At 66.8% G+C, this 226,218-nt stretch carries 204 protein-coding genes, 3 pseudogenes and 1 riboswitch (2 of these 208 running past the window's edge); of the genes and pseudogenes, 92 read left to right on the top strand and 115 right to left on the bottom strand.

Annotation, left to right across the window (positions count from 1 at the left end):
• Positions 1-1,327, bottom strand: the 5' portion of a protein-coding gene (locus tag ACJ7IV_RS03955) for an ATP-grasp domain-containing protein (RefSeq protein WP_483865870.1). The gene continues 1,022 nt to the left of window position 1, outside the view; only the first 1,327 of its 2,349 coding nucleotides appear in the window; its start codon is at positions 1,325-1,327; its stop codon lies off the left edge, out of view.
• Between the two features lie 286 nt (positions 1,328-1,613).
• Between ACJ7IV_RS03955 and ACJ7IV_RS03950 the strand changes: the two genes are divergently transcribed.
• Positions 1,614-2,570 carry a sulfurtransferase gene (locus ACJ7IV_RS03950; RefSeq protein WP_483865869.1) on the top strand — a complete coding sequence of 319 codons (957 nt, stop codon included), beginning with the start codon at positions 1,614-1,616 and terminating at the stop codon, positions 2,568-2,570.
• Between the two features lie 84 nt (positions 2,571-2,654).
• Here the strand turns inward: ACJ7IV_RS03950 and ACJ7IV_RS03945 are convergent, their stop codons facing one another.
• The 11 genes from ACJ7IV_RS03945 to doeA all read right to left on the bottom strand — a co-directional run bounded on the left by ACJ7IV_RS03945 (position 2,655) and on the right by doeA (position 17,479).
• The gene (locus tag ACJ7IV_RS03945) at positions 2,655-3,338 is read right to left on the bottom strand and encodes a haloacid dehalogenase type II (protein ID WP_483865868.1); all 684 of its coding nucleotides are present in this window, start codon (positions 3,336-3,338) and stop codon (positions 2,655-2,657) included.
• 124 nt (positions 3,339-3,462) lie between these two features.
• The gene (locus ACJ7IV_RS03940; RefSeq protein WP_483865867.1) at positions 3,463-4,794 is read right to left on the bottom strand and encodes an RNA-guided endonuclease TnpB family protein; all 1,332 of its coding nucleotides are present in this window, start codon (positions 4,792-4,794) and stop codon (positions 3,463-3,465) included.
• 179 nt (positions 4,795-4,973) lie between these two features.
• On the bottom strand, positions 4,974-6,401 hold the full coding sequence (locus ACJ7IV_RS03935; RefSeq protein ID WP_483865866.1) for an aminotransferase: 1,428 nt from the start codon (positions 6,399-6,401) through the stop codon (positions 4,974-4,976).
• Positions 6,402-6,477: 76 nt separating this feature from the next.
• The gene (locus tag ACJ7IV_RS03930; RefSeq protein ID WP_483865865.1) at positions 6,478-7,977 is read right to left on the bottom strand and encodes an NAD-dependent succinate-semialdehyde dehydrogenase; all 1,500 of its coding nucleotides are present in this window, start codon (positions 7,975-7,977) and stop codon (positions 6,478-6,480) included.
• Positions 7,978-8,196: 219 nt separating this feature from the next.
• Positions 8,197-10,977: an aminotransferase class I/II-fold pyridoxal phosphate-dependent enzyme gene (locus tag ACJ7IV_RS03925; protein WP_483865864.1), complete on the bottom strand. Its 2,781-nt coding sequence runs from the start codon at positions 10,975-10,977 to the stop codon at positions 8,197-8,199.
• A 54-nt stretch (positions 10,978-11,031) separates the two neighbouring features.
• Positions 11,032-12,033 carry a C45 family autoproteolytic acyltransferase/hydrolase gene (locus tag ACJ7IV_RS03920; RefSeq protein WP_483865863.1) on the bottom strand — a complete coding sequence of 334 codons (1,002 nt, stop codon included), beginning with the start codon at positions 12,031-12,033 and terminating at the stop codon, positions 11,032-11,034.
• 14 nt (positions 12,034-12,047) lie between these two features.
• Positions 12,048-13,520: a biotin carboxylase gene (locus ACJ7IV_RS03915; RefSeq protein WP_483865862.1), complete on the bottom strand. Its 1,473-nt coding sequence runs from the start codon at positions 13,518-13,520 to the stop codon at positions 12,048-12,050.
• A 179-nt stretch (positions 13,521-13,699) separates the two neighbouring features.
• Positions 13,700-14,569: a carbon-nitrogen hydrolase family protein gene (locus tag ACJ7IV_RS03910; RefSeq protein ID WP_483865861.1), complete on the bottom strand. Its 870-nt coding sequence runs from the start codon at positions 14,567-14,569 to the stop codon at positions 13,700-13,702.
• A gap of 172 nt (positions 14,570-14,741) precedes the next feature.
• On the bottom strand, positions 14,742-15,218 hold the full coding sequence (locus ACJ7IV_RS03905; RefSeq protein WP_483865860.1) for an Lrp/AsnC family transcriptional regulator: 477 nt from the start codon (positions 15,216-15,218) through the stop codon (positions 14,742-14,744).
• 16 nt (positions 15,219-15,234) lie between these two features.
• Positions 15,235-16,248, bottom strand: coding sequence for a N(2)-acetyl-L-2,4-diaminobutanoate deacetylase DoeB (gene doeB, locus ACJ7IV_RS03900; protein ID WP_483865859.1), 1,014 nt, complete (start codon positions 16,246-16,248; stop codon positions 15,235-15,237).
• Positions 16,249-16,279: 31 nt separating this feature from the next.
• Positions 16,280-17,479: an ectoine hydrolase DoeA gene (gene doeA / locus ACJ7IV_RS03895; protein ID WP_483865858.1), complete on the bottom strand. Its 1,200-nt coding sequence runs from the start codon at positions 17,477-17,479 to the stop codon at positions 16,280-16,282.
• Positions 17,480-17,752: 273 nt separating this feature from the next.
• Here doeA and ACJ7IV_RS03890 point away from each other — a divergent pair, with 273 nt between their 5' ends.
• From ACJ7IV_RS03890 to dauA, 9 genes are all read left to right on the top strand, one after another.
• Positions 17,753-18,688 carry a 2-hydroxyacid dehydrogenase gene (locus ACJ7IV_RS03890; RefSeq protein WP_483865857.1) on the top strand — a complete coding sequence of 312 codons (936 nt, stop codon included), beginning with the start codon at positions 17,753-17,755 and terminating at the stop codon, positions 18,686-18,688.
• Positions 18,689-18,758: 70 nt separating this feature from the next.
• A complete protein-coding gene (locus tag ACJ7IV_RS03885; RefSeq protein WP_483865856.1) occupies positions 18,759-19,337 on the top strand; it encodes an isochorismatase family protein in 579 nt (192 codons plus the stop codon).
• Positions 19,334-20,677 (top strand): nicotinate phosphoribosyltransferase, encoded by a 1,344-nt coding sequence (locus ACJ7IV_RS03880; protein WP_483865855.1) that lies wholly within the window; start codon positions 19,334-19,336, stop codon positions 20,675-20,677. The genes ACJ7IV_RS03885 and ACJ7IV_RS03880 overlap by 4 nt, the downstream gene beginning before the upstream one ends.
• Before the next feature lie 127 nt (positions 20,678-20,804).
• Positions 20,805-21,551, top strand: a complete 747-nt coding sequence (locus ACJ7IV_RS03875) for a hypothetical protein (protein WP_483865854.1) — start codon at positions 20,805-20,807, stop codon at positions 21,549-21,551.
• Positions 21,552-21,658: 107 nt separating this feature from the next.
• Entirely contained in the window at positions 21,659-22,585 is a 927-nt protein-coding gene (locus ACJ7IV_RS03870) for a LysO family transporter (protein WP_161430888.1), read from the top strand.
• Positions 22,586-22,679: 94 nt separating this feature from the next.
• Complete coding sequence (locus ACJ7IV_RS03865; RefSeq protein ID WP_483865853.1) at positions 22,680-24,116, top strand: ATP-binding protein; 1,437 nt, start codon at positions 22,680-22,682, stop codon at positions 24,114-24,116.
• Complete coding sequence (locus tag ACJ7IV_RS03860) at positions 24,113-24,826, top strand: response regulator (RefSeq protein WP_161430884.1); 714 nt, start codon at positions 24,113-24,115, stop codon at positions 24,824-24,826. Before ACJ7IV_RS03865 ends, ACJ7IV_RS03860 begins: the two co-directional genes overlap by 4 nt.
• Before the next feature lie 92 nt (positions 24,827-24,918).
• Positions 24,919-25,593 carry a hypothetical protein gene (locus ACJ7IV_RS03855; protein WP_483865852.1) on the top strand — a complete coding sequence of 225 codons (675 nt, stop codon included), beginning with the start codon at positions 24,919-24,921 and terminating at the stop codon, positions 25,591-25,593.
• 183 nt (positions 25,594-25,776) lie between these two features.
• A complete protein-coding gene (gene dauA / locus ACJ7IV_RS03850; protein WP_483865851.1) occupies positions 25,777-27,525 on the top strand; it encodes a C4-dicarboxylic acid transporter DauA in 1,749 nt (582 codons plus the stop codon).
• Positions 27,526-27,603: 78 nt separating this feature from the next.
• On the opposite strand, the gene ACJ7IV_RS03845 is transcribed toward dauA, so the two are convergent.
• Positions 27,604-28,083, bottom strand: coding sequence for a cupin domain-containing protein (locus ACJ7IV_RS03845; RefSeq protein ID WP_483865850.1), 480 nt, complete (start codon positions 28,081-28,083; stop codon positions 27,604-27,606).
• A gap of 280 nt (positions 28,084-28,363) precedes the next feature.
• Here ACJ7IV_RS03845 and ACJ7IV_RS03840 point away from each other — a divergent pair, with 280 nt between their 5' ends.
• Positions 28,364-29,008 carry a sigma-70 family RNA polymerase sigma factor gene (locus tag ACJ7IV_RS03840; protein ID WP_483865849.1) on the top strand — a complete coding sequence of 215 codons (645 nt, stop codon included), beginning with the start codon at positions 28,364-28,366 and terminating at the stop codon, positions 29,006-29,008.
• Positions 29,005-29,235 (top strand): zf-HC2 domain-containing protein, encoded by a 231-nt coding sequence (locus tag ACJ7IV_RS03835; RefSeq protein ID WP_483865848.1) that lies wholly within the window; start codon positions 29,005-29,007, stop codon positions 29,233-29,235. The genes ACJ7IV_RS03840 and ACJ7IV_RS03835 overlap by 4 nt, the downstream gene beginning before the upstream one ends.
• On the opposite strand, the gene ACJ7IV_RS03830 is transcribed toward ACJ7IV_RS03835, so the two are convergent.
• Together ACJ7IV_RS03830 and exaC are read right to left on the bottom strand one after the other, a co-directional pair.
• Complete coding sequence (locus ACJ7IV_RS03830; protein ID WP_483865847.1) at positions 29,232-29,846, bottom strand: methyltransferase domain-containing protein; 615 nt, start codon at positions 29,844-29,846, stop codon at positions 29,232-29,234. The two genes, ACJ7IV_RS03835 and ACJ7IV_RS03830, sit on opposite strands and share 4 nt — an antisense overlap.
• A 143-nt stretch (positions 29,847-29,989) precedes the next feature.
• On the bottom strand, positions 29,990-31,510 hold the full coding sequence (exaC, locus tag ACJ7IV_RS03825; protein WP_483865846.1) for an acetaldehyde dehydrogenase ExaC: 1,521 nt from the start codon (positions 31,508-31,510) through the stop codon (positions 29,990-29,992).
• Positions 31,511-31,662: 152 nt separating this feature from the next.
• Here exaC and ACJ7IV_RS03820 point away from each other — a divergent pair, with 152 nt between their 5' ends.
• On the top strand, positions 31,663-32,334 hold the full coding sequence (locus ACJ7IV_RS03820) for a response regulator (protein ID WP_483865845.1): 672 nt from the start codon (positions 31,663-31,665) through the stop codon (positions 32,332-32,334).
• Here ACJ7IV_RS03820 and ACJ7IV_RS03815 read toward each other — a convergent pair.
• From ACJ7IV_RS03815 to ACJ7IV_RS03765, 11 genes are all read right to left on the bottom strand, one after another.
• Positions 32,307-33,647, bottom strand: a complete 1,341-nt coding sequence (locus tag ACJ7IV_RS03815) for an ATP-binding response regulator (protein WP_483865844.1) — start codon at positions 33,645-33,647, stop codon at positions 32,307-32,309. The genes ACJ7IV_RS03820 and ACJ7IV_RS03815 overlap by 28 nt on opposite strands.
• Positions 33,625-34,788: a nitric oxide-sensing protein NosP gene (gene nosP / locus ACJ7IV_RS03810; RefSeq protein ID WP_483865843.1), complete on the bottom strand. Its 1,164-nt coding sequence runs from the start codon at positions 34,786-34,788 to the stop codon at positions 33,625-33,627. The genes ACJ7IV_RS03815 and nosP overlap by 23 nt, the downstream gene beginning before the upstream one ends.
• Before the next feature lie 70 nt (positions 34,789-34,858).
• The gene (locus ACJ7IV_RS03805; protein ID WP_483865842.1) at positions 34,859-37,012 is read right to left on the bottom strand and encodes an ATP-binding protein; all 2,154 of its coding nucleotides are present in this window, start codon (positions 37,010-37,012) and stop codon (positions 34,859-34,861) included.
• Between the two features lie 27 nt (positions 37,013-37,039).
• Positions 37,040-37,537 carry a putative pterin-binding protein gene (locus ACJ7IV_RS03800; RefSeq protein WP_483865841.1) on the bottom strand — a complete coding sequence of 166 codons (498 nt, stop codon included), beginning with the start codon at positions 37,535-37,537 and terminating at the stop codon, positions 37,040-37,042.
• A gap of 58 nt (positions 37,538-37,595) precedes the next feature.
• On the bottom strand, positions 37,596-38,081 hold the full coding sequence (locus ACJ7IV_RS03795) for a hypothetical protein (protein WP_483865840.1): 486 nt from the start codon (positions 38,079-38,081) through the stop codon (positions 37,596-37,598).
• Positions 38,082-38,180: 99 nt separating this feature from the next.
• Positions 38,181-39,008, bottom strand: coding sequence for a DUF2189 domain-containing protein (locus tag ACJ7IV_RS03790; RefSeq protein ID WP_483865839.1), 828 nt, complete (start codon positions 39,006-39,008; stop codon positions 38,181-38,183).
• 260 nt (positions 39,009-39,268) lie between these two features.
• Positions 39,269-39,697, bottom strand: coding sequence for a universal stress protein (locus tag ACJ7IV_RS03785; RefSeq protein ID WP_483865838.1), 429 nt, complete (start codon positions 39,695-39,697; stop codon positions 39,269-39,271).
• Positions 39,698-39,710: 13 nt separating this feature from the next.
• Positions 39,711-42,305 carry a TRAP transporter permease gene (locus tag ACJ7IV_RS03780; protein WP_483865837.1) on the bottom strand — a complete coding sequence of 865 codons (2,595 nt, stop codon included), beginning with the start codon at positions 42,303-42,305 and terminating at the stop codon, positions 39,711-39,713.
• A 135-nt stretch (positions 42,306-42,440) separates the two neighbouring features.
• Positions 42,441-43,421, bottom strand: a complete 981-nt coding sequence (locus ACJ7IV_RS03775) for a TAXI family TRAP transporter solute-binding subunit (protein ID WP_483865836.1) — start codon at positions 43,419-43,421, stop codon at positions 42,441-42,443.
• Positions 43,422-43,716: 295 nt separating this feature from the next.
• Positions 43,717-45,105 (bottom strand): KamA family radical SAM protein, encoded by a 1,389-nt coding sequence (locus ACJ7IV_RS03770; RefSeq protein ID WP_483865835.1) that lies wholly within the window; start codon positions 45,103-45,105, stop codon positions 43,717-43,719.
• A 208-nt stretch (positions 45,106-45,313) separates the two neighbouring features.
• Positions 45,314-45,544: a DUF2798 domain-containing protein gene (locus ACJ7IV_RS03765; RefSeq protein ID WP_483865834.1), complete on the bottom strand. Its 231-nt coding sequence runs from the start codon at positions 45,542-45,544 to the stop codon at positions 45,314-45,316.
• Positions 45,545-45,665: 121 nt separating this feature from the next.
• Here ACJ7IV_RS03765 and ACJ7IV_RS03760 point away from each other — a divergent pair, with 121 nt between their 5' ends.
• Together ACJ7IV_RS03760 and ACJ7IV_RS03755 are read left to right on the top strand one after the other, a co-directional pair.
• The gene (locus ACJ7IV_RS03760; protein ID WP_483865833.1) at positions 45,666-46,487 is read left to right on the top strand and encodes a carbon-nitrogen hydrolase family protein; all 822 of its coding nucleotides are present in this window, start codon (positions 45,666-45,668) and stop codon (positions 46,485-46,487) included.
• A gap of 23 nt (positions 46,488-46,510) precedes the next feature.
• Positions 46,511-47,023, top strand: coding sequence for a macro domain-containing protein (locus ACJ7IV_RS03755; RefSeq protein ID WP_483865832.1), 513 nt, complete (start codon positions 46,511-46,513; stop codon positions 47,021-47,023).
• A 4-nt stretch (positions 47,024-47,027) separates the two neighbouring features.
• Here ACJ7IV_RS03755 and ACJ7IV_RS03750 read toward each other — a convergent pair whose 3' ends face one another.
• The 16 genes from ACJ7IV_RS03750 to puuE form a co-directional block, all read right to left on the bottom strand.
• On the bottom strand, positions 47,028-48,350 hold the full coding sequence (locus ACJ7IV_RS03750) for a TRAP transporter large permease (RefSeq protein ID WP_483865831.1): 1,323 nt from the start codon (positions 48,348-48,350) through the stop codon (positions 47,028-47,030).
• Positions 48,340-48,819: a TRAP transporter small permease gene (locus ACJ7IV_RS03745; RefSeq protein ID WP_483865830.1), complete on the bottom strand. Its 480-nt coding sequence runs from the start codon at positions 48,817-48,819 to the stop codon at positions 48,340-48,342. Before ACJ7IV_RS03745 ends, ACJ7IV_RS03750 begins: the two co-directional genes overlap by 11 nt.
• Positions 48,820-48,885: 66 nt before the next feature.
• Positions 48,886-49,896, bottom strand: coding sequence for a DctP family TRAP transporter solute-binding subunit (locus ACJ7IV_RS03740; RefSeq protein WP_483865829.1), 1,011 nt, complete (start codon positions 49,894-49,896; stop codon positions 48,886-48,888).
• A gap of 129 nt (positions 49,897-50,025) precedes the next feature.
• A complete protein-coding gene (locus tag ACJ7IV_RS03735; RefSeq protein ID WP_483865828.1) occupies positions 50,026-50,514 on the bottom strand; it encodes a DUF192 domain-containing protein in 489 nt (162 codons plus the stop codon).
• The gene (locus ACJ7IV_RS03730; RefSeq protein WP_483865827.1) at positions 50,511-51,656 is read right to left on the bottom strand and encodes an ABC transporter ATP-binding protein; all 1,146 of its coding nucleotides are present in this window, start codon (positions 51,654-51,656) and stop codon (positions 50,511-50,513) included. Before ACJ7IV_RS03730 ends, ACJ7IV_RS03735 begins: the two co-directional genes overlap by 4 nt.
• A complete protein-coding gene (modB, locus tag ACJ7IV_RS03725) occupies positions 51,649-52,317 on the bottom strand; it encodes a molybdate ABC transporter permease subunit (protein ID WP_483865826.1) in 669 nt (222 codons plus the stop codon). The genes ACJ7IV_RS03730 and modB overlap by 8 nt, the downstream gene beginning before the upstream one ends.
• On the bottom strand, positions 52,317-53,129 hold the full coding sequence (gene modA / locus ACJ7IV_RS03720) for a molybdate ABC transporter substrate-binding protein (RefSeq protein ID WP_483865825.1): 813 nt from the start codon (positions 53,127-53,129) through the stop codon (positions 52,317-52,319). The genes modB and modA overlap by 1 nt, the downstream gene beginning before the upstream one ends.
• A gap of 283 nt (positions 53,130-53,412) precedes the next feature.
• Positions 53,413-54,144 (bottom strand): GntR family transcriptional regulator, encoded by a 732-nt coding sequence (locus ACJ7IV_RS03715; protein ID WP_483865824.1) that lies wholly within the window; start codon positions 54,142-54,144, stop codon positions 53,413-53,415.
• A gap of 122 nt (positions 54,145-54,266) precedes the next feature.
• Positions 54,267-55,757 carry a pyruvate kinase gene (pyk, locus tag ACJ7IV_RS03710; RefSeq protein ID WP_483865823.1) on the bottom strand — a complete coding sequence of 497 codons (1,491 nt, stop codon included), beginning with the start codon at positions 55,755-55,757 and terminating at the stop codon, positions 54,267-54,269.
• Entirely contained in the window at positions 55,754-57,094 is a 1,341-nt protein-coding gene (locus tag ACJ7IV_RS03705) for a glycerate kinase type-2 family protein (RefSeq protein ID WP_483865822.1), read from the bottom strand. Before ACJ7IV_RS03705 ends, pyk begins: the two co-directional genes overlap by 4 nt.
• Before the next feature lie 337 nt (positions 57,095-57,431).
• A complete protein-coding gene (locus tag ACJ7IV_RS03700) occupies positions 57,432-58,319 on the bottom strand; it encodes a 2-hydroxy-3-oxopropionate reductase (protein ID WP_483865821.1) in 888 nt (295 codons plus the stop codon).
• 39 nt (positions 58,320-58,358) lie between these two features.
• Positions 58,359-59,135: a hydroxypyruvate isomerase gene (gene hyi / locus ACJ7IV_RS03695; RefSeq protein ID WP_483865820.1), complete on the bottom strand. Its 777-nt coding sequence runs from the start codon at positions 59,133-59,135 to the stop codon at positions 58,359-58,361.
• Positions 59,136-59,293: 158 nt separating this feature from the next.
• Entirely contained in the window at positions 59,294-61,069 is a 1,776-nt protein-coding gene (gene gcl / locus ACJ7IV_RS03690) for a glyoxylate carboligase (protein ID WP_483865819.1), read from the bottom strand.
• Positions 61,070-61,247: 178 nt separating this feature from the next.
• Positions 61,248-61,733, bottom strand: a complete 486-nt coding sequence (locus ACJ7IV_RS03685; protein ID WP_483865818.1) for an ureidoglycolate lyase — start codon at positions 61,731-61,733, stop codon at positions 61,248-61,250.
• 248 nt (positions 61,734-61,981) lie between these two features.
• Positions 61,982-62,815, bottom strand: coding sequence for a bifunctional allantoicase/(S)-ureidoglycine aminohydrolase (locus tag ACJ7IV_RS03680; RefSeq protein ID WP_483865817.1), 834 nt, complete (start codon positions 62,813-62,815; stop codon positions 61,982-61,984).
• Positions 62,816-63,016: 201 nt separating this feature from the next.
• Positions 63,017-63,955, bottom strand: coding sequence for an allantoinase PuuE (puuE, locus tag ACJ7IV_RS03675; RefSeq protein ID WP_483865816.1), 939 nt, complete (start codon positions 63,953-63,955; stop codon positions 63,017-63,019).
• A gap of 345 nt (positions 63,956-64,300) precedes the next feature.
• Between puuE and ACJ7IV_RS03670 the strand changes: the two genes are divergently transcribed.
• From ACJ7IV_RS03670 to ACJ7IV_RS03660, 3 genes are all read left to right on the top strand, one after another.
• Entirely contained in the window at positions 64,301-65,047 is a 747-nt protein-coding gene (locus ACJ7IV_RS03670; protein WP_483865815.1) for an aspartate/glutamate racemase family protein, read from the top strand.
• 126 nt (positions 65,048-65,173) lie between these two features.
• Positions 65,174-66,550: an NCS1 family transporter gene (locus ACJ7IV_RS03665; RefSeq protein ID WP_483865814.1), complete on the top strand. Its 1,377-nt coding sequence runs from the start codon at positions 65,174-65,176 to the stop codon at positions 66,548-66,550.
• A gap of 72 nt (positions 66,551-66,622) precedes the next feature.
• A complete protein-coding gene (locus ACJ7IV_RS03660) occupies positions 66,623-68,086 on the top strand; it encodes an NCS1 family nucleobase:cation symporter-1 (protein WP_483865813.1) in 1,464 nt (487 codons plus the stop codon).
• A 71-nt stretch (positions 68,087-68,157) separates the two neighbouring features.
• Here ACJ7IV_RS03660 and ACJ7IV_RS03655 read toward each other — a convergent pair whose 3' ends face one another.
• The 3 genes from ACJ7IV_RS03655 to uraH all read right to left on the bottom strand — a co-directional run bounded on the left by ACJ7IV_RS03655 (position 68,158) and on the right by uraH (position 70,629).
• Positions 68,158-68,874, bottom strand: a complete 717-nt coding sequence (locus tag ACJ7IV_RS03655) for a GntR family transcriptional regulator (protein ID WP_483865812.1) — start codon at positions 68,872-68,874, stop codon at positions 68,158-68,160.
• Positions 68,875-69,017: 143 nt separating this feature from the next.
• A complete protein-coding gene (locus tag ACJ7IV_RS03650) occupies positions 69,018-70,223 on the bottom strand; it encodes a urate hydroxylase PuuD (RefSeq protein WP_483865811.1) in 1,206 nt (401 codons plus the stop codon).
• A gap of 52 nt (positions 70,224-70,275) precedes the next feature.
• On the bottom strand, positions 70,276-70,629 hold the full coding sequence (uraH, locus tag ACJ7IV_RS03645) for a hydroxyisourate hydrolase (RefSeq protein WP_483865810.1): 354 nt from the start codon (positions 70,627-70,629) through the stop codon (positions 70,276-70,278).
• Positions 70,630-70,827: 198 nt separating this feature from the next.
• Here uraH and uraD point away from each other — a divergent pair, with 198 nt between their 5' ends.
• Complete coding sequence (uraD, locus tag ACJ7IV_RS03640) at positions 70,828-71,361, top strand: 2-oxo-4-hydroxy-4-carboxy-5-ureidoimidazoline decarboxylase (RefSeq protein ID WP_483865809.1); 534 nt, start codon at positions 70,828-70,830, stop codon at positions 71,359-71,361.
• A 90-nt stretch (positions 71,362-71,451) separates the two neighbouring features.
• Here the strand turns inward: uraD and ACJ7IV_RS03635 are convergent, their stop codons facing one another.
• A complete protein-coding gene (locus ACJ7IV_RS03635; RefSeq protein ID WP_483865808.1) occupies positions 71,452-72,870 on the bottom strand; it encodes a uracil-xanthine permease family protein in 1,419 nt (472 codons plus the stop codon).
• Positions 72,871-72,994: 124 nt separating this feature from the next.
• A complete protein-coding gene (locus ACJ7IV_RS03630; RefSeq protein ID WP_483865807.1) occupies positions 72,995-73,840 on the bottom strand; it encodes an outer membrane protein OmpK in 846 nt (281 codons plus the stop codon).
• Between the two features lie 230 nt (positions 73,841-74,070).
• Here ACJ7IV_RS03630 and ACJ7IV_RS03625 point away from each other — a divergent pair, with 230 nt between their 5' ends.
• A complete protein-coding gene (locus ACJ7IV_RS03625; RefSeq protein WP_483865806.1) occupies positions 74,071-74,709 on the top strand; it encodes a phosphoribosyltransferase in 639 nt (212 codons plus the stop codon).
• 78 nt (positions 74,710-74,787) lie between these two features.
• Here ACJ7IV_RS03625 and ACJ7IV_RS03620 read toward each other — a convergent pair whose 3' ends face one another.
• Together ACJ7IV_RS03620 and ACJ7IV_RS03615 are read right to left on the bottom strand one after the other, a co-directional pair.
• Positions 74,788-75,141, bottom strand: coding sequence for a phasin family protein (locus tag ACJ7IV_RS03620; RefSeq protein ID WP_483865805.1), 354 nt, complete (start codon positions 75,139-75,141; stop codon positions 74,788-74,790).
• Positions 75,142-75,239: 98 nt separating this feature from the next.
• Positions 75,240-75,947, bottom strand: coding sequence for a glutathione S-transferase N-terminal domain-containing protein (locus tag ACJ7IV_RS03615; protein ID WP_483865804.1), 708 nt, complete (start codon positions 75,945-75,947; stop codon positions 75,240-75,242).
• Positions 75,948-76,292: 345 nt separating this feature from the next.
• Here ACJ7IV_RS03615 and ACJ7IV_RS03610 point away from each other — a divergent pair, with 345 nt between their 5' ends.
• Positions 76,293-77,993 carry an L-lactate permease gene (locus ACJ7IV_RS03610; RefSeq protein WP_483865803.1) on the top strand — a complete coding sequence of 567 codons (1,701 nt, stop codon included), beginning with the start codon at positions 76,293-76,295 and terminating at the stop codon, positions 77,991-77,993.
• Between the two features lie 77 nt (positions 77,994-78,070).
• Here ACJ7IV_RS03610 and glcC read toward each other — a convergent pair whose 3' ends face one another.
• The gene (gene glcC / locus ACJ7IV_RS03605) at positions 78,071-78,850 is read right to left on the bottom strand and encodes a transcriptional regulator GlcC (protein ID WP_483865802.1); all 780 of its coding nucleotides are present in this window, start codon (positions 78,848-78,850) and stop codon (positions 78,071-78,073) included.
• A 252-nt stretch (positions 78,851-79,102) separates the two neighbouring features.
• On the opposite strand from glcC, the gene glcD reads away from it, so the two are divergent.
• The 9 genes from glcD (at position 79,103) to ltaE (ending at position 88,567) form a co-directional block, all read left to right on the top strand.
• Entirely contained in the window at positions 79,103-80,608 is a 1,506-nt protein-coding gene (gene glcD, locus ACJ7IV_RS03600) for a glycolate oxidase subunit GlcD (protein ID WP_483865801.1), read from the top strand.
• A 14-nt stretch (positions 80,609-80,622) separates the two neighbouring features.
• Positions 80,623-81,741, top strand: a complete 1,119-nt coding sequence (glcE, locus tag ACJ7IV_RS03595; RefSeq protein ID WP_483865800.1) for a glycolate oxidase subunit GlcE — start codon at positions 80,623-80,625, stop codon at positions 81,739-81,741.
• A 19-nt stretch (positions 81,742-81,760) separates the two neighbouring features.
• Positions 81,761-82,993 (top strand): glycolate oxidase subunit GlcF, encoded by a 1,233-nt coding sequence (gene glcF, locus ACJ7IV_RS03590; protein ID WP_483865799.1) that lies wholly within the window; start codon positions 81,761-81,763, stop codon positions 82,991-82,993.
• A gap of 183 nt (positions 82,994-83,176) precedes the next feature.
• Entirely contained in the window at positions 83,177-83,578 is a 402-nt protein-coding gene (locus tag ACJ7IV_RS03585) for a GlcG/HbpS family heme-binding protein (protein ID WP_483865798.1), read from the top strand.
• 131 nt (positions 83,579-83,709) lie between these two features.
• Positions 83,710-83,961, top strand: a complete 252-nt coding sequence (locus tag ACJ7IV_RS03580; protein ID WP_483865797.1) for a hypothetical protein — start codon at positions 83,710-83,712, stop codon at positions 83,959-83,961.
• Positions 83,962-84,157: 196 nt separating this feature from the next.
• On the top strand, positions 84,158-85,078 hold the full coding sequence (locus tag ACJ7IV_RS03575; protein ID WP_483865796.1) for a DMT family transporter: 921 nt from the start codon (positions 84,158-84,160) through the stop codon (positions 85,076-85,078).
• Between the two features lie 38 nt (positions 85,079-85,116).
• On the top strand, positions 85,117-86,688 hold the full coding sequence (locus tag ACJ7IV_RS03570; RefSeq protein WP_483865795.1) for a GNAT family N-acetyltransferase: 1,572 nt from the start codon (positions 85,117-85,119) through the stop codon (positions 86,686-86,688).
• A 4-nt stretch (positions 86,689-86,692) separates the two neighbouring features.
• The gene (locus ACJ7IV_RS03565; protein WP_483865794.1) at positions 86,693-87,532 is read left to right on the top strand and encodes a M90 family metallopeptidase; all 840 of its coding nucleotides are present in this window, start codon (positions 86,693-86,695) and stop codon (positions 87,530-87,532) included.
• A 27-nt stretch (positions 87,533-87,559) separates the two neighbouring features.
• Positions 87,560-88,567 carry a low-specificity L-threonine aldolase gene (gene ltaE, locus ACJ7IV_RS03560; protein ID WP_483865793.1) on the top strand — a complete coding sequence of 336 codons (1,008 nt, stop codon included), beginning with the start codon at positions 87,560-87,562 and terminating at the stop codon, positions 88,565-88,567.
• On the opposite strand, the gene ACJ7IV_RS03555 is transcribed toward ltaE, so the two are convergent.
• On the bottom strand, positions 88,554-89,432 hold the full coding sequence (locus tag ACJ7IV_RS03555; protein ID WP_483865792.1) for a LysR substrate-binding domain-containing protein: 879 nt from the start codon (positions 89,430-89,432) through the stop codon (positions 88,554-88,556). The two genes, ltaE and ACJ7IV_RS03555, sit on opposite strands and share 14 nt — an antisense overlap.
• 116 nt (positions 89,433-89,548) lie before the next feature.
• On the opposite strand from ACJ7IV_RS03555, the gene ACJ7IV_RS03550 reads away from it, so the two are divergent.
• Positions 89,549-90,724, top strand: a complete 1,176-nt coding sequence (locus ACJ7IV_RS03550) for a TauD/TfdA family dioxygenase (RefSeq protein WP_483865791.1) — start codon at positions 89,549-89,551, stop codon at positions 90,722-90,724.
• 96 nt (positions 90,725-90,820) lie between these two features.
• The gene (locus ACJ7IV_RS03545) at positions 90,821-91,498 is read left to right on the top strand and encodes a TVP38/TMEM64 family protein (protein WP_483865790.1); all 678 of its coding nucleotides are present in this window, start codon (positions 90,821-90,823) and stop codon (positions 91,496-91,498) included.
• On the opposite strand, the gene ACJ7IV_RS03540 is transcribed toward ACJ7IV_RS03545, so the two are convergent.
• The 3 genes from ACJ7IV_RS03540 to ACJ7IV_RS03530 form a co-directional block, all read right to left on the bottom strand.
• Positions 91,499-92,803 carry a glycosyltransferase gene (locus tag ACJ7IV_RS03540; RefSeq protein WP_483865789.1) on the bottom strand — a complete coding sequence of 435 codons (1,305 nt, stop codon included), beginning with the start codon at positions 92,801-92,803 and terminating at the stop codon, positions 91,499-91,501.
• Between the two features lie 228 nt (positions 92,804-93,031).
• On the bottom strand, positions 93,032-93,256 hold the full coding sequence (locus ACJ7IV_RS03535) for a glycine zipper 2TM domain-containing protein (protein ID WP_483865788.1): 225 nt from the start codon (positions 93,254-93,256) through the stop codon (positions 93,032-93,034).
• Between the two features lie 315 nt (positions 93,257-93,571).
• Positions 93,572-94,477, bottom strand: coding sequence for a LysR family transcriptional regulator (locus ACJ7IV_RS03530; protein WP_483865787.1), 906 nt, complete (start codon positions 94,475-94,477; stop codon positions 93,572-93,574).
• A gap of 108 nt (positions 94,478-94,585) precedes the next feature.
• Between ACJ7IV_RS03530 and ACJ7IV_RS03525 the strand changes: the two genes are divergently transcribed.
• On the top strand, positions 94,586-95,659 hold the full coding sequence (locus ACJ7IV_RS03525) for a tartrate dehydrogenase (RefSeq protein ID WP_483865786.1): 1,074 nt from the start codon (positions 94,586-94,588) through the stop codon (positions 95,657-95,659).
• 83 nt (positions 95,660-95,742) lie between these two features.
• Here the strand turns inward: ACJ7IV_RS03525 and ACJ7IV_RS03520 are convergent, their stop codons facing one another.
• The 3 genes from ACJ7IV_RS03520 to ACJ7IV_RS03510 all read right to left on the bottom strand — a co-directional run bounded on the left by ACJ7IV_RS03520 (position 95,743) and on the right by ACJ7IV_RS03510 (position 98,984).
• Positions 95,743-96,375 (bottom strand): cytochrome b/b6 domain-containing protein, encoded by a 633-nt coding sequence (locus ACJ7IV_RS03520; protein ID WP_161430777.1) that lies wholly within the window; start codon positions 96,373-96,375, stop codon positions 95,743-95,745.
• Between the two features lies 1 nt (position 96,376).
• A complete protein-coding gene (locus ACJ7IV_RS03515; RefSeq protein ID WP_483865785.1) occupies positions 96,377-97,966 on the bottom strand; it encodes a tetrathionate reductase family octaheme c-type cytochrome in 1,590 nt (529 codons plus the stop codon).
• A gap of 145 nt (positions 97,967-98,111) precedes the next feature.
• Positions 98,112-98,984 carry a class I SAM-dependent methyltransferase gene (locus ACJ7IV_RS03510; RefSeq protein ID WP_483865784.1) on the bottom strand — a complete coding sequence of 291 codons (873 nt, stop codon included), beginning with the start codon at positions 98,982-98,984 and terminating at the stop codon, positions 98,112-98,114.
• Between the two features lie 204 nt (positions 98,985-99,188).
• Here ACJ7IV_RS03510 and ACJ7IV_RS03505 point away from each other — a divergent pair, with 204 nt between their 5' ends.
• The 5 genes from ACJ7IV_RS03505 (at position 99,189) to ACJ7IV_RS03485 (ending at position 103,516) form a co-directional block, all read left to right on the top strand.
• Positions 99,189-100,214 (top strand): succinylglutamate desuccinylase, encoded by a 1,026-nt coding sequence (locus ACJ7IV_RS03505; protein WP_483865783.1) that lies wholly within the window; start codon positions 99,189-99,191, stop codon positions 100,212-100,214.
• A 165-nt stretch (positions 100,215-100,379) separates the two neighbouring features.
• Positions 100,380-101,150 (top strand): ABC transporter ATP-binding protein, encoded by a 771-nt coding sequence (locus ACJ7IV_RS03500; protein WP_161430769.1) that lies wholly within the window; start codon positions 100,380-100,382, stop codon positions 101,148-101,150.
• A gap of 22 nt (positions 101,151-101,172) precedes the next feature.
• The gene (locus ACJ7IV_RS03495) at positions 101,173-101,877 is read left to right on the top strand and encodes an ABC transporter permease (RefSeq protein ID WP_161430768.1); all 705 of its coding nucleotides are present in this window, start codon (positions 101,173-101,175) and stop codon (positions 101,875-101,877) included.
• Positions 101,877-102,608, top strand: a complete 732-nt coding sequence (locus ACJ7IV_RS03490) for an ABC transporter permease (protein WP_161430765.1) — start codon at positions 101,877-101,879, stop codon at positions 102,606-102,608. Before ACJ7IV_RS03495 ends, ACJ7IV_RS03490 begins: the two co-directional genes overlap by 1 nt.
• 137 nt (positions 102,609-102,745) lie before the next feature.
• Positions 102,746-103,516, top strand: coding sequence for a transporter substrate-binding domain-containing protein (locus tag ACJ7IV_RS03485; RefSeq protein WP_483865782.1), 771 nt, complete (start codon positions 102,746-102,748; stop codon positions 103,514-103,516).
• A gap of 92 nt (positions 103,517-103,608) precedes the next feature.
• On the opposite strand, the gene ACJ7IV_RS03480 is transcribed toward ACJ7IV_RS03485, so the two are convergent.
• A complete protein-coding gene (locus ACJ7IV_RS03480; protein WP_483865781.1) occupies positions 103,609-104,778 on the bottom strand; it encodes a cation:proton antiporter in 1,170 nt (389 codons plus the stop codon).
• A gap of 186 nt (positions 104,779-104,964) precedes the next feature.
• Between ACJ7IV_RS03480 and ACJ7IV_RS03475 the strand changes: the two genes are divergently transcribed.
• Positions 104,965-105,765 carry a TraX family protein gene (locus ACJ7IV_RS03475; protein WP_483865780.1) on the top strand — a complete coding sequence of 267 codons (801 nt, stop codon included), beginning with the start codon at positions 104,965-104,967 and terminating at the stop codon, positions 105,763-105,765.
• A gap of 20 nt (positions 105,766-105,785) precedes the next feature.
• Here ACJ7IV_RS03475 and ACJ7IV_RS03470 read toward each other — a convergent pair whose 3' ends face one another.
• Genes ACJ7IV_RS03470 through purE form a run of 3 tightly spaced genes read right to left on the bottom strand, consistent with a single transcriptional unit; the run spans position 105,786 to position 108,331 of the window.
• Positions 105,786-106,688 carry a prenyltransferase gene (locus ACJ7IV_RS03470; RefSeq protein ID WP_483865779.1) on the bottom strand — a complete coding sequence of 301 codons (903 nt, stop codon included), beginning with the start codon at positions 106,686-106,688 and terminating at the stop codon, positions 105,786-105,788.
• A gap of 6 nt (positions 106,689-106,694) precedes the next feature.
• Positions 106,695-107,807 carry a 5-(carboxyamino)imidazole ribonucleotide synthase gene (locus ACJ7IV_RS03465; protein WP_483865778.1) on the bottom strand — a complete coding sequence of 371 codons (1,113 nt, stop codon included), beginning with the start codon at positions 107,805-107,807 and terminating at the stop codon, positions 106,695-106,697.
• Positions 107,808-107,818: 11 nt separating this feature from the next.
• Positions 107,819-108,331 (bottom strand): 5-(carboxyamino)imidazole ribonucleotide mutase, encoded by a 513-nt coding sequence (gene purE, locus ACJ7IV_RS03460; protein WP_483865777.1) that lies wholly within the window; start codon positions 108,329-108,331, stop codon positions 107,819-107,821.
• 235 nt (positions 108,332-108,566) lie between these two features.
• On the opposite strand from purE, the gene ACJ7IV_RS03455 reads away from it, so the two are divergent.
• Positions 108,567-109,154, top strand: a complete 588-nt coding sequence (locus tag ACJ7IV_RS03455; RefSeq protein WP_483865776.1) for a hypothetical protein — start codon at positions 108,567-108,569, stop codon at positions 109,152-109,154.
• Between the two features lie 51 nt (positions 109,155-109,205).
• On the opposite strand, the gene ACJ7IV_RS03450 is transcribed toward ACJ7IV_RS03455, so the two are convergent.
• The 6 genes from ACJ7IV_RS03450 to ACJ7IV_RS03425 all read right to left on the bottom strand — a co-directional run bounded on the left by ACJ7IV_RS03450 (position 109,206) and on the right by ACJ7IV_RS03425 (position 116,756).
• Positions 109,206-111,206 (bottom strand): TRAP transporter permease, encoded by a 2,001-nt coding sequence (locus ACJ7IV_RS03450; protein WP_483865775.1) that lies wholly within the window; start codon positions 111,204-111,206, stop codon positions 109,206-109,208.
• A gap of 36 nt (positions 111,207-111,242) precedes the next feature.
• Complete coding sequence (locus ACJ7IV_RS03445) at positions 111,243-111,740, bottom strand: DUF1850 domain-containing protein (protein ID WP_483865774.1); 498 nt, start codon at positions 111,738-111,740, stop codon at positions 111,243-111,245.
• Positions 111,741-111,743: 3 nt separating this feature from the next.
• Positions 111,744-112,703 carry a TAXI family TRAP transporter solute-binding subunit gene (locus ACJ7IV_RS03440; RefSeq protein WP_483865773.1) on the bottom strand — a complete coding sequence of 320 codons (960 nt, stop codon included), beginning with the start codon at positions 112,701-112,703 and terminating at the stop codon, positions 111,744-111,746.
• Between the two features lie 160 nt (positions 112,704-112,863).
• Positions 112,864-114,060, bottom strand: coding sequence for an L-2-hydroxyglutarate oxidase (gene lhgO, locus ACJ7IV_RS03435; protein ID WP_483865772.1), 1,197 nt, complete (start codon positions 114,058-114,060; stop codon positions 112,864-112,866).
• Between the two features lie 100 nt (positions 114,061-114,160).
• A complete protein-coding gene (gene glaH, locus ACJ7IV_RS03430; RefSeq protein ID WP_483865771.1) occupies positions 114,161-115,141 on the bottom strand; it encodes a glutarate dioxygenase GlaH in 981 nt (326 codons plus the stop codon).
• Between the two features lie 172 nt (positions 115,142-115,313).
• The gene (locus tag ACJ7IV_RS03425) at positions 115,314-116,756 is read right to left on the bottom strand and encodes an APC family permease (RefSeq protein WP_483865770.1); all 1,443 of its coding nucleotides are present in this window, start codon (positions 116,754-116,756) and stop codon (positions 115,314-115,316) included.
• Between the two features lie 104 nt (positions 116,757-116,860).
• Between ACJ7IV_RS03425 and ACJ7IV_RS03420 the strand changes: the two genes are divergently transcribed.
• The 4 genes from ACJ7IV_RS03420 (at position 116,861) to ACJ7IV_RS03405 (ending at position 122,642) form a co-directional block, all read left to right on the top strand.
• Positions 116,861-117,358, top strand: coding sequence for an XRE family transcriptional regulator (locus ACJ7IV_RS03420; RefSeq protein ID WP_483865769.1), 498 nt, complete (start codon positions 116,861-116,863; stop codon positions 117,356-117,358).
• Positions 117,359-117,621: 263 nt separating this feature from the next.
• Positions 117,622-118,398 carry a sulfate reduction electron transfer complex DsrMKJOP subunit DsrO gene (dsrO, locus tag ACJ7IV_RS03415; RefSeq protein WP_483865768.1) on the top strand — a complete coding sequence of 259 codons (777 nt, stop codon included), beginning with the start codon at positions 117,622-117,624 and terminating at the stop codon, positions 118,396-118,398.
• Positions 118,382-119,554, top strand: coding sequence for an NrfD/PsrC family molybdoenzyme membrane anchor subunit (gene nrfD, locus ACJ7IV_RS03410; RefSeq protein ID WP_483865767.1), 1,173 nt, complete (start codon positions 118,382-118,384; stop codon positions 119,552-119,554). Before dsrO ends, nrfD begins: the two co-directional genes overlap by 17 nt.
• Positions 119,547-122,642, top strand: coding sequence for a molybdopterin dinucleotide binding domain-containing protein (locus tag ACJ7IV_RS03405; protein ID WP_483865766.1), 3,096 nt, complete (start codon positions 119,547-119,549; stop codon positions 122,640-122,642). The genes nrfD and ACJ7IV_RS03405 overlap by 8 nt, the downstream gene beginning before the upstream one ends.
• Before the next feature lie 117 nt (positions 122,643-122,759).
• On the opposite strand, the gene ltrA is transcribed toward ACJ7IV_RS03405, so the two are convergent.
• On the bottom strand, positions 122,760-123,998 hold the full coding sequence (gene ltrA, locus ACJ7IV_RS03400) for a group II intron reverse transcriptase/maturase (RefSeq protein ID WP_483865765.1): 1,239 nt from the start codon (positions 123,996-123,998) through the stop codon (positions 122,760-122,762).
• 600 nt (positions 123,999-124,598) lie between these two features.
• Between ltrA and ACJ7IV_RS03395 the strand changes: the two genes are divergently transcribed.
• Genes ACJ7IV_RS03395 through ACJ7IV_RS03385 form a run of 3 tightly spaced genes read left to right on the top strand, consistent with a single transcriptional unit; the run spans position 124,599 to position 127,608 of the window.
• Positions 124,599-125,465: a putative selenate ABC transporter substrate-binding protein gene (locus ACJ7IV_RS03395; protein WP_483865764.1), complete on the top strand. Its 867-nt coding sequence runs from the start codon at positions 124,599-124,601 to the stop codon at positions 125,463-125,465.
• On the top strand, positions 125,465-126,118 hold the full coding sequence (locus ACJ7IV_RS03390) for an ATP-binding cassette domain-containing protein (RefSeq protein WP_483865763.1): 654 nt from the start codon (positions 125,465-125,467) through the stop codon (positions 126,116-126,118). Before ACJ7IV_RS03395 ends, ACJ7IV_RS03390 begins: the two co-directional genes overlap by 1 nt.
• 2 nt (positions 126,119-126,120) lie before the next feature.
• Positions 126,121-127,608 carry a PhnE/PtxC family ABC transporter permease gene (locus tag ACJ7IV_RS03385; RefSeq protein WP_483865762.1) on the top strand — a complete coding sequence of 496 codons (1,488 nt, stop codon included), beginning with the start codon at positions 126,121-126,123 and terminating at the stop codon, positions 127,606-127,608.
• Between the two features lie 63 nt (positions 127,609-127,671).
• On the opposite strand, the gene arcC is transcribed toward ACJ7IV_RS03385, so the two are convergent.
• The 3 genes from arcC to ilvD are packed head-to-tail and all read right to left on the bottom strand — an operon-like array spanning position 127,672 to position 131,555.
• Positions 127,672-128,604, bottom strand: coding sequence for a carbamate kinase (arcC, locus tag ACJ7IV_RS03380; protein WP_483865761.1), 933 nt, complete (start codon positions 128,602-128,604; stop codon positions 127,672-127,674).
• Positions 128,605-128,618: 14 nt separating this feature from the next.
• Positions 128,619-129,848, bottom strand: a complete 1,230-nt coding sequence (locus ACJ7IV_RS03375; protein WP_483865760.1) for an arginine deiminase — start codon at positions 129,846-129,848, stop codon at positions 128,619-128,621.
• Positions 129,849-129,860: 12 nt separating this feature from the next.
• A complete protein-coding gene (ilvD, locus tag ACJ7IV_RS03370; protein WP_483865759.1) occupies positions 129,861-131,555 on the bottom strand; it encodes a dihydroxy-acid dehydratase in 1,695 nt (564 codons plus the stop codon).
• Positions 131,556-131,694: 139 nt separating this feature from the next.
• Here ilvD and ACJ7IV_RS03365 point away from each other — a divergent pair, with 139 nt between their 5' ends.
• Both ACJ7IV_RS03365 and ACJ7IV_RS03360 read left to right on the top strand, forming a co-directional pair.
• Positions 131,695-131,982: a type II toxin-antitoxin system HigB family toxin gene (locus ACJ7IV_RS03365; protein ID WP_282038712.1), complete on the top strand. Its 288-nt coding sequence runs from the start codon at positions 131,695-131,697 to the stop codon at positions 131,980-131,982.
• A gap of 2 nt (positions 131,983-131,984) precedes the next feature.
• Complete coding sequence (locus ACJ7IV_RS03360; protein WP_300273734.1) at positions 131,985-132,389, top strand: helix-turn-helix domain-containing protein; 405 nt, start codon at positions 131,985-131,987, stop codon at positions 132,387-132,389.
• 64 nt (positions 132,390-132,453) lie between these two features.
• On the opposite strand, the gene ACJ7IV_RS03355 is transcribed toward ACJ7IV_RS03360, so the two are convergent.
• Together ACJ7IV_RS03355 and ACJ7IV_RS03350 are read right to left on the bottom strand one after the other, a co-directional pair.
• Positions 132,454-133,149, bottom strand: coding sequence for a TenA family protein (locus ACJ7IV_RS03355; protein ID WP_483865758.1), 696 nt, complete (start codon positions 133,147-133,149; stop codon positions 132,454-132,456).
• The gene (locus tag ACJ7IV_RS03350; protein ID WP_483865757.1) at positions 133,146-134,552 is read right to left on the bottom strand and encodes an SLC5/6 family protein; all 1,407 of its coding nucleotides are present in this window, start codon (positions 134,550-134,552) and stop codon (positions 133,146-133,148) included. Before ACJ7IV_RS03350 ends, ACJ7IV_RS03355 begins: the two co-directional genes overlap by 4 nt.
• Positions 134,542-134,652, bottom strand: a riboswitch (TPP riboswitch). Its footprint overlaps the gene before it by 11 nt.
• A 215-nt stretch (positions 134,653-134,867) precedes the next feature.
• Here ACJ7IV_RS03350 and ACJ7IV_RS03345 point away from each other — a divergent pair.
• A complete protein-coding gene (locus tag ACJ7IV_RS03345; protein ID WP_483865756.1) occupies positions 134,868-135,788 on the top strand; it encodes an HNH endonuclease in 921 nt (306 codons plus the stop codon).
• Positions 135,789-135,791: 3 nt separating this feature from the next.
• On the opposite strand, the gene ACJ7IV_RS03340 is transcribed toward ACJ7IV_RS03345, so the two are convergent.
• Entirely contained in the window at positions 135,792-136,382 is a 591-nt protein-coding gene (locus tag ACJ7IV_RS03340; protein WP_483865755.1) for a peroxidase-related enzyme, read from the bottom strand.
• 150 nt (positions 136,383-136,532) lie between these two features.
• Entirely contained in the window at positions 136,533-138,032 is a 1,500-nt protein-coding gene (locus ACJ7IV_RS03335) for a CoA-acylating methylmalonate-semialdehyde dehydrogenase (RefSeq protein ID WP_483865754.1), read from the bottom strand.
• A gap of 220 nt (positions 138,033-138,252) precedes the next feature.
• On the opposite strand from ACJ7IV_RS03335, the gene ACJ7IV_RS03330 reads away from it, so the two are divergent.
• Together ACJ7IV_RS03330 and katG are read left to right on the top strand one after the other, a co-directional pair.
• Positions 138,253-139,200, top strand: a complete 948-nt coding sequence (locus ACJ7IV_RS03330) for a LysR family transcriptional regulator (protein ID WP_483865753.1) — start codon at positions 138,253-138,255, stop codon at positions 139,198-139,200.
• A 357-nt stretch (positions 139,201-139,557) separates the two neighbouring features.
• A complete protein-coding gene (gene katG / locus ACJ7IV_RS03325) occupies positions 139,558-141,738 on the top strand; it encodes a catalase/peroxidase HPI (protein WP_483865752.1) in 2,181 nt (726 codons plus the stop codon).
• Positions 141,739-141,867: 129 nt separating this feature from the next.
• Here the strand turns inward: katG and ACJ7IV_RS03320 are convergent, their stop codons facing one another.
• Entirely contained in the window at positions 141,868-143,355 is a 1,488-nt protein-coding gene (locus ACJ7IV_RS03320) for a protein adenylyltransferase SelO (protein WP_483865751.1), read from the bottom strand.
• Between the two features lie 86 nt (positions 143,356-143,441).
• Positions 143,442-144,311 (bottom strand): LysR substrate-binding domain-containing protein, encoded by an 870-nt coding sequence (locus tag ACJ7IV_RS03315; protein ID WP_232911343.1) that lies wholly within the window; start codon positions 144,309-144,311, stop codon positions 143,442-143,444.
• 120 nt (positions 144,312-144,431) lie between these two features.
• Here ACJ7IV_RS03315 and ACJ7IV_RS03310 point away from each other — a divergent pair, with 120 nt between their 5' ends.
• The 4 genes from ACJ7IV_RS03310 (at position 144,432) to ACJ7IV_RS03295 (ending at position 148,373) form a co-directional block, all read left to right on the top strand.
• Positions 144,432-145,367 carry a DMT family transporter gene (locus tag ACJ7IV_RS03310; RefSeq protein WP_483865750.1) on the top strand — a complete coding sequence of 312 codons (936 nt, stop codon included), beginning with the start codon at positions 144,432-144,434 and terminating at the stop codon, positions 145,365-145,367.
• A gap of 481 nt (positions 145,368-145,848) precedes the next feature.
• A complete protein-coding gene (locus ACJ7IV_RS03305; protein ID WP_483865749.1) occupies positions 145,849-147,546 on the top strand; it encodes a sodium:solute symporter family protein in 1,698 nt (565 codons plus the stop codon).
• A 73-nt stretch (positions 147,547-147,619) separates the two neighbouring features.
• A complete protein-coding gene (locus ACJ7IV_RS03300) occupies positions 147,620-147,748 on the top strand; it encodes a putative transporter small subunit (protein ID WP_483865748.1) in 129 nt (42 codons plus the stop codon).
• A gap of 133 nt (positions 147,749-147,881) precedes the next feature.
• Positions 147,882-148,373: a methylated-DNA--[protein]-cysteine S-methyltransferase gene (locus ACJ7IV_RS03295; protein ID WP_483865747.1), complete on the top strand. Its 492-nt coding sequence runs from the start codon at positions 147,882-147,884 to the stop codon at positions 148,371-148,373.
• A gap of 36 nt (positions 148,374-148,409) precedes the next feature.
• Here ACJ7IV_RS03295 and ACJ7IV_RS03290 read toward each other — a convergent pair whose 3' ends face one another.
• Positions 148,410-149,102, bottom strand: a complete 693-nt coding sequence (locus ACJ7IV_RS03290) for a GntR family transcriptional regulator (protein WP_483865746.1) — start codon at positions 149,100-149,102, stop codon at positions 148,410-148,412.
• Positions 149,103-149,246: 144 nt separating this feature from the next.
• Between ACJ7IV_RS03290 and dctP the strand changes: the two genes are divergently transcribed.
• The 5 genes from dctP (at position 149,247) to ACJ7IV_RS03265 (ending at position 155,054) form a co-directional block, all read left to right on the top strand.
• A complete protein-coding gene (gene dctP / locus ACJ7IV_RS03285; RefSeq protein WP_483865745.1) occupies positions 149,247-150,248 on the top strand; it encodes a TRAP transporter substrate-binding protein DctP in 1,002 nt (333 codons plus the stop codon).
• 65 nt (positions 150,249-150,313) lie between these two features.
• Entirely contained in the window at positions 150,314-150,835 is a 522-nt protein-coding gene (locus ACJ7IV_RS03280; RefSeq protein WP_483865744.1) for a TRAP transporter small permease subunit, read from the top strand.
• Position 150,836: 1 nt separating this feature from the next.
• On the top strand, positions 150,837-152,171 hold the full coding sequence (locus ACJ7IV_RS03275; RefSeq protein WP_483865743.1) for a TRAP transporter large permease: 1,335 nt from the start codon (positions 150,837-150,839) through the stop codon (positions 152,169-152,171).
• Between the two features lie 13 nt (positions 152,172-152,184).
• Positions 152,185-153,540, top strand: a complete 1,356-nt coding sequence (locus ACJ7IV_RS03270; protein ID WP_483865742.1) for a malonyl-CoA decarboxylase — start codon at positions 152,185-152,187, stop codon at positions 153,538-153,540.
• Entirely contained in the window at positions 153,537-155,054 is a 1,518-nt protein-coding gene (locus ACJ7IV_RS03265; RefSeq protein WP_483865741.1) for a malonate--CoA ligase, read from the top strand. The genes ACJ7IV_RS03270 and ACJ7IV_RS03265 overlap by 4 nt, the downstream gene beginning before the upstream one ends.
• A 62-nt stretch (positions 155,055-155,116) precedes the next feature.
• On the opposite strand, the gene ACJ7IV_RS03260 is transcribed toward ACJ7IV_RS03265, so the two are convergent.
• Positions 155,117-155,761 carry a flavin reductase family protein gene (locus ACJ7IV_RS03260; RefSeq protein WP_483865740.1) on the bottom strand — a complete coding sequence of 215 codons (645 nt, stop codon included), beginning with the start codon at positions 155,759-155,761 and terminating at the stop codon, positions 155,117-155,119.
• Between the two features lie 104 nt (positions 155,762-155,865).
• Here ACJ7IV_RS03260 and recC point away from each other — a divergent pair, with 104 nt between their 5' ends.
• From recC to ACJ7IV_RS03230, 6 genes are all read left to right on the top strand, one after another.
• On the top strand, positions 155,866-159,465 hold the full coding sequence (gene recC, locus ACJ7IV_RS03255) for an exodeoxyribonuclease V subunit gamma (protein ID WP_483865739.1): 3,600 nt from the start codon (positions 155,866-155,868) through the stop codon (positions 159,463-159,465).
• Positions 159,462-163,463, top strand: coding sequence for an exodeoxyribonuclease V subunit beta (recB, locus tag ACJ7IV_RS03250; RefSeq protein ID WP_483865738.1), 4,002 nt, complete (start codon positions 159,462-159,464; stop codon positions 163,461-163,463). Before recC ends, recB begins: the two co-directional genes overlap by 4 nt.
• Entirely contained in the window at positions 163,456-165,618 is a 2,163-nt protein-coding gene (recD, locus tag ACJ7IV_RS03245) for an exodeoxyribonuclease V subunit alpha (protein ID WP_483865737.1), read from the top strand. Before recB ends, recD begins: the two co-directional genes overlap by 8 nt.
• A 119-nt stretch (positions 165,619-165,737) precedes the next feature.
• Positions 165,738-166,943, top strand: a complete 1,206-nt coding sequence (locus tag ACJ7IV_RS03240; RefSeq protein WP_483865736.1) for a GGDEF domain-containing protein — start codon at positions 165,738-165,740, stop codon at positions 166,941-166,943.
• A gap of 187 nt (positions 166,944-167,130) precedes the next feature.
• Positions 167,131-167,493, top strand: a complete 363-nt coding sequence (locus ACJ7IV_RS03235) for a site-specific integrase (protein ID WP_483865735.1) — start codon at positions 167,131-167,133, stop codon at positions 167,491-167,493.
• Positions 167,471-167,752, top strand: coding sequence for a tyrosine-type recombinase/integrase (locus ACJ7IV_RS03230; RefSeq protein WP_483866540.1), 282 nt, complete (start codon positions 167,471-167,473; stop codon positions 167,750-167,752). The genes ACJ7IV_RS03235 and ACJ7IV_RS03230 overlap by 23 nt, the downstream gene beginning before the upstream one ends.
• 104 nt (positions 167,753-167,856) lie before the next feature.
• On the opposite strand, the gene ACJ7IV_RS03225 is transcribed toward ACJ7IV_RS03230, so the two are convergent.
• The 3 genes from ACJ7IV_RS03225 to rloA3 form a co-directional block, all read right to left on the bottom strand.
• A complete protein-coding gene (locus ACJ7IV_RS03225) occupies positions 167,857-169,239 on the bottom strand; it encodes a DegQ family serine endoprotease (protein ID WP_483866539.1) in 1,383 nt (460 codons plus the stop codon).
• 141 nt (positions 169,240-169,380) lie between these two features.
• Entirely contained in the window at positions 169,381-170,355 is a 975-nt protein-coding gene (locus ACJ7IV_RS03220; RefSeq protein WP_483865734.1) for a calcium/sodium antiporter, read from the bottom strand.
• 41 nt (positions 170,356-170,396) lie between these two features.
• Positions 170,397-170,927, bottom strand: coding sequence for a retropepsin-like aspartic peptidase RloA3 (gene rloA3 / locus ACJ7IV_RS03215; protein ID WP_483865733.1), 531 nt, complete (start codon positions 170,925-170,927; stop codon positions 170,397-170,399).
• A gap of 222 nt (positions 170,928-171,149) precedes the next feature.
• Between rloA3 and ACJ7IV_RS03210 the strand changes: the two genes are divergently transcribed.
• A complete protein-coding gene (locus ACJ7IV_RS03210; protein ID WP_483865732.1) occupies positions 171,150-172,508 on the top strand; it encodes a glycosyltransferase in 1,359 nt (452 codons plus the stop codon).
• Positions 172,509-172,564: 56 nt separating this feature from the next.
• On the opposite strand, the gene ACJ7IV_RS03205 is transcribed toward ACJ7IV_RS03210, so the two are convergent.
• Positions 172,565-173,602 carry a hypothetical protein gene (locus tag ACJ7IV_RS03205; RefSeq protein WP_035414650.1) on the bottom strand — a complete coding sequence of 346 codons (1,038 nt, stop codon included), beginning with the start codon at positions 173,600-173,602 and terminating at the stop codon, positions 172,565-172,567.
• A gap of 208 nt (positions 173,603-173,810) precedes the next feature.
• Between ACJ7IV_RS03205 and ACJ7IV_RS03200 the strand changes: the two genes are divergently transcribed.
• The gene (locus ACJ7IV_RS03200) at positions 173,811-174,035 is read left to right on the top strand and encodes an amphi-Trp domain-containing protein (RefSeq protein ID WP_023004124.1); all 225 of its coding nucleotides are present in this window, start codon (positions 173,811-173,813) and stop codon (positions 174,033-174,035) included.
• Between the two features lie 340 nt (positions 174,036-174,375).
• Here the strand turns inward: ACJ7IV_RS03200 and ACJ7IV_RS03195 are convergent, their stop codons facing one another.
• The 3 genes and pseudogenes from ACJ7IV_RS03195 to ACJ7IV_RS03185 form a co-directional block, all read right to left on the bottom strand.
• Positions 174,376-175,014 carry a HEPN domain-containing protein gene (locus ACJ7IV_RS03195; RefSeq protein ID WP_483865731.1) on the bottom strand — a complete coding sequence of 213 codons (639 nt, stop codon included), beginning with the start codon at positions 175,012-175,014 and terminating at the stop codon, positions 174,376-174,378.
• Positions 175,015-175,091: 77 nt separating this feature from the next.
• Positions 175,092-175,484, bottom strand: coding sequence for a hypothetical protein (locus ACJ7IV_RS03190; protein ID WP_483865730.1), 393 nt, complete (start codon positions 175,482-175,484; stop codon positions 175,092-175,094).
• Between the two features lie 383 nt (positions 175,485-175,867).
• Positions 175,868-177,055: pseudogene (locus tag ACJ7IV_RS03185) on the bottom strand (IS1380 family transposase); the annotation flags it as partial.
• A gap of 59 nt (positions 177,056-177,114) precedes the next feature.
• Here ACJ7IV_RS03185 and ACJ7IV_RS03180 point away from each other — a divergent pair.
• A pseudogene (locus tag ACJ7IV_RS03180) lies at positions 177,115-178,667 on the top strand (IS3 family transposase).
• A gap of 27 nt (positions 178,668-178,694) precedes the next feature.
• Here ACJ7IV_RS03180 and ACJ7IV_RS03175 read toward each other — a convergent pair.
• From ACJ7IV_RS03175 to ACJ7IV_RS03150, 6 genes and pseudogenes are all read right to left on the bottom strand, one after another.
• A pseudogene (locus ACJ7IV_RS03175) lies at positions 178,695-178,890 on the bottom strand (IS1380 family transposase); the annotation flags it as partial.
• A gap of 225 nt (positions 178,891-179,115) precedes the next feature.
• Positions 179,116-180,192 carry an RES family NAD+ phosphorylase gene (locus ACJ7IV_RS03170; RefSeq protein WP_483865729.1) on the bottom strand — a complete coding sequence of 359 codons (1,077 nt, stop codon included), beginning with the start codon at positions 180,190-180,192 and terminating at the stop codon, positions 179,116-179,118.
• Between the two features lie 86 nt (positions 180,193-180,278).
• Entirely contained in the window at positions 180,279-181,739 is a 1,461-nt protein-coding gene (locus ACJ7IV_RS03165) for a hypothetical protein (protein ID WP_483865728.1), read from the bottom strand.
• 99 nt (positions 181,740-181,838) lie between these two features.
• Positions 181,839-182,276, bottom strand: a complete 438-nt coding sequence (locus tag ACJ7IV_RS03160; protein ID WP_483865727.1) for a hypothetical protein — start codon at positions 182,274-182,276, stop codon at positions 181,839-181,841.
• A gap of 202 nt (positions 182,277-182,478) precedes the next feature.
• Positions 182,479-182,808, bottom strand: coding sequence for a DUF427 domain-containing protein (locus ACJ7IV_RS03155; protein ID WP_483865726.1), 330 nt, complete (start codon positions 182,806-182,808; stop codon positions 182,479-182,481).
• 140 nt (positions 182,809-182,948) lie between these two features.
• Positions 182,949-184,235, bottom strand: coding sequence for an MFS transporter (locus ACJ7IV_RS03150; protein WP_483865725.1), 1,287 nt, complete (start codon positions 184,233-184,235; stop codon positions 182,949-182,951).
• A 189-nt stretch (positions 184,236-184,424) separates the two neighbouring features.
• On the opposite strand from ACJ7IV_RS03150, the gene hmuQ reads away from it, so the two are divergent.
• Genes hmuQ through ACJ7IV_RS03135 form a run of 3 tightly spaced genes read left to right on the top strand, consistent with a single transcriptional unit; the run spans position 184,425 to position 186,080 of the window.
• Positions 184,425-184,760 carry a heme-degrading protein HmuQ gene (gene hmuQ / locus ACJ7IV_RS03145; protein ID WP_483865724.1) on the top strand — a complete coding sequence of 112 codons (336 nt, stop codon included), beginning with the start codon at positions 184,425-184,427 and terminating at the stop codon, positions 184,758-184,760.
• Positions 184,757-185,044, top strand: coding sequence for a sll1863 family stress response protein (locus tag ACJ7IV_RS03140; RefSeq protein WP_232911312.1), 288 nt, complete (start codon positions 184,757-184,759; stop codon positions 185,042-185,044). Before hmuQ ends, ACJ7IV_RS03140 begins: the two co-directional genes overlap by 4 nt.
• Positions 185,045-185,078: 34 nt before the next feature.
• Positions 185,079-186,080: an ion transporter gene (locus ACJ7IV_RS03135; protein WP_483865723.1), complete on the top strand. Its 1,002-nt coding sequence runs from the start codon at positions 185,079-185,081 to the stop codon at positions 186,078-186,080.
• A 24-nt stretch (positions 186,081-186,104) separates the two neighbouring features.
• Here ACJ7IV_RS03135 and ACJ7IV_RS03130 read toward each other — a convergent pair whose 3' ends face one another.
• On the bottom strand, positions 186,105-186,452 hold the full coding sequence (locus tag ACJ7IV_RS03130; protein WP_483865722.1) for a hypothetical protein: 348 nt from the start codon (positions 186,450-186,452) through the stop codon (positions 186,105-186,107).
• 125 nt (positions 186,453-186,577) lie between these two features.
• Between ACJ7IV_RS03130 and ACJ7IV_RS03125 the strand changes: the two genes are divergently transcribed.
• From ACJ7IV_RS03125 to ACJ7IV_RS03110, 4 genes are all read left to right on the top strand, one after another.
• Positions 186,578-187,471 carry a dihydrodipicolinate synthase family protein gene (locus tag ACJ7IV_RS03125; protein ID WP_483865721.1) on the top strand — a complete coding sequence of 298 codons (894 nt, stop codon included), beginning with the start codon at positions 186,578-186,580 and terminating at the stop codon, positions 187,469-187,471.
• 156 nt (positions 187,472-187,627) lie between these two features.
• The gene (locus ACJ7IV_RS03120; protein ID WP_483865720.1) at positions 187,628-188,248 is read left to right on the top strand and encodes a LemA family protein; all 621 of its coding nucleotides are present in this window, start codon (positions 187,628-187,630) and stop codon (positions 188,246-188,248) included.
• Positions 188,245-189,003: a TPM domain-containing protein gene (locus ACJ7IV_RS03115; protein WP_282038777.1), complete on the top strand. Its 759-nt coding sequence runs from the start codon at positions 188,245-188,247 to the stop codon at positions 189,001-189,003. Before ACJ7IV_RS03120 ends, ACJ7IV_RS03115 begins: the two co-directional genes overlap by 4 nt.
• Before the next feature lie 64 nt (positions 189,004-189,067).
• Positions 189,068-189,685 (top strand): TPM domain-containing protein, encoded by a 618-nt coding sequence (locus ACJ7IV_RS03110; protein ID WP_161430658.1) that lies wholly within the window; start codon positions 189,068-189,070, stop codon positions 189,683-189,685.
• Between the two features lie 77 nt (positions 189,686-189,762).
• Here ACJ7IV_RS03110 and ACJ7IV_RS03105 read toward each other — a convergent pair whose 3' ends face one another.
• Positions 189,763-190,332 carry a nucleoside deaminase gene (locus tag ACJ7IV_RS03105; RefSeq protein WP_483865719.1) on the bottom strand — a complete coding sequence of 190 codons (570 nt, stop codon included), beginning with the start codon at positions 190,330-190,332 and terminating at the stop codon, positions 189,763-189,765.
• A gap of 111 nt (positions 190,333-190,443) precedes the next feature.
• Here ACJ7IV_RS03105 and ACJ7IV_RS03100 point away from each other — a divergent pair, with 111 nt between their 5' ends.
• Entirely contained in the window at positions 190,444-190,983 is a 540-nt protein-coding gene (locus ACJ7IV_RS03100; RefSeq protein ID WP_023006565.1) for a YgjV family protein, read from the top strand.
• 16 nt (positions 190,984-190,999) lie between these two features.
• Here the strand turns inward: ACJ7IV_RS03100 and nfsA are convergent, their stop codons facing one another.
• On the bottom strand, positions 191,000-191,731 hold the full coding sequence (gene nfsA, locus ACJ7IV_RS03095) for an oxygen-insensitive NADPH nitroreductase (protein WP_483865718.1): 732 nt from the start codon (positions 191,729-191,731) through the stop codon (positions 191,000-191,002).
• Positions 191,732-191,943: 212 nt separating this feature from the next.
• On the opposite strand from nfsA, the gene ACJ7IV_RS03090 reads away from it, so the two are divergent.
• The 6 genes from ACJ7IV_RS03090 (at position 191,944) to ACJ7IV_RS03065 (ending at position 195,482) form a co-directional block, all read left to right on the top strand.
• Entirely contained in the window at positions 191,944-192,807 is an 864-nt protein-coding gene (locus tag ACJ7IV_RS03090; RefSeq protein ID WP_483865717.1) for a sirohydrochlorin chelatase, read from the top strand.
• A 150-nt stretch (positions 192,808-192,957) separates the two neighbouring features.
• On the top strand, positions 192,958-193,686 hold the full coding sequence (locus tag ACJ7IV_RS03085) for an EAL domain-containing protein (protein WP_483865716.1): 729 nt from the start codon (positions 192,958-192,960) through the stop codon (positions 193,684-193,686).
• Positions 193,683-194,591 (top strand): GGDEF domain-containing protein, encoded by a 909-nt coding sequence (locus ACJ7IV_RS03080; protein WP_483865715.1) that lies wholly within the window; start codon positions 193,683-193,685, stop codon positions 194,589-194,591. The genes ACJ7IV_RS03085 and ACJ7IV_RS03080 overlap by 4 nt, the downstream gene beginning before the upstream one ends.
• Positions 194,592-194,639: 48 nt before the next feature.
• Positions 194,640-194,852: a DUF3820 family protein gene (locus ACJ7IV_RS03075; protein WP_483865714.1), complete on the top strand. Its 213-nt coding sequence runs from the start codon at positions 194,640-194,642 to the stop codon at positions 194,850-194,852.
• Between the two features lie 16 nt (positions 194,853-194,868).
• Positions 194,869-195,282: an alternative ribosome rescue aminoacyl-tRNA hydrolase ArfB gene (gene arfB / locus ACJ7IV_RS03070; RefSeq protein ID WP_161430650.1), complete on the top strand. Its 414-nt coding sequence runs from the start codon at positions 194,869-194,871 to the stop codon at positions 195,280-195,282.
• Positions 195,279-195,482: a DUF1289 domain-containing protein gene (locus tag ACJ7IV_RS03065; protein WP_483865713.1), complete on the top strand. Its 204-nt coding sequence runs from the start codon at positions 195,279-195,281 to the stop codon at positions 195,480-195,482. The genes arfB and ACJ7IV_RS03065 overlap by 4 nt, the downstream gene beginning before the upstream one ends.
• Before the next feature lie 21 nt (positions 195,483-195,503).
• Here the strand turns inward: ACJ7IV_RS03065 and ACJ7IV_RS03060 are convergent, their stop codons facing one another.
• From ACJ7IV_RS03060 to ACJ7IV_RS03050, 3 genes are all read right to left on the bottom strand, one after another.
• Positions 195,504-196,736, bottom strand: coding sequence for a DUF3422 domain-containing protein (locus tag ACJ7IV_RS03060; RefSeq protein ID WP_483865712.1), 1,233 nt, complete (start codon positions 196,734-196,736; stop codon positions 195,504-195,506).
• Positions 196,737-196,822: 86 nt separating this feature from the next.
• On the bottom strand, positions 196,823-197,791 hold the full coding sequence (locus ACJ7IV_RS03055; RefSeq protein ID WP_483865711.1) for a magnesium transporter CorA family protein: 969 nt from the start codon (positions 197,789-197,791) through the stop codon (positions 196,823-196,825).
• Between the two features lie 31 nt (positions 197,792-197,822).
• Complete coding sequence (locus tag ACJ7IV_RS03050) at positions 197,823-198,530, bottom strand: DUF3581 family protein (RefSeq protein WP_483865710.1); 708 nt, start codon at positions 198,528-198,530, stop codon at positions 197,823-197,825.
• A 282-nt stretch (positions 198,531-198,812) separates the two neighbouring features.
• Here ACJ7IV_RS03050 and nhaD point away from each other — a divergent pair, with 282 nt between their 5' ends.
• The 5 genes from nhaD (at position 198,813) to ACJ7IV_RS03025 (ending at position 205,811) form a co-directional block, all read left to right on the top strand.
• Positions 198,813-200,228, top strand: a complete 1,416-nt coding sequence (gene nhaD / locus ACJ7IV_RS03045; RefSeq protein ID WP_483865709.1) for a sodium:proton antiporter NhaD — start codon at positions 198,813-198,815, stop codon at positions 200,226-200,228.
• 244 nt (positions 200,229-200,472) lie between these two features.
• On the top strand, positions 200,473-200,904 hold the full coding sequence (locus tag ACJ7IV_RS03040) for a hypothetical protein (protein ID WP_483865708.1): 432 nt from the start codon (positions 200,473-200,475) through the stop codon (positions 200,902-200,904).
• Positions 200,873-202,090: a hypothetical protein gene (locus ACJ7IV_RS03035; RefSeq protein WP_483865707.1), complete on the top strand. Its 1,218-nt coding sequence runs from the start codon at positions 200,873-200,875 to the stop codon at positions 202,088-202,090. The genes ACJ7IV_RS03040 and ACJ7IV_RS03035 overlap by 32 nt, the downstream gene beginning before the upstream one ends.
• Positions 202,091-202,197: 107 nt before the next feature.
• The gene (locus tag ACJ7IV_RS03030) at positions 202,198-204,999 is read left to right on the top strand and encodes a bifunctional diguanylate cyclase/phosphodiesterase (RefSeq protein ID WP_483865706.1); all 2,802 of its coding nucleotides are present in this window, start codon (positions 202,198-202,200) and stop codon (positions 204,997-204,999) included.
• A complete protein-coding gene (locus ACJ7IV_RS03025) occupies positions 204,996-205,811 on the top strand; it encodes a PEP-CTERM/exosortase system-associated acyltransferase (protein ID WP_483865705.1) in 816 nt (271 codons plus the stop codon). The genes ACJ7IV_RS03030 and ACJ7IV_RS03025 overlap by 4 nt, the downstream gene beginning before the upstream one ends.
• Before the next feature lie 3 nt (positions 205,812-205,814).
• Here ACJ7IV_RS03025 and ACJ7IV_RS03020 read toward each other — a convergent pair whose 3' ends face one another.
• From ACJ7IV_RS03020 to ACJ7IV_RS02985, 8 genes are all read right to left on the bottom strand, one after another.
• The gene (locus tag ACJ7IV_RS03020; RefSeq protein WP_483865704.1) at positions 205,815-206,876 is read right to left on the bottom strand and encodes a DUF3541 domain-containing protein; all 1,062 of its coding nucleotides are present in this window, start codon (positions 206,874-206,876) and stop codon (positions 205,815-205,817) included.
• A complete protein-coding gene (locus ACJ7IV_RS03015; protein ID WP_483865703.1) occupies positions 206,873-207,637 on the bottom strand; it encodes a trimeric intracellular cation channel family protein in 765 nt (254 codons plus the stop codon). Before ACJ7IV_RS03015 ends, ACJ7IV_RS03020 begins: the two co-directional genes overlap by 4 nt.
• A gap of 74 nt (positions 207,638-207,711) precedes the next feature.
• Positions 207,712-208,875, bottom strand: coding sequence for a cell division protein ZapE (gene zapE / locus ACJ7IV_RS03010; protein WP_483865702.1), 1,164 nt, complete (start codon positions 208,873-208,875; stop codon positions 207,712-207,714).
• Positions 208,872-210,260: an N-succinylarginine dihydrolase gene (gene astB / locus ACJ7IV_RS03005; protein ID WP_483865701.1), complete on the bottom strand. Its 1,389-nt coding sequence runs from the start codon at positions 210,258-210,260 to the stop codon at positions 208,872-208,874. The genes zapE and astB overlap by 4 nt, the downstream gene beginning before the upstream one ends.
• Entirely contained in the window at positions 210,257-211,726 is a 1,470-nt protein-coding gene (astD, locus tag ACJ7IV_RS03000) for a succinylglutamate-semialdehyde dehydrogenase (RefSeq protein ID WP_483865700.1), read from the bottom strand. Before astD ends, astB begins: the two co-directional genes overlap by 4 nt.
• Positions 211,723-212,772, bottom strand: coding sequence for an arginine N-succinyltransferase (gene astA / locus ACJ7IV_RS02995; RefSeq protein WP_483865699.1), 1,050 nt, complete (start codon positions 212,770-212,772; stop codon positions 211,723-211,725). Before astA ends, astD begins: the two co-directional genes overlap by 4 nt.
• Complete coding sequence (locus ACJ7IV_RS02990; RefSeq protein WP_483865698.1) at positions 212,772-213,860, bottom strand: arginine N-succinyltransferase; 1,089 nt, start codon at positions 213,858-213,860, stop codon at positions 212,772-212,774. The genes astA and ACJ7IV_RS02990 overlap by 1 nt, the downstream gene beginning before the upstream one ends.
• 17 nt (positions 213,861-213,877) lie before the next feature.
• Positions 213,878-215,092, bottom strand: a complete 1,215-nt coding sequence (locus ACJ7IV_RS02985; RefSeq protein WP_483865697.1) for an aspartate aminotransferase family protein — start codon at positions 215,090-215,092, stop codon at positions 213,878-213,880.
• Between the two features lie 167 nt (positions 215,093-215,259).
• On the opposite strand from ACJ7IV_RS02985, the gene ACJ7IV_RS02980 reads away from it, so the two are divergent.
• A complete protein-coding gene (locus tag ACJ7IV_RS02980; RefSeq protein ID WP_483865696.1) occupies positions 215,260-215,877 on the top strand; it encodes a class I SAM-dependent methyltransferase in 618 nt (205 codons plus the stop codon).
• Here ACJ7IV_RS02980 and ACJ7IV_RS02975 read toward each other — a convergent pair whose 3' ends face one another.
• The 3 genes from ACJ7IV_RS02975 to fabV form a co-directional block, all read right to left on the bottom strand.
• Positions 215,878-216,837 carry a GlxA family transcriptional regulator gene (locus ACJ7IV_RS02975; RefSeq protein WP_483865695.1) on the bottom strand — a complete coding sequence of 320 codons (960 nt, stop codon included), beginning with the start codon at positions 216,835-216,837 and terminating at the stop codon, positions 215,878-215,880. It abuts the gene before it with no gap.
• Positions 216,838-216,915: 78 nt separating this feature from the next.
• Positions 216,916-217,125, bottom strand: coding sequence for a hypothetical protein (locus ACJ7IV_RS02970; protein WP_483865694.1), 210 nt, complete (start codon positions 217,123-217,125; stop codon positions 216,916-216,918).
• A 52-nt stretch (positions 217,126-217,177) separates the two neighbouring features.
• Complete coding sequence (gene fabV / locus ACJ7IV_RS02965) at positions 217,178-218,374, bottom strand: enoyl-ACP reductase FabV (RefSeq protein WP_483865693.1); 1,197 nt, start codon at positions 218,372-218,374, stop codon at positions 217,178-217,180.
• Positions 218,375-218,547: 173 nt separating this feature from the next.
• Between fabV and ACJ7IV_RS02960 the strand changes: the two genes are divergently transcribed.
• Positions 218,548-218,937, top strand: coding sequence for a DUF7079 family protein (locus tag ACJ7IV_RS02960; protein WP_213312813.1), 390 nt, complete (start codon positions 218,548-218,550; stop codon positions 218,935-218,937).
• 55 nt (positions 218,938-218,992) lie between these two features.
• On the opposite strand, the gene ACJ7IV_RS02955 is transcribed toward ACJ7IV_RS02960, so the two are convergent.
• The 5 genes from ACJ7IV_RS02955 to ACJ7IV_RS02935 are packed head-to-tail and all read right to left on the bottom strand — an operon-like array spanning position 218,993 to position 224,032.
• Entirely contained in the window at positions 218,993-219,478 is a 486-nt protein-coding gene (locus ACJ7IV_RS02955) for a glutathione peroxidase (protein WP_483865692.1), read from the bottom strand.
• A 54-nt stretch (positions 219,479-219,532) separates the two neighbouring features.
• Positions 219,533-221,638, bottom strand: a complete 2,106-nt coding sequence (locus ACJ7IV_RS02950; RefSeq protein ID WP_483865691.1) for a transglutaminase TgpA family protein — start codon at positions 221,636-221,638, stop codon at positions 219,533-219,535.
• Positions 221,635-222,561 carry a DUF58 domain-containing protein gene (locus ACJ7IV_RS02945; protein WP_483865690.1) on the bottom strand — a complete coding sequence of 309 codons (927 nt, stop codon included), beginning with the start codon at positions 222,559-222,561 and terminating at the stop codon, positions 221,635-221,637. The genes ACJ7IV_RS02950 and ACJ7IV_RS02945 overlap by 4 nt, the downstream gene beginning before the upstream one ends.
• A 2-nt stretch (positions 222,562-222,563) precedes the next feature.
• The gene (locus tag ACJ7IV_RS02940) at positions 222,564-223,490 is read right to left on the bottom strand and encodes an AAA family ATPase (RefSeq protein ID WP_483865689.1); all 927 of its coding nucleotides are present in this window, start codon (positions 223,488-223,490) and stop codon (positions 222,564-222,566) included.
• Positions 223,487-224,032 (bottom strand): NUDIX hydrolase, encoded by a 546-nt coding sequence (locus ACJ7IV_RS02935; RefSeq protein WP_483865688.1) that lies wholly within the window; start codon positions 224,030-224,032, stop codon positions 223,487-223,489. Before ACJ7IV_RS02935 ends, ACJ7IV_RS02940 begins: the two co-directional genes overlap by 4 nt.
• Before the next feature lie 114 nt (positions 224,033-224,146).
• Between ACJ7IV_RS02935 and ACJ7IV_RS02930 the strand changes: the two genes are divergently transcribed.
• Positions 224,147-225,847, top strand: coding sequence for an acyl-CoA dehydrogenase family protein (locus tag ACJ7IV_RS02930; RefSeq protein ID WP_483865687.1), 1,701 nt, complete (start codon positions 224,147-224,149; stop codon positions 225,845-225,847).
• Here the strand turns inward: ACJ7IV_RS02930 and ACJ7IV_RS02925 are convergent.
• Positions 225,787-226,218, bottom strand: partial view of an EAL domain-containing response regulator gene (locus tag ACJ7IV_RS02925; protein ID WP_483865686.1) — the end only. Its footprint extends 840 nt past the window's final position; the window shows 432 of its 1,272 coding nt (coding positions 841-1,272); its start codon lies beyond the right edge, outside the window; its stop codon occupies positions 225,787-225,789. The two genes, ACJ7IV_RS02930 and ACJ7IV_RS02925, sit on opposite strands and share 61 nt — an antisense overlap.

Here is a 226,218-nt window from a genome sequence, read left to right as displayed (position 1 = left end):
CGCTCGCCTCGGCATAGAGGGCCAGATGATCTTCCTCATGGAACTCCGCCACTCGGCGGCGCGCCAGCTGCGGGCGCGGCAGGGAGCGCCCCGCCACCGCCTCGGCCAGGGTGAGGTCGGCCAGGCTCGGCAGCGAGAAAGCGGGCAGGTAACGCTCCGGCTCGTCCGCCGGCAGCAGACGCTGGAAGCCGCCAGCCCGGCTCTCCTCGGCCCGGGCCTCGGCCAGCAGGGTCGCGGCGTCGCGCCCCTCGGCCGGCGGGTGATCACCGGCGACGTCTACCAGCGCGAGCATGTCGCGCACCAGGTCGCCCTTGACCTGCTCCTCGACCCGGCCGCCATCCTCGGGCGCGGCACAGGTGCCCAGCGACGGGCTGAGGTTGCACTCCAGGATCCACGGCTTGAGGTCGGCGTCCACCAGGCAGTCGAGCCCCAGCAGCTCGTAGCCGCCGCGCGGATCGGCGCCTACCTCGGCGCTCCGTGCGCGCAGTCCATCCACGGCGGAGATGGCGGTCAGGGCCACCAGGTCCTCGATGCGGGCGAACAGGCGCTCGTCGTCATGCCCCTGTTCACGCAGCCAGGAGCGGTAGCGCTCGAGATCGATGAACTCTACCGGCACCTCGGCGCGGGTATTGAGCGCGTTGATGTCGGGGTTGGTGAGCTGGCTGTAGGGGTTGTCGGCATCCTCGGGATCCCAGGGCTCCGAGGCGAGCTTGGCGAAGCCCTGCCGATAGAGGTAGACCCGTAGAGGGGTGAGCGAGGCGATCAGCACGTAGAGGCGCAGCACGTACTTGTGGCCGCGGATGGTATGGGGGCGATCCAGATACGCCTGCACCAGGTGGTCCCGCGCCGTCGTCGCCTCGGCCACATCGCGCAGCACCCGCACCCCCTTGCCCTTGGAAGCATTGGTGGGCTTCTCGATCCAGCGCGCCTCGGGAGCCGTCAGGGCCGCAAGCTGCAGCGCCTGATGGTCACTGGGCATGAGCCAGGCGTGGGGGAAGAAATCGAGCCGGGAGACCAGGGAATGCCCTGCCCCGAAGCCGTCGACCAGCCGGGCGCGCAGCGCGGCAAGGCTATCGTGCAGGCGGCTCTTCACCGTCAGGGCGGCGTTGCCCGGGAAGTGGTTGAGCTTGCGTTGAGGTGAGACGCGACGGAACTGAGCCGGTGCCGGCATGCCGGTGACCCAGGCGGCATCCCAGTGTGTCACGTCCCCCTCCTCCCACCCCTGCGCCTCCAGCGCCTCGCGAAAGAAGCGATCCTGTTCGGCGGCGCGTCGGCCGCTCAGCCAGAAACGGCGGGCAGCCATCGCCTGGCTCATCTCTCTGGGCATGTACTTCTCCTCGGGTAGGGCCGGGGCAAGCCGATCAACGTCATCTGCTGTTGAGTAGCCAGTACGCGGCATTCCTTACAGTTATCCCTCTACAGCAATAGCAAGTGAAGGTGCTGCTGTCGCGTCAGCGTGACGAAACGAACAGCACCTACACCACCATATCTTATCTATTAACCATGTTTGATATTCTTTAAATGAATAACAAAGAGAGGAAGCATTCTTGGCGAGGGAGCGCCGCTTCGTTGCAGCATGGGCCCAACCCAATCCCTGACGAGGAGGATCCGACATGAGATCCCGACTGATCATCGCCGCCGGCGCCCTGGCGGTAGCCGGCCAGGCCCACGCCCTGCATCCCTCCCCCCTGGTGGAGGCCGAGTGGTTGAGCAAGCAACTCGAGAGTGACGACCTGGTGGTGCTGGACGTGCGCTCGGCCATCGACGACGGCGGCGACCTTGATAGCTTCGAGGCGGCCCGCATCCCGGGCAGCCGCTACTCCAGCTACACCGACGCCGGCTGGCGCGAGAGCCGCGATGGCGTGGCCGGGCTGATGCCCGAGGTCGAGTCCCTGGAGACGCTGATCGGCGAGCTCGGCATCGACAACGACGACACCGTGGTGGTGGCCGCCGCCGGCACCGGCCCCACCGACTTTGGCAGCGCCGCGAGGGTCTACTGGACCTTCAAGGCGCTGGGACACGACGAGGTAACGATCCTCAACGGCGGTGTCGCCGGCTGGGAGGCACAGGGCTTCGAGGTCGCCTCGGGCGCCCCGGAGGCCATCGCGGCCACCGACTTCGAGGGCAGCCTGCAGGACGCCCTGCTGGCTACCACCGCCGAGGTCGAGGGCGCCCGCGAGAATGACGAGGCACTGGTGGACGCCCGCCCGAGGGACTTCTATCGCGGCGAGACCCAGTCTCCTGCCGCGCGTGCCCCGGGCACCATCCCCGGTGCGGTCAACCTGCCCCACCACGACGCCCTGGTCGAGCGAGACGGCGCCTACTACCTGGACGCCGAGGCCCTGCAGGCCAGCGTCGACGAACTGGGCCTGGATCCGGAGGCGCCCGCGGTGGCCTTCTGCAACACCGGCCACTGGGCCGCCAGCGGCTGGTTCCAGCTCAGCGAGGTGAGTGGCCTGGAGGACGTCAGCATGTACGACGGCTCCATGGCCGAGTGGACCCGGGAAGACGACCGGCCGCTGCACCTGGCGGAGCGCGGCATCGTCAGCGTGGGCGAACTGGTCGACTGAGCCCGTCTTGCCCTGCGCCTCCCAAAGACAACGAGGCCCCGCGAGCCTGAGCTCGCGGGGCCTCGGCGTTTTAGGTGCTTCCGCTTAGCCGAGTCGCTCGGCCAGGGCGTCGAGGTCGGTGACGGTGAGGTCGGGCTCGATGCCCCAGGGATCGAAGGGTGCCTCCGGGCTGCGCCGCACCCAGGCGGCGTGAAGGCCGGCATGGCGTGCGCCGATCACGTCGAAGGCGTTGCTGGAGATCAGCCAGGTATCGCCCGGTTCGCTCTCGAGGCGGTGGCGCAGATGGGCATAGACTGCGGGATCCGGCTTGAAGCGCTTGACCTCGTCGACGCTGACCACATCGGCGAAGTAGCCGCGGATGCCGGCCTGCTCGAGCAGCCCCTCCACCGCCGCCGCGGTGCCGTTGGAGAAGGCCACGCAGGTAACACCGGCCTCACCCAGGCTCGCCAGGGCGCCCTCGGCCTCGGGGAAGGCCGGCAGCTCGGCGTAGATCTGCATCAGATGGTCGCGGTCGGTCTCGGAGAGGCCGACCCGCAGGGCGCGGTCGGTGAACACCAGGGCCTCTTCGGTGCAGCGGACGAAGGGCTCATAGGCCCCCATCAGTCCACGGCGGAAGCTGTACTCCAGCTGCTTGTCGCGCCAGCGCCGCGAGAACTCCGGGGCCAGCTCGGCCTTGTTCAGTGCCCCAAGCCGCTGCTCCAGCTCGGAGACCACCCCGTGGGTATCGATCAGCGTGCCGTAGACATCGAAGGCCAGGACCTTTGCCATGGGAAGCGCTCCTTCACTGTGGGTCGATGTCTCGAGGGTGTGCCAGCCCGGCCGGCGAGGCAAGAGTCCCCTTGAACCCTCCGACGATTCATTCTGCGAATAGAATCGCGGATTCCGATCACTCTCACGCGCTCTGTTGCCAGAGCGTGGAGAGCGTCACCGGGGTTCTCGGTGTGCCGGTCGACTTCTGCGCACCGGCACGGGGTGCCACCTTGCGACGGCACCCCTGGTAGTAAACATGGCCCCGAGCAGCGATGTTGTAGGCGGCATTGAGATCCGCGTGGTAGCGCTTGCCGCTGGAAAAGGTGCAACGGCTGTAGTTCTTGCTGTCGCGCTTCACCGGCCCCGAGCCGTCGAAGGCCTGGCTTGACGTGCCTCGGGCATAGACCGCCACGAAACGCAGGCCAGCTTCGACGGCCTTGCTGTCGAGGCGCGTCACGAGCTGCCGATGAAACCAGCGGTGAAAGCGCGCCTTCATGGGCGTGCGCTTGCGTCCGCCCTTGGGACGCCAGCCCTTCAGGTTCTCGACCACCGCGGCCTGGCAGTCGTGTTCCAGCGCCAGATTCACCAAACGCCGACTGATCTGGTGCGCCTCGTTGTCGGCCAGGCGCGTCAGTCGGTCGTGATCCCGGCCACAGAAACCCCGTGGCAAGCGGGCGCCGTGGCGGGTTTGCTTGCGGGCCTTGAGGCGGATGCGTTGCATGAGTCGATGTTCCCGGTCTTTATCCGAGCGGTGGAGAAAGCCACGCGCATGAACAGTGCCTTGAACATCGACAACCGCCCAGGTTGCCGCTGTGTTGATGCCGACATCCACCGCCAGCACCCGATCCGGTGTGCCCTTGGCGGGCTTGGGTGGGTCGAACTGCTCGGGCAGTGACAGCTTCCACTGCCGCCCGTTAACGGTCAGCAAGGGCGACTTCGCCTGCCCCTTGCCGCGGAAGCGGCATTGGCCCTTGAGCCGGAAGCTCATCCAGAGCCAGTCATTGCGCTGCCGCACCTTGATAAAGGCATGGGTGGCATCGGCATTGACCTTGGCACACTGCCCACCATAGAGGCTGGGGAAGGTGCGTGTACTGGCGGTCAGTCGCGGTGGCTTAGCATGCGGGTGTTTCCGCTCGCCACGCCGCCAGGCGTCGAAGCGCGTGACGAAAGAGCGCACCTGGCCGACCGCATCCATGATCGCCACCCGGCGCAGGTAGGAGGGGAACTTGTAGTAGCGGCGGGAGAAGTAGGCATACCGCACCGATGGGCGCTTTCGGGTAGGGTGGATCAGGCCTTCCAGCACCTTGACCGCTTCATTGCCATCACAGACACCGACTGCCGGCCAATGGGTATAGGCCACCGTCATCAGATCGCGCACCAGCCGACGATATAGCGCCAACGTGTCGGCCAGCGCCGCTTGCTGCTCGGCGCTAGCAACCTGGAGAGTGAGCGTATCGGAGCGAATAATGGCCATGAATTAACTATATACTTATCCAGCCAAACCGGCAAGGCTTCCGCCTTGCACCGCCTCGACTGCCGATTCATTCGGAGAATCGAATCGCAGAATGCGGCGGTTTTTTGTTCAACGGCATCGCCGCGGGACAGACCCGCGGCGATGAAGCGGCCTTAGGGCCGGCAGGGGTGAACTCCGGATCAGGCGACCGGAGCAGTCACCGCCTTGAGGGCACCTTCGCGCACCAGGGCGTCGGTGACCTTGTCCACGGCACGACGGGCGCGGGCGACGATCTCGTCGACCTGGGCCGGCGTCGCGATCAGCGGCGGCGCGAAGCCGAGGATGTCACCCTGCGGCATGGCGCGGGCGATCAGGTTCTCGTCGAGGGCCGCGGCCGCGATGCGCGGACCCACCTTGAGTGCCGAGTCGAAGTGCTCACGCTTCCCGGGGTTGGCAGAGAACTCCAGCGCCGCAAGCATGCCAACACCGCGCACGTCGCCGACGATGGGATGGTCGCCGAAGGCATCGGCCATGGCCTGCTGCAGGTAGGCGCCGGTCTCGGCGGCGTTCTCGGTCAGCTTCTCGCGGTCGATGATCGCCAGGTTGGCCAGCGCCGCGGCGCAACCCAGGGCATGGCCGGAGTAGGTCCAGCCGTGGCCGATGGGACCGAACTCGCCGGTGCCCTGCTCGAGCACCTTCCAGACACGGTCACCGACGATGACGCCGGAAAGCGGCTGGTAGGCGCTGGTCAGCCCCTTGGCCACGGTAATCAGGTCGGGCTTGATGCCGTAGTGGTGGCTGCCGAAGTCGGCACCGATGCGCCCGAAGCCGCACACCACCTCGTCGGCGATCAGCAGCACGTCATACTTGGCGAGCACCGCCTGGATCGCCTCCCAGTAGCCCTCCGGCGGCGGCACGACGCCGCCGGTACCGAGCACCGGCTCGCCGATGAAGGCGGCCACGGTCTCCGGGCCCTCGGCCAGGATCATCTCCTCGAGCTTCGCCGCGCAATGCTTCGAGAACTCGCGCTCGCTCATGCCCTGCTGCTCGGCGGCGCGGTGATAGTAGAACGGCGCCTCGGTGTGCAAGATGCCCTCGAAGGGCAGGTCGAACTGGTCGTGGAACGCCTTGAGGCCGGTCAGCGAGCCGGTGGCCAGGCCCGAGCCGTGGTAGCCACGCATGCGCGAGATCACCTTCTTCTTCTGCGGGCGACCGAGCACGTTGTTGTAGTAGCGCACGAGCTTGAGCTGGGTCTCGTTGGCATCACTGCCGCCGAGGCCATAGTAGACCTTGGACATGCCGGGGCCGGCGAGCTCGATGATCTTCTCGGAGAGGGCGATCTGCGGCTCGTTGGAGTGCCCAACATAGGTGTGGTAGTAGGAGAGCTCCAGTGCCTGCTGATAGATCGCTTCGGCCACCTCGGTACGGCCGTAGCCGATATTGACGCAATAGAGCCCGGCGAAGCCGTCGATGAACTCGCGGCCATCCTTGTCGCGGATGGTGATGCCCTGACCACCGGTGATCACGCGGCCCGGGGCGTCGCCGTGGGCGAAATCGCGCAGGTGGCTGGAGGCGTGGAAGGTGACCTTGCGGTCGCGGTCGATCAGGTCCTGGTGCTGCTGGCTCATGTCGTTCTCTCTGTAATCAAGGTTCCCCGGCGTCCTGCCGGGGAGGATTTTCATCGTCGTCATGCAGGGTTTGAAATCAGCTGCCAGAGACCGACCCAAGCGCCCCCAGGCAGTAGTACTTGGTCTCCAGGTACTCGTCGATGCCGGTGATGCCGCCCTCACGACCGAGGCCGGAGTGCTTGACGCCGCCGAAGGGCACGGGCGGGCCGGTCATCTTCACCGAGTTCACCGAGACCATGCCGAACTCCAGCGCGCGCATGATCTTCCAGATGCGGCGGATATCGTGGGTATAGATGTAAGCCGCCAGGCCATACTCGGTGTCGTTGGCCATCTCGATGACCTGGTCGTCATTCGCGTAGGCAGTGATCCCGGCCACCGGGGCAAAGCTCTCCTCGTGCCAGATCTTCATGTCATGGGTCACCCCGGTGAGCAGGGTGGGCATGAAGAAGTTCTCGCCCGGCGCCAGGCTCTGGTCGCCGGCCACCAGGGTAGCCCCCTTGGCCAGGGCGTCATCGACGATGGCCGCCGCCTTCTCCACCGCCTGACGGTGGATCAGCGGACCCAGGTCGACCTCGCTCTCCAGGCCATTACCAACGGTCAGCGCCGCCATGCGCTCGGCGAAGTGCGCGACGAACTCGTCGTGGATCGACTCGTGGACCAGGATGCGGTCCGCGGCGAGACAGTCCTGACCGGCGGTCTGGAACTTGGCCGCCACCGCGGCGAAGGCCGCCTCCTTGGGGTCCATGTCCGGCCCAACGATGAAGGGTGCATTGCCCCCCAACTCCAGCGACACGCGCTTGACGGTGTTGGCGCTCTGCTCGAGCAGCAAGCGGCCGACCCGGGTGGAGCCGGTGAAGGAGAGCGCCTTGACGCGATCCTCGGCGCAGAGGATCTTCGAGACCTCGGCGGGCTCACCCAGCACCACATTGAAGATGCCAGCCGGGATGCCGGCGCGCTCGGCGAGCTCGGCCAGTGCCAGCGCCGAGAACGGGGTCTCGCCAGCGGGCTTGACGATCACCGGGCAGCCGGCGGCCATGGCGGCGGCGGCCTTGCGGGTGATCATCGCCAGCGGGAAGTTCCACGGGGTGATCAGCGCGGCGATACCCACCGGCTCCTTGATGGTGCCCAGGGCGGCGTTGGGGATATGGCTGGGGATGGTCTCGCCGAAGGTACGCTTGCCCTCCTCGGCAAACCAGCGCACGAAGCTGGCCCCGTATTCCACCTCGCCGCGGGCGTCGGGCAGCGGCTTGCCCTGCTCCAGCGTCATAATGGTGGCCAGGTCCTCGCGGTTGGCCTGCAGCAGGTCGTACCAGGCCAGCAGGCGCTCGCAGCGCTCGTCGGCACGCAGCGCACGCCAGTGCACGAAGGCGGCCTCGGCTGCGTCCACGGCGGCACGGATCTGGTCGGCCTCGAGCCACGGAATATGCCCGATCACCTCGCCGGTGGCGGGATCGATCACGGCCTCCTCGCGGCCGCCGTCGCCGTGGGTCCACTTGCCATCGACATAGGCGTACTGACGGAACAGACGCGGATCGTCGAGCATGGTGGACAGCGTCCTGGACAGCTTCATGTTCATGCGGCACCTCCCCTGACGCACCGGCCGGATTGACGTTGTGGGCCGGTACAAAAAAAACTGGCGAGCCGCCCGGTTGCGTCCGGTGCGGCTCGATGGGGACATGATAGGCGAGAAGCTGCGGCGGGAGTTTTCGTTAGCCGACGAGGCGAATGGGCTTTTTTTCGTCCTCGCCGGCGTGACACGAAGTTTTTCTGTGGTGGTCGGATGCGAGCGAGGCGCTCAGCCCGCCGCGGGGTCGACCAGCGCCTCCTCGGTGAACACCAGCAGCCCCAGCTCCGGGCGATAGCCGTGGATCTCGGTGACATCCAGCGCCTGCAGGAAGGCGAGGATCTCCTCGCTGACCACCTGCCCCGGTACCAGTACCGGGAAGCCCGGCGGATAGGGGATCACGAAGCTCGCCGAGACCACGTCGCGGCCGTCTCGCATCGCGGCCTGCAGCGCGCCATTGTCGAAGCGCAGGTACTCGGTGTTCTCCTCGTCGTAGCTCAGGAAGTAGGCGCGGCGGATATCCCCCTGGGGGGTATCGGGGCACTGGCGGAAGGCGTCGTGGAAGCGGCTGAAGTCGGGCAGTGGCGGCAGCTCCTGGGTCAGGGAGTGCACACGGTGCTCGATGATCTTGCGCTCGGGCCGGCTGCTCTCCTCCCAGCGCGCCTCGAACTCCTTGGCCAGCTTGATCAGCACATCGAGCAGGTAGGCAATGGAGCCACGGGTGGTGCCGATGTTGGTCATGAACAGCACGGTATTGCGCGAGGTCTTGTTGATCTGGATGCCGTACTTGTTCATCAGGTATTCGTTCTTGAAGGTATCGCCGTCGATGCCAGTGGCGCCGATGGCGATGGTGATGCGGCTGGGGTCGACGACGAACTCGTCGTTGGCCCAGGCCTCCTCCATCTTGTTCCAGCCGGTCACCGGGTCGAAGAAGGTATCGACTCCCGACTGGCGGTACTCCAGCGGCACCATGTCCTTGTTGATCAGCACCCGGAAGTACTTCTGCAGCAACGGGTGGGTGTAGAGCTGCTCGCGCAGCGAGAGCGCCGCCTCCACCTGGGCGTGAACCAGTTCGAAGCCCTCCATCTCCGCCTGCATCCGCCCCACGTCCAGCGAGGCGATGATCTGGTAGTTGGGCGAGGTGGAGGTATGGGTCATGTAGGCCTCGTGGAACGGCGCCTCGACCTTCTGGCGGAAGTCCTGGTCCCAGACATGGATCATCGAGCCCTGGCGCAGCGAGGTCAGGGTCTTGTGGGTGGAGTGGGTGGCGTAGGTGCGGATGCGCACCACGTCGGGATCGGGAAGCAACCGACGCTCGAGCCAGGTGGCCTCATCGTCGGGGTCGAGCTGGTCGAACTCCGCCTTCCAGGCGGCGTACTCCTCGCGGTAGGCCTCGCTGCGGTAGCGCTCGCGCAGGGTACGCGCGGCATGCATGGCCGTGCGCGGCCGGTAGGTGGGGTTGAAGCCCGCGAAGGCGAACCAGGCCTCGTCCCACAGGAACACCAGGTCGGGCTTGATCGCCAGGCACTCCTCCATCACCCGGCGTACGTTGTAGACCACGCCATCGAAGGTGCAGTTGGTGAGCAGCAGCATCTTGACCTTGTCGAGCTCGCCGGCGCGCTTGTAGGCGAGCAGGGTCTTCTTGATCTCGTGGAGTGGCACCGCGCCATACATGGAGTAGTCATGCAACGGGTAGGAGTCCAGGTAACTGACGTGGGCACCGGCCAGCACCATGCCGTAGTGGTGGGACTTGTGGCAGTCGCGGTCGATCAGCACGATGTCTCGTGGCTTGACCAGCGCCTGCACCACGATCTTGTTGGCGGTGGAGGTGCCGTTGGTGACGAAGAAGCTCTGGCGCGCCCCGAAGGCTCGGGCGGCGTACTCCTGGGCCTTCTTGATCGGGCCATAGGGCTGCAGCAGGGAGTCGAGCCCGCCGGAAGTGGCCGAGGTCTCGGCGAGGAAGATGTTGATGCCGTAGAAGTCGATCATGTGGCCCGCCCAGTGGGAACGGGTCACCGACTTGCCCCGCGAGATGGGCATGGCGTGGAAGACACCGGTGGGCTTCTTGCTGTACTCGCGCAGGGCATCGAAGAAGGGGGTGCGATAGCGGTTGTCGATGGCGCGCAGGATGGTGTGGTGCTGCTCGATGTAGTCCGTCTCGCGATAGAAGATCCGGTTGAAGTGGCGGATATCGCGGCTGGCCGTGGCTTCTACATCACCACTGGTGACCAGGAACTGATCGATCTCCGGGCGCAGCTCGTGGATCATGGAGCTGAGCAGGATGCTGCGCTCGGCCTCGGACTGGTTCTCCAGCTCCTGCTCGGAGAGCCCCTCCAGGTAGTTGCGCAACGCGCTCAGGTTGTACTTCGACTTGTAGGGAAACTCGTAGCGGATCAGGCAGGCCTGGATGTTGGGGTTGACCAGCACCGCGATCAGGGCGTCCTCGAAGCTGCGCACCGTGACCACGTCGTAGACGAAGCGATCCTCCGGGCGACGCATGTTGTGGAAGGCCTCGCGCACCACCTCCTCCTCCTGGGCGGAGAGGTTGTCGACGATCAGCAGCTCGAAGTACGGCTGGGCCGAGCTGTTGGAGGCCGGGTGGCCGCGGCGCAGCTGGTTGAGGGCGTCGAGGGTCTCAAGGTCCTCGGCATCACCATCGGTCTCGCTGAGGTCGACGTGACGCCGGCGGTAGGACTCGCTGATCAGTGCCCGCACCAGGCGCTTGACCACCTTCTCCAGCAGCGAATACTCCTCGCGGTCGAACAGCGACCAGAGATGCCGGAAGTCCTCCTTGGAAGGAAAGGCATGGTAGTCCTCGATGATCTCCAGGCGGGTGAGCTTGACGTCGATTGCCTTGACCAGGGTCCGCGCCCGGGCAGTGTCGGCGGGCTGCCTGATCAGTTGGCCCAGGTCACGCTTCAGAGCGTTCCAGGTATCGGCACGCAGCTGGGAGATCTTGTGATAGAAGCCCAGGGCGGTGTAAGGCGTCTCGGTAGGACTCGTCTCGTGCATGGCAATACCCTTGCGTGATGGTTGTCGTTGTCATTACCGGGTCATCACTGGCGGTCACCCGCCGAGCCGTTCGCGTACGCCGTAGCGCACGCTGACCCACTCCTCGGGGAAGTGGTCGAAGCCGAGGTCCAGGTCGAGGCCCGGCCAGTGGTAGCGCACCCGCCCCTCGGCGGGACGGTAGAAGGCGGTATAGATGGTACCCAGGCCCCGGCGGTAATCGTGGCGAAACAACGGCGGCGCCTTGAAGGCCGCCTCCAGCCGCGCCGCGTCGGTGGCCTCGTCGTCCACCAGTATGGAGAGCTGGCGCTCGCGGATCAGGGTCTCCGAAGCCAGGGCGTGTGCATACCACTCGATCCTCTTCTGATGGTTGGTGGCCACCGGTACCCGGCGGATGCTGGCACGCCGGTCCGGGGCGATCATCGCCGTGACGTAGCGTCCCGCGGCATCGGCCATGGTGATGTTGTAGGCCATGTGGGTGGGCACCCGGGCCAGCACCTCGGCGGCCTCGGGCACCGTATCGCAGAACTCCAGCAGGTAACGCAGGATGATCGGCGCGCCGAAGCCGTCGCCCACCGCCTTGCGCCCGCCGAAGGCCAGCGACACGGCGAGCCCGCGATCATTCATGCCGTCGAGCACGCCCCACAGGCAGTCGGTCATGGCGATCACCCGGCGCTCGTTCCATCGCGTGTAGAGGATGGTGCCCTCGCACAGCTCCGGCGGATAGTCGTAGTTGCGCGCCAGCAGGGTGGTGCCGGGTCGCGCCAGCACCGCCTGGGAGCAGCCGGTGATATAGGGCGGAGGCTGATAGAGGCTCAGGAAACGTGACGCCAGATCGCCACCGCCGGCCAGTGCGCACAGCGCCTGGTAGGTCGGCAGCAGCTCCGGCATGTGCCGGCGCAGGGCATTGAGGCAGGCCAGGTAACCCGGCCGCTCGCGCTCGCCTTCAGCCAGGTACCACGCCTCGTAGGCGTGCCAGTGGGTGTCGAACAGCGACCGCCACTTGGGACCTGCCTCGAGCTCGATCAGGCTGCGAAAACGCAGCATCTTGTCAGCCATCGCATCGGGAACGCTCACAGGATCTTGAAGTTACCGCCGCCCACGGCGTGGCTCACGGCGACCTCCTCCACCACCGGGTCCTGCAGCGATTGCCCGGCATACTGGCCGCGGATGCCGTCGATCCAGGCCTTGGCGCGCTCGTTGAGCTGGAAGTCATCGTCCATCAGTCGCCCACGGGTGATCAGGATGCCCAAGTCGGCGCCCTCGTAGCGGAAGTCCCCGGCGCCGCTGATGCGCAGGAAGAAGCCCTCCTGCTCGTTCTCGGCGGCATGGGGATGGTAACTGTAGTGGTCGTATGCGATGCCGCCGTCGGCGCCCATCTTCCACACCCCGGTGCGCGGCGCGGCGGTGAGCAGGTCAACGCTCTCGTCGGTGTGCTTGATCACCAGCTGGCTCCAGCTGTCGACGCTGTCGGGGTGGGACCAGCGCTCGTTGATCTCATCGATGTCGAGCTCGAAGTCGACGTCGGAGAACTCCAGCAGGTGGAACAGGAACAGCGGGATGTCGGAGTGGGCGAAGGCAGCCACGTTGGTCAGCGAGCTGGCCCCGGTGACCCGCGGGTTGAGCTCGCCCAAGTAGACCTCGCCATTGTCCATGTCGATCAGGAAGTCGAGCTCGAAATAGCCGCGATAGCCCTCCTCGCGCAGCGCCTCGCCAAACTGGAAGGTGTACTCCCGGGCCTTGTCGCGGATCTCCTGGGTGAAGGCGCCGGCGAACATCTCGTTGCCGCACCAGCCGCCCTTGTAGGGGGTCAGCGTCTTGAAGCCGACCAGCTCGGTCATCAGCGGCCCCACCACGGTGCCGCAGCGGGTGGCGCAGGCCTCGATGGCCGAGCCACGGCAGTTGATGCGCTTCATGATCTTGACCTCGGCCTCGGCCTCGATCTCCTCGGCGTGCTTGTAGTAGTCCTCTTCGCTGGAGATGAAGAAGGTGGTGTGGCCGGAGTCGCCGAAAGCGGTCTGCACCACCAGGTCGTCACCCAGCTCGCGACTCACCTCACAGAGCTCCTGGTAGCTGCCTACCTTCGCCAGCACGTTGGGCACGCTGGGTACACCGGCCTTGTTGCCGATACGCACCGTCTCGATCTTGTTGTCCATGCGTTGGCGCAGTGCCGCCGGCGGGAAGGCGATGCGCAGGCCAAGCTGCTCGCACACCTCCTCGGTATGCTCGTCGAACATCAGGAAGGCCGCGGTACCGGCCTTCTCGCCGTCGGCCCGGGACTGGATGAGGTCGATCACCTCCTTGTGCTCGAGGAGGTAGTTGTTGATGTCCTCGATGCTCTCGAAGTCACGGGGGAACTTCTCCCTGGGCACGAAGACGTTGCGCTGCTGGCCCTCGAAGCAGTCGATGTAGTTGATATGCCGGAAGTTGCCCACCCAGTCGCCGATGCCAAGCAGGTTGAAGTTGGTCGCCGAGATGAAGTAGATCGGCTCCTTGTTGTTGAGGAAGTGGCGGCGGACGTCGGCGATGCTGGTGATCTTGTTCATTGTGGTCGCTCCAACGGTGTCGGATGAGGGGGTATCGGCCGCTCCCGCGGTGGATCGAGGCGCATGTCGTGAAAAGGAGCCCCTGCGGCCGAGCAGCCGACACAGGGTGCGCTTCAGGGACTCCAGCATGGTATGGCCCTCCGGGTGGGCTTGATCCGTGCCCTGCTCAGGGCTTTCGATCAATACTCTTCAATATCGGCACGCCGGGGCTTCTGCAGCGGGCCCAGAGTGTCGAGGAAGGGCGACGAGCCGGTCTCGCTGCGGTAGAGCGAGAAGTCGACGGCCCGATCGCGGAAGCTCTTGAGCGGCTGGCCCAGTCCGCGCAGGCCGGTCTCGCGCTCGCGGCGCACGCGATTGAGGTCCACCTCGATGGGCATCACCTCCTCGCCGGTGCCCGCCTGATGAATGACGTCACCGGAGGGGCCCACCACGATGGAGCGGCCGTTGCCGATGGCGCCGGCACCATTGATATCGAAGAAGTAACACTGGTTGACCGCGGCATTGGTGCGCGCGATGGAGAGCTCGATATCGCGGTCGATGGTATCGGTCATGGTGGGGTGGAGGATCACCTCGGCGCCCATGGCGGCCAGGGTGCGGGTGGTCTCCGGGAACCACATGTCATAACAGATCGAGACCCCGAAGCGCGCCACGTTGGGCACGTCGAAGACCACGAACTCGCTGCCGCTCTCCACGCCCGCCTCGTAGGGGCGGAAGGGAAACATCTTGCGGTAGCGGGCCACCACCTGGCCGTGGGGGTTGATCACCGACAGGGTATTGTAGATGCCGTCGTCGGTGTACTCGAACATCGAGCCCGGGATGAGCCAGATGCGGTGCTGCTCGGCCATCTGGCAGAACAGCTGTTCGGCGTGACTGGGCATCGGCTGGGCATGGTGCGGCGAGGCCCCCATGGGCATCAACTCGCTGAACAGGACCATCTGCACCTGGGGGAAGCGGCTCATCAGCACATCGACCCGGTGGCGCATGGCCTCGGTATTGTCGCCGTGGTGCAGGGCATGCATCTGCACCCCGGCAATGGTGAAGTAGGACATCGTCGTCTCTCTCGTCAGGCGATCCTGGTATTGCGTGGGCACTGCATCTGGTCCGGCACTGCGGTGCCGGAAAGATCGCCCTGCCGGTGGGCATTCGCCCTACCCGATGATTACCAGCTTAACCCGACAAGGTCCAGAGCCATCAACGCTATACTCGCGATAGCGGCGCGGCTCAGCCGACGAAGTCGTCGCGGGAGAAGCCCGGCGAGGGACGTTTGACGCTCTTGGTGACGATATAGGTGAAGTAGCGCTCGATGCCGGCATCGCCGGTGAGCCAGGCGTCGATCAGGCGCTGGTAGGCATCAATGGAGTCGGCTTCCACCTTGATCAGGTAGTCGACGCCACCGCCCACGGCGACGCACTCGGTGACCTCGGGGGTCTCCTGGACCAGTGCCTCGAAGCGGGCGAAGCTCTCGGCGTTGTGGGCCTTGAGCTCGATCTGCACCCACACCGGGGTGCGACGCACCAGCGCCGCGGCGTTGATGCGAGCGCTGTAGCCCTCGATGATGCCGGCTTTCTCAAGCCGGCGAACCCGCTCCCAGCAGGGGCTGACCGAGAGGTTGATCGCCTCGGCCAGCCTGGACTTGGTGATGCGGCCGTCATGGGAGAGGATCTCGAGGATCTTCAGGTCGTAGCGGTCGAGTTTCATGGTGATCCCGGCCGCCTTATCCCAGGGAGTCGACGATATCGGCGATCACCGCGATGGTGTCGCCCATGTTGACCAGCGCCGGGTGACGGCGTGCCGCCAGCACCCCGCTGCGTGCGGCGTGGTACGCCACCGGGGCAGTGCCGCTGCGGGTCATATCGTAGACCCGGGCCACCACCTCGCCCTTCTCGACCCGCTCGCCCAGGGCGTGGCAGACCTCCAGCACGCCGGAGTGTTCGCTCTGCACGTAGCAGCTGGCATCGGGCATATCGAGATAGACCTGGGGCTCGGCCGGCATCTTCACCTCGCCCTGGAGCAGGCCGTAGTGGATCAGGAAGTTGCGCACGCCACGCTCGGTGATCGCCATGCTCTCGGGGGTGGAGGTGCCGCCGCCGCCGAGCTCGGTGGCCACGAAGATCTTGCCCTGGCTCTCCACCGCGGTGTCGAACAGCGCCGCCGCGTCGAGTTCGAACATCATCATGGCGTAGGGGGCACCGAAGGCCTTGGCGCCCTCCAGGGCCTGGCGCTGCTGCTCGGGGTCGTCAAGCACGTGGGAGGCGCCGAAGGGGATGATGTCCAGGGTGCGCCCACCGGAGTGCAGATCGAGCACCACGTCGCACATCGGCACCATCACCCGAGTGAAGTAGTCGGCAATCTTCTCGGTCACGCTGCCGTCGGGGTCGCCGGGGAAGCTGCGGTTGAGGTTGCCGCCGTCGAGACCGGAGGTGCGCTTGCCGGCCATCACCGCCGGGGTGTTCATGCAGGGCACGATGATCACCCGGCCCGTGACCTCCTCGGCCTTGAGCTCGCTCGACAGCTTGAGCAGCGAGGTGATGCCTTCGTACTCGTCGCCGTGGTTGCCGCCGGTGAGCAGCGCGGTGGGGCCCTCGCCGTTCCTGACCACGGTGACCGGGATCATAACCGCCCCCCAGGCGGAGTCGTCCACCGAGATGGGCAGCTTGAGGAAGCCGTGCTGGACGCCATCGGCGTCGAAGTCGACGGTGGCGCTGATGGGGCTGGGACGCTTGGTCATTGTTCGAAACTCCTTGTTCTGTAATAGCGGCTCAGCGCACGAAGAGCTGGCGCGGGAAGTCGGCCAGGGTCTCGCAGCCGGTCTCGGTGATCAGGATGCTCTCGGTGATCTCAAGGCCCCAGTCGTCCTCCCACAGGCCGGGCATGAAGTGGAAGGTCATGCCGGGCTGCAGGATGGTCTCGTCGGAGGGGCGCAGGCTCATGGTGCGCTCGCCCCAGTCCGGCGGGTAACTGATGCCGATGGGATAGCCGCAGCGGGCGCCGCCGCGGTCAAAGCCGTACTTGTCCATGGCCGCACCCAGCGCCATGGCGATATCCGCGGTGCGGTTGCCGGGCTTGGCCACCGCCAGGCCACGCTCGATACCCTCGAGTAGGGCCGACTCGGCGCGCACGAACTCTGCCGGGGGCGTGCCGAGGAATACCGTGCGCGACATCGGTGCATGGTAGCGCTTGTAGACCCCGGCGATCTCGAAGAAGGTACCTTCTCCCTTGCGAAACGGGGTGTCGTCCCAGGTCAGGTGGGGGGCGGCGGCGTCCTTGCCGGTGGGCAGCATCGGCACGATGGCCGGATAGTCGCCACCGAACACCCGGCCGCGCTCGTCACACCAGCCCTCGATGCCGACACGGTAGATCTCCGAGACCAGCTTGCTTTTGGGCAGGCCCGGCTCGATCACCTCGAGGATCCGCGAGTGCATCCCCTCGACGATCTTCGCCGCCACGCGCATGTACTCGATCTCCTGGGGGGATTTGATGGCGCGGCACCAGTTGACCAGGCTATTGGCATCCATGAAGCGCGCGTGAGGCAGTTCACGAAGCAGGCTCTGATAAGCCTTGGCGGAGAAGTAGTAGTTATCCATCTCCATGCCCACCACGCCCTGGTGCCAGCCACGATCGGGCATGATCGACTGGGCCAAATACTCCATGGGATGCATGTCGGGATTCTGGACGTAGTAGTCCGGGTAGTAGGTAATGTTGTCCGCATCGATCCAGCAGGTGCGCAGCGCGCCGTTGGCGTCCATGCGCCGGCCGTACCACACCGGTTCCCCCTCCAGACCCACCAGCACGCACTGGTGCACATAGAACGACCAGCCGTCATAGCCGGTGAGCCAGGCCATATTGGAGGGATCGCTGACGATCAGCACATCGATGCCCCGACTCGCCATCTCGGCGCGCACCTTCCACAGCCGGGTGGCATATTCCTCACGAGTGAAGGGCAGATTTACCTGGGTCATTGGGCCACTCGCCAAAGCAACATCAAGAAAATCGGCCCTCTCGACGAGGAGAAGGCCGGGGCCAGGGTCACGGTCACTGACGAGATGCCTGAACAGTCAGTGGGCCGTTCAGTCGCACCAGGCAGTGGGGGAGGACCCCCATAACATGGAGGTTACTGCCAACCCACGGTAGCCGGTCAAGCATTTCCTGATGGGAAGGACGCCGGGATGACGGGCTTGTTCGCAGGCCCCGGGCCCGGGATGATGGGAGCATCACGACGCCCGGGAGGAAACATGAAGGTACTGGTCCATATCGACGATGCCGAACGCTGGCAGGAGGCCCTCGCCAAGCGCCTGCCCGAGGCCGAGATCTTCACCAGTGCAGCGCCGGCCGACAAGCGCCGCGAGGCCGACTACCTGGCGGCCTGGAAGCCCCCGGCGTCTCTGCTGCGCGAACCCCAGGCCCTCAAGGGCATCGTCAACCTGGGTGCCGGTGTGGACGCACTGCTCAACAACCCCGGCCTGCCCGCCGGCGTGCCCATCGTCAAGCTGCGCGACGCCGGCATGGCGGAGCCCATCGGCGACTACGTGCGCTACGGCCTGCTGCACTTCCAGCGCGACTTCGACCGCTACCGGAGACAACAGCGGGGTCGGGAGTGGCACGAACACGCCATGACCGACAAGGCCGACTGGCCGGTGGGCGTACTGGGGCTGGGCGCCATCGGTTCCAGGGTGGCTTCGATGGTCGCCGCCGACGGCTTCCCGGTACACGGCTGGAGCCGCTCGCCCAAGCACCTGGAGGGCATCACCTGCCACCATGGCGATGAGGGCCTGGATGCGCTGCTCGGCCGGGTGAAGAGCCTGGTGCTGCTGCTCCCCGACACCCCGGCCACCCGGCATATCATCGACGCCGAGGCCCTCGCCCGGCTGCCCGAGGGCGCCAGCCTGATCAACCCGGGGCGCGGCACCCTGATCGACGAGGCGGCCCTGCTCGATGCCCTCGGGGAGGGCGAGGCCGAGGGTCGGCTGCGCGGCGCCATTCTCGATGCCTTCCCCGAGGAGCCGCTGCCCGAGGCAAGCCCCCTGTGGGCCCATCCACGGGTGTGGGTGACCCCCCACATGGCCGGGCCGACCCCGCTTGCGGCGGCACTGGACCAGGTAGCCGAGGCATTGCGCGCCTTCGAAACCGGCGCGCCGCTGGACACGGTGGACCCCGCAGCCGGCTACTGAACAGGCTACACGGCAGGCCGCCGAAGCCCTAGGCTGAGAGGCGAGCCCCAACGACCCAAGGAGATGTGCGATGCCCACCAAGGTGGACTATGGCCCCGGCGACGCACTGCTCGTCGTGGACATGCAGAACGACTTCTGCGAGGGCGGTGCCCTGGCGGTAACCGGCGGCAACGCCCTGGTACCCGCAATCAATGCCGAGATCGCCGCGGCTCGCGCGGGGGGTGCGTTGATCGTCGCCTCCCGGGACTGGCACCCGGTGGACCATGTGAGCTTTGCCCATCGCGGCGGCCCCTGGCCGGAGCACTGCGTGCAGGACACCCCGGGGGCAGCCTTCCATCCCGACCTGGCGCTGGATGCCGACACCATTCGCGTCAGCAAGGCCTGCGCCTTCGATGCCGACGCCTACTCGGCCTTCGACGCTACGGGACTCGGCGGCTACCTGCGCAGCCGCGGCATCGAACGGGTAATCGTCTGCGGCCTGGCACTGGATGTCTGTGTTCAGGCCACCGCCCTGGAGGCCCGTCGCGAGGGATTCACCACCCTGCTGCTCGAACACCTGAGCGCCGCGGTGGCACCCGATGCGGTGGCCGACGTACGTGATGCGCTGAAGGGCGCCGGCGTCGAGGTGAGTGGCGAGGTATCCGCATGAGGCATCCCTCCTACGCCATCGCCGACGAGGACCTGGCGATGCTCACCGACCTCTACCAGCTCACCATGCTCCAGGCCTACTGGGCCGAGGAGATGCAGGAACGCGCCACTTTCAGCCTCTACTTCCGCCGGCTACCGGCCACCCGCCGCTTCATGCTCGCCTGCGGCCAGCAGTATGCGGCCGAGCTGGCCACGCGACTGCACTTCAATGACGCCCACCTGGCCAGCCTCGCCGAGACCGGCCAGTTCCGTGAAGACTTCCTCGCCTGGCTCGGCGACTGGCGCTTTACCGGCGATATCTGGACCCTTCCCGAAGGCACGCCGGTGTTCGAGAACGAGCCCTTCATGGAGGTGGACGCGACTCTCGCCGAGGCACAGCTGCTCGAGAGCCTGGTGATGAACCTGGTGCAGCTGGAGACGGTGATCGCCTCCAAGGCGGTGCGCGTGGTACTGGCGGCCGGCGACCGACCGGTGATGGACTTCGGCCTGCGACGCATGCACGGAATCGATGCCGCGGTGCGCGGAGTGCGTGCCTATCGCACCGCGGGCCTCGCCGGCACCAGCAACGTGCTCGGCGGGCTGCGCCACGACATGCCGCTTTCCGGCACCATGGCCCACAGCTACATCCTTGCCCACGACGACGAGGAGGCCGCCTTCGCCGCCTTCGCCCGCCACTACCCCGGCACCACCCTGCTGGTAGATACCCACGACACCCTGGCCGGCGTGGCCAAGGTGATCGCCCTGATGGAAGCCGACCCCGCAGTGAGCGTCGGGGCCATTCGCCTCGACTCCGGCGACATCGGCCAGCTGGCCCGGGAGGCCCGTACTAGGCTCGACGCGGCGGGATACCCGGAGGTGAGGATCGTCGCCAGCAGCGGCCTGGACGAGTGGAAGATCGCGGAGCTGGTCGCGGCCGGCGCGCCCATCGACGCCTTCGGCGTGGGCACCGAGATGGGCGTCTCCTCGGATGCACCGGTCATCGACCTCTCCTACAAGCTGGTGGAGTACGCCGGCACGCCGCGGCTCAAGCACTCGCCGGGCAAGATCAACCTGCCCTGCCGCAAGCAGCTCTACCGCCGGCACGACGCCGAGGGCCGCTACGCCGGCGACATCATCGCCCTGCGCAACGAGCCCGGCATCGAGGGGGAGGCGCTGCTGCGTCCTCTGGTGCGCAGCGGCCAGGTGGCCGAGGGCGAGATGGCCCTCGCCGAGGGCGCCCGGGAGCGGGTTGCCACCGCCCTGCGCTGCATGCCGGAGTCCCTGCGGCACCTGGAGGCCGGCCGGGCCGACTATCCGGTCGAACTCTCCCCTGCCCTGGCACGCCTGCGCTCGAGCAGCTGAAGTCCGTGTCTGCCAAAGGTGCCGGAAGTGTGGCATCTTCGGGTCAGGGGGAACCTCCGGGCAGGCACCGACCTCTCATGGCGCGGGGTCTCTCGGCCCAGCCCGGTTCCCGTGATGGAGAGCGTCCATGTCCAAGCGTGCCCCACCGAGGTCTCGGCTCGGTGGCCTGATGACCCGCCTCATGCCCTGGCTGCTTGCCTGCCTGCCACTGCTGGCCGTGGCCGATGCCCCGGCGGCGCCGGGGCCTGCCCAGCGCAGCGCCGAGAACCACGATGCCAGCGCCTCGATTGCGCCGCGCCCCTTCACGGCTCGCTATCGCCTGGAGGTCAAGGACTGGCCGGCGGCCTATATCGACCATCGGCTCTCCCACGAGGGCGACTACTGGGAGAGCCTGATGGAGACCGGCATCCGCATCGCCCGTGGCAGCGAACGCAGCCGATTCCTGCTGAAGGATGAGGGCATCCAGGCCCTCTACTACGCCAGCGGCTATATGCTGCTGGGGGTCGGCGACAGCTACAGCCTCTCCGGCGACCGGCTGACACGCCTGCCGGATCGCCAGACGGCGCTCTTCGCACTCTCGCGACGCATCATCGACGGCGACTGTGCCGCCAGCGTCTGCGATATCCGCTACCTGGATCACAAGGGGCGCGAGGAGGTGCTCAAAGCCCGGGCGCAGGGCCGCTCCCGGGTCACCCTGCCCGCAGGTACCTTCGTGGCGCTGACGGTGGAAGCCCGGGAGGCCGACAAGCCGAACCGCAGGCTGGTGTTCCGTTTCCACCCCGAGATCCCGGGCCTGCTGCTCTCGGTCGACTACCACCGTGACGGCGAACGCCGCAGCCACCTGACACTCAGTGAGCTGAGCCTGGCCGACTGATCCTGGCGAGTGCTCCCGACAAGCAGTTGGGCACCTCGCACCTGGCTGCTAGAGTAGCCGCTTTCGAGGCGCCGCCCCGGGGCGGCTACAGAGGGAAGGGAATCTCCATGCTGAGCGGCCTGCTGATCGTGCTGCTGCCCCTGGTGCTGGGTTACCTGGTACCGGTGCGACACCCCACCGTGCTGGCGGTGATCAACCGGGGGGTCAATGCCTCGGTCTATCTTATCCTGCTGCTGATGGGGTTCGGCCTGGCCGGCCTCGAGAACCTCGCCGGCCAGTTGTCGCGCATGGGCGGACAGGCCCTGACGCTGTTCCTGGTGACCTCGACCTGCAACCTGGCGGGGCTGTGGTGGCTGTCGCGCCGCCTGAGGCTCGCCGCCGACCCGGCGCGCGTAGTGCCTGGTGCCCCCACCAGCAAGCTCGCCGCCATGGCCGGCTCGCTGGCCCTGGTCGGTGTGGTGGTACTCGGCGTGGCGCTGGGACTGGCCGCCGGCCGGCTATCGGCGATACCGCTACACGCCATGGCCGAGACCCTTGCCGAGTGGGTGCTCTATGTCCTGCTGGCACTGATCGGCTGCCAGCTGCGCAACTCCGGCATGCCCCTGCGTCAGATCCTGCTCAATCATCACGGCCTGGCCATCGCCCTGACCCTGGCCGCCACCTCGCTGGTCGGCGGCCTGCTCGCCGCGCCGCTGCTCGAGTTGCGCTGGAACGAGGGACTCGCCATGGCCGCGGGTTTCGGCTGGTACTCGCTGTCGGGCATCCTGGTGGGCGACGCCCTGGGGCCGGCGCTGGGCGGCGTCGCCTTCTTCAACGACCTGACCCGTGAGCTGGTCGCCTTCGTGCTGATCCCGCTGGTGATCCGGCGACACGCGGCCCTGGCCATCGGTTACGGCGGCGCCACCTCGATGGACTTCACCCTGCCGGTGATCCAGCAGCATGGCGGGGTGGGCTGCGTACCGGTGGCAGTGGTCTCGGGCTTTCTGCTCTCGCTGCTCTCGCCGCCGCTGATCCTCTTCCTGCTGACACTGTGAATCGCCTCTTGCACGCCACTTGCACATTCGCTGACCATTGGCTGCATTCCCGGGGGCGACCCTGGCAGATCACCCTGCTCGCGGCGAGACGCTCATGCGCCTGACCCTGCCCCGCCCCGCCATCTCCCGGCTGGGCATCAAGCTGTTCGCGGTAATCCTGGTGGTCAATGTCGCCATCTCAGGCCTGGTCTTCCTGGCGGTATCGAGGAGCCTCGACCAGGGCTTCCTCGACTACCTGGACAAGACCCAGACCCAGCGCGCCGAAACCCTCGCCGCCGGGCTTGCCGAGGAGTGGTCACAACGCGGCGACTGGCAGTGGCTGCGCAGCTCCCCCCGCGCCTGGCACCGCCTGGTCCGTCACCAGCTGTGGCCCGGCGCCGGGCCGGCACCGGTAGGCATCGAGCGCCAGCTCGGCGATCCCAAGGACTTCGTGCTCCACGACGCCGAGGGGTTGCCGGTGATCGGCCTGCCGCCCGATGATGACGAGGAGGCCGCCACCCTGCGCTGGCTGCCCATCGAGCATCAGGGCGAGCGGGTCGGTACCCTGGGCTACCGCCCGCCCGAGCAGCTGATGGCCCGCATGGAGCGGGTCTTCCTCTCCCGGCAACAGCGTAACCTGGGCATCATCATCGGCGCCCTGGGCCTGGCCTCACTGCTTCTGGCCGGCGGCCTCTCCTGGTGGCTGGGACGACGCACCCGCGGCATGGCACTGGCCACCCGGCGCCTTACCGAAGGCGACTACGGCACACGCCTGCCGGAACGCGGCCGCGATGAACTGTCGCGACTCTCCCGCGACTTCAACGTGCTCGCTGCCACTCTCGAGGCGAGCCGCGAGGCGCGCAGTCGCTGGGTCTCGGACATCGCCCACGAGCTGCGCACCCCGCTGGCGGTACTGCGCGGGGAGATCGAGGCGATGCAGGACGGTATCCGTCCCCTGGATCACGAGAGCCTGCACTCACTTTCCCAGGAAGTGAAACAGCTCGAGCGCCTGGTCGCCGACCTCCGCCTGCTCTCCCAGAGCGATGCCGGCGCCCTGGAGGTCCAGCTGGCACCACTGAACCTGGCCGACAGCCTGCGCCAGCGCCTCGACGAGGCCAGCGGCTGGCTGGAGGACAGCGGCCTCACCCTGGAGTGCAGTGTTCCCGAGGCGGCCTGGATCCGCGGCGACGCCAGCCGCCTGCGACAGCTATGGAGCAACCTGCTGGACAACACCTGCGCCTATACACGCCCCCCCGGCCAGCTGCGTGTCAGCCTGGAGAGCACGGCCGACGGCATTCGGATCCTCTGGGATGACAGCGCCCCGGGGGTTCCAGCTGCCCAACTCTCGCGCCTCACCGAGCGGCTCTACCGGGTCGAGGGCTCGCGCAGCCGGGCCAGCGGCGGCAGTGGCCTGGGACTCTCCATCGCCACGGCCTTGGTCAAGGCCCACGGTGGCGAAATGACCGCTGCCGCCTCGCCGCTGGGTGGGTTACGCTGGATCCTGCGCTTCCCGCCACTCGATGACGCCACGCTCAAGGAGGAGACCTCATGACCCAGGCCGAGCACCCCCAGCGCATCCTGATCGTCGAGGATGAACCCAAGATCGCCCGACTGGTGGCCGACTACCTGGCCGGCAGCGGCTTCGAACCCCACCATCTGGATCACGGCGACAGCGTGCTGCCGTGGCTGGAAGAGACGCGCCAGGCCGGGGAGGGGCCGGTGCTGGTGCTGCTCGACCTGATGCTGCCCGGCACCGACGGCCTCACCCTGTGCCGCGAGATGCGCCAGCGATGGCCGGCCCTGCCGGTGATCATGCTTACCGCCCGGGTCGAGGAGGTCGACCGCCTGCTGGGCCTCGAACTGGGTGCCGATGACTATATCTGCAAGCCGTTCAGCCCCCGGGAGGTGGTGGCCAGGGTCAAGGCGGTGCTGCGCCGCAGCCAGCTGGCCAACGAGCCCGATGCCGTCGGTAGCAATCTGGTGCTCGATGAGGATGGCTGGCGCGCCCTGGCCGACGGCCATGACCTGGGGCTCACCGCCGTGGAGTTCCAGCTGCTCAAGGTGATGATGCACGCCCCGGGGCGGATCTTCTCCCGTGACCAGCTGATGGACCACATGTACCGCGACCACCGCATCGTTTCCGAGCGCACCGTGGACAGCCACGTGAAGAAGCTGCGCAGGAAGATCGCCGAGACGTGGCCGGAGCGCGAGGTGATCCGCTCGGTCTACGGGGTCGGCTACAAGTACCAGCCCGAGGAGTGAACTGCACCACCTTTGCACCTTCGCTGCATGGCCCTTGCACGCTGGCCACGCAGAGTGACAGTCGTCAATTCGAGAATCTCAGGAGTTTCCCCATGCAGACCCGACTCTCTCGCCACATCCTTGCCCCCGCCCTGCTCGCCATGGCCATCGCCCCGCTGGCACTCACTGCCGCTGCCGCACCGGGCGACGCCGAACGTGCCGAGCAGCGCCAGCAATGGCAGGAGGCCCGCGCCGAACGTTACGCCGAGAAGCGTGCGGCCCTCTTCGAGCGCGCCGGCCTCGATGCAGAGACCCGCGAGGCGCTGGAAAACGCTCACCGCGAACATCGCCAAGCCATGGCCGAGCTGCGCGAGGAGCATCGCGACCGTATCGATGAGCTGCTCAGCGACGACCAGCAGGCCGCCCTCGACGAGGCTCGCCGCGAGATGCGCGAGGAGTACCGTACCGAGAAGCGCCAGAGCCACGCCAAGGCCCTGCAGCAGCGCATGACGGAGATGGTCGACGGCTGGGACCTCTCCGAAGAGGAGCGCGAGGCCCTGGGTGAGCTGCGTCAGGCCCACTACGCCGACATGGCCGAGCTGCGCAACCGCGACTTCGACTCCCGCCAGGAGCGTCGCGAGGCGTACCAGGCGCTGCGCGACGAGCACCAGGCGGCGCTGGCCGAGCTGCTCAGCGAGGAGCAGATCGAGGAGATGCAGCAGGCCGCCCGCAAGGCCTATGGCAAGGCCGATGGCGCCGGCAACGGCAACGGCAACGGCAAGAACTGATCCTCCCGCCACCGGCCCCCATAGCAACGCCCGGCTCCGTGCCGGGCGTTGCTGTATATGGCCTCGCCGTATCGGGCCTTGACGTGCCTGGAAGAGACTCCTGTGAAACAAGGGGCCTTGCGGCATTGCAACACGAAGGCGTAACGTAACAACTCCTGCTCTTTAGCAAGCAAAGGAGTTGTCATGTCCCGCGCCTCCGATGGTTCCAGCTATCGTGTCCCGCTGCCCGGCAGCGCCCTGGTCGCTGCCTGGCGTCAGGGATACGGCCTTGCCGAGCTGCGACGCGACCTGCTCGCCGGGCTGACCATCGGCATCGTCGCGGTGCCGCTCTCCATGGCCCTGGCCATCGCCACCGGCGTGCCGCCCCAGCATGGCCTCTACACCGCCATCGTCGCCGGTGCCATCATCGCCCTCACCGGGGGCTCACGCTTCAACGTCTCCGGCCCGACCGCCGCCTTCGTGGTCATCCTGTTCCCCATCGTTGCCAACCACGGCATCGGCGGTCTGCTGATCGCCACCCTGATGGCCGGACTGATCCTGTTTGCCCTGGGACTCGCCCGCCTGGGCAGCCTGATCCAGTTCGTGCCCTATCCGGTGGTGCTTGGCTTTACCGCCGGTATCGCCGTGGTGATCGCACTGCTGCAGCTGCCCGACTTCCTCGGCCTGGAGGTGGAACTGGGCGAGAACACCCTGGGCAATGCGGCCACCATCGCCCGGTCGGTGCCGGGACTCGACCCGGCGGAGCTGGGAATCGGCATGGTCACCCTGGCCACCCTGATCCTCTGGCCGCGCCTGCGCCTGCCGATTCCCGCGCCCCTGGTGGGACTCGCCGTGGGCACCCTGGTGGCCCTGGCAGTCACTCCCCTGGGCGTCGAGGTCGACACCATCGCCTCGCGCTTCAGCTGGAGCCTGCAAGGGGAAAGCGGCAGCGGCATCCCCCCCTTCGCGCCCAGCCTGATGCTGCCCTGGCAGCTGCCGGGGCCGGACGGCACGCCGCTGGTGGTGGACTTCGCGCTGATCCGTGAACTGCTGGGTCCAGCCCTGGCCATTGCCATGCTGGGAGCCATCGAGTCGCTGCTCTGCGCGGTGGTGGCCGACGGCCTCACCCGCACCCGTCATGATCCCAACGCCGAGTTGCTGGGCCAGGGGCTCGGCAATATCGTCGCGCCCTTCTTCGGTGGCATCACTGCCACCGCGGCACTCGCACGCACCGCCACCAATATCCGCAGCGGCGCCTTCTCGCCCGTGGCCGCAGTAGTCCATGCCCTGGTGGTGCTGCTGGCGGTGGTGCTGCTGGCCGGCGTGCTGGCCCTGGTGCCCATGGCGGCACTCGCGGCACTGCTGTTCATCATCGCCTGGAACATGAGCGAGGCTCGTCATTTCCTGCACACCCTGAAGAGTGCACCACTCAGCGATGCTGCCATCCTGGTGATCTGCTTCGCACTGACGGTGATCTTCGACATGGTGCTGGCCGTGGCGGTAGGCATGGGCCTGGCGGCGGCGCTGTTCATCCGGCGCATGGCCGAGGTGACCCAGACCCGTCGTCTGGACGAGAAGGAGAGTGACGACCTGGGTGACCTGCCGCCCGGGGTCGCGCTCTACGATATCGACGGTCCGCTGTTCTTCGGCGCCGCCGAAAAGGCCGTCTCCTCGCTGCAGGTTGTCGACCCGGACATCCGTGTGATGCTGCTCGACATGCGCGACGTGCCGAGCCTGGATGCCACCGCCATCGTCGCCCTGCAGACCCTCGCCGAGGAGCTCCACGAACGCCATATCGGCCTGGTGTTCGTCGGGCTGCCCGCACGGTTGGTGCTCAAGCTGCGCCGTGCAGGGGTTCGCCGTGAACCCGGCCGGCTGGCCGTGGTGGCCGACCAGGCTCGAGCCCTGCGCCTGGCCAGGCGCTGGCTGGCGGCAACGCCCGTCCACGGCTGAACCACTCGCCTGTTACCCGCGCAGACGCGGCCTCCCGTGTCGGGAGGCCGCGTCTGATGACTCGACTAGAGAGGCGACTCAGTTGCGCGGGTCGTCCGCCGGGTCGAGGTACTCGATGCCCCAGGGACCGGTGCCGTGGAGCTGGAAGACGGTCTCGCCCTCGGCATGGCCGAACATGGGATCACCCGGCGACATGATGGCGAAATCGCCTTTCCCCAGACGATGGGTGGCGTCCGCATCGTAGTTCTCGCCATGGGCGAAGTGCAGGGTGCCGTCGAGCACCGTCACCCGCTCGTAGGCGGGATGGACATGGGGACGGATCTCATAGCCGTCCTCCAGCCTCAGCCGAATGGTGAAGGGAGCCTCCTGGCTCAGGTCACCCTCGATGATGGCGATCTCGGCACCCTCCCCCATGGAGGCTACCGGCCCCCACTCGAGTTCGTCCGCGCTGCCGATCAGGTGGCCGTCGCCCTGGTAGGGGGCCGCCTGGGCCGCCGTGGTCAGGGCCAGGCTGAGGGCCGTGGTGGACAGGATCTGCGTCAGGGTCTTGGGAGTCATGATACTGCCTCCTCTTGTAATGGTGTCGTTTTCGGAGCAGGGCACGCATATACCGTGCATCTCCGAGGACGCAGCCGCTGGTCGCATTGTTCCCGCCCCCGGGACTGACTCCTCCCCTGCCGGGAACCGTGGCGGCTGGTTCCAGATCCTTGCGGTTGCTTGCCGAACGGCCGCGGGGGCTCCATGCTCGAAGAGGTGACCCATGATCCTTGCCCCACCAATTTCCCGCGCCCCTCTGCCCTGACTCGCCATATGGCAACGGGACGCATCGGGGGTGGCCATGACCGAACGCCAGCCCAGCGACCGCCGGCAGTGGTTCGAGCAACGCCTGGAGCCGCTGATGGACCGGCTGTATGGAACGGCCCTGCGCCTGAGCCACGACCCGGATGACGCAGAGGACATCGTCGCCGAGGCGGTCGCCAAGGCCTGGGCCCACCTCGATGAGCTGCGCGACCCACAGCGATTCGATGGCTGGCTGTTCCATATCCTCACCAATGCCTCCATCAGCGACTGGCGCCGCCGGCAGAGCCATCCGCAGCGCCCCCTGGATCCCGCGGCGCTGTCACCGGACGAGCTCGATGTCGGCAGTTTCACCCTTTTCCATCAACTGCATCAGCCCTTCATGCTGTGGTGGGGGAGTCTCGAGGAGCAGTTCTTCCGCAACCTGCTCGATGAGGACCTGCAACGGGCCATCGACGCCCTCCCCGAGGCCTTCCGGGTGGTGATTGTGCTCGTCGAGGTGCAGGGCTATACGTATGGGGAGGTATCCCGGCTGCAGGGGATTCCGCTGGGCACCGTCCGCTCGCGCCTGAGCCGGGCACGGGGCCTGCTGCAGAAGATGCTGTGGCAACAGGCCAGGGAGGCCGGTGTCATCGCCGGCCACCGGGCAGATGCCCACCACGGAAAGGGTGACGCAGAGTCATGAGCGGACACTCATTGACCTGCGAAGAGGCCATCGAACGACTCTTCGATTACCTCGACAGGGAGCTCGACGATCTGCAGGCGACCGATATCGAACGACACCGGCACCGGTGCCGCGACTGCCTCATGCACCCCGAATTCGAGAAACGACTTCGGGCCAGGGTGGACTGTCACGAGGATCCGCGCCTCTGGGTCGAATGTGTGGTGGGGCTGCCGGAGGTGTCGGTTTAACGCGTGAAGCACGCCACCTGGGTCGGCTGGCCGAGGTGGGCGTGCATCTCGCCGACCCCGGAGAAGCGCACGCGGTAACCGTTACGGCGCGCCACGCCCTGGCTCCAGTGACGAAAGCGTGCCCGATCCCACTCGAACTTGTGGTCGGGATCGCGGAACTCTCCCGGGCCCATGTCGTAGAGCGGGTTGTACTCGTGGTTGGGGGTGGTCATCACCAGCAGCTGCGGCCGCAGACCAGCGAACACCGTACGCTCGACCCGAGAGAGCGCCTCTGGCGGAACATGCTCGATGGTCTCCACCATGGCCGCGGCCTCGAAGCCGACCAGCGCCGGATGGCGATCGGCATAGGAGCCGCAGACCAGCTCCAGGCGCCCCGCCCGGGCGGCGGGCAGGTCCTCCAGGCGCAGCTTGGCCTGGGCCAGCAACTCGCCGGAGAGCTCCAGGCCCACCACCCGCTCGTACTGGGTATCGCGCAGCAGATACTGCAGCAACCCGCCGGAGCCACACCCCAGGTCGAGCACCCGGCGCGCACCGCTGGCACGGATCAGGGCGGCGACCAGCTGCAGCCGCTGCTGATGTAGGTCGGGAGCCTCGAGGTCGGTCATCGCCATGCATCTCCGCGTGGGTCGGGGGGGAGATGATGACGTAATGCGTCCGAGAGGTGTAGCAACGAATCACAAGGGCGCGACTCGCGTCGCGCCCTTTCTCTTATTCTGCTGAGTATCGCCACTGACTGTCGACCCAGCGCCGTCGGTCAGAAAAAGCCCAGCGGATTGATGTCGTAGCTGACCAGCAGGTTCTTGGTCTGCTGGTAGTGCTCGAGGGCCACCTTGTGGGTCTCGCGACCGACACCGGACTTCTTGTAGCCGCCGAAGGCGGCGTGGGCCGGATACTGGTGATAGCAGTTGGTCCACACCCGGCCGGCCTGGATCCCACGTCCCATGCGGAAAGCGACATTGATATCGCGGCTCCACACCCCGGCGCCCAGGCCGAACTCGGTGTCGTTGGCGATGGCCAGCGCCTCGGCCTCGTCCTTGAAGGTGGTCACGGCGACAACCGGGCCGAAGATCTCCTCCTGGAAGACGCGCATCTTGTTGTGGCCCTTGAGCAGGGTCGGCTGAATATAGAAGCCCTTGTCGATGCTCGGATCCAGGCTCTCCTTGTTGCCGCCGGTGAGGAACTCGGCGCCCTCCTCCCGGGCGATCTCCATGTAGGACATGATCTTGTCGAACTGCTCCTGGGAGGCCTGAGCGCCGACCTGGACATCGGTATCCAGCGGGTTGCCGCGGGTGATCTGACCCACCTTCTCCATGACCTTGGCCATGAAGGCGTCGTACATCGACTCCTGGATCAACGCCCGGGATGGACAGGTACACACCTCACCCTGGTTGAAGAAGGCCAGTACCAGGCCCTCGGCGGCCTTGTCGATGAACTCCGGCTCGGCGTTCATGATGTCGGCAAAGTAGATATTCGGTGACTTGCCGCCCAGTTCCACCGTGGAGGGAATGATGTTGTCGGCGGCACACTTGAGGATATGCGCGCCCACCGGGGTGGAGCCGGTAAAGGCGATCTTGGCGATACGCTTGCTGGTGGCCAGTGCCTGGCCGGCCTCGGCGCCATAGCCGTTGACGATGTTGACCACCCCCGGCGGCAGCAAGTCACCGACCAGCTTCATCAGTTCGAGGATCGAGGCCGGGGTCTGCTCGGCGGGCTTGAGCACCACACAGTTGCCCGCGGCCAGCGCCGGTGCCAGCTTCCATACCGCCATCAGCAGCGGGAAGTTCCAGGGGATGATCTGTCCCACCACGCCCAGCGGCTCGTGGAAGTGGTAGGCCACGGTATTGGCATCGATGTCCGCAGCGCTGCCCTCCTGGGCACGGATGCAGCCGGCGAAGTAGCGGAAGTGATCGACAGCCAGCGGCAGGTCGGCGTTGAGGGTCTCGCGCACCGCCTTGCCGTTGTCCCAGGTCTCGGCCACGGCCAGCATCTCGAGGTTCTGCTCCATGCGCTCGGCGATCCTGAGCAGCACATTGGAGCGCTCGGCGGCGGAGGTCTTGCCCCAGGCCGGGGCAGCGGCGTGGGCGGCATCCAGCGCCTTGTCGATGTCCTCGGCACTCGAGCGCGGGATCTCGCAGAACACCTCGCCATTGACCGGGCTGACGTTGTCGAAGTACTGCCCCTTGACCGGTGGCACGAACTCGCCACCGATATAGTTGCCGTAGCGTTTCTCGAAGGCGATGACGGCACCGGATTCACCGGGATTGGCGTAGATCATGGCTTGGCTCCTGAAATTGTCGTTATAGAGGCTGTGCACTGTCAGTCTTGGTCGTAAGCGCAATCTGCGACATACTCCGGTGGCAGGAGGCGCCCTCCTTCCTTGGTAGGAGGGCCCGGCCCGCAGAGGAGAGGAGAGGAAAGGAGAGCACCATGACCACCCTGATGGTCGCCGACGACCATCCGCTGTTTCGCGAGGCCATCGCCGCGGTAATCGCCGCCGGCCTTCCCGACAGCCGGCTGCTGGAGGCCGACAGCCTGGCCCAGGCCATGCGCGAGGCACAACGCCACGAGGCGAGCCTCGACCTGCTGCTGCTCGACCTGGGGCTGCCCGACGCCGCGGGGCTCGATGGCCTGGCGCGGCTGCGTGAGGCTCTGCCCTCCCTGCCGGTGGCGATCCTCTCCGCCGAGCAGGATCGACGCACGGTGCTCGAGGCCATCGACCTCGGCGCGGTGGGTTACATCCCCAAGTCGACCTCCCGCGACGACATGCTGGCGGCTCTGGAGCGCATCCTGGAGGGACATCTTTACCTGCCGCCCCAGGTGATGCGCCGGCCTCCACCTGCCCGGGGCAATACGCCGCCGGCCTCCCTCGACGCCCGCCTGACGAGGCTCACCGACAAGCAGCTCGAGGTGCTGGAAGCGCTCGGCCAGGGCGCCTCCAACAAGGGCGTCGCCCGCAAGCTCGGTATCGCCGAGACCACGGTGAAGACTCACGTCTCGGCGATCCTGCGTCGCCTCGGCGTCACCAGCCGGGTCCAGGCCGTGCTTCTCGCCGGTGAACTCGACCTGGCTGCCTACCTCGCCGAACGCCGGGGGCGCTGAGCCTCCAGCAGGTTCCCCAGCAACACCCTCAGGCGCAACGGCTTGAGCGGCTTGTGCAGGCAGGTGTAGCCGGCCTCGCGGACCCGGGCCTTGAGGCCCGCGTCATGGTTGGCGGTAATCACCACCACCGGTAACCCCGGAAAGCGTCGGCACAACCGGCCGGCCACTGCCAGGCCATCCGGCTGCCCCTCGCCGAGGTGGTAGTCCACCAGCAGCACCTGCGGCGGCGGGCCTTGCAGCCCTTGCGGGGAGGCGGCGCTGGCCACCCGGCATCCCCAGCCACCCAGCAGTGCCTCCATGCCGTCACGGATATCGGCATCGTTATCGATCACCCATACATTCGCCCCCGCCAGTGGCTCCGGCGCTTCGTGCGCGACCGCCTGATGATTGGCTTGCTCGGTGCCGCAGGGCACCCGCACAGAGAACAGCGAGCCCTGCCCCGGACGCGAGGCGAGCGCCAGCGGATGGCCCAGCATGCCGGCGATGCGCTCGACGATCGCCAGGCCCAGCCCGAGGCCGCGGTCGTCCTCCTCACCACTGGCTTCCAGGCGGTGAAACTCGTCGAAGATCACACGCTGCTGTGCCGGTTCGATACCCGGACCGGTATCCCCGACCAGGATCTCGAGCCAGTCGCCACGCCGACGGCAGCCGAGCAGGATGCGCCCATGGCGGGTATAGCGAATGGCATTGCTCAGGAAATTGCGCACGACCCGCGCCAACAGCGCCAGGTCGGAGGTGATCACCACGCGGCTCGGCACATGGCGCAGCTCGAGCCCACGACTGGCGGCCACCTGGCGATACTCCTCGGCCAGCACCCCGAGCAGCTCCTCCACGGGGAAGCTGGTCACATCGGGCCTGAGCACGCCGGCATCCAGTCGCGAGATATCCACCAGGCTGCCGATCAGCGTCTCGACGTCCTTGAGCGAGCGATTGATGCTGCCGACCAGGCGATGCGACTCGCCGGGAAGGCGGTGACCCTCCAGGGCGCTGGCGAACAGCCGGGCCGCATTGAGCGGCTGCAGCAGGTCGTGGCTCACCGCGGCGAGGAAACGGGTCTTGGAGAGGTTGGCAGCCTCGGCTTCGGCCCGGGAGCGCTCCAGGGCGGCCAGGGTGCGCTGCAGCGTCTCGGTACGCTCGCGCACCTGTTCGGCGAGCAGCACCGAGTGCTCGAAGGCGCCATAGGGGCCAGCGTGGGGCATGCCGCCCGACTCCACGCGCTCGATCAGGGCGGCGCAGATGCGTCTCAGCCGGGCGTTCTCCTCGGCCAGTGCCTCGGGCGAGGTGACGGACTCAGGGGCGCGGCGCGGATCCAATGGCCACTCCGGTGAAGGTCTGGTTGAGGTGCATGCCATGGTGCTGCTCGCCGTAGGTGTTGAACCCGATGACCCGGGAGCGTGACAGCAGGCGAGAGGCGCTCGCCAGCTCTCCCCGCGCCTCGAGCTCCAGCCGGCGCAGGAAGCAGTCGCAGCCGATCACCAGGGCCGGCTCGCCGAGACGCTGCGCCAGGCCAGCGAGGACCGCCTCGAGCTGCTCGAGCATCGGCGCGGGGCGCATGGCGGTCAGCACGATGCCGGTCTCCACGGCGCAGTAGAAGCTCAGGCTGCCGTCGGAATTGACCCGCTGTACCGAACGCACGTAGTGGGCGTCGGCGATACGCACCGCCAGCGGATTCAGGGCGAAGGCCTCGGCATCCAGCGCCGCCACCGGCACCCCCACCAGACGCGCATACTCCTCGGCCGCAGGCAGCGCATTGAGCTCGAGCACCCGGCGTGTCGCACTGTCGGCCCGGGTGACCACCAGCTTGTGATCCAGCGGCTGCAGGTGATGGGTGGTGAAGACCTCGAAGGGCAGCAACGTCGCCACCATCACCACCACCGCCGCGCGGGAGTGGAAGCGTCCCTCGGCATAGACGTGAGTGCGCGCCAGGCGGTTGTCGTCACCCGCCGAACCGCCGAAGCCGGGAATACTTCCCAGTGCCGCCTCCAGGATGGCCAGCACCTGCTCCTCGCGGCTGGAGAGGCCATCGAGCAGGGTCAGGGCGAAGCGCCCGGCGCCATCCGGCACCACGTCTCGACACTCCTCGAGCAGGCCATCCACCAGCCGCTGGGCGCCGAGAAGGTCGAAACGGTCGAGATCCATCACCGAGGCGCTGGAGACCGCAAAGGCCTCCCGCGACAGGCCGATGGCCACGATACAGCCGCGCTCATAGCCCAGCGGGCTGATCTCGCCGGCGGTGGTGCAGCCCACCACCGGCACCCGGTCGAAGGTGGTCTCCAACGCCCGGGACAGGCCATCGAGAGGATAGTCGGCGCTGCAGAAGAACAGCACGAACCCCAGCGCCGGATGACGCAGCGCCTCGCCCAGCTCGGCAACGGCAGCCGCCGGGTCGGCATGTCGCGAGACCGCGCTGCACAGTGGGGGCGCGCCGGTGAACGCACTGGGATCGGGGGGCATCATCGACTCCGGGAACGAGGCAGTAATCCAGTGTAGGTCGGTGCTCGGCGCGGCCACAATGCCCGGAGAGTCAGTCCGAGGAGTCTTGTACCCAGCGGGCTAGGGAGGCCAGGGTGGTGGCAAGGCAGGCGTGCAACTCCTCGAGCACGGGACCCGCCGCCGCGAGCTGCTCCTCGACAGCCAGCCGCTCGAGCCGCGCGGCCAGCCCCGCCACCTTCACCGCCCCCAGGCTCGCGGACTCTCCCTTCAACTGGTGTGCCGCATGTCGCAGCTGCCCGGCATCGCCCGCCTCGAGGGCCCTTGTGAGCTGGGCGAGATGCGCCTCGGCCTGGTCGCGATAGAGCGCCACCATCGACGCCATTCCCTGTTCGCCAAGGGAGTCGCGCAGCGAATTCAGGATCAGCGGATCGGCCAGTGTCTGCTGGCTCATGGCGAGTGTGGGTGCCATGGCACTGCCGCCAAGATGACGGCGCAGCACCTCCAGCAGGGCCTCCTGGAGCAGCGGCTTGGTGAGGTAGCCATTCATCCCCGCGGCCAGGCAGCGTGCCCTCTCGCCGCCGGGCCCGCCGGCAGTCATGGCCACGATGGGCACCGTGGCCGGCCAACCGTGACGCTGGCGCAGCCGGCGGGTCACCTCCAGGCCATCCATGTCGGGCATCTGCACATCCATGAAGATCAGGTCGAAGGAGTGGCGCCGGGTCAGGGCCAGCGCCTCCTCTCCGGAATCGGTAAGACTGACTCGGCAGCCCAGCCGCTCGAGCATCGCCTGGGCGACCCGCTGGTTGACCGGGTTATCCTCCACCACCAGCAGTCGCGCCCCCTGCGGCCAGCCGGGCTCGAGCCGGCCCGGGGCGGCTTGCTGTGCCGGCTCGGCGGCAGGCACCAGCGGTAACAGGCACCAGAAGCGACTGCCGACGCCGGGTTCGCTGTGCATCTCGATACTGCCGCCCATGGCCTCGACAAGGCGCCGTGAGATCGCCAGGCCCAGGCCGGTGCCACCGAAGCGCCGAGCGGTAGAGGCATCGCCCTGGCGGAAGGGTTCGAAGATGCGCTCGCGCTGCTCGGCGGGAATCCCGCAGCCGGAATCACGCACCTCGAGGCGCAGAGTATCGGCATCCTCGAGTGTCGCCTCCAGGATGACCCATCCTTCGTCGGTGAACTTCACGGCATTGGCAACCAGGTTGAGCAGCACCTGACGCAGCCGCGCCGGATCCCCCATCATCCAGCCGGGCAGCGCCTCGGATACCCGCGCCTCGAGCCTGATGCCCCGCGATTCGGCACGCGCCGCGAAGATCGCCACCGAGCCCTCCACCAGCGCCGCAAGCGACAGCGGCTGGTACTCCAGCTCGAGTCGCCCCGCCTCGATCTTGGAAAAATCCAGCAGTTCGTTGATCAGTCCCAGCAGCAGGTTGGCGCTGTCGTGGATGGTGACCGCATACTGCCGGGGACCCTCCTCGAGTGGCTCAGCCAGCAACAGGTCGCTCATGCCGATGACACCGTTGAGAGGGGTGCGAATCTCGTGACTGACGGTAGCCAGGAACTCCGACTTTGCCCGGCTCGCCGATTCTGCACGCCGTGCTGTGGCCTGCAGCTTGCGGCTGAGCGTCTCCAGGTCGCGGCGGGCAGCGGCGTTGTCGCGTGCCTCGCGGAACAGCATCACCGCCACCAGCAGGGCCGAGAAGCTCATGGCGAGGATCAGCACCAGCAGCAGGCCATAGAGCCACTGGAGCTGGCGGCGTTCATGGGTCGCGCTCTCGGCCAGGTGACCATTGACGGCGATCACCAGGCGCTCGGTACGGTTACCCAGCACCTCCAGGCGCTCCTCGAGGGCCTCACGACTCTCGGCATCGAGCCCCTCCAGCCCGCCCATCAGGGCATCCAGCTCCTCGATGCGCCACTCGATCTCGTCAAGCAGCTCGGCGGCCACGGGCGCCTGCGCCAGCAACTCGGTGACATCGCCCTGGCCAAGCATGTGCAGACGGCTGTAGAAGAGCTCGAAGCGCAGCCGTAGCCCGGAGAGGGCTGCGTCGGGTTGTGCGAGGTAGCTGCGCATCTGCACGGTGTCACGGTCGAGCTTGTAGGCGTGCCAGACGGTATCACCGCCGACACTGCCCGCCAGGCTGTCCTGGCGCCAGGAGACCAGACCCACCACGACCAGGGCGGCGGCGAACAGCACTAGGGCACTGATTGCGCCCAGCCTCAGGCGAAGGGGCAGCCTCAGCATGACCGATGCCCCGCCGACATCCTCAGTTCAGGGCGCATGGATCTCGGCCACGTGCCACACCGAGCGAAAGCGCACCACTTCGTTATGCAGCTCCGGATGATCATCGAAGGGGTAGAGCACAAAGAGCGGCCCGAACTCGCGAATCGGTATCGGCTCGTCGTTGAGACTCATGGCCAGGATCACGTCGTAATCATGCAGCTCCTCCACGGGAATCTCCGCCCGGTATTCATTGAGGGCCTGCACCACGATGCTGTCCGCCCTGACACCCGCCGCGGCAAGGACGTCGCGCAGCAGCGGGCCCTGAAAGCAGCCCGATCCGCCATGCCAGGGAGTCTGGGTACATACCGTCAGTGGCGAAAGCGCGAGCAGCATCGAACGGTCGAAGAGCGCTGCCTCGCCAACATTGGGATGGGCGATATCACCGGAGACGGTCAGCAGGACCTCCCCCTCCGGGGTCGGCAGCTCACCAGCGACGGCGAGCACGGGCAGACAGGCCAGCAGGAGGGCGATGATCGACAGACGCATGGCGGGGACCCTTGGAGGCAGATTCGGGGCGCCAGACTACCCGATCACGACGGCATGGTCAGCTCGACGAAGGCGGCAGATCCGGATCGGGTAACGAACCCAACCCCTCGAGCAGGCGCAGCAGCAGGCCTGCCCGTGCCTCGAGCACGGCATTGCGCTGCAGCTGGTGGGAAAGCTCGAGCACGCCCGGGGCGACAAGCTCTGCCTCCTGCAGCTGATCATGGTAGGCGGCCAGCAGCGTCAAGTCGGCGGCACGACTGGCTTCCCAGGCCTCATCCGACAGCGCCAGGGCATCACGTGCCTCCTCCCCCAGGGCCCGCTCCAGCCGCCCGCCGAGCCGCTCTACCTGGTCACGCCAGCCCGCCTCGGCCGTTTCGGCACAGGCCAGCATGGCATCGAGGTCCTCCTCGGCCTCCACCAGGCAGGCATGCAACTCGTGCTGGAGCGTATCGACCCGGGCGGACGGTTCGGACTGGGCCAGGAGCGGCCCGCATACGAGGGCAAGGGCGGCCAACAGGGTGGCGGCTGGCAGGGAGCGCGGCATGACGGACTCACAACAGGCAGGAAGATGGATACCCATAAACAGCTGGGGGGCGTTCACGCCCCCCAGCATAGTGGCTTGTCGAGAGAAACTCTAAGCCGATCAGCCGTGCAACTGGTGCCCTTCCTCGTGAGGCTTGACGACCACCAGGTCCTCGTAGGCGTGCCAGCTGGCGAAGCCCAGCACCGGCAGGATCAGCGCCAGCCCGATATAGAAGGTCAGCACCCCGACCAGCACGCAGACGGTGAGGATGGCAGCCCACAGCAGCATCGGGCGGAAGTTACGCGAAACGGTTCGCACGCTGGCCTCGATGCCCTCCATGAAGGTGAGGTCGTGGTGCATCAGGGTGGGGATCGCCACCACGCTGATGGCGAAGGCGCCGAAGGCCAGCACGCTGCCCAGCAGCGTGCCTACGGCGATCATGCCGAGCCCCTGCGGGGTCGTCAGCAGCGCCGCATAGAGGGCGTCGGGGCTGGGCACGTCGAAGCCGAAGAAGAGCGCGAACAGCAACGTGGCTACGCGGATCCAGGCCATGAAGAAGATCATCATCATCACGCCCATCATCGCCAGCTGACCGGCATGGGGTCGCCAAGCGCCGAAGGCGTCGCCCAGATGGGGCGCGCGATTGGCCTCCAGGGCACGGCTGATGCCGTAGGAGCCCACCGCGACCAGCGGCCCGATGAACATGAAGCCAGCCACCAGCGGCAGCAGCCAGTGCCACAGGCCAAGATAGATGGCACCGACGGTAACGGCGATGCTCAAGCCGACCCAGAACATGCCATAGGCGAGGCTGACCGCGGCGGCCTGCCGGAAGTCCTCGATACCGGCGGCGAGCCAGGCCCTGGGGCGCTCCATGCCCACCGGCTGGATGGTGATCCTGACGCCAGGCGCTGCCGACGCGTCACGTGCTTTCGCGATTGCCGCATTCATGTGTCACCTCTCTTCACCGATTACCGCCCGACCGGCTCGGGCACTACGCGAATGGTTCCGGCGCGAGTCCGGCCCATCGAGACACGTTAACGGGGCCTTTCCTCGTTAACCCTGTCTTAATCTAGTTGATCCGAGTCAACTCTGCAGGGAATTGAGCTTGCTTTTTTCACGCAGCGCACGGCACTGAAAAAGCGAAGGGCCCCGACACTCGGTCGGGGCCCTTCGCAAGGCCGATCAGACGTGGCGCGAGCCACTCGCCCTCAGCGCACGATCATCACCGACACCTTGGAGTGGTGCACCACGTGCTCGGCATTGGGGCCGAGCACGTAGTCGGCGAACTTGCGCTTGTTGTGGGAGGCCATGACGATCAGGTCCACCTCCAGCTTCTTGGCGGCCTTGACGATCGCCTCCCAGGGCGAGCCGTCGACGATGACACTCTGGGCCGTGATGTCCTCGGGCACGTGGTTGCGGATGAACTCGTGCTGGGCCTCCTTGATCGCCTCATGAGCCTTCTTGGCGAAGTCCTTGGGAAAGTAGGAGCCGACCAGCGGCATGCGGTAGTCCGGCAACACCGTCACCACGTGCAGCGAGGCACCGAAACTGCGGCACAGCGCCACCGCCGTCGGCAGCGCCTTGACCCAGGAGGCCTCCTCGTTGAGGTCCACAGTCAACATGATCTTCTGGTACATGACGCTCTCTCCCTCAGGCTGATGTCGCCGCGGCACTGCGATCACGCCGCCGGCGCTGCATCACTACGATCAGGCCGAACACCAGGAAGGCCGGGATCCACATCAGCTCCTTGGTCCAGCGGTCCACCGGGGCCAGCACCTCGACGATCTCCTGATCGAAGTCGAAGCCCAGGTCCGAGGCCTGGCTGCCATAGGCCACCATGTCGACGATGGCCTTGTCGTCCTCGATCAGCAGCATCAGGCCCAGGTTGTCGAGGCGCTCCTGGCCCGTCTCCCCTTCCGGCACCGGCAGCTGCATGTAGGTGGTCAGCGGGTCGCCGAAATCATCCTCACCGAGGATCTGCAGACGCAGGGTGCTGTCCTCTTCGACATTGCCCAGCGCCTCGACGAACTGCGCCGGCGGCACCTCCCGATAGGGGTCATGGATCATGTCCATCCAGAAGCCGGGGCGGAACAGGGTGAAGGCCACCAGCAGCAGCACGATGGACTCATACCAGCGGTTACGGGCGAGCATGAAGCCCTGGGTGGCCGCGGCGAAGATCAGCATGGCGATGGTCGAGACCACGAAGATCACCACCCCCTGCAGGGGCGTGACATCGATCAGCAGCAGGTCGGTGTTGAAGATGAACAGGAACGGCAGCGCCGCGGTGCGCAGGCTGTAGTAGAAGGCCTGGAAGCCGGTGCGGATCGGGTCACCCCCCGAGACCGCGGCCGCGGCGAAGGAGGCGAGGCCCACCGGCGGCGTGACGTCCGCCATGATGCCGAAGTAGAACACGAATAGATGCACCGCGATCAGCGGCACCAGCAGGCCGTTCTGCTCGCCCAGCTGGACGATCACCGGGGCCAACAGTGCCGACACCACGATGTAGTTGGCCGTGGTGGGCAGGCCCATGCCGAGGATCAGGCTGAGCACCGCGGTGAAGATCAGGATCAGCATCAGGTTGCCCATGGAGAGGATCTCCACCACGTCGGCCAACACCAGGCCGACCCCGGTCTGGGAGACCGCACCGACGATGATGCCGGCGGTGGCAGTGGCGATACCGATGCCGATCATGTTGCGGGCACCGGTGACCAGGCCGTTCCACAGGTCCAGGGCCCCCTCGCGCAGGTCCGCTGCCATCTCGCTGCGACCACGGAAGATCGCCGTGATGGGACGCTGGGTGAGGATGATGAAGACCATGAACACCGTGGCCCAGAAGGCGGAGAGGCCCGGGGAGAGGCGCTCCACCATCAGGCACCAGATCAGCACGATCACCGGCAGGATGAACTGCAGGCCGACCATCACCGTGGGGCGGGTCTGGGGCAGCTTGTAGATGGGGGTGTCCGGGTCGTCGAGCTCCAGCTCGGGATAGTTCGAGGCGACCTTGAGCAGCCCCACGTAGATCACCGCCAGGCCCACGGCCACTACCCAGGGCGTGGCATCACCCAACACCGGCTTGAGCCAGCCCAGGCCGTAGTAGACCACGAGGGCCGTGATCATCATCAGCAGCAGGCCGCCGAGGAACCCGATCACCTTGCGCACCAGGGGCTTGGGCGGATTGCTGCTCTCCAGCCCCTGCAGCCCGGCCTTGAGGGCCTCGAGGTGGACGATATAGATCAGTGCGATATAGGAGATCAGTGCCGGCAGGAAGGCGTGCTTGATGACCTCGACGTAGGAGATGCCTACGTACTCGACCATCAGGAAGGCCGCAGCCCCCATGACAGGCGGCATGATCTGGCCATTGACCGAGGAGGAAACCTCGACCGCCCCGGCCTTCTCGGCGGAGAAGCCGACACGTTTCATCATCGGTACAGTGAAGGTGCCGGTGGTCACCACGTTGGCGATGGAGGAGCCCGAGATCAGGCCGGTCATGCCCGAGGCCACCACTGCGGCCTTGGCCGGCCCGCCCTTGTAGTGGCCGAGCAGCGAGAAGGCGACCTTGATGAAATAGTTGCCGGCCCCGGCCTTGTCGAGCAGGGCACCGAACAGCACGAACAGGAAGACGAAGCTGGTCGAGACCCCAAGCGCGATGCCGAAGACCCCCTGGGTCGTCAGCCACTGGTGGTTGACCAGGCCGAAGAGGCTGACCCCGCGATGGGAGAGGATGCCCGGCATCCAGGGCCCGGCCAGCGAATAGAAGATGAAGATCGAGGCGATGATCGCCAGCGGCGGTCCGAGCGCCCGTCGCGTGGCCTCCAGCAGCAGCACGATACCCGCCACGCCGATGATCACGTCCTGCAGGATCGGTGCACCGGGGCGTTGGGCCAGCTGCTCGTAGAACATGAACATGTAGGCGCCACAGAAGGCCGCCGCCGCCGCCAGGACCCAGTCCTGGATGGGGATGCGATCGCGGGGCGAACGCTTGAGCGCCGGATAGGCCATGTAGGCCAGGAAGAGCGCGAAGGCCAGATGGATGGAGCGGGACTCGGTGGCGTTGAAGACGCCAAACCCCAGCATGAACGGCAGCGGGGACGCGATCCACAGCTGGAAGAGCGACCAGGCTGCGGCAATGCTGACCAGCAGCTTGCCCGGCGTACCGGCCGGCTTGCGGGCCCCGGTATCCGTCGAGGCGACCATATCCTCCAGGTCGACCTCGTGCCCGGCGGCCCTCTTGTTGTCCTCAGTCATAAGCGTGCCCTGCTCTGTAACGTTTGCCCTGGGAACCCTTGCTGGTGATGCCACTCGGCATCCCAAACAGAATGCGCGGCCCCCTCGGGTGACCGCGCATTCTTCACCGAGGTGATGTCACCTCAGATTGTCGGATCACTCGATCCAGCCCTGCTCGCGATAGTAGCGGGCAGCCCCGTCATGCAGCGGTGCGGAGAGGCCTGAGGAGACCATCTCTTCCGGATCGAGGTTCTCGAAGGCCGGGTGCAGCTGCTTGAAGCGGTCGAAGTTGTCGAAGATCGCCTTGACGGTCTGGTAGACGATGTCCTCGTCGGCCTGGGCGGTGGTCACGAAGGTCGCCGCCACGCCAAAGGTCTCGACATCCTCGTCGTTGCCCTTGTAGAGGCCACCAGGAATCACCGACTTGGAGTAGTAGGGGAACTCCTCGACGATGCCGTCGATGGCCTCGCCGGTCAGCGGGATCAGGCGCGCATCCACGGTGGTAGTGGCCTCCTGGATGGAGCCATTGGGGTGACCGACCACATAGACCATGGCATCGACATTGTTGTCGGCCAGGGCCGCGGCCTGCTCGGCGGCATCCAGCTGGGAGGCCAGGGCGAAGGTATCCTCGGTCCAGCCCTTGGCTTCCATCACCACTTCCATGGTGTTGCGCTGACCGGAGCCGGGGTTGCCGATATTGACGCGCTTGCCTTCCAGGTCATCGAGGGTCTCGATGCCGGAGTCGGCGCGGGCCAGCAGGGTCAACGGCTCACCGTGGACACGGAAGACTGCGCGCAGGTCCTCGTAGGCGTCGCCCTCGAAGTTGCCGGTGCCGTTGTAGGCCTGGTACTGGACGTCGGACTGCACCACGCCCATGTCGAGCTGACCGGACTTGATGCCGTTGACGTTGGCCACCGAGCCGCCGGTGGAGGGCGCGTTGCACTTGATGTTGGCATCTTCCAGACGGTTCACCAGGCGGCAGACGGACTGGCCGACCACATAGTAGACGCCGGTCTGGCCACCGGTACCGATGGTGATGAACCTCTCCTCGTCCTGGGCCATGGCCGGTGACGCGAACATCGCGGCCCCCAGGATTGCGCCGGTGAAGGCAGCAGCAGAGAATGCGTGGCGTTTCATGGACATACCTCTTTGACGTTGTCGGCAAGCGAGCGGAAGGATCGTGACCACACCGGGTTCCGAATCTACCACCCTCTTCTACTTTAGCGAAAAAACGACTCCGGGGATAATGACCGGAGGCAAGGCCGGCTGAACATGGCCGACGGGTTTATTCACCCGTAGTCTAGTCCCGCTGAACGTTTATGAAGCGTTAATCTTTTGCTGCGGCGCAGCAAGGCGAGAAAGCCCCGCCTGCTCAACAGTGGGGCTTTGCCTTATCCAGCCTTGTATTAACGAAGTATGACTAAGCCCTGCCTCACGACGCCTTCATGATCAACGCCTGCTTCTCGTCCTTCATGGCCGTGAACTCGGCCTCGTAGAAGAACTCGCTCTCCCCCAGCGCCGGCTGCAGGTGGTTGAGCCAGGTGGCTTCTTCGTCGTATTTCGCGAAGAACGGCCGCTGCACCCAGTCGCTGTCGCGACCCTGGATGAAACGCAGCACAAAGACCTTCTCGCCCTGAATCTCGGTGACCCCCTGGATCTCCACCTTGCCCGGATCGGCAGACATGGAGGGCCCACGGGCGGTGCGCGCCAGGCCCGGCACCTGCTTCATCGCCTCGCGGTAGATCTCCCAGGCTCGCACCAGCGGCACCTCGAAGTAGTGGCGGGCGCCGGTGTCGCGCTCCACAAACATGTAATACGGGATCATCCCCAGGCGCACCTGGGTGGTCCACATGCGTGCCCACTGGCCGGCATCGTCGTTGATGTGCTTGAGCAACGGCGCCTGGGTACGGATTTCCGCCCCGGTGGCCCGGATGCGGCGGATCGCCTCGCGGCAGATGGGGGTGTCCATCTCCCTCCAGTGGTTGAAGTGCGCCATGAAGGCGACATGCTTCCCGGCAGCCACCAACTCTCTGAACAACTCGAGGATATCCTCGGCGTCCGGGTCGGTGACAAAGCGGTAGGGCCAGAAGGTCAGGCTCTTGGTGCCGATGCGGATGTCCTGGACGTGATCCAGCTCCGGCGCCATCAGCCCCTCCAGGTACTGACGCAGGTGCTTGGCCTTCATCACCATGGGGTCGCCGCCGGTCATCAGCAGGTCGGTGACCTCGGTGTGCTCGGCCAGGTAGCGGTGCAGGGAATCCGCTTCATTGGAGGCGAACTTCAGGTCCTTGTCGCCGACGAACTGCGCCCAGCGGAAGCAGAAGGTGCAGTAGCTGTGGCAGACCTGCCCCTGGCTGGGGAAGAACAGCACCGTCTCGCGGTACTTGTGCTGCATGCCGGGCAGCGGCTCGCCATCGAGCAGCGGCAGGTTGAGGTCCATCTGCCCCGCCGGATGCGGGTTGAGTTCGGAGCGGATGCGCTCGATCACCGGCTTCATCTCGGCGGCGGAGGCCTCGCGGCGCATCAGCTCGGCCACCTCCTCGAAGTGCTCGGGAAGCAGCATGCCGCGCTGGGGAAAGGTGAGCTGGAAGACCGGATCCGCGGGGATATTCTCCCAGTCGATCAGCTCCTCGATCACGTACTCGTTGACACGGAACGGCAGCACCTGGCTGACGACCCGCATGTCGAAGCGCAGGTCGTCAGGCAGCTTCTGGATCGCCTCGATCTTGTCGAGCTGGCGGTGGGTGTAGACCTTGAACTGGCGGGCCTCGAAGGCCTCGGCCGCCGGGTTGTCCAGCTCGATATTGACGCTCTGGTTCATCTCGCCTCCTCATGTTGTCGCGTCCGGCGCGCCCGGGCACAGGGGCCCGGGGCTTCCGCCACGGGAGGCGGTGCCGGCATCGGTTATCGGGGGGGTGGCTATTGGTACAGGGGCGAGGCTGGAGTTGCAACTTTGTGCGCCGATTTGCAACGAATGTCGCGAAAGTGACAGGAAAGCGCAACACCCCTTTTCATCCGGCTGTTACCATTTAGGGCTTGCGAATGAGCCTGGCGGTAATGCGTTGCAGCCTTGGCGCACCAACCAGAATCAACGAGAAGGCGATAGGCCAGGCGATATAGAAGGCACGCCACCAGCGGCCGACAAAACCCTCACCCAGACCGGTATTGACCCAAGTGATCACGAAGGTCATCAGGAACACCATATACAGCGACATCAACACGGCGAAGACGAGAGGCGCGAGGCGCGGCGGGAAGAACATCGGGACTCCTGATAGCCTGAGGGAAGGAGATGGACGGGGCCTATTATAGGCCGACCACCGCGAATGGCTCCCGTGCCCCTTGTTCGCAGGTCACGGGAGGTCGCATGCCCCTGGAGGTCTCATGGAACTGCTTGCCTGCCAACCCGCCATACCCGCCATTCGCTGCCGCGGCGACCAGCTCACCTGGCTGCGCCAGCTGAGCCGCGAGATCGAGTCCCGTTGCCAGGCGAGTCGTCCCGACCTGATCGTGCTGCCCGAGCTTACCACCCTGGAGTACGGCAGCAGCGCCTTCGCGTGTCTGAGAGATCTGGACGACGACCTGCAGGGGCCCGTCTACGAACGCTTCAGCGAGCTGGCCCGACGCCTGGGCTCCACCATCGCCTACGGCACGGCCCGTCGTGGCGAGCAGGGGCGTCATATCAGTCAGGTGCTGGTGGGGCCGGATGGCGCCCTGGCCGGGGTCTACGACAAGCTGCACTGTGCCCAGTTCGGTGCCTCGGCCGAAGCGGCCCATTTCACGCCCGGCGAGTCTCTGCTGGTGTTGGACATCGCCGGCTGGCGGGTCGGTGTGATGATCTGCTACGACCTGCGCTTCCCCGAACTGGCGCGGCGCCTGGCCGCCGAGGGGGTGGAGCTGGTGCTGCACCCGGTGGCCTTCACCCGCGACTTCTCCTTCGCCAGCTGGCACGCCTTCGTCACCGCCCGCGCCATGGAGAACCAGCAGTGGTGGCTGAGTCTCAACCGCGCCGGCGAGGCCTGGGGTCACTCCCTGCTCTGTCCGCCGCTGGTGGACGAAGCCCATGCCGCCGAGGATTTCGGCCCGCACGAGGCGTGGCGCCGAGTGTCACTTTCCAGACAGGCCCTGGTCGAAGCCCGGGAGCGACTGCCGCTCTCGCGCGACCGTCGCGACGACCTGGCCGGGCTGCCACTGTGGCAGCCATGAGCAAACGCAACCGAGGAGGCAGCATGATCGAATGTATCCAGGGCGATATCGCCCGGCAGCCCGACATCGAGGCGGTGGTCAACGCCGCCAATACCCAGCTGCGCCCCGGCGGCGGCGTGGCCGGTGCCCTGCACCGCGCCGCTGGCCCCGAGCTCGACCGTGCCTGCCGCTCCCTGGCGCCGATCCGCCCGGGCGAGGCGGTGATCACCGCTGCCTTCGAGCTGCCCAACCACCGTGTCATCCACTGCCTGGGGCCGGTCTACGGCGTGGACGAGCCCGCGGAGGCGCTGCTCGCCGCCTGCTATCGCAACGCCCTGGAGCTTGCCGAACGCGAGGGTCTGCACTCCATCGCCTTCCCGGCGCTCTCCGCCGGCGCCTTTGGCTACCCGCTGGAGGAGGCCGCGCGGGTGGCACTGGAGACGGTATCCACCACCCTGCCCCGCTGCCCGCATCTGGAGCGGGTGCGATTCGTGCTCTTCGATGCCAGGAGCACCGCGCTCTTCCGGCGTCTGCTCGACGAGCTGCAGGTAGGGTAGCGACCTACCCCACGTTGTAGCCGAGGGTTCGCGGCAACCACAGGGCGATCTCAGGGAACACCGCCACCAGCGCCAGGGCGCCGGCCATGGCCACCACGAACAGCAGCGCCCAGCCCACGGTCTGCTCCAGGCGGATCTTCGCCACTTCGGTGGTCACCATCAGGTTGACCGCCACCGGCGGGGTGAACTGGCCGATGGCGATGTTCATGGCCAGCAGGATGCCGAACCACACCGGATTCCACTCGAAGTGCTGCATCACCGGAATCAGGATCGGCATCATGATCAGGTAGATGGAGATAGCGTCGAGCAGCATGCCGGCGGCCAGCACCGCCAGCATGACCAGCACCAGCAGCACCACGCCGCTGTCGGAGAGCGAGATGATCCACTCCGCCAGGTGGCGGAAGGTGCCGAGCATGGTGCCCGCCCAGGCGAAGATGCCCGCCAGGGCGATGATCAGCATCACCACGCCGGAGATCACCGCCGCCTCGCCGAACAGCGCCCAGAGATCGCGCCAGCCGAGCTCACGGGTGACGAAGAGTCCGATCACCACGCCGTAGGCCACCGCCACCACCGCAGCCTCGGTGGGGGTAAAGAGCCCGCTGCGCAGCCCGCCAAGGATCAATATTGGCGCGAACAGCGCCGGCAGCGCCTGCTTGAAGGTCTCGCCCACCCTGAGGCGCTCCGCGCCCGCCACCGACATCCCGCCTTCCCAGCCCCGCCCTTCCCATCCATAACGCCTGGAGACGATCAGCGCCGGCACCAGCAGGGCCAGGCCGGCCAGTATCCCGGGGAAGAGCCCGGCGGCGAACAGCGCCCTCAGGTCGACCCCGGGCACCACGATGGAGTAGAGGATCAGCGCCACCGAAGGCGGAATCAGGATCGCCGTGGAGGCCGAAGCGGCGATCAGCGTGGCCGAGAACGGCTTCGGATAGCCGGCCTTCGTCATGCTGGGCAGCATCACCATGGCCACTGCGGCGGCGTCCGCCGGCCCCGAGCCACTCATGCCCCCCATGATCATGCACACCAGCACCGCGACCAGCGCCAGGCCGCCGTGGCGCGGGCCGATCAGCGCCTGGGCGAAGCGCACCAGGCGCAGGGCGACACCTGAGCGCTCGAAGATGAGCCCGGTGAGGATAAATAGCGGGATGGCGATCAGCGGGTACTTGGCAATGCTGTTATAGGTGTTGGTGCCGAGGGTGGCGAGCATCGCCGGCGACAGCCCAGCCAGTATTCCCGTGGCACCGGCCAGCGCCAGGGAGAAGGCGACAGGCACCCCGGCAATGAGCAGGCCGGCAAAGGCCAGCAGCATCCACAGGTCAGGACTCATCGTCGAGCCTCCCGCGCAGGCGGTCCCGGGTCTGCTGCAGCTGGCGCACCAGCATCACAGCCGCCAGGAGTGGCAGCCAGACGATATACCACCACTGAGGCAGCCCCAGTCCCGGCGAGAGGGTCTCCCACTGGTACTCCTGCCAGGCCAGCTTCGCGCCGAACCAGCTGATCAGGCCCAGCACGGCGATGCCGCAGGCACCCTGGAAGATCACCAGCAGCCGGCGCGGCCCGGTCGGAAGGGCACGCTCCAACATGCCGATGCGGATATGGCCGTTGCGGCGCAGCGCCACGGCGGCACCGGCGAAGGTCAGCACCACCAGCAGGAACACCGAGAGCTCCTCGGTAAAGGCCAGCGAGCCGCCGGTGATGTAGCGGGTCACCACGTTACCCAGGCTGATCAGCGAGATGATCACCAGGGCCAGGGCGGCCAGCCAGCGCTCCGGCCTGGCGTCCGGGGAAGGGATCATGGGTTACCTCACAAGGCAGCGGCCGGCCACTAGGGCCGGCCGGTCAGTCAGAAGGAAGGGCGGGGATCAGCGCGACTCGACAGAGGCACGGGCGGCCTCGACGATCTCCTCGCCGATCTTGGGAATCCACTCGTCGTGAACACCGGCGGTGGCCTCAACGAAGGCCTGGTACTGCTCATCGGAGAGCTCGGTGACGGTGACGCCGCGCTCCTGGATGGCGGTCAGGCGCTCGCTCTCCTCCTCGCGGGTCATGGCGATCTCCCACTCGCCCGCTTCCACTGCGGCCTCGCGCAGGATCTCGCGGTCACCCTCCTCGAGGGACTCCCACACCTGACGGTTCACGGCGAAGATCAGCGGATCGTTCATGTAGTTCCACAGGGTCAGGTGCTCCTGACCCACCTGGTCGATGCGCGCCACGTCGAACACCGAGAGCGGGTTCTCCTGGCCGTCCACCGCGCCGGTGGTCAGCGCGGGCTTGGCGTCGGCCCAGCTCATCTGGGTGGGGTCGGCGCCCAGGGCGTCGAAGGTGTCCTGGAACAGCGGCGAACCCACCACGCGGATCTTCAGTCCTTCGAGGTCGGCAGGCTCATCGATCGCCTCCCGCGAGTTGGAGAGCTGGCGGAAACCATTCTCGCCCCAACCCAACGGAATCACGTCGCGGGACTCGATGGCCGCGAATATCATCTTGCCGGCCTCGCCGCCGGTAACCGCATCCACCGCCGCCTCGTCGGGCAGCAGGAAGGGCAGCGAGAAGAGGTTGAGCTCCGGCACCTGGGGCGACCAGTTGATCGTGGAACCCACCGCCGCGTCGATCAGACCGGAGCGCATGGCGGAGAATTCGCGGGTCTGGTCGCCGTTGACCAGCTGGGAGTTGGGGTAGACGCGCATGGTGATGCGTCCTTCGGTGCGCTCCTCCACCAGCTCGGCCCATTTCTCGGCGGCCTGGCCCCAGGGGAAGGCGTCGGAAAGCACGGTTGAGATGGCGATCTCCCGCGCCTGCACGGAGAGCGAGCCGGAGAGCAGAGCGGCGCCGGCCAGGGCGGCGGTCAGCTTGGCAAGCGATCGATGGGTAGTCATGGCGTGTCCTTGCAGCGGCGTCCCGAAGGCATCGAGACGCAATTATGGTTATGGATCAAGCGATGCAGTCGTGCGACTGCATCCAACTATTCTAGGGCGAGCAGCGTTGAATGACAGCCCGTGATGGCCCTAGTCACAGCGGGACTCCGCCCCCGGCCAGCTGACACAGTTCCCCACCTCGATGTCGAGCGCCTCGAAGGTACCGGCATTGACCTCCAGTGCGGCCCGATAGGACACCCCGGGGCGGGTCACCGCGCAGTCGGCGGGGTCACTCGAGCCGCAGGGCTGCATGGTGTGGGTCGAGACGATGCGCCCTTCCCCGTCGATGAAGGCGATATCCAGCGGGATCAGGGTGCGGTACATCCAGAAGCCACTACCGCCGGCCTGGTCGCCGGGATAGAGGAATAGCATGCCGGCGTCCTCGGCGAGCCGCTCGCGCGCCATCAGCCCGCGGCTGCGCTCGGCCGGCTCATCCGCCACCTCGACCCGGAAGTCATGCTGCCCTGAGTCGCCGTGAACGGCGAGCGGCCAGCGCTCCGCGGGTGCCTCGGCGAGGCTCGCCGCGGGCAGCGCGAGCGAGCCGAGGGCGAGGATAGCGGTATGAAGGAGGTGTTTCATGGCAGGCTCCTGGTGTCATCGCCGGCGGCGGAAGCCTCCGGCATCAGGTGGATACCCATGGCGAGCAGCGAGACCTGCACCGCCTCGCCCCGTGCCAGTCCGTTGCGGCGGGCGGCGTGGGTGGCGATCTCGAAGCCGAGCCGCTGCGGGGTGTGATCGAAGGCCAGGGTCACCGAGGTCATCCCGCCCAGCACCACCAGTTCCTCGACCCGGGCACGCACCGGGTTCTCGCGCTCGCCCAGCGAAGGCCGCCCGCGTCGGTGCAGCACCACATCCGAGGGCGGCAGGTACCAGACCACCCGGGCACCCGGCGGCAGCGACGCCAGCCCCTCGGCCACCTCCAGCCGCCAGGGACCCCAGGCCAGCCGGCGCTCACCGCCCTCCTCCACCACCTCGCCGGTAAACACATTGTGGCGGTCCAGCAGGCGCGCCACCTGCGGCGACACCGGGCGACGGAACAGCGACTCAGGTTGGCCCTCCTGCAGGGTGCGCCCGGCGTGCAGCACGCAGAGGCGATCGGCCAGCGCCGCCGCCTCGTCGAGGTCGTGGGTGACCAGCACGATGGGGATGCGGATCTCCTGGCGCAGCAACGCCAGCTCGCGCTGCAGGCGCCGACGGGTGACCTGGTCCACCGCCGAGAAGGGCTCGTCGAGCAGCAGCACCCGGGGATTGCGCGCCAGCGCCCGGGCCAGGGCCACCCGCTGGCGCTGGCCGCCGGAGAGCTCGGCCGGATGGCGCCCGGCCAGGCCGTCCAGGCGCACCCGCGTCAGCCACTCCTCGGCACGCCGGCGGCGTTCGGCAGGGGGCAGGTGGCCCAGGGCGACCATGACATTACCCAGGGCGGTCAGATGGGGGAACAGCGCATAGTCCTGGAACACCAGTCCGACCCGGCGCCGCTGTGGCGGCAGGGAGAGCCGCCTGCCGGCATCGAACCACAGGGCATCGCCACAGGCGATGCGTCCACCGGCCGGGCGATAGAGCCCGGCCACCGCACGCAACAGGGTCGTCTTGCCACTGCCGGAGGGACCCACCAGGGCCAGCAGTTCGCCGGCCGCGCAGTGGAAGTCGGCGGCTAGCGGGATGGGCCCTGCCTGATGGAGGCTGACGGAGAGGCTGATGGACGGAACCACGGGCTCAGCCACGGCGCCACCTCCGCCGGCCCGCCAGGCCGTAGACCACGCCGATGGTGAGGAAGGAGGCCAGCAGCAGCATTGCGGACATGGTGGCCGCGCCGCTCTCGTCGAAGGCCTGCACCCGATCGTAGATGGCGATGGCCAGGGTGCGGGTCTCGCCGTCGATGGCGCCACCCACCATCAGGATCACCCCGAACTCCCCCAGGGTGTGGGCGAAGGTGAGGGCCAGGGCCGAGACGATACCCGGCCACACCAGCGGCAGTTCGATGCGCCACAGGGTATGCGCCGGCGACAGCCCGCTGCACCAGGCCGCCTCGCGCAGGTTGCTCGGTACCGCCTCGAAGGCGCGCTGTACCGGCTGGACCGCAAAGGGCAGGTTGGCCACCAGGGAGGCGAGCAGGATGCCCTCGAAGGTGAAGTTGAGCCCCGAACCGAACAGCCGCTGCCAGAGCCCGCCGAAGGGCGCCTCGACGCCGAAGGCCTGCATCAGATAGAAGCCCAGCACCGTGGGTGGCATCACCAGAGGCAAGGCCACCAGCGCCTCGCCCAGCGGCTTGGCGCGGGAGCGGCTGGTGGCCAGCGCTCGCCCCAGCCAGATCCCCAGCGGCAGCAGCAGCAGGCAGGTCAGGGTCGCCAGGTGCAGCGAGACCGAGAGTGCGGTCCAGTCCATCAGGGGGCTGTATCCCCGGGGAGGCGGAAGCCATAGTCGGCCAGGATCCCGCGGGCCTCCTCCTCCTGCAGCCAGGCATAGAAGGCACGCGCCGTCTCCCCTGCGCCCTCGACCAGCGCCATGCGCTGTACCAGCGGCGCATGCCAGGACTCGGGAATCAGCACATGCTCGCCGCGCTCGGCGATAGGCGGCGCCAGGGCCAGTGACCAGGCCACCAGGCCCCCGCGGGCGTCACCGGAGAGGGCGAAGCGGGCGGCCTGGGAGACGTTCTCCCCCAGCACCCTCAGCGGCGTGCTCCCCTCCCACAGGCCAGCATGCTCCAGCGCCTGGCGGGCGGCCACGCCGTAGGGGGCGTGCTCGGGATTGGCCAGGGCAAGACGCGGCCGGCCCTGCCCCGCGGCGTGGGCATCGAGCGCCTCCTGCACCGCGGCCAGCGGGGCCTCCTCACCCGGCAGCTCCCCCTGCCCTCTCGGCTGCAGCCAGGCCAGGCGCCCCACCGCATAGACCACACCCTCATTCTCGAGGTGGCCTTCCTCGTGCAGCGCCAGCACATAGGCCTCGTCGGCAGAGAGATAAAGCTCGAACGGGGCACCCTGGGCGATCTGGCGGCGGAAGTTGCCGGAGGAGCCGAAGTTGAGTCGCAGCTCGCGACCGGTCTCGGCCGTGAAGCGCTCGGCGGCCTCGCTCAGGGCGAACTGCAGGTCCGAGGCGGCAGCCACGGTGGGAGGCGCGGCGGCGATGGCCAGCGGCGAGAGGAGCAGGGCAAGCCCCAGCAGCAGGGCGCGACATCCCGAGCGGGGGAAAAATGGCATGACGAGGCTCCGACGGGCATGAATGGACGCATTGTCCGACACCCCGCCGATGCCCACAACCCGCCCGGTGTTCCTGTCAGGGCTATCGCAGTTAGCCATGCGGCGATAGCGAAAGGCGCCGGGGACAGGTCGAAGAGGGGGTCCTATGCCAGGGATGGCATCGGTAGCGCCCAGGGACGGGTTCACAGCGCCCCCTCGAAGGCCTGTCGCCGGAGAAGCCTTGAGCGGTGTTTCTATCTGCGATAGCCCTGGTGTTCCTGTTGCGAGCCACGCCGGGCGCTGTTCAGCTCGTGGCGACGCCGGCGAAGATGGCGCGCAGGTCGGTCTCCTCCTCGCGGCGACCGAGGTCGAGCAGTCCTTCGAGGCTCACCAGGTGGCCAACCACGGCTTCACGGGCCCCCTCGGCATCCCCCGCACCCAGGGCCGCCAGCAGCCGCGGGTGGTCACCCTCCAGGTAGCAGGAACCAAGCGTGGGACGCTTGTAGAGGGCGATGACGATGGAGGTGCGCATCACCAGATCGGTGAGCATGGCTCCCAGCACACGATTGGGCGAGAGGGCGGCCAGGCGATGGTGAATGGTCAGGGAGTGGGCGATGCGTGCCGGTTCGTCGCCGCGGCCGTAGGCTTCGGCCTCGGCCCGCGCCTCGGCCTCCAGCGCCGTCAACACGCCAGGCTCAACTCCCTGGGCCGCGAGCAGCGCGGCCACCTCACCCTCCACCAGGCGACGGGCGGCGAAGGTCTCGCGGGTCTCCTCCACACTCGGCGAGCGCACTCGGGCCACCTGATTGGGACGCTGGTCGATGACATGGTCGGCGGCCAGGCGAGTCAGGGCGCGACGCACCACCGAGCGGCTGACGCCGAAGATCTCGCCCAATGCCACTTCAGGCAGGCGCGTACCCGGCGGCAGGCGCTGGCTGAGAACCGCCTGGCGCACCTGCTCGACGATATAGGGGTCGCTGATGCGCTCGCCGGCCCGAATGGCGGCCTCGACGTCGGCCTTCCAGGAGTGGCTCATGCTCTCTCGCTCATTGTGATCATCCTGGCCGCACCATCGCACTTTTCGGCACGAATGACCACACCGAGCGGGCATCCTGTATACAGGATGCCCGTGATCAGCACGTCGCTACATGCCTACCTTCACGGTCCGGGCAGATGGCCGGCGTTGACGTCGAGGATCTTCATCGTGTTGGTGCCGCCATGAGCGTTCATCTCGTCGCCCCGGGTGAGGATCACGTGGTCGCCGGGCTCGGCGATACCCTTCTCCACCAGCAGCGCCAGGGCGCGGTCGTTGAGCTCCTCCGCGCTCATCTCGCTGGTATCGAAGGGCAGCGAGACCACCCCGCGATAGAGCGCCATGCGCCGCTGGGCGATGGCGCTGTGGGCCAGCCCCACGATGGGCAGCCCCGAACGGATGCGCGAGGCGATCAGCGGCGTGTAGCCGGTGGAGGTCATGCAGGCGATGGCGGCCACGCCGGAGAGATGGTTGGCGGCGTACATGGCAGAGAGCGCGATGGTCTCGTCGATCTGGGTGAATCCCTCGTGGATGCGGTGCCCCGACTCCTGGGCGACCTTCTCGCGCTCGGCACCCAGGCAGACCCGGTCCATGGCCTCGATGGTCTCCACCGGGAAGTCGCCGGCGGCGGTCTCGGCGGAGAGCATCACCGCGTCGGTGCCGTCGAGTACGGCGTTGGCGACATCGAACACCTCGGCCCGGGTAGGCAGCGGAGACTCGATCATCGACTCCATCATCTGGGTGGCGGTGATCACCGCGCGGTTCAGCGTGCGGGCGCGCTTGATGATGCGCTTCTGGGTGCCGATCAGCTTCTCGTCGCCGATCTCCACGCCCAGATCACCACGCGCCACCATCACCGCCTCCGAGGCGCGGATGATGCCGTCCAGGGTCGCCTCGTCGGCTACCGCCTCGGCCCGCTCGAGCTTGGCCACCAGGCCGATCTCAGCCCCGGCCTCGCCGAGCAGCTCGCGGGCCTCGGCCATGTCGGCGGCACTGCGCGGGAACGAGACCGCCAGGTAGTCGACGCCGATCGCCACGGCGTTGGCCAGGTCCGCGCGGTCCTTGTCGGTGAGCGCCGGAGCCGAGAGGCCACCACCCTGCTTGTTGATGCCCTTGTTGTTGGAGAGCTTGCCGCCCACGGTCACGGTGGTGTGGATCTCGCGCCCCTCGACGCCGCTGACGTCGAGCACCAGCCGGCCGTCGTCGAGCAGCAGGCGGTCACCGGGGGTGACGTCCTCGATCAGCTGCTTGTAATCGCAGCCCACTCGCTCCCGGGTGCCCGCATCGCTTTCCAGCGCCATGTCGAGGATGAAGGCGTCCCCCTCCTCGAGCTCCACGGCACCCTCGGCGAAGCGGGCAATGCGGATCTTGGGGCCCTGCAGGTCGCCCAGGGCGGCCACGCTCCTGCCCTGGTGGGCGGCGATCTCGCGCACACGCTCGAGGCGACGGCGATGGTCATCGGCACTGCCGTGGGAGAAGTTGAGGCGCACCACGTCGACGCCGGCGGCAATCATCGCCTCGAGCACCCCCTCGCGGTCGCTGGCGGGGCCCAGGGTGGCGACGATCTTGGTGCGCCGGATGGGGTCGTGGATGGGGGCATGGGGGAGATGGCTCATGGCGTCCTCGGCAGGATCAGGATGGCACGGAAGTCGTTGACGTTGGTGCGCGTGGGGCCGGTAACGATCAGCCGCTCCAGCGCCTGGAAGAAAGTGTAGGCATCATTGCGTGACAGAAAGGTGGCCGGGTCAAGCCCCTGCTGTCGGGCACGGGCCCAGTCGGCATCGGCGATAAGGGCCCCGGCGTTGTCCTCGGAGCCGTCGATGCCGTCGGTGTCGATGGCCAGGGCATGGATGCCCGGCGCCCCCTGAAGCGCCTCGAAGAGCCCCAGCAGGTACTCGACGTTACGCCCACCGCGGCCATCGCCGCGCACCGTGACGCTGGTCTCGCCGCCGGAGAGCAGCAGCAGCGGCCGGGTGAGCCCTTCCTGGCTCGAGCGCGCCAGGCGCGCCTGGGCACGCCCCAGCTCGCGGGCCTCGCCCTCGAGGTCGTCGCCCAGCACGCGCACCTCCACACCGCACGCCGCGGCGGCTACACGGGCGGCCTCCAGGGCATCGGCGGCGCGAGCCAGCACCCGGGCGCGGTCGCGGGCGAAGCCGGGATCATCGGGCGCCGGCGCCTCGCCGGCCCCCTCGAGGTGGCGCCGCACCGCGTCGGGGATGGCGATGCCATGGCGCTCGAGGATCGCCAGGGCATCCGCCGGGGTGGTGGCGTCGGGCAGGGTCGGGCCGGAGGCGACTAGGGTCGGGTCGTCGCCGGGCACGTCGGAGATCACCCAGGTCAGCACCGGTGCCGGATGGGCCGCAGCGGCCAGGCGCCCGCCCTTGATCGCCGAGAGGTGGCGGCGCACGGTGTTGATCTCGCGGATCGGCGCCCCGCAGCGCAGCAGTTCGCGGTTGAGCGCCTGCTTGTCGGCCAGGGTGATGCCGGGCGCCGGCAGGCTCATCAGCGCCGAGCCGCCGCCGGAGATCAGCGCGATCACCAGGTCCTCCTCGCCCAGCGGCGCCACCGCCTCGAGCATGCGTCGGGCGGCCTCCTCGCTCAGGCCGTCGGGCATGGGGTGGGAGGCCTCGAGCACCTCGATACGCTCGCAGGGCGCCTCGTGCTCCTCGATACCGTGCCCGTAGCGGGTCACCACCAGCCCCTCGAGAGGGGCCTCGGACTGGTGGGCCTGCCAGGCGCGCTCCAGGGTCGCGGCCATGGCGGCGGCGGCCTTGCCGGCCCCTACCACCAGGGTGCGGCCGGCGGGCGGCGGGGGCAGCTCGCCGGGCAGCAGGCTGTCGGGATGCACGGCGTGCACGGCGGTGTCGGCCAGGCCGCGCAGCCAGCGCAGGGCCTCCGGCGCCGACAGCGCGGCGATGGCCTCGGGGGAGGATGGGGACGGCGTGTCGGCCATGGAGTTCTCCTCTGCGGCTGATGGCCCCACCGGGGCCATCCTGGAATTCTTGGGTCGTGATCGATCCGGGTTCGGGGATCATAAACAGCGATCCGGGTTCGGGGATCGTGAACGGTGATCCGGGTTCGGGGATCGCGAAAAAGGACCCGGCGGCAGGTCGTTCCTGCCACCGGGAAAGGCCGCCGGGGCGGCCGGAAGGCGTGCGACGACCCGACGCCCGCCTTCCGGAGCCTACCGGATTCTGCCGCTCGTCGCCGAACGGTGTCTGCCGGCAGGCCCTCGGGGAGCAGTCACCTCCCCTGCCCGCGCCGGCCCAGCACCGGGCCGGCGCCGGAACTCATGCCTGGCCCACCTCGTGGTTAGCCAGGGTCTCCAGGGCGCGCAGGATGCCGGCATGGTCCCACTCGGCGCCGCCGTTGGCGGCACAGGCCTGGAACAGCTGCTGGGCGTTGGCGGTACCGGGCAGCGCCAGGTCGAGGCTGCGCGCGCCTTCCAGTGCCAGATTGAGGTCCTTCTGGTGCAGCTTGATCTTGAAGCCGGGATCGAAGGTGCGCTGGATCATGCGCTCGCCGTGCACGTCGAGGATCTTCGACTGGGCCAAGCCGCCGAGCAGCGACTCACGCACCTTGGCCACGTCGGCGCCCGCCTTGGAGGCGAACAGCAGGCCCTCGGCCACCGCCTCGATGGTCAGGGCGACGACGATCTGGTTGGCCACCTTGCAGGTCTGGCCGGCGCCGTGGCCGCCGATATGGGTGATGGTCTTGCCCATCACCTCGAGGACCGGCCTGGCCCGGGTGAAGCCCTCGTCGGTGGCGCCCACCATGATGGTCAAGGCGGCGTTGATGGCACCGCCCTCCCCGCCGGAGACCGGGGCGTCGACATACTCGCCGCCGGCCTCATGGATGCGCCGGGCGAAGTCCTGGGTGGGGATCGGCGCGATGGAACTCATGTCGATCACCAGTGTGCCGGGCTTCAGGCCCTCGATGACCCCATTCTCGCCGAACAGCACCTGCTCGACGTCCGGGGTGTCGGGCACCATGGTGATGATCACCTCGGCCTGCTTGGCGACCGCCTTGGGGCTTGCGAGCTCCTGCATGCCCTTGCTGGCCAGTGTCTCGTCGAGCTTGCCGCGCTTGACGGTGGTGAGCTCGTGGCCGGCGTCCAGCAGGTGGCCCGCCATGGGGCGGCCCATGATGCCCAGTCCAATAAATCCGATCTTGCTCATAATCTCTCTCCTGTTGTCATTGGGGTGTCGAGAAGATGCTTAGCGGGTGGCGTCCAGCCAGCCCAGGCCCTCCTGGGTGCGGCCGGCGGGCTTGTACTCGGCGCCGATCCAGCCCTGGTAGCCCAGGCGGTCCAGGTGAGCGAACAGGAAGGGGTAGTTGATCTCCCCAGTGCCCGGTTCGTGGCGCCCCGGGTTGTCGGCGATCTGCACATGGGCGATGCGATCGAAGTGCGTCTCGATGGTCGGGGCCAGGTCCCCCTCCATGATCTGCATGTGATAGATGTCGTGCTGCAACTTGAGGTTGTCGCTGCCCACCTCGTCGAAGATCTGGAGTGCCTGCTCGGTGCGATTGAGGAAGAAGCCCGGGATGTCGCGGGTATTGATCGGCTCGGCGATCAGCAGGATGTCGGCATCCGCGAGCTTGTCGGCGGCGTAGCGCAGGTTCTCGACCAGGGTCTGGCGCGCCTCGGCGTCGCTGACACCCTCGGGCTGGATCCCGGCCAGGCAGTTGACCTGGGTATTACCCAGCACACGGGCGTAGGCGATGGCGCGCTCGACCCCCTCGCGGAATTCGGCGATGCGATCCGGGTGGCAGGCGATGCCGCGCTCGCCCGCGGCCCAGTCACCGGCCGGCAGGTTGAACAGCACCTGAGTCAGGCCGTTGTCGTCGAGGCGCCGCTTGATCTCGGCGGCCTCGAAGTCGTACGGAAAGAGGTACTCCACGCCCTTGAAGCCGGCCTCTGCGGCGGCCTGGAAGCGGTCGAGGAAGTCCACCTCGGTGAACAGCATGCTGAGGTTGGCGGCAAACTTGGGCATCTTGGTCTCCTTGGGTCGTTGGTCATGATTCGGGGCTGATCCGGCGACAGGTCTGCGAGGAGGCGCTGTGAACCCCTCCATGGGCGCTACCGACGCCATCCGTGGCGTAGGACCTCCTCTTCGCCCTGTCCCCGGCGCCCCTGGGCTTGTGGCTAGCCTCAGACGAGGGCGGCGATGGAGGTCGGCGCGTCCTGGACATTCTCGGCCAGGGCCTCGAACTCGTTGACGCCGTCCAGGTTGGTGCCCATGGCGATATTGGTCACCCGCTCGAGGATCACCTCCACCACCACCGGCACGCGATGCTCGGCGGCCAGGCGGCGGGCCTCCTCCAGGGCCGGGGCGATGGCGTCGGGCTCGGTGACCCGCAGCGCCTTGCAGCCCAGCCCCTCCACCACCGAGACATGGTCCACGCCGTAGCCGTTGATCTCGGGGCAGTTGATGTTCTCGAAGGCGAGTTGCACGCAGTAGTCCATGTCGAAGCCGCGCTGCGCCTGGCGGATCAGCCCCAGGTAGGAGTTGTTCACCAGCACGTGCACCCAGGGCAGCTTGAACTGGGCGCCGGCGGCCAGCTCCTCGACCATGAACTGGAAATCATAGTCGCCGGAGAGCGCCACCACCTCGGCCTCGGGGTCGGCGCGGCGCACCCCCAGGGCGGCGGGAATGGTCCAGCCCAGCGGGCCGGCCTGGCCGCAATTGATCCAGTGGCGCGGCTGGTAGACGTGCAGGAACTGGGCGCCGGCGATCTGCGACAGGCCGATGGTGCTGACGTAGCGGGTGTTGCGGCCGAAGACCCGGTTCATCTCCTCGTAGACCCGCTGCGGCTTGACCGGCACCTCGTCGAAGTGGGTCTTGCGCAGCAGGGTCCGCTTGCGCTCCTGGCAGGACTCGATCCAGCGGCTGCGCTGGCGCAGCCGCCCCTCGGCCTCGAGCTCGCGGGCCACCTCGAGGAAGAGGTCGAGCGCCGCCCCGGCGTCGGAAACGATACCGAAGTCGGGACCGAAGATGCGTCCGATCTGGGTCGGTTCGATATCCACGTGGACGAAGGTGCGGCCCCGGGTATAGGTCTCGACGTTGCCGGTGTGGCGGTTGGCCCAGCGGTTGCCGATACCCATCACGAAGTCCGACTCCAGCAGGGTGGCGTTGCCGTAGCGGTGGGAGGTCTGCAACCCCACCATGCCGGCCATCAGCGGGTGATCGTCGGGGATCGCGCCCCAGCCCATCAGGGTCGGGATCACCGGCACCCCGACCAACTCGGCGAACGCCACCAGGCGATCGCTGGCGTCGGCATTGATGATGCCGCCGCCGGCGACGATCAGCGGCCGCTCGGCCTGCTGCAGCATGGCGATGGCCTTCTCGGCCTGAGTCCGGGTGGCGGTCGGCTTGTAGACCGGCAGCGGCTCGTAGGTGTCCGGGTCGAACTCGATCTCGCTCATCTGCACGTCGATGGGCAGGTCGATCAGCACCGGGCCGGGGCGCGCCGAGCGCATCAGGTGGAAGGCCTGCTGGAAGGCACGCGGCACCTGGGCCGGCTCCAGCACGGTGACCGCCCACTTGGTGACGGGACCGGCGATCTCGCGGATGTCCACCGCCTGGAAGTCCTCCTGGTGCAGCTTGGCGCGGGGCGCCTGGCCGGTGATGCAGAGGATCGGGATGGAGTCCGCGGAGGCGGAGTAGAGGCCGGTGATCATGTCGGTGCCGGCGGGACCCGAGGTCCCGATGCAGACCCCGATGTTGCCGGCTTTGGTGCGGGTGTAGCCCTCGGCCATGTGCGAGGCGCCCTCGACATGGCGGGCGAGGATGTGGTCGACACCTCCCACCTTGCGCAGGGCGGCATAGAAGGGGTTGATGGCGGCGCCGGGCACGCCGAAGGCGACCTCGATACCTTCCTTGCGGAGCACGTGAACGGCGGCTTCTGCGGCGGTCATGCGGGCCATGACGGCTTCCTCCTGAGGGATTTATTTTTGTGGAAATATTTTCTGTATACAGAGACTAGGGCCGCCACAGCGGAGCGTCAAGACTATGTGGAAAATATTTTCAAATATTCTTGTATCCAAAAAATACCCAAGCCGTTTCAGCGGCTTGGGCACCTATAGGGAGGCCGTGGACCCTGCGTTACAGGACGACCTGTATCGACAGGGGGTATTCATCGCAGTTGTTCCCCTCGCCGCCGCGATCGACGACCAGGAACTCCCCTTCCCGCTCCAGCACCGACTGGATGGCATGCCAGGTGCCGGCGCGGTAGTTTACCCCCTGGCGCCCGTCGGTGACGAAGGCACGCACCTCGGCAGGATCGATCTCGTCGCCCGGTGGCGCCACCACCACCACGAACCGTTCTTCATGAAGCGGCATGAAGGCCTGGCTGCCCAGCGGATGGCGCTCCAGGAAGTCGAGTTCCAGGGGTAACGCCACCGGCTGGCTGACGAAGACGCTGATCAGGGTCCGCGCGCCCTCCCCCAGGGTCTCGACCTGGGCCAGGTCGTGGTGGCGCCGGGTGCGCCCGGCGTTGATGGGAAACCAGTCGGCGGTGCGAGCGTCGATGACGTCGCCGAAGGGGGCGAAGGCCTCGGCGGTCAGGGGTTCGGCTTTCAGTTCGAGCATGTAGTGCCCTCTTGTTTAACTCGTCAGTCTGCCTGTATTCCGGGGCTGATCCGAGGGCAGGCTCCGGGGCTCCGGGGCGCCGGACCTTCGAGGAGGCGCTGTGAACCCCTCCCTGGGCGCTACATTTGCCATCCATGGCAAATGACCTCCTCTTCATCCTGCCCCCGGCGCCCCTGCACTGGTGCTATCTCAGCGCGTCGCCGGATCAGCCTCGAGCGTTACCTCTATGCTCGGATTGCGTCGCTATCTCAGCGCATCGCCGGGCGCAGCGCGGCGTGGCGATTGACGTCCTTGTAGAGCAGGTAGCGGAACGGGCCCGGGCCGCCGGCATAGCAGGCCTGGGGACAGAAGGCGCGCAGCCACATGAAGTCGCCGGCTTCGACCTCCACCCACTCCTGGTTGAGGTGGTAGACCGCCTTGCCTTCGAGCACGTAGAGGCCATGCTCCATGACGTGGGTCTCGTCGAAGGGTATCACCGCGCCGGGCTGGAAGGTGACGATGTTGACGTGCATGTCGTGGCGCACGTCCTCGGGGTCGACGAAGCGGGTGGTCGCCCAGCGTCCCTCGGTGCCCGGCATCTCGTTGGGGGCGATATCGTTCTCGTTGACCACGAAGGGCTCCGGCACCTCGATGCCCGCGACCCGCTCATAGGCCTTGCGCACCCAGTGGAAGCGCACCGGGGCGTCGGATTCGTTGCGCAGCTGCCACTTGCTGCCCGGCGGCAGGAAGGCGTAGCCGCCGGGCACCATGCGGTGGCGCTCGCCATCCAGGGTCAGGGTCATCTCGCCCTCCACCACGAAGAGCACCCCCTCGGCCTCGGGATCGGGCTCGGGGCGCTCGCTGCCGCCGCCGGGGGAGACCTCCATGATGTACTGGGAGAAGGTCTCGGCGAAGCCGGAGAGCGGGCGCGCCAGCACCCACAACCGGGTCTTCTCCCAGAACGGCAGATTGCTGGTGACGATATCGCGCATCACCCCCCGGGGAATGAAGGCGTAGGCCTCGGTGAACACCGCCCGGTCGGAGAGCAGCTGGGTCTGGGGGGGATGCCCGCCATGCGGGGCATAGTAGGTGCGTTGGTTCATGGTGTGTCCTGAAAAGGCTTGGGCCGAAAGCCCGGGTTTGTACGAGTAGCCCGCAAAGGTCAGGGCGAGAGGCGCCGGGGACAGGCTGAAGAGGGGGTCCTATGCCAGGGGTGGCATCGGTAGCGCCCAGGGAGGGGTTTACAGCGCCCCCTCGCAAGCCTGTCGCCGGATCAGCCTCGAGCGTTACGGCTGTTCAATTGGTCAGCGCCCCGGCGCCGGATGATGCTCCGCCCAGTGTCGGGCGATATCCACGCGGCGCGCCACCCACACCCGGTCGTGGGCCTCGATATGGTCGAGGAAGCGCTGCAGGGCGCGGAAGCGGCCGGGGCGCCCCAGCAGGCGGCAGTGCATGCCGATGGAGAGCATCTTCGGCGACTCCTCCCCTTCGGCGTAGAGCACGTCGAAGGCGTCGCGCAGGTAGGTGAAGAAGTGGTCGGCGGTGTTGAAGCCCTGGGGGGCGGCGAAGCGCATGTCGTTGGTGTCCAGGGTGTAGGGCACCACCAGGTGGTCATGCTCGACACCCTGGCTATCCTTCTCGCGGGTCCAGAACGGCAGGTCATCCCCGTAGTAGTCGCTGTCGTAGAGGAAGCCGCCCTCGTCGAGCACCAGCCGGCGGGTATTGGGGCTATCGCGGCCGGTGTACCAGCCCAGCGGCTTCTCGCCGTAGAGGCGCTGGAAGATCGCCATCGCCTTCTGCAGGTGCTCGCGCTCGACGTGCTCGGGCACCTCCTGGTAGTGGATCCAGCGATAGCCGTGGCAGGCGACCTCATGACCCAGTTCCTTGAAGGCGTGGGCTACTTCGGGATGGCGCTCCAGCGCCATGGCCACACCGAACACGGTGAGCGGCAGGCCGCGACGCTCGAACTCGCGCAGGATGCGCCACACCCCGGCCCGCGAACCGTACTCGTAGATCGACTCCATGCTCAGGTGGCGATCCGGGTAGCTGGCCGCGCCGATGATCTCCGAGAGGAACTGCTCGGAGCCCTCGTCCCCATGGAGCACGCAGTTCTCGCCGCCCTCCTCGTAGTTGAGCACGAACTGCACGGCGATCCGGGCGTTGCCGGGCCAGTTCGCATGGGGCGGGGTGCGACCGTAGCCGATCAGGTCACGAGGGTAATCAGTCGCAGGGGTCAGCGTCATGGCAAAGGTCCTGATTGTTATGGGCAGTGAAAGTGCGGGTGAGTGTGGTCAGCACTATGTATACAAAGAAAAAATAAGCTGTCGCCATGTAAACTGCAAGGGTGGAAGCGCACCCAATATTGTATACATTTACATTTAAACAATGTCGCCATCCAAGCGTTTCTGGCGCCCATTAGACTAATGTCGGCCTCTTGTCCCGACCGGCAAGCCCTGCCACGAAAGCCCAGAAGCCTGATGCCACGGGGGCTGGCGGGCGTTAACCCTACCCGATAGCCGATTCTTGCAACACACACAAAATCGACCTATTTTGTGTACAAACACACACGCAACTTCCGGAGCTCCAACATGCACTTGCGCATCATCAACCCCAACACCACAGCCGGCATGACGTCGACCATCGGCGAGGCGGCACGCCGTGTCTCGGCCCCCGGCACGGAAGTCGTGGCCACCCAGCCTGGGCACGGACCGGTCTCCATCGAGAGCCACTTCGACGAGGCAATCAGCGCCGTGGGAGTGCTGGAGGAGGTACTGACTGGCGAGCGAGAAGGCAGCGATGCCTACATCATCGCCTGCTTCGGCGACCCGGGCCTGCTCGCCGCCCGCGAGCTGACCCGAGCGCCAGTGATCGGCATCGCCGAGGCGGCCTTCCACATGGCCACCCTGATCAGTACCCGCTTCTCCATCGTCACCACACTGGGGCGTACCGGCATCATCGCCGAGCACCTCCTGGAGCAGTATGGCTTCGCCCACCACTGCCGCCGGGTCCGCGCCGCGGAAATCCCGGTTCTGGACCTAGAGGAGAACGCCGACGCTGCCCTCGCCCGCCTAGTCGAGGAGTGCCGACGGGCCCGTGACGAGGATGGTGTCGGCGCCATCGTGCTGGGTTGTGGCGGCATGGCCGACCTGACCGACACCCTCTCCCGCGAGATCGGCCTCCCGATCGTCGAGGGCGTGACCGCCGCAGTGAAGCTCGCCGAGGCCATGGTCGGCCTGGGACTCGGCACCAGCAAGCACGGCGACCTGGCGTTCCCGCGCCCCAAGGCCTTCACCGGTCGCTTCGAGGGCTTCTCGAACCTGCAGCCGCCGCGCTGAGCGGCACACATCGATGACCGACAGCACCACAACAACAACGCCATGCGCCTCGGGCGCACGCCAACCGCAAGCCTTTCCGGGCTCATGCCCTGACGATAACCACAACACCCTTGCGAGGACCCGACCATGAGTATCTCGACCCCCCCCGGCACAGCCGCCTCGGCCGACGGCACCGCCCCCGAGGCCATCACCGGCCACAAGGCACCCGGCCAGGAGTCCTTGGCCCCGCAGCAGACCCGCATCATGGGTCGCCTCTCCTACTTCCTGGCCTGGTTCGGCGGCTGCGTCTCCATCGGCACCTTCACCATGGGCTCCAGCGTGGTGGGTACCCTGAACCTGATCCAGGCGACGCTGGCCATCGCCATCGGCTGCTTCGTGATCGGCATCGCTCTAGCCCTGAACGGCGCCGCCGGCTACAAGTACGGCATCCCCTTCATGGTGCAGGCACGCAGCGCCTTCGGCTTCACCGGGACGCGCCTGCCCGGCCTGGTACGCGCCGTGCCTGCAGTGGTGTGGTACGGCTTCCAGAGCTGGATCGGCGCCGGCGCCTTGAACATGGTTTCGGCGACCCTGTTCGGCTTCGACAACCTGGTGTTCTTCTTTATCGCCTTCCAGTTCCTGCAGATCGGGCTGTCGGTGATGGGCTTCCAGGGCATCAAGTGGCTGGAGAACATCGGCAGCGCATTCATCCTCGCCTCGCTGGTCTACATGTTCTACAGCACAGTTCAGCGCTACGGCGACGTGCTCTCCGCCAACCTGCTGACCATGGAAGGCTCCTGGGGCATGCCCTTCTGGGGCGCTACCATGTTGTTCTTGGGCATCTACAGCACCATGATGCTCAACGTCGGCGACTACGCCCGCGAGCACAAGCGCGGCACCGGCCCGGGCCTGCTGACCACCATCTACGCCATGTCGATCCTGCCCTGCACCCTGTTCATGGGCCTGATCGGCTTCATGGTCTCCGAGGCCACTGGTACCGCCGACCCCATACAGGTGTTCGCCAACGCCGTGGACAACACCCCGCTGCTGATGACCACACTGCTGTTCATCGCCTTCGCCCAGGTCACCACCAACGTCCTAAACAACGTGGTGCCGCCCACCTACGTGCTGATGGACGTCTTCAAGCTCAAGTTCCGCCCGGCCACGGTGATCGTCGGCCTGCTGGCCTTCGCCACCTTCCCCTGGAAGCTGGTACAGCCCGACTCCGCCGCCGGCCTGCAGCTCTTCGTGCAGACCTACTCCGCCTTCCTTGGCCCGATCTTCGCGGTGCTGGTGGTGGACTACTTCCTGATCCGCCGCCGCACCCTGGACCTCGACAAGCTGTATGACGAGAACGGCCCCTACCAGGGCATCAACCTGGCTGCCCTGATCGCCACCGCTGTGGGCATCGCCGCCGCCCTGACTTTCTCCTCCATCTCCTGGTACGCCAGCCTGATCCCGGCCGGCCTCACCTACTTTCTACTGATGAAGCACTGGTCCCCCTGCCAGCGCTTCCGTCAATAAGGTCGTGCCTGGCCGGCAATGCCGGCCGGGCCGTCAAGGTCTTCCACCCCGACAATCATAACGGTGACCCCGATGAAAGAGAGCGAGCTGGATATCCAGCACATCGACCCGAGTCTCTATAACGAGGACCTGGCGCCCTTGCCACACAGCCAGCGCAGCTGGGGCGCCTTCGAGATCTTCAACGTCTGGTCCAACGATATCCAAAGCCTGTTCGGCTACACCCTAGCCGCCTCGCTGTTCCTCAGTTACGGGCTCAACGGCTGGGCGGTGATGGCGGCGATCATCCTCGCCGGCGTGATCGTGATGTTCCTGGTCAACCTGACAGGCCGACCCAGCGTCAAGTACGGTATCCCCTTCCCGGTGATGGTGCGTGCCAGCATGGGGGTGCGCGGCGCCAATTTGCCGGCGATGCTGCGCGCCATCGTAGGCATCTTCTGGTACGGCGTGCAGACCTACTTCGCCTCCACGGCGGTGGCGCTGCTGATCACCGCCCTGTTTGGCGCAGGCGAGGGAGCCACTTTCCTCGGCCTCTCCGGAGTCGCCTGGCTCTCCTTCGTGCTCGTGTGGCTCTTCCAGATCGCGATCTTCTGGCAGGGCATAGAACGCATCAAGCACTTCCTCAATTGGGCGGGGCCGCTGGTCTATGTGGTGATGCTGGTGCTGATGGCCATCGTCTGGTTCCGGGCCGGAGATGAGCTGTTGCCGGCAGTGGGCAGCATCTTCAGCGGCGAGACGGGAGACGGCGGCGCCAATCCGGTCACCGCCTTCCTGGCCATCGTCGGCACCATGGTGGCCTACTTCGCCGCCGTGGTGATCAACTTCGGCGACTTCACCCGTTTCGTGAGGAGCGAGCGCCAGATGAAGCTCGGCAACCTGCTGGGGCTTCCGCTCAATGTGGCCTTCTTCTCCTTCATCGCCCTGATCATCACCGCCGGCACCCTGGTGCTGTTCGGCGATGCGCTGACCAATCCCTCCGACATCGTCGAGCGGGTCGACTCCCTGCCGCTGACCATCGTCGCGGCGCTGACCTTCTTCGCCGCCACCGTGGGGATCAACCTGGTGGCCAACTTCATCCCACCGGCCTACGACCTAGCCAACCTCTTCCCGAGCAAGATCAGCTTCAAGGTGGGCGGATTGATCACGGCGGTCATTGCCTTCTTCGTGGGTGGCCTCTGGGTGGCGGTGATCAGCCAGATCGGCGTGCCGGGCTTCGTCAACGCCCTGGGCGCCATCGTCGCCCCCTTCTACGGTATCATCGTGGTGGACTACTACCTGGTCAGGCGCCAGGAGCTGGATATTCAGGAACTGTTCTCCTCCGTGCCGGGAAGCGCCTACTACTACGACGGGGGCTGGAACCGTCGGGCGCTGCTCGCCTTCGGCGGTGCGGCACTCTTCTCGCTCTCGACGGTGGTGGTGCCGGCGCTCTCCGACCTCAACGGCTATGGCTGGATGCTGGGTGCCGCCCTGGGCGGGCTCTTCTACTTCGGCCTGATGCGTCGCAGGATGTCACCGTCGGCCGCGCTCCAGGGCCACTAACCCGCCCCCTCTGTAGCGAAAGCGAGCGGCCGCCCAACGGGCGGCCGCTGTCTTTGAAGCCCCCTCTTCAATCAACTGCCGAAGATGCGCTGCAGGTCGGGCGCATCCTCCTCCTCCTCGACGATCGACAGCGACGCCTCGATAGCCTTGAGGTGGCGGCCCATGAAGGCCGTGGCACGCTCGACGTTACCGGCCTCCAGGTAGCCGATCAGGTCCTCGTGATCATGGGACTCGCAACCCAGGTGCCCGGGGTTGCCATAGACCGCCAGGATCAGCGAGGAGCGAAAGCAGAGCCGCTCGACGAAGTCGGCCAGGGTGGCGTTGCCGGCAAGTCGCGCCAGGCAGGTATGGAAGTCGGCGGAGAGTCGGATGGCGGTGCTCTGTTCGCCGGCGTGCAGCGCCTCGCGCTCGCGGCTTGCCATCACCCGCAGGTCGGCAGCTTCATCGGCGGTGATACGCCTTGCCACCTCTGGCATCAGCCCGCACTCCACCATCTGGCGGGCGTCGAAGACCTCCCGGGCCTCCTCGGCGGTGGGCCGGGTGACGCTGGCGCCACGCCGTGGGGTGAGGGTAACCAGCTGCTCCAGCGCCAGGCGCTGGAGGATCTTGCGGATGCCGGTGCGGCTGACCCCGAACACCTCCGCCAGGGCATCCTCGCGCAGGCGCGCGCCGGGCTTGAGGCGATGTTCGATGATGGCGTCGCTGATCGCCCGGTGGATCGCCTCGTGGCGCTCGGCGCCGTCGCCGTTCTTGCCGCGGCGGCTGGGGACCTCCTGAGGCTGGTTCATGTGGCCTGGCTCCCTGTGGTTGGCTTCCCTCATTGTATACGCGACGCCGGTGAAATCACGCCCCCGTCCCGAGACAAGGCCCGAGACAAGAGGACCCGCCACGTGGACAGGTCAAGGGAGTCATCATGCAGGAGGCTCAGGGATCATTCCGACCAGGCGGCGATGGCCTCTCGCTCCTCGTCGGTCATGCCGGTCATGTTACCCAGGGGCATATAGCCGCTGGCTACCACCTCACGAATCTTGTCTCGCTGCTGCAGGATCTGCTCATGGGTGTCGTAGGCAAGCCCTGCGGGGGGGGCATTGAAGCCAGGCTGACTAGGTTCGCTGGCGTGGCAGGCCACACAACGCGTCTCGATGATCGGCTGAACCTCGGCCATGCCCACGGAAACCGACGCCTGGGCCTGGCCGGCGTTGCCACCGACGCTCGGCATGGCGATCCAGAAGGCCACGGCAATCAGGGCGGTGCCGGCCACCGGGTAGGCGGGTTGTATCTTGCCGGCGTGCATCAGCACGAAGAACTGACGGATCAGTGCGCCACCGAAGATGAACAGCGACATGATCACCCAGGCGGAGTCATGGGAGTAGGCGAAGGAGTAGTGGTTGCTGATCATCAGCAGCACCACCGGCAGGGTGAAGTAGGTGTTGTGCACCGAGCGCTGCTTGCCGCGCTTGCCATCCAGCGGGTTGGGGGCCTCGCCCGCCTTCATCGCCTTCACCATGCGGCGCTGCCCCGGGATGATCCAGAAGAAGACGTTGGCCGACATGGCGGTAGCCATCACCGCACCGGTGAGCAGGAAGGCCGCACGGCCGGAGAAGATCTGGGTGCTCAGGTAGGAGACCACCACCATCATCACCGCCACCGCGATGCTGAGCACTCCATCACGGGTCATGTTGGGACTGATGCGCTTGCACAGCTCGTTGTAGACCACCCAGCCGCCGAGCAGGAACAGCAGCGCCACCACGTTGGCCTGCCAGCCGCTCATGTTGGCGGCCCACGCCCAGCTGGCATTGGGGTTGACCAGGTAGAAGCTGGGGTTGGCCATGTAGAGCAGGATGAACAGCGCGAAGCCCGACAGCCAGGTGGTGTAGGCCTTCCAGAACGACCAGTGCAGGTCCTCGGGCAGCTTGGCCGGGGCCGTGGCGTACTTCTGGTTGTGGTAGAAACCGCCGCCGTGCACCGCCCACATCTCGCCGAACACGCCCTTGTCGCGGTCCTCGGCAGCCTTTGGCGTGCGCAGGCCGTTGTCCAGCATCACGAAGTAGATGGATTCGCCGATCCAGGCGATGGCCGCGATGACGTGCAGCCAGCGCAGCATGAAGTTTCCGAAATCCAGCAGATAGGCTTGCATAGGGGGGCCTCGTCTAGCGTCTTGTTATGGGCATCTCGGCGGGGGAAGTCCCTCAGCTTCCGCGGTAGGTGGAGTAGCCATAGGGCGAGAGCAGCAGCGGCACATGGTAGTGCGCACCGGCATCGGCCACGCCGAAGCGCAGCGGGATCACGTCCAGGAAACGCGGCTCATCGGCTTCGACACCCTGGGCACGCAGGTAGTCCCCGGCATGGAAGACCAGCTCGTACTGGCCGGCAGCGAACGCCTCACCCTCGAGGATCGGTGCGTCACAGCGCCCGTCGTCGTTGGTCACCACCTCCTTCAGGCGGGTGCGCTGCTCGCCCTCCAGGCGATAGACCTCGATGCGGATGCCCTCTCCCGGGCGACCCTGGGCAGTATCGAGTACGTGGGTGGTCAGGCGTCCCATGGTGGTGCTCCTCGTGTCGTGTTGTGGATTGTCGTGATGGAACCGGGTTTCGCTTGTTGGTGGCGGGTGGCCGAGGCTACCCTCACTCTTTGAAAACAGTTTTAGACATTTTTGCAGTACATTTCAAAACATTTTTTGTATACATTTATTCAGATCACTCGCCAGAACTACCCGACCACCCCCTGAAGGAGCATGACCATGAGCGACAGAACCCTGAGCCCGCGACCCAGCCAGCTGGACAAGGCCGCCTTCGTGGCCGCCTACGGTGAGATCTATGAGCACTCCCCCTGGGTCGCCGAACTGACCTGGGAGAAGGGTCTCACGGCGGCACAGGACACGCCCGAGGAACTCGCCGAAGCGATGGGCGAGGTACTCGCTTCCGCCCCCGCCGAGCGCCAGCTGGAGGTGATCCGTGCCCACCCGGACCTGGCCGGCAAGGCAGCGGTGGCCGGCGAGCTCACCGACGACTCCACCCGCGAGCAGGCCGGCGCCGGCCTCGACCAGTGCTCCCCGGAGGAGATGGCCCGCTTCGAACGGCTCAACGCCGCCTACAAGGCGAAGTTCGGCTTCCCCTTCGTGATGGCGGTCAAGGGCAGCGACCGCTACGCCATCCTCGACGCCTTCGAGACACGCCTGGAGAACGACCCCGCCGAGGAGCGCCGCACGGCGGTGGCGCAGATCAACCGCATCGCTCGCTTCCGCCTGGAGGCCAGGGCCGACGCCGGGCAGTGACGCCAGCAGGGGGCAGCCACTGCCCCCGTCTACCCCAAGCAGACCCGAGAGCGGGGCGCCGGAGAACCGGCGCCCCGCTTGTCGTTGGGGTCATGAAAGATGGTGTCGTCCGCCGGGGACCGGCTGGGCATCCGGGTCCTGGCCCGCGGCCTCGGCGTCGGCACGGGCGATCTCCTCGCGTTCGCGCCGCTCGTCGGCCAGGGAGCGATGCGGCAGCACCAGGTTGAGCACGAAGGAGGTGATCGCCGCCACCACGATGGGCGCGCCGCCGATGACGTTCTGCAGCATCTCGGGGAACTGCGCGATCGCCGCCGGCACCTGGGAGATGCCCAGCGCCAGGGCCAGGGAGAGGCCGACGATGGTCACGTTGCGGGCCGAGAGCTCGTCCTTGATGAGCAGCTGGATGCCGGTCATGGTGATCATCCCGAACACCGTGATGGTGGCACCGCCCAGCACCGGGTAGGGAATGGTGGTCATGATGGCGCTGAACTTGGGACTCAGCCCGGCCAGCACCATGAACACACCGGCGATGGCCAGTACCGAGCGGCTGATCACCTTGGTCATGGCCACGATGCCCACGTTCTGGCTGAAGGTGGAGGTGGGCAGCGCCGCGAACAGCGAGCTCACCGCGGTGGTCAGGCCGTTGCCGAGCAGGCCACCGGTGAGCTCACGGGTCTTCAGCTCACGGTTCATGCCCGCCACGCTGGTGGCGGAGAGGTCGCCGATGGTCTGCACCGAGTTGATCACGCAGATCACCACCATGGAGACGATCGCCGCGGAGTGGAACTCCAGCTCAAAGGGCATGAACCGCGGAACCGCCAGCCAGCTCGCCTCGGCCACCGAACTGAAGTCGACCATGCCCATCGGCAGGGCCACCGCGTAGCCCACCAGGATACCGACGATGATCGCCGAGAGGCGCACCACGCCGCGCCCGAACTGGGAGGCGCCGAGTACTGCCAGCAGGGTGATGATACCCACCATCCAGTTGGCCGGGTCGCCGAAGCCCTCGGCATTGACGTTGCCACTACCCGCCATGTAGCGGATGGCGATGTCGTAGAGCGAGAGGCCGATCACCAGCACCACGGTGCCCGCCACGATGGGCGGAAAGAGGTGGCGGATATACTGGATGAAGTAGCCGACCACCATCATGGTGATGCCTCCGATCAGCTGGGCACCGAGGATCCCCTCGATACCGAACTGCCCGCCCACGGCGATCAGGGTCGGCACATAGGCGAAGCCGACGCCGAAGATGGCCGGCAGGCGCGCGCCGAACTTCCAGACGCCATAGAGGTGGAACAGGGTACAGATGCCCGAGGCGAGCACCGCCACCTGGATCAGCAGCAGCTTCTCCTGGGGCGTCGAGCCGACCACACCAGCGATGATGATGGGGGGCGTGATCACGCCGGCGATCATCGCCAGCACGTGCTGCAACGAGATGGGCAGCGCCTTGTAGACCGGCGGCCGCCCGTCGAAATCGAACAGCGAGGTGTTGCGAGTCTTGTTTGTCATGATGGGGCTATCCGGGGTGCTGTTGTTGTCCGTCGTCCATGGATACCGTATGTCGACATCGATGACCATTGATCTGTCATCGATTAGACATAAAGTTGTATACATAAATGTCGTCTGACGACGTTCAGAAATGCCACTCGAGCTGCAGGGTCGGTGCGTCGGTGTCCACTCCGTCGTTACCGAACTTGTTGCGCCAGTACTCGTAGCCGACACCGGCCCACAACTGGTTCTCCCCGCCCCAGGCCAGCTGGCCTACATCGAGCATCAGCGAGGTGCGCATCAGCTGCTCGGGCTCGGTGTCGATGCCCTGATAGTCCTCGCCCTTCTCGCCGTTGTAGTTGTAGAACCCCTGGAACTTGAGCGCCGCGGCGCCGACCTCGAAGGGCAGCCCCCAGGCCAGGTTGACCTGGTAGTAAGGGTCGAACTCGATCTCGTTGACGTCGCAGAAGCCCGCCCCGCAGTGGTTCCACTCGTGAGCATAGAAGAGGCTGAGGTCGACGAAGCCCCTTGGCACGTCAAACTTGAGCGTTGGCCCCGCCACCAGCAGTCGCTTGCGCGGCGCGAACTCGGTGTTCTTGGTGTTGAGGTCGAAACCGCCGGTCAGCGCCACCTCCTTGACCGGTCCGAACGCCATCGGCTCGCCGGTCAGCTTGCCGAGGTGCAGCTGGTGACGGTAGGTCAGGTAGGCCTCGGTGGCGCCGGTATCACCATCGCGTTCGGTGGGGTCGGCGCTGTCGGACTGCAGTAGGTCCAGATTGAGAAAGTTCTGTCCCAGCGAGTAGCCGCTCACATGGGTGAACTGCAACACGTGCTTTTCGACATCCCGTGAATTACCGGGCTCGGTGAACTGGGTGCCGAAGCGGTAGCCGAGGAAGGTGTCGCTCCAGGTCGCCGCCTGGGCGCTGCCGGTGACCAGGCCGCCGAGCAGCAGGACGGTGCCAAGGCACCGCTTGGGGGTGGGCTCTTGCATGGAAGAGGTCTCCGCTTGTTGTGTTTATTGGATACAAGCGAGCGGACTCGCTGTGTACACAATAGCCCAACAACCTATATTCGGAAAACCCTTCCATTTTTATCCGTAACCTTCGAGTCGGCTTCTCCTCCAACCTCAGGCGTGCACCGATGTCACTCCCGCCAGGGGCAGGCTACTCGTGCGCCGCGTCTTCTAGACTGAAGGAAGGAAACCGATGAGAGAGACTCGCCATGTTCCGAAATCGACTCGATGCGGCCCACCGCCTGGCCACAAGGCTCGGCCATCTGTCCGGCCGGCACCCGCTGGTACTGGCGATCCCCCGTGGCGGAGTGCCCATGGGACGCGTCATCGCCGACGCCCTGCAGGGGGATCTGGATGTGGTGCTGGTACGCAAGGTCGGCGCCCCGGGCAATCCCGAGTACGCCATCGGCGCGGTAAGCGAGGATGGCAGCGTGCACATGGAAGAGACGGCAAGGGAGTACAACGACGACTGGATTGCCCGCGAGGTGGGGAGACAACGGGAACTGATCGAGGAGCGCCGCCGGCGCTACACCCCGGTGCGCTCCCCGATCGACCCGAGCGGACGCATCGTGGTGGTGGTGGACGACGGCAGCGCCACCGGGGCGACCATGGCCGCGGCACTGGCCACATTGCGCCAGCGCGGGCCCACTCGCCTGATCGCCGCCTTGGGGGTGGCGCCCCCTGACACCCTGGCACGACTGGAGTCGCTGGCCGACGAGGTGGTTTGCGTGGAGGCCCCCGAGCGCTTCGGTTCCGTGGGCCGGTTCTTCGCCGAGTTCGACCAGGTCGGCGACGACGAGGTGGTGGCACTGCTCGATACCGGGCACGGCGCTCACCCGTCCCGGTAGCGCCCCACCGGTGCCCCAACGACAGCGGGCCGCCCCGAGGGGCGGCCCGCCATCATCTGCCTACAGGCGTCGTCGGGCTTACTTGCTGCCGGCGGCCTTCAGGCTCTCCTCGACCAGCTTCTGACCCTTCTGCAGGTAGTCCTGGTTGAGGGTGGAGAGCTTCTCGACGTCGGCCTTGACGTTGTCACCGAGGTCCTGGGCGGCCTTCTGCTGGCCTTCGAAGGCCTGCTTGAAGCCATCGGCATCGCGCACCGCGATCCAGGTGCGAGCCTGGGCCAGGCCCAGGTCGGTGTAGCGACGCACGGCGTCGAGCTGAGCACCGAACAGCTTCTCGGTGTACTCGAGGGTCAGTGAGCCATAGGCGCGAGCCGGCTCGACAAAGATACCTTCGAACTGCTCGGTCGCTTTCTGCTGGGTAGCCTTGGTGGACATGGAACACCTCCGTCTCTGGTGGTCAAACAGGACGAAACATCCTGTATTGCAATGCAACATAGCAGCCCATTTTGTGCATTGCAACATCGGCACACTTCTCAGCGGTAGGCGCCCTCGACATCGGTGATGCGCATCGCCTTGCGACCCAGGCCGGCGTAGAGGTCCAGCATGCGCTCGAGCCAGGCGTGGACCGGGTCGGCGTTGGAGACCAGGTCGGCGCTGGAGACGCAGCGCGCCCACATGAAGCAGCCGAAGACGAGGTAGTCGGCGCCGGCCGGTGCGTCACCATCCAGGAACGCCGCCTCCTTGAGCCGTCCGCGCAACGGCTCGAGTCCGGCATCCAGCTGGGAGAGCCCTTTCGCCGGCGAATGAAACTCCTCGAGGGTGCGGCCGAAGCGCTTCTCCCTGCTCTCGCGGAAATAGGCCCGGTCGTCGGGATGGATGGCGTTGAACAGGTCCATGATGATGGTGCGCATGATGGCCGGCTGCAGGGTGCGCTCGGCATAGTGCCGAATGAAACGCCCCCGCTCCTCCGCCAGCCCCTCCCCCAGCAGCGTCGCCTCGGGGTAGGTGCGATCCAGATAGCGCAGGATCTCGTAGCTTTCGGTCACTACCGTCTCGCCATCTACCAGCACCGGCACCTTGTCATGGTCGGCGAAGGCCAGGGCCGCCTTGTCGGTGAAGCGCCAGGGGCGGGTCTCGACGTCAAGCCCCTTGTGGGCCAGGGCGTAACGCACCCGCCAGCAGTAGGGCGAGAAACGTAATCCCTCGTCGATGCCGCACAGGTCATAGAGCACTCGTGTCATGCCATCTCCTCGTTCATGTAGCTGTCGGTGTGCTGCCCACGCAGTCTGGCAGCGATTGCCATGGCCGCCAATAGCGCCCACCGCCGCCCCCCAGGCTGTCCATTAGTCTAAGAATCACCATCGCTGCGGCATCCATACGCGTCCCGTGAGCTATGCTTTCCCTTTAAACGACAATTGGTTAGAGAAGGTCAGCGCCATCTTTCGGCCCTGGATATATTGGTAAGACCAGTTACCCACCACTGGAAAGCACGCGGGCGTCCCCTTAAGGTTCCGCTGTCCAACACCCCCGTCGGCATTTCCACCGACCGGGAACAATACTGACTGCTGATCGAGGATATCCATTCCATGAATGACACCCTCCTTGCACTGCTGGCCTTCGTGCCCCTGGTGCTTGCCGGTGTACTGCTCATCGGTCTGCGCATGGCAGCCAGGACTGCCATGCCGATCGTGTTCGTGGTCACCGCCATCATCGGCCTGTTCGCCTGGGAGATGAGTGCCACCCGCGTCATGGCCTCGACCCTCCAGGGCCTGATCCTCACTGTCTCGATCCTGTGGATCATCTTCGGCGCCATCTTGCTGCTCAACACCCTGAAGCATTCGGGCGGCATCAAGGCGATCCGCAACGGCTTCTCTGGCATCAGCCCGGACCGCCGTGTCCAGGCCATCATCGTCGCCTGGCTGTTCGGCTGCTTCATCGAAGGCGCCTCGGGCTTCGGCACCCCCGCCGCCGTCGCCGCCCCGCTGATGGTCGCCCTGGGTTTCCCGGCGCTCGCCGCCGTGGTGGTGGGCATGATGATCCAGTCCACCCCGGTCTCCTTCGGCGCCGTGGGCACCCCCATCGTGGTAGGTGTCACCGGCGGCCTGGACCGCGCCGGCATCACCGAGACTCTGGAGGCCGGCGGCGCGAGCTGGATGGAGTATTTTCGCCTGATCGCCGGAGAGGTGGCGGTAATCCACGGTATCGTCGGTATCCTGATGCCGCTGATCATGGTGGTGATCATGGTGCGCTTCTTCGGTGCCAACCGCTCATGGAAGGAGGGTCTCTCCATCGCCCCCTTCGCGATCTTCGCCGGCATCAGCTTCGTGGTGCCCTACATGCTGGCCGGCGTGCTGCTCGGGCCGGAGTTCCCATCGATGATCGGCGCCATGGTCGGCCTGGCCATCGTCGTGCCGGCCGCCCGCCGCGGCTTCCTGATCCCCAAGGAAAACTGGGACTTCCCCGAGTCCTCTTCCTGGCCCGACCAGTGGATCGGCAAGCTCGAGATCAAGCTGGACGATGTCACCGGCAAGGCACCGATCTCCACCCTGATGGGCTGGGTCCCCTACGTGCTGCTGGCGGTGATCCTGGTCGCCTCGCGCACCATCGAGCCGTTCAAGAATGCGCTGACCTCCTTCGCCTTCGGCTGGAGCGACATTCTGGGTGAAGCCGGCGTCTCCGGCAGCATCCAGCCGCTCTACCTGCCCGGCGGTATCCTGCTGATGGTGGTGCTGCTCACCGCCCTGCTCCACCGCATGCGCCTGGGTGAGCTCAAGGCGGCCTTCGGCGAGTCCACCCGCACCATCTTCGGCGCCGGCTTCGTGCTGATCTTCACCATTCCCATGGTGCGGATCCTGATCAACTCCGGCGTCAATGCCGCCGACCTGGTCTCCATGCCGGTGGCCATGGCACAGCTGGTGGCCGACAGCGTGGGCGGAGTCTATCCGTTCTTCGCCCCGGCCGTGGGTGCCCTGGGGGCCTTCATCGCCGGCTCCAACACGGTCTCCAACCTGATGCTGTCCGACTTCCAGTTCAACGTGGCGCAGCAGCTCGGCCTCTCCACCGCCTTCATGGTATCGCTGCAGGCCGTGGGCGCCGCGGCGGGCAACATGATCGCCATCCACAACGTGGTGGCAGCCTCGGCCACCGTGGGTCTGCTCGGTCGCGAAGGCGAGACCATCCGCAAGACGATCCTGCCGACGATCTACTACCTCGTCTTCACCGGGATCATCGCACTGGTGGCCTTCTATGTGCTGGGCATCAGCGACCCGCTGCTCGGCCTCGGCTGACCGGGCCACGCCCATCGCAACGCAGCGCCCCCGGCAATGCCGGGGGCGCTTGCGTTTGTGCCAGACTCAGTGCCGGACTACTCCCACCCCTCCAGCCGCATCGCCGATCGCTCCAGCCGCTCATCCTCCGCCTCGATCTCGCGCAGCGCCTCGCCGAGGCCGTTGAGGTGCTCCAGCGCCACTCGCTGGGCCAGCTGCGGCTTGCCCTTGACCACGGCGTCATGAAGTCTGGCGTGCTGGCGATTGATCATCTCCCGGGGCTCCGGGCGATGGTAGAGGTTCTTCACCGAAGCGAACACCGAGCTCAGCAGCAGGTCGGTGAGGCTCTGCAGGGTATGCACCAGCACCGGATTGTGGGAGGCCTGGGAGATCGCCAGATGGAAGGCGTGGTCGAGGCGCGCCAGGCGCTCGACGTCGATGGGGTCGGCGCTCGCCACGTAGTCGGCCATCTCGCGATAGCGCCGCGTGATCAGCACCCGGTCCGCCGGATTGCCGCGGCTGGCGGCCAGCCGCGCCGACTCGCCCTCGAGCAGGGCGCGCACCTCGAGCAGGTCGAACAGGGTGCGCGGGTGGTCGCGGAAGAGGTGCATCAAAGGGCTCTGCTCCCGGGCCGGCAGCAGCGAGGCCACCGTGGAGCCTCTTCCCTGCCGGGTCTCGATGATGCCCTTGCTGCGCAGGATGCGCAGGCCCTCGCGCAGCGAGGCGCGCGACACCCCCAGCCGCTCGCACAGTCGCCGCTCCGAGGGCAGCAGCTGTCCGGTGCGGAAGATACCGTCCAGGATCAGGCGCTCGAGGCGCGCGGCCACCCCCTCCGGGGTGCGTTGGCCGCCGTAGGGGTCATCGGGGCTTGGCGTCATGGGTTCCTCCTCGCGCAGGGGCATCGCCACGGTGGCGGTCCGGGCGATGCGCGTTTAGGCTGAGAGCATACACTGGAAAATGCTTCCAAATAGTAGACCAATTACTGGTCTGACCAGTGCACCACAGACTGGACAGCAGCGCCAGCGCTGCCACGATAATGGTCTGATGTGCCGCAAGACGCGCCTGCCACCGCGCCCGGGGCGCGCCTCAAGATGGCCATTCCGCCCTGACGAGACGCATGGGGAGCCACGATGAACACCCAGTACGACGCCCGGCTCGACGGCGAGCCACCCCGCATTGCCCAGGCCGAGGTCCTCGCCGACCTGCGCCAGGCACTGCCCGGCATGACCCTGCTGCATCGCGAGGAGGACCTGCGCCCCTTCGAATGCGACGGACTCTCCGCCTATCGCGCCCTGCCGATGCTGGTCGCGCTACCCGAGACCCTCGAGCAGGTCGAGACCCTGCTCAAGCGCTGCCACGCCCTGGGCGTGCCGGTGGTCACCCGCGGCGCCGGCACCGGCCTCTCCGGTGGCGCCATGCCACTGGAGCACGGCGTACTGCTGGTGCTGTCGCGCTTCAACCGCATCCTCGAGATCGACCCCGACGCGCGCACCGCTCGGGTCCAGCCCGGGGTGCGCAACCTGGCGATCTCCGAGGCGGCCGCCCCCCATGGGCTCTACTACGCCCCGGACCCCTCCTCCCAGATCGCCTGCTCCATCGGCGGCAACGTCGCCGAGAACGCCGGCGGGGTGCACTGCCTCAAGTACGGCCTCACGGTGCATAACGTCATCAAGGTCGAGGTGCTGACCATCGAGGGCGAGCACATGACCCTGGGATCGGACGCCCTGGACGCCCCGGGCTTCGACCTGCTGGCACTGTTCAACGGCTCCGAAGGCATGCTCGGGGTGGTCACCGAGATCACCGTCAAGCTGCTGCCCAAGCCCGAGACCGCCAAGGTGCTGATGGCCAGCTTCGATGACATCGAGAAGGCCGGCGACGCCGTGGGTGCCATCATCGCCGCCGGCATCATCCCCGGGGGCCTGGAGATGATGGACAACCTGGCGATCCGTGCCGCCGAGGACTTCATCGGCGCCGGTTACCCGGTGGAGGCCGAGGCGATCCTGCTCTGCGAGCTGGACGGCATGGAGGCCGACGTCGACGACGACTGCGCCACCGTGCGCCGCGTGCTGGAGGAGGCCGGCGCCACCGATATCCAGCAGGCCCGCGACGAGGCCGAGCGGGCGCTGTTCTGGGCCGGGCGCAAGAACGCCTTCCCGGCGGTGGGCCGCATGTCGCCGGACTACTACTGCATGGATGGCACCATCCCCCGCCGCGAGCTGGCCCGGGTGCTCAAGGGCATCGGCGACCTCGGCGAGGAGTACGGCCTGCGCGTCGCCAACGTCTTCCATGCCGGCGACGGCAACATGCACCCCCTGATTCTCTTCGATGCCAACCAGCCCGGCGAATTCGAACGCGCCGAGGAACTGGGCAGCCGCATCCTCGAGTTGTGCGTGGAGGTGGGTGGCACCATCACCGGGGAACACGGGGTGGGCCGCGAGAAGATCCACCAGATGTGCGTTCAGTTCAGCCCCGGCGAGCTGGTCACCTTCCGCGCCGCCAAGGCGGCCTTCGACCCGGATGGCCTGCTCAACCCCGGCAAGAACATTCCCACGCCGGCGCGCTGCTCCGAGTTCCGCCTGACCAAGAGTGCCGGTGACGCCCCCGCCCCGACCCGGGCCCCCGAGAGCCAAGGCTGAGAGAGTTCGACGAAATGGTGACCACACCCGATATTCCGAGCCGCGACGTTGTGAACCACGATGCCAGCGAGGCGCTGGCCGATCGCATCCGCCGCGCCGAGACCGAGGGCACCCCGCTGCGCCTCGTCGGCGGCGACACCAAGGCCTTCTATGGCCGTACCGTGGAAGGCGAGACCCTCTCCACCCGCGAGCACCGCGGCATCACCGAGTACGACCCGGTGGAGCTGATCGTCTCGGTGCGCGCCGGCACCCCGCTGCGTGAACTGGAGGCCGCCCTGGCGGCCAACGGGCAGATGCTGCCCTGCGAGCCTCCCCACTTCGGCGACGACGCAACGGTGGGCGGCATGATCGCCACCGGCCTCTCCGGCCCGCGGCGGCCCTGGGCCGGCAGCGTGCGCGACTTCGTGCTGGGTACCCGCATCATCATGCGCCAGGGCAGCGAGCAGCGCTTCGGCGGCCAGGTGATGAAGAACGTCGCCGGCTACGACCTCTCGCGCCTGATGGTGGGCGCCCAGGGCACCCTGGGGCTGATCACCGAGGTCTCCATGAAGGTGCTGCCGCTGCCCGGCGCCAGCCTCAGCCTGCACCTCGACATGCCGCTGGCCGATGCCCTGGACAAGCTCGCCGAATGGGGCCGCCAGCCGCTGCCGATCACCGCTGCCGCCTGGCTTGAAGGAGCCCTGCACCTGCGCCTGGAGGGCGGCCCCAGCTCGGTGGCCGCCACCGCCGAGCGCCTGGGCGGCGACGAGTTGCTCGACGGCTTCTGGGAGGCCCTGCGCGAGCAGCGGCTGGACTTCTTCGCCGCCGAGGACCCGCGCGCGCTGTGGCGGCTCTCGCTACCCCACCACACCCCGGTGCTCGAGGTACCCGGCGTCACCGCCGAGACCGACGTGCTCTACGACTGGGCCGGCTGCCAGCGCTGGGTACGCAGCGACGCCGACGCCGAGGCGATCCGCGGGGTGGCGCGCCGGGCCGGAGGCCACGCCACCTGCTGGCGAGGCGCCGGTGGCAAGGCGGTGGAGGAACCCTTCACCCCGCTCGACCCGGTGGTCGAGAAGTACCACCGCAACCTCAAGACCCAGCTGGACCCCAAGGGGATCTTCAACCCGGGCCGGCTCTACGCGGCATTCTGAGACACGGGGAGACGCCACCATGCAGACGCACTTCACCGCGGAAGACCTCCAGAAGCCGCATATCCGCGAGGCAGATCGGGTGCTGCGCACCTGCGTGCACTGCGGCTTCTGCAACGCCACCTGCCCCACCTACCAGCTGCTGGGGGACGAGCGCGATGGCCCGCGCGGGCGCATCTACCTGATCAAGGAGATGCTCGAGGCCCCCGAGGGCAGCGACAAGGTGACCGAGGAGACCCGGCTACACCTCGACCGCTGCCTCACCTGCCTCAACTGCGAGACCACCTGCCCCTCGGGGGTGGAGTACCACAAGCTGATCAATATCGGCCGCGCCGAGGTCGAGCGCCGGGTGCCACGCAAGGCATCGGAGCGTGCACTGCGCTATGGCCTGCGCAAGGCGCTGGTGGAGCCGAAGCGCTTCCGGGCGCTGCTCAAGCTGGGCCTCACCTTCAGGCCGCTGGTACCGGGCGTGCTCAGGGACAAGATGCCTCCCGCCCCGGTGGATGCCGGAAAGCGCCCCGAGGGTAGCCGCCACGCCCGCCAGATGCTGATCCTGGAGGGCTGCGTGCAGCCGGGGCTCTCGCCCAACACCAACGCCGCCACCGCCCGGGTGCTGGATCGCCTGGGCATCGGGCTGACTCCGGTGGCCGAAGCCGGCTGCTGCGGCGCCATCGACTTCCACCTCAACGCCCAGGACGAGGGGCGCGCCCGCGCACGGGCCAACATCGACGCCTGGTGGCCGCATATCGAATCCGGCGCCGAGGCGATCGTGCAGACCGCCAGCGGCTGTGGCGCCTTCGTCAAGGAGTACGCCGAGATTCTCGCCGACGACCCCGACTACGCCGACAAGGCCGCCCGGGTGAGCGAGCTGGCGAAGGACCTGGTCGAGGTGCTCCGTGACGAGGCCCTGGACGACCTCGAGGTGAAACAGGGCCGTCGGCTCGCCTTCCACTGCCCCTGCACCCTGCAGCACGCCCAGAAGCTCGGCGGCGCCGTGGAGGGCGTGCTGACCCGGCTCGGCTTCGCACTGACCCCGGTGGCCGACGCCCACCTCTGCTGTGGCTCGGCGGGTACCTACTCCATCACCCAGCCGGAGCTCTCGAAGCAGCTGCGCGACAACAAGCTCGACAACCTCGAGGCCGGCAATCCCGAGGTGATCGTCACCGCCAACATCGGTTGCCAGACCCACCTCAATGGCGCCAACCGCACCGAGGTGCGCCACTGGATTGAAATCGTGGATGAGGCACTCGCGTAATGCCCGCCTAGCATTCGAGCGAGGGGCCTCGGGGGCAAGCCGAAGGGGAGGTCCTACGCCAGGGAAGGCGTCGGTAGCGTACAGGGAAGTATTCACAGCGCCTCCCCGCAGGCTTGCCGCCGAGTCAGCCCCGAGACTGCCACCCCCTGCAACAGCGTTACATCACAAAGAGGAAGACCGCTAATGAAGACCAAGCCAGCCCTGACCCTGACCGACGTCAACGCCATCCTCGATGCCGCCCAGCAGGAGGCCGAGGCCAACGGCTGGGGCGTGACCATCGCCGTGGCCGACGACGGCGGCCACCTGCTCGGCCTGCGCCGCATGGACGCAGCCCCGCCCTTCAGCGCCGAGGTGGCCGCCCAGAAGGCCCACAACGCCGCCATCGGCCGCCGCGAGACCCAGGCCTTCGAGGAGATGATCAACGGCGGCCGCACCGCCTTCGTCACCGCCCCCATGCAGTCGCTGCTGGCCGGTGGCGTGCCGGTGCTGGTGGACGGCGAGGTCGCCGGCACCGTCGGCATCTCCGGCGTCAAGCCCGACCAGGACGTGCAGATCGCCCGCGCCGGGGTAGCTGCCATCGGCTGATCCAGGGCGCTGTCGCTCCCGAGCATGGGGCCTTACCCCGGACTACACTGAACGGGCATGGGTCCATCATGAGACCCGGCAGGCGTGCCTGTTGGGTATGCCTTCCCTGACCGCGCTCGGGAGGTACCGAGATGATCAAGAAATCACTCATCGCCCTGGCCGCCATGCTGTTCTCCGCATCGGCCTGGGCGCATATGTGTCCGACACTGATGGGCGACATCGACCAGGCGCTGGAGGATGACACCACCGTCGCCGAAGTCGACGAATCCACCCTTGAGGAGGTCCGCGACCTGCGGGCCCGCGGCGAGGAAGCCCACCAGGCCGGTGATCACGACGAATCGGTGGCCCTACTGGAAGAGGCCAAGGAGAAACTCGGCATCTAGCAGATGGCGATACCACTCCCCCAGCCAATAACGCGAGAGCCCCGAGTCATCGGGGCTCTCGCCTTTCATGACGGGTATTGCCGAACCAGGAAAGGGGGCTCTCGCGGCGATGGGATATGCTGCGGGTTGCGTTTACCATGCGCTCATCCACTCTCCTGGCCATGAGTAGCCACCTTTCAACGTAAACGGAACCGCGATGTCTCCCCTGCACTTCCTGGCCCCCCTCGGCGCCGTGCTGATCTGGTCGGGCAACATGACCATCAACCAGCTCACTGTCGGCGCCATCGCGCCGAGCAGCATCGCCTTCCTGCGCTGGGTGCTGGCGCTCGCCGTGCTCACCCCCTTCCTGGCCCCGGCCGCCTGGCGCCACCGCGCCACGCTCCGCCGCGAGTGGCCCAAGCTCGCCGTGCTGGGGCTCCTCGGCATGGGGCTGTGGCAGGGGCTCGCCTATATGGCCGCCGAGACCACCAGCGCCACCAACATGGGCATCCTGGCCGCCATGGTGCCGCTGCTCACCGTGCTGCTCAGCGCCCTGATCCTGCGCGAGCCGCCGAGCCTGGGCGGCGTGGCCGGCGGCGTCCTGGCGCTGGTCGGCGTGTCCGTCCTGCTGGGGCGCGGCAACCCGCTCTCGCTGCTGGAGTTGACGGTGGCGAAGGGCGACGCGCTGATGCTGGTGGCCGCTACCTGCTACGCCCTCTACGGGGTAATGCTCAAGCGCTGGCCCATCGACCTGCCGCCCTGGGTGCTGCTCTACGGCCAGGTGATCTTCGCCGTACTCTTCCTGCTGCCACCCTACCTGCTGGGTCCCATGACCCCGGTCGATTCGAGCAACGTCGGCCTGATCCTCTACGCCGGCATTCCCGCCTCCATCGTCACCACCTTCCTGTGGATGCTGGCGATCCGGCGCATCGGCGCCAGCCAGGCGAGCATCTTCATCAACCTGATGCCGCTGTTCAGCGCCATCATCGCCATGCTCGCCCTGGGCGAGCGCATCGCTCTGTTCCACTTCCTGGGCGGGGCGCTGATACTGGCCGGCGTGATCATGGCCCAGACCCTGACCCGGCCACTGCGTCGCCCGCCCGTCGCGGCACAGGGCGGCACCGATCGCTCGTGCTAGACTCTGCCCTCTGCCCCACCTGACCTGAAGGATGCACCATGTCCCTCGACGACCTGCACCTCACGCTTCGCAACCTGACGCTGGATGACTACCCCCAGCTCGAGTCGCTGATGGACGCCGTCTACCACGATATCGGCGGCGCCTGGTCGCGGCACACCATCGAGAAGCTGATCGAGTCCTTCCCCGACGGCCAGGTGGTCATCGAGGATGACGGCCGCCTGGTGGGCATCGCCCTGACCGTGCGGGTCGACTACGACGAATTCACCAACCCGCACAAGTACGACGACCTGATCGGCAAGCGCGAGGTGATCCTCGACGACCCCGAGGGTGATGCCATGTACGGGCTGGACGTGCTGATCCACCCCGACTACCGCGGCTACCGCCTGGGGCGGCGCCTCTACGACGCGCGCAAGGAGCTGTGTCGCTCGCTGAACCTGCGCGCGATCCTCGCCGGCGGGCGCATCCCCCAGTACCACCAGCACGCCGAGGAGCTCTCCCCCACCCAGTACATCGACCGGGTGGCGCGCAAGGAGATCCACGACCCCATCCTCTCCTTCCAGCTGGCCAACGACTTCCAGGTCAAGCGCCTGCTGCGCGACTACCTCCCGGAGGACGAGCGCTCCCAGGGCTACGCCACCCTGCTGGAGTGGAACAACTTCCTCTACGAGCCCGCCGAGCTGGTACTCGATACCCGCAAGACCCAGGTGAGGGTGGGTGCCGTGCAGTGGCAGATGCGTGAGTTCGATTCGGTGGAGGCGGTACTCCAGCAGGTGGAGTACTTCGTCGACGCCCTCGCCGACTACAAGAGCGACTTCGCGGTCTTCCCGGAGCTGTTCAACGCCCCGCTGATGGGGCTGCAGAACCGCGCCGCCCAGCAGGACCAGATGGCCGCCATCCGCTTCCTGGCCAGCTTCACCGAGCAGTTCAAGACCGAGCTCTCGCGCATGGCGGTCTCCTGCAACATCAACATCATCGCCGGCTCGATGATCGAGGTGGGCGAGGACGACCGCCTCTACAACGTCGCCTACCTGTGCCACCGCGACGGCACCCTGGAGCGCCAGGCCAAGCTGCACATCACCCCCCAGGAGCGCCGCGACTGGGTGATCGAGGGCGGCGACGACCTCCAGGTGTTCGACACCGACGCCGGGCGCATCGGCATCCTGATCTGCTACGACGTGGAGTTCCCGGAGCTGCCTCGGCTGCTCGCCGAGCAGGAGATGGACATCCTCTTCGTGCCCTTCTGGACCGATACCAAGAACGGCTACTTGCGGGTGCGTCACTGCGCCCAGGCCCGGGCCATCGAGAACGAGTGCTACGTGGTGCTGTGCGGCAGCGTGGGTAACGTGCCCTCCATCGAGAATATGGAGATCCAGTACGCCCAGTCGTCGGTCTTCTCGCCCTCGGACTTCGCCTTCCCCCACGACGCCGTGCTCTCCGAGACCACCCCCAACACCGAGATGATCATGTTCTCGGACCTCGACCTGACGCGGCTGACCATGGTGCGCAACGAGGGCTCGGTAACCAACCTCAAGGATCGCCGCAAGGACCTCTTCGACCTGCGCTGGCGCGACTGGTCGTGGAAGTCCGGGGCCGACCTCGACGAGAGCTGAGCCGATGCTGGGGCGCCTGAAACGTTGGCGAGAGGCGCGCTTCGCGGCGCGCCACCCCTTCCCCGAAGACGCCTGGGCCGAGGCACGCGGACGCGTGCCGCTGCTCACCGCCCTGGCCGAGGAGGAGTCCGGACGCCTGGGCCAACGTGCCTGGCGCTTCCTGCACGCCAAGCGCGTCACCCTGCACCCCGAGCTCGCCGAAGCCACCCCCTTCGACCTCCCCGCCAGACTTGCCCTGGCCGCCCAGGCCTGCCTGCTGACACTGGGCTGGCCCGAGGAGGAGCATCATGAGGCCTTCGCCAACGTCCACGAGGTGCTGGTGCTGCCGGACGCCTTCCAGCGCCGGGTGGAGGAGATGGACGAGTTCGGCGTGATGCACGAGTACGACGACGAACGGGCAGGCGAGACCTCCCACCAGGGGCCGGTGGTGGTGGCCTTCCCCGACCTGATGGAGAGCGGCGATTTCTCGGGGTTCAACGTGCTGATCCACGAGTTCGCCCACAAGCTCGACCTGGGCAACTCGCTGGACGTCGACGGCTTCCCGCCGCTGCCCGCCGAGATCGACCCGCGGGAGTGGCACCGGGTGTTCATGGCGGTGTGGGACGACCTCCAGGCGCGGCTGGCGCGCGGCGAGGCCACCCCCATCGATGACTACGCCGCCACCCACCCCGGCGAGTGCTTCGCGGTGTGCTGCGAGGCCTTCTTCACCGCCCCCGACCTGTTGCATGATGCCTATCCGGCGCTCTTCGCGCTGCTCGGCCGCTACTTCCGCCAGGCGCCGCTGGCCCGCCTGCCGGCCGAGTATCACGCGCGACCGCTCGCGGCCCATCCCGAGCGCCACTGACCCACCGCCCGTCCCCAGGAGGCGCCGATGATCGACCTGCGCAGCGATACCGTCACCCGTCCCAGCGCCGCCATGCGCGACGCGATGCACGCCGCCCCGGTGGGCGATGACGTCTGGGGAGACGACCCCAGCGTGGCGCGCTTCGAGGCCGCCGTGGCCGAACGCGCCGGCAAGGCCGCCGCCCTGCTCTTTCCCAGCGGCACCCAGAGCAACCTGGCCGCCCTGCTCGCCCACTGCCAGCGTGGCGACGAGTACCTCGCCGGCCAGCAGGCCCACACCTACAAGTACGAGGGCGGCGGCGCCGCGGTGCTTGGCGGCATCCAGCCCCAGCCGCTGGAGCACGCCGCGGACGGCTCGCTGCCCCTGGAGCGCATCCGCGCGGCGATCAAGCCCGACGACTTCCACTTCGCCCGCACCCGCCTGCTGGCGCTGGAGAACACCATCGGCGGGCGCGTGCTCGACCCCGACTACGTGGCGGCGGCCACCGCGCTGGCCCGGGAGCAGGGCCTCGCCACCCACCTCGACGGCGCCCGGCTGTTCAACGCCGCGGTGGCAAGCGACGCCTCACTGGATAAGCTCTGCACGCCCTTCGACTCGGTCTCGCTGTGCTTCTCCAAGGGCCTCGGCGCCCCGGTGGGCTCGGCCCTGGCGGGCTCGCGGGAGCTGATCGCCAGCGCCAGGCGCTGGCGCAAGGTGCTCGGCGGTGGCATGCGCCAGTCCGGCATCATCGCCGCCGCGTGCCACCATGCGCTGGACCACCATGTGGCCGACCTCGCCTGCGACCACCGCCGCGCCGCACGCCTGGCCGAGGGGATCCGCGCGCTCCCCGAGCTCGAGGTGGCCTACCAGGCCACCAACATGGTGTTCCTGCGCGTCCCCGAGCGGCACGTCGCCCCGCTGCGCGCCTGGCTCGCCGAACGCGGGATCCTCGTCGAGCTGCTCTACGCCACCCGCCTGGTGGTTCACCGCGACCTCGACGACGACGCCATCGAGAAAGTGCTCGAGGCGCTGGGCGACTACTTCACCCCACGCTGAGCTCGCGCTCGGCGAGCAGCCAGCGCCACACGCGCCGGGCGTCGTCGCCGACCTCGCGGCGGCTCGGCCGCACCAGCCAGAAGCGCTCCGCGCAGGGCAGACCGGGGTCGAAGGGCACCACCAGGTCGTCGCGCTCGGCCAGCAGGCGGCGATGGGCCAGGGCGACCCCGACACCCCGCGCGGCCAGCGCCAGCGTCATCACCTGGTTGTCGCAGGCCAGCGAGTCGCAGCGGCGCTCGAGCCCGCCCACTCCAGCCGCCTCCAGCCAGGCCGGCCAGCCGGCGCCGAAGCCCAGGGCATGCAGCAGGGTATGGCCCGCCAGGTCGCCCGGCGCCCGCAGCCGCTCGGCGACGGCGGGCGCGCAGGCCGGCACCAGCCACTCCTCGCCCAGCGACAGGGCTTCCACCCCGGCCCAGTCGCCGTGGCCGTAGCGGATCTCGATGTCGGCCCCCTCGGGGCCGAAGTCGTCGGGCCAGATGGCGCTGACCAGGCGCAGCGCCACCTCGGGATGCGCCTCGCGCAGACGCGCCAGGCGCGGCGCCAACCAGTCCTGCTGGATCACCGGGGTGGTGCGCAGCGTCACGCTGTGGTCGGCCGCGCCGCCGAACACCTCGGCGGTTCCCTCGGCCAGGCGCGAGAAGGCGTCGTGGATGCTGGGCAGCCAGGCCTGGCCGGCCGGGGTCAGGGTGAGGCTGCGCGGGTGGCGCACGAAGAGCTTGTGGCCCAGGCGGTCCTCCAGCAGGCGGATGCGCTGGCTGATGGCCGCCTGGGTCACCCCCAGCTCGCGACCGGCGGCGGTGAAGCTGAGGGTGCGCGCGGCGGCCTCGAAGGCCTGCAGCCAGGTCAGCGGCGGCAAGGGGGGCATGGCCAAGTCACTCATAAGCAGGATTGGGTCATAGGCGCCAGATTAATCGTTTGTCACTGCCAGCGCCACGCCCCATCCTGAGCGTCTCTCTCCACCCCCTGACCCGAGGAGACGACATGAGCCTTGTCGCCGACACCGCTCGCCCTGCTACTACCCCCGACATGGCCGAGCTCGCGCCCTTCCCCGCCGGGCCGCTGCTCAGCGAGGCCCGCGCCGACGCCGAGGCGGTGGCGCTGGCCTGGGAAGACGGTGCGCGCACCCGCCTGCCCCTGCTCTGGCTGCGCGACCACTGCCCCTGTCCGGCGTGCCGCCACCCCCAGACCCGCGAGCGCCTGCATGTGCCGCTCGACGAGGTGACCACGCCGCCCGAGACGCGCATCGAGGAAGGCCACCTGTGGCTGCGCTGGGAGGACGGCCACGAGAGCCGCTTCGCCGCCGGCTGGCTGCACCAGCGCCGCCCCGAGGCACCGGCGACGAGTCCCGTCCCCGCTCGTCGTGCCTGGCGCGAGGGCTTCACGCCGGTGCGCGTGCGCCACGCCGACTTCCTGACGCCGGAGGGGGAGGCGACCTGGCTCGAGGCGCTGCTGCGCGACGGCCTGGCGCTGATCGACCAGGGCCCGCTGGCCGACGAGGAGGTCAGCCGCCTGGCGGAGCGCATCGGTCCCCAGCGCGCCACCAACTTCGGCGCCCGCTTCGACGTGCGCTCCAAGCCCAACCCCAACAACGCCGCCTACACCGCCATCGGCCTGGCGCTGCACATCGACCTGCCCAACTGGCGCCAGCCACCGGATATCCAGCTGCTCTACTGCCTGCAGAACGAGGCCGAGGGGGGCGAATCACTGTTCGCCGACGGCATCCGGGTCGCCGAGGCGCTGCGCGAGGCGGATCCCGAGGCCTTCCGGGTACTCAGCGAGGAGGCCATCGACTTCCGCTTCCAGGACGAGACGCACGACATCGCCGTGCGCGCACCGGTGATCGGCTGCGACGCCGAGGGCCGCGTGCTGGAGTTGCGCTTCAACAACTGGATACGCGATACCCTGCGCCTGCCCGCCGAGCGCATGACGGCCTGGTACCGCGCCTATCGCCACTTCTGGCAGCTGCTCCACTCGCCGCGCTTCCAGCTCGACTTCAGCCTGGCGCCGGGCGAGATGGTCGCCTTCGACAACCGCCGGGTGCTGCATGGCCGCCGCGCCTTCGACCCCAATACCGGCGCCCGCCACCTGCAGGGGACCTACCTGGACCGCGACCTGCTCGAGTCGCGTCTGCGGGTGCTCTCCCGCAGCCGCCGCTGAGCGAGCGATCGCCGCGGCGACGGCGCGACGCCGACGATTGGACTCGGCCGGCAGGGGCCTTATGCTGTTCTCCCGCCTGTCGCCGAGATCCCTGCCATGCCCCGCTCCCTGCTGCTGCCGCTGGTCGCCCTCGCCCTGCTCGCCAGCCTGGCGCTGGGCTGGCAGTGGCTGGCCCGGGAGGGAGTGCTGACCCTGGAGGCGCTGCGGGCGCTGGCCGCCTCGGCCCCCGGCTGGCGCGACGCGCCCTGGACGATCCTGGTGGTGATGGCGGTCTACGCCGGGGCCTCGCTGGTGATGTTCCCGCTGAGCCTGCTGGTAGGCGCGACCGGGCTGCTGTTCGGGCCCTGGTGGGGCTTCGGCTACGCCCTGGCAGGCACCCTGGGCGCCTCGCTGGTCACCTGGTGGGTGGGCCGGCGCATCGGCCGCGAGGCGCTGCTGCGCCATGGTGGCAAGCGCCTCAGGGGGCTCTCGCGCTACCTCTCCGGCCGCGGCATCCGCACCATGACCGTCGTCAACCTGCTGCCGCTGGCCCCATTCACCCTCACCAACATGATGGCCGGCGCCTTTCGCCTGCGCCTGCGCGACTATCTGGTGGGCTCGGCGCTGGGGATCGCCCCCGGGCTCGCCGGGGTCACGCTGCTGGGCAGCCAGCTGGGTGAGCTGGCCACCGCCGAGAGCCGCGGCGAGCTCGCCTGGGGTGCCGGAGGCCTGCTGCTGGCGATGCTGCTGCTGGTGGCGCTCAAGCGCTGGGCCGACCGTCGCCGGCGGCGCTGATCACTTCGCCGGCCCGCCGGGCCACCAGTCCGGGCGCTCCTCCTCCCAGGTGGCGTGGACCAGCTTGCCGAGCACCCTGCCACGATGGCGGAGCATCTGCCACTCCGCCCCCAGGCGGTGTCTCACCCGCTCCCATCCCCCCTCCTCGGCATGGGTGAAGGGGCCACCGGCGGCGATGGCGCGTCGGTAGACGTCGAGGCAGCGCTCGGCGCAGCGCGCCTCGTCGAAGGCCGCCGCGGTCCGCTGCGCTCCCTCTGCCAAGGGCGAGCGCGCCGCGGGCTCGACCAGCGCCGTCAGGGCCTCGGCCATCGCCTCGGCATCATCGCCCTCCAGCAGGCGACCGTTCTCGCCGTCCCGCACCACCTCGCGCACCCCGGGGGCATCCAGGGCCACCACCGGCAGCCCGGTGGCCATCGCCTCGGCCACCACCATGCCCTGGGTCTCGCTGTGGGAGGCGAAGGCGAAGAGGTCCATGGCATGGTAGGCATCGATCAGCGCCTGGCCCTGCAGCCGCCCGGTGAAGTACACCCTGGCGCCGACGCCGGCCGACTCGAGGCGCGTTTCCATGGCCGCTTGCGCCTCCCCCTCCCCCACCACCAGGCAGTGGAGGCGCTCAGCGCGTCCCAGCGCCAGGCCGACGGCGCGCGCCAGGAAGTCGAGGTTCTTCTCGAAGGCCAGCCGACCCAGGTGGCCGACCACGCAGGCCTCCTCGGGAATCCCCAGCCGCTCGCGCCAGGCTCGCCCGTCGCCCGCCGCGAAGCGGTGCGTGTCCACGCCGCTCGGCACCACGCTGATCGCCGCGTTGGCCCCGCGCTCGATCAGCAGCCGGCGGATGCTCTCGCTGGGCGCGATCACCTCGTCGCACAGCCGGGTGTACTCGGTGGCCAGCGCCACGGCGAAGCGCTGCATGCGAGGCGAGTCGCCGGGCACGTAGTGGGTGTAGTGCTCGTAGAGGGTGTGGTGGGTGAACACCAGCGGCAGGCCATAGGTCTCGGCGGTGCGCGCCGCGGTGTCGCCGAGCAGGAAGGGGTGGTGAGAGTGCACGATATCCGGGTCGAAGGCCTCCACCGCCTCGTGGAGCTGGCCGGGAATCGGCACCGGCAGCGAGAAGTCGCTGCCGTTGAAGTGCTGCATGGCAACCACCCGCACCACGTCCTTCTCCGCCTCAGGCTGGCCATCCAGGCGCGGCGCCACCACCAGCACCCGGTGGCCAAGCTCGCGCAGACTCACCGACAGGCGCTGTACCGACTCGCTGACCCCGCCGACGATGGGCAGGTAGGTGTTGGTAAACATGAGGACGTTCACGACTGGGGACTCCGCTGCACGGGGGTAGACGGTAGACAATTTGAACACTCTTCACCCGCCCGGCGGTTCGGATACGTCAGACCGTATCAGATGTCACGGTCGATCACCTGCCCTCCGCCCTGGGAAGGCGGAAGAACAGCGACGGTGACATGGTTCGACCTTGTGGAGAGTAGCCGCTGGCGCAGCCGATACCGCCATTGGGGTGATCGGCTACGCCACTCTCAACGATCAGTCATCGTCGTCATCGACCTGGTGGCCAATAACGCCGCCAACCACGGCACCGCCAACGGTACCCGCCGTGCTGCCTCCCGTCAGGACCGAGCCGCCGACCGCACCCACGCCCGCACCGAGGGCAGTGTTCCTGTCCTGGGTCGACATCCCGGAGCACGCCGCCAGGCCCAGCAAAAGGAATACGGCCAATGCACCAAGCGCCGATCTTTGCATCCTGTTCATGATCCACCTCCATAAGTACCCGTCGCAAGCCGCGACATCGTGGCTGAAAGCCAAGTGATACAACGCCCTGTGCACTACCATCTGCATTCTAGCGACTTTGCCTTGTGGCTTAAGTTCCCTTCTTATAACTGGGCATGCTAACAGTCGTCACCTTCCTGACCTGGGGTAACTAGCCCGCCACTGTGAGCACTACCCGGATACCCGCCCCCTGCGTCCTGCTCCAGCGCGACACTCCGAGCGAGTGCCGAGCCTCATCGAACTCCATTATTGGCAAGGGGGTGGGCTGTGTCTAACGCGGGACCGCTGCGAAAGAGATCACCCCACCCGCCCGGGTAGTTCCTGACGAAGCAGGTCCACAAAAGCACGAATCCGTGCAGGGATATGGCGCCGCTGGCGATAGACGGTATGGAAGTCGGCGCGCACGCCCTGCCACTCGGGGAGCAGCGCCACCAGGCGTCCGTCCGCCAGGTGCGACTGGACATCCCAACGGGAACGCAGAATGACACCGTGGCCATCCAGCGCCAGGTTGACGATGACCTCGCCGTCGTTGCTGGCCAGGGGCCCGGCGACCTTGACCGACTGGTCCGGGCGCTCGCCACCGCGATGCTCGAAGCGCCAGAGCGCGAAGTCGCTATCGTTCTCGCGCAGCACCAGGCAGGGATGCTTCGCCAGGTCCGCCGGCTCCGCCAGGCCCGGCATCCGCTCGGCATAGGCGGGCGCCGCGCAGAGGATCCGGCGGTTGTCGAGGATGCGCTGGGCGACCAGCCGCGAATCGGGCAGGGCACCCACCCGGATGCTGATGTCCACACCCTGTTCGCCCGGCGTCATGGGGAAGTTGGTGAGCTCGAGGGTGCCCTCCACGCCCGGGTGGCTGGCGCAGAAGCGGGAGAGCAGCGGTGCAACGTGGCGGCGCCCGAAGCCGAAGGTGGCGTTGACCTTGAGCGGCCCCGAGAGCGCGGCACGCTGGGCACTGAGGCCCTCCTCCAGCTCGGCCAGCTCGTCGAGGATCGCCCCGCCACCGGCCAGGTAGCGCTCCCCCTCCGCCGTCAGGGTCAGGCGACGGGTGGTCCGACTGGCCAGGCTGACCCCCAGGCGCGATTCTAGCTGCTTGAGACGCTTGCTGACCGCCGACAGGGAGAGTCCCAGATCGCGGGCGGTCGCCGTCAGGCTGCCGGCTCGCGCCAGGCGCTGGAAGAAGGCGAGGTCATCAAGCGGCGCCATGGACTCTCCACTCAGGGTCAACAATGCCTTGCATCCTAGCCTGATTATCTCTCGCCTGTCAGGCACTAGAGTAGGAGAATTCCCGGCACACAGAAGAGGAGTAGATACATGGCACAGCGCATCGCAGTGATCCCCGGCGACGGCATCGGCAAGGAGGTGATGCCCGAGGGCGTGCGTGCCCTGGAGGCCGCCGCCGAGCGCTTCGGCATCGAGATCGAGCTCACCGACTTCGATTTCGCCAGCTGCGACTACTACGCCGAGCACGGTCAGATGCTGCCCGACGACTGGTTCGAACAGCTCAAGGGCTTCGACGCCCTCTTCTACGGCGCCGTGGGCTGGCCGGAGACCGTGCCCGACCACATCTCCCTGTGGGGCTCGCTGCTGCAGTTCCGGCGCCGCTTCGACCAGTACGTCAACCTGCGCCCCTGCCGGCTGCTGCCCGGCATCAGAAGCCCGCTGGCCAACCGCCAGCCCGGCGATATCGACTTCTATGTGGTGCGCGAGAACACCGAGGGCGAGTACTCCAGCGTCGGCGGGAAGATGTTCGAGGGCACCGAACGCGAGGTGGTGATCCAGGAGACGGTGATGACCCGCCACGGCACCGACCGAGTGCTGAAGTTCGCCTATGAGCTGGCCCGATCGCGCCCCCGCAAGAAGCTCACCTCGGCCACCAAGTCCAACGGCATCGCCATTACCATGCCCTGGTGGGACGAGCGTGTGGCCGAGATGGGCAGGCACTACCCCGAGGTCGCCGTGGACCAGTTCCATATCGATATCCTCACCGCCAACTTCGTGATGCACCCCGACTGGTTCGACGTGGTAGTGGCCAGCAACCTGTTCGGCGACATCCTCTCCGACCTGGGCCCGGCCTGCACCGGCACCATCGGCGTGGCGCCCTCGGCCAACATCAACCCGGAAGGCACCTTCCCCAGCCTGTTCGAACCGGTGCACGGCAGCGCCCCGGACATCGCGGGCAAGGGGATCGCCAACCCCATCGGTCAGATCTGGTCGGCGGCGATGATGCTCGAGCACCTGGGCCACCAGGAGGCGGCCGACGCCATCGTCGCCGCCTTCGAGGCGGTGCTCGCCGAAGGTGACAGGAACGTGCTCACCCCCGACGTGGGCGGCACCGGCACCACCGAGGGCATGGGACGGGCCATCACCGAGCGCATCAAGGGCTGACGCCACTTCCCCCTCCATGTACGACGGCCACCGCTTTCGCGGTGGCCGTCGCTGCTCTCCTCCGGTCTTTCCTTGCCGATATCTCAGCCCTTGCGGGGCCGTGGTTCTATTACCTCATCGTCGTGCAGCGTCTCCCAGCCGGTAATCATCGCCTTGATATGCGCCAGCGGCGTATGGCCGGTGGTGGTCAGGTAGACGTGGATGATCACGAAGGCCAGCATCAGGAAGGCACCGAGCACATGCAGCCCGGCTACCTGCTCCAGCCCCAGCCAGGCCGGAGCCAGCTCGCGCAGCGGCTCCCAGAACAGGTAGGCCAGCCCGGTGACCCACACCAGCGGATTGATCACCAGCTTCACCCCCAGGTAGGCCAGGCGCTGCAGCGGGTTATGCTTGCGCTGCGGGGTCTGCCGGTAGGGGTGTGGCTCGCCGAGGAAGATGCCGTAGGCATAGAAGCGCACCATGGCACCGATTCGCTCAAGGGTGGGGATGTACTGGCGCCACTGGCCGGTGGTGAAGTGCCAGAAGATGGCGAACACCCACAGCCCGATCAGCAGCCAGGCCGCCGTCTCGTGAAGCCTTACCGCCGGGCCGAAGTGGAGCAGGTCGTGGTAGCCGCGAATGGCGAAGCCGCTGAACAGCAGTACCAGCACCAGCGCCGCCTGGCCCCAGTGCCAGAAGCGCTCGAAGCGGGTGAAGAGGTAGACTCGCTGGCTCATGTCAGTGCTCCTTGCGGCGGTTGCGGGTCGCGATGCGCAGGGCACCGTGGCCAAGCACACCCAGCAGCATCAGCCCGGCCAGGCCGAAGCCGAAGCGGTCGAGCAGTTGATGACGATCGCGCCCCGGCAGCCAGACGCCCTCCACGTCCGCAAGGCGCCCCTCATCTGCGTGGCAGCTGCCGCACTTCAGGGCCTGCTCATCGGGTGCCACCATATGGGTGATGGGCCACAGCATGGTGGTCTCGACGAAGTCGAACTCGCCGCTGAAGGGCTGGCCGGCGGCCTCGGTGCCCGCTTCCAGCGCCTTGGCCCAGTCGAAGTTGAACCAGAAGGCGGAGTCGTCGGGTATCGCCACATGGGGCACCAGCAGGGTGTTGTGCACGGTGTCGTAGGGCTGCTTGCCGTGGAACAGCTTCACCGGCCAGATACGCGAGTCCTCGCCGCCCGGTGTGCCGTGGTAGGTATTGATGGGCACCGGGGCGTTGTCGGGGTCGATCTCGGTCTCGGTGGTGGTAAAGGTGACGTCGCCGTTGAACCAGACATACTCGGGCACCACGTTCTCGCCCAGGGTGAAGTCGCCCTTCTTGCTGTCGTAGATCACGTGACCATCGTCATCCTTGCGCTGGAACGGCTTGCCGTCCTCGTCCAGCTGGCCGCCGGTGGACCAGTCCCAGCCCATCTTGGTGGGCACCCCGCCGCGGGCGAAGGTGGGAATGTGGCAGGTCTGACAGGCCAGCGCGCGAGTATGCTCGTTGAGCCGCGTGGCCATGGGGCCCTCCTCGTGGGGCGCATTGCCATGACAGGCCTGACAGGTGGCCGGGTTGCGGTCGGTCTGCTCGCCGCGCCGGATCGCCCGATTGTCATCCACCGCCGAGACCTGGATGCGGCTGCCCGGCACCGCATGGCTCTCGGTCTGGTGGCAGGTGCTGCAGCGGAAGTCGCCGCCATCCACCGCCATATGCACGTCGAGATCGCGGTGGGCATCGACCAGCGAGGAGTCGAGGTCACCATGCTTCACGCCATCCCCGCCGCCGCCGTAGAAGTGGCAGCTGCCGCAGGTCTCGCGGGAAGTCGGGCCGACATTCCGGGCCACCTCCACCAGGTCGGTGGGTCCATGGAACTTGCCTGAACCCGGTGGATACTCGGTGCGCTCGTAGGCGGGATGCCCGGCAAGCCCCGCCACCTTCTTGTAGTCCCCGGTGTTGTGGCAGGAGAGGCAATCCACCTTGAAGGGGTTGGAGAAGTCGAAGGTCTCGTCCTCCCAGCCATAGCCGATATGGCACGACTGGCAGAAGGCCTCGTTGGAACGGTCGGCGATGCAGAAGCCGTTGAGCATGCTCTTCTTGCCCAGCACCTCACCGTCCAGGGGATTGTGATACTCCCAGGTCCAGTGACGGGTCGCCATCACCTCCTCGGCCGCCTCGGTATGGCAGCCCAGGCAGGCCTCGGTGACCTCCTCTCCGCTGGCGAAGGGCCCCTCGAGCTCCGCAAACTGGCTGTGGTCCGCGGTGCTGGCCAGTGCCGGCAGCGCCCACAGCAGCACCAGCCCCACCAGGCAGCGCAGCCCCAATCGTGAATTCTGTCCCCGCATTGCGCACTCCTCCCTTCGGCGGCCCACCAGACGGCATGCCTGAATTCAGCTTGGCAGCGTCCGGCCGAACCGCCTTGACGAGGATCAATATCCAGCCACCCCGGCGAGCGACAAGATGTCGCCTGTCGCTCGAGCGAAATTCCCGCTACGCCTGGCGCCAGCAGCCCGCCAGGATGCGTACCTTGCCCGCCGCCAGGTTGTCGCGCAGGTTGCGTCCCATCTCTGTAAAACGCTCGCCGAAGATCAGCCCCGGACCGGGCAGCCCGGGACCCGCAGGCGGCTCGCTCGCCTCTCGCCGGCTGTGCTTCTGACGCCAGGCCAGGGCCGACTCGGTCACATCCTCCAGCGCCTCGAGCACGAAACCCGCCTCGGCCAGGCGCGCCTCCAGCTCCGCCCGTGTCTGCAGGTGGCTCTCCGCCGGACGGCTGGCCCAGGGTACCGGCAGCGCCAGCGTCCCGGGGTTGTCGCCGGCCACCACCTCGTGGAGCAGCACCCGCCCGCCGGGCACCAGCAGGCGGCGCCACTCCCCAAGCACTGTCGACACGTCGGGCATGTTCATCAGTGCGTGCTGGCACCACACCGCGTCGAAGCCGCCATCGGGCAGCGGCATGCGCGCCGCATCCGCGCACAGGAAGCGGGTCTGCCGGTCGAGCCCGGTCATCGCGCTGAGCCACTCGGCCACCTCGACGAAGGCCGCGGTGATGTCGACGCCCACCACCTCGCAGCCGAACTCGTCGGCCAGCAGGCGGCTGGCCCCGCCGGTACCGCAGCCCACGTCCAGCACCCGCTCCCCGGAGGCGAGCCCACCCAGCGCCGCCAGGTGACGGCTGGCCCGGCGCCCGCCCAGGTGCAACTGGTCGATGCCGGCGACCTCGTCGAGGCTCAGACGCGCCGGGTCGCACCCCGCGGCGCGAAAGGCCGACTCCAGGCGTACTAGCAAAGGCGCGGAACCGGCGTGGGCCGGGGCGTCATAGTGGTCCGTCAGGGAGGCGTGTGACGAAGTGGGGGCAGCGGGCATGGCGGGCTCCTTGGGGCATGGGTGGCGTACGGGTGAGCGGCACCCAGCATAGCGCCATGCAGCGCCTCCTCCCCATAGGCCAAAGGTCCCTCGGGCGGCGACTTTCACCCTCGCACCATCACTTTCATGCCATCGACGCCCCCCTTGCCCGGCAGTACCGGCTGGAGGAAGGTAAGCGTATCCCCGCTGCCCAGGATCCTGCCCATGAGCCCATCGCGCCCCCCTGCTCCGCAGGCAACCCACGAGCCACTGGCGAGCTGGCTCCGGCGCTGCCTGGATGGCGAGCCCATCCCGCCCTTCACGCTACCCGGGGGAAGCGCCGTGCCACGGGGTGAGGGGTTGCTTGAGCTTGTGCCAGAACGTCCTGCCACCGACGCCCGTGCCTGCATCTTCTCGGTGGGCATCCATGGCAACGAGACGGCGCCCATGGAGCTGCTGGACGCCCTGCTCAAGCGCCTGGCGGCAGGTGAGCTGAGGCTTGGTGCACCCGTGCTGGTGCTCCTCGGCAGTCCGCAGGCGACCCGACAAGGCACCCGCTTCATCGAAACCAACCTCAACCGGCTGTTTCGACGTGATCTGGACACGACAGGCATGGAGCCGGAGCGGGCGCGGGAGCTGATGGCCGCAGTCGATGCCTTCTTCGCTCGTCATGCCGACCGCTCGCCCCTGCATTACGACCTGCATACCGCCATCCGCGGCAGCCGCTACCCGCGCTTCGCGGTGGAACCGTTCAGCGACAGCGTGCGCACCACCGCCGAGCAGTGGCACTGGCTGGCCGGAGCGGGCATCCAGGCGGTACTGCACCAGCACTGCCACAGCTGGACCTTCTCCCATTACAGCAAGCACTACCATGGCGCCCAGGCCTTCACCCTGGAACTGGGCCACGCCCTGCCCTTCGGCCACAACGACCTGGCCCCCCTGGCGCCCATGGCAAGCCTGCTGGCGGCGCTGCTGACGGGCCAAGCCCCACCGCGAGAAGCGCCTGACCGCATGCGGTTCTTCCACGTCGAACACGAACTGATACGCCACAGCGAGGCCTTCCGCCTGGCCTTCGCCGACGACACCCCCAACTTCACCGAGTTTGCCCCCGGCACCCTGCTCGCCGAGGATGGCGAGCGGGGTGAGACCCGCGTCGGCGATACGCCGCTGTCGGTGGTCTTCCCCAATGCCGCGGTGGAGCTCGGCGCACGGGCGGCGCTGCTGGCCAGGTCGGTCCCGCCGCCCGATTGACCGACCGGCCTTGCCGGGCCATCGGATGGCCGGAAAGTCTTATAACAACGATAAACTGGAGGTAGAATCTTGCCCCCTTGCCGATCCGTAGCCGACCCGTGTCACGGCCGGCCGACACCCCCCTGCCGACCCACAGTGCGACACGCCTGACCCGGAGCCCGACCCATGGCCGAAACCCCGATTCCGCTGGAAGTGCGCAACATCACCAAGCGCTTCGGCGATACCGAAGTCCTCAAGGGGCTGTCGCTCGAGGCCCACAAGGGCGACGTGATCACCCTGATCGGAGCCTCCGGCTCCGGCAAGAGCACCTTCCTGCGCTGCATGAACCTGCTCGAGCAGCCCGACGAGGGCGACCTGATCGTCCACGGCGAGACGATCCGCTTCAAGGAGACGAAGCACGGCCGTGAACCGGCCGACTGGAAACAGGTGGTACGCATGCGTGCCCGACTCTCCATGGTCTTCCAGAACTTCAACCTCTGGGCGCACATGACCCTGCTGGAAAACATCATCGAGGCACCGGTGCATGTGCTCGGCAAGCCGAAGAAGGAGGCCATCGAGCACGCCCGGGCGCTGCTCGAGCGGGTCGGCCTGACCGAACGCGCCGACGCCTATCCGGCCCAGATGTCCGGCGGCCAGCAGCAGCGCGGCGCCATCGCCCGGGCACTGGCCATGGACCCCGAGGTGATGCTCTTCGACGAGCCCACCTCCGCGCTGGACCCCGAGCTGGTCGGCGACGTGCTGAAGGTCATGCGCGACCTGGCCGACGAGGGGCGCACCATGATCCTGGTGACCCACGAGATGGCCTTTGCCCGCGATGTCTCCAGCCAGGTGATCTACCTGCATCAGGGCGTGATCGAGGAGTCCGGCCCGCCCGAGGCGGTGTTCGACAACCCGCGTTCCGAGCGCCTCAAGCAGTTCCTGGCCCCCAAGCATTGAGCCGGCCCACGAGGAGAGTCCCATGATCGATCTTCACGGCTACGGCCCGCGTCTCGCCGAAGGCGCGCTGATCACCGTCGAACTGGCGGTGCTGTCGCTGGTGCTGGCCATCCTGCTGGGCCTGATCACCGCCAGCGCCAAGATGTCACGCAGCCGGACGGCCCACGCCATCGGCACCCTCTACACCACCATCATCCGCGGCGTGCCCGATCTGGTGCTGATGATGCTGCTGTTCTTCGGCGGCCAGATCGGCATCAACGCGATCACCGACCAGCTCTACGCGCGCTTCGGCTGGGATATCTTCATCAACGTCAACGAGTTCGTGGCGGGGGTGATCACCATCGGCCTGATCTTCGGCGCCTACATGGGCGAGACCTTCCGCGGCGCCTTCCTGGCCGTGGACAGCGGGCAGATCGAAGCCGGCCGCGCCTACGGCATGGGCCCCTGGCTGGTGTTCCGACGCATCCGCTTCCCGCAGATGATGCGCCACGCCATCCCCGGGCTCTCCAACAACTGGATGGTGCTGCTCAAGACCACCGCCCTGGTCTCGGTGATCGGCCTCTCCGACATGGTGCGGGTGGCCGCCGAGGCCTCCAAGGCGACTCGCGAACCCTTCACCTTCATGATCATCGTCGCGGCGGTCTACCTGCTGATCGCCAGCGTCTCCGAGTGGGCCTTCGCCCGCCTGCAGAAGCGCTATGACGTCGGCTTCGGGGAGGTCAAGTGATGGAAGCCCTGACAAGCCGGCTCGAGGCCCTGCTCGCCGACAACAGCATCTTCACCCTGCAGACCCTCGGTTACTACGGCGAGGGGCTGGTGACCACCGTGCAGTTGGTGTTCCTGTCGCTGGTGATCGGCCTGGTGGCGGCGGTGCCGCTGGCCATCGGCCGCGGCTCACGGCATCGCTGGATCAGCCTGCCGATCTTCCTCTACTGCTACGTGTTCCGCGGCACGCCACTGCTGGTGCAGCTCTACCTGATCTACTACGGGGTGGTGTTCGTCGAGGGCATCCAGGACACCTGGCTGTGGGTGATCCTCGAGAAGCCCTTCGTACCGGCGCTGATCGCCTTCACCCTCAACACCGCGGCCTACACCACCGAGATCTTCCGCGGCGCCATCAAGGCCACGGCCCGCGGCGAGATCGAGGCGGCGCGCGCCTACGGCATGTCCGATCGCCTCATGCTGCGCCGGATCGTGCTGCCCAGCGCCTTCCGTCGCGCCCTGCCCGCCTACGGCAACGAGGTGATCTTCATGCTCCACGCCAGCGCCATAGCAAGCGTGGTCACCATCATGGACCTCACCGGAGCGGCACGTTTCGTCTATGCACGCTTCTACGCGCCCTTCGACGCCTTCCTGTTCGTGGCGGCCATCTACCTCTGCCTGACCTTCGCCATCCTCTACTTCTTCCGCTGGCTGGAGCGTCGCCTGCTCGCCCACCTCAAGCCGGCGGGCGGCTGAGCGAGCGTCAAACGAGCGTTGGGAACTGGCGTTTACTTCCACGCCGGTTCCCCCCTTCCGGCCCACTCGGTGATCCGCTATGGTTGGCCTGTCATCACCCACAAGGTGATTCCACCAACAACACGGGAAACTACCCCATGCAACTACGCAAGATTCTAGGCCTAGGCGCCATCGGTGCCGCCCTGGTGGCCGGCACGGCCAACGCCGACGTGCGCGATATCCGCATCGGCGTCGACGTACCCTACGAGCCCATGGAGTACCGCACACCGGACGGCGAGCTCACCGGCTTCGACATCGACCTGGGCAACGCCCTGTGTGCCGAGATCGGCATCGACTGCGAGTGGGTCGTGCAGGGCTGGGATGGCATCATCCCCGGCCTGATGGCGCGCAAGTACGACGCCATCATGTCCTCGATGACCATCAACGAGCAGCGCCGTGAACAGGTGCTGTTCTCCGACCCCTACATCACCCCGCCATCGGCCTGGTTCGCTCCCGGCGACGCCGAGATCGGCACCCCCTCCGAGGAGAGCCTCGAGGGCCTGACCGTCGGCGTACAGCGCGGCACCCTGCAGGATAACTATGTCACCGACATGTATGGCGACGTGGCCGACGTCAATCGCTATGCCACCGCCGACGACATGGTGCTGGACATGGATTCGGGGCGCCTCGACGCGGTCTTCCTCGACTTCCCGATCGGCAAGTCCACCCTGCTCGACAGCGACGCCGGCGACTACAAGGTGGTCGGCAACATGATCACCGAGCCCAAGGAGTACTTCGGCGAAGGCTTCGGCATCGCCTTCCGCAAGCGCGACGAGGCGCTGGCCGAGACCTTCAACGAGGCCCTGGCCGAACTCAAGGCCAACGGAACCTACGACGAGATCCACGCCCGGTACTTCGGCGAAGAGTAACCCCAAGGGGGGCGGCGCAGCCGGCCCCGCATGATGTCCCCGGCAGGCCGGCTCCCGTGAGCCGGCCTGCTGCGTCAGCCCCTTCTCCCGCTTCAGCGCAGCACCCGCCGCACCAGCAACGGACCGACCATCTCGAATACCAGGGTCGAGCCCACCACCGCGGAGAGCAGCAGCGGACCATGCTCGGGGAAGCGCTCGGCGGCCAGCAGCGCCATGCCCATCGCCACCCCCGCCTGGGGCGTCAACGCCAGGCCGATATTGCCCGGCAGCTCTGCCTGTCGCACGCGCGCCAGGCGCACGCCCAGCAGGCCCCCCAGGTAACGTCCCGCCAGGCGCAGCACGATATAGGCCAGGGTCAACCACAGGGCGTCATCCATATGGCGCAGGTCGACGCTGGCGCCCGAAAGCACGAAGAAGAACACCAGGAAGGGCCACTCGATATGCTCGACCTCGTTGAACGAGCGGGTGTGGTGGCGCGACAGGTTGGCGACCAGCGCCCCGGCCACCATGGCGGCCAGCAGCGCCGAGACCTCGAGCCAGCTGGAGAAACCAGCCAGCAGCAGGATCAGCGCCAGCGCCTCCACCTGGGTCGGCTCTCCGGGGCGCAGCCGGCCGGTGAGCCAGGCCGCCGGCAGTCCTATCGCCATGCCCAGCAGCAGCGCCCCGCCCAGCTCCCAGCCGGCCATGGCCAGGGCGGTTTGCCCATCCCCGGAGAGCCACCAGCCGAGCAACGCCATGGCCAGGCCGAAGGCGAGGATGCCCCAGCCATCGTCGATGGCGACGATGCCCAGCAGCAGACGCGCCCTCAGCCGGGTGTCGCCGCTCTCGTGCACCGTCTCGCTGACCGCCGCCGGGTCGGTGGCCACCGAGATGGCAGCAAGCGTCACCGCCACCGCCAGCGGGAAACCCAGCGCCGCCAGACCGCCCCCCACCAGCAGTGCCCCGACGCCAATCACCGAGAGCGAGACGATCACGATCAGCGGTCCGGTGGTGCGCAGTCGCTCGACAGTGAGTTCGCCTCCCAGCAGGAAGGCCACCATCACCAGCGCCAGCTGGATCAGCGGTTCCCCCAGGCCATCCAGCGGCGCTGCTTCGGCCTGGCCCAGCACCAGCTGCTGGACCACCGCCACCCCCAGGCCAACCAGCACCAGCAGCGAGATTCGCGGCAGCCGGGTACGGCTGGCTATCACGTCGGCCAGGATACTGGTGGCGAGGATCAGCCCCAGCAGCACCAGGCCAGCCGCCGCATCGAAGTCTTCCATGGTCACCTCCCGATGTGCCCAGTACCTCACGCGAGGACGATCATCGCCCGCGCCCCCTGAATGAGGTCAAGCCTGGGCGTCCCGTCCCTGAGCGGCAAGCCCCGTCGTCGGGAACTCGCCGCCGTAGCGGCGGTCACTTCCCGCGACCATTCCGCTTCCCCGTCGCCACACACCAAGGAGGGCACGATGACGGACGCCACCCTGGCCGGTACCCTCGCCCGCCCCGCCTCGACCTGGACAGGCTGGGGGCAGTGGCTGGCCCTGATCACCATGACCCTCGACCACCTGGTGCGCTATCTCGTGCCCGACGCCTGGGGGCTGGACTGGGTGGGGTCCTCCCTGGGCCGCATCGCCTTCCCGCTGTTCGCCGGCATGGTGGCCTGGCACGGACTGTTCAACACACGCGACCCGCTGCGCTACGCACGGCGCATCCTGGTGATCGGCCTGGTCGCCCAGCTGCCCTACCAGCTGATGCCCCGCGCGGCTCTGGTGCAGTTCAACATCTGCTTCACCCTGGCGCTGGGGCTGGCCGCGGTGGCCTGGTATCGGCGGTGGGAGGCCCGTCGGCGGGCCGGCGGCCTGCCACTGCCGCACCGGGTTGGCGAGCCGCTGCTGTTGCTGTTGGCCTGGTTCCTGGCGGGGGACTGGGTGGAGTATGGCCACGAGGGACTGCTGGTGGTGCCGGCCTTCACGCTTGCCATCGCCAGCCTCGCCCAAGGCAGCGAGGCGCCTCGGGAGCGCCTGGTGTCAGTGGTCGGCGCCCTGCCGCTGCTAATGGTGGCGGGCCTGATGAACAGCTCGGACCTGGCCAAGTCGTTCACCGTCGCCACTTGCCTGGGCGTGCTGCTGCTGGCCGCCGGCACCCACGCCGCTATCCCCCGGATGCCGTGGCCAATGCCGCGTCGCCTTTGGCTCACCTGGTATCCCGCCCACTTCACGGCGATCGCCGCGGTCCTCGTGCTCCTCGGCGAGGCGGCCTGGCCTTGATCCCAGCGCCCCCGCCGGGATCAGCCGAGCCGGAGCCCCAGGGCCAGCAACACCAGACTGGCCAGCAGCACCACCACATTAAGCCCCATCAGCGCCTCGAGCCGGGCGCGCTGCTCCAGCACTTCGGGCAGGCGCCAGGCCAGCCACAGCGCCCCGGGCAGCACCAGCCAGGCAAGCCCGGCCGCCACGGGAAACCCGCCGAGCAGCACGCCCAGGCCGACCACCGCCTGGCTGCCCAGCAGCAATACCGCCACCAGTCGGGAGGCACGCCTCCGACCGATCAGGATAGGCAGGTGACGCCGGCCGACACGTCGATCCGCCTCACAGTCGGGAAACTGGTTGAGCAGCAGCAGCTCGCTGGCCAGAAGTCCCACCACCGCAGCCACGCAAAGCGCCGCGGCATCCGGTTTACCACCCAGCGCCAGCAGGGAACCCAACACGATCAGCGGGCCGAAGCCGAGCCCCGGCGCCAGCAGGCAGAGCCATGGGGAACGGGTGAGCCAGCGCGTATAGGCGACGATCAACGCAAGCCCCGGCACTCCCACGGCGAGCATCGGCCAGCCCCGTATCCACAGGAAGTAGCAGCCGATGGCCACCACCCCGGCCAGTGCCGCGAGCCCCGCGGCCAGCACCGCCGACGCCGCCCAGGGGGCGGCGGGCAGCGCCCCGCTGCCGCCGGAGAAGGGCGTACGCAGGGTCAGGTGATCCAGTCCCGAGCGGAAGTCGTCGTACTCGTTGAGCAGGTTGACCGCAGCGTGGGCCAGCAGGCCGCCGAGCAGTACCAGGGCCACCTGAAGCGCTGCCGGGGTCACCCCCTGGCGCACCGCCAGCAGAAGGCCCAGCACCACGCAGAGCGGCGCCAGCATCAGGAAGCCCGGACGGCTCGCCCGCCACACTGCGGGCGTGGTGGTGCCTCCCTGCACCCCGCCCTACTCGAAGCTGAAGCGCGGTGCCGGGGCGTCAGGCAGCAGCGCCGCGCAGGCCCGTACCCGCTCCAGCAGCTCGGCGTGAGTAGGGGCCAGCAGGTTGATATGGGCCAGCTTGCGCCCGGCGCGCTCGCTCTTGTCATAGCGGTGCAGGTGGGTGTCCGGCAGGGCCAGGATGGCCGCCGGGTCGCCCTCGCGGCCGATCACGTTCACCATGCAGGTCGGCATGCGCGCCGCGGTGTCACCGAGCGGCAGCCCCTGGATGGCACGCAGGTGGTTCTCGAACTGGCTGGTCACCGCACCGTCGATGGACCAGTGACCGGAGTTGTGCACCCGGGGCGCCATCTCGTTGGCCAGCAGGCTGCCGTCGGCACACTGGAACAGCTCCAGGGTCAGCACCCCCACGTAGTCGAGCTCGTCGAGCAGCGCGCGGATATAGCCGTCGGCGGTCTGCTGGATGCTGTCGGCCAGGTCCGGCAGGGGGGCGATGGAGTAACGCAGGATGCCGTCCACGTGCTGGTTCTCGGCCATGGGGTAGAAGGCCACCTCGCCGTCGCGGCCACGCACGGCGATGATCGACACCTCGCGCACGAAGTCGACGAAGGCCTCGACGATCAGCTGCGGATGGTTGATCGAGCGCCACGCCTCGGCCGCTTCGGCGGGGTCCCTGAGCACCGCCTGACCCTTGCCGTCATAGCCCTCGGTGACCGACTTGGCCACCACCGGGCAGCCCAGTTCGCGGGCTGCAGCCTCCAGTTCGTCGGCATGCTCCACCAGGCGATAGGCCGGGGTGGGGATGCCCAGGCGGTCGAACAGTGCCTTCTCCTCGGCGCGGTTCTGGCAGACGCGGATCGCCTCGCTGGAGGGATAGACGGGCCTGACCTCCTCGATGGCCTGGACCAGGGAGACCGGCAGGTGCTCGAACTCGTAGGTGACCAGGTCGACCTTATCCAGGAAGGACTCGAGGTGCTTACGGTCGGTGTCGATCATCACCTCGCCGATGCCGGCACTGGGGTGGCCGGTGGTATCGAGGAAGGTGAAGCGGTTGGCCAGGGGGTAGCCGGCCAGGGCCAGCATGCGGCCGAGCTGGCCGGCACCCAGGACGCCGATGTTCATGGTGGGCTCCTTCATTCGCTGTCGGGCCGGGGGTCGGGATTGTCGAGCACCGTCTGCGTCTGTTCGGCGCGGAAGGCCTCCACCGCGGCGCGCACCGCCGCATCCTGCAGGCCAACGATCTGGGCGGCCAGCAGCCCGGCGTTGGTGGCGCCGGCCTTGCCGATGGCCAGGGTGCCCACGGCGATGCCGCCGGGCATCTGCACGATGGAGAGCAGCGAGTCCAGGCCCTTGAGCGCCTTGGACTCCACCGGCACGCCGAGCACCGGCAGCGCGGTCTGGGAGGCCACCATGCCGGGCAGATGGGCGGCCCCGCCGGCACCGGCGACGATCACCTCAAGGCCGCGCTCGGCGGCGCCCTTGGCGTACTCGAACAGCAGGTCGGGGGTGCGGTGGGCGGAAACCACCCGGGTCTCGCAGGGCACGCCCAACCGCTCGAGCATCGCCACGGCATGCTCCATCACCGGCCAGTCGGACTTCGATCCCATGATCACGCCGACCTTCGGCGCCTGTGTATCGGACTGCATGACCTGCTCCTCGGCGACTGCCTCAATACGGTAAAGAGTGCGTAAAGGAAAGCCGGACATTCTAGCGCCGCGGGCCTGCAGCGTCATCTTGACCAGGCGGACAGCTGCCCTCCCGACCCACCCTGTCGCCGTCAGACGACAGCCGTTTGCATGCTAGATGCGCCATTGCCTGCTAAGGTCGTGGTGAATGGGCAGCAAGGAGAAGCCCATCTGGAAGCCACCAAGGAGACAGACAATGAAGCGTTCCCTGATCTTTACCGCGGTACTCGCCGGCTCCCTGCTGCTCGTCGGCTGCGACTCCGACAGCGAAGAGACCACCCAGCAGGAGGAAACCACCGAGCAGGAGCTCCAGCAGAGCGCCGACGAAGCCGGCGAAGCCATGGACGAGGCCGCTGCCGAGACCGAAGAGTCCCTGGACGAAGCCGCCGCCGAGACCGAAGAGGCTCTGGACGAGGCTGCCGATGAGTCCGGGCAGGCCCTGGACGAGGCCGCTGCCGAATCAGAACAGGCCACCGAGGAAGCGGGTGAAGCTCTGGACGCGGCGGGTGACGAAGCCGCCCAGGAGGCCAGCGAGGCAGCGGAGAGCGCCGAAGCCGCGGGCGAAGAGGCCGCCAACGAGACCGAGAGCGCCCTGGATGCCGCCCGTGATGCCACCGCCGATGCGGTCGACTCCGCACGTGATGCCACCGCCGATGCCGTGGATGCCGCCCGCGAGAAGACCGACGAACTGGTCGAGAGCGCCAAGGAGATGGCTTCGGGTAGCGATGAGGCCGCGGAAGTCTCCGCAGAAGCCGAAGTCGAGGCCGAGACCTCCAACCAGTAAGCCTCTCTCCCAACGAAGGCCCGCCCGGTTCTCCAGGCGGGCCTTCGTGTGTCAGGCCGTCGCGTCCCGCCGGCTCGCCAGCCAGTTGCCGACGATCACCGCCAGCATCACCGCGGCACCCGCCGCCTCCACCATCAGGCTGGGGTAGAACACCGCCACGATGGCCGGCAGCAGCAGGGCCCGCAGCGCCCAGCCCATGCGGGCGAACAGGTACCCCTCCAGCGCCGCAGCGAAGGCCGCCAGGGCCAGGAAGCCGGTCAATGCCGTCCAGATCAGCAGTGGCCAGGGCCCGCCCATGATGATCTCCGGGTTGTAGACCATGAACAGCGGGATCAGGTAGAGCCCCTTGGCGAACTTCCAGGCCTGGAAGCCCGTCTCCATCGGCTTGGCCCCGGCGATGGCCGCTCCGGCGAAACCGGCCAGGGCGATGGGTGGCGTGACGTTGGAGTCCTGGGAGTACCAGAACACCACCAGGTGGGCGATCAGCAGCGGTACGCCGAACTCCGCGGTGAGCGCCGGCCCCACCAGCACGATCAGCACGATATAGCTGGCGGTCACCGGCAGGCCCATGCCCAGCACCAGGCTGGCCAGCAGCACCATGATCAGCGCCAGCAGCAGGTTGCCCCCCGAGAAGGCCAGCATCATGGAGGAGAACTTCAGCCCCAGGCCGGTCAGCCCCACCACACCGACGATGATGCCCGCCACCGCGCAGGCCATGGAGACCGCCACGGCATTGCGCGCGCCCAGCTCCAGACCACCGAGCAGCTTCACCAGTCCACTGCGGCTGGCGGCAAGGAGCCGCTCCCCGGTCACCGGCTCACCCTGTTTCGGCGCCACGAGGAAGAACCACACCAGGAAGCGCAGTACCGCCACGGCGAGCATGGTAAGGATGGCAAAATAGCCCACCCGCATCGGCGACATGTTCATCACCAGCAGCCACACCAGCACCGCCAGCGGCAGCAGGAAGTGCCAGCCGTAGCGCATCACGTCGCGCATCTGGGGCAGCTCGCTCCTCGCCATCCCCTGCATACCCTGCTTGAGGGCGATGATATGCACGAACAGGTAGACGGTGCCGAAGTACATGATCGCCGGCAGGATGCTGACCTTGACCACCTCCAGATAGGGCATCCGGGTGTACTCGGCGATCAGGAAGGCGCCGGCCCCCATCAGCGGCGGCATGATCTGCCCGCCGGTGGAGGCCGCCGCCTCGATGCCGCCGGCCTGGTGGGGCTTGTAGCCCAGGCGCTTCATCAGCGGAATGGTGAAGGCGCCGGTGGTCACCACGTTGGCGATGGCACTGCCGGAGATCGACCCCATCCCCGCCGAGGCGATCACCGCGGCCTTGGCCGGCCCGCCACGCTGGCGACCGGTGGCGGCATAGGCAAGGTCGATGAAGAACCTGCCGGCGCCGGTGATCTCGAGGAAGGCGCCGAACAGCACGAAGATGAAGATATAGGTGGCCGCCACCCCCATGGGCAGGCCGAAGATGCCCTCCTGCCCCAGGTAGAGCTGGCCCACCAGGCGGTCCAGGCTGTAGCCGCGATGCTCCAGGATGCCGGGCAGCCACTGCCCCAGCCAGGGGAGGTCCCCGCGCGGACCGGCGAAGGCGTAGAGGAGCGCGATCACCCCGATCACCGTCATACCCAGGCCCACCGCCCGGCGCGCCGCCTCCAGCACGGTAACGGTGGCGATACAGCCGACCACGATGTCGGTCTGGCTCCAGAAGCCGGCACGGTTGATGATCTCGTCGAGGTAGAGCACCAGATAGCCGCCGGTCACCAGGGCCCCGGCGAAGAAGGTGGCGTCGAGCAGCCAGCCGACGATCCCGCGCGGCCGCCGCGGGCCGAACACCGGAAACATCAGGAAGGCCAGCATCATGATCAGCATCAGGTGGATGCTGCGCTGGTAGAACAGCCCCAGCGGCTCGATGCCGGCGGAGTAGAGCTGGAACAGCGACAGGCCCACCGCCACCAGGGTGATCAGCCACAGCACCGGCCGGGCATGGTTCGCCTGGCTGCCGGGGACGATGGGGGAATTGCCCGATTCACTCATTAGTCAGTCCAGGTGAAGATTCATTCAGGAGAAGGCTTATTCAGATGAAACCAGGCGCACGGTGACCGGCTGGTCTGCCGCCAACCGACTGAGGCTGATGCGCTCGTCGTCCACCACCAGGCGGTGGTCGACGGCAGGGCCGCCCACCCGCAGACGATAGGCGTTGCCCGGCACCGGCTCGTCGAGCTCCTCGATCCAGTAGCCACCCTCGCCGTCCGAGATCTGGCGGCCGCGGCCGGGGACATGGTCGAGCCCCGCGGCGAAGTCGGGCAGGTGGCTGCGCTCGAGCACCATGCGCCCGCGGCGATGCCGATAGCAGTCGAGCACCGGGAACCCCTCCACCGAGTGGTTCCACTCCAGGCACCAGCCCTCGCCCTCGGGCATGGGCAGAGTCACCAGAGTCTCGCCTCGCTTGTCGATCACCTCGAGGCGGGCCTCGTCCTGGCCCGCCGCCGGGCTGGCCAGGACGAGGCCCGTACACAGCAGCAGGGCGGGCAGCCAGGCCCGCCCTGCTGTCAGGTGCAAGTCACGCATCACTCAGGGACGCTGGTGATCCTGGACCTCGGCGCCGATCTCCTCGTAGTAGCGCAGGGCGCCGGGGTGGAAGGCGATCGGCGTGGAGTTGACGCTGAACTCAACGGTGGTGTCGTTGGCAGCCGGGTGCACCTCGATCAGCTCGTCGGTGCGCTCGAAGAGCATCTTGGTGATCTGGTAGGCGAGTTCCTCGTCCATCTCGCTGCTCACCGCCAGCACGTTGGGAATGCCGATGGTCTGCACGCCCTCTTCCATGCCCTCGTAGAGGCCGGCACGCAGCTCGTAGGGGGCGAACACCGAGACCTCCTCGCGGGCATTAGCCACTTCCTCGTCGCTGAGGCCGATCAGGCGAATATCGCGAGTCGTCGCCAGGTTCATGATCGAGCTGGTGGGCGGCCCCACGCTCCAGAAGCCGGCGGCGATGTCACCGTCGCGGATGGCGTCGGCGGTCTCGTTGAAGTTCAGGCGCCGCGGGTCGAAGTCATCGTAGCTGATGCCATTGGCCTCGAGCAGCGCCCGGGCATTGAGCTCGGTACCGCTGCCCGGCGCCCCCACCGAGACCACCTCGCCCTCGAGATCGGAGAGGCTCTCGATGCCGGAGTCGGCCAGGGTGACGAGCTGCACGGCGTTGGGGTAGACCGAGGCCAGTGCGCGGATGTTCTCGAGCTGGCGGCCCTCGAAGTCGCCGGTTCCGCTGTAGGCCTGGTAGACGGTATCGGCCAGGGCCAGGGCGAGGTCGGAGTCGCCGCGCCACACCAGGCCCATGTTTTCCACCGAGGCGCCGGTGACCTCGGCCACGGCCTCGTAACCCTCGAGGTGCTTGCCGATCATCTCGGCCAGGCCACCGCCCAGCGGGTAGTAGGTGCCGCCGGTACCGCCGGTGGCAATGGAGAGCTGCTGGGCAGACGCCAGCGGGGCCGTCGCGATCAGCGAGGCGGCGACGGCATACTTCATGGCTTTCATGGCATTCCTCCGGTCCTGGAACCAGGTTGTCGTATTGTCATTGTCGACGCCGGGTCGACGTCCAGACTCAAGCTAGCACGCGAGCAGCGTGAGAGCCCAACCCCCTGATTTCTACGTTTTCCGGGAATTTCGGCAATGCCACCATGGTCGCGGCGCGGTTTCAGCCCTCCACCATGGCCTTCACCTGCTCGACGATGTGCGCCCCGATGGGCAGTGCCGAGGTGGCCGCAGGCGACGGCGCGTTGCCCACGTTGAGGGTCCGACGGGTGTTCACGAACAGGAAATCGTCCACCAGCCTGCCATCCCGCGACACCGCCTGGGCGCGCACGCCGGCCGGCCACGGCTCGAGGTCATCGAGGGTCAGGCTGGGGCAGTACTTGCGCACCAGCTCGAGATAGCCGCGCCGGTGCAGGGAGTTCTTCATCTCCTGAAGCCCCGGGCGCAGGTTGCGGCCCAGCACCCTGAGGATCCCGGGATCGGTCAGCATCTGTGCCAGGTCCCGTGGGGATACGTCGCGCCGCCGATACCCCTCGCGCTTGAAGGCCAGCACCGCATTGGGGCCCACGGTGACACTGCCGTCGATCATCCGCGTCAGATGCACGCCCAGGAACGGCATGGAGGGATCGGGGATCGGGTAGATCAGGTGGTTGACGATACGGCTGAGGCGGTCCGGCAGCCGATAGTACTCGCCGCGGAAGGGACAGATGGTGAACCCCGGGTCGTGGCCGAGCATGCGCACCACGCGGTCGGCCATCAGCCCCGAGCAGGTCACCAAGTAGCGCCCGGTGAACTCGCCGGCGCCGCTGGTCACCACCACCTCCTGGCGGCGCTCCTCGAGGGCGCTGACCTCGGCGTCGTAGCGGATCTCGCCACCCAGCCGTTCAAACTCGGCGGCCATGGCCCGGGTCACCGCGGCGTAGTCGACGATGCCGCTGGAGGGCACGAAGATCCCGCCGAGCCCGGTGATATTGGGCTCGCGCTCGGCCAGGGCTCCGGCGGAGAGCCACTCGCGAGTAAGGCCGTTGGCGGCGGTACGCTCCCACAGCGCCTCCATGCGCTGCATCTCGAGTTCGCTGGTCGCCACCAGCAGCTTGCCGCAGGTGTCGTAGGCGATGCCGTGCTCGTCGCAGAACGCCTTGGTGGCGCGGTTGCCCTCCAGACAGAAGCGCGCCTTGAGGCTACCCGGGGTGTAGTAGACCCCGGCGTGGATCACCCCGCTGTTGTGGCCGGTCTGGTGGCGGGCCGGGCCGGACTCCTTCTCCAGCAGCAGCATCCTGCTGTCGGGGTAGGCCTGCTTGAGCTGCATGGCGGTGGACATCCCCAGGATGCCGCCACCGATGATGATGAAATCGTGCATGCCGTCCTCGCTCCTCCAATCACACGGCCACGTCGTGTTCACGACGTGGCCTCGTCAGTCTAACCCGTCGGTCGGGTCGCGACGCCAAAGCTCGCTCTTCTCAAGACTGGCGGGGATTGCGCAAGGTCCTAGCATGGGTGAAGTAGCCGCGCTGACGCATCAGCTCACGACGCAGTTCCGGGTGCGGCGTGAAGCGATCCCGGCCGTGCAACCAGAAGTGGTTGTTGATCAGCAGGAAGCTCCCGACCGGGTTGGGCACCGAGAGGATCGCCGGGCTGTTCTCGAGCGACTCGGAGAGGTCGGTCAGCCAGTTGCCCTCCTCGAAGTCCTTCGGCTGCACGAACTGGACGATATAGGACATGACCGGGCGGCCTTCGCGGTCGACATCGAACACCGGGTGGAAGACGTCCCGGGTCACGTTCTTGCTGGGCGGTGCGGTCCAGCGCATCGGGCGGTGAGCCAGCGGGTGTGCATAGAAACGCTCGAGGTCTTCCCAGTCGTCCAGATGCAGCAACAGCGAGTTGCCGCCCTCCATGTGCTGCTCGTCGATCTTCATCATCAGCACGTAGTCGGTGTCCTGCTCGACGAAAGTACCGTCGTTGTGCAGCTCCATCACCCGGTGCGGCTGGCGCAGGTAGCTGTCGGAGTCGTCGACGTTCTTCACCACGAAGCGGGCATAGAACTGGCCGCTCATAGCATCGTAGTTGGAACGCCCCATCAGGTGCGCCACCGCGGTGGCCAGCTTGACCATGTCGTCGGCCTGCTCGACACGATCCAGCCCCTCCGGCACCACTTGGAAGCCACCGGTGGCACGATCCACCAGAGTGTTCACCAATACCGGCTGCAGGGTGTTGTCGCAAAGATCGTCAAGGATCTTCGCCACACGGAAGCGCAGCATCGACTTGTACTCCAGCGCCTGCACCGGCCATTCGGCGACGTCGGCCAGGAAAGCCTCGACCACGTCACGCGAGATGGTCAACTGCAGCAGGCGCGACGACTGGACAGAAGGCGCCAGCGTGAAGCCGCGGATATCAGCGGGCAACGGCATGGCGGTATCGGGGAGCTGGGTCAGTACGGTCATGTCAGGGTCTCAGGGGCTTGTGGACTTGCCACTTAAAAATATCTACGTTTTTATATTTTATCAACATTAAAAGGAATGATTGACACAGAGTCACGGCACGGCGCGCCCGAAAACCCCGAACCCCGGCGCAAGGGCCGGGGTTCGGGGTGGCAGGACGGGGTGCCAGCGAGACTCAGCGGCCCTGGTAGGGGTCCGCCCCGGCCAGCTCGCGTTGCATCATGCTGTCGCTGTAGGCGGTGCCGTAGCGGGCGCGGGACCAGGCATAGAGTGCCAGGCCGATCATCATCCAGCCGGCAAAGATTGCCCACTCGATGGCGGAGAGCGCCGAGGGGCTTCCCGGCAGGTACATGGCGGTCAGTCCCAGGGAGAGCAGCACCGCCAGGGCACCCACCAGCTTTCCCTGGCGGACCTTGAAGGGACGCTCCATCTCCGGCTCGCGGCGACGCAACAACACGAAAGAGAGCGAGACGAACAGGTAGGCGATGACGATGCCCAGGCCGCCTGCTACCACCAGCCACACCAGTGCCGGACGGCCGAAGAAGGGCGCGATGGCGGAGAGGATTCCCATCACCAGGATGGCATTGGTGGGCGTGCGGTAGGTCGGGTGCAGCTTGCCCAGCCAGGCGGGCAGCATGCCCGAGTGCGCCAGGGCATAGATGGCCCGGGAACCGCCGATGTAGAAGGCATTCCAGCTGGTGATGATGCCGGCGATACCTGCCAGGATCATCAGGTTGCCGGCCCAGGGTGCCTGGAAGGCCGCCTGCATGGCATCCGGTACCGCCAGCGAACTGGCACCCAGCGCCTCGCTGTCGAGCATCAGCGAGGTACCGAGGATGATGAAGGCATACCAGAATACCGCCAGGATCACCGAGATCATCAGCACCCGACCGATCTCGCGGAACGGCAGGTTGATCTCCTCGGCGGCCTGGGGAATCACGTCGAAACCGACGAACATGAAGGGAACCATGATGATCACCATCATGATGCCACCCATCACGCCCTCCTCGACGCTGAACAGCGGCTGCATGGTCGCGGTGCTGCCCTGGAAGAGGGCACCGGTGATGAACAAGATGCCCACTGCCAGGATCAGCAGGGTCACCACCTTCTGCACCAGGGCTGCGGTGCGTACGCCGATGTAGTTGATCCACATCATCACCAGCGAGCCGGCCACGCCGACCGCCACCCAGGTAGCCTTCACCTCCCAGCCGGTAATGGTCCAGAGGTGCCCCACCGCGTAGTTCGGGAAGAGGTGCTCCACCACCGTGGGCAGCGCCACGGCCTCGAAGGCCACCACACTGACATAGCCCAGGGTGATTGCCCAGGTGCACAGGAAGGAGGCAAAGTGCCCCATGGCGCGATAGCTGTAGACGTGCTCGCCGCCCACCTGGGGCATCGCCGAGGCCAGCTCGGCGTAGGTGAGGCCCACCAGCACGATGATCAGCCCACCAACCAGGAAGGCGGTGATCGCCCCGAGGCTGCCGGCAGACTGGATCCAGCTGCCGGTCAGCACGATCCAGCCCCAGCCGATCATGGCACCGAAGGCCAGGGCGAGGACATCCTTGCGGGCCAGCACACGCGACAGCTGACCCTGTGAGGTCGTGGCATCTTGAGTCATGAGATCCTCGATAGTTGTCTTTTTGTCTTAAAAACTTTGTTTTCACGTAACGTCGACAAAATAGGCAACCCGGGGTCTGACAGCAAGGATGTTCGATATTCTTGATGATAGACATTCGTCGACGCCCAGCCGAACCCCCGAGATTGCGGGACTTCAGACAAAACAGTGATACCTTCTATTCTCATTTAGTCGAAAAGAATATTGCACGGCACTCCCCGCCGGGGGGAACCGACACCTGCCACGAAAGCAGCATGCAATCGACACTGGCAAAAACGTCGTCTAGCCGCCATAGTGTGGCTGTCGCAACCGCCCAATGGAGCATCATGAGCACGGCACGACAGTCCCGATCCGCGGAACTTCTTGACCCCCCGCGAAGCAGCCCTGACCTCGACGTCAGGGACCTGGAACAACGTACACGCCTCATGCGCATCGTGACCCGGCTGATCGCCGTGTCAGACCTCGGCAGCCGCGAGATCGCTCGCCGCGCCGGGCTGCCGATGCAGAAGATCAGCGACCTCCTCGCGGGGAAGCTGGAGCACCTCTCCATCGATGAGCTACGCCTCGTGCATCGCACCATCGAGCAGCAGGGGGCCACCCACTAGGCCGCCCGGCCACGCATCACGCAACGCGCCCCGAACAGCGAACGCCCTGCCCCGCCGGCAGGGCGTTTTTTGTCCTGCCGACTCGCCGAAAAAAACCCAGATATTCATTGGCTTGCACATCATTACGCGAGCATTAAGCGCTTGCCAACAATCTATTGACCGACATCAAGTCCATATACCTTGGTCGCAGGTAGCCTTCCGGTATCAGATTTACCTCTTGAATGCGCGGACGATTCCGCCCCACCCAGGCCACCGGAGGCGCCATGGACCCCATTCGCCGCACCCTTCTCGGCCAGCTGGCCCGCCTCAGTGCGGGTGCCGCCCTGATACCGCTCTCCAGCGTTGCCAGCGCCGGCATCAACCAGCAGCCCCCCCGTCGAGAAGGCGATCCCAGCAAGCGCTACGGCATGCTCATCGACCTGCGCCAGTGCATCGGCTGCCAGGCCTGCACCGTGTCGTGCCATATCGAGAACGCCGCCCCGCTGGGCAGCTTCCGCACCACCGTCTCCCAGTACGAGGTAGAGCACCAGGAGACCGGTGAGGTCGCCACCTTCATGCTGCCGCGCCTGTGCAACCACTGCGAGAACCCGCCCTGCGTGCCGGTCTGCCCGGTGGAGGCCACCTTCCAGCGCCAGGACGGCATCGTGGTGGTCGACAGCGACCGCTGCGTGGGCTGCGCCTACTGCGTCAACGCCTGCCCCTACGACGCCCGCTTCATCAACGAGCGCACCCAGACCGCCGACAAGTGCACCTTCTGCGCCCACCGGCTGGAAGCCGGCCTGCTGCCGGCCTGTGTGGAGAGCTGCGTGGGCGGCGCGCGGATCATCGGCGACATGCGTGATCCGGAGAGTCAGATCAGCCGCATGATCGCCGAGCACCGCAACGAGCTGATGGTGCTGCAGCCGGAGAAGAACACCCTGCCCCAGGTCTTCTACCTCGGCATGGACGAGCGCTTCGTGACTCGCCCCGACGCCGAGCCGGTCGCCCTGGAAGTCCTCGATCCCCACGGCCAGGAGATGGGCTATGAATTCCGCCATTGAGCTGCTCGCCCCGCGCTACGACATCGCCTGGTACCCCTGGGCGGTGCAGTACTTCTTCATGATCGCACTCTCCTACGCCACCCTGTGGCTGGCCGCCCCGGCGCTGGTGTTCGGCAAGAAAGCCTGGCTACCCACCGCACGCCTGGCGCTGCTCGCCTGCCTGACCACCACCCTGGTGGCACCGGTAGCCCTGCTCGCCGACCTGCACCAGCCACTGCGCTTCTGGCACTTCTACGCCTACGCCAACAGCCACTCCTGGATGTCCGTCGGCAGCCTGGTACTGCCCCTCTACGTGGTGGGCGTGATCGTGCTGGCCTGGCTCGCCTGGCGTCCGGCGCTGCAGGCCCATCGCCAGGCCCCCGGCATCGCCGGTTTCGTGGCCCGCTGGCTGTCGCTGGGCGACGCCCCTACCCCGCGCGCCCTGGTGGTGCTGGTGGGCCTCGGTACCCTGGCCCTCTCCACCGGCATCATGCTCTACACCGGCGCCGAGGTGGCCATCGTCAAGGCCCGCCCGCTGTGGCACACGGTGTGGCTGCCGCCGATGTTCGTGGCCACCGGTTTCATCGCCGCCACCGGCCTGATCCTTGTGCTCAACCGCGTGGCCGGTGAGCGCAGCACCACGGTCAGTCGGCAGATGCTCAAGGTGATGCTGGGGGCCTGCCTGGTGGCCGGACTCGTCGCCGGCAGCTGGTTCCTCGACGGCATCAATGCCAACGTCGGCTCCGTGGCCGCGGCAATGGAATCTGTGCGCGACAGCGCCGAGTGGCGCAGCACCGCCCTGTGGGGTGGCCTCACCGGCCTGGTCCTGTTCGGCGCCGTGCTCTACCTGCTCACTCGCCCCGCTTCACGCCACCCGGCACTCTACGCCTGGGCCTGGGTGCTCGGCCTGGTGGCCCTGCACGTCGGCTGGATGTTCCGCTGGGTGGTGCTGATGGACGTGCAGACCGTGGCCCGCCACAGCGCCGGCTTCCACCACTACGGCATCCCCGCCGGCTCGTCCGGCATCCTCGGCATCGTCGGTACCTTCGGCCTGTGGCTCGCCGCCATCCTGCTGATCGACCTCTTAGTGCCGTGGCGCCAGGCCGCCCAGGGCGGCAGCACCGCCGACGCCTCCCCCGAACATCCTGACGTCGAAGGAGCCCTCCGTCATGGCTAAGTCACCCGACACCTCACGTCGCCGCTTCCTCAAGGGCGCCGCCGCCGGCGGTGCCGCCACCTTCGCCGCCGGCTACTCCGACCCGCTGGTCAAGATGGCCAAGGGCGTCACCGGCAGCGCCGGCGAGAAGCCCGCGCACCGCATCCACGGCAACTCCCTGGCACCGGAGTACACCGTCGACCCCGTGAGCGGCGAGCTGACCCTCAACCCCGACCAGCGCGTGGCCTTCACCGTCTGCTACGGCTGCACCACCAAATGCGGCGTGCGGGTGCGCGTCGACAACGCCACCGACCAGGTGCTGCGCGTCTCCGGCAACCCCTACAACCCGCTCTCCTCCGACGAGCACCTGCCCATGCGCACCCCGGTGGTCGAGGCCCTGCGCGGGCTGAGCGCCTATGGCGACCAGGGCCAGCAGAACCGCTCCACCGCCTGCGCCCGCGGCAACGCCATGATGGCGCAGATCGACAGCCCCTTCCGCGTCACCCACTGCCTCAAGCGGGTCGGCGGGCGCGGCAGCCGCGAATGGGAGAAGGTGCCCTTCGAGCAGGTCATCGAGGAGATCTGCGAGGGTGGCGACCTGTTCGGCGAGGGCCATGTGGATGGCCTGCGCGCCATCCACGACGTCGATACCCCCATCGACCCGGAGAACCCCGAGTACGGCCCGAAGGCCAACCAGCTGATGGTGATGGAGGCCACCGATTACGGCCGCTCCGCGCTGCTCAAGCGCTTCGCCTTCAACGCCTTCGGCACCCGCAACTACGGCCACCACGGTTCCTACTGCGGCCTGGCCTATCGCATGGGCTCGGGGGCGGTGATGAATGACCTGGCCAAGAATGCCCACACCAAGCCGGACATCCAGAACGCCCGCTTCATCCTCTACGTGGGCACCGCCCCCAGCCAGGCCGGCAACCCCTTCAAGCGCCAGGGGCGGTTGATCGCCCAGGCGCGCGCCGAAGGCACCCTGGAGTATGTGGTGGTGGACCCGGGCCTCAACGCCTCGGCTTCCCACGCCGCCGACCACAACCGCTGGGTGCCGATCCGTCCGGGCACCGACAGCGCCCTGGCCATGGCCATGATCCAGTGGCTGCTCGACCACGAGGGCTACGCCAAGGCGTTCCTGGAGCTTCCCGGCCAGCCCGCCGCCGAGGCCGCCGGCGAGGCGACCCACACCAATGCCAGCCACCTGGTGATCACGGACGATGCGCACCCGCGCCGCGGCCGCTTCCTGCGCACCAGCGACCTGGGCCTGGCCGAGGCGGACAGCGACGCCGACGTGCCCATGGTGGTGGCTGACGGCGAGCTGGCGAAGAGCACCGATGTCATGGCCGCCGAGCTGTTCGTCGACCGCGACGTCGAACTCGCCGACGGCGAGAGCGTGCGGGTCAAGAGCAGCATGGTGCTGCTGCGCGAGTCCGCCAACGAATACACCCTGGCCGAGTATGCCGAGCACTGTGGCATCCCCGAGGCCACCATCGTCGACATGGCCACCCGCTTCGCCAGCCACGGCCGCCGCGCGGTAACCAACTCCCATGGCGGGATGATGTCCGGCAACGGCTTCTACGCCGCCTTCGGCATGCAGATGCTCAACGTGCTGGCCGGCAACCACAACCGCAAGGGCGGCAGCGCCGCTGGCGGCGGCCAGTTCAACGGCGTCGGCACCGGCCCCCGCTACGACCTGGCCAACTTCCCTGGCAAGCGCGGCCCCAAGGGGGTCTTCCTCTCCCGCTCGCGCTTCCCCTACGAGAAATCCTCCGAGTACCAGCGCAAGGTGGCCGCCGGCGAGAACCCCTACCCGGCCCGCGCTCCCTGGCGGTCGCTGGCACCGCCCACCCTCACCGAGCACCTGCCCTCGGCGCTGGACGGCTACCCCTATCCGATCAAGGCCGTGATCGGCTGCATGGCCAACCCCATCTACGGCCAGGCGGGCCTGGAGGGGCTGATCGCCGACAAGCTCAAGGACCCGAAACGCCTGGGGCTATTCGTCGCTGTCGACGGCTTCCTCAACGAGACCAACCGCTACGCCGACTACATCGTGCCGGACTCGGTGATGTATGAGGTGTGGGGCTTCACCGGCTCCTGGAAAGGGACTCTGGGCAAGATGACTACCGCCTGCTGGCCGGTGGTGGAGCCACGCCAGCAGAAGACCGAAGAAGGCGAGCCGGTCTCCATGGAGAGCTTCTTCATCGCCACCGCCAAGCGCCTCGGGCTGCCGGGCTTCGGCGACGAGGCGATCCCCGACGCCGATGGCAACCTGCACCCGCTCAACCGTGCCGAGGACTTCTTCCTGCGCGCCGCCGCCAACGTGGCCATGCAGGGTGAAGCGCTGCCCGCGGCCGACGAGAGCGACATCGCCCACGCGGGCCTGGCCCCGCTGCTGCCCAGGCTGGAGCGCACCCTCAAGCCCGAGGAGCGCGGCCCGGTGGCCTACCTCTACGCCCGCGGCGGTCGCTTCGAGGACTTCAAGGACCACTTCAAGGGCGAGAACCTCACCAGCGCCTGGAAACGCACCCTGTGCGTCTACAACGAGCAGGTGGGCACCAGCATCAACACCCAGACCGGCGAGCCCAACCGTGGCGTGCCGCGCCATGCCCTGCCGCCGCTGGCCGACGGTCGCGCCATGCGCGAGGTGTTCAAAGAGGAGGACTGGCCACTGCTGGCGTTCTCGTTCAAGTCCAACCTGATGAACTCCTACGCCATCGGTCTCGAGCGGCTGCGCATGATCAAGCCCTACAACCCGGTGATGATGCACCGCCAGGATGCCGAGCGCTTCGGCATCCAGCACGGCGATACCATCCGCATCGAGAGCCCCGGCGGCAGCGTGGTCGCCCTGGCACTGGTCGGCGAAGGCGTGATGCCCGGCGCACTGGGCATCGAGCACGGCTACGGCCACCGCGACCTGGGGGCCACCCCCCACGTGATCGACGGCGAGTCCCAGCCCGACCTCGAGTGGCTGCGCGCCGGCATCAACATCAACGACCTGGGCTTCAAGGACCCGACCCGCAGTATCGACGGCACCTGGCTCGAGCCCATCAGTGGCGCCGCCGTGCGCCAGGGCATGCCGATCCGGGTGACCCGCCTGGAGGCCTGAAGAGCGGCGCTTCGCCCCTCGAGGCGAAGCGCTTTCCCTGCCGATATCGGGTCGGAGGGGGGCTAGCCCCCGTCCGCCCACACCACCGGGCAAACGGATCCGTACCACGGCGGTTGGTCAAGTGTTGGCAAACCGTTTCATGTAGAAACTTACACCACGGAAGCCTCGGGCGTGCCACCAACGGTTGTTCATCGCGAATCGTGTTCGATGGAGCTGGGCCAGGAACCACCAGCGCTTGTGCTGGCCGTACCCCTTGGCCTCCTCCACCGGGAGTCCGAGTTGAATCATCTTCCTGACCCGGGTTCGCGGCTTGAACCACTGTTTCATCAGGCACATCCGTAGACGGCTTCGGATCCAGCTGTCGAGGTCGGCAAATAACCGGCGTGTTTCCGCCAGCCGAAAGTAGCTCGTCCAGCCTCTGAGGTACTTGTCGAGGCGGGCCAGCTTGACCTCGATCGATTCTCGATCATGTCCTCGGGTCAGTTGCTTGACCCGTCTCTTGAAGCGCTTGATCGTCTCTGTGCTGCAGCGGATCCGGGGGTTGGCCATCCCAAGGAAGCCATATCCCAGGAAACTGCTGCGCGAGGCGGCCACGACGCGACTCTTACTCCGGTTCACCGGGAGTTTCAGCCGTGTCTCCAGAAAGGCGGTCGTGCTTTCCTTGACCCGGCGACCCGCCCGACGACTCTTGACGTAGACCTGACAGTCATCGGCGTATCGGCAGAACCGATGGCCTCTGGCGTCCAGTTCCTTGTCGAGATCATCGAGTAGGATATTGCTGAGCAAGGGACTCAGGGGAGACCCCTGAGGCGTGCCTTTCTCGCGCTGGCTGACGAGACCACCCATCATCATCCCCGATTGCAGGTAGCGGCGGATCAGGCCAAGCAAACGCTTGTCGGGAATCCGCTTCGCCAACCTGGCCATCAGGATGTCGTGGTTGACCTGGTCGAAGAACTTCTCCAGGTCGATGTCGACCACGATGTTGTGGCCCTGCTTGACGTAGTCATGGGCCTGCTCAATCGCCTGCCAGGCGTTCCGGCCCGGTCTGAAGCCGTAGCTTGAAGGTGAGAAATCCTTCTCGTAGTGAGGGCTGAGCACTTGATGGATGGCTTGCTGGATCAGACGGTCCACCACGTTGGGGATGCCCAACATGCGGTACTTCCCTTTCCCTTTCGGGATGTGAACCGTCCTGACCGGCCCTGGCTGATAGGTCCCTGTCCGGAGTGCTTCTTTGAGCTCCAGCCATGACGCTTTCAGAAAGTGCCCGGTCTCTTCAATGGTGCGTGTATCGGGGCCAGGGGCCCCTTTGTTGCGCTGCACCCGGCCCCATGCATCCGCCATATTGGCGCTGTCCAACACATCATCCATGGATACCGGGTAGCAGGGTTCACAAGGTCTCCAGCCTGCGGTCGGTCTGCCGCTGCCAGTAAACTGCGGTCGGTTGTCATCGCGTTGGTCAGAGATCACAGAGAGACCTTTCACTTGCCTTTGGCCCTTCGGTGGGATGTTGCCACCTACTATGGCCGCTGCTGACTTCCCTCACGCCCTTGCCTCCCCTCCCGCTGAGCGGTTGGCTTGGCTCCGGCGGTCGTGAGGGACCTCCCGGGGTAAGACGCACATCTTTCCCGCCATGTAGCCGCCTCATATACGTGCTGCGCTGCCGTGTTGGGATGAGCTTTGTGTTCTTCAGCACACTCACTCTACGCAGCCCGCCTCCTATGAGATTCGTGTTCCTCGGCTCGGCGGTTTGCCGCAGGCTTCCTTCAGATTCCACCTCGCGATGGACACCCTTGCCGTATAGGCTAACAGCTACTCCCAACTTCACTGCTCGGGACTTTCACCCTATAGATGTGCGCCGTGCCCGGCGCACTGACACGATGCCCGGGCTATCCGATATCGGAAGCCCGGGCGTTTTTTTGCTATCATGGCGCGCGCTCCCCCCACAAGGATTACCCCATGCTTCGACGCCTGCCTCACGCATTGGCGGCGGCGCTGCCGCTGATGTTCGCCTCCTCGCTTGTCGCTGCCAGCCCCTTCGTGTTCACCGCTATCCCCGACGAGGACGAGACACGCCTGCAGGAGCGCTTCCAGAAGGTCGCCGACTACCTAGCGGAGGAGCTCAAGGTCGAGGTGCGCTTCGTGCCGGTGAAGTCCTACGCCGCGGCGGTCACCGCCTTCCGCAATGATCAGGTGCAGCTGGCCTGGTTCGGCGGCCTCTCCGGCGTGCAGGCCCGCGAGCGCGTGCCCGGCTCCCGAGCCCTGGCCCAGGGCGTCGAGGACGCCGAGTTTCGGACCTACTTCATCGCCCACGAGAGCACCGGCCTGGAAGAGGGTGAGGGGCTGGTCGAGGCCATGCGCGACATGACCTTCACCTTCGGCTCCAAGGGCTCCACCTCCGGACGCCTGATGCCCGAGCACTACCTGCGCGAGGCCTTCGGCGAGGCACCGGAAGAGGTCTTCTCGCGTGTCGGCTTCAGCGGCAACCACAGCCGCACCGCCTCGCTGGTCGCCTCCGGGGCCTACCAGCTCGGCGCCCTCAACTACACCGTGTGGGAAAACGAGCTCGAGGCCGGCAACCTCGATGCCGACAGCGTCAAGGTGGTATGGCAGACCCCGACCTACCCGGATTACCAGTGGACGATCCGCGGCGACGTCGACGAGCGCTTCGGCGAGGGCTTCGCCGATCGCGTCCAGCAGGCGCTGCTCGACATGGATGACCCCGAGCTGCTCGAGAGCTTCCCGCGCTCCGGCTTCATCCCGGTGGACAACGCCGACTACGAGATCATCCACCAGGTCGGCCAGCAGCTCGACATCCTCGATTGATGACCGCCCTTGCCCTCACCGATGTGGTGGCCGATTACGGCGGGGCGCGCGTGATCGGCCCGCTCGACCTGACACTGGTGCGGGGCGAGCGGGTGGCCTTGGTTGGCAGGAGCGGCGCCGGCAAGTCGACGCTGCTGGGGGTCATGCAGCAGCGCTGGCGACACCACGGGGCCGCGCTGATGCCCCAGCAGCTGGGCCTGGTGCCCTCGCTGAGCGTGTTCCACAACGTCTACATGGGCGGGCTCGCCAGGCACCCCACCTGGTACAACCTGGTCAGCCTGGCGCGCCCCTTCCGCCGCGATATCGAGGCCATCATGCCGCTGCTCGAGCGCTTCGGCATCGCCGACAAGTGCTGGACCGCGGTCGGCGAGCTGTCCGGCGGCCAGGGCCAGCGCGTCGCCGCCGCCCGGGCGATTCACCAGCGGGGGGACCTGCTGCTCGCCGACGAGCCGATCTCGGCCCTCGACGGCCCGCTTGCCGAGCGGGTACTGAGCGCGCTGGGCGAGGCCTACCCCACCGCGGTGCTGGCCATGCATGACGTGGAGCTGGCCCTGCGCTACACCGACCGGGTCGTGGGCATCGTCGAGGGCAGGATCGCCCTGGACGAGGCGAGCCACAGGCTCAGCGCCCGGGACCTGCTGGTGCTCTACTGATCATGTGGCACTCGGCAACCGTGCGCACCAGCCTGGGCTTCGTGGCACTGGCCATCGCCTGCCTGCTGCTGGCCGACTTCCAGATCAGCGCCCACGACCCCTGGGCGGAGCTGGGGCGGCTGTTCCTGGGGCTGGCACAGCCCGACTTCTCCGCCGTGGACTACCTCGGCGAGGCGATCGTGCGGACCCTGGCCTTCGCCTTCGTCGGCGTGGGGCTGGGGGCCGTGGCAGGGCTGCTGCTGGCGCTGGTGTTTCGCCATCGCGCGGTGCGCACCACCTGCGCCTTCATCCGCGCCATCCACGAGCTGTTCTGGGCACTGATCTTCCTGCAGTTCTTCGGCCTGCACCCGCTGACCGGCGTGCTCGCCATCGCCATTCCCTATTCCGGCATCTTCGCCAAGGTCTATGCCGAGATCCTCGACGAGAGCGACCCACAGCCGGCGCAGGTGATCCCCCATGGCACCGGCGTGGTCTCGGCCCTCGCCTACACCCGCTTCAGCCAGGCCTGGCCACATCTGGCGACCTACACCGCCTACCGGCTCGAGTGCGGCCTGCGCTCCAGCGCCGTGCTGGGCTTCGTGGGCATGCCCACCCTGGGCTTCTACCTGGAGTCCTCGTTCGCCCAGGGCCAGTACACCACGGTGGGGGCGCTGCTGCTGCTGTTCTATGCGCTGATCGCCACCCTCAGGCTGTGGGCCCGCCCGCGCCTGCTGCCCCTCTACCTGCTGGCCGCCCCCTTCCTGCTCGGCGAGGGGCTGCCGATCCGCTGGCAGAGCGTCTCGCGCTTCTTCACCGAGGATATCGTTCCCGAGCCGCTGCGGCAGGGCGAAGGGGTCGCCGGGCTCATGCCCTGGCTGGGGGACCTGCTCGTCAACGAGGCGCTGCCGGGCATCTGGAATACCCTGCTGCTGACCCAGATCGCCCTGGTGGCGACCGGACTGCTGGCACTGGCGCTCTACCCGCTGGTCTCGTCGCATTTCACGGGGCGCCATCTCTCCGGCCGGGTGCGCGGCGTCCTGGGCCACGCGGTGCTGGTGATCCTGCGCTCGACCCCCGAGTACCTGCTGGCCTTCATCCTGCTGCAGCTGTGGGGCCCCTCGATGCTGCCGGCGGTGGTGGCACTGGCCATCCACAATGGCGGCATCATCGGCCACCTGGTGGGCCAGCGCAGCAACGAGATCATGCTGCGTGCCGATGCCCCGCGCGGCATCGAACGCTACGCCTTCGAGCTGACCCCACGGCTCTACGGTCCCTTCCTGGCCCTGCTCTTTTACCGCTGGGAGATCATCATGCGCGAGACAGCCATCCTCGGCATCCTCGGCATCGCCACCCTGGGCTTCTATGTCGACAGCGCCATCCAGGAGATCCGCTTCGACCGGGCCATGGTCCTGATCCTGATCACCGCGCTGCTCAATATCGGCGTGGACATCCTGGCACGCCATCTGCGCAACCGCCTGCGCCTACGGCATACCGCCAGCTGCGAGCCCTGACCCCGCCCGAGACGACGCCGGCAGTCGGTAAGCCCCGCCGGGGACACCCAGGGGCTGACAGCATCAGCCCCGGCTGTCGCCCTGCGGAGCATCCGCCGACACCCGTGTTCCCGCCCTGCCCTCGAGGATCGCCACGGCATCGGCCATCCGGCCGATGCCGCTGATGCCACCCGTTTCGGCAAAGTCGCAGGCGGCCGCCAGCTTCGGCCCCATGGAACCGGCAGGCAGCTCCATCTCGCGGGCCCGGGCCACCGTCAGGGCGGAGAGCGGTGTCGCGGCATTCGTGCCGTAATCCCGGTAGACACCGTCCACGTCGGTCAGCAACAGCAGCGCATCCGCACCCAGCTGGTGAGCCAGCAACGCACTGGCGGCATCCTTGTCGATCACCGCTTCCACACCGACCAGGCAGCCATCGTCCCGGCGCAGCACCGGAATCCCGCCACCCCCGGCGCACACCACCACCACGCCCTGGGCGAGCAGCAGCTGCAGCACCCGCAGGTCCGGAATCTCCAGCGGCCTCGGCGAGGGAACCACCCGACGCCACTTGTCACCGTCCCGGGCGATGCGCCAGCCGGCCGCCGCCGCGCGACGCTCCGCCTCGGCCCGTTCGTAGACCGGCCCGACAAACTTGGTGGGATGGGCAAAGGCGGGATCCCGGGGATCCACCACCACCTGGGTCAGCAGGGTGGCCACCGGCCGGTCATGGTCGAGGGCGTTTTCCAGCTCCTGCTCGATCATGTAGCCGATCATGCCCTCAGTCTCGGCCCCCAGCAGGTCCAGTGGATAGGCCTCGTCCGGCTGATAGGCGGTAGCCTGCAGCGCCAGCAGCCCCACCTGGGGGCCATTACCGTGGGTGATCACCAGCTGGTGACCAGCGCGCACGATGTCGGCCAGCGCCCGCACGGCCACCTGCACGTTGTGTCGCTGCGCCGCTGCCGTCAGCGGCTCCCCACGCTTCAGCAGGGCGTTGCCACCCAGTGCCGCCACTACCAGCATGCCGATTCCCCCTGTCAGACAGGATCACGTCGGGTCGGGCAGCTCATGCAGCGCCCTCCCCCGCGGCCACGGCCCAGCTCGGCGCCGGGAATGGCCAGCACCTCGATGCCTGCGGCCTCCAGCGCCGCATTGGTGTCGTCGTTGCGGTCATAGCCCACGACGACCCCGGGGCTCAGTGCCAGCACGTTATTGCCGTCGTTCCACTGCTCGCGCTCCCGCTCCTCCGGGCTGTCGCCACCGGTGGGCACCACCTCCAGCGTCGGGTAGCCGAGGATCTCCGCAACCAGCTCGAACAGGTGGCGCGGGTCGCGCCGGAATGCCAGGGGCCTGTCGCCCTCGCCGGGACGCAGGTCATAGCAGACCACCGCCTCCGCGACCTCCTGGAAGGCGGTCACCACGTTGCCGCCACAGAAGGTGAACACGGTATCCAGATGCATGGCCGCGCGGGACCGGGGGAGCTGGCAGGCGATCACCCGCTCGGCCGTGCCGCTGTCAAACAGCGCCTTCGCCAGCTGGCCGATGGCCTGGGGCGAGGAGCGCTCGCCCATGCCCACCAGCACCGTGCCGTTCCCCACCGGCATGATGTCGCCGCCCTCCAGGGTCGCCAGGCCGTGGTCGGCCAGCGGATCCCCCCAGTGCACCTCCGCCCCGCCGGCGAAGGCCGGATGGAAGCGATAGATGGCCGCCATCAGCAGGGTCTCCGGCCGGCGGGCATCCCAGCGCATGGGGTTGAGAGTGACGCCGCCATGGATCCAGGCGCTGCTGTCGCGGGTGAACAGGAAGTTGGGCAGGGGCGGCAGCACGAAGCCGGAATGGCCCAGATGGTTGCCGAACAGCCCTGCCGGGTTGAAGGGCAGGTCCCTCACCCCCAGCCCGCCGATCAGGAACTCGGCCAGGGATGCGCTCGGCAGCTCGTCCAGCCAGGCGCGCAGGTCCGCCACCATGCCCACCCCGACCTGGTTCCAGGTGATCCGATGGTCCAGCACCCAGGCGCGGCCTTCGCCACCATCCAGAGTCTCGGCCAGCAGGTCGTTGACGTCGAGCACCTCCACACCCCGGGCCCGCATCACGTCGACAAAAAGGCCGTGATCCTGCTGGGCCTGCTTGACCCAGAACACGTCGTCGAACAGCAGGACATCGCAGTTGGAGGGCGTCAGCCGACGATGGGCCAGCCCCGGACGGCAGACGATCACCTGGCGCAGGGTGCCGGTCTCGGAGTGGACCCCGAGTTCAGGCATCGCCATGGCTAGCGCTCGTCACGACGACGACTCGACGTCGGTCACCGCCCCGGTGCTGGCCGAGCTGACCAGCCTCGCATACTTGGCCAGCACCCCGCGGGTATAGCGCGGTGCCGGCTGCTGCCAGGCGGCGCGGCGTCGCATCAGCTCCTCGTCGGAGAGGTCGACGTCGATGGTATCGGCCTCGGCGTCGATGGTGATGCGGTCGCCATCCTCCACCAGCGCCAGCGGGCCGCCGTCGAAGGCCTCCGGCGTCACGTGGCCCACCACGAAGCCGTGGCTGCCGCCGGAGAAGCGCCCGTCGGTGATCAGCGCCACCTCGCTGCCGAGCCCGCGGCCCATGATCGCCGAGGTGGGGGTGAGCATCTCGCGCATACCGGGCCCGCCGCGCGGCCCCTCGTAGCGGATCACCACCACGTCGCCGGCCACCACGGTGCCGTCGTTGATGCGCGCCTGGGCCTCCTCCTCGGAGCCGAACACCCGGGCGGAGCCTGCAAAGCGGGTGCCCTCCTTGCCGGTGATCTTGGCCACCGCCCCCTCGGGCGCCAGGTTGCCGAAAAGGATGCGCAGGTGGCTCTCCGCCTTGATGGGCGCATCCAGCGCCGCGATGATCGTCTGGTCGTCGGGGTAGGGAGCGACGCTCGCCAGGTTCTCGGCCAGGGTCCTGCCGGTCACGGTGAGGCAGTCGCCGTGGAGCAGGCCGGCATCGAGCAGGGTCTTCATCAGCGGCTGGATGCCGCCGATCGCCACCAGCTCGCTCATCATGTAGTGGCCGCTGGGGCGCAGGTCGGCCACCACCGGCACGCGGCGGCCGATGCGGGTGAAGTCCTCGAGGCTCAGCTCCACCCCGATGGTGCGGGCCATGCCGATCAGGTGCAGTACCGCGTTGGTGGAGCCGCCCAGGGCGATCACCACGGTGATGGCGTTCTCGAAGGCCTTGCGGGTCATGATGTCCGAGGGCTTGAGGTCGCGTTCGAGCAGCTCGAGCACCGCGGCACCGGCCGCCTCGCAATCCTCGCGCTTGTCGTTGGAGACAGCGTTCTGGGCGGAGCTTCCCGGCAGGCTCATGCCCAGCGCCTCGATGGCCGAGGCCATGGTGTTGGCGGTGTACATGCCGCCGCAGGAGCCCGGCCCGGGGATCGCCGTCTCCTCGATCTGCTTGAGCTCGATCAGGTCGATGTCGCCGCGGCTGTGGGCACCCATGGCCTCGAACACCGAGACGATGTCGGTGTGGCCCTTGCCGGGCAGGATGGTGCCGCCATAGACGAAGACGCTGGGGCGGTTAAGCCGCGCCAGGCCCATCAGGCAGCCCGGCATGTTCTTGTCGCAGCCGCCGATGGCCACCAGGCCGTCGAAGCCCTCGCAGCCGGCCACCGTCTCGATGGAGTCGGCGATCACCTCCCGCGACACCAGCGAGTACTTCATGCCCTCGGTGCCGTTGGCGATGCCGTCGGAGATAGTGATGGTGTTGAAGATCACCCCCTTGCCGCCGGCGGCGTCGGCGCCGTCGCTGGCATGGCGGGCCAGCTCGTCGATATGGCTGTTGCAGGGGGTGAGGTTGCTCCAGGTGGAGGCGATGCCCACCTGAGGCTTCCTGAAGTCTTCATCGGTGAAGCCCACCGCACGCAGCATGGCGCGGCTGGCCGCCTTGCCGGGGCCATCCACCACCGGGGCGGAATGACGGCGGCGGGGGTCCTTCGGGGTATCGCTCATGGCAGGGCTCCTGTGAAGATGACGTGACCCTCAGAGGGTGGACCGCAAGCCATGTAGCTGTCCATGGACGACCTGCCAACCTTGCCACATGATACGTGGACGGCTACTATTTATCGCATAATGCGATAGAGCAGCCGTTATGCATGTCATCACCCAGAAACGCATCTGGGAAGCCAAGCAGAAATGGCCCCAGGCCGCCTCTTCCCTGGATGCCTGGTATCGGCTAATGAAGTCGAGCGAACCCGGCAGCTTTGCCGAGATGAAGGCGCTGTTTCCCGCCACCGACAAGGTCGGCCGACAGCATGTCTTCGATATCGGTGGCAACAAGATTCGCCTCATCGCAGTGGTGCACTATCGATTCAAGAAGGTCTATATCCAGCACGTCCTCGACCATACCGAATACGACAGGGGCACCTGGAAGGAGTGAACATGACCAACATCGTCCAACAGGCGGCCGCACACTGGCGCTTCGTGGCCCCCCTGCTCAATGCCCCGGAATCAGAAGACGACTACGATGCCCTTGTCACAGCGCTCGATGAGCTGCTGGAGCTGGTCGGAGACGACGAGGAGCACCCCCTGGCAAGCCTGGCCTCACACATGGGTGACCTCATCGAGGAGTACGACGACGCCCATCGCCCGATGCCGGACGTCAGGGGGGCCGACATGCTCCGCCAGCTGATGCAGTGGCACGGCCTCGACCAGTCGAGCCTGCCGGAAGTCGGCACCCAATCGGTGATCTCGGAGATCCTGAACGGCAAGCGGCGCCTGAACGTGCGCCAGATCAAGGCCCTGACCCAGCGCTTCGGGCTACCCGCCGATCTCTTCCTCGACTGAAGGAGGCTTCCCGCCTTCCTTGCGCAGCAACGCGGGCATGCCGACGGCCATGCACCCAGTGCGCTCAGCGCGGCATCACCGCATCGTGGAAGGCGCGCTCCCTGGCCACCGTCTCGCGGAAGCGCTCGGCCATGCGGGCGAAGGCGGCGTCATCCAGCGTCTCCGCCTCCTCCTCCAGGCGGCGGCGCAGCCAGGCCACGAACTCCTGGAAGGCGGGGTTGTCGTGCAGGTCGATCCACTCCCCCATCAGCGGGTGCAGGTCGCCTGCACGCGTCACCCGCAGCGCCCACTCCAGGTAGACCCACTCGGTGACCACCAGCACCGCCAGGATCTCCGCGTAGCCGCCTCCATCACCGGTCTCGCGCAGCAGCGCCTGGAAGGCCCGGGTCTCGGGCAGCCAGGCCCGCGCCTCGGGCGTCGAGGCCGGGACTCCGAAGGCCTCGAAGGTGCGCTGGAAGGTGCTGTTCTCGTCGCTGGTCAGCATGCCCATGAACTGCCCCAGCACCACCCGGTCCGCCATGCACGGCGCACGGCCGATGGCGAATCCGATCAGCGCGGTGAAGGGATCCACGAAGCCGTAGTCCTGCGCCATGTAGGCGGCGAAGTCATCACCCGAAAGCCGCCCCTCGGCCAGGGCGTCGAACAGCGGATGGTTCACGGTAGAAGACCAGTCGGGCTCGCTGATCTCGCGCAGCCAGTCGGTGAGGCGCGGCGCGTCCTGCTGCGCGGCCCAGGCGTTGAAATCGGCGCGGGTGTTCATCTGGCGCCTCCTTCGCGGGCGGGCTGGAACCTCGCGCCCGGACGCCACCAGGCGACCAACAGGCTGACGAGCGTCGAGCCGACCAGTGCCCCCAGGAAAGGCGGAAGCGTCGGTATGCTGCCGGGGAAGGTGGCCGCCAGCACGCCGGCGGCGAGGCTGCCCTGCGCGATCCAGCCCGGCACGATGGCCCCGAGCATGCCGGCCACGCCGCCGACCACCGCGGCCAGCGGCGACATGCGTCGCCACAGCCCCAGCAGCACCGGCACCACGATGGCCGCACACAGGAGATCCGCGATCAGGAAGAGGCGCAGCACCGAGAAGCCCTGCAGGGCCACCCAGACCACCGGCACCATCAGCGCCACCGTCACCAGGCGCGCGGCGCGCACCGAGAGCCCGCGCCGGCCGCTGCTTGCCACCGCCATTGATGCGATGGCGTTCTGCAGGGTATCGACGCTCGAGGCCACCAGGGTCACCGCCAGCACCAGCGCCGGCAGGCCCAGCCAGGCCGGCGCCGCGGAGAGCAGCGCGAAGAAGGGCATCGGCGGCTCGCCCAGCGGCAGCGCGTGCATCGCCGCCAGCATGCCGAGCCCGCCGATCGCCATCACCACCAGCAGGCTGCTGGCGCCGCCCAGCAGCGCCCCTCGGCTCAGGGCGCGATCATCTTCGGCGGCCCAGATCCGCTGCCAGTAGCCCTGGTGGAAGAGGTTGGCCGCAGTGACCGCGATCACCAGGGTCAGCGCCACGGAGAGCGCACTGCCAGCGGGAATGGCAGGCATCGTCGCCTCGGCGGGCATCGGCGGCAGCCACCACCAGGCCACGCCACCCACCAGCACCAGCAGGGCCAGCAGCAGCCAGGCCTGCCAGCGATCGGTGGCGAGGCTCGCCCGCAGACCGCCGAGCGTGGTGTAGACCAGGGTGACTACCGCCAGCCCCAGGATCACCAGTGCGGGCGGCACATCCGAGAGGATGCCGGCGATGGCACCGATGGCGGTAAGCTCGGCGGCCAGGAAGAGCGCCATGTAGGCCACCGAGACGAAGGCCACCCAGCGGCGCACCCCGGCGCCGTAGCAGGCCTCGGCGAACTCGCCGATGCTGCGGCCTTGCGGCAGGTGGCGGCGGATCGCCGGGCCGTAGAGCCCCAGCACGATGAAGGGCAGAGAAGAGCCGATGGCATAGCCGGCCAGCGCCACCGGCCCCACGAAGGCGCCGATCTCCGGCGGCGCGAAGAGGATCCAGGCGCCCATGCCGGAGGCCAGGAACGACAGGCCGATGGCCTGGGCACCCTGGGAATTGCGGGCAGTCACGTAGTCATCGAGGGGGCCATCGGCCCGGCGGGCCCGCAGGCCCAGGAAAGCAAAGCACAGCAGCGCCGCGCCGAGCACGGCAGACGTCAGGTAGGGCATGTCGCACTTCCTCCGCCGGTATTAACCGGATCAGGTTCCAGGGTCGGCGCATGGCCCTCTCAGCCCCCGCAGATGCGGCGGGACTCCCCTGGCGACAAGTGAATGATTTGTGAGGTCACGCCGCGCACAGCGGCAAGGCGTGACCGGAGGCATCATAGCGAGACAGAGTCCTGCCTGCCAGTGGACCAGCGAGACATGCTCAACTACTCGTCGGCGCAGAGGATCTTCACAGCGCTCAATACGCGCAACGGTGTACAAGCCACCCCTCTTGATTAGTATGAGTGGATACTATCGGCATAGAGCGGGGAGCCAGCTTTGCTGAATATCGATACTCGTCTTCGCCAAGCAGCATTTCAGCGCCTTGAAGCCATCGCACAACAATACTCGAATGATGTGCCCTGGGAGGCCATTGCCCAGCCGGTCCCCTTGGATGGGGAGTCTTTCTTCATCGCCAGCAGAGCAATCGGCATCTTCAAACCCAAGCAGATGCCAGATGGCATCCTGAGTATCAAAACCGTGGTCCCCAAGCAGGGCAGGATCAATATCTATTCCGATGGTGCTAGCGACGAGGGTGGCTTCTGGTATTCGCTTGAGGCAGGAGGAACAGCCAAGCCCGCGAATCGCCAGCTCTTAATCAGCTACGAGCGACAGGATCCGATCATCTACCTAGTGGGCGTCGCTCCAGGCCGCTACCTTCCTTTATGGCCCTGCTACATCGACAACATGGACCTGGCCAGAGAGTTATGCCATGTCAGCATGAACGACCGAATTGGCCAGATGCGCCATGTCGCAGAAAACCATGGCGCCTACAGGACGGATGAGATAGAGAAGCGCTACGTAATCCGTGAAGCCAAAACGCGGGTTCATCAGGCTGAATTCCGTGCGCGAGTGATGCTGGCATATTCCAACCGCTGCGCCATGACGGGGCTGCCAGTGCCACAACTACTGGAGGCGGCACATATTATTCCCGACATCGATCAGGACAGCACCGCAGAAGTGAGCAATGGCATATCCCTCAGCCGGCTGCATCATAGGGCTTACGATGCTGACTTGATCGGCATTGACCCCAACTACCGCATCCACCTGAATGATGAGCTGCTCTCGACTCAGGATGGGCCTCTGCTTGAGAGCATGAAGCAGCTCGACGGCCAGCGAATCTCCATCCCCAGACACGCTAGAGATAAGCCGAGCCAGGAGGCACTGGAACTGCGTTATCAGCGATTCTTGTCGCGCTAAAGCCTATTTCTTCTCTCGCGGCACCCGCCCCATCAGATAGAACTCCTCGTTGGGCGGCGTGCCGGTCAGGGTGACCAGCCGGTTGGAGAGGCCGAAGAAGGCGGCGATGGCGCCGATGTCCCAGATGTCATCGCGGGTGAAGCCGGCGTCCGCCAGGCGGGCCTCCCATTCGTCGGTGAGCTCTCCCACCTCCAGGCTGCAGTGCATGGCGAAGTCGATCATGGTGCGGTGGCGCTCGCTGATCGGTGCCGTACGGTGGTTGACGGCTACCTGGTCGGCCAATAACGGATCCTTGCTGTAGATACGTACCAGGGCGCCGTGGGCCACCACGCAGTAGAGGCAGCGGTTCCGGGCGCTGGTGGCCACCACAATCATCTCCTTCTCCGCCTTGGTCAGCGTGTCGGACTCCCGCTCCATCAGGGCGTCGTGATAGGCGAAGAAAGCGCGGAACTCGGCCGGCCGGTGGGCCAGCATCAGGAAGACGTTAGGCACGAAGCCGGCCTTCTCCTGCACCGCCAGCATGGCGCCACGGATGTCCTCGGGCAGGTCCTGGATCGATTCGGGTACGGGAAAGCGGCTGATAGGGGTGGTCATGTTGGCTCCTGATTGTGCTTGTTATAAGACTATTCCAGTTAACGTCAACGTCACCTTTCTGTCCATACACCGACGGTCGAAAGAGGGTGACAAAAGCACGCGACCCCGCCTCTCTCGAGGCGGGGCCGCGCTGTCACCGAGCAGAGGGTATCAGCCCAGCGAGATGGTGCTGTTGATGCCGCTGGAGACGTTCTCCGGCTCGAACCAGCGAGCGGTGACGGTCTTGGTCTGGGTCCAGAAGGCGATGGCCTGCTTGCCGTTGGGACCCAGGTCGCCGAGCTTGGAGGCACGCGAGCCGGTGAAGCTGAAGTAGGCGACCGGCACCGGGATCGGCACGTTGATACCGATCTGGCCGACGTCGATGTCGCTCTCGAAGCGGCGAGCCACCCAGCCGGAGTTGGTGAAGATGGAGGTGCCGTTGCCGTTGGGGTTGGCGTTGATGAACTCGATCGCCTCGTCCAGAGTCTCGACGCTCACCACGCACAGCACCGGGCCGAAGATCTCCTCGCGGTAGATGGTCATCTCCGGGGTCACATCAGCGAACAGGGTCGGGCCGACGAAGTTGCCGTCCGGGTAGCCCTCTACCTGGTAGCCGCGACCGTCCACCAGCAGCTTGGCGCCCTCCTTCTCGCCGGCGGTGATCAGGCGCTCGACGCGCTCCTTGGCCTGGGGCGAGACCAGCGGGCCGAGGTCGGCGTCGGTCTGGGTGCCGGGGCCCACCTTCATGCTGCGGGTGCCCTCGACGATATCCTCCAGCCACTCGCGGGCCTCGCCCACCAGCACCACCACAGAGTTGGCCATGCAGCGCTGGCCGGCGGCGCCATAAGCGGAACCGAGCAGGTTGTTGATGGCCTGGCTGCGGTTGGCGTCGGGCATCACCACGCAGTGGTTCTTGGCACCCATCATCGACTGCATGCGCTTGCCGGCAGCGGCGGCGCGGTTGTAGAGCAGCGAGCCCACGTGGGTGGAGCCGATGAAGGAGAGCGCCTTGATATCCTGGTGGTCGGCGATCTGGTTGGCGACGTCCGGACCGCCGTGGACCACGTTGAGCACACCGGCCGGGATGCCCGCCTCGTGGGCCAACTCGACCAGGCGCATGGTGGAGCTGGGATCCTGCTCGGAGGGCTTGAGCACGAAGGTGTTACCGGTGGCGATGGCCAGCGGGAACATGAAACAGGGCAGCATGATGGGGAAATTGAAGGCGGTGATGCCGGCACCCACGCCCAGCGGCTGGTGCATGGTGTAGACGTCCACCTCGTTGGCGGCGTTCTCGGCCAGCTCACCCAGCTGCAGGGAGGTGATCGAGCAGGCGTGCTCCACCACTTCCAGGCCGCGACCCACCTCGCCAGCGGCGTCGGGCAGGGTCTTGCCGTGCTCCTCGGTGATCAGGGCGGCCAGCTCGTCGGTGTGCTCGCGAATCAGCGCCTGCAGCTTGAGCATGATGCGCATACGCTTGCCCAGCGGCACCTTGCGCCAGGTCTTGAAGGCTTCCTTGGAACTGGCCACGGCACGCTCGACTTCCTCGGGCGTACAGAACGGCACCCGGGCGACCACTTCCTGGGTAGCCGGATTGACCACGTCGCGCCACTCCTGGCTCTGGGACTGGACGTGCTGGCCGTCGATATACATGGGGATTTCGCGGACTGACATGGGCGTACTCCTCTGGATGCTGTCGCTGTCAGGGTGCTGGCTTGTTGTTGTGGAGCGCCGCGGCGCTCGCTGCCGTCACCCGACATTAGACTTTGTGTGTATAAAAACACGGAAGACTATGCAGATGAGTCTATCCAGAGGTCGCATGGCGTGACAACGGGTACTCGGGCACATTGCTTGTGCACTGATGCACAACCATCGCCGACCGGGAACACCCAGCATGCTCGACTGGCACGACATCCAGATCTTCCTCGAAGTGGCCCGCAGCCAGCGGCTCACCGATGCCGCCCGGCGCCTGGGGCTGGACCACTCCACCCTGTCGCGGCGCACCCGGCGCTTCGAGCAGAAGCTCAACACCCAGCTCTTCGAGCGCAGCACCCACGGCTACCATCTCACCGAGGCGGGCCAGCAGCTGCTCGCCCACGCCGAGGAGATGGCCCGCCACGCCTTCGAGGCCGGCGAGAGCCTGACCGACAAGAACCACCAGATCAGCGGCCAGATCCGCCTGGGGGTGACCGAGGGCCTGGGCACCTGGGTGATCGCACCGCTGCTCTCGGCCTTCTGCGAACGCCATCCCGGCGTCACCCTGGACCTCCTCGCCCTGCCCCGAGTGGTCAACCTGAGCCGCCACGAGGCGGACCTCGCCATCACCCTGGAGCGCCCGGTCAGCCCGGGGCTGGTGATCTCGCGGCTCTGCGACTACCGGCTGCGCCTCTACGGCAGCCAGGGCTATCTCGAGCGCCACGGGGTCCCCCGGCAGCTCTCCGAGCTGGGCCGCCACCGGCTGATCGGCTATGTGGACGACCTGATCTTCAGCGAGGAGCTCAGCTATCTGGCGCCGCTGCTCGACCCGGCGGTGGTGGGCCAGCCGCCACACTTCCCCCTGCGCAGCACCAGCGTGACTACCCAGCATGTGGCCGCCCTCCACGATATCGGGCTCGCCGTGCTGCCCTGCTTCATGGCCAGCACGTCGCCGTCCCTGTGCAACGTGCTGGAAGACGAGATCGCGGTCGATCGCCAGTTCTGGATCACCGCCCGCCAGGAGCAGCGCCAGCTGGCCAGGGTGCGCCTGCTGTGGGACTTCCTGCGCGAGGCGCTGGAGGCCAATCGTGCCTTCCTGATGGGCGAGGCGAAGGCGCTGGTGATACCCGCGATCGGCGCGGACTGACGCCCTGCGGCGAGGCGCCCACGCGGCAACGCCGAACCCGGCCATCACCCCAGGGTGGAATGGCAACAGAGGGACCGCTTGGGCCTGTTCCGGCGGTCCCTTTTTCAGCCTTCGGCTGCGTGGCGGGCGTGGCAGCCCTGGCGCCGAACCACGATAGAGATTTGCTATCGCCAGGGTCGGCAATCTCGCATTGTCCTGATGGATCCACAGGGAGTAGCTTGGAGGTGACCACAGGGGAATGAGCCAGGGCACAGACAGTCTTGTGGCCGAGAGTTGACCAGGCTCATTGCCCCGCCGGAGTGCCATCGTCTATACAAAGGTGGCAGCTCCTCAACGCAGACAGGAAGGAAGAGCAACATGGGTGATCAGCAGAACGCAGGCAAGTGTCCGGTCATGCACGGAGGCAACACCGCGGCCGGCCGCGACAACATGGACTGGTGGCCGGAAGCACTCAACCTGGACATCCTCCACCAGCATGATCGCAAGACCGACCCGATGGGCGAGGACTTCGACTATCGCCAGGAGGTCCGCAAGCTCGACTTCGACGCGCTGATGAAGGACATGCACGCCCTGATGACCGACAGCCAGTCGTGGTGGCCGGCCGACTGGGGCCACTACGGCGGCCTGTTCATCCGCATGTCCTGGCACGCGGCGGGGACCTACCGCATCGCCGACGGCCGCGGCGGCGGCGGCACCGGCAACCAGCGCTTCGCACCGATCAACTCCTGGCCGGACAATGCCAGCCTGGACAAGGCGCGCCGCCTGCTGTGGCCGATCAAGAAGAAGTACGGCAACAAGATCAGCTGGGCCGACCTGATCATCCTGGCCGGCAACGTCGCCTACGAATCCATGGGCTTCAAGACCTTCGGCTTCTCCTTCGGACGCGAGGACATCTGGCACCCCGAGAAGGACATCTACTGGGGCGCCGAGAAGGAGTGGCTGGCTCCCTCCGACGAGCGCTACGGTGACGTCGACAAGCCCGACACCATGGAGAACCCGCTGGCCGCGGTGCAGATGGGCCTGATCTACGTTAACCCCGAGGGTGTCAACGGTCAGCCCGACCCGATCAAGACCGGCGAACAGGTACGCGAGACCTTCGCCCGCATGGCGATGAACGACGAGGAGACCGCGGCGCTGACCGTGGGCGGCCACACTGTCGGCAAGTGTCACGGCAACGGCGATGCCGCCGCCCTGGGCCCGGAGCCCGAGGCCGCGGACGTCGAGGAGCAGGGCTTCGGCTGGACCAACCCCAACATGGGCGGCAAGGCCGCCAACGCGGTGACCTCCGGCATCGAGGGTGCCTGGACCAAGAATCCCACCCAGTTCGACATGGGCTACTTCGACGCCCTGCTCGATCATGAGTGGGAGCTCAAGAAGAGCCCCGCCGGTGCCTGGCAGTGGGAGCCGGTGGACATGAAGGAGGAGGACAAGCCGGTCGACGCCAGCGATCCCTCCAAGCGCCACAACCCGATCATGACCGACGCCGACATGGCGATGAAGATGCACCCTGACTACCGGAAGATCCTGGACAAGTTCCGCCAGGATCCCGAGTACTTCAAGGACTGCTTCGCCCGTGCCTGGTTCAAGCTGATCCACCGCGACATGGGGCCCAAGTCTCGCTACATCGGCCCGGACGCCCCGGATGAGGACATGATCTGGCAGGACCCGGTCCCCGCCGGCAGCACCGACTATTCCATCGAGGTGGTCAAGCAGAAGATCGCCGAGAGCGGCCTCTCCATCGGCGAGATGGTCAGCACCGCCTGGGACAGCGCGCGCACCTTCCGCGGCTCCGACATGCGCGGCGGCGCCAACGGCGCACGTATCCGCCTGGCCCCGCAGAAGGACTGGGAGGGCAACGAGCCGGCACGCCTGGCAAAAGTGCTCAAGGCCTACGAGAAGATCTCCGCCGAGACCGGTGCCAGCGTGGCCGACGTGATCGTGCTGGGCGGCAGCGTGGGCATCGAGCAGGCCGCGAAGGCCGCCGGCCACGATATCCTGGTGCCCTTCATCCCGGGTCGTGGTGATGCCAGCGACGAGATGACCGATGCCGACTCCTTCGAGCCGCTGGAGCCGCTGGCCGATGGCTTCCGCAACTGGCAGAAGAAGGATTACATCGTCAAGCCGGAGGAGATGCTGCTCGACCGCGCCCAGCTGATGGGCCTGACCGCCCCGGAGATGACCGTGCTGATCGGCGGCATGCGGGTGCTGGGTACCAACCACGGCGGCAGCAAGCACGGCGTGTTCACCGATCGCGAGGGTCAGCTGACCAACGACTTCTTCGTCAACCTGACCGACATGGCCTACGCCTGGAAGCCGGCCGGCAACGGCACCTACGAGATCCGCGATCGTCAGAGCGACCAGGCCAAGTGGACCGCCAGCCGCATCGACCTGGTGTTCGGTTCCAACTCCATCCTGCGCTCCTACGCCGAGGTGTACGCCCAGGACGACAACGAGGCGAAGTTCGTGAAGGACTTCGTCAAGGCCTGGACCAAGGTGATGAACGCCGACCGCTTCGACGTCGAGAAGCTGCAGAAGTAAGGCTGCCTGCGCCGGGCAATCGCCCGGCCACAATGCCGATAGAGAAAGACCGGTACCGAGGTACCGAGACAGAGACGCCCGGGGAAACCCGGGCGTCTTTTTTGTTTACAGATGGCTGGCCGCGATGGCTCAGGTCCCGCAGAAGGTGCGCAGCACCCGCTCGGCGGCAGGCGCCGGCTCGGCGTACGCCTCGCGGCCGGGCTGCTCGGCATAGGGCTCGGCCAGCACCTCGCGCAGGGCCTCGAAGGGGACGAAGTCGTCATGCTCGGATGCTGCGGCGATCGCCCGCTCCACTTGGTGGTTCCGGGGAATATAGAGCGGGTTGGTCGCGTTCATGCGCGCGGCGACCGCCTCGGGCGAGCCCGCCTCCCGTGCCAGGCGCTCGCGCCAGCGCGGCAGCCATTCGCGCAGGGCCTGGCTGTCCTCGAACAGCTCGAGCAGCGCGGGGGCATCCTCCTGCAGTGCCTCACTCAGGCGACGAAATGCCAGGGTGAAATCGGCGCGGCCGGCCGCGAGCGTCTCGAGGAAGGCCTCGACCAGCGCGCGGTCGCCCTCCTCTTCCCCGGCCAGCCCCAGCTTGGCGCGCACCACTCCCAGCCACTCCGCCTCGTACCGTGTCTCATAGCGCTCGATCACCGCGGTGGCCTTCTCGATCGCCGCCTCCTGGTCGTCGTCGATCAGCGGAATCAGCGTCTCGGCGAAGCGTGCCAGGTTCCACTGGGCGATCCATGGCTGATTGCGATAGGCGTAGCGCCCCTGCTCGTCGATGGAGCTGAATACCATGGTCGACGAGTAGGTCTCCATGAAGGCGCAGGGGCCATAGTCGATGGTCTCGCCGGAAATCGCGCAGTTGTCGGTGTTCATCACGCCGTGGATGAACCCGAGCCCCATCCACTTCGCCACCAGCGCCGCCTGGCGCTCTGCCACTGCCTCCAGCAGGGCCAGGTAGCGCTCGCCCTCGGTCCCCTCGGCGAGCTCGGGGCCCAGAAGGTGCGGATAGTGGCGCTCGATGGCCATATCGGCCAGGGTGCGTACCGCCTCCACGTCGTCGCGGGCGGCGAAGTACTGGAAGGTGCCGACGCGCAGGTGGCTCGAGGCCACCCGGGTCAGCACCGCGCCGGGCTCCGGCACCCGCCGAAACACCCGCTCGCCGCTGGTCACTGCGGCCAGTGCCCGGGTGGTGGGCACGCCGAGCCGGTGCATCGCCTCGCTGACCAGGTACTCGCGCAGCACCGGCCCCAGCGGCGCGCGACCGTCGGCGCCCCGGGAGAAGGGGGTCATGCCGGCGCCCTTGAGCTGGATATCGCACAGCCGTCCCTCGCGGTCGACCACCTCGCCGAGCAGCACGGCGCGGCCATCGCCCAGGCGAGGGTTGAAGTGACCGAACTGGTGACCGGCGTAGGCCTGGGCGACGGGGTCGGCGCCCGGCGGCACGACGTTGCCGGAGAACCACTCGGCGGCACGCTGCTCATCGAAGGTCGTCAGGTCGAAGCCCAGCGCCTCCGCCAGCGGCCGGTTGAAGGCCACCAGCCGCGGCTCGGGCACCGGCACCGGGTCAAAGCGCAGATAGAAGCGCTCGGGCAGGCGGGCATAACGCAGGCTGAACTCGGGAAACATGGCGGCTCCGGTCGGCGGTTGGGGCGTGAATACCCGAGTATAACGCTCGGGATTTCGGCTTTCGACCTATTGCCGCCATAGCGGGTTCAGTCCGCAGCCATCGGTGCCAGCGCCTCGCGGATCAGCTCGGCCAGGCGCCGGGCCGGCTCGGTGGGGCGTCGGGCGGCACGATGCAGGGCCAGTTCCACCGCGGGCAGCGCCGGCAGGCCGCTGGACTCATCCAGGGCGCGCAACTGGGGACCGAGCATGCTTCGGGTAACCACCACGATGGCCAGCCCCGCCTGCACCACCGGCGCCAGCCCGGCCATGGACTGGCTGGTATAGGCCACCCGCCAGGTACGACCGGCGGCGGCCAGGGCATCCTCCGCCACCTCACGGAAGAGGTCGGCGCCGGGGGAGTAGAGCGCCAACGGCAGCGGATCGGAGAGCGGCGGCTGGCGCTCCAGCCCCACTGCCCAGGCCAGGGGCTCACGACGGATCACCTCGCCACCCGGTGAGCGCCGCTGACGAGTCACCAGGGCCAGGTCCAGCTCGTCGGCGCGCACCCGCTCTACCAGGTCGGTGCTGGTGCCACAGGTCACCTGCAGCCCCACATCCGGATAGAGCTGGTGGAACCAGGAGAACACCGCGGTGAGCAGCGGGGCGTAGTCCTCGGGAATCCCCAGGTTGAGCTCACCGGTGACACGCCGGGCACGCATGTCGGCCAGCGCCTCGTCGTTGAGCGCCAGCAGCCGTCGCGCATGCCCCAGCAGCCGCTCGCCCTCGGCGGTGAAACGGATACGCCGTCCCTGCCGTTCGTGAAGTGCCACGCCAAGCGCTGCCTCCAGGCGCGAGAGCTGCATGCTCACCGTGGACTGGGTATAGGCCAGGCGCCGCGCCGCGGCGGTGACGCTGCCGGTATCGGCCACCGCCACCAGGGTGCGCAGCAGGCTCAGGTCGAGGGTCGGGGCACGCATTGTTTCATCATTCTCCTTGATGAATAGCTTCAATAATGATCGTTATCGTGATGAGTATGGCACGGCTAGCATGGCGGCAGCATCCAACTGCCCACGACCACTCCATCAGGAGGCCCGACCATGCAGCTGCACCGCTCGCATCTCACCCACTCTCCCTGGCTCGGCGGTGGCGCCGCGGCGCTGGCGGTGGTGCTGTGGGCGCTGGTACCGCTGCTGGCCGCCCAGGCAGGCGAGCTTCCGCCGCTGCGTCTCTCGGCCCTGGCCCTGCTCGCCGGCGCCCTCGGCACCCTGCCCATGGCACGCCGTCGACGCCATCGGGATGCCCCGCTTCGCCCCCTGCACGACGTGCTCGTCTACCTGGGCGTGCCGCTGCTGATCACCGGTGCGGTGGGGGCCTGCTTCGCCGCCTTCACCCTGGCCCCCGCCGAGGAGGCAGCGCTAATCCTCTACACCTGGCCGGTGCTGTTCCTGCTCGCCAGCCAGTGGCTGGTGCTGGGCCGGCTGACGGCGAACAGCCTGGTCGGTGCCGGCCTGGCATTCTCCGGCGCGGCCCTGCTGGTGGCACCCCAGGCGCTGGCCGGCGGGGTCTCCGGCGCCTGGGGTGGCTACCTGCTGGCCGCACTCGGGGCACTGTGCTGGGCGCTCTACTCCCTGGCCGCTCGCGTCTCGGCCTGGCGCCTGGGGGAGCGCATGCCGCACCTGCTGCTGATCGCCAGCGTGCTGACCGGCAGTGCCAGCCTGGCCCTGGAGGGCACCATTGCGCTGCCCTCGCTGGAGGTCCTGATGGTCGCCGTCAGCCTGGGGCTGGGGCCCTACGGGCTGGCGATGCTGGCCTGGGACCGCGCCATGCGCGACCCGCTCGGCCACCGGGTCGGCAACCTGGCCCATGCGGTGCCGGTGCTGGCCACTCTGTTTCTGGTACTGGCCGGCGTGGCCACACCGGACTGGCGGCTGCCGGTGGCGTCAGCGCTGGTGGTGGCGGGCAGCATGACCGCATGCCGGGAGCCGGCGCGGGGAGGGCACCTTCTTGCATCTCGTCGTTTTCGCAGGAGCTGAGGCCCGTTACCCCCTCGATCAGGGCAGATTGGACATTCGTCATTCGGGTGGGTAGGGTATACGGCCCCGGATCAGGACAATGTATACAACAATCGATCCCTGACGGGCCACGGCCACGCTGCCTGCCCAACCTGGTCTTGCCTCACCGCAGACTGGATCGCCGTACCTTCGACTGACCGTCGACGACGCCATCGAAAGAGAAGGAATCCATGTCGCTACACTACGCCGACAAGGGCCGCTGCATGCCGCGCCGCCCGCCACCTGCCTCCCCCGCGCTGGGGTAAGCCTTACCCACGGCCCTTTCGCCGTACCTTGCCGATAGCCCCGCCGCGCCCTTGCCGACTGCGCAGGCTCTCGCCTGGGCGCTCGACAGCTCGCCCGGCCATTCGGCAAACCAGCCCCACCTCTGCCACTGCGTCCGACATGCGGCCTGGACCGACATGTAAGAGACGTGTCCGTTCCATCTACCGAGGGATTGCCCTTGAACAGCGAAACGCTCTACCAGTTCTCGACCCTGACCGTCATCCTGCTGCTGCTCGCCTTCTACGGTGGCACCTACCTGATGACGCTCGGCATCCGCAAGAAGAACGAGGATGCCGACGCCTACATGGTCTCCAACCACCGAATCGGCTTCGGCATGGGCGCGGCCAGCATGACCGCCACCTGGATCTGGGCGGCCTCCTTCTACGCCGCGGCCACCTCCGGCTACACCTATGGCGTCTCGGGCCCCATCCACTATGGGCTGTGGGGGGCGCTGATGATCCTCTTCATCTACCCCTTCGGCCGGCGCTTCCGCAAGCTCGCCCCCAACGCCCACACCCTGGGCGAGCTGATCCACGCCCGACACGGCTCCTCCAGCCAGCTGATCCTCGCCCTCTCCAACGTGCTGGGCAGCGTGATCAGCCTGATGGTCAACTTCACCGCCGCCGGCGCGCTGGTCTCGGTACTCTCGCCGCTCTCCTTCCAGGCCGGGGTGATCATCGCCGGCGTCGGCGTGCTGTTCTATACCCTGTGGTCCGGCTTCCGCGCCTCGGTGCTGACCGACTTCGCCCAGCTGGTGGCGCTCATGGCCATTGCCATCGTGATCATTCCCGCGGTGTTCTTCGCCATGGGCGGCCCCAGCGAGCTGGTCGCCGGCCTCGACAACCTGACAGCCGAGCAGGCCAACTTCTTCTCCAGCGAGGCGATCCTGCAGCAGGGCGCACCCTTCTTCGTCGCCGTGCTGGCCTATGCCATCGGTAACCAGACCATCTCCCAGCGCCTGTTCGCGGTGAACGAGGACCACATCAAGCCCACCTTCCTCACCGCCACCGTGGGCTACGGCGCCATCGTCATCGGCCTGGGTATGATCGGCCTGATGGCCCTGACCCTGGGCGTGCAGCCCCTCGACGGCAACATGAACAACCTGATCCCGCAGATGGTCTCAGGCTACCTGCCGCCGGTGTTCATCGCGCTGTTCTTCATCCTGGTGATCGGCTCGCTCTCCTCCACCGCCGACTCCGACCTCTCGGCGCTGTCGGCGATCATGATGGCCGACGTCTATGGCAAGAACATCGCCCGCGGCAAGGCCGATCCCAAGCGCATGCTGCTGGTGGGTCGCCTGACCATGATCACCGCCACCATGGTGGGCATCGTCTTCGCCAGCTTCTCGCTGGATATCCTGGTGATGCTGGTGTTCGTGGGCGCGCTGTGGGGAGCCATCGTCTTCCCGGTGATCGCCAGCTGCTTCTGGAACCGGGTGACCAACGCCGCCTTCACCACCTCGGTGCTGGTGGCCATGGTGCTGTTCTGCGCCGCCCGCTTCGAGCTTGTCGACCTCGCCGGCCCCGGCGGGCTGTTCTTCGAACTGCTGGCCAGCATCGGCGGCGGCGTGATCATCGGCCTGATGGTGTTCGGCTTCCTGGGCCGCACCGCCGGCTTCATCGCCGGAACCCTGGCGCTGATCGCCATGCTGATCTTCGCCACCGGCTTCCTGCGCGACTACACCGTGCTGCTCGCCTCGCTGACCGCCTACGGCACCAGCACCCTGGTGTGCGTAGTGATGAGCCTGACCAGCCGCCAGGAGAACTTCGACTTCGCCACCATCGGCGACCGGGTGGGCGACTACGACAGCCATGAGGCCGAGCCCGACGCGGGCGAGGCGATCCCGGTCTCTGCCGGCCTCGCCGCCCAGCGCTGAATACGCGGGCTTGCTCCCATTCGAGCGGTGCCGCCCGGCGGCACCGCAGCGACACTCAACTGGAGACGTCACCATGACGACACTGTTCGCCTTCTATGTGCTGATCTGGCCCGCCCTGACGCTGGGCGTGCTGGCCCTGATCTGCCGCGCCGTGATCCGCGACCGCCGCCAGGCCCGCGACGAGAACCGCGAGCTGGTGTGACGAGCGCTCGCTGGAACGAAATCGGCCCCGCGGGACTTCCCGCGGGGCCGATTTCGTCCTGCCCATCGCCACGAGTCGCGTTAGACTCCTGTTACAGGACCCGCGACGCCGAACGTACCGGCAGGAGCATGACATGAACCACGACACCCTCGACTACTATCGCCCCCCGGACGCGGACGCCCTGGGGCTGATCCTGATTCGCGCCGACGCCGAGGGGCTTACCGAGATCGACTTCGTCAGCGAACAGCAGGAGCCGCCACGCCCGGGGCCCCTGACCGAGCTGGCATGCGAGCAGCTGGCCGAGTACTTCGCCGGCACCCGCCGCGACTTCGACCTGCCGCTGGCCCCCCGCGGCACCGACTTCCAGCGCCGGGTGTGGGCCGCGCTGGAGGGAATCCCCTATGGCGAGACCCGCAACTATGCCGAGCTCGCCGAGCAGCTCGGCAGCAAGGGCGGCCAGCGTGCCGTGGGTGCGGCCAACGGCAGGAACCCCCTGGCCATCGTGGTGCCCTGCCATCGGGTGATCGGCAGCGACGGGCGCATGACCGGTTACGCCGGCGGCATCGGCCGCAAGCGCTGGCTGCTCGCCTTCGAGGCGGGCGAGGTGCCGATGCTGCTGGGCTGAGTCCGGGTTCCGAGGCCAGGGTTCCGAGCCCAGGGTTCAGGGAGCCGCGACCTCCCCGGCGCCGGCCTGCCTGTCGGCACCGAATCGCCGCACACTGGAGACGAAGTCACTGAAGCGCTCGCCCTGGATGAGCACGTGGCCGCGCATCGCCTGTTCGGCACGCGCCGCGTCCCCTGCCTCGATCGCTGCCACGATCTCGCGATGCTCCTCCAGCGAGGAGCCGATTCGCTGGCGCACCTGCAGCTGCAGACGCCGGTAGGGCTTGAGACGTTGCTTGAGCTGGCGAGCCTCGCCGGCCAGAAAGCCGTTGTGGCTGGCGCGGTAGATGCAGTCGTGGAAGCCCTCGTTCTCGTAATAGTAGTCATCCGAGTCGCCGGCCCTGGCGGCGGCCTCGCAACGCTCATGGGCCTGGCGCAGCTCCTCCAGCTCGGCCTCGCCGATACGACGGGCGGCCAGGCGACCACACATCCCCTCCAGCTCGGCCATCACCTCGAACATCTCGATCAGCTCGTCGATGCCCACCCGGGCCACGAAGGTGCCCTTCTTGGGCGACACCGTCACCAGGCCGCTGGCCACCAGCTGCTGCACGGCCTCGCGCACCGGCGTGCGCGACACCCCGAACTCGCGACACAACGCGTCGGGATCCAGCCGCTCCCCCGGGGTACGCCGACCGTTGATGATGTCGTCCTCGAGGGCGTCCCTGAGGCGCTGTGCGTTGGAGCGTTTCATGGCGCGACTTCCTCCATTCCCTTAGGGGATCCACCTTGGTCTAATACCGCAGCATTGACACTGCCATGCCGACAGGTCTATTGAAGTATACATCAGCGTCGCTGATAAACACTTCATACAAGAACAAGCCTAGTTGGAGACACCATGAAACGCTCAATCACTCCCCTGGTGGCCGGCATCGCCATCGCTACCCTCGCCGCCAGTGCCACCGCCTCCGCCCAGACCGTGCTGCGCGCCTCGCACCAGTTCCCCGGCGGCCAGGGCGACGTCCGCGACGAGATGGTGCAGATGATGGCCGACAAGGTCGCCGAAGCCGACGTCGGCCTCGAGATCGAGGTCTACCCGGGCCAGTCGCTGTTCAAGGCCCGCGAGCAGTGGGCCGCCCTCTCCCGTGGCCGCCTCGACATCACCGCCCTGCCGCTCGACTACGCCAGCGGCCGCCACCCGGAGTTCTCCGCCACCCTGATGCCCGGCCTGGTGCGCAACCACGAGCATGCCCAGCGCCTCAACGACTCCGAGTTCATGGGCATGATCAAGGACGTCATCCAGGAGGGCGGCGCCCGGGTGCTGGCCGATGCCTGGCTGGCCGGCGGCTTCGCCTCGAGCCAGAACTGCATCACCTCGCCGGAGACCGTCGACGGCCAGACCTTCCGCGCCGCCGGCCCGGCCTTCGAGCAGATGCTGGAGGGCGCCGGGGCCTCGATCGCCTCCATGCCCTCCTCGGAGATCTACACCGCCCTGCAGACAGGCGTGCTGGACGCCGCCAACACCTCGTCCATGTCCTTCGTCTCCTACCGCATCTACGAGCAGGTGGAGTGTCTCACCGAACCCGGCGAACACGCCCTGTGGTTCATGTACGAGCCGATCCTGATCTCCGAGCAGAGCTGGGAGAAGCTCGACGAGGAGCAGCAGCAGGCACTGACCGCCGCCGCCGAGGAGGCCGAGGCGTTCTTCGCCGCCGAGGCCGCCGGCCTCGACCAGCAGATGGTCGACGTGTTCGAGGAGAACGGCGTCGAGGTGGTCAGCATGAGCGAGGAGGACTACAACGCCTGGCTGGAGATCGCCAAGGAGACCTCCTACAGGAACTTCGCCGAGAACGTCCCCAACGGACAGGCCCTGATCGACGCCGCCCTGGCCGTCGAGTAAGCCGGTTCGCTTCAGCCATCGGCACCGGCCCGGGCGGCCGGTGCCCCTGACTCAGGAAGGACGACATGGCCATGGCCACTTCCTCGCCAAGTTCCCGACGACTACCGCTGGTGAGCGGCTACATCCGCCTGATGGATAGCATCTCCCGTGCCGCGGCCTACCTGGCCGCCGCCATGTTCATAGCCGGTGTGCTGGCCATCTGCCATATGGTCTTCGTGCGCTACGCGCTGGGCATGAGCACCAGCTGGCAAACCGAATTCACCATCTTCTCGGTCACCGGCGCCATGCTGATGGGCAGCGCCTACGTGCTGATGACCGGTGGCCACGTGGCCATCACCCTGCTCCCCGACGCTCTGGGCGGCGTGGCCAGGAAGGTCATGTGGTGGATCGCCTCGCTGTTCGGCTTCGCCTTCTGCGCGGCACTGGCCTATGGCAGCTGGATCTACGTCGCCGAGGCCTTCCACGGCCAGTGGACCACCGGCACGGTATGGAACCCCATCCTGTGGCCGGCGCTGCTGCCGGTCTCCGTGGGCGCCACCCTGCTGACGCTGCAGTACATCGCCGAAATGCTGCGCGGGGAGGGCTGACATGGATCCGATCACCCTGGGCATCATTGTCGCCGTCGCCCTCATGGTGCTGATGGCCATCGGCACCCCCATCGCCTTCGCCCTGGGCGGCGTCTCGCTGATGGCGCTGCTCTACGACCGCGGCCTGCCCGAGCTCACCTATTTTGGCGAGACCTTCTTCGAGCGCCTCGCCGAGTTCGGCTTCGTCGCCATCCCCATGTTCATCCTGATGGGCGCCGCCGTGGCCTCCTCGCCCACCGGACGCGACCTCTACCGCTCGCTGGACCTGTGGATGGGCCGCCTGCCCGCCGGGCTTGCGGTATCCAACATCGGCGCCTGCTCAATCTTTGCGGCGCTCTCCGGCTCCTCGCCCGCTACCTGCGCGGCCATCGGCAAGATGGGCATCCCCGAGATGCGCAGCCGCGGCTACCCGGACGGCGTCGCCGCCGGCTGCATCGCCGCCGGCGGCACCCTGGGCATCCTGATCCCGCCCTCGGTGACCATGATCATCTACGGCATCGCCAGCGAGACCTCCATCGGCCGCCTGTTCATCGCCGGGGTGGTGCCGGGCTTCATGCTCGCCGGCCTGTTCATGATCTGGACGGTGATCGCCTGCAAGATGGCCGGCGGCTACAACAACCCCCTGGGCCAGGCCGCCGGGCAGATGAAGGAGACCATCAAGGCCAACGTCGATACCAACCTCAAGGCGCTGGTGCGCGTGCTGCCCTTCCTGGCCGTGGTGGTGGGCATCCTCTTCGCGCTCTATGGCGGGGTGGCCACGCCCTCCGAGGCGGCCGGCGTGGGCGCCTTCCTGTGTCTGGCCCTTGCCATCATCATCTACCGCATGTGGCAGTTGAAGCCGCTCAAGCTGATCATGCGCGACTCGCTGCGCGAGAGCGTGATGATCATGCTGGTGATCGCCTGTGCCGAGGTGTTCGCCTATGCCCTCTCCTCGCTGTTCATCACCCAGACCGTGGCCGGCGCCATCGCCGACATGGAGGTCAACCGCTGGGTGCTGATGGCGGTGATCAACGTCTTCCTGCTGGTGGCCGGCTTCTTCCTGCCGCCGGTGGCGGTGATCGTGATGACCGCGCCGATCCTGCTGCCGATCATCCTCTCCGCGAACTTCGACCCCTACTGGTTCGCCGTGGTGCTGACCATCAATCTGGAGATCGGCCTGATCACCCCGCCGGTGGGCCTCAACCTCTTCATCATCAAGGGCATCGCGCCGGACATCTCGCTGCGTGACATCCTGATGGGCAGCCTGCCCTATGCCCTGTGCATGGTGCTGGCGATCGTCCTGCTGTGCTTCTTCCCGGGTATCGCCCTGTGGCTGCCCGACCTGATGATGGGCTGAGGGAACCGACGCCATGAACATGACCTTCCTGCAGGAGCTGTTCAACAACATCACCCAGCGCGACGCCCTGCTGCGGCGTCGGCGCGGGGGTGACGAGTCGCCGGACCACGAGGATCTGGTGGCCGCCTGCCACGCCCTGCTCGAGAGCGATGGGGAGGCCTCGAGCATCGCCCTGGCCAGCCGCGCGCTGGACATGTACGAGTGCCTCGCCAACGACGAGCGCCTGGCCTTCTTCGTGCGCCTGGGCGGGGAGTTCGCCGCCGAGCCGACGACCATCGACGCCGCCTACGCAGCCTACCGCGAGAGCCGTGACAATGCCGCCCTGGAGGCGCTGTTCGAGGCCTGCGAGCCGCGCCGCCAGGAGCTCTTCCGGCGCCTCAACCTGGCCCGCGACGGCACCTACGCACTGGTGCGCATGCGCGAGGACCTGCTCGGTATGCTGCGCGAGCATCCCGAGCTCACCGCCATCGACGGCGACTTCGCGCACCTGTTCGGCTCCTGGTTCAACCGCGGCTTCCTGATGCTCAAGCGCATGGACTGGAACACCCCGGCCTCGATCCTCGAGAAGATCATCCGCTACGAGGCGGTGCACGAGATCCGCGACTGGGACGACCTGCGCCGCCGCCTGGACGCCCGCGACCGGCGCTGCTTCGCCTTCTTCCACCCGGCGATCGGCGACGAGCCGCTGATCTTCGTGGAGGTGGCGCTGTGCAAGGGGCTGCCGGCGCGCATCCAGCCGATCCTGGCCGGCGAGGAGAGCGGCGTGGAGGAGCCTGAGGAGGCCGATGCCGCCGCCTTCTTCGGCATCAGCAACTGTCAGACCGGCTTGCGCGGCATCTCCTTCGGCAACTTCCTGATCAAGCAGGTGGTGCAGGAACTCAAGCAGGAGCTGCCCCAGCTCAAGCACTTCGTGACCCTCTCGCCGGTGCCGGGCTTCGCCCGGTGGCTGGCCGAGCGGCGCGACGACGAGGCCCTGCCGGCGGCCACCCGCGAGGCACTGGCGTCGCTGGAGGCACCCGACTGGCACGCCGATGCCGAGCGCGCCGAGGCGCTCAAGGCCCGGCTGCGCCCGCTGGCGGCGCGCTACCTCGCCGAGGAGAAGAACGCCCGCGGCCTGCCGCTCAACCCGGTGGCCCGCTTCCACCTGGGCAACGGTGCCGAACTGCACCGCATCAACTGGCTCGGCGACGTCTCGACCAAGGGGCTCGAGCAGGGCGCCGGGCTGATGGTCAACTACCTCTACGTGCTCAACGACATCGAGCGTAACCACGAGAACTACACGGCCCACGGAACCGTGGCCTGTTCGAGCGAGGTGAAGGACCTCGTGCGCAAGGCCAGGAAGCAGGCCAAGGGAGAGACAAGCAAATGAGCCACAACCTGTTCGAGACCTTCGCCCGCCGCATGCACGAACGCGGCGATGCCGACTTCATTACCACCCGCGAGGGGCGCCGCTACTCCCATGCCGACGCACTGGTCGCGAGTGCAAGCCTGGCCGGTGCCCTGGTGGAGCTGGGCGTGGCGCCGGGCGACCGGGTGGCGGTGCAGGTCGACAAGAGCCCCGAGGCGATCCTGCTCTACCTGGCCACCCTGCGTGTCGGCGCCGTCTACCTGCCGCTCAACACCGGCTATACCGGCGACGAGATCCGCTACTTCCTGGGCGATGCCGAACCGGCGCTCTTCGTCTGCCGCCCCGCCGCGGTGGAGGAGGCACGGAACATCGCCGCCGAGACCGGATGCCCCGCGGTACAGACCCTGGGCACCGGAGCCGACGGCAGCCTGATGGAAACGGCCGCCGCGGCCACCCCGCGCGAGGCGGTGGAGCCCCGCGAGGAGAACGATCTGGCCGCCATCCTCTACACCTCGGGCACCACCGGACGCTCCAAGGGAGCCATGCTCACCCACCGCAACCTGGGCTCCAACGCCGCCACCCTGATGGAGGCATGGCGCTTCATCGAGTCGGACCGGCTGATCCACGCCCTGCCGATCTTCCACACCCACGGGCTGTTCGTGGCGTGCAACGTCACCCTGATGGCCGGCGCCAGCATGCTCTTCCTGCCGAAGTTCGATGCCGACGTGATCTTCGAGGAGATGCCCCGCGGCACGGTGCTGATGGGCGTGCCTACCTTCTATACCCGCCTGGTGGCCGACTCGCGCCTCACCCCCGAGGTCACCGCCAGGATGCGCCTGTTCGTCTCCGGTTCGGCACCGCTCACCGCCGAGACACACCAGGCCTTCGAGGAGAAGACCGGCCACGCCATCCTCGAGCGCTACGGCATGACCGAGACCAACATGAACATCTCCAACCCCTACGACGGGGCGCGCCGCGCCGGCACCGTGGGCCAGCCACTGCCCGGGGTGGAGATCCGTATCACCGACCGCGAGACCGGCGACGTGGTGCCGGCCGGCGAGATCGGCATGCTCCAGGTGCGCGGCCCCAACGTCTTCATCGGCTACTGGCGCATGCCCGAGAAGACCCGCGAGGAGCTGCTGGAGGACGGTTTCTTCATCACCGGCGACCTGGCCCTGGTGGACGAGCACGGCTACGTGCAGATCGTCGGCCGCGACAAGGACCTGGTGATCTCCGGCGGCTTCAACGTCTACCCCAAGGAGGTGGAGCAGGTAATCGACGAACTCGAGGGGGTGGTGGAGTCGGCGGTGATCGGCCTGCCCCACCCCGACTTCGGCGAGGGGGTCACCGCCGTGGTGGTGCCGCAGCCGGGCGTCGAGCTCGACGAGGCCGAGGTGCTGGAGCACCTCCAGGGCCGCCTGGCCAGGTACAAGCAGCCCAAGCGGGTCTTCTTCGTCGACGGCCTGCCCCGCAACACCATGGGCAAGGTGCAGAAGAACGAGCTGCGCAAGCGTTTCGACGCCACCTACAGCTGAGCCTTTCGGGTTGACGCTTAGGCCGCGCCGGCGACCTCAGGCCGGCGCGAACAGCGTCAGTCTCACCGCTCGCCCCGGCCGAGGGAGCTCCCCGAGGCGGGGCGTTTCACCTCGAAGAGGTCGCTGCAGCGGGCATAGTCGTTGCCGGCCATGCGCCCGATGGGCCTGAGCCCCTCGGCGCTGACATGGCGGCCGTCCCACAGGGCGTCGTCGACATGGATCGAGACCACCTCGGCGAGCACCAGGTTGCCAGCCAGCGGCTGGTCGCCGAAGCGGATGATCTCGCGCAGCCGGCAGCCGAAGGCCACCGGGGCGCCGGTCACCCGCGGCACCGAGACGCCCGGCATGGCGACCTTCTCGAGCCCGGCGTGGATGAACTCGTCGGCGCCGTGCTCGAGCCCCGCGCTGGTGGCATTCATCTCCTGCACCAGCCCCTCGCCGCTGATATGCACCACGCACTCCGCCACCTCGCCGAGGTTGCGGATGGTGTCCTTGGGATTGCCGTCGCCGTCGAGCAGCGGCGAGAAGCCCAGCACCGGCGGATTGACGCTCACCACGTTGAAAAACGAGAAGGGTGCCAGGTTGGCGTTGCCCGCCGCGTCCAGGGTCGAGACCCAGGCGATGGGGCGCGGGCAGATGCTGCCCGAGAGCAGGCGGTAGACCTTGCCCGGGCTCAGGGCGTGTTCCTCCAGCAGGTAGTCGCTCATGTCAGGGGCTCCGTGTGCATCGTGATGTGCCGATGGTAGCCCATTCACCACCACCCTGTGGCACCATGATCCTGTCTCCCGGCACCCAGCGAAGGAACCGCGCCATGTCCGCCCACGACGACTCCGCCCTGCAGCCCGGCTTCATGGTGATTCACGGCAACCGCCTGGAGTCGCTGCGCGGCCTGGCGGTGGAGTGGATGCGCCGCCACCCGCTGGGGCCGCTGGAGAACGAGACGACCCTGGTGCAGAGCAACGGCATCAGCCAGTGGCTCAAGCTGGCGCTCGCCGAGGACCGCGCCCACGGCGGTGCCGGCATCGCCGCCGCCCTCGACGTGACCCTGCCCGCGCGCTTCCTGTGGCAGGCCTACCGGGCCGTGCTGGGCGAGGAGCAGGTACCGCCGGTCTCGCCCTTCGACAAGCCGCGGCTGGTGTGGCGGCTGATGCGCCTGCTGCCCGCCCTGCTCGGCTCGCCGACCTTCGCCCCGCTGGCTCGCTTCCTGGAAGATGACGACGACCTGCGCAAGCGCCACCAGCTCGCCGAGCGCCTGGCCGACCTCTTCGACCAGTACCAGGTCTACCGCGCCGACTGGCTCGCCGCCTGGGCCGCGGGCGAGGACGTGATCCTCACCGCCCGGGGCGAATCACGCCCGCTCGCCGAGGAGCAGCGCTGGCAGGCCGAGCTGTGGCGGGTGCTGCGCGATGACATCGGTGAGCAGGGGCTCGCCTCCAGCCGCGCGGCGGTCCACGAGCGCTTCCTCGCAGCCTGCAGCGAGCTCGACACAACGAGCCGACCACCCGGCCTGCCGCGCCGGGTCATCGTCTTCGGTATCTCCTCGCTGCCGGCCCAGACCCTGGAGGCGCTGGCCGCCATGGCGCGGGTCAGCCAGGTGCTGCTCTGCGTGCACAACCCCTGCCGCCATTACTGGGCAGACATCATCGAACACAAGGACCTCCTTCGAGCCGAGAGGAAGCGTCAGCAGCGCCGCCCCGGCATGCCGGCGGACCTCGCCGAGACCGAGCTGCACCTCCATGCCCAGCCGCTGCTGGCCGCCTGGGGCAAGCAGGGCCGCGACTACCTGCGCCTGCTGGACGAGTTCGACGAGCAGCAGGCCTATCGCGGCCTGTTCGAGGGCGAGTCGCTGCGCATCGACCTCTTCGACTCGCCACTCGGAGAGGCCCCTCAGGAGGCCGAGCCCAGCCTGCTGCGCCAGCTGCAGGACGATATCCTCGAGCTGCGCCCGCTGGCCGAGACCCGCCAGGCCTGGCCCGCCGTGGACCCGAGCCACGACCGCTCGCTGCGCTTCCAGGTCGCCCACAGCGCCCTGCGCGAGGTGGAGGTCCTCCACGACCAGCTGCTCGCCGCCTTCAGCGAGGACCCGACCCTCAAGCCCCGCGATATCCTGGTAATGGTGCCCGACGTCGACCAGTACGCCGCCGCGGTGCAGGCGGTGTTCGGCCGGCTGGACGCCGAGGATCCGCGCCATATCCCCTTCACCCTCTCCGACCAGGCCAGCCGCCACCGCCTCCCCCTGCTGATCGCCCTGGAACAGCTGCTGCGCCTGCCGGAGCTGCGCCTCTCGGTAAGCGACCTGCTCGACCTGCTGGAGGTGCCGGCGGTGCGCGCGCGCTTCGCCATCCCCGATGGCGGGCTGCCCACCCTGCGGCGCTGGATCGAGGGTGCCGGCATCCGCTGGGGGCTCGATGCCCGCCAGCGCCAGAGCCTCGACCTGCCGGAGGGGCTCACCGCCAATACCTGGGCCTTCGGCCTGCGCCGGCTGCTGCTGGGCTATGCCGTGGGCGCCGCCGCCGAGGGGCCCTGGCAGGGCGTGGAGCCCTATGACGACATCGGCGGGCTGGAGGCGGCGCTGGCCGGCCCGCTGGTCAATCTGATCGACACCCTGGAGGCGCAGTGGCGTCGGCTGGCCGAGCCCTGCGACGTCGTCATCTGGGGAGAGCGGCTGCGCGAGCTGCTGGAGGCCTGCTTCCTGGCCGACTCCGATCAGGACCTGATGGCACTGACCCGCCTCGAGCAGGCGCTGGAGGCCTGGCAGGAGAGCGCCGAGGAGGCCGGGCTCACGGAGCCACTGCCGCTCTCCGTGGTGCGCGAGCACTGGCTCGCCCAGGTGGACGAGGCGAGCCTCTCCCAGCGCTTCCTGGCCGGGGCCGTGAACATCGCCACCCTGATGCCGATGCGCGCCATCCCCTTTCGCCACGTCTGCCTGCTGGGCATGAACGACGCCGACTACCCGCGGGTGCAGCGCCCGCTGGATATCGACCTGATGGCCCAGGACTACCGCCCCGGCGACCGCTCGCGTCGCGAGGACGACCGCTACCTGTTCCTGGAGGCGCTGCTCTCGGCCCGGGATCGGCTGAGCATCAGCTGGGTGGGGCGCAGCATCATCGACAACACCGAGCAGCCCCCCTCGGTGCTGCTCGGCCAGCTGCGCGACCACCTCGCCCGCGGCTGGCGGCTGGCGGGAGATGGCGACGAGGACGGCAAGGCACTGCTGCAAGCCCTGACCACCGAGCACCCACTGCAGCCCTTCAGCGTCGACTACTTCCGCGAAGGCTCGCGATTGGCCACCTATGCCCACGAGTGGCGCGAGCTGCATCGCCCGGATGCCGAACCCGCGCCGACCGCGGTCGCGGAGCCTGCGCTTTCGCCCTACCGGCAGGAGAGCCCGCTGACCCTGGCCCAGCTGGGCAACTTCCTCAAGGCGCCGGTGCAGGCCTTCTACACCACACGCCTAAAGGTCCATCTGGAAACAGAGGCCATGGAGCGGCTGGACCACGAGCCCTTCACTCTCGATGGCCTCGACCACTGGCAGCTGCAGCATGCGCTGATCGAGGCGAGCCGCGCAGCGGTAGAGGCCGGTGAGCCCCATGAGCCCGCCATGCAGGCCACCCTGGAGCGACTGGAACGCGAGGGGCGCCTGGCCATGGGCGGCTTCGCCGAGCGCATGCGCGACAAGCTGGTCGAACCCATGGACAGCCTCTTCGCCGACTATCGCCAGGTGCTCGAGGAGTGGCCCCACGCCATGCACGAGCCGCTGGATGTCTCGCTGGACCTGCAACGGGAGCTGGGTGACGGCCTGGTGCTGGAGGACTGGCTGGGCGAGCTGCGCGTCAACGACGCCATGGAGCGCTGCCGGGTGCTGCTCACCACCAGCAGCCTGGTCAACAAGGGCAAGTACCACTGGAAGCACTGGCTCACACCCTGGGTCGCCCATCTGGCCGGCCAGCTCGAGGGGCCCATGACCACACGGCTGCTCTCCCGCGCCGGCGGCGGCACCCTCGCCCCGCTCCCCGCCGAGCAGGCCCGGGCGCACCTGGCGAATATCGCCGTGGCCTGGCGCCAGGGCATGGCCACCCCCCTGCCCCTGGCCAGGGACACCGCCTTCGCCTGGCTGGAGAAGGGCGGCACACCCCAGGCCATGCAACGCTGCCTCGCCGGCAGGGTCGGCGAGGTGGACGACAAGGCCTGGAAGGTGCTGGACACCGTCTACTACGGCAGCGGCTACAACGGCGACCACGGCGAGCGCGGCCGCGACCCCTACCTGATGCGCCAGTGGCCGACGCTCGAGGCGATGCTGAGCTCGCCCGAGGGTGGCGGCCTTGCCGAGCTCGCCGAGCGGCTCTACGCCCCGCTATTACACGCGGTACGCAAGCCGAAGGAGAAGAAGGGCAAGGGAGGCAAGGCATGAGCACCGATAACCAGACGCCAGCCACCCTGGACCCGATCCACCTGCCGCTCACCGGCAGCCGGCTGATCGAGGCCAGCGCCGGCACCGGCAAGACATTCACCATCGCCCTGCTCTACGTGCGCCTGGTGCTGGGCCCGCGGGACGAGACCGACACCGAGAGCTTCCCCCGCGCCCTCACCCCGCCGGAGATCCTGGTGGTGACCTTCACCAACGCCGCCACCCGGGAGCTGCGCGACCGCATCCGCGCCCGGCTGGTGGAGGCCGCCGATGCATTTCAATCGGGTGGAGCCCCCAGTTCCGGGAGTGCAGCAGAAGATCCCTCCGAAGGGGCGCCTGGGGCAGGTCGTCGCGGAGGCCCTACGCCAGGGATGGCGTCGGTAGCGCCCAGGGAGGAGTTCACAGCGCCTCCGCAGTGGTCCGACACCTCGGGACCTGCGCCAGGGGAAGCCCCGTCCATAACAGGGGATCTCTTCGCAGAACCGCCAGTGGATAACTTGGGCTCAGTGGATAATTCCTCTGCTGGTTCCGCTCCCTCCGACGACCCACTGCTCGCCCTGCGAGACAGCTACCCCCGCGAGCGCTGGCCCGCCTGCGCCCGCCGCCTGCAGCTGGCCGCCGAGTGGATGGACGAGGCCGCGGTCTCCACCATCCACTCCTGGTGCCACCGCATGCTGCGCGAGCACGCCTTCGAGAGCGGCAGCCTCTTCTCGCTGGAGATGAACCTCGACCAGTCGGAGCTCGAGCTGGAGGTCGCCCGGGACTACTGGCGCAGTTTTTACTACGCCCTGGACGCCGACGCCCTGGCGGTGGTCACCCGCTACTGGGAGACCCCCGACTCCCTGGCCGAGGACGTGCGCCGCCTGCAGGGCGACGCCGAGCTGCTCCCCGACGCCCCGCCCCCCGCCGCGGCACTTGCCACCATGCAGGCCGAACGCGAGCGGGTCCTCGGCGAACTCAAGGCGCCCTGGCCCGCCTGGCTCGACGAACTCTCGGAGGCACTGGAAGCGGCTGCCACCGCCAAGGCCTTCGACCAGCGCAAGCTCAACAGCAAGAGCCGCGCCGACTGGCTGGCGAAACTGCGCGACTGGGCCGGCGACCCCGAACTCACCGCCCCGTCGCTGACCGACACCGCCTGGAAGCGTCTGACGCCGGAGGGCATGGCCGAGATCTGGAAGACGGGCGAGCCCCTGGACCACCCGGCTCTGCACGCCCTGGCCGAACTGCCGAAACGGCTCGCGGCCCTGCCCGATGCCCACGCCGACCTGCTGGCCCACGCCGTGCGCTGGATGAGCGAACGCCGCAGCCGGGTGCAGCAGCGCCGTGCCGAGCTCGGCCCGGACGACCTGCTCGAGCGCCTCGACACCGCCTTCGCGGGGCCCTCCGGCGAGGCCCTGGCCGCCCACGTGCGCCGGCAGTTCCCGGTGGCCCTGGTGGACGAGTTCCAGGACACCGACCCGGTGCAGTACCGGCTCTTCGACCACGTCTACCGGCTGGCCGAGGACCCGGACCCCGACGCCCCCAGCGGCATCCTGCTGATCGGCGACCCCAAGCAGGCGATCTACGCCTTCCGCGGCGCCGATATCCACACCTACCTGCAGGCACGACGCGACACCGCCGGACGCCACGTCACCCTGGGCACCAACTTCCGCTCCGCCGGCGCCATGGTCGAGGCCGTCAACCGAGTGTTCCGCTTCGCCGAAGGCCAGCCCGCCGGCCGCGGCGCCTTCCTGTTCCGCTCGCCTGAAGGCGACAATCCGGTGCCGTTCTTCCCGGTGTCGGCGAAGGGCCGGAAGGATTCGCTGACCCGCGACGGCAAGCCCCTGCCGGCCCTGACACTTTGGCACTTGAAGGGCGACGAGGCCGAGGGGCCGAACGACGGGCTCAGCAAGGGCGCCTACTTCAAGGAGATGGCCGCGCGCTGCGCCACCCATATGGCCGAGCTGCTGCGCGAGGGCCAGGCCGGACGCACCGGCTTCGCGGAGCCGGGCGAGCCCTTACGGGCGCTGGCGCCGTCGGATCTTGCCGTGCTGGTCAACAACGCGACCGAGGCCAGGGCGATCCGTGCCGCGCTGCTCGAGCGCGGCATCAAGAGCGTCTACCTCTCCGACAAGGAGGGGGTGTTCGAGACCCCGGCGGCCCTGGAACTGGAGGTGTGGCTCGCCGCCTGTGCCGAGCCCGACAGCGAGCGGCGCCTGCATGCGGCGCTGGCGATGCCCAGCCTCGGCATGGGCCTCCACGATCTCGACGCCCTGCAGCACGACGAGCTGGCCTGGGAGGAGCGCGTGCTGCAGTTCCGGGCCTACCACCGCCAGTGGCAGCGCCAGGGCGTGCTGCCCATGCTGCACCGGCTGCTAGCCGACTTCGCCGTGCCCACCCGGCTGCTCAGGAGCGCCAGTGGAGAGCGCCATTTGACCGACCTGCTGCACCTGGGCGAGCTGCTCCAGCAGGCCAGCGCCGAGCTCGACGGCGAGCACGCCCTGCTGCGCCATCTCAGCGAGGTCCGCGCCCAACCGCCGGCACAGGCCGACACCCACCGCCTGCGCCTGGAAAGCGACGCCGACCTGGTGCAGGTGATCACCATCCACAAGTCCAAGGGGCTGGAGTACCCGCTGGTCTTCCTGCCCTTCATCTGCGCCTTCCGCGAGAAGAAGGCCAGCGACCTGCCGCTCACCTGGCACGACGCGGCGGGACGCCGCCGGCTCTCGCTGGAACCCGACGAAACGGTACTGGCCCGCGCCGACGACGAGCGCCTGGGCGAGGACCTGCGCAAGCTCTACGTGGCCCTGACCCGCGCCCGCCACGCCACCTGGTTGGGTCTCGCCCCGCTCAAGGGGCTGGAGCGGAGCGCCATCGGCCAGGTGCTGACCGCCGGTGCGCCGCTCTCGCCGACCTCGACGGACGGCCTGCTCGACGCCCTCTTCCCCCTCGCCCAGGGCGCGGAGGAAACCGAACTCAAGGTGCTGCCGGCGCCGGAGTCCAGCGATCTCGCGGTGCCCGTCGAGGAGAACGGCGAGGCCCTGCGCGAGGCGCTGACGCCGGCCCGGCGCGCCCGGGAGCACTGGTGGATCGCCAGCTACTCGGCGCTGCGGCTGGGTGTCGAGCGCATCGGAGGTGAGGGGGAAGAACCCGAGACCGCGCTCCTGATGGAAGAGCCCGAGACCGCTCTGGAGGCCACCGCGCGGGAGATGCGCGACGAGCCCAGCGACCCGGCCCAGCCTGTCCAGCCGACGAGTGACGATTCGCTGCACCTCTTCCCTCGCGGCCCGGCGGCGGGCACCTTCCTGCACGGTCTGCTGGAGTGGGCCGGCCAGGAGGGGTTCGCGCGCCTGGCCGCCGAGCCCGAGCGCCTAGACGATACCCTGGCGCGGCGCGCCAACCTGCGCGGCTGGCGAGAGCGCATCCCGGCGCTGCAGGCCTGGCTGCGCGGGTTGCTGGCAAGCGAGCTGCCGGTGCCGGATGCCCCCGAGGGGCCGGTGACACCACTGCGCCTGGACCGGCTGCAGGGCGCTCGCTATCAGGTGGAGCTGGAGTTCTGGTTCGCCGCCCACAAGGTCGACACCACCCGTCTGGACACCCTGGTGAGCGCCCATACCCTGGGCGGCATTGAGCGTCCGGCGCTGGAGCGCGACCGGCTCAACGGCATGCTCAAGGGCTTCATCGACCTGGTGGTGGAGCACGAGGGGCGCTTCTACGTGCTCGACTGGAAGTCCAACCACCTGGGTCGCGACGACGCGGCCTACAGCGAGGCCGCCATGGCCCAGGCGGTGCTCGAGAAGCGCTACGACCTGCAGTACTGCCTCTACCTGCTGGCCCTGCACCGCCTGCTCGAAGCGCGACTGCCGGACTACGACATCGACCGCCACCTGGGCGGCGCGCTCTACGTCTTCCTTCGCGGCCAGCATGCTCCCTCCTGCGGCGTGCACCGCGAGCGCCCACCCCGCGAGCTGATCGAGCAGCTCGACGCCCTGTTCCGCGACGCCGAGGCCAGTCATGAGTGATCACCCGCACACCGCCCATGCTGCCCCCATCGAGGCCCTGCACGACGGCGAGGCGCTCTTCACCCTGCTCGACCGCTGGGTGGCCCGCGGCTGGCTGCGCGCCCTGGATCGCGCCTTCGCCGCCTTCCTGGCCCGCGAGGTGCCGGATGCCCCCGCCCCGCTGCTGCTGGCCGCGGCGCTGGCCAGCCACCAGCTCGGCCGCGGCCATGTCTGCCTCGACCTGGCCCAGACCCTGGCCGAGCCGGACCTCGCCCTCTCACTGCCGCCGGAAGGCGACAGTCTGGAAGATCCGCCGCCAAGGCCCAGTGCCCTGCTCGGTGAGCTCGCCCTGGCCGACTGGCAGGCCGCCGTCGCGCATCCGCTGATCGTCGGCGACGGCCCCGGCAGCACCCCGCTGGTGCTCGACGGTACCCGACTCTACCTGCGCCGCTACTGGCACCACGAGCGCTCGATTAGCGAGCATATCGCCGCCCGGCTGGAGGGCGATGCCAGCGACACCCGCGACACAGTCATCCTGGCCCGGGCCCTCGCCGCCCTCTTCCCAGAGAGTGACAAGCTGGACTGGCAGAAGGCCGCCTGCGCCCTGGCCGCCCGCTCGCCGTTCGCGGTGATCACCGGCGGCCCGGGCACCGGCAAGACCACCACCGTGGTCAAGCTGCTCGCCCTGCTGCAGACCCTGGCACTGGGCGGCGGGCAGCGAGCGTTGCGCATCCGCCTGGCCGCCCCCACCGGCAAGGCCGCCGCACGGCTCAACGAATCCATCGCCGGGCAGGTTTCGGGGCTCGACCTGACGGCCCTTGCGCCGCTGCTTGCCGGTGCCGAAGACGAGATCGCCCGACTTCGCCAGGCGATTCCGACACGGGTCACCACCCTGCATAGGCTGCTGGGCTCGCGCCCCGATACCCGCCACTTCCGCCATGACGCCCGCAACCCGCTGCCGTTGGACGTGCTGGTGGTGGACGAGGCCTCCATGGTGGACGTGGAGATGATGGCCGCCCTCCTCGACGCCTTGCCGCCCCGGGCCCGCCTGGTGTTGCTGGGCGACAAGGACCAGCTCGCCTCCGTCGAGGCCGGCTCGGTGCTGGGCGACCTCTGCGCCCGGGCCGAGGGCGGCCACTACACCCCCGAGACCGCCGATTGGCTCAGCCAGGCCACCGGCCAGGCGCTGCCCGAAGAGATGCTCGACCCCGAAGGCACGGCGCTGGACCAGGCCATCGCCATGCTGCGGGTCAGTCACCGCTTCGATGCCGAGAGCGGCATCGGCCGGCTCGCCGGCGCGGTTAACCACGATGCCCCGGGGCACGAGAAGCGCGTCGCCATCCGCAAGGTGCTGGGCCACGGCTATGCCGATCTCTCGCATCTGAAGATTGAGAAAGACGGTGACCGCAGCCTCGAGCGACTGGTGGTCTCGGGCCACGCCGCGGGCTTCCCGAATGCCGGGGAGGGCCGCACGCTGCGCGGCCAGCCGCTGCCGCCGCCAGTAGGCTATCGCCACTACCTGGAGGTCATGACGGCCGCAGCACCGCGGGCGGGCACGGATGGCGAGATCAACCGCGAGGCCCTGGACGACTGGGCCCGGGCGGTGCTGGCCGCCCATGGCCGGTTCCAGCTGCTCTGCGCCCTGCGCCGCGGCCCCTGGGGCGTGGAGGGCTTGAACGAGCGCATCCGCGCCGCGCTGGAGAAGGAAGGATTGATCGACAGCGGTGACGGGCACCGGCTCTGGTACCCCGGGCGCCCGGTGCTGGTGACCCGCAACGACTACGGCCTGGGGCTGATGAACGGCGATATCGGCATTACCCTGGCGCTGCCCGACACGGCAGCCCCAGGCGAGGGCACCGCTCACCGGGGCCCTGCGCTACGCGTGGCCTTCCCCGCCGGGGACGGCAGCGGCCAGATCAAGTGGGTGCTGCCCAGCCGCCTGCAAGCGGTAGAGACGGTCTACGCCATGACGGTGCACAAGTCCCAGGGCTCGGAGTTCACCCACACCGCCCTGCTGCTCCCCGACGCCCCCAACCCGATCCTGACTCGGGAGCTGGTCTACACCGGCATCACACGCGCCCGCCACTGGCTCACACTGGTGGAGACCGGGCGCAGCCAGCTGCTGGACGCGGTGGAACGGCGCGTGATGCGGGTCAGCGGGCTGGGCGCCGGCTGAGCGTTGGCAGCCGTCCGTTTTCCCGCCACCTTGTAACGCTTATATTGCAGCGGGCTGGCGTCGACACGGGCGCCACCCTGCTCATGCCATCGTTTACTCCAGGACCGGGAGAACGGCCCTTGTCATCACCCACCCCACGCTATCCGCTGCACTGGCTCACCGGCCAGTTCCGGGAGCCGGCCAGGGAGGCGAGCTATCGCCGGGAGATCGCGCCCCGGGTGCGCCTCGAGTCTAGCGTGGCGATCTGCGTGGCGGCGCTGGTCTTCGGCATGTTCGCCATCTCCGACTACCACTATCTCGACGCCGGCATCGAGCTCACCCTGCTGCTCACCATGCGCCTGGTGGTGGTGGTCGCCTGCCTGGCTCTCGCGGTCGCGATCGGACGCCTGGGCGACTTCAGCCGCCGGCTGTGGCTGCACGCCCTGCCCCTGTGGATACTGGCGACGGGCATCATCCTGATCGCGCTCCTGCGCCCCGAGAGCCTCGCCACCCAGGTCACCGCGCTGGTGGTGGCCACCATCGCCTTCTACCTGCTGATACCCAACCTGCTGCCGGTGGTGGCATTCGCCAGCCTCTACCTCAACCTGGGGTTCCTGGCCGCGGCGGTGGTGATGACCGATACCCCGGCCGTGGTGGTGTTGCGCATCGGGCTGCTGCTGGTGATGACCAACGCCGTGGGCTTCTTCGCCCTGCTGCGCCTGGAAAGGCTGCAGCGGACGCAGTTCGCGCTGCTCGAGGAGGAGCGGGTGCAGAACCGCCAGCTGATGGACGAGATCGCCCATCGTAAGTCGCTGGAGGCACAACTGCGCCAGGTCGCCGAACAGGATGCGCTAACCGGCCTGGACTCGCGCCGCCACTTCATGGCCCGCGCCGAAGCGCTGCTACGCCGCGCGCGGCACGAGAAGGCCCCCTTCAGCCTGTTCATGATCGACGTGGACCACTTCAAGATCATCAACGATACATGGGGGCACAGCCAGGGCGACTCGGTGCTTAAGGCGATCGCGGAGACCTGCAAGCACTCGCTGCGCCCCCAGGACGTCATCGGCCGTTTCGGCGGCGAGGAGTTCATCGTCGCCCTGCCGGACACCCACCCCAAGGACGCGCTGATGGTGGCAGAGCGCCTGCAGCAAAAGGTCAGCGAGCTTCAGGTGATGGAAGCGATGCCCGACCACCGCCTGACCGTCACCATCGGCATCGCCGGAGTGCTCGAGGAGGAGACCGACCTGGATGCCCTGATCCAGCAGGCCGACTGCGCCCTCTACGCCGGCAAGCACGGGGGAAGAAACCAGGTGGTGATAAGTCAGGAGGTGGAAGACGAGGCTTAATGGGGAGCCATGATGCTTCGCCATAGAAAAGCTGCAATTACCTTCCCTGACAAAGGTAACTTTCGGCCAAAAGCGGACAATCATAATTTCCTAAAATAGGAATTCGGAAAACATCCATTACCCTTAATTAATAATGATAGAAGAATTTTGGGCCATCCTAGAGATTTGACCCTAGGAGAGCGGCCCCATGAACACTCCCTCTGAAAAACATCACTCCCCGTGGAACAAGGGCAAGCTGGTTGGCCAAAAGCACCCACTCCGATTGAAAGACGTTTGGGCTATTCGTGTCAGGCTTCAACTCAATAATAGACAACGTGACTTGGCGCTGTTTGAACTAGCCATTGATAGCAAGCTAAGAGCCTGCGATTTGGTCGCATTGCATGTCCGAGACGTCTCTCACGGAGATATGATATCTTCCCGAGCCATTGTAATGCAGAGAAAGACCCAAAGACCGGTCCAATTCGAGATAACCGAAAAGACTCGTAGCGCACTACGCCAGTGGATCAAGAACGAAAGCCTTGGAATGGATGATTTTTTTATTTCCGAGTAGAAAATCGAGGCAGCTTCATTTATCTACCCGTCAGTATGCTCGGATAGTAAAGAACTGGGTGACATCCATTGGCTTGGACTCGTCTTCTTATGGGACTCACTCACTCCGGAGAACGAAAGTCACGATCATCTACCGTCAAACCAAAAACTTGAGAGCGGTGCAACTTCTCCTTGGCCATACGAAACTGGAGAGCACTGTCAGATATCTTGGAATAGAAGTCGACGATGCGTTGATCATGGCCGAACAAACTGATGTCTAGCTGCAAGGTGCCGGGAGAGTATTCGACACCAAGAAGGTATGACAATGCGCCTCGGCGAAACGCGTCGCCGAGGCGCTACTGGCAGAGATGCACTTCAGCTGTGATCAGTCATCATGGCCCAGTTGCAGGGCCACAAAGTAAGCACGGCCCTCTCGGTTGAGCAGCACAGGCACTGCTCGGTCATCCGGCAGGCTGGTCAGCATCTCCTTCAGCTGTTGTGGACCCTCTACCGGCTGCTGGCCCAATCTGACCAGCACATCGCCGGGGCGGATACCGGCGGCAGCGGCGTGGCCGGTCGGGTCGACCTTGGCGATGCGCACCCCGTGCTCGAGACCGAGCCGGCGCTTCTCCATCTCGGTTAATGGCTGGACCACGATGCCGAGTCGAACCGAGTCGCCATCGGATTGCTCGGGGCCGGCATTCGGCCACTCGCCGACTTCCACCGTAATGGTCTCGCGCTGGCCATCGCGCAACACAGAGAGCTCAACGTCTTCGCCAGGCGCAGTCTCACCGATCAGGCGCGGCAGGGTCGTGGAGCGGTCCACTTCCTGGCCGTTCACTTCGAGGATGACGTCTCCTGCCTGAAGGCCACTGTCCGCCGCGGGGCCGCTGGGGTCGAGTTCGGCGACCAAGGCACCCTCGGCCTGCTCCATGCCGAAGGATTCCGCGAGGTCCTTGGACACCGGCTGGATGCTGACGCCGAGCCAGCCGCGGCTCACGTAACCCTCTTCGCGAAGCTGGTTGGCGACATCCAGTGCCACGTCGATGGGGATGGCGAAGGAAAGGCCCATGTAGCCGCCGCTACGAGTCAGGATCTGGGAGTTGATGCCCACGACCTCGCCATCCAGGTTGAAGAGCGGCCCGCCCGAGTTGCCCGGGTTGATCGCCACGTCGGTCTGGATGAAGGGGACGTAGACGTCCTGGGGCAGCGTGCGGTTGATGGCGCTGATGATCCCGGACGTCACAGAGTGATCGAAGCCGAAGGGGGAGCCGATGGCGGCGACCCACTGGCCGACCTTGAGGTCGGTGGATTCACCGAGCTCGAGGGTAGGAAGATTGTCCGCCTCGACCTTGAGGACCGCCACGTCGGTCTTTTCATCGGCACCGACCAGCTCCGCCTCGAGCTCACGGCGGTCGTTGAGGCGGACCAGAATCTCGTCGGCCTCCTTGACCACGTGGGCGTTGGTCATGATGTAGCCGTCTTCATCGAAGATGAAGCCGGACCCCAATGACCGGCGTGGCGTATCACCTCGGTTAGGTCCGCCATCAGGCGGCATCGGGAAGCGGTCGCCGAAGAAGTGGCGGAAGATCTCCGGCACCTCCTGCCCACCAAATTGCCGAGAGGACGTCATGGACCTTTCGACATCGCGGGAGGTGGAGATGTTGACCACGGCCGGCGCGGCCTTGTCGACCAACTCCGTGAAATCCGGCAGTCGTGACTCGGCAAGGGCGGGCGTTGCCACAAGCAACAGCAGGGCCAGGCTCATCAGCCAGGAGAGCGAATGACGCTTGGGTATCACGATGGGCTCCTGTCTTTCGGGTGCATGAAACATGACAGCGCCCTTGATACAGCAACCACGTGGCAAAGTTCCTTACCCGAAACCAACCCTGGCCTGCGACGGGTTCGCTCAGGCCGTCATCACGGCATTGACCAGCCAGCCGTTGTAGACTACCAGGCCCAGCAGCAGAACGCTGGCCTCGATGCGATTGATGCGCCCTTCGCCGCGGAACCCATAGCCCATGACGAACAGGCTCACAACCATGGCCATCATCACCGGCCAGTCACGCAGCATGATATCTACTGAAAGGGCCTCCATCGGCGCGATGACACCGGCAATGCCTACCACCGCCAGCAGGTTGAACATACAGGAACCCACGACGTTGCCCATGGCGATATCGTGTTCTCCCTTGCGTACCGCGGCGATCGATGACGCCAGCTCGGGCAGGGAGGTACCGAGGGCCACGATGGTCAGGCCGATGATGAGGTCGCTCACGCCCAAGGCACTCGCCACGGAGACGGCCCCCCACACCAGCATCCGCGAGCTCACCAGTAGCAGCGTCAGGCCGACCACCAGCCAGACGATGGCCCTGCCGAGCGTCATGGCATGCGAGGCGAGCTCCTGCTCGGTCTCCGCGGCCAGCGGGTCACCCTTGCCACGCAGTGCCGTCCAGATCGTCCAGCCCATGAGACCGAAGAACCCGAGCAGCAGTAGCAGGGATTCCAGTCGGCTGAGCTGTCCGTTCCAGAAGAGTGCCCCGGCCACGGCCCCAAACAGCAGCAGCAGCGGCAGTTCACGGCGAATGATCGTCGAGTGGACGGCGATCGGCACGATCAGTGCCGTCACTCCAATGATCAGGCCAATGTTGTAGATGTTGGATCCTAGCGCATTGCCGAGGGCCAGGTCGGGGTTGCCATCCAGGGCCGCCATAATGGATACCACGATCTCCGGTGCCGAGGTGCCGAACCCGACGATCACCATGCCAATTACCAGAGATGGCAGTCCGAGATGTCCGGCCACCGCCGCGGCGCCCTCGACGAAGCGGTCGGCACTCCACAGGAGCAGCACGATCCCCAGGATGATGGCCAGAATTGGTAACAGCACAGCGTCTCCTCAATGGTCGCGAGTGGCATGACAGCGTCCCGTCAGATGCCGATGTCTTCGTCGTAATCATGGTCGGCGTGGCGAATCAGTTGGCTATTCTCATCACAGTCGGGGTCATGCACGAAGGTGCGCGTGACATCGACCTCCCCCAGGCTCTGGATAGTGCGACGCCCGAGCAGCACGGGATAGTTCATGTCATCGCGATCCTCCAGGCTGAACTGCTCCTCATGGAGGGTCTGGCCCATGCAGATCGTCATCAGTACCACGGGGCGACGATCCTCCCCACCGGCGCCACTGACCAACAGGTTACGAAATACCTCACGTTCGAAGGTGCGTGATACTACCTCATCCGTGTCCTCATCCTCGACTTCGACGGTGAAGCGCACCCACTCCTCGCCGTCACGTTCGAATGTCTCGATCTCTTCGGCTTGCATCGAGGAAGTGAGCGCACCGGTGTCCAGTTTTACCTTGACCTCGGCCCCCCAGGGTTCGACGGTGGCGGTCTCCACCCAGCCATAGGTCGCCGCGTCTGCGCCCATGGCGGCGCTGGCCAGCCCTCCGGCGACAACCAAGATCGTTGCATAACATGCTGATTTTAAATATTTCATATCTAGGCTACTCCTTGCTATAGAACGGTATGCCGCCCTGCGGCTTAGGGCCTTGTGCCAAGCCCCTCCCTGACCAGGTCACTACAGTGAAGTTCCGGATCCCGATAAGTTGGTATGAAGGCAGGACTGGAGGATCCTGAGTGAGGCCGTCAGAATCGCGCCGCAGACCCACCTTGGAGCACCCATGTGAATATCCTGATGTTCACCAACACTTTCCTGCCGATTGTCGGTGGCGTCAGCGAGTCAGTGCAGCGCCTAAAGCGACAGTTGCAGGGGCAAGAGCACAGGGTATTGCTGGTAGCGCCGAAACTGGAGGGCCAGCCGAAAGAGGAAGAGGGCGTGATCCGAGTCGCCGCCGTTCAGAACTTCAATGGCAGCGACTTTTCCTTGCCGGTGCCGATTCCCGGACAGCTGTATGACGCCATCGAGGCCTTCGAACCCGATATCGTGCATTCCCATCACCCCTTCCTGCTGGGCGATACAGCCTGTCGCGCCGCCGAGACCTATGGACTGCCGCTGGTATTCACGCACCACACCCTCTACGAACACTACACCCACTATGTGCCAGGGGACTCGCCACGGATGCAGCGCTTCGCTACCTCCCTGGCGACGCAGTACACCTGGCTGTGCGATGCCGTGATCGTCCCCAGCGAGAGCATTCGTCAGCTGCTTCTCGAGCGTGAGGGCAACCCAGCCATCAGCGTGGTGCCCAGTGGCGTCGCAACGGCACGGTTTGCCCAGGGGAATCGGTGCTACTGGCGTGAGCGTCTCGGGATCCCTCAACAGGCCTACGTGATTGGGCACGTAGGTCGCCTGGCTCACGAGAAGAATCTGGCTTTTCTTGCCGAGGCGGTTAGCCAAGCCCTCCAGGCTTGCCCGACGGCTCATTTCCTCGTGGTGGGTGAAGGTGCGGCTCAATCCAGCATGGTCAACATTGCTAACTCACGGGGCGTTTCCGACCGCCTGCACTTCACCGGTCGACTGCAGGGCCAGGGACTGATCGACGCCTACCACACCATGGATGTCTTTGCCTTTGCTTCCCACAGCGAGACCCAGGGGATGGTGGTGGTCGAAGCCATGGCCGCCGGCCTGCCGGTCGTCGCGGTGTCGGCCCCCGGCATCCGCGAGGTGGTGATTGATGGCGACAACGGTCGTCTGCTTGACAGTGACGATGTCGAGGCGATGGTCGATGCCCTGGTGAGCCTGCAGGAACCCCAGCGCCGTCTTCCTCTTTGCGAGTCTGCACTGGTGACGGCCGCGACCTATGATGAAGCCCGTTGTGCTGAGCGATGCCTTGCCGTGTATCGGCAGGTCATTGCTCAAGGTGGCCCCTTAACCCACGCCGACGATGGCGGATGGGAGCGGATACGCAGCCGACTGGGCGCCGAGTGGCACATGCTGTGCTACCGGGGCCGTCTGCTCAAACGCCTGGTGCGGTCGGAACTGAGTGAGCATGGCCCCGCCTGGTTGCCGGAAAACAGCGAAGGTGCCCCAACACCTACCGGAACGGTCGACAGTGACGTCGATACTGGGTCGGGTCGCTGATTGTGTGGAACAGAATCCCCTTTCATCAAACTCCAGAAAACGCCTTACCGCCGAAGTCAGGAAACATTAAGCAGGCTATAGGGTGCCTCGCAGGCGTGCCGCTCGTCGCGTTCGTCGATGCTGCCGAGGGCATAATTGCGGTCGTTGTCGTAGGCGACGAAGAGTCGGTCGTGATCCAGCACCGCCAGTCCTTCCGCCTTGTGCTCGAACTCCAGCGGCAGGCCCGCCGGCGTGGTCACAAGCGTCGGGCGACGCCCGGCACGGAAGTCCTCCAGGCCGACCTCCCACAGGTAGCCACCGATATGCTCCTCGCCATTCGCCTCGACCTCGTAGCTGTTCAGCAGGTAGAGGCGTGCGTGGTAGGGGTCGTACTCCAGGCTTGAAAGACCACAGTCATAGCGGACCGCGGGGTCATCACCAGGCTCGAAGGCATAGAGTTCGCGGAGCTGGTCGATGAACACCAGGTTGCCGCCCTCGCTGATCTCGTAGTGGGCCCCCACGACCCGGCTCACATAGGCGAAGTCATCGTGGGCACGCCCCTGCTCACGCACCCCGAACAGCAGCAGGCCGTCGCCACGCTCCCCGGGGATGGCGGCGAGCCCCTCGATCTTGTAGTAGGGAAAGCCGATGGCATGATCGAGCTTGCTACGCAGCTCCAGCGAGCCCTCCACGCCATCCCGCGGGTCCGGGTCCACCACCTGCACCCGCTCCGGCTCGCCCAGCGGCCAGATCAGCAGGTGGTTGTAGTCGTTGAGGGCGTGGCTCTCCGCGTCGATACGATCGAACCCCGTGGTGGCCAGCACGTGGCGGCCATCGGCGGTGAGGGCCAGGTCCTCGTACTTGACCGCCTGCTTGATCAGCGGGGTGGTGAAGTACTCGAGCCGACTGTCGTCGGGCCCCTGGGGCGTCATCGGCACGGCAAACACCGCCGAGCGCGCCTCGCCGGGGATGGGCTTGTCGCTGGCCAGTATCAGCCGCTCGCCGTCGAAGAGCACCGCGGACACCTCGGCATTGACCAGCTTACCTTTCTCATCCCGCAGACCAGCGGTGAAGCAGTGGATCGTACCTTGCTGCAGTATTCTGGCGCTCGTCATGGTAGAGGATCCTCCTGGATATCGGGGGGCAAATGAGAGCTTACTAGGCCTATGTGCGAGGGTCGAACGCTCAGGGCATCAGGATGGTGACGGTGCTGTCGTATTTTCCGGTGTCGCCAGGTAGAGGGGGTAAGAGAGCTGCTAGACTGGAAGCGAGCCTGCTTGCTCTACAGGCGCTGGCGATAACCACGTTACCGAGGAGCGAAAAATGGGATCCAAAGACGAGAGAGACGTAGAAAAAGGTTACCCAAAGGCCGACTTCGTGGCCAAGCTACGTCGACTGGCGGATGCCATCGAGAATGGGGAACGCTTCGACATTCAGATTGCCGGCGAGCGCATCTATGTTCCAGCCAGAGCCGAATTCACCATCGAACACGAACGGTCGGATAATGAAGAAGAGATAGAATTTCAGATTAAATGGAAAAATCAATAGACCAGTGTATCTAATAGGACCGCCACCTCTATCTCAGCGACAGGATGAAGGAACTGAGTGGATCACTTGAGCCGAAAACACTAACTCGGGCCGCACTCCCCCGATTTCACTTTCTCAAAAGTGGAGTCATAGATTTCGAAGGAACCAACCGACTGTGTGACGTGGAGCTGCTCAGCCAGTTAAGCCTGACCTTAAATTGATCAGCTGCTAATCACGGATGATTACGGCCAAAAGCTGACCTTCATAGCACTCTGATAAACCAGTGCCAGCATCGCCGAACAACCAGAGCGACGCTCGTCGTCTTAGCCCCTAACGGGTGATTTTGTTAGTTTTCGTTGCCTCATAAACCTTCCGTCTCTTTATAAGCATGATTCATGACCTTTGCAGAGAGTTTAAATAAATCATGAGCAGATATTTTATATTTCTCTGAAATTTCAAATATTGCTTCGGCGTCATCCTCTCTACCAGAACCTGGATCTGGATAACGGCCAGCCCAATACACAAAATGAGTCAATCCGCGCAGTATTGCAACTTCCTTCTTGGTGAGATCAGGGATAAATTTAGCCAAATCATGTAGCCGGTGATGCCTAACCTTCCCCTCTACCTCTCTATAACCATCAATGCCTTTCCTTATTATAACTATAGACTTCAAGCATATTTCCAAACTATAACCTACAAGCATTAATCCGACAGCGCAATACTGGCTATCACATGCGCTTCTAACAGGAAAAGGTATGATTTCGAACTCCTGCTCCTTTCTGAGGACTGCTACAGCAGCTTCTGATAATGCATGAGCTTGTGACATCCATAGTATTGGGTTCTTAAGCTCTTCACTTGTCGCAGGCTTTGTTATATCAACAGGAAAACCTGCTGCCGTACTGGCCATGCCCCATTTGTGTCGGGCTAATGCACTATATCCGAAAGGATCTTTTCCAAACCCATCCCTGTCTGGTCTTAGGTGCTTTTTAAAATCGTTCATAGAGTCTTCCGTCCTCACTGGAATAATAGCAACGCTTGGCTCTTTAGAGTTCATAGGCCGATATACAATTCGAGAAACTACGCTTGTTTGTCATCAGCCCTGAGCACTTGAAAGTCCAAGACGGAACGACGACCAAAAATCCTATTCTTAGGTTTAACACCGAATATCAAAGCCTTTCCTCGAGATATAACATGAACTTCCCATGACTCGACATCTCCCTTTAACACATCCACGTGTCTGGCGAAGCCGTCGATAACTCTTCCGTCGTCTATTGATAAATACTCAAGAGGCTCGTTGTTGAGGTACTCCTCATCGTAGCGTTGACCGCTACTGACTGGACGCAATGTAAACCTTAGGATTGCTTTTCCACCAACAAGTTCTGACTCATATTTTTCTGCGCCGATACTATGCCCGGTATGCTCGTGCTGAAAGTAGACGCTACTAGATCCTTTTCGGAGACTTCGTATCATCGTTACTCCTAGAATGGCTAGCTCTAAACAAGCCAGATGCAATATTATCAGTTGGCAGTAATAACACAGTCATGCATGCAAGGCATTCCTGCATGTCTGCTTTTGCCTTATGCTTTCGAAAAACACGCATTAGCATAGACCAATTCTCTCTTATCCCTGATTCCGTGAAGCCAGCGCCGACACTTCCCCTATCACCGCCAGCGAGCATTTTTTGACCGCCGATTCCGTCTCAACCGCTGAACGCATCCCGGGGAGGACCAACCATGGCGACGCTGACCGACGAGAGCAGCCCATTTTGACAGGCATTTCTACCCGCCGGACACGGTGATACTGGCTGCCGATGACCGTCAGCTCTCTGCGTGGTGCCTTTGTCCGACAGACGATCAGCATGGCGTGCCTCGGGGATAGCGCAGGCGGCTTCGCAAGGTGTTCAATACCGTCATGCGTCCGATGTCCTGCCCGAAGTCGAGGATGATCTGCCGCGCCTTGTGAATCACGAGCGCCGCACGATGCACCAGCTCTTGTAGCACGGTGCGGATCCGGCGCCGCTTAGCGGGATGGCGCACCGGGCTCAGCTCGCCGGTCATGCCCAGCTGCCCCATCAGCCGCAGGATGTTGTAGGCCAGCTGGGCGAGGTGCAGGATCAGATCGTTGGTGGCGAACTTGCCCGACGGCAGCCGCTCCAGGTCGAGATCGGTCTTGATCTCACTGTGGAATTGCTCGTGGGTGGCATGCGCCTGGTAGCGTTTGATCACCGCCTCCGGCGCCTCGTCCAGGCTGGTCCACCAGCCTTCCAACTCATAGTCCGGTTCGAGCAGCAACTGGCCATCGCGATCGGCGGTGCGCTCTACCAGGCGCATCACGCGTTGGACGACGTATTCGGTCTTGTTGTCGTCGTGGATCGAGACGGTCTGCGTCCACAGCGCCTGGCGCTTGCCAGGACGCAGCTCTTCCCAGTAGTCCGCCGCCACAGCCAACCAGGTATCCTGATCGGCCGTGGCCGAGCCGCGCGGGTTCCATTTGACGACATAGTCGAGCCGGCGCCCCTCGTCGGCAAAGACCTGGCGCTGCTGTTCGAGAAGCGCCAGGTGCGCCTGGCTGTCGAAGCCGCTGTCCTCGCGTAACAGGATCGGTTGCTCGGTCAGGCCTTGGGCGCGAGGCAGTACCCGCTCCAGGAAGGCGTTGCTCTCCTTCATGGTGTGCTGCTTGCCAGGACGCAGTTCCAGACCCAGGCACCACCCTTCGTTGCCCAGATAGGCGGCGATCGGGGTGTAGCCATCGACCTTCTGGTAAGTCCGCGAGACGCCTTCCTTCTTCGAGTTGCTGTTGTCCATGACGAAGGTGTCGATGTCCAGGCAGACGTGCGTCGTCTCGGCGGTGATCGGTGCCTCGACCAGTGACAGCAGGGTCGTGGACCAGGTGGCGGTGCGCGCCTGCAGGTCGTTGGCGGCAAGTTTCTCCAGCCGCTGTCGCAGTGTCGCCGTGCTCGGCACCTTTTGCAGGGTCAGCAGCTGTTGGAAGGGCTTGTCGCGGCGGAAGTTTTCGATGGCGTCATAGCCCCCACTGTCAAGCTAGTTGGAGTGTCAGCGGCTGTTAGACTCTGAACGATGTGGGGCGTGACGAGGTTCCGATGAAGTACTCAGACGAGCGCCGGGAAGCCATCCTCAAGAAGCTGCTCCCGCCGCATAACCGCACGGTGGCGGAGGTGGCCCAGGAAGAAGGCATCTCCGCGGCAACGCTGTACACCTGGCGCAAGAAGGCTCGGCAAGCAGGCCGCCTCCTGCCGGACCAGAGTGATGACCCTGAGGGCTGGAGCTCTCAGGACAAGTTCCACGCCGTACTGGAAACGGCGGCCCTCAGTGAAGCCGAGCGTGCCGAGTACTGCCGGCAGCGGGGCCTCTACCCCGAGCAGATCCAGCGCTGGCGGGCGAGCTGCGAAGGTGCCAACGACCGGAGCGATGCCGCTTCGAAGCAGGTCAGCGAAGCCCGCAAGGCGGAGCGCCAGGAGAACAAGGAGCTCAAACGTGAGCTTCGCCGCAAGGAGGCTGCTCTCGCGGAAACCGCGGCGCTGCTAGCGTTGAGAAAAAAGGCCCGAGCGATCTGGGGGGACGAGGACGAATGATCAGCACTTCAGATCGCCAGGACGCCGTACAGCTGATCGATGAAGCCCGCGCCGCAGGGGCCCGCCTACAGGCCGCCTGTGCAGAGCTCGGCATCGGTACCAACACCTACCGTCGCTGGGTGCGGGGCGATCAGGACCGCCGGCCTGAGGCCGTGCGGCCTGTGCCGCGCCACGCGCTGTCGCCTGAGGAGCGTCAGCAGGTGCTGGAGATCTGCCATCGTCCCGAGTTTGCCAGCCTGCCGCCGGGGCAGATCGTGCCGCGGCTGCTGGACGAGGAAGGCCTCTATGTGGCGTCAGAGTCCAGCTACTACCGCATCCTCCGGGAGCATGGCGAGCAGCACCATCGTGGCCGGGCTCGTGCCCCACGTCCCAAGGGTGATCCACAGAGACACCGCGTAACGCGCCCAAATGCCTGTTGGAGCTGGGACGTGACATACCTGCCGACCCCGGTGCGTGGGCAGTTCTACTACCTCTACATGATCGTCGACATCTACAGCCGCAAGATCGTCGATGCCGAGGTCTTTGACCAAGAGTCCATGGCCAACAGTAGCGAGGTCATCCAGCGCGCTGTGTTGCGCGAGGGCTGCATCAATCAGCCACTGGTGTTGCATGCCGACAACGGCTCCGCCATGAAGGGCTCGACGCTCCAGGCGACGCTGCAGCGGCTGAACATCACCCCGTCGTACAGCCGCCCCCGAGTCTCCAATGACAACGCCTTCTCGGAGTCGCTGTTCCGGACCTGCAAGTACCGGCCCGACTACCCGGTGGATGGCTACGAGAACCTGACAGCGGCGCAGCAGTGGGTAACCGGCTTCGTGCACTGGTACAACCACGAGCACCGCCACAGCGCCATTCGGTTCGTTACCCCGGGTGAGCGGCATGCTGGCCAGGATGATGAGGTGCTGGCCAGGCGAGATGCCATCTATGCCGAGGCGAAACGACAACATCCCGGTCGGTGGAGCGGTGCCACTCGGAACTGGACACCGCGCCGGACGGTCTGGCTGAACCCGGACCGGGAAGACCCGCTGGTTCAACGCGATCAGCGATTAGAAGCCGCCTGATTCCAGGTTCCAACAAGCTTGACAGGCATCGATAGTCGCTCATGCCCAGACACAGCAGGCCCAGGTAGCTTTTGACCACATCGCTGGTGCGCATGCCCAGCGTGGTGGGGAAGCGCCCGTCGATGCTATCGACGCCAGCGATCTCGAAGCATTGCCCGATGATGGACAGCCCGGCGTGGCTGGTGAGGGTGCGGCGACTGGCGCGGAATTTGACGTTGGGCATGGCACTGTCTGGGTGAATGGCGATATTCGCTATATTGCCATGCAGTTCAGTAGGTTAGAAGCATTCCTGGGGGCTGGTCTCACAGATTCAGGTTATCGGCCATGAGCGGTCTTTTAGGTGTCACTGATGTAGCGCTTTAATGCTGCCATAAACGGTGCAAGCTTGCGAGCGTCCGGCGACCGTAGGGAGCGAATTTAATAGCCTTATTAGGTGTGTACATGATCATTAATACTCGACTGGGCCGAAATGGCCTTTGTAACCGATTTGGGTTAGCACAAGTCGGTTGATACATTCGACATGCACTACGCCCTTTTCCAGAGGCCGTCCAAACAAAGCAAGATTCTTAATTGTAAATGCCTCCGCATATTTATTCTTCTCGGGATGAAATCGGCGCAAGGAAAGACCGTAAGCGGTTTCGAAAGGATGACCACCCGTACGAATAAGACTGAAGAACGAAGGATAGATAACACCATCAAATCCCGCGTCTCGTGCTGCTGATGCGATTGCACGGGAAATTTCGTATGAATGAGATTTTGCGAGAAACAGCATATGTATCGCCATATCCAAACTTTCAAATTCCGTGCATTCTTCTTCTAGCACATGAGTCAAATCGAGAAGACGCAATTCTTGCTGAGTCCGTATAGTAGCGACATAGATGTCATCTTCTGCAGCGACACGGCACTCATGTATGCAAACATCAATATCTTGGGAGCCGTACATCACCTGAAGCTCTGTTGAACACAAGCGTCCATTTCCTGAGTACCTACCCGGGGGGCTGTCGTACTCGCCTGGATCCGCAGGCCGGTCCGGTTCAATACGAAGCCGGTAGAACTTAGTGCCTTTGGCAAGAACCGTTGCAGGATATTCCGTTAGCACGCGCTCTATTATCTGTTGTCTCCTCGTTGGGTCTTGCAGAGCTTTCAATGGCTCCACTTCACCAACCATCCAAAGACGGGGGCCATAGTGGAAGAACCCGATCTTCGCTGTTTCTTCAATCAGCTTAATGTCATTTTCGAGCCATGAAGAAGGGGAGATATCGCTCTTGCGATAGTGATACTCATTGCACTGAATTACAGGCGCTGCGCCGTAATCACATCGGAGTGTCGTGCCGCTTACGAAAAAACGCCATGCGAGGTCTTCTATATGCTTTTTCGTGAGCTTACGGCCTTCAGTGCATTTGCAATTTGGGCATACATCTTGTTGTTCAAGGCCATGCTTGGTCGCATCAATTCTCAATCCTTCATCCGCAAAGCATTCAGAGCATAGGAGGGCTACATTATCCTTGTCCACTTCCGAAGTCATCTCGATCTCCTACATCTTACGCCCGCGTTATGGGCCGGTTTGAAGCGCCAGCGAAAAACCGGTCCCGTTGACGCATTGGTTAGATTTCACCTTGCATTTGACCCAGACATCTTGTTAGTAGCTTGCGCATCTATCAAAACCAATTCTTTACCTTCTTTGAGATCTAACTCTTTCATTGTTTTATGAACCCGAAATAGCTCTCTGTCGCTAAAATACAAAATCACTTTAATAGATTTCTTCGTTTGATTTGCTGCTTTATACACTTCAACCTGCTTTGCCAGATTCTGCTTAAGCTTGGAATTGCTAGCCAGTTTGAACTCTACAAGGGTGCTATCTTTCGACCCTCTGGATATTTTATAATCGACCGGGCCACGACCATTATTGACTTCAGCATTAACATCGTCTTGTGAAGCGTACCAGGTCAGTCGAAACATAAGCTGGAGGTCCGACTCACGCTTGATTGGTTGACCATTAGAATAAAAAATTCGGTAACCATCATTATTTTCAATAACTTGCTTCAAATAAAGAACGCGACTGTACGCTTCATCATGTGTGTCGTCAGAAGTCTCATAAAAACTGCTTTCATCCTTCAAGCTCTCAATTAAGCTAGCTACTTGTCGTATGAAAACCGTCTCTATTTCTTGGACCTTTTGTTCACTCAATGCAACAGCTTGATCACCTGTGTCTTCCTTGAGTCGGATGTAGCGGTCAATTAACTCTGGGAAATTCCTTAATGTCTTAGCTATGGCCTCGTTGATTTCACGCTGCTTCGCGTCTTCTGGGACTCGGCGAAGAAAATATTCATTTACTTGGTCTCTTAACTCTACGTTGGGGATAGCCGCGACAATGTCATCAAAGTCACCAATTATGTCATGCTTGTTAATCCACGCTTCATCCTTGGTAAGGATGTCTTTTGGTGTCAACAATACATAATCACCATCTATGTAAGGTAGCGTATATTTTTTTGACGTCCAACGGCGAGTTTTATAATTAAACTCCGCGTGCGGAACCATAACTGACTTTGTTCGAGTCGAGTCGATATATTTTTGAGCAAAATCTTGTGTGTACTCGCACAAGTACGACTTTATAAGATTGGTAGTGAAGTCGCTTATGCTGTCTTTTCCAACCCCTTCCTTAATAAGGCACAGTTTTTCTAAGTGACTGCTCTTCGTTATCTTTTCTGTTCCAAAATCATTGAATATGTTACCAAGATTTTCATTTAGCGCGTTTGCAAAGTCCGGTCCTAGGCCAGAGCCACCATTTCCCACTTTGCTGAAACCTAACCAATTCTGTTTTACTTCAGGGAAGAGGAACCAGTGCCGGACCAATCCTTTAGAGATCGTTCCAGCCTCTGACATATCACGGAGAAATCCAATATATTCTATGATTTCATCATGCAAACTCTGATATTCAGGCTTATCGCTATTAAAGAGCAAAAACGGATCTATAAATACAGGCAGGTCATTAATCAAAGATACATTAAACGCACCATACTCTTCGAGGTCGTCCTTTGAAACTGTAAAATAGTCCGAAAAATAGACGTTCATTAAAACCTCCTTGCAAATCTAACGGCCACATAAACGGCGCGCGGCTTTTTGCGCGTCCGGCGACCGATAGGGAGCGTATTTTATGCGCTTGCTATGCATTTAACCTAACCGACTTAACTCGCCTTTCACCTTGAGCTTTGAGAACTCTTCTGTCACTAGTTTTAAACACTCTGAAAGCTCGTCTTCTAGATAAAAGAAGTCTTCCGATTTTTTGTGTAGTGTGTCCATATTTGGATCTGAACCGATGGTAACCAAAAGCGCTTCGTGAGCAATGTAATTACGCTTATTTCTAAGCTTATTCAGACGTTTTTTTAGTTCTTCGTTTCCATTAAGCTTACTGAAAACATTAAGAAGGCGTTCTAAAGGATAATTTTCCACGTCAGTAATCGAAAAATCGAAGTGGATATGATCTTCTACAAGCATATGAATGTAGTCGTATGAAGTTCCAATATAGAGCTTGAGCGCTAGCTCTAATAGCTGAAAATTCGTCAGCAAGCCAACAGTGCGATCTCTGTAGAATTTTTGCTCCTGCTTCATTGTGTTCCTTTATGCATAAAGCGTATTAGACGGCGCGTTTTGTGATGGAACGAACGTGCTGGCACTTTTTCTCGGCAAATACAGCCTGCCAGATTCTCCCAAGGCTATGATTTTTTTGGCTATTAAATTTTAATTAGGCCGTATTGTCAAAATTCGCGATCCTGCTGCATTTCCAAAAATGTCCGCTTTGGGTCGAAACCGGTCATTTAACTTCTTCATCATAGAATGCCAACTTTCCAGCAAGCTTCTCCATCCCACCCATAGGCTGCATATAACGCCACGCCACATCCTTGTGCTCGCCAAACGAGAAGTAAGTAGCATCGCCCTTGAAGGGGCAGTGGGTGACGGTGTCGGAGGGAGTCAGCAGATCCATGCGCACGTCGTCGCGGGGAAGGTACTGCCGGGGTGGGTAGCCACGTTCACGCAGTTCGATGGCGCGGGTGGTGTCGGCCAGCAGGGTGCCATCGATGACTACGCGCACCCGGCGGGAATGCGGGTGCAGCGTGATGCGCGGCTCGGAGGCATCGTCCATGACGGTTCCCTGTGTGTTTTTTCTAATATTTGTTTACGTAGCGTAACAGTCCTGGCCGCCGGTGCCGACGGCAGATCACTTACAACTAACGTCGAACAAGGCATGGCATGGCCGGGCGAGCGCCCGGCCATCGGGGCCGCTCATGAGGACGCGGCGGCCTGCTCTTCCTCCTCCTCGAGGGGGTCCTCCAGCGGCTCGCCCTCCTCGTTCTGGAGTTGGTGGTCGTAGGCCGCCTGGAGGCCGGTGTCCTCCTCGGCGACCTCTTCCTCCTCCGCCTGGGCGATGGCGCCCGGGTAGAAGGGCGAGAGCACGGCCACCAGGATGCCCAGCGCGGCGAACATGGCGAAGGCATCGGCGTAGCCGAAGCCATCCACCAGCACGCCGACCACCGGCGAGCCGGTGGCCTGGCCGAGGGATACCGCCATGAAGGGCAGCACCGGCCCCACTGAAAGGCGGCCGGGGAGCAGGCGGATGCCGGTCATCAGGTAAAGGCCAGTCAGGCTCATGTAGGCCAGGCCGAAGACCAGCGCGGAGAAGGCCGTCAACAGCGGCTGGTCGGGGCTCGCGGCGAGCAGCGCCAGGCTCGCGGAGAGCATCATCAGCATCAGCGCCTGGGTGATCGGCGGGTTGTTGCGATCGGCCAGGTCGGCCACCACGGCGCCGCCGAGGCCGGCAACGCCCACCGCCAGCCACAGCCAGGCGGTGGCGCTGGCGGGCAACCCGCCGAGGGTCACCACAAGGTCGGGAGCGAAGATCCAGTAGGCGGCGGAGACGAAGCCCATCACGTAGGCGAACAGTGTGAGCCGGATGAGCCGCGACCAGGGCAGTTCGTTGAGCGGCGGCGGGTCCGCGGCATCCGACGGCACGATGCGCGTGACCGAGGGCAGGAAGAGCCAGGCGGCGATCACCCCGAGCACGGCAAGCACGGCGAAGGAGAGGTAGGCGATTCGCCAGGCACCCACCATGAACAGCACCGTGGGCACCGCCACGATCACGCCGATGCTGGTGCCCGCGTTCATCACCGAGCTGACCCGCCCGTGCAGCGAGCGCCGCACCACCGCCTGCATGGCGGCGGTGAGCGCGGGCATCATCAGGCCGGTGCAGATACCACAGGCGAACACCCCCGCCGCGAGCATCATCGGGCCGGTGGCTCGGCTGATCATCATGAGTCCGGCGACGCCAAAGCCGCCGGAGAGCACCGCCGCATATCGGGCGCCGAGGAGGCGGGTGACGAGAGGCGCGATCGCGGTGGCCAGCAGGAAGCTGATCAGCGGCAGCGAGCCGATGATGCCGATCACGTAGGAGGAGAGGCCCAGCTCGTCACGGATTGGGGGGACGAAGAGACCGAAGGCGAAACGGGCGAGACCGTAGCTGATCGCGATCAGCCCGGCCCCGAGTATCGCGAACCCCGTGCTGGATAGCCTCATCAAGCGTCCTCCCCCAGACCGTGTGGAAGTGGTGGATCGCGCCCGCCACGGCGTGGAAGCGCGATGGCACTCCCCCAGCGTGACGCAGCATGGCGATATCGACAAGGATGGCAGACGCTGCGGCGGCCTTGTCCCGCCAGTGGGTAGCTGTCATCGTCGAGAAGACCTTTCCCCCAACAGGAGATGCCCTTGTACATCGCCATGAACCGCTTCCGGGTCAATCCCGAGCGCACGGAGGAGTTCGAGCAGATCTGGCTGGAGCGCGAGACCCACCTGCAGGGGCTGCCCGGCTTCGAGGCCTTCCACATGCTGCGCGGACCGGAGCGCGAGGATTATGTGCTCTATGCTTCACATACCGTGTGGCGCTCGCGGGAGGACTTCGAGGCCTGGACCCGCTCCGAGGCCTTCCGCAAGGCCCACGCCAACGCCGGCCAGAGCAAGCGCGAGGGGCTCTACCTGGGCCCACCGAGCTTCGAGGGATTCGAGGTCATCCAGACCGTCGACAACGAGGAGAGTGACGCATGAGCAATCGAGAAGCCTATGAGCAGAAGCTGCGCGCCAAGCTGGACGAGTGGCAGGCGGAGATCGACAAGCTGAAGGCCCAGGCCCGCGGCGCCGACGCCGATGCCCGCATCGAGCGGGAGAAGGAGGCCGAGCGCCTGGAGGAGAGGCGCGAGGAGATGCGCCGGAAGCTGGAGGAGCTGCGCGAGTCCGGCGACGATGCCTGGGATGACATCCGCGCCGGGGCGGAGCGCGCCTGGGAGTCGATGAGCGACGCCTTCGAGAAGGCCCGCTCGCGCTTCAAGTAGCCGGGCCGGCCAACCAGCCCGGGGAGGCGCCAACATGAGCGAGACCCGCGAGAGACGCCTGCATCCCGCCCTGGAGCGGTTTCACCTGGCGTGGGACCTACTGGTCATCGCCCTGGTGGTCGCCAACCTGGCGCTGCTGCTGTTCGACAGCCTCTTCCTGCTGGCGCCGCTCAACGCCGCCTTCGAGGCCGCGGCGCCTGGCCTGCATGGCGTCTACGAGCGCCATGTCCACGCCAACTTCCTAGCCATCGACCTGGCCTTCGTTGCCGTCTTCGTGCTCGACGTGCTGCTGGGCTGGGCGGTGGCCATCGCCGAACGGCGCTACCACCGCTGGTTCTTCTACCCCTTCGTGCACTGGTACGACGTGCTGGGCTGTATCCCGGTCGGCGGCTTCCGGCTGCTGCGCATCCTGCGCGTGATCTCGCTGCTGCACCGGCTGCAGCGCATGGGGCTGATCGACGTGCGCCGCTGGTACCTCTTCGGTGTGCTCACCAAGTACTACGACATCCTGCTGGAGGAGCTCACCGACCGCATCGCCATTCGTCTGCTGGATAACGTCCAGGCGGAGATCCGCGCTAGTGACTCGCTCTCCCGCGGCATAGTCGAACAGGTGGTGCGCCCGCGCCAGCAGGCGCTGATCCACGAGATCAGCCAGCGCCTGGAGGCGATGGCCGGCAGCGCCTACACCCACAACCGCGAGGACATCCTGCGCTACGTGCGCGGCCTGGTGGGCCGCACCCTGGCGGAGAGTCCGGAGGTCCGCCGCCTGGAGCGCCTGCCGCTGGGCGGCCAGCTGACCCGCGGGCTCGAGGCCTCGCTCTCCGACCTGGCCTGCCGCCTGGTCAACGAGGCGCTGGCGGGGCTGCAGTCGCCGGAGTTCACCGCCCTGGTGGAACACCTCGCCGAGAGTGGTTTCGACGCCTGGCTACGCACCGACCCGCACACCGAACAGGTCACCGAGCAGGTGCTGGTGGACATGCTGGAGCTGCTCAAGGAGCAGATCGCGGTGAAGGGGTGGCAGCACCGCTACGACTGACCCAGCCCTACCCTCGCCTGCCGGTCACGCCCGCAGCGCCATGACACGCTCCAGCTCCTGCCGATAGGCCGCTTCATGCTTCGCCGGGTCGGCGGGGAAGCGGCCGAGCGCCACCGCCAGGTCGAAGAACCCCTGCCGGGGCAGGTCGCCTCGGCGACTGACCACCAGGGCGGCGATCATCGGCCGATCTGCGGCGACGTCCTCGCGCATCAGCGCCTCCAGGGCCTGGGCGACGCGCTGGATGGTGCCCGGCGGCAAAAGCCCCAGTGCCTCGGCGGCCTGTCGGTAGGTGATCGGCAGCGCCGCGTCGGGCAGTCCCATCAGCAGGTCCCGCAGGCGCGGGGCAATTCCCGCCTCGACCTGGCTCTCCATGCAAGACTCCTCCTCGAAATGGCTGTCATTCTCCGGAAGGTGGACCGGATGCGCTGTGCCGAGTCTCCGCCGTGGCATACTCCCGAGCAAGTCCACCACCGGATTTCCGAACCAGGAGACAGCCCATGCTCACCGGCCTGAGTGCCTTTCCGTTGACGCCCATGAACGAGCACGCCATCGACGAGGCGGCATTCGTCCACCTGGTCGAGAGGCTGATGGCTGCGGGTGTCGACTCCATCGGGGCGCTCGGCTCCACGGGCAGCTATGCCTACCTCGGCCACGCCGAACGCGCACGCATCGCCAGGCTGGCCGTGCAGAGTGCCGGCGATGTGCCGGTGATCGTGGGCATCAGTGCCCTGCGTACCCGCGATGTGCTGGCCCTGGCCGAGGACGCCGAAGCGGCGGGCGCCAGCGCGGTGCTGCTGGCACCGATGTCCTACCAGCCGCTGACCGACGCGGAGGTCTTCGGCCTCTATGAGGCCATCACCACCCGGCTCTCGGTGCCGCTGTGCGTCTACGACAACCCCGGCACCACCCACTTCACCTTCAGCGACGAGCTGCATGGGCGCATCGCGGCACTGCCCAATGTCGCCTCCATCAAGATTCCGGGTGTACCCGCCGAGCCAGCGGCCGCTCGCGAGCGGGTCGAGCGGCTACGCACCCTGGTGCCGCCCGAGGTGACGATCGGCGTCAGTGGCGACGCCTTTGCCGCCACCGGGCTGAATGCCGGCTGCGAGGCCTGGTACTCGGTGATCGGCGGCCTCTTCCCCGAGGCCGCCCTGGCCATCACCCACGCCGCCCGGGCCGGCGATGCCGAGGAGGCCCAACGCTTGTCGACTCGGCTCGAGCCACTGTGGGCGCTGTTCCGCCGGCACGGCGGCAGCCTGCGTGTGGTGGCCACCGCGGCGGAGCTGTTGGGGCTCGCCGAGTCACCAACCCTGCCGCTGCCCCTGAAGACACTGGAGGGAGAGGACCGGCAGGCGCTGGCCGCCGTGCTGGAGGAACTCGAGCTGGAGTAACCGGGCAGAGCCTGGTCGGCGGTGATGGTCGACATCGATCCTGAATATGTCGGCTGGCGGAGTGTCTGCATGACGTCACTTCCTTCGCATCGGCCTGAGCTGTACCTTGGGGGTCTTCTCTTCACATCGACTCACATCGACAGGATGACTGCCCCCATGCCGACGAGACACTCCACCCTACCCGACCCTCGAGTCTGGCGGTTCGCCCTTGTGCTGATCATGGCGGTGCTGCTGACGGGTTGCGGCGTCAACAACATCCCCACCTATGACGAACAGGTGAAGTCGGCCTGGGCGCAGGTGGAGAACCAGTACCAGCGGCGCGCGGACCTGGTGCCCAACCTGGTCGAGACGGTCAAGGGATTCGCCCGCCAGGAGCAGGAGACCCTGACCGCCGTGGTGGAGGCGCGAGCCAAGGCCACCTCGATCCAGATCGACGCCGAGTCGCTGGACGACCCGCAGAAGATGCGCCAGTTCGAGCAGGCCCAGCAGCAGCTGACTGGCGCGCTGAGCCGGCTGATGGCGGTCTCCGAGCGCTATCCCGATCTGAAGTCGAACCAGAACTTCCTGACCCTGCAGTCGCAGCTGGAGGGCACCGAGAACCGCATCGCCGTGGCGCGCCGCGACTACATCACCGCGGTCGAGCGCTACAACACCGAGATCCGCACCTTCCCCGGCCGCCTCTGGCACACCATCCTCTACAGCGACATGGCGCTGCGCGAGAGCTTCGAGGCCACGACCGAGAACGCGGACCAGGCCCCCCAGGTGGAGTTTGAATGAGCGATCTTCTGCGCATTCCGCTACTGGCATTGCTGCTGTCGACGGCCCTCGGCCTCCAGGCCCGGGAGAGTGAAGGACAGGAGCTCGACTTTCCCGAACTGACCGGCCGCGTGGTGGACCAGGCCGAGCTGCTGGACCCCGCCACCGAGTCACGCCTGAGCGCGCAGCTCGCGGCCCACGAGGAGGCCACCACCGAGCAGCTGGTGGTGGCCACCCTGCCGGAGCTGCAGGGCGTCACCATCGAGGAGTATGGCTACCAGCTGGGTCGCCATTGGGGCATCGGCCAGGCGGAGGAAGACAACGGCGCCCTGCTGATCGTCGCGCCCAACGAGCGCAAGGTGCGCATCGAGGTCGGCTACGGCCTCGAGGGTCGCCTGACCGACGCCCAGTCCTCGGCGATCATCAACCAGACCCTGACGCCGGCCTTCCGCGAGGGTGACTATGCCCGCGGCATCAGCGAGGGCGTGGCGGCGATGATCCGGGTCCTGGGTGGCGAGCCCATGGATACCAGCGCCACCTCCGGCGCCACGGCCGGAGAGCAGGGCCCCAGGGGGCCGGCATCGATTCTCTTCTTCGTGCTGTTCGTGATCGTCATGAGCCTGGTGCGCGGTGGTCGCGGCGGCCTGCTGGGCGGCATGCTGCTGGGTGGTGCCCTGGGCGGTGGGTCGCGCGGTGGTGGCGGCTTCGGCGGCGGGGGTGGTTTCGGCGGAGGCGGCGGCGGCTTCGGTGGCGGCGGTGCGTCCGGCGGCTGGTAAGCCGCCCGCCCTCTTCCGGTGGCGACACCGACATGACATTCAGGATTCGGAGATCACGACCCCCATGGCTTTATTGAGCGAAGACGAGCAGCGCCAGGTCAGCGAGGCGATTCATCGGGTCGAGCGCGACACCGATGCCGAGCTGGTCACCGTGCTGGCACCGCGGGCGGACGACTATGCCTATATCCCGCTGCTCTGGGCGGGCCTGCTGGCCCTGGTGGTGCCCGGGGCGATCAACTACTTCCCCGGCTGGTTCTCGGCCTGGGAACTGACGCTGGTGCAATGGGCGACCTTTATCGTGGTGGGCCTGGTGTTCCGCCGCCCCGCCATCACCACCCGGCTGATCCCGCGAGCGGTTCGCCACTGGCGCGCGGGCAACCTCGCCCGGCGGCAGTTCCTGGAACAGGAGCTTCACCACACCGAGGGGGGAACGGGGATGCTGATCTTCGTTTCCGAGGCCGAACGCTATGTCGAGATCCTGGTCGACCGGGGCATCTCGGCCCGCATCAGCGACGAGACCTGGCAGTCCATCGTGGCGGCCTTCACCCGCCGGGTGAAGGAGGGCGAGACCCTGCAGGGCTTCCTTGAGTGCATCGAGGCCTGCGGCGAGCATCTCAAGGAGCAGGTGCCGGCCACCCACGAGCGCAACGAGCTGCCCAACCACCTGGTCGTGCTGGACTGACCCTGCTCTGGAACACTTCGAGCGCCGCTCCCCGGCCGGGGAGCACAACATGAACCGGAAGGGCGGCGCCCGCAGGGTCAGCGCGTGGCGCAGAGTCCCTTCCAGTCCTCGAGATCGAGCTCGGGCTTCTCGGCGCGGAAGCGCGCGTAGAGCTCGATGCCACGCGGGTCCTCGAGGATCTCGACCAGCACGCCCCGGCTCTGCAGCAGCGGCTCGGTGCCCGAGGCGTTGGTGACATCGCCCACCACCACCCGGGAGAAGCCGCGCATGGTCAGCAGCGTGGCGCAGATCTCGCAGGGGCTCAGCGAGGTGAACAGCGTGGTGCGGCTGAAGTCGATGCGCCCGGCATCGCGGATGGCGGAGGTCTCGCCGTGGTGGTAGGGATGATTCTCCTGCACCAGGGTGTTGTGCCCCTTGCCGACGATGCGTCGGGTGGCGTTGTCGATGATCAGCGCGCCGATGGGGCAGCCGCCCTCATCGAAGCTCTTCTGCGCCAGCAGCACCGCGATGCGCATGAAGTCGGCGTCGGTGAGCCGGCGGGCGAAGTCATCATCCATCAGCATCGGCAGGCTGGTGGTGGGCATATGGGCGATGGCGGCGAGCGCCGCCTGGCTCACATCCGAGCGGGCATTGAGCAGCGTTTCCATGACGGCTCCAGCGATTTGCGACCCTGCCAAGATGCGTGGCGCAGGTGCCTTGCGTCAACCGCGCCCTCAATCGCTATGCTGGGCGCCTGATCATTCGGGAGAGAGACCACCATGCTGGAAGGCACCACCGCCATGGCGGGCCAGTTCTTCGGCCTTGTCGCACTGCTGCTGTGCATCCTGGCCTTCGCCAGCAAGCAGGATGAGCGCCTGCTGGTGCTGCTGATCTCGGCCAACGTGGCCTTCGCTCTGCAGTTCCTGTTCCTGGAGAGCTGGACCGCGGCGGCGCTGACCCTGCTGGTGATCGTGCGCATCACCCTGGCCCGCCGCTACCCGGGCAGCGGCAAGGTAATGGCCGGGGTGCTGGCCGCCAGCGGCGTGGCGGCGCTGGCGACCTGGCAGGGCTGGGCGGACCTGCCCGCCGTGGTGGCGATGGTGCTGGGCACGGTGGGCATGTTCCTGCTGCGTGGCATACCCATGCGCGTGATGCTGGGACTGGCGGCCGTGGCCTGGATGCTCAGCCACCTGCTGGCAGGCGCCGTGGGCGGCACCCTGGCCGAGGCGCTGGTGGTGGTCACCAACGCCATCACCATCTGGCGCCTGCTGCGCGCCAGGCGTCGCTACCCCGAGGTGTTCGAGGGCAGCGACGCCTGAACCCGGGGCGTAGCCCTCACTTCATCTCGAAGCCGCGCTTGACCAGGAACTCGCGCATATGCGGACGCAGCTTGGTGTCGAACAGCGGGGTGAGGTTCTGCGACCAGGTGGTGTCCTTGGGGCCGCCCTTGCGCGACTGGTAGTAGGCGTGCATGGCGTCGTCATAGGCCGCCACCAGCTCGCTGTCGTCGCTGTAGGTGTCCTCCTTGAGGATCGCCTCGACCGGCAGGCGCGGCTTCACGTCGGGATCGTGGGCCGGATAGCCCAGGCACATGCCGAACACCGGGTAGACGTGGTCCGGCAGGCCCAGCAGGTCGCTGATCTGCTGGGGATTATTGCGAATGCCGCCGATGTAGCAGATGCCCAGCCCTTCCGATTCCGCGGCAATCGCCACGTTCTGGGCCATCAGGGCGGTATCCACGCTGGCCACCAGCAGCTGCTCGGTCATGCCGCGCACCACCCGCGCACCGGTGCGCTCGGCCGCCTCGGTGGGGCGCTTCATGTCGGCACAGAACACCAGGAAGGCGCCGCAGGTGGCCACGTAGCCCTGCCCCCCGGCCAGCTCGGCGATCGCCTTGCGGTTCGCCGGGTTCTTCACGTGGATGACGCTGTAGGCCTGCACGTGACTGGAGGTGGCGGCGGCCTGGCCGGCACTGACCAGCTCCTCCAGCAGCTCCCGGGAGACCGGCTGGTCGGTGAACTTGCGCACGGAGCGGTGGGACTTGAGCAGTTCAATGGTGGAATTCATGGGACCTCGCTCGGTTGATGTCGCATCGCGTCTGATGGTTGCTTAACAGACTCATTGTTCCACGCCTCGCCCCACCCTTGCACCGCCTTTTGCCGGCGGACTTTTCAGCGACGCCGCGGCTGGGTAGTGTGAACTCCTTCCTGCCCGTTGCCCGCGCGACGCCACGGTGCTCTCCCGGCCACCAACCCTCAGCCCCATCCTCCGAGGCTTACATGAAACGCATCCTTCTCGTCGACAACGGCTCCCTGCGCCCCCAGGCCACGCTCAACCTGCGCCGCCTGGCCGGGGCCCTGGCCCAGGCAACCGGGGAGCCGGTGGAGGCCGCCTCGCTGCTGCACTCCCACAAGATCCCCGCCGACCAGCTGGAGGGGGAGAAGGCGGTGACGCTGGGACCGCTGGCCGAGCGCCTGGCGGCGGAGGGCGTGACCGAGCTGGTCATCTTGCCCTTCTTCTTCGGCCCCAGCCAGGCGCTGACCCGCTACCTGCCGGAGCGCCTGGCGGAGGTGCAGGCAGAGTACCCGCGGCTCTCCATCAAGGTGGCGGCGCCGCTGGTGGACACCCTCGCGGAGCTCGACCTGCGCCTGGCCCGGCTGCTGGCCGACAATGTCCGCCAGGTCATGGGGCACGCTGGCGATCTCGAGCGGCCGACGGTGGTGCTGGTCGATCACGGCAGCCCGATCCCCGAGGTCGCTGCGGTGCGCAACTATGTGGCCGGGCAGCTCGGTGCGCTGCTGAGTGAAGAGGCCGGCTGCGTCACCTTCGCCTCCATGGAGCGGCGGGATGGCGACGAGTATCGCTTCAACGAGCCGCTGCTGGCCGACCTGCTGGCCTCGCGGGCGCTGGCCGGTCGCGAGGTGATCCTGGCCATGCTGTTCCTCTCCCCCGGCCGCCACGCCGGCGAGGGGGGCGACATCGCCGAGATCTGCGAGCAGGCCATGGCGGCGTCACCGGGGCTCACCGTCACCTCCACGCGGCTGGTGGGCGAGCATGAGGGCATCCTGGAGATTCTCGCCAGCCGCGTCGCCCAGGGGCTTGCGGGAGAGGCGCTGCTGGTGGAGATGCCGGCCCAAGGCTGACAGCCCGTGACTGACCGACGGACGACGCCGGAAGAAAACCTGTATCCTGAATACCCCATCGCCGACAGAGACCCCGGAGGACCCATGGGCTGTGCGAGAGTTGCCAGACACTGCCAACGCTGCGAGGGAGAGCTACCCTTCGACATCACCATGGCCTTCCAACCCATCGTGGACCTGGAGCGGCGCGAGATACACGCCTACGAGGCACTGGTGCGGGGGCCCCACGGCGAGCCAGCCGGCCAGGTGCTGGAGAGGGTCACCGACGAGCTGCTCTACCGCTTCGACCAGGTCTGTCGCGTCAGGGCCATCGAGCAGGCCAGTCGGCTGGGCATGCGCGAGTCGCTCTCCATCAACTTCCTGCCCAATGCCGTCTATGAGCCCGAGGCGTGCATCCAGGCCACGCTGGAGGCCTCGCGACGCGTGGGCTGGCCGCTGGAGAAGCTGATCTTTGAGGTCGTCGAATCGGAGCAGATCACCGACCGGGAGCACCTCCACGACATCATCACCGCCTACCGCCGCATGGGCTTCCGGGTCGCCCTGGATGACTTCGGCACCGGCTACGCCAACCTCGACCTGCTCACCGAACTCACCCCGGACAAGCTGAAGCTGGACCGACAGCTGATCCAGGGCTGCCACCACGACCCACGCCGCCAGGCGCTGATCGATGGCATGGTGGCGATGGCACGCCGGCTTGGCATCATCCTGATCGCCGAAGGCGTGGAGGAGGCCGGCGAAGCCCGCTGGCTCTACCAGGCCGGCATCCCCCTGCAGCAGGGCTACTTCTTCGCTCGCCCGGCCCTGGATGCCCTGAGCGATGACCTGGCGTCGGCCTTCGCCGCCGTCCTGGATGTTTCCTCCCCGAAGAGTGCCACCTCATGACGCCGCTACCGGACCGTTTCGACAACATGGCGCGAGTGATCCATGCTGCGCCCATCGGCATCTGCGTGACCGATGCCCGGGGACGCTTCGAGATGGTCAACCCGGCCTACTGCGACTTCTACGGCTACCGTGAGGAGGAGCTGCTGGGCAGGCACTTCACAATGGTGGTACCCGAGGCCAACCGTGCGGCCCTCCAGGAACTGCATGAGCGCTTCATCGCCGGCGAGGACGACGAGGAGCTGGCCCAGGAGTGGGAAGTGCACGGCAAGGACGGCGAGCTGCGCAATATCCTGGCCCGGGCAGCGCGCATCGTCGACGCCGACGGGGCGGTGAAGAAGGTGACCTTCGTGGTGGATATCACCACGCGCAAGGAGATGGAGCAGCGCCTCGAGTTCCTGGCCCGCCACGACGAGCTCACCGGGCTGCTCAATCGGCGTGCCGGCCTGGCGCTGCTGGAGGAGGAGATTGCGCGCAGCCAGCGCTACGCTACCCCGCTCTGCGTGGCGACCTGTGACCTGGACCACTTCAAGCGCGTCAACGACCGCCATGGCCATGCCGCCGGCGACGCCGTGCTGCGCGAGGCGGCCTTGCGCATGCGCTCGACCCTACGCCAGCACGACCATCTGGTGCGCATGGGCGGCGAGGAGTTCATGGTGATCCTGCCCGGCATCTCCCGGCATGAGGGTTGGCGAGCCATGGAGCGGCTGCGGCTGCATCTCGCCGCCACGCCCCTGGAGCAGCCCCCGCTGACGCTGACCCTCTCGGCGGGAGTGGCCGAGCTCGCCGCCGACGAGAGTGCCGATGCGCTGATGGAGCGCGCCGACCGGGCCCTCTATCGCGCCAAGCGCGAGGGGCGCAACCGGGTGCTGGAGGCTGAGCTTCCGGCCATGGGCAAGGCGACCTGATCCCGGTAGCATGGCTCCCGCCAATTCCATCACCCGCGAGGATGCAACGTGAACCCCGAGGACCTGCTGACGCTGGTGAGGATGCGCATGCCCTTCGGCAAGTACCAGGGATGGCTGCTCGCCGACCTGCCGGGCCCCTACCTGGCGTGGTTCTCCCGCGAGGGCTTTCCCGACAGCGAGCTGGGCCGCCTGCTCGCGCTGATGCACGAGATCGACCACAACGGCCTGGGCGGCTTGCTCGAGCCGCTGCGCCGATCCTGACCACCAGGGAACCGAGATGCTGAAAATATCCAACAGCGTTGAGCTCGGCGACTGGGAGATCGAGCTTAACCCGATCCGTGCCCAGGGCGCCGGCGGCCAGAACGTCAACAAGGTGGCCAGCGCCATCCACCTGCGCTTCGATATCCAGCGCTCCAGCCTGCCGCCCTTCTACAAGGAGCGGCTGCTGGCGCTCGGCGACCAGCGCATCAGCCAGGACGGCGTGGTGATCATCAAGGCCCAGCGCTTCCGTACCCAGGAGCAGAACCGCGAGGATGCCCTGGAGCGGCTGCGCGAACTGATTCGCGAGGCGGTGAAGCAGCGCAAGGTGCGCAAGCCCACCCGGCCGACCCGCGGCTCCCAGCGCCGCCGGGTCGACGCCAAGACCCGCAAGGGCAAGACTAAGGCACTGCGCGGCAAAGTGAAGCCATGAGCGACGTCCGCCGGCAGCGCCCGGCCTCGCCCTGCGTCCAGGTCTGCCGCGTACGCGGCGCGGACAGTCTCTGCGAGGGTTGCGGCCGCACCCTAGACGAGATCACCGCCTGGTCACGCCTCGACGAGGACAGCCGAGAGGCCGTCTGGCAACGCCTGGAGGCCGAGGGCTGGTTGGTCAGCGGCAGCGAACCGGCCTGACCCGCCGGCGCGGCTGCCCTCTCAGTGCCGCTTGACGCGCTGGATCCGCCAGGCCAGTACCCCGACGATCCCCAGCCCCAACGGCGCCAGCACAGCCGCGGCCACCGTCGGCACGATGGCGACTCCCAGTGCGTCGAGGCTCTGCAGGCCAAGCTTGAAGAGGCTGAACAGGTAGTAGCTGATCACGATGATCGACAGCCCCTCGACCGCCTTCTGGATCTTCAGCTGGCTGCTGGTTCGCTCGTTGAGGCTCGCGAGCATCTCGGCGTTCTGCTCCTCGATCTCCACCTGGGCGCGGGTCCGCAGCAGGTCGTTGAGCCGGGCCACACTCTCGGCGAGGTCCTGCTGGCGACGGTGGATCGAGTCGCAGAAGTGCACCGTGGGCCGGAAGCGGCGCAGGATGAAGGTGCCGAGCCTGGGGCTCTCGCCAATCCGACTCTCGCGCAGCTCCTCGATGCGGGTGAAGACGATGCGCGAATACGCCTCGGTGGCGCTGAAGCGCCGGCGTGACCGCGCCCCGGAGCGCTCCAGCCGCGCCGAGAGCTCGGAGATCGCTCCCAGCAGCGGCCGCGAGCTCTCCGCCTCACGCTCGGCATTGCGCTCGGAGAGCTCGCCGAGCTCCTGCTCATGGGCCTGCAGCTCGCGCTCCAGCTCCTTGGCCAGCGGCAGTGCCAGGCTGGCCATCATGCGGTAGGTCTCGATCTCCAGCAAGCGGCGCGTCATGCGCCCCAGCCGGAAGGCATCCAGCCCCTGGTTGACCAGCAGCAGGCGATTGACGCCGCTGTCGGTCAGGCGGAAATCGCTCCACACGATGGCATCGCCATCCCCCACCCGCGAGCCGGAGGGGTCGCGAAAGCCGTAGTCGGAGGGCCTGCCGGCCCAGCGATGGGCGGAATCCACCAGCACCTGGGTGGCACTGATCAGCTGGGCGTGATTCGGGCCCACCAGGGTGTCGAGCAGCGCCGGAGGAGCTGGCCAGGCCTCCTCTTCTGGCGCCCGCGGCACCAGCAGCGTGAGGGTCAGGAACTCGGTGTGACGCTCCCACTTCAGGGTCAGGCCCTCGACCTCGAGGATCTGCTGAACCGCCTCGCGGTCCGGCAGCGTACCGATCAGCTCGCCCAGCCGTGCCAGCACGGCCTCGCAGGCGCCGGCCTCGTCGAGCAGGGCATAGTGGTGAAGGGTGGCCGGCTCGTCGAAGTAGATCGAGGGCCGGGCGTGCAGCTCGTTGTGCATTCGCTCGCGCTGTGGGTGCATGGTCATGTCTCGAAAGGGGAAGCCCTCGAGACTAAGACCGTGGACGGCTGCCGCCAAGTGCCTGCGTCAACTCGCCCCGTCCGGACTCAGAGCCAGCGGATGCGCCGGAACAGCCAGATCAAGCCGACGGCGATCGCCAGCATCACGCCGAGCAGTACGAAATAGCCGTAGCGATAGCCGAGCTCTGGCATATGGGCGAAGTTCATCCCGTAGATGCCGGCCAGGAAGGTCAGCGGCACGAAGATGGCGGTGATCACCGTGAGCAGGCGCATGGTGATATTGAGCTGGTGCGAGGAGAGCGAGATATAGCCGTCGATCAGGTCGCCGCAGATGTCGTAGTACATCTGGGTCAAGCTGTGCAGGCGCTCGAAGCGTTCGTGGACGTCGTTGATGGCGTGGAGGGTCTCGTCGACGTCCCGCGGCAGGTGGGCGTAGTCGTAGGCGGTGAGCTCCTGGGTGATGCCCACGTGGTAGTTGAACACCCGGCGCATCTTCACCAGTCGTGAGCGATAGCCGATGAGCAGGCGCATCAGGGCATCATCGCCGCCCTCGACCAGGCCATCCTCCAGGTCGCTCAACTGGTTCTCGAACTGCAGCAGGCTGTCCAGGTAGAAGCCTGCCGAGAGGTACATGGCCCTGAGTGCCACATGCTCCGGTGAGCGTCGCAGCAAGCGCTCGCCCTCGGCACCGTAGAGGCGATCGAGACTGAGCGCGGTATCGGGGTGCAGGCTGAGCAGGAAGCGCTCGCCGATGAAGAAGGCGACGCGCTGGGGCACGAAGTTGAGTTCGGCATCGAAGGAGCCGATCCCGCGGTAGATGATGAGCGTGTGGCCCTCGAATTCCTCGATCTTGGGCGGGTGCCGGTCGCGATGGGCGTCGTCTATGGCCAGCGGGTGGCAGTCGAAGGCCTCCAGCAGCTCCCGCTCGCGGGCCTGCGGCTCGCCCTGCAGGTCGAGCCAAAGGTAGCTGTCCGTGCTCTCCCGCCAGCGCTCGACCAGCGAGGCATCACCGTGGCTGGCAGTGCCGTCACCCTCAACCAGTATCGCTCGAATCATTGCCCTGCCCCCTGCCGGTCGCGGGTCTGGTTCAGGCCTCGTAGGCGGCCTTGAGGCGATAGAACTCGTCGACGATCTCGTCCATGGCCCCGGCGTCGTAGTCGCACAGGCCACTGACCACCAGCTTCTTGGAGCCGGTACCCACCTGCTCGCCACCCGACTGGATACGGAACTCGAGCAGGGTGTCACCACGCTTGCCGTTGACCTCCAGGGAGGAGTCGAGCAGTTCTAGCGCGGGGGTGAGGCCCTCCAGACGCTCCAGGCAGAAGCCCATGCTGTCGTAGATCACCAGCGGCCGGCGAGGGTTGAACATCACGCCCTTCTCTTCCATCAGCGGCTTGAGGTAGTGCGGGAAGTTCTTGCCCGAGAACGAGACATAGCAGCGCGTGAAGGCCTCCACCACCACCTCGTCGTGAGTTACCGCGCCGCCGCGGGAGACCTCCAGGTAACACTTGCCGGCGTCATCGCAGACGCGAATCAGCCCGTCGGCATGCTCCTGGAAGTTCAGCGGGGTACCATCGCCCACCATGTTGAGAAACCGGAACTCCATGCGCTGTGAGAGGCCGAAGCGGGCCAGCACCAGGGCAAACAGCAAGTCTCCGGGCACGCAGAAGCGTCGCGCCTCCGGGTTATGGATAGGGTTGTAGTCGCCGGCGACTCCCTTGGCGAATCGACTGGCCTGCTCCGCCGATATGGTGATGCGGTCCCCTGCCAGCGTATGAAATTCATCGAGAAACATGCGTGACTTGCCTGCGTCGTTGGCGATCCGAAAACGGCCGGCGTCTGCCGGAGCGCTGATGATGCCACAAAACCGCCTTCGGGGAGACAGGACCCCGCTGCCCGCCCCGCTACTCCTTTGGTGGTAAGGCTTTGCGCCTATATTGCGGTGCACTGGCGGTGTTAGAATAGGCGCGCTTTCTCACCCTTCCCACGAACCTCGTTTTCGGGACTCAACGCCATGCCATCCTTCGGATACCCAACCCTACGGCCCCGGCATACCGCCTGGTGGTCGGGATGCCTCGTGCTTGTCTGCCTGCTGTTCAGCCCCGCGGCCTTCGCCGTGACGGGCGAGCTGGACCTCACCAACTCCGTGGTCGGCCTTATCGCCGTGAGTATCTTCGTCCTCGCCTATGCGCTCGTCATGGGCGAGGAGAAGCTGCACATGCGCAAGTCCAAGCCGGTTCTGGTCGCCGCGGGCATCATCTGGGCGCTGATCGGCTGGGTCTACGTGCAGGCCGGCATGCCTGCCGAGGCCGAGCACGCCTTCCGCGCCACCCTGCTCGAATTCACCGAGCTGATGCTCTTCCTGCTGGTGGCGATGACCTACATCAATGCCCTGGACGAGCGCCGCGCCTTCGATGTGCTGCGCAGCTGGATGGTGCGCAAGGGCTTCACCTACCGCCAGCTGTTCTGGATCACCGGCGGCCTGGCCTTCGTGATCTCTCCCATTGCCGACAACCTGACCACAGCCCTGCTGATGTGCGCGGTGGTGACCAAGGTCGCCGAGGGCGACAAGCGCTTCATCAACCTGGCCTGCGTCAATATCGTGGTGGCGGCCAACGCCGGCGGTGCCTTCAGCCCCTTCGGCGACATCACCACGCTGATGGTATGGCAGGCCGGCATGATCCAGTTCCAGGAGTTCTTCGTCCTGCTGCTGCCCTCGCTGGTCAACTTCCTGATCCCTGCGGTGGCGATGACCCTGTTCATCAAGAACCGCAAGCCGGACAGCCTCGAGGAAGAGGTCTGGCTCAAGCGTGGTGCACGCCGCATCGTGGCGCTGTTCCTGCTCACCGTGGCTACCGCCGTGGCCTGCCACACCTTCCTGCACCTGCCGCCGGTGCTGGGCATGATGACCGGCCTCGGCTACCTCCAGTTCTTCGGCTACTACCTGCGCCGCACCCTGCCCCGCTCGCTGGAGAAGAAGCGCACCCGCTATGCCCGCCGCGGCGACGACAAGAAGCTCGCCCAGCTGGGTAGCGTGGTGCCCTTCGATGTCTTCAACCGTGTGGCACGCGCCGAGTGGGACACCCTGCTGTTCTTCTACGGGGTGGTGATGTGTGTCGGCGGCCTGGGCTACATGGGTTACCTGGCGATGCTCTCCGAGTCGCTCTACACCGGCTGGGGAGCCACCAACGCCAACATCGCCCTGGGCCTGATCTCGGCGGTGGTCGATAACATCCCGGTGATGTTCGCGGTGCTGACCATGGAACCCGACATGTCCCACGGCCACTGGCTGCTGATCACCCTCACCGCCGGCGTTGGCGGCAGCCTGCTCTCCATCGGCTCCGCCGCCGGGGTGGCACTGATGGGCCAGGCCCGCGGCAACTATACCTTCATGGGCCACCTTCGCTGGGCCCCGGTGATCGCTGTTGGCTATGCGGCCAGCATCGCCACCCACCTGTGGCTCAACGCCGAGACGTTTCAGGTCTTCGGCTGAGCAAGCCTGCCCGGCGGCGGTGCCGCCGGGCAGCCTGCGTTGAAGCCCCCGCTTTACATTCCCTTCCCTTCATGTAGCGTATTACCAGATGCCCGTCACGGCACACCGCTGCGTGTCGGCGCGACCACGGTCAGCGCGAGGCCTGTACCCGTGACATAACATAGGGAAGCCGATACGCCATGACGACACGCTGCCACCTCGCCTCGCTGCCATCTCGCGACGTATCTCTGCTCGAGGTCGAGACATGGCGTGGCTGAGAGCCGCCCTGCTGCTCTGCCTGTTGCCCCTGATGGGGACAAAGGCCGTTGCCGACGAACCGCCCGTGCTGCTGGTCGCCCATCCGGACGTCACCACCCAACGCCTCACGCGCGACACCACCCGGGCCATCTTCGCCATGCGCCAGCGTACCTGGCCGAACGGCCAGGCCGCACGGGTCTTCGTGCTGCCCAATGACCACCCGGTGCACGAGCGCTTCGTCAAGGAGCGCCTCACCGTCTATCCCCATCAACTGCAGCTGGCATGGGACCGCATGGTCTTCTCCGGCACCGGCCAGGCGCCGGACCGCGTGAGACACCAGGCCGAGATGCTCGAGCGTATTGCCACCACCCCCGGCGCAATGGGCTATCTGGAGAGGGAGTACCTGGATGACCGTATCCAAGTCATTTCAATGGATTGAAGGACGACGCGCGCTCGTCCTGGCGACCGCGCTGACGAGCCTGTCGGCACCGGCACTCGCCAGCGAGAAGGTGCTGGATACCCTCCAGATGCATGGCTTCCTCAGCCAGGCGCTGGTGATCACCGACGATAACAACTTCTTCGGTCCCAGCAGTGAAGACGGCGGCAGCCTGAAGTACACCGAGATCGGAGCCAATGTCTCGCTCCGTCCCCACGAGAACGTGCTCCTGGCAGCCCAGGTGCTCAGCCGACGTGCCGGGGGAGATGGCAGCGATGCCAGACCGGTTCTGGATTATGGGGTACTCGATTATCAGATGGTTTCCAATCAGGAAAGAACCTTTGGCATTCAACTGGGGCGCAGTAAAAACCCATTCGGCTTCTATAACCAGACTCGCGATGTCGCCTTCACGCGCCCCAGCATCCTGCTGCCCCAGTCGATCTATTTCGACCGGACACGCTCTCTGGCACTTTCCGGTGACGGAGCCGCCCTCTATTACGAAGAAAACTTCCCCAGAGGCACGCTGAGAACGCAGGTAGGCTTTGGAAAACCTCAAGCAGAGGATGACTTGCGGCGCACAATGAGGCTGGAAGATACGCCAGGAGAACTTGAGCCACGCGATTCCACCATTGCGCAAATAAAGTACGAGCACGATGGTGGAAGGGTCATCGCGGCGATCAGCACCGCAAGCGCCAAGGCCAGGTTCGAGCCTCAGGCCCCCCACCTCAATAGTGGCGACTTCCACTTTGAGCCTTGGGTAATTTCACTGCAATACAACGAAGAGCTCTGGAGCCTTACTGGCGAGTATGCAATACGTAAGTCCACACTTGAGGGATTCGCAAACCCCTTCCTTAACTTCGATGTCACTGGCGAAAGCTGGTATCTGCAATATACTCGCCGCTTCCATGACAACTGGCAGTGGCTGGTGCGCTACGACAGCCTGACCAGCAATCGCGATGATCGCTCAGGCAGTGCCTACGAAGCCAGTGGGGCTGGCCCCGCACACAGCCAGTACGCTGATGACCTCACGTTGGGGCTGCAGTGGAATGTGAGTCACCGCCTGATGCTGGCTGCGGAGTATCATCGTGTCGATGGGACCGGATGGCTACCCGTGCAGGATAACCCCGACCCTTCAGAGACAAGTGACCGCTGGAACATGATGCTATTCCAGCTCTCCCTGCGCTTCTAGGCGCCCGCATTGGACCAGGAAGCCTCGGCGAGATGAGTTCAGCGAGTCAATCTAAATCACCCCGCCATCGCCTCAGCCTGACCTGGCGCGTTATCGCGCTGAGCAGCATGCTGGTACTCGGTCTGGTCTTGGCCTTTTCCTGGGTCGGCCATGCCAATCTCACGCGTCAGTTCGAGGAGAGCCGCGCCGAGAGTGCGCGACGCCAGGCCGGTGAGATACGGCTGGCGATGGAACGTTCCGCTGAGGGGGTACGTCAGCTGGCGTCGCTGGTCGCCGCTACCCAGGGGTTGGGCGCCGCCCTAACCCGGCGCACCGGCGAGGCGCTACTCGAGAGCCTTGGGCCGCAGTGGCCGACCCTGCAGCTGGAATCGGGAGTCGACGAGATCCTGCTGTTCGACGCCGAAGGTAACAGGGCTGCCCAGTGGGGCACTTCTCAGGCAGAGAACGGCCGACCGGTACAGCAGTGGGTGCACAAGGTGATGGAGTCCGAAACGCCATTGACAGCCCTGCGCTGCTCCAGTGACTGCCGCCAGTACGCCGCCGTGCCGGTACTGGTCGAAGGCCGAAGCACCGGTGTAGTGATCCTGTCGCGCTCGCTGGCCGACGTCATGCGCCAGGCCCACCAGATCGCTGAGGGTGACGTTGCCCTGCTGGTCACTGGTGACCTGCAGGACACCGATATCTCCGACGAGCGCCAGCTGCCACGATGGCAGGGACAGCTGATCGCCCTGACCGGGCAGGAGCGCAGCCTGCCGCTGATGCAGCAGGCGTCATACGAGGCCTCTTTGGACGAGCTCACCGGGACCCCACGCCGCTTCAACCACATGGGCCGGGAAATGGAGCTGAGCGCGGTACGTATGGATGAAGACGGCGACCACCGCAGCACCGGCTATGTGCTCTTCACCAACGATATCACCGACCAGATCCAGGCCATCAGACAGGATACCCGCACCCTGGCGATGATTGGTCTCGGCGGCTGGCTGGCCGCGGAACTGCTCCTGCTGGCCATCCTGCTCAGCCCCATGGCCCGTCTTCGACGTATCTCGGGTGTGTTGCCGAACCTCGCCCAGGGGGATTTTGACCAGGTTCGAAATGCCGTGTCCGCCCCCTCCACCCGGCTTTCGGATGAGATCGATATCCTCGAGGGCTCGACGCTGCGCCTCGCCAACCAGCTGGAGACCCTGGAAAAGGAGGTCAACTCCCGCGGCGAACAGCTCGCGCAGCGGGTGGACGAGTTGGCACACGAGCGGGACTTTATCGGTAGCCTGCTGGATACCGCGCGTGTCTTCATCATTACCCAGGATGCTGATGGACGGATCTCCCTGGTCAATAACTACGCCCTTTCGGTGATGGGAGTAGGCGAGAAGCTGCTGCTCGGGCGCCTCTTCGACGATGTCTTTGGAGGACAACGCCAGTCGCTGGCTGGCAACGATGGCAAGGGACAGGAAGAGCGGCAGCTCACTACCGCCGACGGCAAGCGGCATACCATCGCCTGGTACCACGCCCTTCTTCCTGCGGGCCCCGACGAGCCCGATGGTCGCATCTCCGTCGGCCTCGACATCACCGAGCGAAAGGCCGCCGAGGCACGCCTGACCTGGCTCGCCGAGTGTGACCCCCTGACCGGGCTCTACAACCGTCGCTTCCTCAAGGAGGCTCTCGACACAGCCATCACCCAGGGGTATTCGGGCGCCCTGCTGCTGCTCGATCTGGACCAGTTCAAGGACGTCAACGAGCTGAGCGGCCACCAGGCGGGGGACCAACTGCTGCGCAAGGTCGCCACGGTGCTGGGCGAGGAACTGGGCCACCGTGGCACGCTGGCCAGACTCGGCGGTGACGAATTCGCCCTGATGGTAAGCGGCGCAGACGAGATCCTGGCGACCCGCATCGCCCAGCAGGTCAACCAGATCCTGGCCACGGTCGTGCTCGACGTCGGGGAGCGCCGCCACCGCGCGGGAGCCAGCGTCGGGATCGCGCTATTTCCGATACACGGCGACAATGCCATCGATCTGATGGCCAGTGCCGACATGGCCATGTACAAGGCTAAGGCCTCCACCAGCCAACGCTGGCACCTTCTCTCGACCCTTGAGGACGCCCGCGGAGAACTCCAGGAGCGTGTCTACTGGGAGGAGCGCATCCACCGCGCCTTGGAGGAACACAGCTTCGAGCTGATGGTGCAACCCATCGTGCGCCTGGAGGACCGTGATATTCGCCACTATGAGGTGCTACTGAGGATGCAGGACGAGGTCGGCAAGTTGATCTCACCTGGCGTTTTTATCCCGGTGGCAGAACGCAGTGGACAGATACTGCAGATTGACCGCTGGGTGATTCACCATGCGCTGAGGGCGCTGGCCCAGATCAACGACAGCGATATCAGCCTGGCCATCAATCTGTCGGGACAGTCGCTCCATGACGGTGGCTTGACGCAGTATCTGGCCAGCGAACTCTGTGCCAGCGGAGCGACTCCCGGGCAGTTGATCCTTGAGGTGACAGAGACCGCCGCGGTGACGGATTTCTCGACGGCGCGAGGCGTCCTCCAGTCCCTTCGTGAACTCGGTTGCCGCACCGCGCTTGACGATTTCGGTGTCGGATTCAGCAGCTTCCACTATCTGGGCCAGCTGCCGGTGGACTACATCAAGATCGATGGCAGCTTTATCCGCAACCTGCCAGTCGATGCCGATAGCCGGGTTATCGTCAAGGCAATCGCCGATATCGCCACCGGCTTCGGAAAACAGGCGATTGCGGAGTTTGTCGACCAAGAAGCTCTTGTTCCTATCCTGCGCTCTTATGGCATCTCCTACGGCCAGGGCTATCACCTCGGAAAACCCATGGAAATTAGTAAAGCCTTTACCTTTTCGAGTATTGGTAAGCCCTCGACTGACAACCTTATGAAAGGGAAAAAAATGGAATGAAGACTTCCGCGTCCACCAACGAAGCCCCTCAGGATATGGAACCTCTTCTGGCACGATTCATGGATGAGTTCAGCTTCCAGCTTGCCGTAAGCGAGGCTGAAAAAGAGGAAGTCTTCCGCCTTCGCCATGATGTCTACTGTGAAGAGCTAAAGGGCATTGATCCCGCAGATCTGAAGCGACGCCTTGAATATGATGTATTTGACAGAAATGCGCTTCACTGTCTCATCCGTCATCGGAGAACCGGATTAATTGCTGCATGCACTCGATTAGTCATGCCTCAACCAGGCGCTCTTCCCCCACTAGACAAGCTGCCTCTTCAATCCTATGCAGAAGAGAGCCTCTACTCCACACCCCTCCACCCTGACAATCTTTCCAAATCCAGTTATTACGAAATCTCACGACTGGCAATTGCACGTGAATTCAGGCTTCGCTTCAAGGGAAATGAAGTCCCCGGAGTGACGGACAACCCCCACCAGTTCACTGAAAAAGAGCAAGAAATATTTTCATTCCTGGTCAGCGCACTATTCCTGACGGGATACGCAGCGGGGAGACTGACCGGCAAAAGCCTGGCGTTTGCCATGATGGAACCGAGACTACGTCGCCTTCTATCCATGTCAGGCTTTTACTTCACCCAGATCGGTGAGCCAATCAACCTGCACGGCAGAAGAAGCGCCTACTGCATAAACCGGCAGCAGGCCGAGGCAGGGATGAACAGGCAGTTACTACCTCTCTACCGGCATATCCAGGAACAGCTCTCTCAACAACTGGAACGGATGGAGACGCCTCAAGATAGGGCCGCCATGAACACGTGATGCTCAAGGCGATACTGGTCCCGGATAGAGCCGCCCCTGCCACCCCAGCACCATGATCGCCAGCACGTTGCGGTGCTCTCCCCTCTCCAGGTCGGTGCTGCCGCCTGGCGAGGGAATCATGCCGCTGGCTGGGTCCACCGCTGCGGCCAGGGCATCGCGAACTCGCCCGACCAGCGGATGCCCATCGCGACCGGTGAGCAGGAAGCTCAGCGCCACCTCCGCCTGGATATCCTCGGTGGCATCGCGCATGATCCGCCCCGCTTGCGCCTCGAATGATTCAAGTACCCAGGCATACGCCTCGGCATCCACTTCCTGCTGGTAGTAACGGCTGGCGGCAATGACGAAGTGAGTCAAACCATAGAGCCAGTTGCGGTACTCCTCAGTGGTCAGGGTCGCCAGTGTGTCGGGGGGATAGCGCCGCCGGAAGGCGGCCTCCACCTCACGGCGCAGGTCCATCACCCCGAGCTGATGGAGGAAATGCACCTGATTGGCGACCTGGGCGGCATACACTCCCAGCACGTCGGGGTCGGTCAGGAACGCTGCCCAGGGCAGGTCTCCCAGGTACTCCAGCGCCCGCTCGTGGTCGGTGATCTCGTCCAGCATGCCGTGGTAGTGCGCCTGCACCAGCCGGAACAGCAGGCCACGAGCGTAGGCGACCTCCTCCCACTCGGTGAACATCTCGGCCCGGGCACGCTGCTTCTCGGTGCGCCGCGGGTAGCCCTCGACACTCTGCCTGGAGAGCCGTTCGACCTGCCCCGGCACCGCCAACTCGGCGATCTCGGCCTCGAGGCGCTCCTCCAGATGCGCCATGTACTCGCGATTGGCCGGCAGGTAACGCGCATCACCGGTCACTCGGTAGAGGCGCTGGGCGTAGTGGCGGCGCTTGCTGGTGGAGAACTCGGGCAACACTGCCTCATAGGTCGCCCGGATTCGCTCGGCCGCAAGGCGGTGGCGTTCGGCAGGGTCGACAGCAGATGGCTGCACGGCGCAGGCCGAGAGCTGCATCACCAGCACAGACAGGGCAAGCCATGACAGCAGCCGCATATGGAGGTTCGGCTGACTCATGAGCGATTTCTCCTGCGTCGTGACTGATCGGGGCGAATCATGCGCACCCGCATCTTGGGCTGCAGCGGCTCTGGTGGGGGCCTGGACGCCTGGCCGGCGTCGAGGGGTGGCTCGGCGGGCGGAGTGGACGCCTCCGCACGCGGAATCTCCACCCAGGCGAAGGTCGGCAACGCCAGATGCCAGTGGATCGCGGCCAGGCGCAGGCCCAGCGTGGTCATCAGCGACAGGGCGATGGCCAGCGGACCGGGGGCTCCCAGGGCATCCAGGCCGACATAGGTGATGCCACCGGCAATGGCCGCGGTGGCATAGATCTCCTCGCGCAGCACCATCGGCACGCGGCGGGCCAGCATATCGCGAACCATGCCGCCGGCCACCCCGGTCATCATCCCCATCAGCACCGCGACCAGCCCGGACGTACCGAGGAGCAGCGCCTTGTGGGCACCAATCACCACGAACAGCGCCAGCCCGAAGGCGTCAGCCACGGGCAGGAATCCACGCGACAGGCGATGGATGTAGTGGAACCCCAGGATGGCAAGCCCCACCGTGACCAGGATCACCCACAGGTAGGTAGGGTCGGTGACCCAGAACACCGGACGCACGCCGAGCACCAGGTCGCGCAGCGTGCCGCCACCGATGCCGGTCACCGCGGCCAGCACCAGCATGCCGAAGGGATCCATGCGCGAACGGCAGGCGAGCATCACGCCCGACAGCGCAAAGACGATCACCCCCGCCATGTCCAACCAGTAGATCAGCCCGTTCACCGTCCTGACTCCTTACGCCGGCCCGCCTCGAATGGCCGCACAGCATAGACCAATTCCCGCTGCGTGGAAGAGGGTCAATACCTGCCTGTGCCGAACCGGGCCAGCTGCATCTCGCGCAGGCGACTGAGGGTGCGCCGGAAGGGAAAGGCCAGATGGCCATGAGGATAGAGCTGCTCCATGGCCACCTCTGCCTCCACATATAGCGGCGTGCGCCGGTCGTAGCACTCGTCGACCAGCGCGATGAAGCGGCGCACGCCGTCATCGCGCCGGGACAGCGGCGGCAACTCCCGATCTCCCGCCTCGACCCGACTGACCCCATCCTCGGTACCCCGGGCGATGCCGCCCGCCAGGCGGGTATCGCTCAGGCAGGGCACTCCATCCAGCAGGATATGCTGGAAACGGTCGACCAGCTCGATGAAATCCAGCGCCGCAAGGGGCTGTTCGCAGAGCTCCGCATAGCCGCACCACACCGCCGAGTCGCTGCGTGCACGCACCGCAATGGCGCGATGGCCCAGTTCGATGGGTGCCGTTTCCCTCTGCTGGCCCTCGCTCAGACGGGCGAAGAGCCCCGCCAGGGGGCTCGCCTGGTCAGGCTCGGTGACCCAGAAGCGCTGCCGGGCTCGCCCGGGATGCAGGCGATGATCCTGGCCGCCGTCGAGCTCGATCGCCTGCATCTGCCGCTCGATGGCGTCGATGGCCGGCAGGAAGCGTTCGCGGTTGAAGCCATCGGCATACAGCTGGCGAGGTGCCTGGTTGGAGGTGCAGACCAGCACCACGCCCCGGTCGAAGAGCGCCGTCAACAGGCGGCCGAGCAGCATGGCATCGGCGATGTCGCTGACAAAAAGCTCGTCGAGGCAGAGCACCCGGACCTCGGCGGCAAGCTCGCGGGCCAGGGCCAGCAGGGGATCGGGCGTGCCACCGAGCTGGAACTGGCGACGATGCACCCAGCGCATGAAGTGGTGGAAGTGCTGGCGACGGGCGGGCACGCGCAGGCCATGGTGGAAGGCATCCATCAGCCAGGTCTTGCCGCGCCCTACCGGCCCCCATAGATAGACACCGTGGACACCCAGCGCCTCACCATGCAAGGCGTCGAAGCAGGCCTCGAGGGCCTCGGCAGCACACCGCTGGGACTCGTCGGCAACGAACCCCTGGTGAACCAGGGCCTCGCGGTAGGCGGCCAGGGGCGAGGACAGCACGGGCTGGTGGCTGACCTCTTCATCGTTGCCCTGGCGTGTCACGCCCCCTCCAGCTGGAAGGGATAGACGCTGCCGATGCCGAGCAGCTGGCTCAGCTCATCCAGGGCCGTCAACGACTCCCTGGCCAGCGCCGGGTCGGCGAGATCCTCGGGGGTGAGGCGATCGCGATAATGGCGCTCCACCCAGGCGACCAACTCGGCGTAGAGAACCTCATCGAGCAGCACCCGGCCGGAGAGCGCGGCGCGCTCCTTGGCGGAGAGCACCACCCGCAGGCGCAGGCAGGCGGGGCCGCCGCCGTTGCGCATGCTCTGCTTGACGTCCTTGACCAAGACCTCGCCGATGGGATTGGCCCCGGCCAGCAGATGGTCCTGCAGGGTGCGCCAGACCGCCTCGTTTTCCTGGCACTCGCCGGGCACCACCAGGGTCATGGAGCCGTCCGGGTTGCTGAGCAGCTGGGAGTTGAAGAGGTAGGAAGAGACCGCATTCGTCAGGCTTACGGCCTCACCCGGGATGCGCAGCGGGATCAGCGGCGCGTTCATGCGCTCGCGCAACGCCTCGAGGGTTCCCGCCTCGTCGAGGAAGGCCATCTCGTGGTAGAGCAGCACCGGACCGTTGCCCACCGCGATGACGTCGTTATGGAAGACGCCGGCGTCGATGGCATCGGGGTGCTGCTGGGCGAACACCGCCTGGGACTCGGCGAGACCGTGCTGACGGGCCACCGCCTGGCTCGCCTCCAGGGTCTGGCGCGCCGGGAAGCGCCGCGGCGCCGGGCTCTCCTCGGTGCCCCAGCCAAACGCGGTACGACCGTAGACGTAGAGGTGCACCCCCGGCTCGCCGTGGTCGCCGGCCAGGCGGGTATGGTTGGCCGCGCCCTCGTCGGAGAAGGCCGGGGTGGCTGGCAGCACCGGATGGTGGGTGAAGCGAGCCGAGTCGCGGAAGATCGCCGCCAGCACCCGGCCGGTGGTGGCGGGTTCAAGGAAGCGGTGGAAGCTCGACTGCAGGTTGGCCGGGGTGAAGTGCACCCGGCCATCCGGGGCATCGAGGCTCGGCGTCACGGTAGCGGCGTTGGCGGTCCACATGCTGGAAGCGGAACATACCGCGCGCAGGATCTGCGGAGCCTCGCCGGCAGCCCGGGCCAGCACTCGCTCGTCGCTGCCGGTGAAGCCCAGGGCACGCAGGGCACCGAGATCCGGACGCTGCTGGGGCGGCAGCACCCCCTGGGCGTAACCGGCGTCCAGCAGCGCCTTCATCTTGGCCAGCCCCTGCAAGGCCCCCTCCCGAGGGTTGGCTTCCAGGCCGCCATGGCTCATCGAGGCCACATTGCCCAGCGCCAGGCCGGCATAGTTGTGGGTGGGCCCCACCAGGCCGTCGAAGTTGACCTCGCGGTAGTCCGCGTCGTGCTGTGCCTTCTTCAGGTCCTCGCTCACAGGCTCACTCCCGGCGGCAACTGGTCCGGCAGGTGCAGGTCCTCGCTCTCCATGGAGGCCACCGGGTAGGCGCAATAGTCCGCCGCATAGTAGGCACTCGGACGATGGTTGCCGCTCTCGCCCACACCGCCGAAGGGGGCATCCCCGGAGGCACCGGTGGTCTGGCGGTTCCAGTTGACGATGCCGGCGCGGATGCGCAGCAGGAAGTCATCCCAGTCGGCGCGCTCGCCGCCGATCAGCCCGGCGGAGAGACCATAGCGGGTATCGTTGGCAAGCTCGATCGCCTCTTCCCAACTGCGGTAGCGATACACCTTGAGCAGCGGGCCAAAGTGCTCCTCGTCGGGTACCTCAAGGCCGCTGACATCGATCAGCGCCGGGCTGAGCAGGCTGGTGTTCTCCTCAAGACGCTCCATGCGCGCCAGGACCGTGCCGCCGAGCGCCTCCAGTGCTTCCTGGGCCGCCAGCAGGCCGTCGGCGGCGGCCACGCTGACCAGGCCAGAGTAGAAAGGCGCCGGCTCGCTGAAGGGGGCGGCCACCCGCAGTCGCGAGATGGCATCCGCCAGAGCCTCAAGGAGACGATCACCCACCTGGCCCTCGGGCACGATCAGGCGCCGTGCACAGGTGCAGCGCTGGCCGCCTGAGAGGAAGGCCGACTGCAGGATGGTCAGCACCGCGGCATCCTGGTCGGGCACATCCTTGATCACCAGCGGGTTGTTGCCACCCAGCTCGAGGGCCAGGATCTTGTCCAGCTGGCCGGCGAACTGGCGATGCAGGATGCCCCCCACCTTGGCGCTGCCGGTAAACAGCAGGCCATCGATGCCGGGATTCGAGGCCAGCGCCTGGCCGGTCTCGGCACCGCCCTGCACCAGGTTGATCACGCCGGCCGGCAGGCCCGCCTCCTGCCAGCACTGCAGGGTCAGATCGGCGGTGAGCGGCGACTGCTCGCTGGGCTTGAATACCACGCTGTTGCCGGCCAGCAGCGCCGGCACCATGTGCCCATTGGGCAGGTGACCGGGGAAGTTGTAGGGACCGAACACAGCCATCACCCCGTGGGGACGATGGCGCAGCACGGCGCGGGCCTCGCCCAGATCCCGCTCGCGTTCACCGGTGCGCTCCTGGCAGGCGCGGATGGAGATCGCCACCTTGCCGATCATGGCGCCCACCTCGGTGCGCGCCTCCCACAGCGGCTTGCCGGTCTCATGGGCGATGGCGGTGGCCAGCGCCTCGCGGTGATTCTCCAGCACCTCGCGGAAGCGCTCCACCATTGCCTGTCGCTCGGCGAAGGGAGTACGCGCCCAGGCCGGGAAGGCCTCGCGGGCCGCGGCCACCGCGGCATCGACATCCTCGGTGCCGGCCCCGTTGCCCTGCCACAGCCGTTCGCCGGTGATCCCGTCATGCTTGGTGAAGTGCTCGGCGGTGCCCGCATGCCAGCGGCCACCGATCAGCAGCGCCTGTGTCGGCTTCATGATGCTTCCTCCTCGGTATCCAGGATACGCAGGCTGGCGCCCTCCTCCACCTCGAGGCGCGCCGCCTCTACAGGGCTCAGGCGCAGGCGGCCCTCGGCATCGGGGCCGCACCCCACCCAGGCGGCACGGAAGTGCGCCATCTCGGTGGTGGCGGCCAGCCAGCGCGGGCGCTCGCCCGCCTCGTCCAGGGTGGGGTCGACGGTGACCGTGCAGCGTCGCGACAGGCGCACGCCACGCACATCATCGATATAGGCCTCCACGGTGGGCCCGCCGTCAAAGATGTCCACGAACCCCTCCCAGCGCAGTCCCTCCTTCTTGAGCATGGCCAGGGCCGGCCGCGTCTGCTCGTGCACCTGGCCGATGCAGGCCCTCGCCTCATCGGAAAGGAAGGGGGTGTAGATCGGGTACTTGGGCATCAGTTCGCCGATGAAGCTCTTCTGGCCCAGGCCGGTGAGTCGGTCGGCCTCGTCGAAGTCCATGGGAAAGAAGTGACTGCCCAGGCAGTGCCAGAAGGGACTCCTGCCCTGCTCGTCGAAGACACCGCGCATCTCCGCCAGCACCTTCTCGGGAAAGCGGTCGCGAAACTCCGCCATGAACAGCCAGCGCACCATGGAGAGCAGCGCCCCGTTGCGCTCACCGCGACGGTCACTGCCGCGGTAGGCGGGACGCAGGAACAACGAGGCTACCTCGGCATTGCCGGTATGGTCGGAGCACAGGAAGAGGGTGTCGATGGTCCGGTGCAGGTCGAGCTGTACCGAGGAGTGGGCCAGGGTCCCCAGGCGATAGTGATAGAAGGGCACCTCTCGGCCCACCTCGCCCTCGATGGCGCAGCAGCCGGCCAGCTGGCCACTGGTCTCGTCCTCGAGCACGAAGAAGTAGTTGCGCCGCCCCGGCGGGGTGCGCTCGAGGAAGGCCTCCTCGGTGGCGGTGATCTTGGCGGCCAGGAAGTCACGGTTGTCGGGCAGCGAGGTGAAGCCCACACCGGTCTCCCGGGCCAGGGCCTGCAGCTCCTCCAGGTCGCCTTCGGCGATGGGTCGGATACGCATCACAGTTCCCCCTCGTCGTAGCCCGTATCGTGCGCCTCGACACTGCCGTCCTCTCCCCCGGGCAGGGCCAGCGGCGCGGCCAGCACGGCACGCCCCTCCTCCACGCCCAGCACCTGGGCATGTTCCGGCGACAGCATCAGCTGGCCGGTGGGGGACAGCGCATAGCGCGCCACCACACAGCGGAAATCGGCCAGGCGCTGGTTGGCGACCATGGCCGGCTCGGCGTCGGGCAGGGTATGGGCGGGACGGATGCGCACCGGATGCCAGGCGGCACGCCGGAAGCTCTGCAGGCGTTCGCGCTCGGCCTTGATCACCGGGCCGGCATCGAAGATGTCGACGTGGCGAGAGCGCTGGAACCCCTCGGCCAGCATCTCCGCCAGGGCGAACTCATGTTCGGGGTGCTCACGGCCGATGGCGGCCCTTGCCTGGGGGGTGAGCAGAGGCAGGTAAAGCGGGAATTGCGGCATCACCTCGGCGATGAAGCTCTTCGAGCGCACCCCCGCCAGGTAGTTGATCTCCTCGAAATCACGCACGAAGAAGTGCTGACCCACGCTGTTCCAGAACGGCGATTGCCCGGTATCGTCCAGAAAGCCCGGGAAGGCCATCGCCAGCAGCGTGGCGAAGCGCTCGGGATACTGGGCGATCAGCATCAGACGCGCCCGGCGCAACAGGCTCTCGGCACTGGTACCCCGGTAGCGCGGCGCCAGCGAGTAGGCACACAACAGGCTCGCCTCGGAGACCTCATGGGAGAGCGCCAGGGTCTGCACCTCGCGGCGCACGTTGAGCTGCTGGGAGGCGTGGATTAGCGTCTCCTGGCGGTAGGTGTAGTAGGCATCCTGGGCACCGGCCTGGGCACGCACCGTGGCAGTACCCGCCACCTCGCCGCGAGCCAGGTCCTCGAGCACGAAGGTGTAGTGTTCGTCGCCGGGGCACTCCACCGCCGCCGCAAAGGCCTGACGGGAACGCGCGATACGCTCCTCGAGGCGGTCGCGATGAGCCGGCAGGTTGGTGAGCCGTGGCACCGCTTCCCCCGCCAGTCGCTCCAGGGAGGGCAGGTCCGCCGGCGCGATGGGCCGTACGACAAGCATGGCGGCGTCTCCCGGTTTCACGAAGCGGCGACCAGACGCGCCACGGCGCGCTCCAGGCGAGCCATCCCCTCGGCGATGTCGGCTTCGGGAATCACCAGCGAGGGCGCCATGCGCAGCACGTTGGGTCCGGCGATCAGCGCCATCAGCCCCTCCTCGATGGCCAGCGGCAGGATGTCCTTGGCACGGTCGCGCCACGCCTCGCTCATCTCGGCGCCGACCAGCAGACCCATGCCACGGATCTCCTTGAACACCCCGTGGCGAGCATTGATCGCCTCCAGGTGCTCGCGGAAGAGTTCGTGGCGACGCTGGACGCCTTCCAGCACCTCGGAGGTGTCGATGTACTCGATGGCCGCCAGGGCCACCGCCGAGGCCAGCGGGTTGCCGCCGTAGGTGGAGCCGTGGGTGCCCATGGAGAAGGCCGGGGCGACACGGTCGGTGGTCAGCATGGCGCCCACCGGGAAGCCGCCGCCCAGCGCCTTGGCACTGGTCAGGATGTCCGGGGTCACGCCGAGCTGCTGGTAGGCGTAGAGCGAGCCGGTACGGCCCACGCCGGTCTGCACCTCGTCGAAGATCAACAGCGCGTCGTGGGCGTCGCACAGGTCGCGCAGCCCCTGCAGGAACTCACGCTGGCCGGGCAGCACGCCGCCCTCGCCCTGCATCGGCTCCACCATCACCGCGCAGGTGTCGTCGTTGATCAGGTCGCGCACGCTGTCGAGGTTGTTGTACTCGCCGTGGACGATGCCGCCGGGCACCGGACCGAAGCCCTGGGCGTACTTGGGCTGGCCGCCCACGCTGACGGTGAAGAAGGTGCGCCCGTGGAACGCCTGGCCGAAGGAGACGATACGGTGCTTGTGCTCGCCGTCCTGGTCGAAGGCCCAGCGCCGCGCCAGCTTGAGTGCCGCCTCGTTGGCCTCGCCGCCGGAGGAGCAGAGGAACACCTTGTCGGCGAAGGTGCGCTCCACTAGGGCCCGGGCCAGCTTCAGCGCGGGCTCGTTGGTATATACATTGGAGAGGTGCCAGAGTCGGTCGGCCTGCTCCTTCAGGGCATCGACCAGCACCGGATGGCAGTGGCCCAGGCCGTTGACGGCGATGCCGCCGGCGAAGTCGATATATTCTCGGCCCTGCTGGTCCCACAGGCGGCTACCCTCGCCGCGCACCGGAATCACCTGCTGGGGGGCATAGTTCGGCACCATGTAGCGATCGAAGTCGGCGCGGGTCGGGGTCTGGCTCATGACATCCTCCTGTGAAGTCGGGAACGCGCATCCGGGATGCGCCAGCCTTCGAGTATAGGGAGGCAGGCGCCACGCCGCTTTCACCGATGGGACGACAACTTGTGAAAAAGCCCCCGGCGGCGGCCGGCTGCGCTAGGCTGGGGGCGTTCCCCTGCAAGGAGCTTGGCATGTTCAACACCACCGCCTGGAATCGCCGCCGCTACAGCCTCTATGCGCCGGTCTACGATGCCGTGGCCGAGCGCGCCTTTCGCCGCGCGCGGCGCACCGCCCTCTCCCAGGTACTCTGGCATCCCGGCATGCGCGTGCTGCTGGTAGGAGCTGGCACCGGGCTCGACCTGCCCTTCCTCCCCCGGGACGTCGAGCTGCACGCCACCGACCTGTCGCCGGCCATGGTACGGCGCCTGGGCCGTCGTGCCGAGGCGCTGGGCATGGACGTGCAGGCCGAGGAGATGGACGCCGAGAACCTGGCGTACCCCGACGACCACTTCGACGTGGTGGTAATGCACCTGATCCTGGCGGTGATGCCCGACCCGGCCCGGGGCCTGGCCGAGGCGCGCCGGGTGATGAAACCCGACAGCCAGCTCTGCGTCATGGACAAGTTCCAGGCCGATGACCACCCGGCCGGTATGGGGCGCCGGGCCTTGAACGCCCTGACCTCGGCCATCGCTACCGATATCACCCGCCAGGCCCGCCCGCTGCTCGAGACACAAGGCTTCGTCATCGAGCAGGACACACCGGTGATGATGGGTTCGCTGTTCCGCGCGCTGCTGGCCAGGCCCGCCTGATCAGCCGCCCAGGCGCTCCTCGCGGGGCGTCAGGCCGAAGTGGTTGCGGTAGGCGGTGGAGAAGTGCGCCGCCGAGGAGAAGCCGGTGAGCAGGGCGATCTCGCCGGCCAGCCGCTCGCTCTCGCGCAGCAGGCGCCGGGCACGCTGCAGGCGCAGCCCCATGTAGTAGCGGCTGGGCACCGCCCGAAGGTGCTTCTTGAACAGCCGTTCCAGCTGGCGCCGGGAGACTCCCAGATGTTCGGCCAGCTCATGGGTGGTCAGCGGCTCCTCGATATTGGCCTCCATCAGCGCCACGGCGTCGACCAGGCTTCGGGGGGCGCCGGCCAGCGGCGCCGCCGGCTGTGGCTCATCGGCCATGCGTACCCGCTCCAGCACGAAGTGGGCCGAGACGGCCTCGGCGAGCTCGCTGCCATGGTGGCTGGCGATCAGGGTCATCATCATGTCCATGGCGGCGGTGCCGCCGCCGCAGGTCAGGCGGTCGCGATCGATCTCGAAGAGCTGGTGCGAGAGACGGATGCCCGGATGGGCACCGGCCACCGCCTCGAAGCGAGGCCAGGGCACTGTGGCGCGATAGCCGTCAAGCAGGCCCGCGCTGGCCAGCAGTTCGGCACCGCCACCGACCCCCGCCAGGCTCCGCCCCTGGGCGGCCAGGCGACGCAGCCAGGCAACCAGCGCCGGCGCGGCCGGCTCGCCCCAGGGTGCGCAGACCAGCAACAGGTCGAGGGCATCGTCATCGGCGATGCCACGGTCGGGATTGAGCACCTGGGTCGAACCGCTGGGCACAGGACGGGCATCCAGCCCCAGGGTGACCAGCGAATAGAGGGGAGCACCGGCCAGACGGTTGGCCACCGCCAGCGGCTCGGTGGCACAGGCCTCGGCAAGCAGCGAGAACCCCGGCAGCACCACCACACCGACCCGACGCCGGGCAGGAGCAGTGCTGGTGGGTGTCACGTCGGGCATGCGGGGCTCTCGGAACGGCAGGGCTGGCCATTGTACCCAAAGCCCCCTGTCCGGGGCAGCCTCAGCGGTCGAACACGGCTAGTCGGACATGCCCGTCACCAGCAGGAAGCCGACCACGGCAACCACCACCACGATGGCCAGCGGCAACACCCAGGGCAGGCCCCGGGAAGGTTCCCGCGCCTCGGGCTGCTCCTCGTCGGGCTCGGGCTGGTCATAGTCCTCTGGCTGGCTCACTTCCTTGAGATGCTGCAGTTCCTCTTCGGGGGTCTGACTCTCGCGGGTATCCATGGCGCCCTCCGGGTCTGCGTGGGGAAGCGCAGGACGCCGGGGGCGCCCTGCCTCACAGGGTTACGACATCGAATTCCGCCACGGGATCCACGTCGGCATCGTAGTCGACATCGTCCCGCTCGAAGCCGAACAGCTTCAGGAACTCGTGCTTGTACCCAGCATAGTCGGTGATCTCGAAGAGGTTCTCGGTGGTCACCTGGGGCCACAGCTCCTTGCAGGCCTGCTGGACGTCGTCGCGCAGCTCCCAGTCATCCAGGCGCAGGCGGCCGGCCTCGTCGGTATCGGCGCTACCACCGTAGAGCCGCTCGCCGAACAGGCGGTTGAGCTGGTCGATGGTGCCCTCGTGCAGGCCCTTCTCCTTCATCACCCGGTAGACCATGGCGATGTAGAGCGGCATCACCGGGATGGCCGCGCTGGCCTGGGTCACCACCGACTTGAGCACCGCCACGTTGGCGCCGCCACCGGAGGCCGCGAGACGCTTGTCGATCTCGCCGGCGGCGCGATCCAGGTCCTCCTTGGCCTTGCCCAGGGCGCCGTGCCAGTAGATCGGCCAGGTGATCTCGGTGCCGATGTAGCTGAAGGCCACGCTGCGGGCGCCGGGCGCCAGCACGCCGGCGCGGTCCAGGGCGTCGATCCACAGCTCCCAGTCCTCGCCGCCCATCACCGCGCGGGTATCCTCGATCTCCTGCTCGGTGGCGGGCTCCACCTCGGCCTCGATGATGGCGTCCTTGTTGGTGTCGATGGCGGTGGCGCGGTAGGTCTCGCCGATCGGCTTGAGGCTGGAGCGCTTGAGCTCGCCGGAGTCCGGCAGCTTGCGCACCGGCGAGGCCAGCGAGTAGACCACCAGGTCGACCTGGCCGAGGTCCTGCAGGATCAGCTCGATGGCCTTCTCGCGCGCCTCGTGGGAGAAGGCGTCGCCGTTGATCGACTTGCTGTAGAGGCCTTCCTGCTTGGCGAAGCGATCGAAGGCGGCGCTGTTGTACCAGCCGGCGGTGCCGGGCTTCTTCTCGCTGCCCGGCTTCTCGAAGAACACCCCCAGGGTGTCGGCGCCGTAGCCGAAGGCGGCGGTGATGCGCGCCGCCAGGCCGTAGCCGCTGGAGGCCCCGATCACCAGCACCTTCTTCGGCCCGTTCGACTTGTCGAGAGCGCGGGCGCGGGTCGCCTCGATCTGTTCGAGCACGTTCTTCTCGCAGCCGACGGGGTGGGTGGTGGTGCAGATGAAACCGCGTACCTTGGGCTTGATGATCACGTCAGACCTCGCTGTTGGTATCGTGAGCGGACGCCGCCGCCCTGTCATGGAGTGGTAATCGGACTATTCTAGCGGCCACGTCCGCCGCTGTCCGCCCTTGAGCCCGGGCGGCGCCTGGGGCAGGATGCCAGCCTGATGGCGGTTACCCTAGCGAAGATACCCGGGAGCGAACGATGGATGCCCAGACCCTGGTCGACGAACGTGGCGAGCTGTGGCTGGTGTTGGCGCCGCTGTGGCTGGAGCACGAGCCGGGCGAGCGCGACTACGCCCGGATGCTCGAGGTCATCGAGCGCCACGCGCTCACGGTAAACGAGCTGGAGTGGATCTTCCGCCTCGAACTGGCGCCGGTACTGTCACGCCATCAGATGTCGGTGGTCGGCGAATGGCGGCGCTTCGACGAACATGCGCTGATGAAGCAGCTGGTGGCCCACAACCTGCGACTCAAGGGGTGGCGGCGCAAGAGCTGGGCGCTGTTCTCGGGACTGACCACGATGATGACCCGGCATCGCTGGAACGAACTGATCGGCCGCCTGATGGTGGAGCGCGGCGAGACACCCCCATGATGACCCGACTCACGCAACATCAGGCTGGAACGAACTGATCAGTCGCCTCTCCCCTTCACACCTCATCCAGTGCCAGCTCCAGCGCGATGCGCAGCTCGTCCTCGCCGTCGCGTGGCGAGAAGCGGCGGATCACCCGGCCATCGCGCCCCACCAGGAACTTGGTGAAGTTCCACTTGATCAGGCCGGTGCCCAGCAAGCCGGGCGCCTCGCGCTTGAGCTCGACGAACAGCGGATGGGCGTCGCTGCCGTTGACCCTCACCTTCTCCATCAGCGGAAAACTGACCTGGTAGTCGCGTGCGCTCAGGGCGCAGAACTCCTGGGCGGACTCCGGCGACTGACGGCCGAACTGATTGCAGGGGAAGCCGATCACCATGAAGCCACGATGACGGTAGCGACGATAGAGCCGCTCGAGCTCGCGCAGCTGGGGCGTGAAGCCGCAGCGACTGGCGACGTTGACGACAAGCAGCACCTGGCCACGCAGCGCGCCGAAGTTGAAGGACTCGCCCTGGGCAGTGCGGCATTGATGGTCGTGGATAGACATGCGCGGGCCTTGATGGTCGATGACCTTCACGATGCCACGCCACCCGCGGCGGCGCTACCCCGTGACGCCCTGCCTGGCCAGCCGGCGGCGGACCTCGGCGACGCGGCGGGCGAGGACCCGGCGCCGGGTACGACGTTCCGCCGGCCCCAGCGGGGCATAGCGCAGCCGCTCGAGCTGGTGGGCGCAGTCACGCAGCGCCGGCCCGGCGGCACCGGTGGAGTCGGCCAGGCGACGCAGGTGGGCGGCCGGCGACTCGCCGTCGTGGGCCGGCATGCCACGCTGCGCAAGCCAGGCCTGCAGTCGGCGGATACGCAGCGCTTCGTCGCGCCCCTCCCGATGGCGGCGCCAGGCGAGGCGCAGGCCACCCGCGACTCCACCCAGCGCCCCGAGGGCCAGTGCCAGGCCCACCAGCCACGCCAGGGGGCCACGCCCGGGAAGCAGGCCCAGCAGGGCGCCCCACAAGGCGTGCAGCCGCTCGACCACCCGGGCCAGGAAGGCGCTGCGCGATTCGTCGCGATAGCCGATCACCCCGCGCTGCCAGCGATACTCCAGACGCTCCCAGTCCAGGCGCAGGCGATTGACCCAGCCCAGCTCGCGCATGCGCAGCGGCGAGAAGGGGGAGTCGGCCAGGAAGGCGTCACCGCCGTCCTCCACCGCCTCGGCCCCCTGTTCGATACGCTCCGGGGCGATGGCGGCGGTGGGGTCGAGGCGCTGCCAGGCACCGTCCAGCCACACCTCCACCCAGGCGTGGGCATCGTAGTCGCGCACCGTGTAGTGGCCGTCGGGATGGCGCTCGCCGCCCAGGAAGCCGGCAACGATGCGCGCCGGCAACCCTACCGACCGGGCCAGCACCGCCATGGCCGAGGCGTAGTGGGTGCAGTAGCCGGCACGGCTATCGAACAGGAACTCGTCGACCCGGTCGCGGGAGGTCAGTCGCGGCGGCGACAGGGTGTAGCGGAATGGCGCCTCGCCGAAGCGTGCCATGAGTGCCGCCAGGAAGGCGCGGGGCTCGCCCTCGGCCGCCTGCCACAGCCGCTCGGCCAGCGCGCGACTGCGCGGGTTGGCATCGTCCGGCAGCCGGGTGTGCCAGCGCTCCCCCAGGGGCTCGGGCCAGCTCGGCGCCAGGCCACTGCTCGAAAGGCGCAGCAGGCTGCGCGAAGCGAGCGGCGCGAGCCCCTCCACGGTGCCATCGGCCAGCCAGCGCAGGCGCTCGTCGCTTTCCAGCGGCGTCCCCAGCGCGGGGCGCCAGGGACGGCTGTCGGGCTCCAGCAGCAGTTCCGCCGTGAAGCGTGGTTCGGTGGCATCCGGCCAGGGCGAGCGGGGCCCCTCGGCCACCAGGTCGCGCAGCTCCCGCCCCAGGCCGGCGGCGAGACGCTCCGGCGATAGCCGGCGCCAGCGCTCGCCATCGAACTCGGAGAGGGTATAGACCCGCCAGTAGCGCTCGTCGGAAGCCGGTTCGTCGCCCTCGAAGCGTACCCGGAAGGCGCGCCGGTCGCTGCGCGACAACTCGGCGATGTCCCCCGGGGCGATCTCGTCGCTGAGCCCGGTGGCGGCACGCTCCGCCTGGGGCAGGTTCCACAGCGGTCCGATCCGCGGGAAGACCAAGAACAGCAGCACCATCAGCGGCGCCGCCAGCCCCAGCAGCCAGGCGCTCTCGCGCCATGCCTGGCGGGCACTGGCGGCGCCAGCCAGCCATACCAGCGAGTACATCAGCCAGGCCACTGCCAGCAGGGCGCCGGCGGCCATGGGAATGCCCTGGTCGTGGAGGAAGGCCACGGTGGTGGCGACCATGCCGATCAGCACCACCACCCGGGCATCGCGGCGGGTATGGGTCTCGAGCAGCTTGAGCAGGTAGACCCCGAGCAGCAGGCCAATCATCGACTCCATGCGCCCCAGGGTGCCGTAGTGCAACCACAGGCCACCGGTCAGCGCCGCCACCCCGGCCAGGCGCAGCACGACCCCGGCCCGGGGCAGGCGGCGGCGCAGCTGCAGGTAACGGTAGCCGGCCACCAGGGCGGCGAGACCGGCGAGCCAGGCCGGCATGAAGGCCAGGTGCAGGGCCAGCACCAGGCACTGGCCGACGAACAGCCGACGCAGCATGGCCGCACTCAGGGCGCGACCGTCGGCCAGTACCGCCGGCGGCGCCACATGCCGGCTCAACGCACACCTTCCGGCGTGCCAGCTGGGCGAAAGCGCGCCAGCGCCGTCAGCGCCTGACGGCGCTGGGCGGCCCCCTCGCCCTGAGCCAGGGTCACGCCCGGCAGGCGCAGCCCGTAGCGATCGCCGGCCTGGTGGTGGGCCAGCACCCGCGCGCAGAGGATCGACAGGCGCGTCTCGGGGTCGCCACGACAGGCATCGTAGTCCAGCCACAGCTGCTGGCGGGGCGGCACGCTGAAGGCCTTGGCCGCCAGCACGCCGGTGCGGCTCCACTGCTTCCAGGCCAGTCGTGCCGGGCTGTCGCCGGGCTCGGCCCGCCGCAGGCCCGCGAAGTCGGTGGCCTCGAGTCCCGCCCCGGCCTGGCGGTGCTCGGGGATCTCGTCGGCCAGCGGCCGGGGATAGACCAGCAGCGTCTCGTCACTCGCCAGCCAGGCAACCGCGCGCACCAGGCCCAGCGGCCAGGCGCTCTCCAGGCGCAGCAGCGGCAGCGGATGCTCGCCGCGCGCGCCGGCCGGTAGGGCCAGGTCCGCCTCGCCGTGGCCCTCGGGCAGCGAGACCGAGGCGGATGCCTCAGGCGCATGGACCTCGATGGCGTGGCGTGCACGCCCGCCATCCAGCATCACTCCCAGTCGCGCCTCGCCCCCGGCAAAGGTCTCGGCGGGCAGGCGCAGGCTAGCACGCACGCCGAGCAGGTTGCGCCAGGTTCGCAGCAGGGCCACCGCCGCCACCGCAAACAGCCAGAAGGAGAGCCCGTAGGCGAGGCTGTTCTGGTAGTTGATGCCGAACAGCAGCAGGAGCAGGACCAGCACCGCCCAGCCCAGGCCGAAGCGGGTGGGCAGCAGGAACAGCCGGCGCTGGGGCAGCGGCGTACCGGGCGCGATCGCCGCCCGCCGCCACCAGCGCTGGCGAGACGCCCGGGACAGCACGGCTAGCCCATCACCGGCACGCGGGCCAGCAGGTGGCGGGCCAGCGCCTCGCCCTCCTCGCGTCGGCCGCTGCTCAGGCGATGGCCCACCACCGGCACCCACACCGCCTGGACGTCCTCGGGCAGCACGTGGTCGCGTCCCTCGAGGAGCGCCCAGCCACGGGCCGCCTGGAGCAGCGCCAGTGCACCCCGGGTGGAGAGCCCCCAGGCAAGCTCCGGATGCTCGCGGCTGGCGGTGACCAGGGCCTGCACATAGTCGAGCAGCGCCTCGGCCACATGGATGGAGCCCAGCCGCGCCTGCCAGGCGCGCAGCCGTTCGGCATCGAGCAGCGCCGGCAGCTCGGCCAGTCGCTCGCGTCCGGCGTGACCGCGCAGGATCTCGCGTTCGGCGCGGGCGTCGGGGTAACCCAGCGAGAGGCGCATCAGGAAACGGTCGAGCTGGGACTCCGGCAACGCGAAGGTACCGGCCTGCTCCTGGGGGTTCTGGGTGGCGATGACGAAGAAGGGGTCCGGCAGCAAGCGGGTCTCGCCCTCCACGGTCACCCGCCCCTCCTCCATGGCCTCGAGCAGCGCGCTCTGGGTCTTGGGGGTGGCGCGGTTGATCTCGTCGGCCAGCACCACCCCATGGAAGATCGGCCCGGGATGGAAGGTGAAGCGCGCCTCACGTGGATCGAATACCGAGACACCAAGCACGTCGGCGGGCAGCAGGTCGCTGGTGAACTGCAGGCGCTGCATGTCCAGGCCGGTGACCCGCGACAGCGACTGGGCCAGGGTGGTCTTGCCCAGCCCCGGCAGGTCCTCGATCAGCAGGTGGCCACGGCACAGCAGGCAGCAGAGCGCCAGGCGCACCTCCCGGGACTTGCCCAGCACCACCCCCTCGAGGGCCGCCAGCACGGCGTCCAGTTCGTTGAGGCTGGCCGGCCGGTTCATGACGCCGCCTCCAGCATCCCGGCGTCACGCAGCACCTCCACCGCCTGGCGGGTATCCGGGGTTACCTCCGCCAGCGCCAGCGCCTCGGCAGGCGGCAGCCAGAACGCCTCGGCCACCTCCTCGGCCTGGAGCGTCAGCGGCCCGTCATGCTCGACCCGATAGAGGCTGCCAAAGATATGGTTGCCGCCCCGGGCATGCACGAAGCCACCCGCCGGTACCAGCGTCACGCCGCGGATGCCCAGCTCCTCCTCGAGCTCGCGGCGCGCTGCCACGTGCTCTGCCTCGCCGGCCCCCACCACGCCGCCGGCGGCCAGGTCGAGCCCACCGGGGAAGACCTCCTTGGTCAGGGTGCGGCGCTGCACGCAGAGCTCACCACGGGCGTTGACCACCACCACGTAGGTGGCACGGTGCCAGAAGCGGAAGCGACGCATCTCGGCGCGCCAGGCGCTGCCACAGGGGCGATTGCGGGCGTCCACCAGCTGGATGCGCTCGCGGGCAACATGTGGCGCCGGCAGGCGCGCGTCGCGCGGTTCTTCGATCATCGGCGTCTCCCCGGGAAATGCCCCAAGCCTAACCAGTCGGCGGCGTGGCGTCACGTTGACCGCAGGCGCCGTGGCTTCCATGCTCAGGCGAGACCGCCGACGCGGAGACCCGCCATGCCCGACCACGCGCCCCGTACCCGCCTGGCCACCCATGAGGTGACCAACCAGCCACTCCCGGCCGGCGACCGCGACCTGCTCGCCGAGGACCTTCCGCTGCGCGAGGCCCTGGCCCGGGAAGCCCCGGCGTGGGTCGCCCAACGGCTTGCGGCGCTGGGCCGCGAGACCGGCAGCGAGGGCGTCCAGGCGCTGGGTGAGGCGGCCAACCGCCACCCACCGGAGCTGCGCCTCTTCGACCGCCACGGCCGGCGACTGGACGAGGTGACCTACCACCCCGCCTATCACCAGCTGATGCGCCTGGCCATCGAGGGCGGCTGGCACGCCGTGGCCTGGCAGGAGGAGGGGCACGGCGGCCACCAGGCCCATGTCGCTGCCCTCTACCTGCTGACCCAGGCCGAACCGGGATTCTGCTGCCCGGTGACCATGACCCACGCCGCCATGCCCGTACTGCGCCGCTCCCCCCACGTAGAGACCCACTGGGCGCCCGGCCTGCTGGCCAGCCACTATGACCCGCGGGCGCTGCCGGCGGCACACAAGCAAGGGCTCACCTTCGGCATGGCCATGACCGAGAAACAGGGCGGCAGCGATGTGCGTAGCAATTCCACGCGAGCCGACCCACTCGTCGCCACGCAAACCGACCCCCTCGCCACGACGCGGGCGGAGCCGACCGACGACGGCTGGCGACTGACCGGCCACAAGTGGTTCTGCAGCGCCCCCATGTCCGACGCCTTCCTGACCCTGGCGCAGACCGAGGCGGGGCTGGGGTGCTTCCTGGTACCACGCTTCACCCCCGATGGCGAGCGCAACGCCATCGAACTGCAGCGCCTCAAGGAGAAGTGCGGCAACCGCGCCAACGCCTCGGCCGAGATCGAGTACCGCGGCGCCTGGGCCGAGCCCATCGGCCCGCCCGACCGCGGTATCGCCACCCTCCTCGAGATGGTGCAGCAGACGCGCCTCGATGCCGCCAGCGCCCCGGTAGGCATGATGCGCCAGGCCCTCGGCGAGGCGTGGCGCCACGTGCAGGCACGCCTCGCCTTCGGCCGTCCACTGGCCGAGCAGCCGCTGATGCGTGCGGTGATCGCCGACCTGGCGCTGGAGGTGGAGGCCGGGGTGGCCCTCTCGCTGCGCGCCGCCCGCGCCTTCGACGGCGCGGCCCGCAGCGACGCGGGCGAACACGCCCTGGCCCGGTTGCTGCCGGCGCTGGCCAAGTACTGGCACAACAAGCGCGGGCCGGGCTTCATGGCCGAGGCCATGGAGTGCCTGGGGGGCATCGGCTACGTGGAGGAGTCGCCACTGGCGCGCCTCTACCGCGAGGCGCCGGTCAACTCGATCTGGGAGGGCTCAGGCAACGTGATCTGCCTGGATGTGCTACGGGTATTGGCCCGCCATCCCGAGGCACTGGAAGCGCTATGGCAGGAGCTCACCCCGGCGCGGGGACAGGTCCGGGAGCTTGATGACGCCCTGGGTGGCCTGGAGCGCCTGCTGGAGGCGCCTCCGCAGGAACTCGAGCCGCGGGCGCGCTGGCTCACCCAGCGTCTGGCCCAGTGCCTGCAGGGCGCGCTGCTGCTGCGCCATGCACCGAATGCGGTCGGCGAGACCTTCTGCCGGGCACGGCTGGGCAGCGAGGCGGGCCCCGCCTATGGCGTGCTGCCCAGCGGCTCACCCGTGGCGGAGGTACTGAAACGCATCGCGTCCTGAGTGGCCCCCAGCTCCAGGATATCCCTGGCGGGCATCGGCCGGCCCAGGCCGAAGCCCTGGACATGGGTACAGCCGAAGCGATCGAGCAGCGCCAGCACTCCCGGGTCCTCGACCCCCTCGGCCACCACCCGGATGCCGAGCCTGCGCCCCAGCAGGGCCACCGCCTCGACGATGGCGGCATCCTGGGACTCCTCGTGCAGATGGCGCACGAAGCTGCGATCGATCTTGAGCTCGCTGATCGGCAGCAGCTGCAGTCGTGACAGCGACGAGAAGCCGATACCGAAGTCGTCCACCGAGACCTCCAGCCCACCCAGGCAGAGGCGGGCGGCGACCTCGCTGCCCAGCAGGTCATCATGCATCGCGGCGGTCTC

Source organism: Halomonas sp. C10-5 (assembly GCF_057169305.1).
The sequence above is the reverse complement of the archived record's forward strand: the minus strand, read 5'-3'. Positions and strand labels throughout refer to the sequence as shown.

Coding starts and splice junctions, on each gene's coding strand:
- ACJ7IV_RS03115 (WP_282038777.1), top strand. CDS start 188,245: ATGAGCGATCTTCTGCGCATTCCGCTACTGGCATTGCTGCTGTCGACG.
- ACJ7IV_RS03295 (WP_483865747.1), top strand. CDS start 147,882: ATGAACCACGACACCCTCGACTACTATCGCCCCCCGGACGCGGACGCC.
- ACJ7IV_RS03425 (WP_483865770.1), bottom strand. CDS start 116,756: ATGACTCAAGATGCCACGACCTCACAGGGTCAGCTGTCGCGTGTGCTG.
- ACJ7IV_RS03100 (WP_023006565.1), top strand. CDS start 190,444: ATGCTGGAAGGCACCACCGCCATGGCGGGCCAGTTCTTCGGCCTTGTC.
- glcF (WP_483865799.1), top strand. CDS start 81,761: ATGCAGACGCACTTCACCGCGGAAGACCTCCAGAAGCCGCATATCCGC.
- ACJ7IV_RS03365 (WP_282038712.1), top strand. CDS start 131,695: ATGCATGTCATCACCCAGAAACGCATCTGGGAAGCCAAGCAGAAATGG.
- ACJ7IV_RS03420 (WP_483865769.1), top strand. CDS start 116,861: ATGATAGACATTCGTCGACGCCCAGCCGAACCCCCGAGATTGCGGGAC.
- ACJ7IV_RS03715 (WP_483865824.1), bottom strand. CDS start 54,144: ATGAGCCACTCCTGGAAGGCCGACGTCGAGGCCGCCATTCGGGCCGGC.
- ACJ7IV_RS03575 (WP_483865796.1), top strand. CDS start 84,158: ATGTCTCCCCTGCACTTCCTGGCCCCCCTCGGCGCCGTGCTGATCTGG.
- ACJ7IV_RS02935 (WP_483865688.1), bottom strand. CDS start 224,032: ATGATCGAAGAACCGCGCGACGCGCGCCTGCCGGCGCCACATGTTGCC.
- ilvD (WP_483865759.1), bottom strand. CDS start 131,555: ATGAGCGATACCCCGAAGGACCCCCGCCGCCGTCATTCCGCCCCGGTG.
- ACJ7IV_RS03355 (WP_483865758.1), bottom strand. CDS start 133,149: ATGAACACCCGCGCCGATTTCAACGCCTGGGCCGCGCAGCAGGACGCG.
- ACJ7IV_RS03230 (WP_483866540.1), top strand. CDS start 167,471: ATGATTTTTTTATTTCCGAGTAGAAAATCGAGGCAGCTTCATTTATCT.
- ACJ7IV_RS03105 (WP_483865719.1), bottom strand. CDS start 190,332: ATGGAAACGCTGCTCAATGCCCGCTCGGATGTGAGCCAGGCGGCGCTC.
- ACJ7IV_RS03635 (WP_483865808.1), bottom strand. CDS start 72,870: ATGACAAACAAGACTCGCAACACCTCGCTGTTCGATTTCGACGGGCGG.
- ACJ7IV_RS03830 (WP_483865847.1), bottom strand. CDS start 29,846: ATGGCGATGACCGACCTCGAGGCTCCCGACCTACATCAGCAGCGGCTG.
- ACJ7IV_RS03500 (WP_161430769.1), top strand. CDS start 100,380: ATGGCCGAAACCCCGATTCCGCTGGAAGTGCGCAACATCACCAAGCGC.
- ACJ7IV_RS03535 (WP_483865788.1), bottom strand. CDS start 93,256: ATGAACAGGATGCAAAGATCGGCGCTTGGTGCATTGGCCGTATTCCTT.
- ACJ7IV_RS03335 (WP_483865754.1), bottom strand. CDS start 138,032: ATGTCAGTCCGCGAAATCCCCATGTATATCGACGGCCAGCACGTCCAG.
- doeB (WP_483865859.1), bottom strand. CDS start 16,248: ATGACCAAGCGTCCCAGCCCCATCAGCGCCACCGTCGACTTCGACGCC.
- ACJ7IV_RS03235 (WP_483865735.1), top strand. CDS start 167,131: ATGAACACTCCCTCTGAAAAACATCACTCCCCGTGGAACAAGGGCAAG.
- ACJ7IV_RS03160 (WP_483865727.1), bottom strand. CDS start 182,276: ATGAAGCAGGAGCAAAAATTCTACAGAGATCGCACTGTTGGCTTGCTG.
- ACJ7IV_RS03025 (WP_483865705.1), top strand. CDS start 204,996: ATGAAGACTTCCGCGTCCACCAACGAAGCCCCTCAGGATATGGAACCT.
- ACJ7IV_RS02980 (WP_483865696.1), top strand. CDS start 215,260: ATGTTCAACACCACCGCCTGGAATCGCCGCCGCTACAGCCTCTATGCG.
- dctP (WP_483865745.1), top strand. CDS start 149,247: ATGAAACGCTCAATCACTCCCCTGGTGGCCGGCATCGCCATCGCTACC.
- ACJ7IV_RS03650 (WP_483865811.1), bottom strand. CDS start 70,223: ATGCAAGCCTATCTGCTGGATTTCGGAAACTTCATGCTGCGCTGGCTG.
- ACJ7IV_RS03140 (WP_232911312.1), top strand. CDS start 184,757: ATGAGCAATCGAGAAGCCTATGAGCAGAAGCTGCGCGCCAAGCTGGAC.
- ACJ7IV_RS03655 (WP_483865812.1), bottom strand. CDS start 68,874: ATGAACCAGCCTCAGGAGGTCCCCAGCCGCCGCGGCAAGAACGGCGAC.
- ACJ7IV_RS03350 (WP_483865757.1), bottom strand. CDS start 134,552: ATGCCCTACCTGACGTCTGCCGTGCTCGGCGCGGCGCTGCTGTGCTTT.
- purE (WP_483865777.1), bottom strand. CDS start 108,331: ATGCAGTCCGATACACAGGCGCCGAAGGTCGGCGTGATCATGGGATCG.
- ACJ7IV_RS03840 (WP_483865849.1), top strand. CDS start 28,364: ATGACCGAACGCCAGCCCAGCGACCGCCGGCAGTGGTTCGAGCAACGC.
- ACJ7IV_RS03080 (WP_483865715.1), top strand. CDS start 193,683: ATGACGCCGCTACCGGACCGTTTCGACAACATGGCGCGAGTGATCCAT.
- ACJ7IV_RS03550 (WP_483865791.1), top strand. CDS start 89,549: ATGAGCCTTGTCGCCGACACCGCTCGCCCTGCTACTACCCCCGACATG.
- ACJ7IV_RS03040 (WP_483865708.1), top strand. CDS start 200,473: ATGGCGTGGCTGAGAGCCGCCCTGCTGCTCTGCCTGTTGCCCCTGATG.
- ACJ7IV_RS03875 (WP_483865854.1), top strand. CDS start 20,805: ATGTCCAAGCGTGCCCCACCGAGGTCTCGGCTCGGTGGCCTGATGACC.
- ACJ7IV_RS03945 (WP_483865868.1), bottom strand. CDS start 3,338: ATGGCAAAGGTCCTGGCCTTCGATGTCTACGGCACGCTGATCGATACC.
- ACJ7IV_RS02955 (WP_483865692.1), bottom strand. CDS start 219,478: ATGTCTATCCACGACCATCAATGCCGCACTGCCCAGGGCGAGTCCTTC.
- ACJ7IV_RS03065 (WP_483865713.1), top strand. CDS start 195,279: ATGAGCGACGTCCGCCGGCAGCGCCCGGCCTCGCCCTGCGTCCAGGTC.
- nosP (WP_483865843.1), bottom strand. CDS start 34,788: ATGCCCCCCGATCCCAGTGCGTTCACCGGCGCGCCCCCACTGTGCAGC.
- ACJ7IV_RS03360 (WP_300273734.1), top strand. CDS start 131,985: ATGACCAACATCGTCCAACAGGCGGCCGCACACTGGCGCTTCGTGGCC.
- ACJ7IV_RS03060 (WP_483865712.1), bottom strand. CDS start 196,736: ATGCACCCACAGCGCGAGCGAATGCACAACGAGCTGCACGCCCGGCCC.
- ACJ7IV_RS03915 (WP_483865862.1), bottom strand. CDS start 13,520: ATGAACAAGATCACCAGCATCGCCGACGTCCGCCGCCACTTCCTCAAC.
- ACJ7IV_RS03300 (WP_483865748.1), top strand. CDS start 147,620: ATGACGACACTGTTCGCCTTCTATGTGCTGATCTGGCCCGCCCTGACG.
- ACJ7IV_RS03735 (WP_483865828.1), bottom strand. CDS start 50,514: ATGAAACACCTCCTTCATACCGCTATCCTCGCCCTCGGCTCGCTCGCG.
- ACJ7IV_RS03290 (WP_483865746.1), bottom strand. CDS start 149,102: ATGAAACGCTCCAACGCACAGCGCCTCAGGGACGCCCTCGAGGACGAC.
- ACJ7IV_RS03490 (WP_161430765.1), top strand. CDS start 101,877: ATGGAAGCCCTGACAAGCCGGCTCGAGGCCCTGCTCGCCGACAACAGC.
- ACJ7IV_RS03190 (WP_483865730.1), bottom strand. CDS start 175,484: ATGATACGAAGTCTCCGAAAAGGATCTAGTAGCGTCTACTTTCAGCAC.
- ACJ7IV_RS03615 (WP_483865804.1), bottom strand. CDS start 75,947: ATGACACGAGTGCTCTATGACCTGTGCGGCATCGACGAGGGATTACGT.
- gcl (WP_483865819.1), bottom strand. CDS start 61,069: ATGGCCCGCATGACCGCCGCAGAAGCCGCCGTTCACGTGCTCCGCAAG.
- ACJ7IV_RS03790 (WP_483865839.1), bottom strand. CDS start 39,008: ATGAATGCGGCAATCGCGAAAGCACGTGACGCGTCGGCAGCGCCTGGC.
- nfsA (WP_483865718.1), bottom strand. CDS start 191,731: ATGAATTCCACCATTGAACTGCTCAAGTCCCACCGCTCCGTGCGCAAG.
- ACJ7IV_RS03925 (WP_483865864.1), bottom strand. CDS start 10,977: ATGCACGAGACGAGTCCTACCGAGACGCCTTACACCGCCCTGGGCTTC.
- ACJ7IV_RS03860 (WP_161430884.1), top strand. CDS start 24,113: ATGACCCAGGCCGAGCACCCCCAGCGCATCCTGATCGTCGAGGATGAA.
- ACJ7IV_RS03480 (WP_483865781.1), bottom strand. CDS start 104,778: ATGGAAGACTTCGATGCGGCGGCTGGCCTGGTGCTGCTGGGGCTGATC.
- ACJ7IV_RS02975 (WP_483865695.1), bottom strand. CDS start 216,837: ATGCCCGACGTGACACCCACCAGCACTGCTCCTGCCCGGCGTCGGGTC.
- ACJ7IV_RS03525 (WP_483865786.1), top strand. CDS start 94,586: ATGGCACAGCGCATCGCAGTGATCCCCGGCGACGGCATCGGCAAGGAG.
- ACJ7IV_RS03205 (WP_035414650.1), bottom strand. CDS start 173,602: ATGACGAGCGCCAGAATACTGCAGCAAGGTACGATCCACTGCTTCACC.
- ACJ7IV_RS03775 (WP_483865836.1), bottom strand. CDS start 43,421: ATGAAACGCCACGCATTCTCTGCTGCTGCCTTCACCGGCGCAATCCTG.
- katG (WP_483865752.1), top strand. CDS start 139,558: ATGGGTGATCAGCAGAACGCAGGCAAGTGTCCGGTCATGCACGGAGGC.
- uraH (WP_483865810.1), bottom strand. CDS start 70,629: ATGGGACGCCTGACCACCCACGTACTCGATACTGCCCAGGGTCGCCCG.
- ACJ7IV_RS03760 (WP_483865833.1), top strand. CDS start 45,666: ATGGAACTGCTTGCCTGCCAACCCGCCATACCCGCCATTCGCTGCCGC.
- ACJ7IV_RS03920 (WP_483865863.1), bottom strand. CDS start 12,033: ATGGCTGACAAGATGCTGCGTTTTCGCAGCCTGATCGAGCTCGAGGCA.
- ACJ7IV_RS03765 (WP_483865834.1), bottom strand. CDS start 45,544: ATGTTCTTCCCGCCGCGCCTCGCGCCTCTCGTCTTCGCCGTGTTGATG.
- ACJ7IV_RS03610 (WP_483865803.1), top strand. CDS start 76,293: ATGAATGACACCCTCCTTGCACTGCTGGCCTTCGTGCCCCTGGTGCTT.
- dauA (WP_483865851.1), top strand. CDS start 25,777: ATGTCCCGCGCCTCCGATGGTTCCAGCTATCGTGTCCCGCTGCCCGGC.
- ACJ7IV_RS03805 (WP_483865842.1), bottom strand. CDS start 37,012: ATGCTGAGGCTGCCCCTTCGCCTGAGGCTGGGCGCAATCAGTGCCCTA.
- ACJ7IV_RS03555 (WP_483865792.1), bottom strand. CDS start 89,432: ATGCCCCCCTTGCCGCCGCTGACCTGGCTGCAGGCCTTCGAGGCCGCC.
- ACJ7IV_RS03585 (WP_483865798.1), top strand. CDS start 83,177: ATGAAGACCAAGCCAGCCCTGACCCTGACCGACGTCAACGCCATCCTC.
- ACJ7IV_RS03055 (WP_483865711.1), bottom strand. CDS start 197,791: ATGATTCGAGCGATACTGGTTGAGGGTGACGGCACTGCCAGCCACGGT.
- ACJ7IV_RS03280 (WP_483865744.1), top strand. CDS start 150,314: ATGGCCATGGCCACTTCCTCGCCAAGTTCCCGACGACTACCGCTGGTG.
- ACJ7IV_RS03505 (WP_483865783.1), top strand. CDS start 99,189: ATGAGCCCATCGCGCCCCCCTGCTCCGCAGGCAACCCACGAGCCACTG.
- exaC (WP_483865846.1), bottom strand. CDS start 31,510: ATGATCTACGCCAATCCCGGTGAATCCGGTGCCGTCATCGCCTTCGAG.
- ACJ7IV_RS03680 (WP_483865817.1), bottom strand. CDS start 62,815: ATGAACCAACGCACCTACTATGCCCCGCATGGCGGGCATCCCCCCCAG.
- glaH (WP_483865771.1), bottom strand. CDS start 115,141: ATGACCGTACTGACCCAGCTCCCCGATACCGCCATGCCGTTGCCCGCT.
- ACJ7IV_RS03620 (WP_483865805.1), bottom strand. CDS start 75,141: ATGTCCACCAAGGCTACCCAGCAGAAAGCGACCGAGCAGTTCGAAGGT.
- ACJ7IV_RS03870 (WP_161430888.1), top strand. CDS start 21,659: ATGCTGAGCGGCCTGCTGATCGTGCTGCTGCCCCTGGTGCTGGGTTAC.
- ACJ7IV_RS02940 (WP_483865689.1), bottom strand. CDS start 223,490: ATGAACCGGCCGGCCAGCCTCAACGAACTGGACGCCGTGCTGGCGGCC.
- lhgO (WP_483865772.1), bottom strand. CDS start 114,060: ATGCACGATTTCATCATCATCGGTGGCGGCATCCTGGGGATGTCCACC.
- recD (WP_483865737.1), top strand. CDS start 163,456: ATGAGTGATCACCCGCACACCGCCCATGCTGCCCCCATCGAGGCCCTG.
- glcE (WP_483865800.1), top strand. CDS start 80,623: ATGGTGACCACACCCGATATTCCGAGCCGCGACGTTGTGAACCACGAT.
- ACJ7IV_RS03750 (WP_483865831.1), bottom strand. CDS start 48,350: ATGAGTCCTGACCTGTGGATGCTGCTGGCCTTTGCCGGCCTGCTCATT.
- ACJ7IV_RS03630 (WP_483865807.1), bottom strand. CDS start 73,840: ATGCAAGAGCCCACCCCCAAGCGGTGCCTTGGCACCGTCCTGCTGCTC.
- ACJ7IV_RS03020 (WP_483865704.1), bottom strand. CDS start 206,876: ATGAGTCAGCCGAACCTCCATATGCGGCTGCTGTCATGGCTTGCCCTG.
- ACJ7IV_RS02970 (WP_483865694.1), bottom strand. CDS start 217,125: ATGGATACCCGCGAGAGTCAGACCCCCGAAGAGGAACTGCAGCATCTC.
- ACJ7IV_RS03195 (WP_483865731.1), bottom strand. CDS start 175,014: ATGAACGATTTTAAAAAGCACCTAAGACCAGACAGGGATGGGTTTGGA.
- ACJ7IV_RS03260 (WP_483865740.1), bottom strand. CDS start 155,761: ATGAGCGACTACCTGCTGGAGGAACACGCCCTGAGCCCGGGCAAGGTC.
- dsrO (WP_483865768.1), top strand. CDS start 117,622: ATGGACCCCATTCGCCGCACCCTTCTCGGCCAGCTGGCCCGCCTCAGT.
- ACJ7IV_RS03700 (WP_483865821.1), bottom strand. CDS start 58,319: ATGAGCAAGATCGGATTTATTGGACTGGGCATCATGGGCCGCCCCATG.
- ACJ7IV_RS02990 (WP_483865698.1), bottom strand. CDS start 213,860: ATGCTTGTCGTACGGCCCATCGCGCCGGCGGACCTGCCCTCCCTGGAG.
- ACJ7IV_RS03885 (WP_483865856.1), top strand. CDS start 18,759: ATGCCCACCAAGGTGGACTATGGCCCCGGCGACGCACTGCTCGTCGTG.
- arcC (WP_483865761.1), bottom strand. CDS start 128,604: ATGCTGGTAGTGGCGGCACTGGGTGGCAACGCCCTGCTGAAGCGTGGG.
- ACJ7IV_RS03905 (WP_483865860.1), bottom strand. CDS start 15,218: ATGAAACTCGACCGCTACGACCTGAAGATCCTCGAGATCCTCTCCCAT.
- ACJ7IV_RS03315 (WP_232911343.1), bottom strand. CDS start 144,311: ATGCGTGCCCCGACCCTCGACCTGAGCCTGCTGCGCACCCTGGTGGCG.
- ACJ7IV_RS03485 (WP_483865782.1), top strand. CDS start 102,746: ATGCAACTACGCAAGATTCTAGGCCTAGGCGCCATCGGTGCCGCCCTG.
- ACJ7IV_RS03125 (WP_483865721.1), top strand. CDS start 186,578: ATGCTCACCGGCCTGAGTGCCTTTCCGTTGACGCCCATGAACGAGCAC.
- ACJ7IV_RS03340 (WP_483865755.1), bottom strand. CDS start 136,382: ATGACCACCCCTATCAGCCGCTTTCCCGTACCCGAATCGATCCAGGAC.
- ACJ7IV_RS03150 (WP_483865725.1), bottom strand. CDS start 184,235: ATGAGGCTATCCAGCACGGGGTTCGCGATACTCGGGGCCGGGCTGATC.
- glcD (WP_483865801.1), top strand. CDS start 79,103: ATGAACACCCAGTACGACGCCCGGCTCGACGGCGAGCCACCCCGCATT.
- ACJ7IV_RS03855 (WP_483865852.1), top strand. CDS start 24,919: ATGCAGACCCGACTCTCTCGCCACATCCTTGCCCCCGCCCTGCTCGCC.
- ACJ7IV_RS03660 (WP_483865813.1), top strand. CDS start 66,623: ATGAAAGAGAGCGAGCTGGATATCCAGCACATCGACCCGAGTCTCTAT.
- ACJ7IV_RS03090 (WP_483865717.1), top strand. CDS start 191,944: ATGAAACGCATCCTTCTCGTCGACAACGGCTCCCTGCGCCCCCAGGCC.
- ACJ7IV_RS03820 (WP_483865845.1), top strand. CDS start 31,663: ATGACCACCCTGATGGTCGCCGACGACCATCCGCTGTTTCGCGAGGCC.
- ACJ7IV_RS02960 (WP_213312813.1), top strand. CDS start 218,548: ATGGATGCCCAGACCCTGGTCGACGAACGTGGCGAGCTGTGGCTGGTG.
- ACJ7IV_RS03570 (WP_483865795.1), top strand. CDS start 85,117: ATGTCCCTCGACGACCTGCACCTCACGCTTCGCAACCTGACGCTGGAT.
- ACJ7IV_RS03785 (WP_483865838.1), bottom strand. CDS start 39,697: ATGTACCAGAAGATCATGTTGACTGTGGACCTCAACGAGGAGGCCTCC.
- pyk (WP_483865823.1), bottom strand. CDS start 55,757: ATGAGCCATCTCCCCCATGCCCCCATCCACGACCCCATCCGGCGCACC.
- ACJ7IV_RS03800 (WP_483865841.1), bottom strand. CDS start 37,537: ATGCGTCTGTCGATCATCGCCCTCCTGCTGGCCTGTCTGCCCGTGCTC.
- ACJ7IV_RS03035 (WP_483865707.1), top strand. CDS start 200,873: ATGACCGTATCCAAGTCATTTCAATGGATTGAAGGACGACGCGCGCTC.
- ACJ7IV_RS03320 (WP_483865751.1), bottom strand. CDS start 143,355: ATGTTTCCCGAGTTCAGCCTGCGTTATGCCCGCCTGCCCGAGCGCTTC.
- ltaE (WP_483865793.1), top strand. CDS start 87,560: ATGATCGACCTGCGCAGCGATACCGTCACCCGTCCCAGCGCCGCCATG.
- ACJ7IV_RS03670 (WP_483865815.1), top strand. CDS start 64,301: ATGCACTTGCGCATCATCAACCCCAACACCACAGCCGGCATGACGTCG.
- astA (WP_483865699.1), bottom strand. CDS start 212,772: ATGCGTATCCGACCCATCGCCGAAGGCGACCTGGAGGAGCTGCAGGCC.
- ACJ7IV_RS03310 (WP_483865750.1), top strand. CDS start 144,432: ATGCAGCTGCACCGCTCGCATCTCACCCACTCTCCCTGGCTCGGCGGT.
- ACJ7IV_RS03130 (WP_483865722.1), bottom strand. CDS start 186,452: ATGGAGAGCCAGGTCGAGGCGGGAATTGCCCCGCGCCTGCGGGACCTG.
- ACJ7IV_RS03390 (WP_483865763.1), top strand. CDS start 125,465: ATGACCGCCCTTGCCCTCACCGATGTGGTGGCCGATTACGGCGGGGCG.
- ACJ7IV_RS03530 (WP_483865787.1), bottom strand. CDS start 94,477: ATGGCGCCGCTTGATGACCTCGCCTTCTTCCAGCGCCTGGCGCGAGCC.
- ACJ7IV_RS03030 (WP_483865706.1), top strand. CDS start 202,198: ATGCTGGTACTCGGTCTGGTCTTGGCCTTTTCCTGGGTCGGCCATGCC.
- ACJ7IV_RS03795 (WP_483865840.1), bottom strand. CDS start 38,081: ATGCCGCGCTCCCTGCCAGCCGCCACCCTGTTGGCCGCCCTTGCCCTC.
- ACJ7IV_RS03385 (WP_483865762.1), top strand. CDS start 126,121: ATGTGGCACTCGGCAACCGTGCGCACCAGCCTGGGCTTCGTGGCACTG.
- recC (WP_483865739.1), top strand. CDS start 155,866: ATGTCCGCCCACGACGACTCCGCCCTGCAGCCCGGCTTCATGGTGATT.
- ACJ7IV_RS03780 (WP_483865837.1), bottom strand. CDS start 42,305: ATGACTGAGGACAACAAGAGGGCCGCCGGGCACGAGGTCGACCTGGAG.
- ACJ7IV_RS03275 (WP_483865743.1), top strand. CDS start 150,837: ATGGATCCGATCACCCTGGGCATCATTGTCGCCGTCGCCCTCATGGTG.
- ACJ7IV_RS03755 (WP_483865832.1), top strand. CDS start 46,511: ATGATCGAATGTATCCAGGGCGATATCGCCCGGCAGCCCGACATCGAG.
- modB (WP_483865826.1), bottom strand. CDS start 52,317: ATGGACTGGACCGCACTCTCGGTCTCGCTGCACCTGGCGACCCTGACC.
- ACJ7IV_RS03405 (WP_483865766.1), top strand. CDS start 119,547: ATGGCTAAGTCACCCGACACCTCACGTCGCCGCTTCCTCAAGGGCGCC.
- ACJ7IV_RS03170 (WP_483865729.1), bottom strand. CDS start 180,192: ATGACTTCGGAAGTGGACAAGGATAATGTAGCCCTCCTATGCTCTGAA.
- ACJ7IV_RS03545 (WP_483865790.1), top strand. CDS start 90,821: ATGCCCCGCTCCCTGCTGCTGCCGCTGGTCGCCCTCGCCCTGCTCGCC.
- ACJ7IV_RS03085 (WP_483865716.1), top strand. CDS start 192,958: ATGGCCTTCCAACCCATCGTGGACCTGGAGCGGCGCGAGATACACGCC.
- ACJ7IV_RS03565 (WP_483865794.1), top strand. CDS start 86,693: ATGCTGGGGCGCCTGAAACGTTGGCGAGAGGCGCGCTTCGCGGCGCGC.
- ACJ7IV_RS03510 (WP_483865784.1), bottom strand. CDS start 98,984: ATGCCCGCTGCCCCCACTTCGTCACACGCCTCCCTGACGGACCACTAT.
- ACJ7IV_RS03200 (WP_023004124.1), top strand. CDS start 173,811: ATGGGATCCAAAGACGAGAGAGACGTAGAAAAAGGTTACCCAAAGGCC.
- ACJ7IV_RS03395 (WP_483865764.1), top strand. CDS start 124,599: ATGCTTCGACGCCTGCCTCACGCATTGGCGGCGGCGCTGCCGCTGATG.
- ACJ7IV_RS03475 (WP_483865780.1), top strand. CDS start 104,965: ATGACGGACGCCACCCTGGCCGGTACCCTCGCCCGCCCCGCCTCGACC.
- ACJ7IV_RS03165 (WP_483865728.1), bottom strand. CDS start 181,739: ATGAACGTCTATTTTTCGGACTATTTTACAGTTTCAAAGGACGACCTC.
- ACJ7IV_RS03745 (WP_483865830.1), bottom strand. CDS start 48,819: ATGATCCCTTCCCCGGACGCCAGGCCGGAGCGCTGGCTGGCCGCCCTG.
- ACJ7IV_RS03935 (WP_483865866.1), bottom strand. CDS start 6,401: ATGAGCCAGCAGCACCAGGACCTGATCGACCGCGACCGCAAGGTCACC.
- uraD (WP_483865809.1), top strand. CDS start 70,828: ATGAGCGACAGAACCCTGAGCCCGCGACCCAGCCAGCTGGACAAGGCC.
- ACJ7IV_RS03450 (WP_483865775.1), bottom strand. CDS start 111,206: ATGAGTGAATCGGGCAATTCCCCCATCGTCCCCGGCAGCCAGGCGAAC.
- ACJ7IV_RS02930 (WP_483865687.1), top strand. CDS start 224,147: ATGCCCGACCACGCGCCCCGTACCCGCCTGGCCACCCATGAGGTGACC.
- ACJ7IV_RS03520 (WP_161430777.1), bottom strand. CDS start 96,375: ATGAGCCAGCGAGTCTACCTCTTCACCCGCTTCGAGCGCTTCTGGCAC.
- ACJ7IV_RS03665 (WP_483865814.1), top strand. CDS start 65,174: ATGAGTATCTCGACCCCCCCCGGCACAGCCGCCTCGGCCGACGGCACC.
- ACJ7IV_RS02985 (WP_483865697.1), bottom strand. CDS start 215,092: ATGAGCCAGACCCCGACCCGCGCCGACTTCGATCGCTACATGGTGCCG.
- ACJ7IV_RS03890 (WP_483865857.1), top strand. CDS start 17,753: ATGAAGGTACTGGTCCATATCGACGATGCCGAACGCTGGCAGGAGGCC.
- ACJ7IV_RS03625 (WP_483865806.1), top strand. CDS start 74,071: ATGTTCCGAAATCGACTCGATGCGGCCCACCGCCTGGCCACAAGGCTC.
- ACJ7IV_RS03110 (WP_161430658.1), top strand. CDS start 189,068: ATGGCTTTATTGAGCGAAGACGAGCAGCGCCAGGTCAGCGAGGCGATT.
- ACJ7IV_RS03440 (WP_483865773.1), bottom strand. CDS start 112,703: ATGAAAGCCATGAAGTATGCCGTCGCCGCCTCGCTGATCGCGACGGCC.
- ACJ7IV_RS03270 (WP_483865742.1), top strand. CDS start 152,185: ATGAACATGACCTTCCTGCAGGAGCTGTTCAACAACATCACCCAGCGC.
- modA (WP_483865825.1), bottom strand. CDS start 53,129: ATGCCATTTTTCCCCCGCTCGGGATGTCGCGCCCTGCTGCTGGGGCTT.
- ACJ7IV_RS03705 (WP_483865822.1), bottom strand. CDS start 57,094: ATGGCCGACACGCCGTCCCCATCCTCCCCCGAGGCCATCGCCGCGCTG.
- nrfD (WP_483865767.1), top strand. CDS start 118,382: ATGAATTCCGCCATTGAGCTGCTCGCCCCGCGCTACGACATCGCCTGG.
- ACJ7IV_RS03155 (WP_483865726.1), bottom strand. CDS start 182,808: ATGGACGATGCCTCCGAGCCGCGCATCACGCTGCACCCGCATTCCCGC.
- ACJ7IV_RS03865 (WP_483865853.1), top strand. CDS start 22,680: ATGCGCCTGACCCTGCCCCGCCCCGCCATCTCCCGGCTGGGCATCAAG.
- ACJ7IV_RS03495 (WP_161430768.1), top strand. CDS start 101,173: ATGATCGATCTTCACGGCTACGGCCCGCGTCTCGCCGAAGGCGCGCTG.
- ACJ7IV_RS03930 (WP_483865865.1), bottom strand. CDS start 7,977: ATGAACATGAAGCTGTCCAGGACGCTGTCCACCATGCTCGACGATCCG.
- ACJ7IV_RS03880 (WP_483865855.1), top strand. CDS start 19,334: ATGAGGCATCCCTCCTACGCCATCGCCGACGAGGACCTGGCGATGCTC.
- ACJ7IV_RS03445 (WP_483865774.1), bottom strand. CDS start 111,740: ATGCGTGACTTGCACCTGACAGCAGGGCGGGCCTGGCTGCCCGCCCTG.
- ACJ7IV_RS03835 (WP_483865848.1), top strand. CDS start 29,005: ATGAGCGGACACTCATTGACCTGCGAAGAGGCCATCGAACGACTCTTC.
- ACJ7IV_RS03950 (WP_483865869.1), top strand. CDS start 1,614: ATGAGATCCCGACTGATCATCGCCGCCGGCGCCCTGGCGGTAGCCGGC.
- glcC (WP_483865802.1), bottom strand. CDS start 78,850: ATGACGCCAAGCCCCGATGACCCCTACGGCGGCCAACGCACCCCGGAG.
- doeA (WP_483865858.1), bottom strand. CDS start 17,479: ATGACCCAGGTAAATCTGCCCTTCACTCGTGAGGAATATGCCACCCGG.
- puuE (WP_483865816.1), bottom strand. CDS start 63,955: ATGACGCTGACCCCTGCGACTGATTACCCTCGTGACCTGATCGGCTAC.
- ACJ7IV_RS03910 (WP_483865861.1), bottom strand. CDS start 14,569: ATGTCCTACTTCACCATTGCCGGGGTGCAGATGCATGCCCTGCACCAC.
- arfB (WP_161430650.1), top strand. CDS start 194,869: ATGCTGAAAATATCCAACAGCGTTGAGCTCGGCGACTGGGAGATCGAG.
- ACJ7IV_RS03770 (WP_483865835.1), bottom strand. CDS start 45,105: ATGAACCAGAGCGTCAATATCGAGCTGGACAACCCGGCGGCCGAGGCC.
- ACJ7IV_RS03265 (WP_483865741.1), top strand. CDS start 153,537: ATGAGCCACAACCTGTTCGAGACCTTCGCCCGCCGCATGCACGAACGC.
- ACJ7IV_RS03515 (WP_483865785.1), bottom strand. CDS start 97,966: ATGCGGGGACAGAATTCACGATTGGGGCTGCGCTGCCTGGTGGGGCTG.
- ACJ7IV_RS03465 (WP_483865778.1), bottom strand. CDS start 107,807: ATGAACATCGGCGTCCTGGGTGCCGGCCAGCTCGGCCGCATGCTGGCC.
- ACJ7IV_RS03455 (WP_483865776.1), top strand. CDS start 108,567: ATGAAGCGTTCCCTGATCTTTACCGCGGTACTCGCCGGCTCCCTGCTG.
- astD (WP_483865700.1), bottom strand. CDS start 211,726: ATGAAGCCGACACAGGCGCTGCTGATCGGTGGCCGCTGGCATGCGGGC.
- ACJ7IV_RS03685 (WP_483865818.1), bottom strand. CDS start 61,733: ATGCTCGAACTGAAAGCCGAACCCCTGACCGCCGAGGCCTTCGCCCCC.
- recB (WP_483865738.1), top strand. CDS start 159,462: ATGAGCACCGATAACCAGACGCCAGCCACCCTGGACCCGATCCACCTG.
- ACJ7IV_RS03845 (WP_483865850.1), bottom strand. CDS start 28,083: ATGACTCCCAAGACCCTGACGCAGATCCTGTCCACCACGGCCCTCAGC.
- ACJ7IV_RS03580 (WP_483865797.1), top strand. CDS start 83,710: ATGATCAAGAAATCACTCATCGCCCTGGCCGCCATGCTGTTCTCCGCA.
- ACJ7IV_RS03740 (WP_483865829.1), bottom strand. CDS start 49,896: ATGACTACCCATCGATCGCTTGCCAAGCTGACCGCCGCCCTGGCCGGC.
- ACJ7IV_RS03135 (WP_483865723.1), top strand. CDS start 185,079: ATGAGCGAGACCCGCGAGAGACGCCTGCATCCCGCCCTGGAGCGGTTT.
- hyi (WP_483865820.1), bottom strand. CDS start 59,135: ATGCCCAAGTTTGCCGCCAACCTCAGCATGCTGTTCACCGAGGTGGAC.
- ACJ7IV_RS03330 (WP_483865753.1), top strand. CDS start 138,253: ATGCTCGACTGGCACGACATCCAGATCTTCCTCGAAGTGGCCCGCAGC.
- ACJ7IV_RS03375 (WP_483865760.1), bottom strand. CDS start 129,848: ATGGCGATGCCTGAACTCGGGGTCCACTCCGAGACCGGCACCCTGCGC.
- ACJ7IV_RS03225 (WP_483866539.1), bottom strand. CDS start 169,239: ATGAGCCTGGCCCTGCTGTTGCTTGTGGCAACGCCCGCCCTTGCCGAG.
- ACJ7IV_RS03940 (WP_483865867.1), bottom strand. CDS start 4,794: ATGGCCATTATTCGCTCCGATACGCTCACTCTCCAGGTTGCTAGCGCC.
- ACJ7IV_RS03120 (WP_483865720.1), top strand. CDS start 187,628: ATGCCGACGAGACACTCCACCCTACCCGACCCTCGAGTCTGGCGGTTC.
- ACJ7IV_RS03050 (WP_483865710.1), bottom strand. CDS start 198,530: ATGTTTCTCGATGAATTTCATACGCTGGCAGGGGACCGCATCACCATA.